The organism is Streptomyces sp. NPDC015032, from assembly GCF_043080425.1.
GTDB lineage: Bacteria > Actinomycetota > Actinomycetes > Streptomycetales > Streptomycetaceae > Streptomyces.
In genome coordinates this window covers 1-228179 of the sequence record NZ_JBIBVN010000011.1, presented here as the reverse complement: position 1 = coordinate 228179, position 228179 = coordinate 1, and the positions used below count along the sequence as shown (strand labels likewise).

Here is a 228179-nt window from a genome sequence, read left to right as displayed (position 1 = left end):
ACTGCACATCCAGATGCCAGTGGCAGGGCGCGGGGATCCGGTGGCGGTCCAGCGTCACCGGTCCGCCCGCGAGCAGGGTCAGACCGCTGATGCCGGACTCCTCGGTGGCCTCACGCAGGGCCGCGGCGGCCAGCGTGCCGTCCTGCGGTTCGCAGTGGCCGCCCATCTGCAGCCACATCCGCAGCTTGCGGTGCAGGGTGAGCAGGACCCGGCCGCGCTCCGGATCGATGACCAGTGCGCTGGCCGTCAGATGTCCGGCCTCGCAGGCCTTCCACATGCCCTCGGAATGCCGGGCCAGATGATCCAGATAGACCTGGCGCAGCTCCTCCTGGGCCGGGTCCACCGGGTTCTCGTACCCCTTCAGTACGAGAACGGCGTCGTCGTACAGGCTCACTGGTCGGTGTCGCCCTTGCCGTCGCTCTTCCGGTCGGTTTCTCCGGTTCCTCCGGAGCCCGCGTCGTCCGCTCCGGCCTCGGGCTTCCGCGGACCCTTCGCGGCCTCGCCGAGCATCTTGTCCAGCTCGGAGAAGTCCAGCTGCTCGTGGTGCACAAAGCCGTCCGGATCGTCCAGGTCCTGGGCGGTCGGCAGCATGTCGGGGTGCTCCCACAGGGCGTCGCGGCCGTCGAGACCGCGGGCGTCCGTGAGCGACGCCCACAGGCGCGAGGCGTCACGCAGCCGCCGGGGACGCAGCTGGAGACCGATGAGCGTGGCGAACGTCTGCTCGGCCGGACCACCGGAGGCACGGCGCCTGCGCATGGTCTCGCGCAGCGCGTCGGCCGAGGTCAGACGGGACTTCGCGGCCTCGTGCACCACCGCGTCCACCCAGCCCTCGACCAGTGCGAGCGCCGTCTCCAGCCGGGCCAGGGCGGCCTTCTGCTCCGGGGTGTCCTCCGGCTGGAACATGCCCTGCTGAAGGGCGTCCTGCAACTGCTCGGGCTGCGACGGGTCGAACTGACCGACCACGTCCTCCAGCTTGCTGGTGTCGACCTTGATGCCGCGCGCATACCCCTCGACGGCACCGAACAGATGCGAGCGCAGCCACGGAACGTGGGCGAAGAGCCGCTGGTGGGCGGCCTCGCGCAGGGCGAGATACAGCCGTACCTCCTCCTGCGGCACGCTGAGGTCCTTGCCGAACCTCTCGACGTTCAGCGGAAGGAGCGCGGCCTTGCCCGCCGGGCCCAGCGGCAGCCCGATGTCGGTCGAGCCGACCACCTCACCGGCCAGCACACCGACGGCCTGCCCGATCTGCTGGCCGAACATCGCGCCGCCCATCGACCGCATCATGCCGATCAGCGGACCCGCCATCGCCTGCATCTCCTCGGGCAGCACATCGCCCATGGCCAGACCGACCCGCTCGGCCACCGGGTCGACCAGCTTCTGCCAGGCGGGCAGGGACGCCTCGACCCACTCCGCACGGCTCCACGCCACGGTCGAGACCGAACCGGAGGGCAGCGAGGTCACGCCGTCCAGCCAGAGGTCGGCCAGCCGCAGCGCCTCGTCGACCGCGGACCGCTCGGACGGGCCGACGCTCGCGTCCTTGGTGCCGTCCGGCGTGCCCTGCGAGACCGTCTGGCGTGCGATCTGCTTGGCCATGTCCCAGTTGACGGGACCGCCCTCATAGCTCAGCATCTGGCCGAGCTGCTGGAAGGCCGCACCCAGGTCGTTGGGGTTCATCGTGCCGAACATCGCCGCGAACGGGTTGTCCCCGCCCGCGCCCGGCCCGAAGCCGAACGGGTTCGCAGGCCCGCCCGAACCCTGCCCACCTCCGGTGGGGTCCTTCTTCTTGCCCTCGTCGCCGTTTTCCGGCTCCTCCGGCGGAAGGCCGAATCCGAATGGGGTGTCACTCACGGGTTTCCTCGGCTCGTAGGGCCGCCGGCTCGAACCGACGGCGACTGCCCGACATCACCATCCAGCGTAGACACCAAAAGCCCGCTCGGGGCCTCAGTGCTCCGCCGGCTCCCGGCCTGCGGCAGGATGGACGCCACCTGGTACGTACGCGTCATTCGGGTACGTACTGAAGACAACCGCTGGAGACGCCCGGTGAGTTCCCCAGATCCTCAGGTTCGCGCAGCGCGAAACCTGTCCGACCCCTCGACCGAGAACAAGTCCGCAAAAAGCCGCTCCAGAAGCCGTGGCCCCGTCGTCGCGATCACCGGAGCCGCGAGGGGCATCGGTGAGCTGCTCACCGCACGCCTCGCCGCATCCGAGGAGATCAAGCAGGTCATCGCCATCGATGAACGCCGGGGAGAGGTCTCCGAGGCGACCTGGCACATCCTCGACGTCCGGGACCCCGCCATCGCGGAGAAGCTGCGCGGCGCGGATGTCGTCGTGCATCTGGCACTCGATCTCGACCTGGAGACCGACCCCGCCGCCCGCACCGCCTACAACGTGCGCGGCACCCAGACCGTGCTGACCGCGGCCGCGGCCGCGGGGGTCCACCGGGTGGTGCTGTGCACCTCGGCGATGGTCTACGGGGCGCTGCCCGACAACGACATCCCGCTCGCCGAGGACGCCGAGCTGCGTGCCACCGCCGAGGCGACCGGCGTCGGCGACCTCCTGGAGATCGAACGGCTCGGCCGTCGCGCGCCCCGCGCCCACCCCGGACTCAATGTGACCGTGGTACGGCCGACCGTCCTGGTCGGCGGCACGGACACCGCGCTGACCCGCTACTTCGAGTCGCCGCGCCTCCTGGTCGTCGCCGGATCCCGCCCCACCTGGCAGTTCTGCCATGTCGACGACCTGGTCACGGCCCTGGAGTACGCGGCGCTGGAGAAGATCGACGGCGAGTTCGCGGTCGGCTGCGACGGCTGGCTGGAGCAGGAGGAGGTCGAGGAGCTCAGCGGCGTCCGCCGGATGGAGCTGCCCTCCGCCGTGGCCCTCGGCGCCGCCGCCCGGCTGCACCGGATCGGCCTCACCCCGTCCCCGGCCGGCGATCTGGCGTACACGATGCACCCCTGGGTGGTCAGCGTGAGCCGGCTGCACGACGTGGGCTGGCGTCCCGGCTGGACGAACGAGGAGGTGCTCGCCGCGCTCCTCGAGGAGGTGGAGGGCCGGCACACCGTCGCCGGACGCCGCCTCGGCCGCAAGGACGCCACCGCGGCAGGTGCCGCCGGTGCGACCGTGGCGCTGCTCGGCACCGCCGCCCTGGTCCGCCGCGCCCGCAAGGCCCGCCGCCGCATCTGAGGGCTGTCCGGTAGTCCCTGGCGGGCGCGCGACGACGGCTGCTTCCCCGAGTTCTCGGTTGCGCCCGAGCAGGGGAGGCCCCAACCTCGCCGCACTGTCGGGAGGTCCCGCGGGACGGCTGCAGAAGGCTCCGAGGCCGGCCGCGGACCGCCGGTGAGAAACGCTATTTCTCGACGTCGGCGCCGTACGGCACCATGGGCCCCATGGCTCCCACTCACAACCACCCCGGCGAGCGGGCGGCGACCGACCCCATCCGGCTGCTGGCGATCCGCGAGACGCCGCTGTCGGTCGACGAGGTCTTCCGGGCCGTCGGAGACGAGGCAGCGGGCGGCACGGCGCTCTTCGTCGGCACTGTGCGCAACCACGACGGCGGTCAGGACGTCGGCGCGCTCGGATACTCGTGCCACCCCTCGGCGCAGGACGAATTGCGCCGGGTGGCCGAGAAGGTCGTCGCGGATTTCCCGGTCCGGGGGCTGGCTGCCGTCCACCGAGTGGGTGACCTCCAAGTGGGCGACCTCGCCGTTGTCGTCGCCGTCTCCTGCCCGCACCGGGCGGAGGCGTTCGAGGCATGCCGCAAGCTGATCGACGACCTCAAGCGCGAGGTTCCGATCTGGAAGCACCAGCGTTTTTCGGACGGCACCGAGGAGTGGGTCGGGGCCTGCTGAGCGCAAGCCGATCGGGTGGTGGTCCGCCCCGATTTGCGTAACTGCACCCCTGCCGTGAGCGTTGGTCCTGCAGATGGTTAATCTGCTGATCGGTCAGTGCGGTCGCTCATGGGGTAGGGAGGTCGTAATGGCAGTACTCGCCTGGTTGTTGATTCCGCTTTTCGCTGCGCTCGGCGCTGCGATATGGGGAAGCTGGGCCACCCGTAATGGCGCGGCCGGTGATGTTTCAGAGCTCGCCGAGTATGCCCGGTTCCGTGAGGCGATGGAGAAGTCGCATTCCGGTTCCGATGTCGCCTGACCTTTCAGCGAACGTACGCAGTCGCCAATCCGCATCGCGACCCCGAAGGCCGACGCCCTCCGGCACAGCGCCGGGCCCGGCCGCCCGCCCCGTACGGCCCGGCCCCGACGGTGCACTCACAGACCCTTCCCGTACTGTCGTTCCATGCCACGCCGCACCGCGACGATGCTCGCCTCCACGCTGATCCTCATCGCGCTGCTCTGCGCAGGCGTGCTGATCAAAGTGCCGTATTCGGAGATGTCTCCCGGGCCGACCGTGAACACTCTCGGCAAGGTCGACGGCGAACCGGTGCTGCAGATTTCCGGGCACAAGACGTACCCGACGTCCGGCAATCTCAATATGACGACGGTCAGGGTGACCGGCGCCGACTACCGGATGAACCTGGCCGAGGCCGTGTACGGCTGGCTGGCCCACGACAGCGTGGTCGTGCCGCACGACACGCTGTACCCCGGCGGCAAGACGGAGCAGCAGTCGACGCAGGAGAACGCCGAGGAGTTCAGTCAGTCCCAGGAGAGCGCCAAGGTCGCCGCCCTGACCGAGCTGGGCATCCCGGTGTCCTCACGCGTCGTGGTCTCCACGGTGATCAAGGACAGCCCCGCCCAGGGCAAGCTGCACGCCGGCGATGTGATCAAGCAGGTCGACAGCAGCCCGGTGAAGCAGCCCGAGGACGTCGCGAAACTCGTCACCCGCCACAAGCCCGGCGAGGACGTCACGTTCACCATCATCCCGGCCAAGACGGCGCAGCTGGCCGAGAAGGCCGGCAAGGAGCCCGAGGGCAGCCGGAAGATCACCATCAAAACCGCGAAGGCCCCCCAGGAGAACCGCGCGATCGTCGGTATCCAGGCCGGGACGGATCACACGTTCCCGTTCCGGATCGACATCAAGCTGGCCGACGTCGGCGGCCCGAGCGCCGGTCTGATGTTCTCCCTGGGCATCATCGACAAGCTGACGCCCGCCGACCTCACCGGCGGGAAGTTCGTCGCCGGCACCGGCACGATCGACGACAAGGGGAAGGTCGGCCCGATCGGCGGCATCAACATGAAGCTGGTCGGCGCGCGCGATGCCGGCGCCCGGTACTTCCTGACACCGGACGACAACTGCAAGGCCGCCGCCTCCGACACCCCGAGCGGACTCACGCTGGTGAAGGTGCGGACGATCGACGACGCGAAGAAGTCGCTGGAGAAGATCAGGGCAGGGGACACGGCCGGCCTGCCGAGCTGCTCGGCGGGCTGACCGCGCCCCCCCCGGCGGGGACGCGGCGGATCAGACCTCGAAGGTCGCGGCCAGCGCGTCGGCCAGTCCGGGCACCAGGCCGGAGCCGGTCCGCACCTCGCTCGGCGAGTCCTTCTCGCGGAGCCGTACGGCCGACTCGCGCGTACCGTCCCTGAGGACGGCCACGGTCATCCGCACCTCCTGGCGCTCCGGGTGCTTGGCGACCCACTTGGTCAGCTGGGCATCGCTGAGTCCCTCCGGTACGGAGGCCTCGGCGGACGGCGGCAGCATCAGCCGTTCCACCGTCATCGCGCATCCGATCACCGCGTCGGGCCAGGCGATCGTGGCCAGGAACTCGTCCAGAGCGGTGCCGGCCGGAAGCTCCTCCTGCTCGATGGGGGTGAGTGAGGTGGTCGGGGAGTCGGAGCTGTCGAGACCGAGCTGGGCGGCGAGGCCGGGCTCCTGGGCCCGCAGCCGGGCGGTGTCGACGAGGGCGAAGAGCCGGGCCGGCTGGTCCCAGCCGAGGCCGGAGATGTACTCGTCGATTTCGAGCACGGCGACGGTGAGGGGGCTTGCGGCCATCGGAGGGCCTGAGGGGGAAACGTTGGGCATGGCCAATATCCTGCCTCCTTCCGCCCCGGGAACGGGAACTAGGTAAAGCCTCAGTAAGTTGCATAGATGGGCCCTACGATCGCTGGGCCCGCTCCACACGACCCGCGAACTTCGAGGTGCGCACGTTGGCTTTCCAGATGCCGGACCGCGGCGGAGGCCCGACCGGGCCACGGATCAGAGTCGGCCGCCCGTCCCGGCGCGCCCGTACCCTGCTCATGACACTTGGCGTCCTGGCGGTTCTCGCCATGGCGTTCGTCATGTTCGCCGGGTTCTGGACGGACTGGCTCTGGTACCGGTCGGTCGCGTATTCGTCCGTCTTCACCACCACCCTGTGGACCAAGATCGGGCTGTTCCTCGTCTTCGGGCTGCTGATGGCGTTCGCCGTCGGCCTGAACATCTGGCTCGCGTACCGGCTCCGGCCGCCGCTGAGCGCGATGTCCCTGGAACAGCAGAGCCTGGACCGCTACCGGATGAGCCTCGCGCCGCACAAGAAGTGGGTGCTGCTCGCGATTACCGCGCTCGTCGGACTGATCGCCGGAGCATCCGCCTCCGGCCAGTGGCGTACCTGGCTGATGTATGTGAACGGCGTGGCGTTCGGGCAGAAGGACCCCCAGTTCCATCTGGACGTCTCCTTCTACTCCTTCGATCTCCCCTGGTACCGCTTCCTGCTGGGCTTCGGCTTCGCGGCCACGGTGCTCTCGCTGATCGCCGCCGCGCTGACCCACTATCTGTACGGCGGGTTCCGCATCACCAGCCCCGGCGCGCGGGCGACCGGCGCGGCCACCGGCCACCTGTCGGTGCTGCTCGGTGTCTTCGTCTCGCTGAAGGCCGTGGCGTACTGGCTCGACCGTTACGGCCTGGCCGTGAAGTCCAGCGACTTCAAGGCCACGGACAACTGGACGGGCCTGCGCTACGTCGATGCCAACGCCTACCTTCCGGCGAAGACCATCCTTTTCTGCATCGCCGCGATCTGCGCCGTGCTCTTCTTCGCGACGCTCTGGCGCCGGACCTGGCAGCTCCCGATGATCGGCTTCGGTCTGATGGTGCTCTCGGCGATCCTGATCGGCGGGCTGTACCCGGCGATCGTGCAGAAGTTCCAGGTCCAGCCGAACGAGCAGGCCAAGGAAGCGCCGTTCATCCGGAAGAACATCGAAGCGACGCGTGACGCGTACGACATCGACAGCGCGCGGGTCGACGACTACTCGGGCAAGAGCACGACGAACGACGACGCCAAGCTGCGCGCGAGCGCGGACGATGCCGCCAGTTACCGGGTGATGGACCCCAACGTCGTCTCACCGGCCTTCCAACAGCTCCAGCAGAAGAGGAACTACTACCAGTTCCCCAAGACGCTGGATGTGGACCGTTACAAGGACGCCGCAGGCAAGGACCAGGACACGGTCATCGGTCTGCGCGAGCTCAACCTCGACGGCATCCCCAAGCGCAACTGGATCAACGACCACTTCACCTACACCCACGGCTACGGCGCCATCGCGGCCCGGGGCACGACGACCGGCAAGAACCCGAAGGGTTCCCCGGACTTCACCGAGTCCGGTCTGCCGACCTCGGGTGAGCTCGGCAAGTACGAGCAGCAGATCTACTACGGCGAGAAGACCGAGCAGTACTCCATCGTCGGCGGGCCCCAGAAGGAGCTCGACTACGAGGAGGACGGCGAGAAGACCACCAGCTACCAGGGCGACAGCGGGGTCAGTCTCTCCAACGCCTTCAACCGCGCCGCGTACGCGGTGGCGTTCAGCGAGCCGCAGATCCTCTACTCGGGGGCCATCGGCGACGGCTCGCGGATTCTCTACAACCGCACGCCCAAGGAGCGCGTCGAGGCGGTCGCCCCGTGGCTGACCATCGACGGCGACGCCTACCCGGCCGTGGTGAACGGCCGTATCCAGTGGGTCGTCGACGCGTACACCACCACCAACGGCTACCCGTACGCCTCGCGTACGACCCTCGGCGACACCACGGCCGACTCGCTGACCACCAACCAGCGCGCGGTCGTCGCCCAGCAGAACCAGGTCAACTACATCCGCAACTCGGTGAAGGCCACCGTCGACGCCTACGACGGCAAGGTCAAGCTCTACGAGTGGGACACCGAGGACGCCGTCCTCAAGACCTGGAGCAAGGCGTTCCCGGGGACCGTGCTGCCCAAGGCGGACATCCCGCAGGAGCTCAGGGACCATCTGCGGTACCCGCAGGACCTGTTCAAGGTGCAGCGGGAACTGCTCACCCGCTACCACGTCACCAACCCCGCCCAGTTCTACAGCGGCAGTGACGCGTGGCAGGTCCCGGACGACCCGACCAACAAGGAGTCCGGTGCCGTCCCGCCGTACTACCTGAGCATAAAGATGCCGGACCAGACGGCTCAGAAGTTCTCGCTGACGACGACCTTCACCCCGAAGGGGCGGCCCGACCTCGGGGCGTTCATGGCGGTGGACGCCGATGCGGCCAGCAAGGACTACGGCACGATACGGCTGCTGAGAGTCACCAGCACGGTGAAGGGCCCCGGCCAGGTACAGAGCGAGCTCAACGGCAACGACGATGTCGCCGAGTTCGTGAGAAACCTGAAGGGAACCGACTCCGACATCGAGTACGGCAACCTGCTGACCGTGCCGCTCGAAGGAGGCTTCCTCTACATCGAGCCGGTGTACACGCGCGGTGGCACGCAGAACTACCCGCTGCTGCGCAAGGTCGCCGCTTCGTACGGGTCGAAGACCGTCTTCGAGAACAGTCTCGGGGAGGCGCTCAACGCGGTCTTCGGGGTGACGGAATCCGGCACCACGCAGCCGCCGGACGAGACCACCCGGCCACCGGGCAACACCACGCAGCCGCCGGCCACCGGTGAAGCGGCGCTGAAGAAGGCGATCGCGGACGCGCAGAAGGCCTACGCGGAAGGCGAGGCGGCCCTGAAGAAGCAGGACTGGAGCGCCTACGGGAAGGCCCAGGCGGATCTGCAGGACGCACTGCAGCGCGCGGCAGCCGCCCAGCCCAAGTCGGGCAGTGCGAACAGTGCCGACGTCGCGAACAGTGCAAATAGTTCTGGCAATTCGGGTCATTCGGACAAAAAGCCTGAATCCAGTAAGGGTGGCTGAGTAACTCGGTAAAGGCTTCACTCCGCGTCGTGGTACGGTTTCCACACAACGGCGCGGGGTGGAGCAGCTCGGTAGCTCGCTGGGCTCATAACCCAGAGGTCGCAGGTTCAAATCCTGTCCCCGCTACTGAAAGACGAAGGCCCGGATCCTTTCCAGGATCCGGGCCTTCGTCGTGTCGTGGCGACATTCGTGTGCGGTGTGTGTGGAGGGCGGTTCCTGGGGCACGAGTTGACCCTGGACGTGTTTGACTTATCTCTCTGTGGGCATGTCGACAAAACGCTGAAGTGACCTCACTGGCCGCGATATACGAGCTGTACGCGGGTTGCGGGTGGTGCGACGATGGTATTTATGGGGGACAGGGCAACTCTGTTGAAGACAGGGCGGTTTGTGCAGCGCCGCGTTCATCGGCCGGATAGCGTGATGAATGCGGCTTTTGGTGGAGCTGCTGCGGAGAGCAACAAGACTGCTGAGAGCGATGAGGCCGCTGGGATCGCCGAGATCGCTGGGATCACTGCAACCTCTGGGGTTACTGCAACCTCTGGGATCATTGGGACGACCAAGACTGCCGAGACTGCGGGGTGTGCCGCGACCGTCGAGAGTGCGGAGAGCGCCGAGGGCGCGGAGAGTGCCGGGGCCACCGGGAGTGCCGAGGCCATTGAGGCTGCGGAGGGCTCCATGGCCCAAGGGGCCCAGGAGACCCAGGAGGCCCGAGAGAGCCCGGAGAGCGCCGAGAGCGAGGAGCGCCACCGCCGCGCCGCCGACGCCGGGGACACCACGTCGATGAGCGTCCTCGGAGCCCTGCTGCTGCGCCGAGGTGATCTGGACGGGGCCGAACCCTACCTGCGTGCGGCCACCGCGGACGGCGACCGGGCCGCGGCCAACAACCTGGGTGTCCTCCTGTATCAGCGCGGATACATCGACGACGCGGCCGGCTGGTGGCGTATCGCGGCCGTCGCGGGTTCCGCCGCCGCCGCGCACGCCCTCGGCCGTCACTACCGGGAGCGCGGCGATGAGCCCGGTGCCGAGTACTGGCTGAGGCAGTCCGCCGAGCAGGGGCACGCGCTGGGGGCGTACGCCCTTGCCGACCTGCTGGAACACCGCAGTGACGTAGGCGCCGAGCGCTGGCTGCGCGCCGCCGCCGAGCAGGGGCACCGGGAGGCCGCGTACCGCCTCGCGCGCATGCTGGACCGCAGCGCCGCCGACGACCCGCACGATGCCTTCGGCCGTCCCGGGCTGGGCCCCGGGCCCGGGCCCGACCCCCGTTCCGGATCCGGGGCGGCCGCCGATCGGGCGGGCGCCACCGGCCGGTTCGCGGGGCGCAGGACCGACGGCCCCGTGGCGGGCCCGACGACCGGGCGCGTGGGCGAGGCCGAGCAGTGGTACCGGCAGGCCGCCGCACGCGGTCACGGGCGTGCCGCCCTGCAACTCGGCGCCATTCTCGAACAGCGCGGCGAGCCCAAGGAGGCCGGCCGCTGGTACCTCATCTCCGCGAAGGCCGGTGAGGCGCGGGCCGCCTGCGCGCTCGGCTTCCTGCTCCGTGACGCAGGCGACGAGGAGAGCGCCGCCGTGTGGTGGCTGCGCGCCGCCCAGGAGGGAGACGGGAACGCGGCCAATGCCCTGGGCGCCCTGCACGCCGCCCGTGGCGAGCAGCAGACCGCCGAGCGCTGGTACCGCGCCGCCATGGACGCGGGCGATGTCAACGGCGCCTACAACCTGGCCCTGCTCTGCACGGCTCAGGACCGCACGCACCAGGCCGAGCAGTGGTACCGCCGTGCCGCGTACGCGGGCCACCGCGAGGCCGCCAACGCGCTGGCCGTGCTCCTGCTCCAGGCGGGCGACCCGACCGGTGCCGAGCCCTGGTTCTCCAAGGCCGCCGAGGCGGGCAGCGTGGACGCGGCCTTCAACCTCGGCATCCTGTACGCCGGACGCGACGAGGACCGTATGGCGCTGGTCTGGTACGAGCGTGCCGCGGCCGCCGGTCACACCGAGGCCGCGCTCCAGGTCGGCATGGCCCTGCTGCATCGCGGTGAGGAGCAGGAGGCCGAGCGTCATCTGCGCTGCGCCGCGGGCGGTGGCAGTGCCGAGGCGGCCTTCCGGCTGGCCGGAGTGCTGGACGCGCGGCAGCCGCCGCCCGGCCCTCCCGCGCTCGGCGAGCCGATGCCGGAGAAGACCGAGTGCGAGGAGTGGTACGAGCGGGCCGCCGAGCAGGGGCACCGCCGCGCCCAGGTGCGGGTCGGCATGCTCGCGGCCGCCCGTGGCGACGTGGACAGTGCTGCCCGCTGGTACCGCGAGGCCGCCGAGGCGGGCAGCTGCAACGGCGCCTTCAACCTCGGGCTGCTGCTCGCCCGTGAGGGCAGCGAGCGGGAGGCCGCGCTGTGGTGGAGCCGTGCGGCCAACGACGGGCACGGGAGGGCGGCCCTGCGCCTGGCCCTGCTGGCCGCCCGCCGCGGCGAGCTCGCCGAGGGGCAGCGCTGGTGTGCGCGGGCGGTCGAGTTGGGACCGGCGGAGGTGGCTGAGCGCGCCGCCCGGTTGCGCGAGGCGCTGCACCAGGAGCTCACCGCGTAGGGCCGCGAGGCCGGGCGGCGAGGCCGCGAGCGGTGCGCGCGAAAGCAGCGGCCCCCCTCCCGTCCCGCCCCGGATCCCGCCCCGGACCCCGTCCCGTCCCGCGCCGGCCCTCGCCCCGTTCCGTCCCGCCTCGCCCCGTCCCGCACCGGAACCGATTTGCGCTGGTCCGGAGCGGTGACGTACGGTGGGGAACACAACGACGCGGGGTGGAGCAGCTCGGTAGCTCGCTGGGCTCATAACCCAGAGGTCGCAGGTTCAAATCCTGTCCCCGCTACTGGAAGTCGAAGGCCCGGATCCTCTCCAGGATCCGGGCCTTCGACGTATATCCGTGCGTGCGCATCAGAGGGCGTGGCCCACCGCCTCCGCGTACAGCGCCCGGTCGACCGCCTTCGCCTCCGGTACCGGGTCGCCCTTCGAGACGTCCGCGTCCGTGTACGCCTTCTGCAGCCGGTCCGTCGTGCCCTTCCGGATCTCCCAGTCCATCCGCAGCGACGGAGTCGACCGCAGTGTGGCCGCGTCGGTCTTCAGCAGCTTCGCCAGTTCGGCGACGAACGCGGGGTCGGACTTGTAGTCGTCGGCGAAATAGGTGTTCACGGTCCGGATGTAGGCCCGGAGGAAGGCGACGCCCGCGTCCGGGTCCTTGTTCAGCAGCGTCGGGCCGAAGAGCAGACCGCCGAGCGGTTCGCCGGTCGGCTGGCCACCCAGGAACGCGTACTTCCTGTCGCCGTCCACCTTCCGCCAGACCGGGTCGAGCAGCCAGGCGGAGTCCACGCCACCGTTCTCCAGTGCGGTCAGCACGTCCGCGGAACCGAGCTGCTGGAAGCCGATCTTGTCGAGGCCGCCGCCGTGTTTCTTCAGGGAGGTGTCCATCGGATACGCGATGACCGAGCCCTTGCCGATCATCGTGCCCATCCTGCGGCCCGCCATATCGACGTGATCGGCGCTCTCGCCGTCCTTGAGGCGCACCCACAGGCCGCTCTTGGAGGTGGGGTCGGGGGAGAAGTTCCCGGCCACCCACTTGATGTCGAAACCGCCGTTGATGCCGTTCATCACGGCCGCCTCGGGGGCCGCCCACTGGGCATCCACATCGCCCTTGGCGAGCAGCGGCAGGGCGTCAGGGGTGGGCAGCACCCTCAGTTCGACGTCCAGCCCCTCCTCGGCGAACTCGCCCTTCGCCACCGCGACCTGGAGCGGAGCGACGTACTCCGCGCTCAGGGTGCCGGTCGCGACGGTGATCTTCCGCTTCTTCGCCAGGGGCCGGGCGGCCGGGGCCTCTTTGTCGCAGCGGGCCGGTTTCCGGTCGGGGGCGAGGTCGGCCGGGTCGGTCCAGCTGCTGGTGCCGCAGCCCGCGACGGGTGTGACGGTGCGCGGTGCGGCGGGACCGCCGGCGCCGGCGGAGTCCTTCCCGGCGCAGCCTGCCGCGCCGAGCAGGGACGCTGCGATGAGTACGACGGTGCAGGTCAAAGGGGTACGTGTACGCACAGTGCCTCCGTTCGAAGAACGTGGGGGAGCCGTTCAGGACTGGCCGCGGCCGCGGTCGCGCGGGGCCCACGGGGTGAGCAGCCGCCCGGCGATCCGCACCACTTCGGAGAAGACGACACCGAGAACCGCCACACACACGATGCCGACGAACATCACGTCGTTCCGGAACAGCGCCCGGGAGTCGAAGATCAGATGGCCGAGTCCGTCGGCGGCCGCGATCTGTTCGGAGGCGACGATGACCAGCACGGCCACCCCCGCTGCGATCCGCGCCCCGACCAGGACCGCGGGCAGTGACGCGGGCAGCAGCACATGCCGGAACATCTGCCGGGGCGAGGCGCCGAAGACCTGCCCGGCGTCACGGTGCCCGACCGGGACGGCGAGCACGGCAGCCATGGTGGAGATCCAGACGAAGAAGAAGACGGTTGCGGCGACCAGGGCGAACTGCGGTCCCTCGCCGAGGCCGAACATGTTGAGGAAGACCGGCAGCAGGGCCAGTTTGGGTACGACGTACAGGGCGTCGAGCAACGGCTCCAGCGCCGCCCGGACGAGCGGGAGCGAGCCCATCAGCAGCCCGAGCGCGTATCCCGCGGCGGTGCCGATCGCATAGCCGCCCAGGACCCGCTTGAGCGTGGCCCACACATCCGGCCACAGCTCACCGGCGCCCGCCCGGTCCCAGCCGTCCGCCAGGATGGTGGAGGGGGCGGGGTAGACCCGCTCGTCGATCCAGGACTGTGCGGCGGCCAGCTGCCAGAGCAGCACCAGCGCCAGCGGTACGGCGACGGCGAGCGCGAGTTCCAGGGCGCGGCGCCTGCGATGGGTCCGTACCGGATGAAGCTCCTGCGGGCCCGGCCTGCGGATCAGCACACCGTCGTCGGGTTTCGTGGCACGCGCGAGGGCGCTCATACCGGGACCGCCTCCCTCCGCACCTCGCCGCGCAGCAGTTCCCACAGCTCGCTCTTCAGCGCGGTGAACTCGGGCGCCGACCGGACCTCGCCGGAGCGTGGGCGGCCGAACGGGGGGCGGCGTTCGGCGATGATCCGCCCCGGTCTGGCGGACATCACCAGCACCCTGTCTCCGAGGACGATCGCCTCTTCGAGGCTGTGGGTGATGAAGACAGTGGTGGTACGGGTGGTCTGGGTGAGGTCGAGCAGCTCGTCCTGGAGGATTGTGCGCAGCTGGGCGTCGAGCGCCGCGAACGGCTCGTCCATCAGCAGCAGTTCGGGCTCGACGGCGAGGGCGCGGGCGATCGCGACCCGCTGCCGCATCCCGCCGGAGAGAGTGGCCGGATACGCCCCCGCGAAGTCCGAGAGCCCCATCCGGGCCAGCCAGTCGCGCGCCCTGGCGTCGGCCTCCTTGCGCGGTACGCGCTGGATGTCGAGGCCGAAGCGGACGTTGGCCAGTACGGTTTTCCAGTCGTAGATCCCGTAGTCCTGGAAGATCATCGCCGCCGGGCGGGACGAGGCCGTACGGATGGACAGCTCGCCGGAGCTGGGGCGGAGCAGCCCGGCGGCGATCCTGAGCAGCGTGGACTTGCCACAGCCGGACGGGCCGACGAGGCAGGTGAACTCGCCCGGCGCGACGGAGAGATCGACGGGGCCGAGGGCGGGCAGGGCCTTGGCTCCGCGTCCGAACGAGCGGGTGAGCGCGTCGGCGCGGAGTTTGGGACTGGTGGCCGGGGTTTCGGGTGGGGTCGGGTGCGGATCTCCCACGAGTCTCTCCTCGCGCGTATCGAGGTGCGGATCCGCCGCGGGGCGGACGTGATCGCCGCCGACGATATGACGACCCGTCAGATTCGGGAAGGGGGTGCGCGCGGCGGGGTCGGGGTGTGCGTCATGTCCCGCGGGTGCTCATGCGGAAGGCCCCGGTGCGAGCGATGCTCGCACCGGGGCCTTCCGTGACAGGAGTCAGGTCGTTGCTGCGCAGTTCGGGCAGGTGCCGCGGTAGGTCACCTCGACGCCCGAGATCGTGAAACCGAACCGCTCGTCGCGCGGCAGATCCGCGAGCGGGTCGCCGGCCGGGTGTACGTCGCGGATGGTGCCGCAGTGCGCGCAGACGAGGTGGTGGTGGGGGCGGTGTGCGTTCGGGTCGTACCGCTTGGCCCGGCGATCCGTGGAGACCTCGATGACCTCGCCGAGCGTCACCATCTCACCCAGGGTGTTGTAGACGGTGGCGCGGGAGATCTCGGGCAGCTTGGCGACGGCCCGGGCATGGACCTCGTCCGCCGTCAGGTGCATGTGGTCCCCGTCGAGGACCTCGGCCACGACGCGCCGCTGGGCCGTCATGCGCCAGCCGCGTCCGCGAAGTCGTTCCAGCAGGTCGCTCATGAGTCAAGCCTAACAGTGGGGGGACCAGGTCCCGAACGGGTGTGACTTTGGATGCTCACTTGACTTGGATTAAGTCCATTGTAGGATCGTGATCGGCATACGCCAAGGGACAAGCTGTGCAGGACATGATGAATGTGCAGGAACGACGCAGGAGGCGCACATGACGCAGGGACCGCTCACCACGGAGGCCGGCGCGCCGGTTGCCGACAACCAGAACAGCCAGACCGCGGGCGTCGGCGGTCCGGTGCTGGTGCAGGACCAGTCGTTGCTGGAGAAGCTCGCGCACTTCAACCGTGAGCGCATTCCGGAGCGCATCGTGCACGCCCGCGGCGCCGGTGCGTACGGCACGTTCACCCTGACCCGCGACGTCTCGCAGTGGACGCGGGCGAAGTTCCTCTCCGGGGTCGGCAAGCAGACCGAGACGTTCCTCCGCTTCTCGACCGTCGCGGGCAACCTCGGCTCCGCCGACGCGGTGCGCGACCCCCGCGGTTTCGCGCTGAAGTTCTACACCGAGGAGGGCAACTACGACCTCGTCGGCAACAACACCCCGGTGTTCTTCATCAAGGACGCCATCAAGTTCCCGGACTTCATCCACACCCAGAAGCGCGACCCGTACACCGGCTCGCAGGAGGCGGACAACGTCTGGGACTTCTGGGGTCTGTCGCCCGAGTCCACCCACCAGGTGACCTGGCTCTTCGGTGACCGCGGGATCCCGGCCACGCTGCGCCACATGAACGGGTACGGCTCGCACACGTACCAGTGGAGCAACGAGGCCGGTGAGGTCTTCTGGGTCAAGTACCACTTCAAGACCGACCAGGGCATCAAGAACCTCACCCAGGCCGAGGCCAACACGCTCGCCGGTGAGGACCCGGACAGCCACCAGCGCGATCTGCGCGAGGCGATCGAGCGCGGCGACTTCCCGTCGTGGACGGTGCAGGTCCAGATCATGCCGGCGGCCGAGGCGGCCACGTACCGCTTCAACCCGTTCGACCTCACCAAGGTGTGGCCGCACGAGGACTACCCGCCGATCGAGATCGGGAAGCTGGAGCTCAACCGCAACCCGGAGAACATCTTCGCCGAGGTCGAGCAGTCGATCTTCAGCCCCGCGCACTTCGTGCCGGGCATCGGTCCGTCCCCCGACAAGATGCTCCAGGGCCGCCTCTTCGCGTACGGCGACGCCCACCGCTACCGCGTCGGCATCAACGCCGACCACCTGCCGGTGAACCGTCCGCACGCCACCGAGGCGCGTACCAACAGCCGCGACGGCTATCTGTACGACGGCCGTCACAAGGGTGCGAAGAACTACGAGCCGAACAGCTTCGGCGGACCGGTCCAGACGGACCGGCCGCTGTGGGAGCCCACCCCGGTCACGGGTGAGATCGGCACGCACGAGGCCCCGAGCCACGCCGAGGACAACGACTTCGTGCAGGCCGGGAACCTCTACCGGCTCTTCTCCGAGGACGAGAAGGCCCGGCTGATCGACAACCTCGCCGGGTTCATCGCCAAGGTGTCGCGCGACGACATCGCCGAGCGCGCGATCAACAACTTCCGCCAGGCGGACGGCGACTTCGGCAAGCGTCTGGAGGCCGCGGTCCAGGCCCTGCGCGGCTGACGGGACGCCTGTCGTCGGCGGTGGGCCGGGCCCCTCTTCGGAGGGGACCGGCCCACCGGTCGTTCAGGGGTTCAGCGGACGAGTTCCGCGCGGTGGCGGCGCCTGGCGGGGGTCCAGCAGCGCAGGATGTCGCGGACCGAGACGATCCCGACGGGTCCGTGGTCGTCCAGCACGATCAGATGGCGGAACCCGCCGTGCGTCATGGCCTCCGCGGCCTCTTCCAGGGTCCAGGTGGGCGCGGCGAAGACCACATCGGTGGTGGTGTGGGCGGAGGCGGTCTCGACATCGGGATTCCGGCCCGAGCCGACCGCGTCGAGGATGTCGCGCTCGGTGAGAATGCCGAGCCCGCTGGTGTCCTGGTCGAGGACGACTGCGGCCCCCACACGCCGGACCGACATCAGCCGGGCGGCGTCGCGGAGCGTATGGGCGGGTCCGATGGTGAGGACCAGTGTGCTCATGGCGTCGCGGACGAGCATGAAGAGAGCCACCTCCTTCGTGAAGCGACCGTATGAGTCGATTCACGAGTTCACAAGCTGGGGGACTCTCAGAGTTGCATCGATGCGGCACCGGGACAAGGGGGGACGGGATCGTCCGAGGGGCGTGCGGTGGTGCGCGCCGCCCCTCGGGGGCGTGATCCGGATCAGTGGCGCCGGTTCGGATCAGTGGCGCCGGTTCAGATAGCCCAGCAGTTCGTGGTGGAGCAGTCCGTTCGAGGCCGCGGCATTGCCGCCGCCGGGGCCGGAGACTCCGTCCAGGCTGGTGAACTTCCCGCCCGCCTCCTGGACGATGATCGCGTTGGCGGCCATGTCCCAGAGCGAGAGCTCCGGCTCCGCGCAGATGTCCACCGATCCCTCGGCGACCATCATGTACGGCCAGAAGTCCCCGTACCCGCGGGTGCGCCAGCAGGCCCTGGTCAGATCCATGAACCCGTCGAGCCGGCCCTGTTCCTCCCAGCCGCTCAGCGACGCGTACGCGAACGAGGCGTCCGCGATCTGCTCCACCTTCGACACCTGCAGCCGGGTCGCGGAGGTCAGACTGCGGCCGGAGAACGCCCCCGCGCCCTCGGCTGCCCACCAGCGCCGGTTGAGCGCCGGCGCCGACACCACGCCGACCACCGGCCGGAAGCCCTCCTCGCCCGCTTCCATCAGCGAGATCAGCGTCGCCCAGACCGGCACACCGCGGACGTAGTTCTTGGTGCCGTCGATCGGGTCGACGACCCAGCGCCGCGGGCCGGTGCCCTCGATTCCGAACTCCTCGCCCAGGATCGCGTCGCGCGGGCGCGCCCGATGGAGGTGACCGCGGATCAGTTCCTCGGCGGCCTTGTCGGCCTCGCTCACCGGAGTCATGTCCGGCTTGGTCTCGACCTTGAGGTCCAGAGCCTTGAACCGGTCCATCGTCGCCGCGTCGGCGGCGTCCGCCAGCACATGGGCGAGGCGCAGATCATCGTGGTAATCGGGCATGCCGTCACAGTATCGACCGCAGGTGAAGAAGAGCCACCGGTACCTCGCGCCGTCCGGACCATTGACAGTCTCCGGGAGCGCGTCAACTCTGGAACGCAGAGCCCTTGGCGCGGGAGGCGACGATGCCCACGGCGCGAGACGCATTGCTGGACGCCGCCCTCGCGGCGCTGGCCACCCTGCCCTGGCCGACGGTGCGCATGGTCGATGTCGCGTCCGCCGCCGGGGTCTCCCGGCAGACCCTCTACAACGAGTTCGGCAGCAAGGACGGCCTGGCCCGCGCCCTCGTCCGGAGAGCGGCCGACGGCTATCTGGCCGGTGTCGAACGGGCGCTGGCATCAGCGGGCGGTACGGGCGACAGGCTGGCCGCCACCGCTGCCTGGACCGTCCGTGCCGTACGTGCGAACGCCCTGGTCAGGGGGTTGCTCACGGGATGCTGGGGGGAGTGGTTACCCCGTCCCGCACACTCCGCCGTGCCGACCGCGTCGCGGGTGCCCGCCCAGCGACGCGCCGACGCGGGGACACCGACGCCCGCCGAACTGCTCGGCCAGGTCAACAGACGCGCGGTGGCCGCCCTCGACGAGGGGCGGCCACCACGCGACCCGGAGATACTGGCCGCGATCTGCGAGATCGCGCTGCGGCTCGCACTGAGCTACGCACTGGTTCCGGCCTCCGGGGAGGCCGGGGCGGGAAGAGAAGGGGAGACCGCGCCGCTGGTGCGCGAGCTGGTGGAACGGCTCCCGGCCGACGGAACGCCGGCCTCCGCCTGAGCAGGCCGGGCCCGTGGCGGCGTGGTGGGCCGGCCGTCCCGGACACCCGTGCACCGGGCGGTCAGTGCGATGAGCCCGAGAGCTGGAGCCCGATCACGCCAACGATCACCAGGGAGATCGAGACCAGCTTGAGGGTGGAGACCACGTCGTCGAGGAAGACCATGCCGTAGATCGCGGTGCCCGCCGCACCGATGCCGGTCCACACCGCGTAGGCGGGTCCCACGTCGAGTTTCTTCAGCGACAGCGTCAGCAGACCGAAGCTGCCGAGGGCGAAGACGCAGAACGCGATGGTCGGCCAGAGCCGGGTGAACCCGTGCGAGAGCTTCAGACAGACGGCGAAGCCGGTCTCCAGGATTCCCGCGACCACGACCAGCAGCCACGCCATCGTCAGTGCCCTCCCACGTAGGTGACCGCGCCTTGCCCCGCTTGATGTGATTATGCACTTACCGGTGTCGGCAGATCGCAAACGTGCCCGGATCAGTCGCCTTCGCGTCGCTCCCGGGTGGAGAGCAGCCGCCGCAGCGAGTCCAGCCGCGCCGGATCGGCGTGGCCGTCCGCCACCCAGGCGTCCAGGGCGCATTCCGGTTCATGGCTGTCGTGGGTGCAGCCGCGCGGGCACTCCTCGGTGCCGGGTTCCAGGTCCAAGAACGCGTGGATCACCCGGGACGGGTCGATGTGGTTCAGCCCGAAGGAGCGGACGCCGGGGGTGTCGATCACCCAGCCGCGGTAGTCGGGCAGGGGGAGCGCCAGCGCCGATGTGGTGGTGTGCCGGCCACGCCCGGTGACCGCGTTGACGACCCCCGTCGTACGCCGTCGGTCCTTCGGCACAAGTGCGTTGACCAGCGTCGTCTTCCCGACACCGGAGTGCCCGACGAAGGCCGTGACCCGGTCGTTCAGCTGCTCGCGGACCCGTTCGGCCGCGTCGCCGTTCTCCAGCTCCTCGCGGCTGGTGACGATGAACGGGACGCCCAGCGGGGTGTACGCCTCCAGCAGTTTGTCCGGGGAGGCCAGGTCGGACTTGGTGAGGACGAGGAGCGGGGAGAGCCCGCCGTCGTACGCGGCGACGAGACAGCGGTCGATCATTCGCGGGCGGGGTTCCGGATCGGCCAGTGCGGTGACGATCGCCAGCTGGTCGGCGTTGGCGACGACCACCCGCTCGAACGGATCGTCGTCGTCCGCGGTCCGGCGCAGCACCGAGCGGCGCTCACCGATGCGGACGATGCGGGCGAGGGTGTCCTTGTCGCCGGAGAGATCGCCGACGAGGGAGACGGTGTCACCCACCACGGCGGCCTTCCGGCCCAGCTCGCGGGCCTTCATCGCCACGACCGTACGGCCGTCGACGAGGCAGGTGAGGCGGCCCCGGTCGACGGTGAGGACCATGCCGTCCTCGGCGTCCTCGTGCTTGGGGCGGGTGTGCGTACGAGGCCGGTTGCCCTTCGGGTTGGGACGGAACCGGATGTCGTCCTCGTCGGGGTTCTTGCCGTAGCGGCGCATCTCTCAGGCCCCGAGCATTCCGGTCCACATCTGCGGGAAGTCCGGCAGGGTCTTGGCGGTCGTCGCCACGTTCTCGATCTCCACTCCGGGGACGGCAAGGCCGATGATCGACCCCGCGGTGGCCATCCGGTGGTCGTCGTACGTATGGAAGGTACCGCCGTGCAGCGGTCGCGGGCGGATGTGGAGCCCGTCGGCGGTCTCGGTGACATCGCCGCCGAGCTCGTTGATCTCCTTGGTGAGTGCGGCGAGCCGGTCCGTCTCGTGCAGCCGCAGATGGGCGACGCCGCTCAGGGTGGACGGGCCGTCGGCGAGGGCGGCGACCGCCGCGATGCCCGGGGTGAGCTCGCCGACCTCGCCGAGGTCGACGTCGATGCCGTGGACCCGGCCCGAACCGGTGAAGGTGAGGCCGCGCTCGGTCAGCTCGCAGCTGCCGCCCATCGCGGTGAAGATCTCCCGCAGGGCGTCGCCCGGCTGGGTGGTGCGCTCGGGCCAGTCGGGAATGGTGACCCGGCCGCCGGTGACCAGTGCGGCCGCGAGGAACGGCTGGGCGTTGGAGAGGTCGGGCTCGATGGTCAGATCGCGGCCGAGCAGGGCGGAGTGGGAGACCCGCCAGACGTTCGGCTCGCCGCCCGTCTCCGGCTCGTCGACCTGCGCGCCGACGGCCCGCAGCATGTCGACGGTCATCCGGATGTGCGGCATCGAGGGGAGCCTGGCGCCGGTGTGGCGCACCTCCACCCCCTGGTTGAAGCGCGGCGCCGACAGCAGCAGCGCCGAGACGAACTGGGAGGACGAGGAGGCGTCGATCGCCACCGTTCCGCCGTCCAGCACGCCGCTGCCGTGCACGGTCATCGGCAGCGAACCGCGTCCGTCGTCGTCGATCCGGGCGCCGAGCACCCGCAGCGCGTCGATCACACCGTTCAGCGGGCGCTCGTACGAACGGGGGTCGCCGTCGAAGTGGACCGGGCCGTCGGCGAGGGTCGCGACCGGCGGCAGGAAGCGCATGACCGTCCCGGCATTGCCGACGTCGATCGTGGTCGGGCCGTGCAGTCCGGCCGGGATGACCCGCCAGGCCTCGCCGGAGCCGTCCGGGCCGACGCCCTCCTCGATGCCGACGCCCATCGCGCGCAGCGCCTCGGCCATCAGCAGGGTGTCGCGGGAGCGCAGCGGGCGGCGCAGCCAGCCGGGCTCGGCGGCGAGAGCGGCGAGGACGAGCGCGCGATTGGTGACCGATTTCGATCCGGGCACGGTGACGGTCGCATCGACGGCTCCGGTCGCATGCGGGGCGGGCCAGAGGGCGGGGTGCACGGGACTTTCGGTCATGGACCTCACTTTAGTGGCTCACCGCAAACCCGAATCTCGATCAAATGGGCCGAAACGGGGCGTAGCGCATGTGTGGTACGCGGAGCCGTACGGACCGGCCCTCGTCGGCCGGAGGGCCGGCCCTCAGCTGCCGAGCAGCCAGCGCCCGCCGCCGATCAGCGAGCAGAGCGACACCGCGTGGAAGAGGAACAGCCAGAGCGCGGCCGGCACGTCCGTCAGCCGCGACAGCTGGTCCGCGTCCGAGTCCGGCGCACCCCCGTGCCGCCGCTTCGACTGGAGCTCGAAGACCGGGCGCACGCCGCCGAGCAGCAGGAACCAGACCACGGTGTAGGCGAACAACGACTGCACGGCGGGCGAGGCCAGCCAGGACACCAGCAGGAAGGCCGATCCGGTGAAGATCACCGCCAGCGCCCCGTACACATTGCGGATCGTCACCAGCATCACCGCGAGCAGCGCGGTGGCCAGCCAGAGGAACAGCGTGATCCGGCCCGCGACCAGCAGCCATGCCCCGCCCAGGCCCAGCAGGGGCGGTGCGGTGTAGCCCGCCGCCGCGGTCAGGATCATCCCGATGCCGGTCGGCCTGCCGCGGCTGACCGTCAGCCCGCTGGTGTCCGAGTGCAGCCGGATGCCGGACAGCTGCCGTCCGGTGCACAGCGCGATCAGCCCGTGGCCGCCCTCGTGCGCGATGGTGATCGCGTTGCGGGCCGGCCGCCATATCGGGTTCGGCACGACGGCGATCAGCGCGAGCGCACCGGTCACCACCACCAGCCACTGCTCGGGGAGGGGCTGGGTGCCGAAGACGCGGTCCCACAGATTGCCCAGATCGGTGCTGTCCATGGTGGGGCGGCTCCTTGCGGTATCGATGTCCTGCCGTCGTGATGGTCGTGGCAGTCTGGCACTCATGTGCGGACGGTATGCAGCGAGCCGGCGGCCCGAGGACCTGACCGGACTCTTCCGGGTCGAGAAGTGGGAACCGGCAAAGACCTTGGCGCCCGATTGGAACGTGGCGCCGACCAAGGAGGTCTACGCCGTACTGGAACGTCCCTTGAAAGACGCAGACGACCGGCGTCCGGTTCGCCAGTTGCGCGCTCTGAAGTGGGGGCTCGTGCCGTCCTGGGCGAAATCCCCCGAGGGAGCCGCGCGCATGATCAACGCCCGTGCGGAGACCGTCCACGAGAAGCCGTCCTTCCGCCGCCCCTTCGTCTCCCGGCGCTGCATCCTGCCCGCCGACGGCTACTACGAGTGGGTCACCGGCGCGGACGAACGGCAGCTGGAGGAGAAGGGGAGGAAGAAGCGGCCGCGCAAGCAGCCGTACTTCGTGACACCCGCCGACGGATCGGTCTTCACGATGGCCGGGCTGTACGAGTTCTGGCGCGACCGGACCCTGCCCGACGACCACCCGGCGGCCTGGTGGGCGACCTGCTCCGTGATCACGACCGAGGCCGAGACCACCCCGCTCGCCGTCGCCCCCGCCGAGGGCCCGGCCGCACTCGCCGACATCCACCCCCGGATGCCGCTGATGCTGACCCCGGACCGCTGGGACGACTGGCTCGACCCGTCGCGCACCGACGTCGGGGAACTGCGGGCACTGCTCGCGCCGCCGCCGGGTGGGCTGATGCGGGCCTACCCGGTCGCCACGGCCGTCAGCAACGTCCGCAACAACGGCCCCGAACTGCTGGAGGAGCTGGCCGCGCCGGAGGCGGGCACGCTCTTCTGATTGCTCACCGGGAAGGATGGGGCGCGTGACCACCATCAAAACAGGCCGTGAACGTGAGACCGAGACGGTCGACACCGAAGCCGGGCCGGCCAGGATCACCTGGTGCCCGGCGACGAACACACAGGGTGCCCGGCTGGTGCTCGCCGTCGGCCACGGCGCGGGCGGCGGCGTGGAGACCCGTGATCTCCGGGCCCTGGCCGCCGCGCTGCCCGCCCACGGGGTGACCGTTGCCCTGGTGGAGCAGCCGTGGCGGGTCGCCGGGAAGAAGGTCGCCCCCGCCCCGAAGACCCTGGACACCGGGTGGCGGGGCCTGTGGCCCGCACTTACCGTCCCCGGGCTGCCCGTCGTCGCGGGAGGGCGCAGCGCCGGGGCGAGGGTGGCCTGCCGGACGGCGACGGAGCTCGGCGCCCACGCCGTCCTCGCGCTCGCCTTCCCGCTGCACCCGCCGGGAAAGCCGGAGAAGTCCCGCGGGGACGAGCTCCTCGGGACCGGCGTACCCACGCTCGTCGTCCAGGGCGGCAACGACCCGTTCGGGCGGCCCGCCGAATTCCCTCCGGGGGAGTACGAGCTCACCGAGGTGCCGTACGCCGACCACGGGTTCGCCGTACCGAAGAAGTCCGGACCGACCGAGGAACGGGCGATGGAGATCCTGACCACCGCCGTGACCGGATGGCTGTCCGCGCTCGTGTGACGTACCCCCGGGAATGTTGAGCCAGGGGCCGCTGTTGTGCGTGTCATCGGTTACATCAACGTCGTACGTGGAGAGGGAGTCCGTCGCATGGGTTCGACCATCTGCCCGCGCCGCTCGAACGCCGCTGACCTGGAGTGGACGGTCCTGCATGCGGCCAAGACCACTCCCGAGCGGGCACTGAGCGGATCGGATCGACAGCCCGCCTCGAAGCAAGGTCGACTATTCTCCGATTCGAGCGGGTCCGGTTTCGGCTCCGCCACAGCGTTGGAGGAGGTGGGTCCGGTCACTGGGACCGACACAGGGACCGACGACGGCCGTGCGCAGGAGACGACCGCCGAGCGCAACGCGCGCTTCGAGCGGGACGCTCTCGGTTTCCTCGACCAGATGTACTCGGCCGCGCTGCGCATGACGCGCAACCCGGCGGACGCCGAGGACCTGGTCCAGGAGACCTATGCCAAGGCGTACGGCTCCTTCCACCAGTTCCGCGAGGGCACGAACCTCAAGGCGTGGATGTACCGCATCCTCACCAACACGTTCATCAACTCGTACCGCAAGAAGCAGCGTGAACCTCAGCGCAGCGCCGCCGAAGAGATCGAGGACTGGCAGCTGGCGCGCGCCGAGTCGCACATGTCGACCGGTCTGCGCTCCGCCGAGTCGCAGGCGCTCGACCACCTGCCGGACTCGGATGTGAAGTCCGCTCTGCAGGCGATCCCCGAAGAGTTCCGCATCGCCGTGTATCTCGCCGATGTTGAGGGCTTTGCCTACAAGGAGATCGCGGACATCATGGGGACTCCCATCGGTACGGTGATGTCCCGACTGCACCGGGGCCGCCGCCAACTGCGCGGCATGCTGGAGGACTACGCCCGTGAGCGCGGGCTCGTCCCGGCCGGTGCCGGAGAGTCGGGCGATCGGAAAGGCTCGGGCTCATGAGCTGCGGAGAGCCGCACGAGACGGACTGCTCAGAGGTCCTCGATCATCTGTATGAGTTTCTCGACCACGAGATGCCCGACAGTGACTGCACCAAGTTCGAGGTGCACTTCGAGGAGTGCTCCCCGTGCCTGGAGAAGTACGGCCTGGAACAGGCCGTGAAGAAGCTGGTGAAACGCTGCTGCGGCCAGGACGACGTGCCGAGCGATCTGCGTTCCAAGGTGATGGGCAGGATCGACCTGATCCGCTCGGGGCAGGCGGTGCCCGAGCAGGATGTGACGGCGTCGGATTCCGGTCAGCCGACCGCCGCCAAGGAATGATGCCCGGCGGGCGCCACGCGTAGGGGCGCCGCCTAAGGGCTGTCCCGTAATCCCTGGCGGGCGCACGACGACAGCTACTTCCCCAAGCTCTCGGCTGCGCTCGAGCAGGGGAGGCCCCATCCTCGCCGCGTTGTCGGAACGTCCGAATACATCCAGTATGCGGACGTCCCTCCGCCTTGCGATGCACCGCATCTGACGCCGCGCGCTGATCCACCAGGGATTACGGGACAGCCCTTAGTAACCCACATTTCCGGTACTTCACCCGAATGTGCTAATCCGGCTCGTTGGCCGTCGGCCGCACACACAACTCGCTAGCGTGACGCCTCCATTGACCACGGTGGAGGGTAGGCGCGGGTTGGGAGCCACACGCGGGGCGGCGCGCGCGTACATCCTGCTGGCCACGGTCGGCGCCGTGCTCTGCGTGCTTCCCGCCCTGCGCACGGGCGCCGGGACGCCGTGGGCCACCGTCGGACTGCTCACCGGGCTCTATCTGGCCTGCGAACTCCCCGAGCGCTGCCCCTGCTTCGGCGGCTCCGTGCCGACCGGTGCCGGATCGTTCTTTCCGCTGCTGCTCGCCGCCTCCTTCCTGCTGCCGCCCGCCGCGGCCGCCCTGGTCGCGATCCCCGGCTCGCTGGCCGGCCGGGTAGAGACACCGCCCGCCGCCGCCCGGCGCGTCTGGCGGGCGGCGCGGCTCGCCGTCACCGTCTGGGCGGCCTCGTCCGTCCACGGCCTGCTCGGCGGCGCCGCCACGCTCGGCGGTACCGGCCCCGGCCGGACCCCCGAATTCCCGTACGCCCTGCTGCCCGCCTGCGCCGCCGCCCTGGTCTTCGGTCTCGTCCTGGCCGTCCTGGACGGCTCCGTCCTGGTCGCGGCTGAACGGCTGCCCCTGCGGTGTGCCTGGGGCGGACTGCTGACCCGCTCACCGGGGCCACATCTGGTGCACGGGCTCGCCGGGCTGATGATGGCCGTCCTGTGGCGCGGCCCGTACGGACCGCTGTCCGCGCTCATCGTCCTGCTGCCGATGTACATCTCCTGCTGGGCCTTCGCCCAGTACCACCGCGAGCACGCCGCGCACCGCGCCACCATCAGGGCCCTGGTGCAGGCCGTCGACATCAAGGACACGTACACCCGCGGCCACAGCGAACGGGTCGGCCGGGCCTGCGTCCTCATGGCCCGCGAACTGGGCATGGACCGGGGCCGCCTGGAAGTCCTCCGGTTCGCCGGCATCCTGCACGACGTCGGCAAGCTCGGCGTCCCCACCCGAGTGCTCCGCAAGGACGGACCGCTCACCCCGGAGGAACGGCGGGTGATCGAACTGCATCCGGAGTACGGGCACGAGATCGTCCGCGGTATCGGCTTCCTCGGCGAGGCGCGGGCCGCGATCCTGCACCACCACGAACGGCTCGACGGCAGCGGCTACCCGTACGGGCTCAGCGGCCGGGCGATCCCCGAGTTCGCCCGGATCGTCGCGGTGGCCGACGCCTTCGACGCGATGACGTCGACCCGGTCGTACCGGCGGGGGAGGCCGGTGCCCGCGGCGCTGGAGGAGCTGAAACGGTGCGCCGGGACCCAGTTCGATCCGCGGATGGTGTGGGCGCTGGTGCGGGCCCTGGACCGGCACGGGTGGTCGGCGACGACGGTGGTCACGGCGGACGAGGCGATTCCGCGGCCGCGGCGGGAGGAGGCGCCCGGCCCTGCGGCCCCCGCTCCCGCGCCGGTCGCCGACGGGTCCGGCCAGATCGCCCCGGGGCCGCAGCCGTCCGCGGAACGTCACCGGTGACCCGGGCCCGCTCCCGGTGGACGGCACCGCCGCGCGCTGTCCTCGCCGTCCGTGGCGGCGCCGCCGTGCTCGCCCTCGCCGGGCTCGGCCACACCCTCTGGGACGGTGTCCACGAACCCGGCCACGCCCTCGCCTTCGGGGTGCTCATCGCCGTCGGCGAAGTGGCCCGCCGGGGCGCGCCGCCCGAAGAACGCGAGCCCGCACCGCTCGGAACGGCCGGCGCACTCGCGTACGCCCTCCTCGGCCGCAGCGGCGGCGCACCCACCACCCACGGCGTCCTCCAGGTGATCGCCGTACTCGTCGCGGCGCAGCTCCTCGCCCGGGTGCCCCAGGTGGCGCGCGGCAGCGACCCCGCGCCCGACCGGGCGGCCCGGCGCATCCTGGCCGTCACATTCGCCGCCGTGTGCTTCCAGCCGCTGTACAACTCCGCCCACGCCGCGGACCAGTTCGGCGCAGGCCCGTACTACGTGCTCTTCATGCTCCTGCTGCTCGTGCTGACCGCTCTGTGCGACGCGGTGCTCGCCGCCCTGCTGCTGCGCTCGCGCACCGTCCCCCATGGCTTCAAGAGCATGGGCGGTACCCCCCTCCCGTACGGGCCGCTGCTCCGTGACGAGCTGCGCGCGCTCGTCGGCATCGGCTCGGCGGTCTGCGCGACCGGGGTCGTGATGGCCCTCGGGGTCGCCGTCGCCGGGCTGTGGGCGCTGCCCGTCCTGTGCGTACCGCTGCTGCTGACCCAGATCTCGTTCCGCCGGGTCGCCGCCGTGCGCACCACCTACCGGCAGACGATCACCTCGCTCGCCCGTGCCACCGAGATCGCCGGGTACACCCCGCACGGGCATGCCCGCAGGGTCGCGACGCTCTGCACGGCCGTCGGCCGTGAACTGGGGCTCTCCGGGCGTGAGCTGACCGTGCTGGAATACGCGGCCCTGATGCACGACATCGGCCAGCTCTCCCTCGTCGACCCCGTCCCGGACGGGGCGACGGCCACCCTGCCCGCCATCGAGCAGCGCCGGATCGCGCTGCTCGGCGGGGCAGTGGTCCGGCAGACCGGGGTGGACACCGAAGTCGCGGTTGTGGTGGAACGGCAGGCCGACCCCTACCGCGAGCAGCCGATTTCCGCCAGGATCGTCAGGGTCGTCAACGCATACGACGACCTCTGCGGGGAAGGTCTGTCCGGGCCGCTGGGCGCACTGGAACGACTCAGGCTCGGGACCGGCCGCGACTACCAGCCCGAGGTCGTGGAATCACTGGCCCGGGTCCTGACCCGGGGCGGTCCGGCCCCCGTCCTGCACGGGTAACCCATGGGTAATGAGCGGGCGTCCGGCCGGGCATGGTTGGATGCGAAGGAGAGCGGAAAACGAGGGTGTCCAGTCGGGACGGGCGGGAATCGTGAGGATCTTCGGGAAGGTACGGCATCGGCCCTCCGCCTCTTGGCGGCAGGCCACCGACCGCGCGTTCACGCTGATCGGCGACGGCCGGTACGAGGACGCGGGCGCACTGCTGACGAGGGCGGCGGACCTGGAACCCTGGCTCTCGGAGTCGTGGTTCAATCTGGCGCTGCTGCACAAATTCCGGCATGACTGGGAACAGGCGAGAGCCGCCGGCCTCAGAGCCGTCGCGCTGCTCGACAAGGAGTCGGGCGCTCCCGACTGGTGGAACGTCGGGATCGCCGCCACGGCGCTGCAGGACTGGCCGCTGGCGCGCCGCGCCTGGCAGGCGTACGGCCTGAAGGTGCCGGGCGCCGGCCAGCACACCTCGGCGGCCAACAGCGAGCCCGTCGGCATGGAGCTGGGCAGCGCCGCGGTACGGCTGTCGCCGGAGGGCGAGGCCGAGGTGGTCTGGGGGCGCAGGCTCGATCCGGCCCGGATGGAGGTGCTCTCCATCCCGCTGCCGTCGTCCGGCCGCCGCTGGGGCGAGGTCGTCCTGCACGACGGGGTGCCGCACGGCGAGCGGGTCACCGCGGCCGGGCCCTCGTACCCCGTCTTCGACGAGATCGAGCTGTGGGCGCCGTCCCCCGTACCCACCTGGGTGGTGCTGCTCGAAGCGGCCACCGAGGCGGACCGGGACGCGCTGGAGCAGCTGGCGTCCGAGGCCGGGTTCGCCGCCGAGGACTGGTCGTCCTCCGTGCGGCTGCTCTGCCGGGCCTGCTCGGAGAGCCGGATGGAGAGCGACGAGGGCGACGGCGAGCACCTCGACCCGCACGACCACAGCGAGCCGGGGCATCCGGGCCCGCTGGGCCACCGCACCGCCGGTGAGCTGTGGGTGCCCGAGCGCGAGTGCGGGATAGCGGCACCGGTCGGACTGGTGCGCGGGCTGCTGGACGGCTGGGTCGCGGACAGCCCGGACAGCCGCGAGTGGCGGGATCTCGAAGAAGTCTGCTGAGCGGTGCCCGTAGGCTGTACGGGCACCGAACGCGGTGCACGGGTGCCCGGCCCCGGACCTTCGGATGCCCGGGTTTCAGGTTTTGAGGAAGGCGTACGGCGGACATGGCGCAGCAGGAGACGGACGAGCAGATCATCGTCGACGACGAGGGCTTCGTCGTGGACACGGAGGACTGCGAGGCGCGCGAGACGGCATATCGCGAGCGTGGCACCTCCCGTCCGATCACGGTCGTGGGCAACCCGGTGCTGCACAAGGAGTGCCGGGACGTCACCGAGTTCGACGACGAGCTGGGCCGGCTGATCGACGACATGTTCGCGAGCCAGCGGACGGCGGAGGGCGTGGGTCTGGCCGCCAACCAGATCGGCGTCGATCTGAAGGTCTTCGTCTACGACTGCCCGGACGACGACGGCGTGCGGCACGTGGGCGCCGTCTGCAATCCGGTGCTGGAGGAGCTGGCGCCCGAGGACCGGGTCCTGGACGACTCCAACGAGGGCTGCCTCTCCGTCCCGACGGCGTACGCCTCGCTGGCCCGCCCGGACTACGCGGTGGTACGCGGACAGGACGCCAAGGGCAACCCGGTCAGGATCCGGGGCAACGGCTACTTCGCCCGCTGCCTCCAGCACGAGACGGACCACCTCTACGGATACCTGTACATCGACCGGCTCTCGAAGCGGGAGCGCAAGGACGCGCTGCGGCAGATGGCGGAGAACACGCCGCGCTACGAGACCGTGCCGAACGACTGAGCGTCCGGCTGTCACGGGCGGGCCCGGATCCCCCGCGGGGGAAACCGGGCCCGCCCGTTTCCGTCTCCCGGATGATCGTCGACCACTGGTCGGCGCCGGACTCCGTGGTCGCCGCGGTCCGCAGCCGCGGGTGGTCCGGGTACGAGGAGCCGATGATGTACGCGTCGGCGCCCATATGCCAGGAGCGGGTTACGGATCAGGCGACTTCGGTCATTGCGCCCGGCCCGCGGAAGGTGCGGCGGTACGCGTTCGGTGTGGTGCCCAACGACCGTACGAACTGATGACGCAGTGCGGCCGCCGTTCCGAAGCCGGTGCGGCCGGCGATCGTATCCACCGTTTCGTCGGATGTCTCCAGCAGATGCTGTGCCAGCAGCACCCGTTGGCGGAGCAGCCAACGGTACGGAGTGGTGCCCGTCTCCTGCTGGAAGCGGCGGGCGAAGGTGCGCGGTGACATGTGTGCGTGGGCGGCCAGTTGTTCGACGGTCATCTCCTGGGCGAGGTGGCGCTCCATCCAGACCAGCGTTTCGCCGACCGTGTCGCACCGGGTGCGGGGGAGCGGCCGCTTGATGTACTGCGCCTGCCCGCCGTCGCGGTGCGGTGGGACCACCATGCGGCGGGCGATCGCGTTGGCGACATCGGGGCCGTAGGCCTGCCGGACCAGATGCAGACAGGCGTCGATCCCGGCCGCCGTGCCCGCCGAGGTGATGACCGGGCCCTCGTCCACGTACAGCACATCGGGTTCGACGACCGCCCGCGGGAAGCGGCGGGCCAGCTCTCCGGCGTGGCGCCAGTGGGTGGTGCAGCGGCGCCCGTCCAGGAGTCCGGCCGCACCGAGTACATAGGCGCCGGAGCAGACGCTCAGCACCCGTGCGCCCCGGCCTACGGCCCGGCGCAGGGCGTCGAGGATCTCCTCGGGGTAGTCCCGCTCGATGAAATGGCTGCCGGCGGGCACGGCGATGAGATCGGCCTCCTCCAGGCGGTCGAGGCCGTGCGGCGTACCGATGGTGAACCCGGCATGGGTCCGCAGCACCGGGCCCTCGGCGGAGACCACGGCGAAATCGTGGGCCGGCAGGCCCTCGTCGCGGCGGTCGAGTCCGAAGACCTCGCACAGCACACCCAGCTCGAAGGGGTGGACCTCGTCGAGCAGCAGGGCGGCGACATTGTTCAGCATGGAGCCAGTGTGGCAGTAATTCGATGCTCCATGACAGTCCTGCCACTGCCGGATTCCGTTCGCGCGGACGAGGGTGGAGCCATGGACGCAGTCAAGAACATCCTGGGCATAGCCGCACTTATCGCTCTCTTTCTGCTGCCCACCCTGCTCGGACTCTTCCGGGAACGCCGTATCGACCGCCAGTTGCGGGAGGCGGAACAGGCGCGGGCGGACGCGCCCCCGGAAGCCGCGGGCGCCGCGCAGCCGGTCACGGCCACGCGGCGCCCCTACCTCAGAAGCTGGGCCAGGATCTGACACCTCGGCCCGTGCCTCGGCGCCACGTCCGGGATCACCGGCCGGAAGGCCGACGGTACGTGGGTCGCCACCGCGGCCGGTTCCTGATGTTCCGTCAGGCGGCGGGTGTCGCTCCTCGATGCGCGACCGCCGCCCGACGAGGCACTCAGAAGTCGTCGTCGAAGGCGACCGAGCCCTCCACCGCCACCTGGTACGCGGACGGCCGGCGCTCGAAGAAGTTCGTCAGCTCCTGCACGCCCTGCAACTCCATGAACGAGAACGGGTTCTGGGAGCCGTAGACCGCCGGGAAGCCCAGCCGGGTGAGCCGCTGGTCGGCCACGCACTCCAGGTACTGCCGCATCGACTCCGTGTTCATGCCCGGCAGGCCGTCGCCGCACAGATCGCGGCCGAACTGCAGCTCCGCCGCCACGGCCTCCTTGAGCATGTCGGTGACCTGCTGCTGGAGCTCGTCGTCGAAGAGGTCCGGCTCCTCCTTGCGGACGGTGTCCACGACCTCGAACGCGAAGTTCATGTGCATCGTCTCGTCACGGAAGACCCAGTTGGTGCCCGTGGCGAGGCCGTGCAGCAGACCCCGCGAGCGGAACCAGTAGACGTACGCGAACGCGCCGTAGAAGAACAGCCCCTCGATGCACGCCGCGAAGCAGATCAGGTTCAGCAGGAAGCGGCGGCGGTCGGCCTTCGTCTCCAGCCGCTCGATCTTCTCAACCGAATCCATCCACTTGAAGCAGAACTGCGCCTTCTCCCGGATGGACGGGATCTCCTCGACCGCGTCGAACGCGGCGGCACGGTCGTCCGGATCGGGCAGATAGGTGTCCAGCAGCGTCAGATAGAACTGGACGTGCACGGCCTCCTCGAAGAGCTGCCGCGACAGATACAGCCGCGCCTCGGGGGAGTTGATGTGCTTGTACAGCGTCAGCACGAGGTTGTTGGAGACGATCGAGTCACCCGTCGCGAAGAACGCGACGAGCCGGCCGATCATGTGCTGCTCGCCGGGGGACAGCTTGGCGAGGTCGGCGACGTCGGAGTGGAGGTCGACCTCCTCCACCGTCCAGGTGTTCTTGATCGCGTCGCGGTAGCGCTCGTAGAAGTCCGGGTAGCGCATGGGGCGCAGGGTCAGCTCGAAGCCGGGGTCGAGCAGGTTCTTCTCGGAGTGGGTGGAGCTCATTACTGACAGGCCTCGCAGGACTCGGGGTTCTCCAGGGAGCAGGCGATCGCGTCGGCGTCGGGCGTTGAAGCCTGCTGTACGGGAATGGGGGTGGCGGCCGCGGCCTGGCCGGAGGCCGCGCGGGCGATCCGGGTCGCCGGGCGCGAGCGCAGGTAGTACGTCGTCTTCAGCCCCTGCTTCCAGGCGTACGCGTACATCGAGGAGAGCTTGCCGATCGTCGGCGTCTCCAGGAACAGGTTCAGCGACTGGCTCTGATCGAGGAACGGCGTACGGGCCGCCGCCATGTCGATCAGTCCGCGCTGCGGGATCTCCCATGCCGTGCGGTAGAGCGCCCGCACGTCCGCCGGGATCCAGGCGAAGCCCTGCACGGAGCCGCTCGCCTCGCGCAGCGCCTCGCGGGTCCGCGCGTCCCACACGCCGAGCTGCTTCAGCTCCTCCACCAGATACGCGTTGACCTGGAGGAACTCGCCGCTGAGCGTCTCGCGCTTGAAGAGGTTGGAGACCTGGGGCTCGGTGCACTCGTACACCCCCGCGATCGAGGCGATCGTCGCCGTCGGCGCGATGGCGAGCAGCAGCGAGTTGCGCATCCCGCTCTTCGCGACGCGGGCGCGCAGCGCGTCCCAGCGCTCCGGCCAGTTCAGCTCGGTGGCGTAGTGGTCGGGGTGCAGCACACCGCGCGCGGCCCGCGTCTCGGACCAGGCCGGCAGCGGGCCCGACCGCTCGGCGAGCTCGCAGGACGCCTCGTACGCCGCGAGCATGATCCGCTCGGAGATCTTCGTGGAGAGCGCGCGGGCCTCGGGGGAGTCGAACGGCAGCCGCAGCTGGAAGAAGACGTCCTGCAGGCCCATGGCCCCGAGGCCGACCGGGCGCCACTTCGCGTTGGAGCGGCCGGCCTGCTCGGTCGGGTAGAAGTTGATGTCGACGACCCGGTCGAGGAAGGTCACGGCGGTACGGACGGTGGCGTCCAGCCGCTCCCAGTCGATGCCACCGTCGGCGACGAACGCGCCCAGATTGACCGAACCCAGGTTGCAGACGGCCGTCTCGCCGTCGTCGGTGACTTCGAGGATCTCGGTGCACAGGTTCGACGAGTGGACGACGCGGCCCGGCTCGGCGGTCTGGTTCGCGGTCCGGTTGGAGGCGTCCTTGAACGTCATCCAGCCCTGGCCGGTCTGCGCGAGGGTACGCATCATCCGGCCGTACAGCTCACGGGCCGGCATCGACTTGCGGGCCAGCCCCCTGGCCTCGGCGGCCCGGTACGCGGCGTCGAACTCGTCGCCCCACAGGTCGACCAGCTCGGGCACGTCGGCGGGCGAGAACAGCGACCAGTCGCCGTCCGCGTCGACCCGGCGCATGAACTCGTCCGGGATCCAGTGCGCCAGGTTGAGGTTGTGCGTACGCCGCTGGTCCTCGCCCGTGTTGTCGCGCAGCTCCAGGAACTCCTCGATGTCCGCGTGCCAGGTCTCCAGGTAGACGGCGGCGGCGCCCTTGCGGCGGCCCCCCTGGTTGACCGCGGCGACGGAGGCGTCGAGCGTCTTCAGGAACGGCACGATGCCGTTGGAGTGCCCGTTGGTGCCGCGGATCAGCGAGCCGCGGGCGCGGATGCGGGAGTACGAGAGACCGATGCCGCCCGCGTGCTTGGAGAGCCGCGCCACCTGGTGGTAGCGGTCGTAGATCGAGTCGAGCTCGTCGAGCGGGGAGTCCAGCAGGTAGCAGGAGGACATCTGCGGGTGGCGGGTGCCGGAGTTGAACAGGGTCGGCGACGACGGCAGGTAGTCGAGCCGGCTCATCAGCCCGTACAGCGCCGCGACTTCGTCCAGGGCGCGTTGCGAATCGTTCTCGGCGAGCCCGGACGCGACGCGCAGCATGAAGTGCTGGGGCGTCTCGATGACCTGGCGGGTGTGCGGGTGGCGCAGCAGATAGCGGCTGTGCAGGGTCCGCAGCCCGAAGTAGTCGAAGCGGTCGTCGGCGCCGTCGGCGAGCGAACGTTCCACCAGCGCGTCGAGGGCGGCCGCGTGCAGCGCGACGAACTCGGCGGTGCGGTCCGCGATCAGTCCCTCGCGATGGCCGACGGCGACCGAGGCGGAGAAGGAGACCGCGCCCTGTCCGGCCGCCTCGTCCGCGATGGTGCGGGTCAGGAGCCGGGCGGCGAGCCGGGAGTAGGCGGGGTCCTCGGAGATCAGTCCCGCGGCGGCCTCGGTGGCCAGCGACCGCAGCTCGGCCTCGTCCGCCCGGGCGCTGCGGCCGCGCAGCGCGGCGGCGGCGACCCGGCCGGGGTCGGTGTCGGGCAGATCGGCGGTGAGGCCGGTCAGGGTCCGCAGCAGCGCGGTCCCCGGTCCGTCGTGTGCGGTCGCCTCGGACTCGACCGCTTCGGACAGGGCGACTGAAGCCGGATCGGCTGGCGCGATGGTCACGTGGTGCTCTCCCTCGCTCGGCTCGGGGCCGGCGGGGAACGGGGCAGCCGGGCAGGGGCGGGCCCGGGGCAGGGCAGCACTCCGCACGGCGTCCACCGGCCCAACCGCGAGGCCCGGACGTCTGGGCATCCGGTTCGGTCGAGCCGGATGCGCTGCCGGCAGGTCCTCGGACTCACTCGTTGGTGCGCAAAAGCACACCGAACACACCGTTGCGGGACAGTTCCGGATTCGCACCGGATTCCCCTGCGGCGACAGCGAGGACGAGCATACATGTGGGGGCTGCCCGATGAGGAAGCCCCCAGATGTTGTGTCGGCCGACTTGAGCAGGCCCCCCAGAATGCGCTGTGCGGGCCTCTCCCGGGCCATCTGGGCCCGATCGCACGGACGGCCCGCCGCGCCCCGCCGCAGGGGCTCGACGGGCCGTCGGCCGGTGCCGGCGCGGTCGTCAGTGGCCGACGCCGGGCGCTTTGGCCGTGGCCGGCGGGCGTTCCACCTGGACGCCCGGGTCGCCGGCGTCGGCCGTGTAGTCGGCCGGAGAGGTCTCGTCGACCCCGGCGGGTGCCTTCACGGCGTTCAGGACCAGGGTGAGAGCCACCGTCACCACCACGTTCAGCACGAACGCCGTCAGGCCGATGTACCCGATCTCACCGATTCCCGGGATCTCCTTGGACGACCCGCCGAAGTGCGCCTGGGTCGGGCTCGCGACCCCGTACGCGGCCACCGTTCCGTACACCATGCCGACCGCCCAGCCCGCGAGCAGCGCCCAGCGGTGGAACCAGCGGGTGAACAGGCCGCCGACCAGGGCCGGCATCGTCTGGAGGATCCAGATCCCGCCGAGCAGCTGGAAGTTGATCGCGACCGTCTTGTCCATGGTGAGGACGAAGGCGAGCGCGCCGACCTTCACCAGCAGCGACACCAGCTTGGAGACCTTGGTCTCCTGCTCGGGGGTCGCGTCCGGTTTCAGGAAGTCCTTGTAGATGTTGCGGGTGAAGAGGTTCGCCGCGGCGATCGACATGATCGCGGCGGGGACCAGCGCGCCGATGCCGATGGCGGCGAACGCGACACCTGCGAACCAGTCCGGGAACATGTCCTCGAACAGCTGCGGGATGGCCAGCTGCCCGTTGTCCACCTTGATCCCGGCGGCGATCGCCATGAAGCCGAGCAGCGCCAGCAGACCCAGCATCAGCGAGTACAGCGGCAGGATCGTGGTGTTGCGCCGGATCACGTCGCGGCTGCGGCTGGAGAGCGTCGCCGTGATCGAGTGCGGATACATGAAGAGCGCCAGCGCCGAGCCCAGTGCCAGGGTGGCGTAACTCCATTGACCCGCCTCACCGGGTGCGAGCGCGCCACGCGGCTGGCCGGTCTTCGGGTTGGGCTGGGAGAACGCCTCGCCCGCCTTGGCGAAGATGTCGTCGAAGCCCCCGAGCTTGACCGGGATGTAGATGATCGCCACCGCGATGACCAGATAGATCAGCCCGTCCTTGACGAACGCGATCAGCGCGGGCGCCCGCAGGCCGGACGAGTAGGTGTACGCGGCGAGCACCGCGAACGCGATCAGCAGCGGCAGGTCCTTGACGAACCAGTGGGTGTTCTCGCCGCCGCCGACGCCCATCACGTCCAGCACCGCCTGGATGCCGACGAGTTGGAGCGCGATGTACGGCATCGTGGCGAGGATGCCCGTGACGGCGACCGCCAGCGACAGCCCCTTCGAGCCGAAGCGCCCGCGGACGAAGTCCGAGGTGGTCACGTACCCGTGCTTGTGCGAGACCGACCAGAGCCGCGGCAGGAAGGTGAAGATCAGCGGATACACGAGGATCGTGTACGGCACGGCGAAGAAGCCGGCCGCGCCCGCCGCGTAGATCGCCGCGGGAACGGCGACGAAGGTGTACGCGGTGTACAGGTCGCCGCCGAGCAGGAACCAGGTGACCCAGGTCCCGAACGACCGTCCGCCCAGGCCCCATTCGTCGAGGCTGGCGTCGTTCTCGGCCTTCCGCCAGCGCGCCGCCAGGAAGCCCATGACCGTGACGGCCAGGAAGAAGAAGATGAAGACGCCGAGCGCGACGCCGTTCACGCCGTCCTTCACGTCGACGCACCCCCCTTGCGGGCACGCTGGTCACGCTGCCACAGCTTGTACGCGAGCATCGTGAGCGCGGTGGAGATCAGTACCCAGAGCATCTGGTACCAGTAGAAGAACGGAATACCGATGAAGGCGGGGTCCACCTTCGCGTACGAACTCACCCAGAGCATCGCCACGAACGGCGCGACGAGACAGAGGGCGATGACCACCCGCACAGGTGTGACGGTGGGTGGATTCTTTTCTGGGTCTGCTGGCATGTGGCGACTCCGTCCCCTCGCTGATCACCTGGTGCAATGCGCAGGGAAATCTAGGGGAGGCTTCCGGTCACCGTCACCCCCCGTCCGCGTTGCGGTCCGGAAACGGTCCTGTGAGTGGTCGTGGATGTTCGAAATGGGTTCAGGTGTACGGTGATTGGTCCGGACCGGGGAATGCGGACGGCCCCCGTGGAGTGGTGGATTCCACGAGGGCCGAGGCGAATGCGCAGAGGGGAACGATGGCCGGAAACGGCCGGCCGCCGCGCCGGGGGTCAGTCCGCCGGCCGCTTCAGGCGCGCCACGAACTTGTACCGGTCGCCGCGGTAGACCGAGCGCACCCACTCCACCGGCTCGCCCCGTCCGTCGAGCGAGTGCCGGGACAGCATCAGCATCGGCAGGCCCACATCGGTGCCGAGCAGTCCGGCCTCGCGCGGGGTGGCCAGCGAGGTCTCGATGGTCTCCTCGGCCTCGGCCAGCCGTACGTCGTACACCTCCGCCAGCGCGGTGTAGAGCGAGGCGTACTTCACCAGTGAACGGCGCAGTGCGGGAAAGCGTTTGGCCGAAAGGTGCGTGGTCTCGATCGCCATCGGCTCCCCGCTGGCCAGCCGCAGCCGCTCGATCCGCAGCACCCGGCCGCCGGTCGTGATGTCGAGCAGCCCGGCGAGTGTGTCGTCGGCCGTGACATAGCCGATGTCCAGCAACTGGGACGTCGGTTCGAGCCCCTGGGCGCGCATGTCCTCGGTGTACGAGGTGAGCTGGAGGGCCTGGGAGACCTTCGGCTTGGCGACGAAGGTGCCCTTGCCCTGGATACGCTCCAGCCGGCCCTCGACGACCAGTTCCTGGAGCGCCTGACGCACGGTCGTGCGCGAGGTGTCGAACTCGGCGGCCAGGGTCCGCTCCGGCGGCACGGGTGTGCCCGGTGGCATGGTGTCCGTCATGTCGAGGAGATGTCGCTTCAGCCGGTAGTACTTCGGGACGCGCGCCGTCCGCGTGGCCGCGCCCGTCTCGTTCTCCGTACTGCCCCCGTCGGCACCCATGGCCTGCCTTCCCGACTGCTGCGTTGCTGCCGTCACCGGCTCCTCCGTCTGTCGCGTCTCACATGGTGGCACGGTCCGGTCACGGCTCGTCGCCCTCCCTCAGGTGTCGGTCCTGTAACGGACGCGAGTGCACTTCTTATACACCCTTGACACCCCAAAAGGTCTAGGCCAAGCTCCCGGTGCTGGTCTAAACCATTAAAGACCAGGTCCCGGCCCCAGCAGTACTCGTCGACGGTCTTCGCGGTGGGAAGGGGTTGCAGCATCCCTGAGGAGGGTGGCGTGAAGCGCAAGCTCATCGCGGCGATCGGCGTCGCAGGCATGTTGGTTTCGATCGCAGCGTGTGGTTCGGACGGCGACAAGTCTTCGTCCAAGGCCCCGAAGGACCGTCAGGAAACGCTCACCGTCTGGCTGATGTCGGATGCGCAGAGCACCTGGCCCGAGCTGGTCAAGGATGTCAACAGCCAGTTCAACGCGAAGTACCCGAACGTCAAGGTCAACGTCCAGTACCAGACATGGGCGGACAAGGCCAAGAAGCTCGACGCCGCTCTGGCCGGTGACAAGTTCCCGGACGTCGTCGAGCTCGGCAACACCGAGACCATGACGTACATCCTCAACGGGGCCCTCGGGGAGATCGACCCGAAGAAGTACGAGAATTCGGACACCTGGATCAAGGGTCTGAAGGACACCTGCGCCTTCGAGGGCAAGCAGTACTGCGTGCCCTACTACGCGGGCGCCCGCGTAGCCATCTACAACAAGGACATGTTCAAGGCCGGCACCGGCAAGGACACCCTCCCCGCCACGCAGGACGAGCTGGCCGCCGCGCTCGACAAGATCGGTGCGGAGTACGGCAAGGACAAGGCGTTCTCGCCGCTGTATCTGCCGGGCCGGTACTGGTACGCCGCGATGTCCTACGTCGCTGCCGAGGGCGGCCGGATCGCCACGTACGACGAGGGCAAGAAGGAGTGGAAGTCCACCCTCTCCACCCCCGAGGCCCAGAAGGGCATCACCGACTTCGTCGAGCTGGTCAAGAAGTACAACCACGGGGACAAGACCAAGGACGAGGCGGACCACGCCAACGTCATGGCCAATGAGAAGACCGCGCTTCTCTACGGCAACGGCTGGGAAGCCGGCAGCGTCGTCGACTCCAAGGCGAACGGCAACCCGAAGCTGGAAGGCAAGATCGCCACCGCCGGTATGCCCGGCCCGAACGGCAAGGCCCTCCCCTCCTTCATCGGCGGCTCCGACCTGGCCACCATTTCCAAGTCCAGGATCCAGGACCTTGGCGAGGAGTGGATCTCGATGTTCACCAGCGAGAAGTCCGAAGAGGTGCTCGCCTCCAAGAACATCCTCCCGAACAACACCAAGCAGCTGGAGCCCCTGAAGGCCAAGCCGGAGACCGCGGCCATCGCCAACGCCGTGCCGGACGCCTGGTTCACGCCGATCGCCCCGGGCTGGACGGCGATCGAGAAGAAGGAAACGCTCGAAGTCATGCTGCTCGACATCATCAAGGGCAAGTCGGTCGCGGACGCCACCGAGGCGGCCGACGCGGAGATCGACTCGATGATCAACAAGGACTCCTGAGTCACAGGCTCTCAGGGAATCCGAGCCGGTGAACTCCTGAACCACCGGCTCCAGTGATCATCCGTGGGGGTGGCACTCCGAAAGGAGCTGCCACCCCCCGCCTCCCGGTACCAGGTCCGAACGGAAGGCCAGCACAGTGAGTGCCGCCGATATGAAAGCAGCCGACCCGCCGGTGTCCGTCCCGCGGGCCCCTGAGGGGACGCATCCTCAGCCTGCGAAGAACGCGAGCCGTCCACCGCGGAAGGCCGGCGCTCTGCTGCCGTACCTCCTGATAGCTCCGGCGTTCATCGCGATCGCCGCTGTGTTCGTCTGGCCCTTCATCAAGACGGTCATCATGTCCTTCCAGGACGTGGGCCGCCGGGAGCTGTGGTCGGGACAGGCCGCTCCCTGGGTGGGCTTCGACCAGTTCACCAACATCCTCGGAGACGGTGAGTTCTGGGACGTCGTCCGGCGGACCATCATCTTCATGGTCGTCTGCGTCGCCGCGACCATGGCCGGCGGCCTGGGCCTCTCCATGCTCATGCAGCGGATGTCCACGTGGGTACGGCTCCTGCTGACCGCCGCGCTGGTCGCCGCCTGGTCCATGCCCCTCCTCGTGGCCACCTCCATCTTCCGGTGGTTCGCGGACTCCGACTACGGCGTCCTGAACATGGTGCTGAGCAAGTACCTCGGGATCGACGCGCAGGGGCACAACTGGTTCCTCGACCCGAAGCAGGGCTTCGTCATCATCGGAGCGGTCGTGGTCTGGGGGGCCATTCCCTTCGTCTCCGTGACCCTGTACGCCGCGCTGACCCAGGTCCCCAGGGAGCTCGAAGAAGCTGCCTCGCTCGACGGCGCCGGCACCTTCGGCGTCTTCCGCTACGTCACCTGGCCCGTCATCAAGCCGGTCTTCCAGATGGTCGCCACCCTGTCCGTGCTCTGGGACTTCAATGTCTTCGGCCAGATCTTCCTGATGCGCGGCAACAAGCCGGAACCCGAGTACTCCGTTCTCGGTATCTACTCGTTCGAGAAGGCATTCGAGTCCAACTCGTTCAGCCAGGGCGCCGCCATCTCACTCATCACGGTCCTGCTGCTGTCCGGCGTCGCCGTGTACTACCTGCGCCAGCTGCTCAAGATCGGAGAGGTCGAGTGAGTACCTCCACGCCTCAGGTCCTCCGCCCGGACCGCAAGAAGAGCCGCATCGGCTACAACATCGCGGGTCTCGTCGCCTTCGTGCTCATGGCGTTCCCGGTCTACTGGCTGGTTGTCAGCTCCCTGCGGCCCAACGCCGAGATCCGCAGCTACGACCAGACACTGTGGCCGACGTCGATCACCTTCGACAACTTCTCCCGGGCCATCAAGCAACCGAACTTCGGCACGGCCATCGAATCCAGCCTCATCGTGTGCGGTGTCGCCGTACTCGGCGGCATGCTGCTCGCCACGATCGCGGCCTTCGCCATCGGCCGGTTCCGGTTCCGCGGGCGCAAGTTCTTCATGATCGTGCTGCTCGTCGTCCAGCTGCTGCCCCCGACGGCCATGCTGATCCCCATCTACATCCAGCTCAACGACCTCGGTGGACTCAACGAGTACTGGGGCGTCATCGTCATCTACCTCGTCTCCACCCTGCCGTTCGCGACGTGGATGATCCGTGGCTTCGTGATCAACATTCCGCAGGAACTCGAAGAGTCGGCCATGGTCGACGGCTGCAGCCGGATGGGAGCGTTCTGGCGCGTCACCTTCCCCCTGCTGGCCCCCGGCCTCGCCGCCGCCTCGATCTTCTCGCTGATCACGGCCTGGAACGAATACCTGCTCGCCTACGTCGTCCTGCAGGACAACGACAAGTACACCCTCAACGTCTGGCTGATGAACTTCACCACCTCGCGAGGCATCGACTACGGCGCGCTGATGGCGGCTTCGACACTGATCGCCATCCCGGTTGTGGCCTTCTTCCTGCTGGTACAGAAGTACATGGCAACGGGCCTCACCTCCGGCGCCGTGAAGGGATAACGCTCCTCCATGACCACCTTGATATCCACCACGGACACCCTCACCCGCGACGCCCTCGCCGTGCTGCAGCCCGGATTCACCGGCACCACCGCCCCGGACTGGGTGCTGCGCCGGGTCGACGAAGGTCTCGCCTCCGTCGCCCTGTTCGGCCGCAACATACGTACGGCCGAGCAGGTCACCGCGCTCACCTCCCAGCTCAGGGCCGAGCGCGAGGACCTTCTCGTGGCGATCGACGAGGAGGGCGGTGACGTCACCCGCCTCGAAGTGCGCACCGGATCCTCCTTCCCCGGCAACCTCGCGCTCGGTCATGTCGACGACGTGGCACTGACCCACGCGGTCGCCCTGGAGCTGGGCCGCCGGCTCGCGGAGTGCGGCGTCAACCTCAACTGGGCACCGTCCGCGGACGTCAACTCCAACCCGGGCAACCCGGTCATCGGCGTACGGTCCTTCGGCGCCGACCCCCAACTCGTGGCCCGGCACACCGCCGCGTACATCGAGGGCCTCCAGGCCGCCGGGGTCGCCGCCTGCACCAAGCACTTCCCGGGGCACGGCGACACCGCGATCGACTCGCACCACGCGATGCCGCGCATCGACGTGGACCTGGAGACGCTGTACGCCCGTGAGCTGGTGCCCTTCCGGGCGGCCATCGCGGCGGGTTCCAAGTGCGTCATGAGCGCGCACATCCTGCTGCCGGCACTCGACCCGGACCACCCCGCGACGGTGAGCCCGCAGATCCTCACCGGGCTGCTGCGCGAAGAGCTGGGCTACGACGGCCTGATCGTCACCGACGCCGTGGAGATGCGGGCCATCGCCGGGACGTACGGCATCGAGCGCGGCTCCGTCCTCGCGATCGCCGCGGGGGCCGACGCCCTGTGCGTCGGCGGCGGTCTTGAGGACGACGGCACGGTGCAGCGGCTGCGCGACGCGCTGGTCACGGCGGTACGCAACGGTGAACTCGCCGAGGAGCGGCTCGCGGACGCGGCCGCACGGGTACGTGCCCTGGCGTCCTGGACGCGAGGGGCGGAGGGGGCCGGTGCGGGGCCGGGCGCGGCAGTGCAGGAGGGGACCGCGTCCGGCGCCGGGACCGGTTCCGGCGTCGGGCTGGTCGCCGCCCGTCGCGCGGTGCGGGTGACGGGTTCCGCCGAGCCGCTGACCGAACCCGCCTACGTCGCCGCGTTCACCTCCGCGTCGAACATCGCGGTCGGGAACGAGACCCCCTGGGGCGTGGCCGCGGAGCTGGGCCGGCTGGTGCCGGGCACCCGGACCGACACCTACAGCAGCGAGACCGAGGAACCCGCGGCCGCCGTGCTGCGGGCCGCGGGGGAGCGGCGCATCGTCGTGGTGGTCCGCGACGTCCACCGCCACGCCTGGATGGCCGCGGCCATCGACGCCCTGGTGGCGGAGCGCCCCGGCACGGTCGTGGTCGAGATGGGCGTTCCGCAGGCGCCCGCCAGGGGCGCCCTGCACATCGCCACCCACGGCGCGGCCCGCGTCTGCGGCCTGGCGGCCGCGGAGATCATCGTCGGCGGGACGGACCGCCCCGGGGCCTGACAGCAGGGCGTGACGCGGCCCGAGGGCCCGCGTCACGCCCTGCCGGGCGCCCGGCCGCGCCCATGCCCGTCCGGTGCGTGAGACATCTGTCCACGCGTCCGCGTCTCCCCGCGGCGCGGGGCCGGACGGTCCCGTCCGGCGGTCGAGGACGAGCACCACCGCGGTACGTGAGAGGGCCGGGGCACCCACCACGGGTGCCCCGGCCCTCTCGCCATGTCCGGGACGACGGCCGGGGACGTCCGTTCGGATCAGGCCGGACCCGCGCCGCGGGGAGACCGGCCTGATCCGGACGAGAGACCTAGAGTCCCTGCCACAGCGGCTTCGACGCGTACGTGGCGCGGAAGTAGTCCGCCAGCGTCAGCTTCGACGCCGCGGCCTCGTCCACCACCACCGTCGCGTGCGGATGCAGCTGCAGCGCGGAGGCGGGCACGATGGAGGCCACCGGCCCCTCCACCGTCCGCGCCACGGCGTCCGCCTTGCCCTCGCCGGTCGCGAGCAGGATCGGGTGGCGGGACTCCAGGATCGTGCCGATGCCCTGGGTGATCACATGGTGCGGCACCTGCGTGATGTCGTCGTCGAAGAAGCGCGCGTTGTCGACCCGGGTCTGCTCGGTGAGCGTCTTGATCCGGGTACGCGAGGCGAGCGAGGAGCACGGCTCGTTGAAGCCGATGTGCCCGTCGGTACCGATGCCGAGGAGCTGCAGGTCCACCCCGCCGGCTTCGGCGAGCGCCCTGTCGTACGCCTGGCAGGCGGCCGGGATGTCCTCGGCGGAGCCGTCGGGACCCATGAAGGACGCCTCGGACAGGCCGAGCGGTTCGATGACCTCGCGCAGCACCACGGAGCGGTAGGACTCGGGGTGGCCCGCCGGCAGTCCGACGTACTCGTCGAGCTGGCAGATGCGGGCGCGCGAGGCGTCCACGGCGCCGGAGCGGACCTTGGCCGCCAGCGCCTGGTAGATGGGCAGCGGAGTAGAGCCCGTGGCAACGCCGAGAAGGGCGTCTGGCTTGCGGCTCAGCAGGGCGCCGATGGCCTCTGCGATGAGTTCGCCGCCTGCCTTGGCGTCCGGGACGATGACAACTTCCACGCGGGGCCTGCCGATCTGAGGAGTCGTATCTCGATATGTGGTATAGACCAATCGTGGTCCAATCTAGCAGAACCGGGTAACGCGGGCACGGCAGGCCGCACCCGTCCCGGCCGCACCCCGGCGGTGGCTGTCCGGATCCCGTGGCCGACTGGGGCGAACGGTGTCCCTGACGCACCGGAACATCCCCGGGAGGTACTCGACAGGGCCGCCGCGTATTCCGCGGGGGAGAGTGAACGGCCGGGTCGGACCATGTCCGGTGAGATGGCCGGACGGCCCGCGGCGCTGCGCCGCATCCTCGGCGCCGAAGCCCGGGCGGAGGCGGCCTCGGCGGGTTACGTGCTGCCGACGGCCGGGGTCGCCGAGGAGGTCCGGCCGATCCTGGAGATCCTGCCGCTGCCGATGCCGGCGTACCGGGTGGTGATCGCCCGCGGTCAGGGCCTGGACACTCCCCGCGCACCGGCCGAGGTCACCGCGACCCGCTGACCGCGCTGATCACGGGGGTGCGCGGCCCTCTGGGAACACCCGCGGGCCGCGGCGCCGGGACGGGACCCTCGGCCCGTCCGGCACCGCAGCCCGGAGTTGCTCGGCCGGCGGTGTGCGGTGCCCCCGGCCGGGGAGAGGCACCTGCGCGGTCAGGGCAGAGAGCGCGGGTACCTCGATCCACTCTCCTGTGCGGGGAGAGTGGAAGCTCTGTCGTACAGTATTGTGGACTAGACCATTCGCCGTGTCCATCCATCGGAGCACGGCAATTTACGGCGCCCTCCCCTTGCACGTACGGCCGGACCGTTCGGTTCGGAACCCCCGCCCGACCGCGGGTACGCTCGCACACGTGCCCTCCATGAACGACCTCGTCCGCCAGCACACAGCCCTCGGTGACACCGACCTGGAGTGGCTGCATCTGCTGGTGTCGGAGTGGCAGCTGCTCTCCGACCTCTCCTTCGCCGACCTCGTGCTGTGGGTCCCCACCCGCGACGGCACCCGCTATGTCTCCGTGGCCCAGATGCGGCCCAACACCGGCCCCACCTCCTACCAGGACGACATGGTCGGACACCTGGTGCCGCGCGGCCGCCGCCCGCTGCTGGACGCGGCGCTGGACGAGGGCCGGATCGTGCGCGAGGGCGACCCGGAGTGGCGCGAGGAGGTTCCGGTCCGGGTCGAGTCCATCCCGGTGCGCCGGGAGGGCCGGGTCCTCGGCGTCATCGCCCGCAATACCAACCTCCTGACCGTACGGACGCCGTCCCGGCTGGAGCTCACCTACCTCCAGTCGGCCTCCGACCTGGCCCAGATGATCGCCGCCGGGACCTTCCCGTTCCCCGGCCAGCAGGTCGAGATGGACGCGTCGCCGCGCGTCGGCGACGGGCTGATCAGGCTCGACGCCGACGGGGTCGTCCAGTACGCCAGCCCCAACGGCCTCTCCGCGTACCACCGCCTCGGCCTCGCCTCCGACCTGGTCGGCCAGCACCTCGGCGGGATCACCGCCGAACTGGCCCCCTCCCGCGGCCCGGTCGACGAGGCCCTCGTCAAACTCGCCAGCGGTTACGCGCCCCGAGAGTTCGAGGTCGAATGCGCGGGCGGGGTGATCCAGCTCCGGGCGATCCCGCTCAAGCCCAAGGGGGTCCGGATCGGCTCCCTGGTCCTCCTCCGGGACGTCACGGAACTGCGCCGCCGCGAGCGGGAGTTGATCACCAAGGACGCCACCATCCGGGAGATCCACCACCGGGTGAAGAACAACCTCCAGACCGTTGCCGCCCTGTTGCGGCTCCAGGCCCGTCGGATGGACTCGGCGCAGGGCCGCGAGGCGCTCAACGAGGCGGTACGGCGCGTCGGTTCGATCGCCATCGTCCATGAGACGCTGTCCCAGAATCTGGACGAGCGGGTGGAGTTCGACGAGATCGCCGACCGGGTCATCGCGATGGTCGCCGAGATCTCCCCGGGCAAGGTCACCTGCCGGCGTACGGGCCGCTTCGGCATACTCGATGCCGAAGTGGCCACACCGCTCGCGATGGTGCTCACCGAAGTTCTGCAGAACGCCCTGGAACACGCCTTCACCCTCGCCGAGTCCGGCACGGTGGAGGTGTCGGCGGTGCGCGGTGGCTCCTCCGTCGAGGCGCGGCTGCTGATCACCGTTCAGGACGACGGCTGCGGCCTGCCCGAGGGTTTCGACCCGCAGCATGCCGGCAATCTGGGGCTCCAGATCGTGAGAACGCTGGTGGAGGGCGAGTTGAGCGGAACCTTCGGAATGGTCCCGGCCACTGGGCGAGGTACCCGGGTCGTCCTCGATATCCCGGTCCGCACCGAGAAGTAGCCCCTCCCGCCAGGTCGTCCGGCCGGAACGAGCACAGCCGTCCGGCCGGAACGAGCGCAGCAGTGAGCCCGGACCGTGATCACGGTCCGGGCTCACTGTTCAAGCGTGCGCTTCGGGGGTACTGCGCGCTGCGACTCGGGGGGCGGGGTTGTGCGTACGCTCTGTACGCGCCGCCTGGCTGAGGCTCGTAGCGGTGGCGTCGGATCAGGCGCTGGCGTTACGCGCCCGGTTGCGAGCCGCACGGCGCTTCATTGCGCGGCGCTCGTCCTCGCTGAGGCCACCCCAGACGCCGGAGTCCTGGCCGGACTCGAGCGCCCACTGCAGGCACTGCTCCATGACGGGGCAGCGGCGGCAGACGGCCTTGGCTTCCTCGATCTGCAGCAGCGCAGGACCGGTGTTGCCGATGGGGAAGAACAGCTCGGGGTCTTCCTCACGACAAACGGCGTTGTGACGCCAGTCCATGGCTGCTACCTCTCCTTGGTATTACACTGTGCTTGTGAATGTGAACGCTTTCACGAATCCCCCCGCAGGTGACGAGCCGACGCCCAGATGAACTGGTTGTGGTCCTGTGCAAGTGAGGAGGGGTTCTGGCTCTCAGTGGAGGCTGTTGTTGCGCCGTCCCGATCGCCATGTAGAGATTCGCAAACCTCAGCGGCGGATACAACCCCTTCTGGAAAGTTTTTTTTGATTCCTCGGTGTCGACTAGGTCACAGCCGTACTTCCATGGGGTGGAGTCCAGCCCAAACGTTCGAGTTGAAGGACTTTGGTCCCTTCCACTCACACAATCACACGCAGTGCACGGCGTACGCCTGTGAACGTCACACTGGTGCGCACTCCCAGGTGGTCACCGTCCATCTGGAAGGGGAGCGGCGCCTTTGAATGCAAGGTGAAGTCCGTGAGGTCGTGAAGTGAAACCGCGTGCTTGCCGCGAGGTCCCTTCTCGGGGCTGGAAGTGAGCAGCTGGGTGCCGTAACGGGCGACCGCCGGAGTGGACAGCCGCTTCAGTCCGAGCACGTCCAGGCCGGTGTCGAAGGTGGCCTTCGGGGATGCGTACATGGGGCGATTCCCCAGGTAGGTCCAGGGGGCCGTGTTGGAAATTATGGACAGCACGAGGTCGGTGACCGGGTCCTGTCCGGGGGTCTCCAGGGTCATCGCGCCATGCCTGCGGTGCGGCTCTTCCAGGAACTGCCGGACCACCTGCCGTACGTACAGGGCATGGGTCGAACGCTTACCGCGTTCGCGCTGTTGTTCGACTCGGCCGACCACGCCCGCGTCAAATCCGAGCCCGGCGCAGAAAGTGAACCAGCGCCCGGGAACCGACTCGTCCTCGGTGCCGGGGGTGCCGGCCGCCAGCCCGAGGCCGACCGTACGTTCGGTGCGGTTGGCCAGTGCGTCCAGGATCGCGCCGGTCGCCTCCACCGCGTCATTGGGCAGGCCCAGGGCGCGCGCGAAGACATTGGTGGAGCCGCCGGGAACCACCGCGAGGCTCGGCAGGTTGTGCAGGTCGGGGCCGTTGTGGAGCAGGCCGTTGACCACCTCGTTGACCGTGCCGTCACCGCCCAGGGCGACCACCAGGTCGATGTCGTCGGCATCCGCGGCCTGCCGCCCCAGGTCCCGGGCATGGCCCCGGTACTCCGTGGTCACGGCCTCCAGCTTCATCTCGCTGGCCAGCGCGTGGATCAGGACGTCACGCGTCCGCGCACTGGTGGTGGTAGCAGCTGGATTGACCACGAGGAGTGCGCGCATGACCGCCAGACTACCTACCGCACGGTATCGCTCTGAAGTCCTGCCCCATAGCCTTCACGCTCGGTGACGGACCGGGCTCGTTCCCACCCCGGCTTCGCTTTCGCGGGGCCGGGATGCCAACCTGCAAGGGTGAGTACTCAGCAGAACACGCCCTCCTCGTCGCCTCTGCCGTCGGCCGGACCGGCGAAGCCGAGCAGGATCACCCTGGTGGCCGGGCTCACCGCCCTGGAGGGGGCGGCGCTCGTCGGCGGCGGGATCTACATGCTGGTCATGGGGCTGTTCGGGCGCCCGGAGAGCTCGCAGCAGGCGGAGATGGGCGGCCTCACGCTGATCGCGCTCGGCCTGATCCCGTTGATCGCCGCGCGTGGCCTGCTGCGGCGGCGCAGCTGGAGCCGCGGCCCCGCGCTCATCACGCAGATCATCGCGCTCCCGGTGGCCTGGACGCTGCTGCGGTCCCACGGTGCGCTGATCCCGGCCGGGATCGTCCTTGCCGCGGTGGTCCTGACGGCGTTCTACCAGCTGGTCAGGCCGACGACGATCGAGGCGCTCGGCATCCGCCGTCCCGGCACGACGACGGGCACCGCACCCGGCACCACGCCGGACGCCTGAGCCGGATGCCCGGGCGCCGGATGAGGCGGTCGCGAACCCGGCCGTTCCGCCTCGTGCGTACGGGCGGGGACGTACGGGCGCAGACGCTCCCGCCGTCCCGCGCGCCCGCACCGGCCCCGCGTCCTACTCCTCGACGAGCAGCCGCTCGCGCAGCTGCGCCAGTGTGCGGGCCAGCAGCCGCGAGACGTGCATCTGCGAGATGCCGACCTCCTGCGCGATCTGCGACTGGGTCATGTTGCCGAAGAAGCGCAGCAGCAGGATCCGCTTCTCGCGCGGCGGCAGGTCCTCCAGCAGCGGCTTGAGCGACTCCCGGTACTCGACGCCCTCCAGCGCCTCGTCCTCGGAGCCCAGTGTGTCCGCGACCGCCGGGGACTCGTCGTCCGTGTCCGGCACGTCCAGCGAGAGCGTGCTGTACGCATTGGCCGACTCCAGGCCCTCCAGGACCTCTTCCTCGGAGATGCCCAGCCGCTCCGCGAGCTCGTGCACCGTCGGCGAGCGGCCGTGCTGCTGGGAGAGTTCGGCGGTGGCCGTGGTGAGCGAGAGGCGCAGCTCCTGGAGCCGGCGCGGCACCCGGACCGCCCAGCCCTTGTCGCGGAAGTGACGCTTGATCTCGCCGACGACCGTCGGGGTCGCGTACGTCGAGAACTCGACGCCGCGGTCCGGGTCGAACCGGTCGACCGATTTGATCAGGCCGATCGTGGCGACCTGGGTCAGATCGTCCAGCGGCTCGCCGCGGTTGCGGAACCGGCGGGCGAGATGCTCCACGAGCGGCAGATGCATCCGCACCAGCTGATTGCGCAGCTCCGCCTTCTCTGCCGACCCGTCGGGAAGGCTGCGCAGTTCGATGAACAGCGCCCGCGCCCCGCTGCGGTCATGTGGATCGTGGTGCCCGTGCTCGCTCATCTGGCCCGCCCGCTCCGCCTGCGACTGCTCCACCGCGACCGTACGGCCCGCAGGCCCGTCCGCCCCGTCCGCCGGATGGGGCAGGGCCTGCTGCTCCGGGATGTCTGCTGCCCGCACCACCCCTGGTCGCATCGTCTCGTCCCGCACAGGACCGTCCCCGTTCCCGTTGCTCACGCCGGCCCGGGTCCCGCGCCGCGCTGTTTGTACAGGCTGATGCTGACCGTACGGTCGTCGGCCACCGTGGAGTCCACCTTCCCGGCCAGTGCGGAGAGCACCGTCCAGGCGAAGGTGTCGCGTTCCGGCGCCCGGCCGTCCGTCGTCGGCGCCGACACCGTCACCTCGAGAGAATCCTCGATGAGCCGGAAGACGCAGCTGAGGACGGAGCCCGGCACGGCCTGCTGAAGCAGGATCGCGCAGGCCTCGTCGACCGCGATACGAAGATCCTCGATCTCGTCGAGGGTGAAGTCCAAGCGCGCTGCGAGGCCGGCCGTGGCCGTACGCAGCACCGACAGGTAGGCACCCGCAGCGGGCAGTCGGACCTCTACGAAGTCCTGATTCCCGGGTTCGCCTGCGATCTGGGACACCCTCACCTCCAAGGTGGCACAAACTCTTTCGAGGATCCGGGAAGGGTGCCCCGGAGCCATGCGGTACGTCTTCGGTTCTGGCCCGGCGACGCTATCGCGATCCATGATGCCGTGTCGCCAGGCCCCAACCCATGACTGTCACTCATGGTAGGCCCATGAGTACACAGGGTGGGTAGGGGTCTGCGGCGGTCAATTACGAACAACCGGCGCCGGTTTGACGTACCCAGACGTCAGACGATCGAACCGTCCTCGAAGCACCAGCGCCAGTTCTCGCCCGGTTCGAAGCTCCGCATCACCGGATGGCCGGTCTCCTTGAAGTGCGCGGTCGCATGCTGCAAGGGGGAGGAATCGCAGCAGCCGACGTGGCCGCAGATCAGACAGAGCCGCAGCTGCACCGGGTGGCTCCCCGCCGCGAGGCAGCCGAGACAGGTCCCGCTGAGCGGGGCCGGTTCGGGGCGCGGCAGTTCTGACACGTGCGGACATTCATTCATGATTGTCAGGTTACGACGGATGCGAGGACCGTGAGATGGATGCATTGCCGCTGGTGGCACTGGTTGCTGCGAGTGCGGCCGTGGCGGGGGCCGCGCGCCGCACCCCCGTACCGGCCCCCCTGCTGCTGGTCGCGGCGGGGCTGGTCGCCTCGTACCTGCCGGGGGTGCCGACGTACACCCTGGACGCGCACATCGTGCTGCCGCTGCTGCTGCCTCCGTTGCTCTACACGGCGGCCGTGGACAGCTCGTACCTCGATCTGCGGGCCAATCTCCGGCCCATCGCGCTGCTCTCCGTCGGCTACGTCCTCTTCGCGACCGTCGCGGTCGGCTGGCTGGCGTACCGCCTCGTGCCCGACCTGCCCCTCACCGCCGCGCTGGTGCTCGGCGCGGTCGTCGCCCCGCCGGACGCGGTCACGGCCGCCGCGATCGCCCGCCGGGTCGGGCTGCCCGGCCGCGTCACGACGATCCTGCAGGGCGAGTCCCTGGTGAACGACGCCACCGCGATCACCGCCTACAAGGTGGCGCTCGCCGCCGCCGTCGGCGAGGGCATGAGCTGGGGCGCCGGGATCGGTGAATTCTTCCTCGCCGCGGTCGGCGGTGTCGCGGTCGGCCTGGCGTTGATGGTGCCGCTGCACTGGCTCCGTACGCACCTCAAGGAGGCCCTGCTCCAGAACACGCTGTCGCTGCTGATCCCCTTCGTGGCGTATGCGGCTGCCGAGCGCGTGCACGCCTCCGGGGTGCTCGCCGTGGTCGTCGTCGCGCTCTATCTGGGGCACCGGTCCTGGCAGGTGGACTTCGCGACCCGGCTCCAGGAGGCGGCCGTGTGGAAGATGGTCGCGTTCATCCTGGAGTCCGCGGTCTTCGCGCTGATCGGGCTCCAGCTGCCCTTCGTACTGAGGGGGCTCGGCACGTACGCGGTGGCGGACGCCCTCTGGTACGCGGTCGCCGTGTTCCTCGCCGTGGTCGTCGTCCGCTTCATCTGGGTCTACCCGGCGACGTATCTGCCCCGGTGGCTGTCGCGGCGGATCAGGGAGCGCGAGCCGGGGACGACCTGGAGGGGGCCGCTGATCGTCGGCTGGGCCGGCATGCGCGGGGTCGTCTCGCTCGCCATCGCCTTCTCCATCCCCTTGGCCACGACCGCCGGGGCGGCCTTCCCGGCCCGCAACCTGGTGCTGTTCCTGACCTTCACCACCGTCATCGGCACCCTCGTCGTCCAGGGGCTCAGCCTGCCGTTGCTGGTGCGCGTCCTGAGGCTTCCCGGGCGCGACGTGACGGCGGAGACACTGGCCGAGGCGCAGGCGCAGAGCGAGGCGTCCGGGGCTGCCGAGGTGCGTCTGGTGGAGCTGCTCGACGACCGGCGCAACGCTCTGCCGGGACCGCTCACCGACCGGCTGCGCGCCGTCCTGGAACGCCGTCGCAATGCGGTGTGGGAGCGGCTGGGCGCGGCCAATCCGGTGACCGGGGAGTCGGCGGACGACACGTACCGGCGCCTGGCCGGGGAGATGATCGACGCCGAGCGCGAGGTCTTCGTGCGGCTGCGGGACGAGCGGCGGATCGACGACGAGATGCTCCGCAAGCTGCTCAGACGGCTCGACCTGGAGGAGGCGGCGGCCTACCGGGAGGAGTCGGGCCCGCCCTGACCGGGCGCGTCGGAAGGAAGGCCGGCGCGTCGGGTGGTGGCCGACGCCGGGGCCGGCCCGCCTGCCGACGCCGGGGGTACGGAGTCCGGCCGGCCCGTGACCACGGCCGCGACCGTGGTGCCCGCCGGGAACGCACCCTCCTCGGCCAGCGCGGTGAGCGCGTACAGCAGCTTGGCGACGTAGAGCCGCTCCACGGGCAGTCCGTGCCGCTGCTCGAAGTCGTCCGCGAAGGCGTGCAGCTGCGGGGTCGTACGGGCGTAGCCGCCGAAGTGGAAGCGTTCGTCCAGGGACCACGACCCGGCAGGCCCGCCGAACGCCTCCCGCTGCAGTTCCCGTACCGCGTCGCCGAGGAAGCCGCCGCGCAGTACCGGGATGCCGAGGGCGCGCTGCCCCGGTGCGAGGCCGGCGGCGAGCCCGGCGAGCGTGCCACCGGTACCGCAGGCCACCGCGACCACATCGGACCGTCCGCGCAGCTCGTGGCCCAGCTCCGTACAGCCCTGTGCGGCCAGGGCGTTGCTGCCGCCCTCCGGAATGACGCAGCACTCCCCGAAGGCGCTCAGCAACCCCGCCAGGACCTCGGGACCGGCCTTCGCGCGGTACGTCGTACGGTCCACGAAGTGCAGGGTCATTCCATCGGCGGCGCACTGCGCGAGCGAGGGGTTGAGCGGGCGGCCGGCCAGTTCGTCACCGCGTACGACCCCGACGGTGGGGAACCCGAGCAGCCGCCCGGCGGCGGCGGTGGCCCGCAGATGGTTGGAGTAGGCGCCGCCGAAGGTCAGCACGGTCCGCCCGGCGGCGGCCCGCAGGTTGGGGGCGAGCTTGCGCCACTTGTTGCCCGGGAGATCGGGGTGGATCAGATCGTCGCGCTTGAGCAGCAGCCGTACGCCGTGGCGCGCGAAGCGGTCGTCCTCGGCCGGTTGCAGGGGTGAGGGGAGCACCGGTCGCAGGCGGGAGAGATCGAGCGCTTCGGAAGGCATGCCGCCATTGTCGTCGTGCTGCAGCGGGCGTTGCCGGGGAGGGGGCGGGTGCGGGTCGCTTCGGTCCTTGCCGTCCCCGGGGTTCTCGCACGCGCAGCCGTAGAGGTGCCGGTTCCCGTCGGTGCCGGTTCCCGACGGTGCCGGCCTCGTTGTCGGACGGGAGGCGCTTCTCGGCGGCGACGGCGCGTGATGCGTCGTCGCCGCCGAGTCCGGCGTGACCGGCCCCGCCGTAGGGACTTTTGTCCGGATCACCCCGTGGCACGGCGGGCCGGTCGGCTCCGGGGGCGGTGGGCCGGTGTCAGTCCTGGGCGAGCCACAGGTCGGGGCCGAACACCTCGTAGTGGATGTCGGCCGCGGGGACGCCCTTGGCCAGCAGCTGGGTACGTACCGCCCGCATGAAGGGCAGCGGGCCGCAGAGGTAGGCGTGGGTGCCGGGGGTGACCACGAGATCGCTCAGGTCGACCCGCCCGGTGCGGTCGGCGGGGTGACCGGGCTCCGGGTCCTCGTACCAGAAGTGCGCGGTGGCGTCGGCGAGTTTGCCGGTGAGCAGGGCGTGGTCGGTGCGCATCGCGTGGGTGGCGGGGGAGCGGTCGGCGTGCACGACGGTGACCGGGGCGCGGTGGCCGGTTGCCGCGAGGTGCTCCAGCATCGAGAGCATCGGGGTGCAGCCGATGCCCGCGGAGGCGAGCAGGAGCGGGGAGTCGGCGGAGTCGAGCACGAGGTCGCCGTACGGGGCGGAGACCCGCAGCCGGTCGCCGGCGCCGACCTCGGCGTGCAGATGACGGGAGACCTCGCCGTCGGGCGAGCCGCCGCCGTGCACCCGCTTGACGGTGATCGAGCGCACCGGCGAGCCGGGGGCGCTGGAGAGGCTGTACTGGCGTATCTGGTGGGCGCCGTCGGGGAGTTCCACCTGTACGGAGACGTAGTGGCCGGGGCGGAAGGCGGGGGCGGGCGCGCCGTCCGCCGGGCGGAGCTGGAAGGTGGCGACATCGGCCGTCTCCTCGATCCGGGCGGTCACCTCCCACTCGCGCCACACGTCGCCCGCGACGACGCCCTGCTGCGCGTACAGCCGCTCCTCGATCGAGATCAGGGCGCCCGCCATCAGCCAGTAGACCTCGTCCCAGGCGGCGGCGACCTCCGGGGTGACCGCGTCGCCGAGCACTTCGGCGATGGCGGCGAACAGATGGGTGTGCACGATGTCGTACTGCGCGGCGGTGACGCCGAGCGAGGCGTGCTTGTGGGCGATCCGGCCGAGCATCACGTCGGGGCGGGTGTCCGGGTGTTCGACCAGCTGGGTCGCGAAGGCGGCGATGGAGCCCGCAAGGGCCTGGCGCTGGGCGCCGGACGCCTGGTTGCCGCGGTTGAACAGGTCGCGCAGCAGCTCGGGGTGGGCGTCGAAGAGCTTGCGGTAGAAGAGATCGGCGATGTCTCCGATGGCCGCTCCCACGGCGGGGAGGGTGGCACGGACAGTGGCGGTCGACGTCTCGGAGAGCATCGGTGACTCCTGATTCTAGAATTGGAATCTTAGATTCGTATTTTTGGGCACAGTGAAACCGGGTGAGGGCACCCGTGGTGCGAGGGGAGTGGGGTGTCGGGAGGGGGTGCGGCTCAGTCGGGCGCCGGGCGGCTGCTGCTGATGCCGATCAGCAGGGGGCCGGTGGGAGAGGCGACGAGTTCGGCGACCGTGATCGGGTCGAGTGTCGCGTAGAAGGACTCCTCCGCCTGGCGCAGGGCGCCGCGCAGTCGGCAGGCCGAGCGGAGGGGGCAGGGGGTGGCGCCCTCGCACTCGACGACGTCGCCGGGCCCCTCCAGCTCCCGCACGAGTCCGCCGATCGAGGCGGAGCGGCCCGCTGCGGTGAGGCTGAGCCCGCCGCCGCGGCCCCGGCGTGCCTCGATGAGGCCGAGGTGCTGGAGCTTGGCGACGACCTTCGCGGTATGGGTGTACGGCACCTGCATGGTCGCCGCCACCTCCCGGGTGGTCGGCGGGTCCTCGCTCTTCACGACGGCGAGGCGCATCAGTACGCGCAGCGCCACGTCGGTGAATCTCGTCAGCCGCATGACGGTCACGCTAGATAAGTTGCATCAGGTATGCAAATTAACGTCGTCCGCGGGCATCGCCGAGCGTTGTGCCCAGCCCAAAGGCCGATTAATCACACTCATTTGTGTAATGGTGTGCCGACTCTCCGTGCTGAAAGGCTTCTTCGCGCAGGCCAACCAGTGATCGAGAGGGCGTCAGATGTCCGTTGGTGAAGAGGTTCAGAACGCACCGGTGCCGCCGCAGCAGAGTCTGGGCACGGCGGCGGCGCGGAACCTCGCGACGACCACCAAGTCCGCTCCGCAGATGCAGGAGATCACCTCGCGGTGGCTGCTGAAGATGCTGCCATGGGTGCAGGTGCAGGGCGGCACGTACCGGGTGAACCGCAGGCTGAGCTACTCGGTGGGGGACGGCCGGGTGACCTTCGTGCAGACCGGCGACCGGGTCTCCGTCATCCCCGCCGAGCTCGGAGAGCTCCCCGCCCTGCGGGAGTTCGGCGACGAGGAGGTGCTCGGTGAGCTGGCCCGGCGGTGTGAGCAGCGCGACATCGCGGCCGGCCAGTCGCTGGCCTCCGCCGGGGACGCGGCGGACCGCGTCTTCCTGCTGGCGCACGGCAAGGTCGAGAAGGTCGGCACCGGCCCGTACGGGGACGAGACGGTCCTCGGGGTCCACGCCGACGGGGCCTACTTCGGCGACCACGCCCTGCTCGACGGCGACGCGGTCTGGGAGTACACGGCCCGCGCCGTCACCGCCTGCACGGTGCTGACGCTGAGCCGGGCCGATGTGCTGAACCTCGCCGAGCGCGCCGATTCGCTCCGCGCCCACCTCACCGGGCTGCTCAGCGTCCCGCAGCAGCGCACCAACAAGTACGGCGAGGCGGCGATCGACCTCTCCGCCGGTCATGTCGGCGAAGCCGTCGTCCCGCACACGTTCGTCGACTACGAGGCGGCGCCGCGCGAGTACGAACTGAGCGTCGCCCAGACCGTGCTGAAGGTCCACAGCCGGGTCGCCGACCTCTACAACCAGCCGATGAACCAGACCGAGCAGCAGTTGCGGCTCACGGTCGAGGCGCTGCGCGAGCGCCAGGAGCACGAGCTGATCAACAACCGGGAGTTCGGTCTGCTCAACAACTGCGACTACGGGCAGCGCCTCCAGCCGCACGACGGGGTGCCCAGCCCCGACGACATGGACGAACTGCTCTCCCGCCGCCGGGGCTCCAAGCTGTTCCTCGCCCACCCGCGGGCCATCGCCGCGTTCGGCCGCGAATGCAACAAGCGCGGTCTGGTGCCGGAGAGCGTGGACGTCGGCGGACACCACGTGCCGGCCTGGCGGGGCGTACCGATCTTCCCGTCCAACAAGATCCCCGTCACCGACGCCCGGACCACATCGATCATCTGCATGAGGACGGGGGAGGACGAGCAGGGCGTCATCGGACTCCAGCAGACCGGCATCCCCGACGAGATCGAGCCCAGTCTGTCAGTGCGCTTCATGGGCATCGACGAGCAGGCGATCATCTCCTACCTGGTGACGGCCTACTACTCCGCGGCCATCCTCGTACCGGACGCCCTCGGCGTACTGGAAAACGTCGAGGTCAGCCGCTGGCGGTAGCCGCTCGGGGGCCCGGACGGCAGAGTCCGGGCCCCCGTCAACCTCCGCCACCGGGCAGCCGTGCCCGGGGCGGCCTCGGGAGGACGCCCCAGTGAAGACCCACCACGCACTCCAACCACCCACACCCCGCGCACCGGGCGACGACGACCCGGCCGCCCTCGCCCCGCGGGCCCAGGAGGCCCCGGCCCTCCTGGAGCAGACCAGGACCCTCGTCGATCCCGAACTGCGCGCCGCCGTCGACTCCTTGCCCGGATCGATCCGCCGCGTCGCGATGTACCACTTCGGCTGGCAGCGGGCCGACGGCACACCGTTGTTTGGAGGGGCGGGCAAAGCGATCAGGCCCGCCCTCGTCCTCGCCGCCGCCCGGGCGCTGGGCGGCGACCCGCAACGGGCGGTACGGGCAGCCGTCGCCGTGGAACTGGTCCACAACTTCACCCTGCTGCACGACGACGTCATCGACGAGGACCGGACCCGTCGGCACCGGCCCACGGCCTGGGCGGTCTTCGGCGTCCCGGACGCGGTCATCGCCGGCGACGCCCTGCTCGCCCTCGCCCAGCGCCTGCTGGCCGAGGACAGCGACCCGGCCTCGGCCCGCGCCTCGGCACGGCTCTCGACCTGTGTCATCGAACTCTGCGCGGGCCAGCAGGCCGACTGCGCCTTCGAGGAGCGTGACCCGGGCGAGGTCTCGCTCGACGAGTGCCTCACCATGGCCGTCGCCAAGACGGGCGCCCTGCTCGGCTGTGCCTGCGCGCTCGGGGCGCTGTACACCGGCGCGGAGGAACGGGCGGTCGGGGCGATGGACGGATTCGGCCGGGAGTCGGGCCTCGCCTTCCAGCTCATCGACGATCTGATCGGCATCTGGGGGGACCCGGCACAGACCGGGAAGCCGGTCGGGGCGGATCTCGTCGCCCACAAGAAGTCCCTGCCCGTGGTCGCCGCACTGACCTCCGGCACCCCGGCAGCATCCGAACTCGCCGCGCTCTACCGGGGACCGATGAACACCCCCGGTGAGGTGAGCCGCGCCACCGATGCCGTCGACCGGGCCGGCGGCCGGGACTGGGCGCAGATCTGCGCCGCGGACCGGATGGCACGCGCCGTCCACCACCTGTCGCGGGCGGTCCCCGACCTGGCCGCGGCGGGCGACCTCCTGACCCTGGCGGAGTTCGTCACCCGCCGGACGCACTGAGCCCGGGGAGGAGACAGAGCGGCACGGGCGGCGGCACCGGAGGGACGCGGAGAGGGGACGGGAGCCGAGTGCGCCGAGAGCGGTAAAGGGGGAGGGAGACGAACGGAGAAAGGGTGCCGGAGCGAGGCGGCGAGAGCGAGGAGAACGGCGCAAGGTGCCGAGGTCACAGGGTCCGTGAGGCGAAAAGGAGGGCGACAGCGCGGCTGTCATGAGCACGGGCTACAGTCCCTGCCCATGACAGATGAGTCATGGGCAGGGTGGTACCGGGACCGACAGGGTTCCGACGCCGTCGTCCTCACCACCGACGGACAGCAACTCCGCCTCCGGATCAGGGGCATCGACTTCGAGGGCGAAAGCTTCGACGGCCTCGCCCCGGTGGCCGGCACACCACCGGCCGACGGCCTGTTCGCCCTGGTGGACGGTGTGTTGGGCGACTGCGTCCTGGAGTGGGACCTGCCGCTCCCGGTCGTCTGGGACGGATCCGTCCATCAGGCCACGCTCAGCTGCCTGTTGTCGCTGCGCCGCCCCGATCCGTATCTCTACCTGGAGCTGCAGTTCGGCGGGGCCGCGTACGGATCCCACCGCGCCGAGACCGACTTCGCGTCCGCGCTCGCCACGATCCAGCGCGTCCTGCCGCCCGACGTGCGTCTCCAGACCTGTATCGCCTGCGCCTTCTCGGACTACTTTCCGGCGCTCCGCCGCGGTCTCTCCGGCGGCCTGGCATGCTTCCGGGGCGCCAAGGACGCCTACCGCGGGGCGGCCGGCGAGGGTGACGTCCTGGACCTGTGGGACCGGCGTACCGGATTCGTCCAGGAGGTCTGGAGCTGCCGCGAGTACGAACCCCGACCGGACCGGGGCGCCGGTACGGGGCATCGGGGCGCGTTCCCGCTGGAACTGGCCTGAACCTCCCCGTACGACCGGTTCGTTGTCGACCAGTCCGTCAGCCCGTCGGCCCGTCCATCGGGCTGTCGGCTGCTCGGCTGGTCGGCCGGGCATGTCGGTCTGCTTCCGGCTCGCTTCCGGCCCGATGCCATTACGTCAGTTGCCGGTGCCGTGCCAGTCGTCGGTCGCGTCGATGTTGGAGACGGCGCTGCGGGCGGCGAGGGCGGCATCTCCGGCACGCAGGGCGTCGAGAAGGTCCTCGTGCCCGCGGCGGTCCGCGCCGTCGAAGCCGTGATCGTCCCAGTGGGTCGCCATGGAACGGCGCAGGGCCGGGCCGAGGGCGGAGTAGAGGTCGCCCAGCAGGCCGTTGCCCGCGGCGTCGGCGACGGCCTGGTGGAAGGCGTGGTCGGCCTGGATCCATGCGTCGCGGTCGCGGTGCTGCCAGGCGGTGGCGCGCCGGGCCAGCAGTTCGCCGAGGTGGGTGACGGCTTCCGGGGAGATGCGGGCGGCGGCCAGGCGAGCGGCCTGGGCGTCCAGGGCCTGGCGCACTTCGAGGACCTCGCCCAGTTCGCTGCCGAGGCGCTGGATGGCACCGGACAGTTCGCTGGTGGCGCGCACGTAGGTGCCGTCGCCCTGCCGTGCCTGGAGCAGGCCAGCGTGGATGAGGGCGCGCGTGGCCTCACGCAGGGTTCCCCGGGCGATGCCGAGTTGCTCGATGAGCGCCGTCTCGGTCGGGATGCGGGCCCCCACCGGCCACCTTCCCGAGGTGATCTCGGTACGCAGGCGCTGGATGACGTCGTCGACCAGCACCGAGCGGCGGACGGAGGGGAGAGTCACGGAGAGTCCATTCTGGTCGGGCGGCCGGTGACCGGGTGGCCCGGCATGGGGTGTGGTCCTGGCGCAATCATACCTCTAAAGGTTGGACGTTAAAGGTCAGACGTTTTATGTTTATGCCATGTTGCTGACCCGTCGTCCCCCGCACACCGGCCCCGTTCCGGATCCCGCTCGCCCGTTCTCCCGCTCCGGCGCGGCGTGGCTGACCGCGATCGGCGTCGTCCTGATCGCCTTCAACCTTCGGCTGAGCATCAGCAGCGCGTCCGCGCTGCTGGAACAGGTGCGGGCCCAGCTGGGGTTCGGTCCCCTTGTCGCCTCCCTGGTCCCGGCGCTGCCGACGCTGTGTTTCGCGGCGGTGGGCGCGACCGGCGCCATGCTGGCTCGGCGGGTGGGCGCCGAGCGCGCCGTCCTGCTGGCGCTGCTGGCGCTGACCGCGGGGCTCGCCGTGCGCGCGGTGCCCCGGACCGGGGCGCTGCTGGCGGGCACGCTCCTGGGCGCGGCCGGGCTGGCCCTGTGCAACGTCCTGCTGCCCGCGGTGGTCAAGGCGCACTTTCCCGGCCGGGTGGCCCTGCTGACCGGGGTGTACACCACTACGATGGCACTCGGCTCGGCCGTGGCCGCGGCCACGGCGGTCCCTGTCGCCGGCCTTGCCGGTACGCCGACGCTGGGTCTGGCGGCCTGGGCCCTGCCCGCCCTGGTCGCGCTCGCGGTGTGGGCGCTGCGGCCGGATTCCTGGAAGGGTGCGGTGTGGCAGGCGGGCGGCGGTGCCGTCTCGGCCTGGAGTGCTGGACGTACTCGGTTCGGGCTGCTGGTGACCGCGTTCTTCGCTCTCCAGTCCCTCAACAGCTACGTGGTCATCGGCTGGCTGCCGACCGTTCTGTCGGACCACGGAATGAGTGCCGACCGGGCCGGAGTCATGCTGGGCCTGGCGCTGATCGTGGGAGTCCCCTCGACCTTCGTCCTGATGCCGCTCACCGGGACGGCGTTTCGGCTGCGGCTGGCGTTCATCGGCGTCGGTGCCGCGCTGATGGCCGGATATCTCGGCCTGCTGTGCGCCCCGCTGGCCCTGCCCGCGCTCTGGGCCGTGCTGACCGGCCTCGGGCTCGGGGCGTTTCCGCTGGTCCTGGCCATCATCGGGGCGAGCGGCCGGAGTGCGCAGGAGACCGCCGCGCTGTCCACCTTCTCCCAGAGCACCGGATACCTCCTTGCGTCGGCCGGCCCCTTCGGCGTCGGGCTGCTGCACTCCGCCACCGAAGGGTGGGCACTGCCCCTCGCCGTACTGCTCGTGCTCGCCGCCCTCCAACTGCTCGTCGGGCTTGCTCTCACCGCGGCGAGGGCAACCCGCGTGTGACCCCGCCGGACGGCCGGGCGGCGACCTGTGGCCCGGGGCGACGTGCGGTCGGGGGGCGCCGTGCGGCCGGGCCCCGGCCTGCCGTCGAAGCCGGGCCAGGGGCGGCAGTGTGCCGACAGGGCTTTACTGCACCTCCATTGTTCTACTAGCATGCGAACAATGGAGGTTTTCATGAAGCGTAAGAACGTGGGCGGGGCCACCCTGGTCGCCCTGCCGTTCCTGCTCGCGCTCGTCCTGGACCTGGCGCTGCTGGCCGCCTTCCGTGACCGGCTTCCGGACCGGCTGGCCGCCCATTTCGGGGCCGATGGCCGGGCGGACGGGTACATGGGCCTGACGGGGTATGCCGTGGCCGACGGCCTGCTGTTCGTTGTGATGGGTGCGCTGTGGACCCTCATGGTGATGCGGGGGAAGTTCTATGGGCGGACCCACCGGCGGCTGGTGGCCGGTGGTTACGCCTTTGCCGGGTTCCTCGGCTGGATCACGGCCGCCGTGCTGCTTGCCAACGTGGACGCCGGTGAGAACGCGCGGGGGGACGCCCAAGGTGCGTCGTTTCCGGTGTGGCAGCTCGCCGTCGCCCTGGGGGTCGCGGTGCTCGCCGGGGGGCTGGGGCTGATGCTGGCCGCGCTCGCCCCCGTACCGGAGGAGCCGGCCGCGATGCCGCGTGCCGGGGGCGGTGCGCGGATCACGCTCGCCGACGGGGAGATCGCCGGATGGGCGCGCAGCGCCGGGAGTTGGTGGCTGCCGCTGATCGCGCTCGCGTGCGTGGCCGGCGGGGTGGTGCTGCTGTTCGTCTCGGGCTGGGTGGCCGCGATTCCGCTACTGCTCCTCGGTGTGCTGCTGGCCGGCTTCGCGCGGCCGTGCGTGGTGGTGGACCGGCGCGGCATCACCATCTCGGGCATGCTGCCCTGGCCGCGCCTCAGGGTGCCGCTCGACCGGATCGAGACGGCGACCAGCCGGCACATCAACCCCCTCACGGAGTACGGCGGGTGGGGCTACCGCATCCGGCCGGGGCGGAGCGGCGTCATGATCCGTTCCGGTGAGGGAATCGTGGCGACGCTGGTCGGCGGCCGGGACTTCGCGGTGACGGTCGACGACTCGGAGACCGGGGCGGCGCTCCTCAACACTCTGATCGACCGGCGACGGGCGGGGCACTGACCATGCTCTTCCGGGTCGATCCCACTTCCACCATGCCGCTCGGTGATCAGATCGCGGCGTCCGTACGCCGTGCCGTCGCCGAAGAAAGGGTGGTGCCGGGCGAGCGGCTGCCCGCCGCCCGGGTGCTCGCCGAGTCCCTGGGCGTCAACGTCCACACGGTGCTGCGCGGTTACCAGCAGCTCCGTGAGGAGGGGCTGATCGAGCTGCGCCGGGGGCGCGGCGCCGCCGTCACCGGGAGTGCGTCCTCGCACCGGGCCCGGCTGCTGGAACGCGTACGTGAAGTGGCGGCGGACGCACGTGAGTTGGGGATGACGGAGGAGGAACTGCTGGCCCTCGTCCGTACCGTGCTGGGCAGCTCGTAGACCGGCCCCGGCCCCGGCGCCGCCGCCCGGTGGCCGGATCCGGCACCCTTCCGGCCCGGCCCGGGCGTACGCGCGCCCACCCGCCGGCGGCCCACCGCTCGGGCGCAAGGGGCCACCCCGTCCTACGGGGTGGCCCCGGTACCGCTGAGCGGCGGGAGAGCGGTCAGGAGGCGCTGCGTGCGAGCGCGGCCGCGAAGCCGTTCTGCCACAGGGAGTTCACCTGGTTGCGCTCGCTCGCGTTGGGGTTCGGGTTGGTGCACGACGGGCCGGGGCCGCCCCCGGACATCAGCTCGCTGCACGGACCGGAGTAGTGGTCCGGAAGGCCGAGCACGTGACCGGTCTCGTGTGCGGTGACACGGGTCGAGTCGTACTGCTGGTTCTGCGCGTAGTCGAGGAAGATGTACCCGTTTCCGTGCCCGTCGGTGCTGGCGTACGACCCGCTCGGGTCGTTGCCCTCGTAGTAGGTGAAGTCGGCGTTCGAGCCCTCCTGCAGCCGGACGTTGGAGACCGAGCTGTTCCAGATCTGCGCGCTGTTGGCTATCTGGGTGCGGAAGCTCGGTGCGTTGGAGGTGCTGTAGACGATGGTGACCGACTGGGCGCCGGGGTTCGCCGCCCGCTTCTCGGCGACGGACTTGACGACCGCCTCGAAGAACGCCTTGTTGGCGGCGGCGCTCTCGTGCGAGCCGGAGTGGGACGTGTAGCCCGCGTGGGAAGCCTCGGGGGCTGCGGCGGGGGCGGGCGAGGAGGCGATGGCGGGTGCGGTGCCCAGCGCGGCCGCGAGTCCGAAGCCGAGGCCGACCACGGCCGACATGACGGTCCTGGGGTGTCTCATGGGGGGTCTCCTACCGATTGCCTGTCCGATGAACCCGTCCGGTCATCGGACTCGGACGGGGTGCGGTACGGAGAGAGTGTCGGGGAGCGGAAGCCGCGGCGGATGATGTCAACCGGTGATAGCACCGCCCTATCGCCAGGACCGGTACGGCGCTCGGTGTGTACGCCAACTCCCGGTGAATTAAAGGATTTTGATGGGATTGGGACGTCTGGTGCGACGGCCTCCCGCCGCCCTACGCTCGACGGCATGGAGCTTGAGGTGAGACACCTCAGGGCGCTGTGCGCCATCGCCGACACGGGCAGCCTGCACCGAGCCGCCCGCAGGCTGGGCGTGAGTCAGCCCTCCCTGACAACCCAGCTGCGGCGGATCGAGAACGCTCTGGGCGCCGAGCTGTTCAGCCGCGAACGGACCGGCTGCCGCCCGACGTTGCTCGGCCGGGCCGTCCTCGGCCGGGCCCGCCCCCTGGTCGACGGCATGGCCGCCCTGGTCAGCGACGCGAAGGCGGAGGCCGAAGCGGTCCGTGCCTCCGGGCCCCGGCTGCGCATCGGTTCCACCGCCAGCCGGGTCATCGGCGGGTGGCTGCGCAGGCTGCGCCTCCGGCTGCCCGACACGGACATCTCGCTGCGCGTCGACGTGTCGGCCCGCACCCTGCTGCGCACGGTCGGGGCGGGCGGGCTCGATGTCGCCTTCGTGCACGAGGTCGAGGGCTGTCCGCTGGCCGTCCCGGAGGGCCTGGAGCAACGCGTACTCCTGGACCGTGAACCGCAGTTCATCTGCATGGCCCGGGACCACCCGGCCGCCGCCCGGCCCGTGGTCGACCTCGGGGACCTGGCCGCCGACCGGTGGATGGTCGACCCCACGGTGGACGGCGAATGGGACGGGCTGCGCCGGGTCTTCGGCGAGGCCGGGCTCGCGCCGACCGTCCTGCACGGCGACTACCTCACCACCGCGTCCCTCGTCGTGCTCGGCGAGGCGGTCGCCCCCTGCCAGCCCACCTCCGGGCCGCGCGACGACATGGCGATCCGGCCGCTGCGCGACGACCCCCTCGCCGTACGGCTGCTGCTGGTGTCCCGGCCGGACGCCGACATGGCGACGGTGTACGGGGAACTGGAGGCCGCCTACCGGGAGGCGGCCCAGCGGGCGGCCGGGTACCACCAGTGGCTGCTGCGCAACCGCAGCCCGCTCGCCCGCACACCGTGAAGGGGCGGTTCCCGATTGCGCCGAGAGCGAGGAGCGGTTCCGGCCCGGCCGTCCGGCGGGCAGAGTCGGTGTCATGAGGCTTCTGATGCTGGGCGGTACGGAATTCGTCGGTCGCGCGGCCACCGAGGCGGCGCTCGCGCGCGGCTGGGAGGTCACCGTGTTCCACCGGGGCCGTCACGCACCCCCTCCGGGCGTGACGGAACTCCTCGGCGACCGCACCACCGGCGACGGCCTCGCCGCACTGGCCGCGGCCGCCGGACGCGGCGCGGGCGCGCGGACCTGGGACCTGGTCGTCGACACCTGGAGCGGCGCCCCCTCGGCCGTACGGGACACGGCCCGTCTGCTGGCCGACCGGGCCGGGCGGTACGCGTACGTCTCCAGCCGGTCCGTCTACGACGACCCGGCCCCGGCCGGTCTGCCCGAGGACGGTCCGCTGGTGGCGGGTGCCTCGCCCGACGCCGGTGGCGACGTTCCGTACCCCCTCGCCAAGCGCGGCGGCGAACTGGCCGCACTCGACGCCTTCGGGGACCGGGCCCTGCTGGCCCGTGCGGGACTGATCCTGGGCCCGTGGGAGAACATCGGCAGGCTGCCCTGGTGGCTGCTCCGGATCGCCCGCGGCGGTCCGGTACTGGCGCCGGGCACACCGGACCTGATGCTCCAGTACATCGACGCGCGCGACCTCGCGAACTGGCTCCTGGACGCGGGCCGCCACGGTCTGCACGGGTCGTACAACCTGGTCAGCCGCCCCGGCCACGCCACGATGGGGCAGCTGCTGGAAGCCTGCGTACGCGCCACCGGCTCCGGTGCTCAGCTGCGCTGGATCCCCGCGGAGACCATTCTCGCGGCGGGGGTGGAGCCCTGGAGCGACCTGCCGGTCTGGCTGCCGCCGGGTGAGCTGTACGACGCCGTGCACCGGGGCGATGTCAGCAAGGCGTACGCGGCCGGTCTGCGCTGCCGGCCGGTCGAGGAGACGGTCGCCGACACCTGGAAATGGCTGGCAGGACTGGGCGGTGCGGCCCCGCAGCGGCCGGACCGGCCCGCGGTCGGCCTGGACCCGCGCGTGGAGGCCGGACTGCTGGCGGGCACGGCCTGACGCGCGCTCGCACGCGGGCCATAGCGCGACACAACCTCAGATGCCGCGTGATCAGGGTAATCAGGTGACCGAGGCCAGCCATTGTTACGCGTACGACGACAACAAGGACCACCGCCGCCCCGCCACGGGAACCGTGCACCGCGTCTGCCGCCGCGCGCTGATCCACCGGGGATGACGGGACAACCCTTAGCTTTGGCCCATGGCTGAACTGCTGCTGCACCTCACCGAAGGCCCCTTGTGGGAGGCGGCCCGCGGGATCGGGACGTACGAGATGTCCACCCGCGGCCGCACCCTGCACGAAGAGGGCTTCATCCACTGTTCGCTGCCGCACCAGCTCGACGGCGTGGCCGAGCGGGTGTACGGCGCCGGGAGCCGGGCCGGGGCAGGTGACCAGGACCTGGTGGTCCTCGTCATCGATCCCGCCCGGCTCCCCGCACCCGTACGGTACGAGTCCGTCGAGACCGGCGGCGAGGAGTTCCCGCACATCTACGGACCCGTCCCGGTGGACGCGGTCGTGGAGGTGCGCCCCTGGCCGCGCGAGGAGGGCGGCACCACATGAATCCCGCACCCCCCACAGACCCCACGGCCCCGATCGTCGCCGTCACCGGCGCGAGCGGTGCGGTCGGCGGCCGGGTCGCTCAGCGGCTCGTGCGCGCCGGAGTGCCGGTGCGACTCCTGGGCCGCGACCCGTCCCGGCTGCCGGAGCTGCCCGGAGCCGTCGCCGCGCCCCCCGCCCCCTACGGCGACGGGGAGGCCATGCGCCGCGCGCTCGCCGGGGCCCACACCCTGTTCCTCGTCTCGGCGCACGAGAGCCCCGACCGGGTGCGCCGGCACACGACGGCCGTGGACGCGGCGGTCGCCGTGGGCGTCGAACGGATCGTGTACGTCTCCTTTCTCGGAGCCGCGCCGGAAGCCACGTTCACCTTCGCCCGGGACCACTGGCACACCGAGGCACACATCCGGGTCGCCGAGGTCCGTCACACCTTCCTGCGGGACAGCCTGTACCTCGCCGGGATCCCGGCGATGACCGGCGCCGACGGGGTGCTGCGCGGTCCCGGCGGCGACGGCCGGGTGGCAGCGGTCGCACACGACGACATCGCGGACGCCGCGACCGCCGTGCTGCTGGCCGACACCGAGCGCGACAGCACGCGCCACGACGGGGTCGCCTACGACCTCACGGGCCCCGAGGCGTTCACCCTCGCCGAAGCGGCCGAGGAGCTCGGCAGGGCCACCGGACGGACCATCACCTACGTACCGGAGACCCGTGAGGAGGCCTACGCCTCACGGGCGCACTACGGTGCGGAGGACTGGGAGGTGGCCGGCTGGGTGACGTCGTACGAGGCCATCGCCACCGGCGAGATGTCCACGGTCTCCGACGCCGTACCGAGCCTCACCGGGCATCCGGCGATGAGCCTCGCCACCTATCTGCGGCAGCATCCGGAGAGCTACCGGCATCTGCTGACGGCGGACTGACCTCACGACGGGCGGTACAGGAAGAACCGGGCGGAGAAGTAGGGTCAGGCGTCCCCGAAGGAGAGTCGGCAGCCGATGCGTACGGAAACCCCCTGGGGCCCCTGGGACCCACCCCCGCTCGAAGAGGCCGCCCGCCTCTTCGCCCCGCTGCGCGCCCCGTGGTGGATCGCGGGCGGATACGCGGTCGAACTCGCCGTGGGCCACACCTTCCGGGAACACGGCGACATCGACGTGCTCCTGCTGCGCCGCGACCAGCTCATCGCCCAGGAGACCCTGGCGGGCTGGGAATGGTGGGCCGCCGATCCGCCCGGCACCCTGCGCCCCTGGCTCCCCGGCGAGGTCCTGCCGCCGCACGTCCACGACATCTGGTGCCGCCCGGGCCCCGCCGAACCCTGGTGCGTCCAGCTCATGCTCGACGACGCGGAGGGCGCCGACTGGCTGTTCCGCCGCGACTTCCGCATCCGCCTCCCGCTCGACCGGCTCGGCCGGGTCTCGAAGGACGGCGTCCCGTATCTCTCCCCCGAGGTGCAGCTCCTGTACAAGGCCAAGTCCCCGCGCCCCAAGGACGAACAGGACTTCGCGGCGGCGCTGCCGGTTCTCACCGCGGACCAGCGCGCCTGGCTGACGGAGACGATCACCCTGGCCCAGGGCCCCGGCCACCCGTGGACGGCACGCCTGAGCGCCCACCCGGCCGGCTGATTGCGCCTCACCTCACATACGGGCCCGTCCGCGTTCGCTCTCCGCCCGGCACCTCCGCCTTGTCAGCCCTCGTCGTGCGCCTTCCGCAGCGCGGCGATGTCCAGCTTCTTCATGGTCATCATCGTCGCGGTGGTCCGCGCGGCCTTCTCCGCGTCCTGGTCGCCGATCAGGTCGATCAGCACCGCGGGGACGACCTGCCAGGAGACGCCGTACCTGTCCTTCAGCCAGCCGCAGGGCCCCTCTTCGCCCCCGTCGGTGAGGCTGCTCCAGTAGTAGTCCACCTCCTCCTGGTCCGAGCAGCGGATCTGGAACGAGATGGATTCGTTGAAGGTGAACTGCGGCCCGCCGTTCAGCCCGACGAACTTCTGACCGTTGATCTCGAACTCGACCGCCATCGCCTGTCCGGCGGGCCCGGGACCCGCTTCTGTGTAGCGGCCGATCCTGCCGAGGCGGGAGTTCTTGAAGACCGAGAGGTAGTACTCCGCCGCCTCCTCGGCCTGCCCGTCGAACCACAGACACGTGGTGAAGCCCTCGGTGGTCATTGCTGTCTCCTTCATGAGCGCATGTCTGCCGTGTGCGCATGTCCACCCATACCGACTGATCCCGACCGGGAAACTCATCGGTCACTTTTTGGGGCATTGGGGGCGCTCGGCCCCCATGGAAATCCGGACCCGCCGAGCACCGGCTGGGTCATGGCGGTGACGGAGATCCCGTCGGACAGTACGGCCTCGTGCCCGGTAAACGGTGGGCCCACGCCGGGTGTTGACTCTACGCGAAGGAAACCGGGCAGTCCCGGCGGCTCCGCGACCGGCCGGGCGGCGTCGCCCCCGGGGCGAGGGGAACGCCGGGTCCGGCTCGGCAGTACTCGGCACCGTCCAATAGGGCGGCGGTTACGTGGGGTTGGCGGTTGCCGCCTCTATTGCCAGCCGTCGAGGGAAACTTCTGGGCCTTCCGCGAGATACCGGTGGAGAGCGCTGGAGGTGGTGTCGACGAAGTTCTCAGGGAGGGCGTCGGTGTCGACCCACCGGACCTGGGCGTGTTTGCGCGGCTCGCGGTTTTCGGGTTCGCCGGTCCAGCCGTGGGCGACGAAGACGACGGTGAGGAAGCCGTTGGGGGCTTCGACGCCCCAAGCACCGTGGATGATGTGGGCGACCTTCAGGGCCTCCGGCTTGACGGTCAGGCCGGTCTCCTCGTACAGCTCGCGTACGGCGGTTTCGGTGATGGGTTCGCCGGGCTCACTCTTACCGACGGGGAGGTCCCACAGGCCCTGGGCGAACTTGGCGTTCTGGCTGCGTTGGAGGAGGACGACGCGGTTGGCGGCCTTGTCGTGGACGATGACGGCGGCTACCAGCAGGGTCATGGATTCCAGGGCTGGCTCAAGCGCTTTGGGCTGGTTGGCGGTCTTCGGCTGAGCCACGATGCGTCCCTTCGTCGGCCGGGTCGGTGGGCATGTCAGGCGAGTGCTTCTCGTGCGCGGCGGGCGAGTTCGTTGGCGCCCGGTACTTTGCGCTGTTGGTACACGGCAAGGGTTGATCTGAGCGACGTGATCGCCTTGCGGGTGCGGACGGAGGTCATGCCTTCCATGAGGGCCAGGGCTTGGGTCCAGGCGGCGACGGCTTCGTCCGCGCGGGCCTGGGCGGCGAGGTCGGTCAGGGTGCGGGCAGTGTGGCTGGCCACCGTGCCGGCGGCGGGGCCGCTTACACGGGAGTAGCTGGGCTGGGGGCCGTCGTCTCGTAGGAGGGCGTCCTCCGTGCTGACCAGGGACGTGCCGGTGCGGGCGCGCAGCATGCGGGTGGTGGCTTCGTGGTCGTATCCGAGCGGCATGGCGACGCCGGCGGTAGTGAAGGCCGCGATGGTGAGGAAGCGGCGGCGCTCGACGTCGGCCCGGCCCAGGTCGGTGACCGCGAGGACGGGGTCGGATTCCGCCGACGCAGCGGCATCACCGGCCTGGAGGCCGATCTCGGTCTGGGTGACCGTGTAGCCGGGCGAACAAGACCGCACCCGGCCCGTCAGGGACGCCGTGCTCGGCGGCCTGCGGACCGGGTGCGGGCAAGTGGGCGATGCGACCCGCGAAAGGGCGGGCCGGGCGGCCTGGCTGGAGATCAGGCCTTCTTGGTCTCCCAGAAGATCTTGTCGATCTGGGCAATGTAGTCCAGCGCCTTCTGGCCCGTCGCGGGGTCCGTGGAGGCCTTCGCGGCCGACAGTGCCTTCAGGGCGTCGTTGACCAGCTGGTGCAGCTCCGGGTACTTCTCGAAGTGCGGGGGCTTGAAGTAGTCGCTCCACAGCACCGAGATGTGGTGCTTGGCGAGCTCGGCACGCTGCTCCTTGATGACCACCGCGCGGGCCCGGAAGTGCGGGTCCTCGTTGGCCTGGTACTTCTCCTGGACGGCCTTGACGGACTCCGCCTCGATGCGGGCCTGGGCCGGGTCGTACACGCCGCAGGGCAGGTCGCAGTGGGCGCTGACCTTCACCTTGGGGGCAAACAGGCGGGAAAGCATTGAGCTGTCCTTCCTCGTGATCGTCTTCTCAGGTGGGACATTACTCCGTGAGTGACGGGTTTCTGTGGCTGCCCCCAGGGGCTTAGGCCAAAAGTCCGGGGTGAGGATGGGTCCAGTGGCCGAATGTACGGAACGCTGTGCGGGACGGTGTACTGGACGGACCGGGGAGGTGCCGGAGAGATGCGGGAGGTGCCGGAGATGCCTGAGCTGACGCGGGAGCAGCGAGGGCGGGGGCTGGCCGGGCGCGTGCCGTTCCGGGTGGTGGAGGTGACCGGGCCGTCGATGGTGCCCACGCTCCATCACGGGGACTGGCTGCTCGTGCAGTACGGGGCGACGGTGCGTCCCGGGGACGTGGTGATTCTGCGCCACCCGTTCCAGCAGGACCTGCTGATCGTCAAGCGGGCCGCCGAGCGCCGTCGGGGTGGCTGGTGGGTGCTGGCCGACAACACCTTCGCCGGCGGGGACAGCACGGACTACGGGACGGTGCCCGAGGAACTCGTGCTGGCCAGGGTCCGGGCGCGCTACCGGCCGCTGAAGAAGGATCAGCGGTCGGTGTGGGGTGTGGTGGCCTGGGCTCTCTCCGCGCTGCGGCCGGTCTCGGCGGCGCGTTCCGTCTCCAGGCGCTTGCGGGCCCGGTAGGCGGCCACGTTGGCACGGGTCGCGCAGCGGTCCGAGCAGTAGCGGCGGGAGCGGTTGGTCGAGGTGTCGAGGTAGGCGTTGCGGCAGGGCGCCGCCTCGCACAGGCCGAGCCGGTCCACACCGTACGAGGTGAGATGGAAGGCGAGGCCCATCGCAGCGATGGCGGCGTACCCGGCCGTCGCGTTCGACGGGTGGTCGGCGAGGTGCATGTGCCAGTCCGGCTTGCCGTCCTCGTCGCGGAAATCGTGCCCGGAGATCTGCGGGCTGACCGGGAACTCCAGCAGCAGTGAGTTGAGCAGGTCGACGGCGAGTGTCTCGTCACCGCCGTCGGCCGCTTCGAAAACCGCGCGCAGCCGTGCCCGTACGGACCGGAAGCGGGTCACATCCGCGTCGGTGGCCCGCCGGGCCGCCTGTTGATTGACTCCGAACAGCTCACGGACCGCTTCGACGGAGGTGAGGGAGTCCTTGTTGCGGATCGGCTCCTCGGTGTTGACCAGACGCACGGCGTAGTCCGAGTAATAGGCCAGTTCCACTTGTAGTCCTTACGGCGTCGGTCTAAAGTGATGCAGCGAGCGATGTAATAGGCTTTTACTGTCTCAGGGTATTACGTGGGAGGTCCTTGTGGCGGAGACGACGGCAGGCACCGACTGGGCGGCCTGGCAGGAGAGCTGGGACCGCCAGCAGGAGTGGTACATGCCCGACCGTGAGGAACGGTTCAGGGTGATGCTGGACATGGTCGAGGCCGTGGTGGGGCCCCGGCCGAGAGTGCTGGATCTCGCATGCGGTACGGGAAGTATTACGGACCGGCTCCTCAAACGGTTCCCCGAGGCCACCAGCACGGGCGTCGATCTCGACCCCGCACTGCTCGCCATCGCCCGCGGCCACTTCGACGGCGACGAGCGCGTCACCTTCGTCACCGCCGACCTCAAGGACCCCGACTGGGCAGGGCAGTTGCCGTACGGCTCGTACGACGCCGTCCTCACCGCCACCGCCCTGCACTGGCTGCACGCCGAACCGCTCGCCGCGCTCTACCGGCGGATCGGCGGGCTCGTCAGGGACGGCGGGGTGTTCATGAACGCCGACCATATGATCGACACCGAGACGCCCCGCATCAACGCGGCCGAGCGTGCCCACCGGCACGCCACCATGGACCGCGCAAAGGCCGCGGGCGCTGTCGACTGGGCGGACTGGTGGATGCTCGCCGCCAAGGACCCGGTTCTCGCCGGGCCGACCGCCGAGCGGTACAAGATCTACGGCGAGCACGCGGACGGCGACATGCCGTCCGTGCGGTGGCACGTCGACACCCTGCGCGAGGCGGGGTTCGGCGAGGCACGCGCCGTCTGGGCGTCTCCGTCGGACAGTCTGGTGCTCGCCGTGAAGTAGCAGCGACGGCAGCACGCGCGGAAAGAGAGGGGAAGGGGCGGTACGGGCCTTGGCCGGTACCGCCCCTTCCCCTCTCTTTCCGTCCTCCGTCGCAACCCGCCGCGCGCGCCACCGCACTTGAAGGGCGGGGCGGTCCGCGCCGCCCTCCCGTGCCTAGAGCACCTTCGACAGGAACGACTTCGTCCGGTCGTGCTGCGGGTTGGTCAGTACGTCGCGGGGGTGGCCCGACTCGACCACCACGCCGTCGTCCATGAAGACCAGCGCATCGCCGACCTCACGGGCGAAGCCCATTTCGTGGGTCACGACGACCATGGTCATGCCGTCCTCCGCGAGACCGCGCATGACGTCCAGGACATCGCCCACCAGCTCCGGGTCGAGCGCCGACGTCGGCTCGTCGAAGAGCATCAGTTTCGGCTCCATGGCCAGGGCGCGGGCGATCGCCACCCGCTGCTGCTGGCCGCCGGAGAGCTGGGAGGGGTAGTTCTTCGCCTTGTCGGCCAGACCCACCCGGTCCAGCAGCCGTTCCGCCCGGGCCCGGGCGACGGCCTTGGCCTCGCCCCTGACCTGGACCGGGGCCTCCATGACGTTCTCGATCGCCGTCATATGAGGGAAGAGGTTGAAGCGCTGGAAGACCATGCCGATGTCCCGGCGCTTCAGGGCGACTTCGCTGTCCTTGAGCTCGTAGAGCTTGTCGCCCTTCTGGCGGTAGCCCACCAGCTCGCCGTCGACGTACAGCCGGCCGGCGTTGATCTGCTCCAGGTGGTTGATGCACCGCAGGAAGGTCGACTTGCCGGAACCGGACGGGCCGATCAGACAGAAGACCTCGCGCGGGGCGACCTCCAGGTCGATGCCCTTGAGGATGTGCGCGGCGCCGAAGGACTTGTGGACGCCCTCGGCCTTCACCATGGCGGTCATGCCATGCCTCCCTTCGGGCGGCCCAGGGACAGGAGGTTGGCCCTGACCTTCTGGAACGGGGTGGGCGGCAGGCTGCGGCTCGAACCCCGCGCGTAGTACCGCTCCAGGTAGAACTGGCCGATGCTCAGCACCGAGGTCATGATCAAGTACCAGGCCGCGGCCAGGAAGTACATCTCGACCGGGGCTCCGGACGACTGCCCGATGTCCTGGGCGTACTTGAACAGCTCGTAGAACTGCACGGCCGCCACCAGCGACGTCGTCTTGAGCATGTTGATCACTTCGTTGCCCGTCGGCGGCACGATCACCCGCATCGCCTGCGGGATCACGACGCGGCGCAGGGTCTTGCCATGGCTCATGCCCAGCGCGTGCGACGCCTCCGTCTGGCCCTCGTCGACCGAGAGCAGACCCGCACGGCAGATCTCGGCCATGTAGGCGGCCTCGTTGAGACCCAGGCCGAGCAGCGCCGTCAGCAGCGGCGTCATGAAGCTCGACCAGTAGTCCTTGTAGATCGGCATGAGGTTGATGTACTCGAAGACCAGGCCCAGGTTGAACCAGACGAACAGCTGGACCAGGACCGGTGTGCCGCGGAAGAACCAGATGTAGAACCAGGCGATCGACGAGGTCACCGGGTTCCTCGACAGCCGCATCACGGCCAGCAGAACGCCGCCGGCGATGCCGATGACCATGGACAGGGCGGTCAGCAGCAGCGTCTGGGTGACGCCCTTGATGATGCGGTCGTCGAAGAAGTAGTCGGGGACCGCACCCCAGTTGATCTTGCCCTGGCTGAACGCATAGACGATCGCCACGAGCGCGGCGATGGCGATGACGGCCGAGACGTACCGGCCGTAGTGCCGGACCGGAATGGCCTTGATCGCCTCCGGCCGGGCCGACGGGGTGGGCGGTATGGTCGGCCGGTCGGCCGGGCCCGTCTTCTCGAAGTCAGTCACAGGAAGAACCTTTCAGCGCCGGAGTCATCTCAGGTTCCGCCGTTCAACCTGGCCTCGGTGACCGCGCCGGCCTCCACACCCCACTTGGTGATGACCTTCCCGTACTCGCCGTTCTTGATGATCGCGTTCAGGGCCGCCTGGACGGCCTTGGCCAGCTGGTCGTTGCCCTTGGCGACGGCGATGCCGTACGGGGCGGCCGCGACCTGCTCGCCGACGAGCTCGAAGTCCTTGCCGCCGCCCGAGGTCTTCACCGCGTACGCGGCCACCGGGAAGTCGGAGGAGCCGGCGTCGGCGCCACCGCTGCGCAGCCGGGTCTGGGCCTCCAGGTCGTTGTCGAAGGTCTCGATCGCGATCTTCTTGCCGCCCGTGCACTTCTTCGACTCGGCCTTGGCGAGGTCGTGCGAGACGGTGCCGCGCTGGACGGCGATCTTCTTGCCGCAGAGGTCGGCCCAGGTCTTGATGCCCTGGTCGTCGCCCTTCCGGGTGTAGATCGAGACGCCGGCGTTGAAGTAGTCGACGAAGTCGACGCCCTCGCCGACCTTCTTCTTCGTCTCGGAGTCGATGCCCTGCTGGCGGTCCTTGGTGTCGGTCATCGACGACATCGCCAGGTCGTAGCGCTTGGAGCGCAGACCGGTGATCAGCGTGTCGAACGTGCCGTTCTCGAACTGGAAGGTCACGCCGAGCTCCTTGCCGAGCGCGGCGCCGATGTCGGGGTCGATGCCGACCGTGTTGCCGGACTTGTCCTTGAACTCGACCGGCGGGTACGCGATGTCCGAGCCGACCTTGATGACGCCCTTGGCCTTGATCTCCCGCGGCAGCAGATCGGCGGCCGCGGAGCCGTTGGTCCTCGTCGAGCTGTTGGATCCGCTCTTGGTCTGGTCGCCGCAGGCGGTCAATAGCATGGTGCCGGCGACCGCGATGGCGCCGGCCGCCGCGATCCGGGACTTCGCGGCCGTACGGCGTGTGGTGCGTGCGGTCATGATCGAGCTCCTCCGCAGGTGAGGGTGGTGGTGCTAGGTGGCTGACATGCACTGTCGGATGTCGCCGCCCCGTGCGATTTACGGCATCTTGCCATTCGGACTTGCCCGAACAAGGGGCCAGTCATGTCAAAATCGGGTAACGGGCGATCCCCGAACCTCAGAGGAACCTCAGGGGCCGGTACAGCAGGCGGCCGGACCATCTGTGGGCTTTCCTTCTTCATGCCGGAGGATCTGCGGCACGTCTCGACCGATGGACGCCATTTCGCCGCTTGGATGACTTGTCCGGATATTCGACTATAAGTCACGTCACCGCGGAGATTTGGACTCGTCCGCGATGCGGTCCGTCGGGTAAGAAAGACCTTTACACCCCTCATCCGGGGCTCAGGGCGCGTGTGCGGCGCGCCCGCGCGTACGAATCTCCCCCTGCCGGGGCGGGCCAACCGCCGGGCGCAGGGGACGTACGCGGTGCCCGCCCACCCCTCCTCAACCAGGAGTGGCCACCCTCAAACGATGAAGACTTAAGGGGTCAACACCATGGCAGCGGAGATCGTGAATCCTCGCAGCGACAGCACCACCGACAGCACCACCGATGAGCCGTTCGATCCGGCCTTCGCGCTCCATCGCGGCGGCAAGATGGCCGTGCAGGCCACCGTCCCCGTCCGTGACAAGGACGACCTGTCCCTCGCGTACACGCCCGGCGTCGCCAAAGTGTGCAGCGCCATCGCCGAGAACCCCGAGCTGGTCCACGACTACACCTGGAAGTCGCAGGTCGTCGCGGTCGTGACGGACGGCACCGCGGTGCTCGGCCTCGGTGACATCGGTCCCGAGGCCTCCCTCCCGGTGATGGAGGGCAAGGCGATCCTGTTCAAGCAGTTCGGCGGCGTCGACGCCGTGCCGATCGCGCTCGCGACCACCGACGCGGACGAGATCGTCGAGACGGTCGTCCGGCTCGCGCCCTCCTTCGGCGGGGTGAATCTGGAGGACATCTCGGCGCCGCGCTGCTTCGAGATCGAGCGCAAGCTCCAGGAGCGGCTCGACATCCCGGTCTTCCACGACGACCAGCACGGCACCGCCGTTGTGACGCTCGCGGCCCTGCGCAACGCCGCGAAGCTCTCCGGCCGCGGCCTCGGCGACCTGCGCGCCGTCATCTCCGGCGCCGGGGCGGCCGGGGTGGCCATCGCCAAGTTCCTGCTGGGGGCGGGGCTCGGCGATGTCGCCGTGGCCGACCGCAAGGGCATCGTCAGCCGGGACCGCGAGGACCTGACGGACGTCAAGCGCGAGCTGGCCGAGCTCACCAACCGGGCCGGGATCTCCGGTCCGCTGGAGAGCGCGCTGGCCGGCGCGGACGTCTTCATCGGAGTCTCCGGCGGCACCGTGCCCGAGGCCGCCGTCGCCTCGATGGCGCCCGGGGCGTTCGTCTTCGCCATGGCCAACCCGAACCCCGAGGTCCACCCCGATGTCGCGCACAAGTACGCGGCCGTCGTGGCGACCGGCCGGTCGGACTACCCGAACCAGATCAACAACGTGCTGGCCTTCCCCGGCATCTTCGCCGGCGCCCTTCAGGTCCGGGCCTCCCGGATCACCGAAGGCATGAAGATCGCCGCGGCGAACGCACTGGCCGATGTCGTGGGCGACGAGCTCGCGGCGGACTACGTGATTCCGTCGCCGTTCGACGAGCGAGTGGCGCCTGCGGTGACGGCCGCGGTGGCCGCGGCGGCACGGGCGGAGGGCGTCGCCCGACGCTGATTTCCGGGGCGGTGCGGGGGGTGCGGGTGCGGGGTGCGCCTGCGGTGGGCCGTCCCCCGCCCGCCCTTTCCCATGGCCGGGGGCTTCCGGTCCTCGGCCGCCGGTCCTCGGCCGCCCGAGGGGCCGGAGAGCCGGCCTCACCGGCGTTCGGGGCGCGGAAACCGGTCCGGAAAGAGGCGGTGCGTGTCACACCGGTGCTTGGTTACGCCGGTCGGCGCCCCGGCCTATCGTCGAGGCCATGTTCGCCGCCTACGCATCCCGCATCGACCGCGACCAGCCCCTCGACGGCCTTGAGCTGGGCGAGCGCCCCGCCCCCGGGGCGCGCCCGGGCTGGACCACCGTCAGCGTCCGGGCCGCCTCCCTCAATCACCACGACCTCTGGTCCCTGCGCGGCGTCGGCCTCGCCGAGGACAAACTGCCGATGATTCTCGGCTGCGACGCCGCCGGGATCGACGAGGACGGCAACGAGGTCGTCCTGCACTCCGTCATCGGCCAGACCGGACACGGCGTCGGGCCGAAGGAACCCCGGTCCATCCTCACGGAGCGTTACCAGGGCACCTTCGCCGAGCAGGTCACCGTTCCCAGCTGGAACGTGCTGCCCAAGCCCAAGGAGCTCACCTTCGAGCAGGCGGCCTGTCTGCCGACCGCCTGGCTCACCGCCTACCGGATGCTCTTCACCAACGCCGGGGTGCGCCCCGGCGACTCGGTCCTCGTCCAGGGCGCCGGCGGCGGCGTCGCCACCGCCGCGATCGTGCTCGGCCGGGCGGCCGGGCTGCGGGTCCACGCCACCAGCCGTGACGAGGCCAAGCGCAAGCGCGCGGTCGAACTCGGCGCGATCGAGGCGTACGAGCCCGGCGCGCGGCTGCCGGAGCGCGTCGACGCGGTCATCGAGACGGTCGGTGCCGCCACCTGGTCCCACTCGGTGAAGTCCCTGCGCCCCGGCGGCACGCTCGTCATCTCCGGCGCGACCAGCGGCGACCGGCCCTCGCACGCCGAGCTGACCCGGATCTTCTTCCTGGAGCTGAAGGTCGTGGGGTCGACGATGGGGTCCAAGGACGAGCTGGAGGACCTGCTGGCGTTCTGCGCGACGACCGGGGTGCGGCCCGTCATCGACGAGGTGCTGCCGCTGGACCGGGCCCGCGAGGGGTTCGAACGGCTTGCCGCGGGCGACCAGTTCGGAAAGATTGTGCTCACCTGCTCTTGAGGTGTGCGGGGTGAGCTGCTCTCATCTGCGCCACGCGAATGCGGATGCGGATCGGCAGCGTACTCACCTCGGTCGTCATCTCGGCGGTGCTCGCGGCGGGGGGCCTCGCCCCCGCCGCCGACGCACGCCCCGCCCCACCGGAGCAGCGGACCGGCATTCCCCGTCTCACCGACGACCAGGGCCGCACGTTCACCCTGCGCGGGTGGAACGTCGAGGACAAGGCGAACCGCGGTGACCAGGCGCTGACCGCCATCACCGAGAAGCACTTCCATGATCTGCGCGCCAAGGGGTTCAACTTCGCCCGGCTGCTCATCTTCTGGGACGATCTGGAGCCGCGCCGGGGCCAGTACAGCGCCGCGTATCTGCGCCGGATCGACCGGATCCTGGGCTGGGCGCGGAAGTACCGCATCCAGGTGCTGCTCGACGCCCACCAGGATGTCTTCGGCCCCGCGTTCAACCACCGCGGCATCCCGGCCTGGGCGACCCGTACCGATGGGCTGCCCTTTGGCGCATCCCGGTCGTCGTCGGCGAATGGGGCCCGCTGAGCAACACGCTCCCGCGGATGGGCCGTTTCTACCGGGACGCGATGGTTTCCCTGAGCCGCTACACCTCGGGCTGGGCGGGCTATGTGTGGTGCTACGGCGGCGGCTACTGCGCACTGGACGAGGACGGAGCCTTCGCGACGAACAAGGAGAGGACCGCCACACCGTATGCGCCCGCCGTCGCCGGAACCGTCCGCTCCGACACGTACGACGATGCCGCCGGCGTCTACCGGCTCTCCTCCACGGCCGCCCGCCGCGGCGTCACGGAGGTCTCCCTGCCGCCGACGACGGGGCGGTGGCGGGTCTCGGCGGACGGTCACGCCGAGACCCGCAGGGACGGGGGAACGGTGCGCGTCCGGGCCCGCGAGGGTGCGCGTGTCACGGTCACGGTGACGTGGGAACCGCGCGCTGTACGGGAACGGAGGTGAAGCCGCCCCGCCCGGCGCCTGAGAGCTGAGAGCTGAGGGTTGAGAGCCGAGAGCCGAGAGCCGAGAGCTGGGCGCCGGGTGTCGGGTGCCGGAGCCGGGAGTCCGGCTCCGGCCCTGGGTCCCGGCTCACTTCTCCCCGCCGTCGTCCTTCCTCAGCAGTGCCTCGATGCGGGCCGCCGCCGTCGACAGCTGGCGGCGGGCTTCCGCCAGCTGCTCCTCCGTGACGCCCCGGTCCCGGGCGGCGTCACGGATGTCGTCGCGGAACCGGTCGAGCAGGCGGTCCAGGTCGCGGGCCGGGTTGCCGGTGGCGGTGTCCTTGCCCCAGTCCGGGTCGGCGTCGGCGGGTTCGGGTGTGGCGTACGGAGGCCGGCCGCCCGTCCTGGCGAAGTTGCCCAGCTGGCCGGTGATCTCGGCCAGCCCCTCCCGTACGCCCGAGGGCCAGTCGCCCCGCGCGAAGTGCTCCTGGACCTGGCGGGCGGCGTTCTGCATCTGCTCGCGCGCCCGGTCCTGGGCCTCCTTGGCCTGCCGGCGGGCCTGCTGGGCGTCCTCGCGGGCACGGCGGGACTCGTCCTTTGCTCGGCGGGCCTGTTCCTTCCACTCCTGCTTGGCCTTGCGCAGCTCCTCCTTCGCGGCGCGCCACACCTCCTTGTCCCCGAAGTCGCCGAGGCCGGCGAAGGCGGACTCCCCGTCGCTCCTGCGGCCGGTGCCGGAGTCGGCGGAGCCGTGCCTGGTCTCGTGCGCCGCGGCCCGCATCTCGCTGCGCAGCTTGCCGGCGGCGCCGCGTACGTCGTCCCGGATCTCGGCGGCGAGTTCGGAGACGGAGTCCCTGATCTCCAGTTCCAGATCGGCCAGTTCGCCCGTGCGGCCGGCCAGTTCGGCGCGGCCCGCTTCGGTGATCGAGTAGACCTTGCGGCCCCCCTCGGTGGCATGGGTGACGAGGCCCTCGGCCTCCAGCTTGGCCAGACGCGGGTAGACCGTGCCCGCCGAGGGCGCGTACAGCCCCTGGAAGCGCTCCTCCAGGAGCCGGATCACCTCGTAGCCGTGGCGAGGGGCCTCGTCGAGCAGTTTCAGCAGATAGAGGCGGAGGCGGCCGTGGGCGAATACGGGGGGCATGTCAGAGCACCTTTCCGGTCGGCTCGGCATCGTACGGATCGTCCTCGGCCGGTGGGCGGCGCAGCAGGGCGATCGATCCCGAGACGGTCGTCGCCCTCAGCTTCCCGGTCCCGGCGCCGAGCGTGCCGGTGATCTTCTTCGCCCCCCACTGGCCGCTGACCCGCAGATCCTCGAAGCCGTTGGAGACGGAACCGCTCGCGGTGTTCGCCTCGACCGTCGCGTCCGCCGGGTGGGGCAGGCGGATGGCGACCTCGCCGGACACCGTGTTCAGCCGGATGTCCGTGGGCTTTCCGGTCGGGTCCAGGTCCAGCACCATGTTGCCGCTGACGGAGTCCGCCCGTACCGAGGCGCCGGCGCCCTCCACGACCGTCAGGTCGCCCGAGACCGTCTGGAAGCGCAGCTCGCCGGTGACCGCCTGGGCCTCCACGCTGCCGGAGACCGTCTCGGCCCGGACCGGACCGGTGAGCCCGACGAGCGTCGAGTCGCCGTTGACGCCCCGTACGTCCGTGCGCCCCCGGATTCCGGACACGACGGCCCCGGCGCCGACCACGCCGACCTTCACCGCCGACCCGGCGGGCACGGCGAGCGAGACGACCGCACTGCGGTGCCAGTCCTTGCGGTCGAACCACTTGAGGAAGTCGTTCCAGGGCAGGCCCTCGTACGCGACCGTGAGGGCGCCGTCCTCCTGGGTCACGATCAGCGGCGGGCCCTCGATCGAGGAGATCTCCAGCCGGGCGGCGGGCTCATCGGTGCCGACGACGTTGACCGTGCCCCCGACGATGCGCACATGGAGCGATGTCACGGGGGCCTCGAAGGTCAGCTTCTGGGGCTCGGTGATGGCCCATGTCGATGCAGGCATGGATCTGACCTCCCGGGAGCGCGGAGTGACGCAACATATCGCGTCTCTTGAAGAACACGATATATCGCGGATCCCGGAAGTCAAGGGACATCGTGGCGGCTCCGGTCGATCGAGTCATGCCAAATAGTGCTAGACATGGGCAAATTGCCCTGGCGTGTGAGGCATGAACGCGATATCCCCCTTCGGGGCGCTGCTGTTGTGCCGGGCCGAACCCGAGGCCGTGCGGCCGGTGGCCCATCTACTGCGCGAGCGGATGCTGCTCGCGCCCGCCGGGGACGGGTCGTCCGTCCTCGTGTCCGGGGGGAGGCCCTGGCGGGACGGCGGTCCCGGGGGCGCGGACGACGAACCGGTCGACCGGACCGGCCGGCGCGAGGCGATGAAGGCCGAACTCGACGCGGTCGGGAACAGCCCTCTCGGTCCCTGGATGCGCGGCCCCGGGGCCCGGCTGCCGGGCGGCGTGCAGGTGGCGGCGGGACTGCCGCTCGCCCTCTGGGGGATCGGGCGCCGCAGCGGTGGCTGGGCCTTCGCGGGGGCGCTGCTGGTGGCGCACGGGGCGCTCGGCCTCGCGTACGACAGATTCAGGGCCGAAGGGCCGGGAGCGCCGGGCCGGGCCGATCAGCCGGACCGACTCCCCACCCTCCTGCTCGTTCCCCTACTTGCCCCTACTTGCCTACTCGTCCTCGTCGTCGTCGAGGCGGGCCAGCCACGTGGCGAGGCGCTCGACGGGCACCTCGAAGTCGGGATTGAGATCGACGAACGTACGCAGCTGCTCGGCGAGCCACTCGAAAGTGACCTCTTCCTCGCCTCGCCGCTTCTCCAGCTCCTCGATACCGCGGTCGGTGAAGTACATGCGGCCAGCCTAATGCCTGGTGACAGCCCCGCGGCGGCCGGGAGCGCGTCGCCGGACGCGGTCGCGACGGCCTCCCGAATCCGCCGGGAACCGGCTCCCGACGTGCCGGTGTCATGGCCCATGTACCTCGCGTCGGCCGCGTACTGCCGTTAACCTGCGGGTAGTTGGGGGAACGGGGGATTTCATGGACGGCAGCGGGGCCCGCATCACGCGCATCGAGATGCCGGACGGCACACCCGTCTGGGCGCGGATCTCCGGGGCGGAGGAGCTGGCGAAGCCCGCCCGGGGTCCGGCGTTCACGGACATCGGGTACGGGGACTTCGCCGATCAGGTGCAGGCCCGGGTCGAGAGCCTGCAGGCCGTCGTGACCAGCGTCGCGCGCTCGCTCGCCGAACCGCTGCGGGCGGTGCGGCCCGACGAGGTCAGCGTCGAATTCGGCATCGAGCTCACCGCGAAGGCCGGCAAGGTCGTCGGACTCCTCGCCGACGGCGAGGCCAAGGGCGGCATCACAGTCACCCTGACGTGGACCGGCGGGGGCCCGCCCGTCGATCCGGCGATCCCGGCGCAGAGCGGTGCGCGCGGGGCGGGACAGCCGTCGCCGCACCCCGCCCCGCCCGTGCCGCCCCCGCCCTCCGCGCCGCCCGCGCACCCGCCCGTGCCGACGACGCCTCCGGGCGGTGCGCCCGCGGCCTCCCCGGACCCGGCCGCGGGCCGTCCGGACGCCACCGCGTCCGCCGGGGAGCCGGACACCGGGGCAACCACCGGCGCACCGGTGCATCCGGACGGGGCCGGGCCCGACGCCGGAAGCGGGTCATGACCCAGCCGCCGGGCCGGGGCGCGGGGGGCGGCTCGGAGAGTACGTACCGTGCGCTGGCGGGCCTCGTGATGGCGGCGACCGTGCGCATCCACCGCCCGGAGCCCGGGTATGCCCCTGACGGATCCGACAGCGGCTTCCTGGGGAGCGGCTTCTTCATCGCCCCGAGCTGGGTCCTCACGTGCGCGCACGTGGCGATGGAGGGGGAGGGGCGTCATGTGAACGTGGTCTTCAAGCCGGACCCCGGCAGCGCCGAGACCGCGGTCGAGGGCACCGTGGTCGCTGCCCTGCCCGAGACCCGGACCGGAGCGGCCGGGCCCGGCGCGCGGGTTCCCGCGCCGTCGGGCGGCTGGCCCGCACCCGACCTCGCGCTCATCCGGCTGCTGCGGCCGGTCGAGCACCCCTGCGTGTACGTCACCGAGCGCCCGGCCGGCATGTTCGGCGGCGGTTCGGTCCTCTACACCGGCTGGACGGACGGCGGATCGGGGCAGCTGACCCGGTTCAGCGGGCGCTGCCAGGTGATGGGCACCTTCGGCGACTGGGCCGAGGACGACGAGCAGATGCGGCTCGACGGCGACCGGATGTACCCGGGCCTGTCCGGCGGACCCGTGGTGGACCTGGCCCGCGGCGAGGTCGTCGGCGTACTCAAGTCGCGCTCCGACGGCACGACCGGCGGGACCTCGATCGGCGTCGAGCGGCTGCGTACGCTGCCCGTGCCGCCCGCGGCGGTCGCCGCCGAGACCGACGACCCCTATCAGGCGGTGTTCCACGCCCACGACCGCTACCACGCCGACCGGCACACCAGCTCCGTCGGCACCGAGCGGACCTGGGCCGATCTCCAGCGCGAACTGGGCGCCGGAGCGGGGCTCGCCCTCAGCCCCCAGCAGCGCGTCGACCTGCTCGGCCGGCTCGCCGAACTCCCGCCCCCGCTCAGCACCCGCAGTCTCCTCGACCTCCTGGACCGGCTGCCGGACACCCACCCGGCCGAGCACCACGCCGCCCCGCGCGGCTGGCGCGACGGACTGGGGACGCTGTACGACGCCCCCGGCGGCGACGGCGCACTGGAGCTGATCCTGCGCTACTGCATGAGCGCCCTGTCCGCCGAACGCCCCTACGTCCTGCCGTCCACCCAGCACGCCGAAGCATCCCTGTGGGACTGGGTGAAGCGGACGGCGGAGGACCGGCTCTCCCGCAAGTTCCGCCATGAGCTCGCCGGGCTCCGGCACTACGGCCGGCACGCCCCCGGCCGCGAGCACCAGCGCACCCCGACGCCGGTACTCGAACCCGCCAGGACCCGCACCGTCCCGTTCGTCCTGCTGCAACTGGAGCCGCGCGGCTGGGAACCGGACCGCTACGACTGGCGGATCGGCGTCGCCCAGCACGCCGGGGACGTCCTGCCCGTCGCCGAGGACAGCCGGGGCACCGCACCGGACGCCCTCCCCGCCCGGCTCGCGGGCCCGCTGGCGGAGGCGTTCCGGCGGTGCGACGAACCCGGCAGCCCCGCCGTGCTCCAGGTTGCCGTGGACCGGACCCTCATGGAACTGGCGGTCGACGAGTGGCAGGTGCTGCCCGACGGGCGGCCGCTCGGGGTGCTGCGCCCCGTGGTCGTCCGCCGCCTGGACCACCCTCCGCTCCCGGCCGACCACGGGATCGACGAGCGCGAGGCGCGCTGGGCCCGGACCATGTCCGCCGCGATGCGGTCCGCGGTCGTCGACTGCGAGGACGGAATACGGGTACCCGTACCCGTGGTGGAGGAGCTGCGCGGACTGGCGTACGAGACCGTCCCGGTGCTCTGCCGTTACGGCGACCGCGCCCATCCCGAGGCCGCGGCCGGCCTCGGACGGGTGCTCGATGCCGGTTTCGGGGTGGCCCTGTGGCGGCGCAGGGCGGCCGAACCGGCCGCGGTCTGCACGGAGTTCCACCGGCGTGCCGCCGATACCGTCGCCGAGGCCCGCACGGCCGATCAACTCCCGAGAAAAATACATGAGTTGAGGCAGGGTGTACGCATGGGCCGCACGGAGACGTTCTGGTCGGACGGTGTCGCCCTGTTGTACGAGGATCCCCATCATCCGCTGCCCGGCTCCGGACAGTTCCTGGAGGCGCCGTGAACGACCGGGCCGGCCGGCCCCTTACGGGGTGTACGGCGGATCGCTACCGTGATGCACGTTCGACTGCTGCCCCTGGCGGACGAGTGACGACGAGGAACACGTTATGAGTGAACCCAGCGAGTGGCTCATCTACCGAGGGGCCGGCGAACCGCACGAAGGAATCGAGCAGTTGCCGCCCCCGCCGCCCTGGCGGGACTTCGGAGGCCGCGGCGCCCCGGACCCCGACGACCCGGGCGGGGACGGTTCCGCCGACCGCCGTCTCGGCGGCTACCGGCACATCGCCGAACTCCACCGGCCGGGTGCCGAAGAGCTCGAAATGATCAACGCCGCGCTCTATCTGCGGCGTCCGCTGCTGGTCACCGGCAGCCCCGGCGCCGGAAAGAGCACCCTGGCCCACTCCGTCGCGCATGAGCTCGGACTCGGCCGGGTCCTGCGCTGGCCCATCGTCAGCCGCTCGGCGCTCCAGGACGGCCTCTACCACTACGACGCCATCGCCCGGCTCCAGGACGTCCAGATCGCCGCGCACGGTGCGGCGGCCGGGGCGACCGGCGCCGATTCCGCGGAGAGCGTCGGCAGCTACATCCGGCTCGGACCGCTCGGCACCGCGCTGCTGCCCTCGGACCGGCCGCGCGTCCTGCTCATCGACGAGCTCGACAAGAGCGACATCGATCTGCCGAACGACCTGCTCAATGTGCTGGAGGAGGGCGAGTTCGGCATTCCCGAGCTGGAGCGGATCGCCGACCGGCTGCCCGACGGCGAGGCGGAGGTCCTCGACGACGACGGCAACAAGGTGAAGGTGCGGGGCGGCCGGGTGCAGTGCCGGGCGTTCCCCTTCGTGGTGCTCACCAGCAACGGCGAGCGGGACTTCCCGGCCCCCCTGATGCGCCGGTGCATCCACCTGGAGCTCGGACGCCCCGACCACCAGCGGCTCGCGACCTTCGTACGCGCCCACCTCGGCGACGAGGCGGCGCGCTCCGGGGACGATCTCATCGCCCACTTCCTGGAGCGTTCCCGCAGTGAACTCCTCGCCACCGACCAGCTGTTGAACGCGATCTATCTCACCGACGCCGCCGCCCCGGCCGGCCGCGACCGCCTCGCCGATCTGCTCATCCAGCGACTCGACCGGCCGAGGTGATGCACTGATGGCCACGGGCATGCCGCGGCACGGACCGGATGAGGAAGGCGGCCCCGGCAGCGGCGCGGACGGGGTCACGGAGCCTCGCGACCACGACCTCCCGGACGAGGCGGGGGAGCGGGGCGACGCAGCGGCGACGGGGACCGCCCCGCCGTACGACGGGGGGCTGCTGCCCGCATTCGTCGCCCGTTTGCGCGAGGCCGGGCTCGACCCCGATGTCGAGCAGCTCTGCGACGCCCTCTGGCTGGCCCGCTGGACCCGCGACCCCGACGCACCGGACGACGGGAGCGCCGGGGACGCACCACCGGCCGCGGACCCGGCCCGAGAGGACCGGCCGGGCGGGCACCCCGCCACGTCGGCAGCCGGGCACGACAAGGCCCCGGACTCCGCGCCGGACGACGACGAGCCTGTGGAGCAGCAGGATCCCGGGGACGCCGACCGGCGGGTCGCCCTCTACCCCGTACCCCGTACCCCGTCACCCGGCGCCCCGCGCCCGGACGGACCGGCCGGGCGCGGGCGGGGTACTGCCCGGGGCGGCCGGACGAGAGCGCTCACCCTGGGCGTCCCCGCCGCCCCTGCCCTCCCCGCGCCGCTCGAACTCCAGCGGGCGCTGCGCCCGTTGCAGCGCTATCGCCCGGCCGTGCCGCCACTGCGCCGCACCCTGGACGAGACGGCGACCGCCGAGCTGAGCGCGCGGGCCGGCGGGATCGTCATGCCGGTGTTCCGGGGCGCGTCCCGGGGCGAGGCGCTGCTCCAGTGCGTCATGGACGCCTCGTCCTCGATGCTGGTGTGGGACCGGATGTTCGGTGAACTCCAGCAGATCTTCAGCCAGTTGGGCGCCTTCCGGGATGTCCAGGTCCGCTATCTGCACCAGGGTCCGGACGGCGCGGCCGCGGTGAGCCGCAGCCTCGATCCGGCCGCGGCGCCGCTGAACTCCGCGGACCGGCTGAGCGATCCGACCGGCCGTCGCGTCACCGTCCTGGTCAGCGACTGCGCCGGTCCGCTTTGGCACAGCGGCCGGGCCCACCGGCTGCTGCACCAGCTGGCCGGGCAGGCCCCGACCGCCGTGCTCCAGCCCCTGCCGCAGCGGATGTGGAACCGGACCAGGCTGCCGGTCACCTACGGTTCGCTGACGCGGGGCGAGGGGCCCGGCGGAGCCGCTGTACTGAAGGTCGCGGAGCACGCCGGAACAGGCCCCGCCGTGCATCCGGGGGCCCTGGCGATTCCCGTACTCCCGCCGGTGAAAGGCGCGTTGGCGGCCTGGGCGAGACTGCTGTCCGGCACCGGCGCGGGACAGATCTCCGGAGCCGTCGGCTGGGTACGGGCCGATCAGCCCGCGGCGGCCGCCCAGCGCCCCGGCGACGGGCTGTCCTCGCTCCAGCTGGTCAGCCGATTCCGTTCCGCGGCCTCCCCGGCCGCCGGACAGCTGGCCGTCTACCTGGCGGCGGCCCCGCTGTACCTCCCGGTGATGCAACTGGTGCAGCGCACGATGCTGCCCGGCTCGGGACCGTCCGAACTCGCCGAGGTGCTGCTGAGCGGACTGCTGTCACGGAGCAAGGGCCAGGGCGGCGGCGAGGAGGGCGGCCAGTGGTACGAGTTCGCCCCCGGGGTCCGGGAGGCGCTCCTCGGTCCGCTGGGCCGGGACGAGGCGCTGCTCGTGCTCAAGCACTGCTCGCAGTACATCGAGCAGCGGTTCGGGAAGGGCGGGCCGAACTTCCCGGCCCTGGCCTTCGCCCAGCTCGGTGAGGGCCGGTTCGGACCGTCGCGGGCCACCCGCACCACGGGCGCCATGCAGAACGGCGTACTCGACGAGGACATGGAAGAAGGTGACGAGAACGGGGAGAACGGCGCGGGCGGCGGGGCGCGCGCGCCCCATCCCTTCGCCGAGGTCGCGGCCCGCGTGCTGGAGCGGTTCATGCCCCTGCCCGAGCAGTTCGTCGTCCCGGCCGACCGGGACGACCGCCAAAGCCTCGTCCCGGCACGGAACGCGGCGGTGGAGAGCGCCCGTGTCCTGACGCGGCACTTCGAATCGGACGGCATGGTGCAGTACCTGATGGACGCCGTGCAGCTGCTGCGGGGCGCCACCGAGCGCGAGGAGCAGCCGGGTTCCGACCCCGAGCTGTGGGCGGAGTACTCGCGCTGCGTCCTGCGGCTCTGGGAGGTCCAGGGCGACGCCGAACTGCTCCGTGAGGCCGAGTACGCCGCCGAACGGGCCGCCGCGCACCCGGGGGCGCTACGCGAACGCGCCGTACTGGCCAAGGTGTTGCACGCCGCGGCCGACGACCGCCGGAGCCGCGGCGACCGGCGCGGTGCGCTGGAACTGCTGCGCCGCGCCGACCGCGAGTACACGGCCGCCTGTTCGGACCCCGGTCTGGAACCGGCCGAGGCCCTCCGGCTCACCCTGGAGCGGGTCCGGGCCCTGGAGGCGCAATGGCGGCTCGACGGCGACACCGCCCTGCTGCAGGCCGCGCGCGGCATGCTGGAGGCGTTCGCCGACGTCTGGCCCGACCAGGAGAACCGCCCGGTCGCCCTGCCGCTGGCGCACGGCCGCACCCTGCTGAAACTGGCCGGGGCCACCGCCGACACCGAACAGTCCCGGGTGTACGCCGGCCAGGCGGCGCGCTCCTTGCGTACGGCCTTCGGGCAGGGTGGCGGCCGCCACACCATGGGCACCGAGTTGCGCATCCTGCTCGACCTGGTGGACGCCCTGCTCGGTTCCGGTGAGGAGCCGGACGAGGCGGGCGTCCTGATCGAGCAGGCCCTGGAGACCGTGCGGGACCAGCGGCTGCTCGCCTCGCTCCGGACCCGGGCCGCCCGGGTCCGGGTCGCCCGCTACGAACACACCGGAGATTCCGACGAACTCGTGGCAGCGGCCGACTGGTTCGCCCGCGCCGCGCGGGGCGTGCCGCGCGACTCGCAGGCGCACGCGGATCTGCTCGCCGAATGGGGCGGCACCCTGCTGCGCCGCGCCCAGCTGCCCGACGGGCGGGCGCACATCGGTGCCGCCGTACGGGTGCTGCGCGACTGCCGTACGGAGACGGCGGCGGGCGCGCGCCAGGCCGAGCGGCTGCTGATGCTGGGCCGGGCGCTGATGCTGCGGCACCGGGCCACCGGGGACCGGGTCGACCTGCGGGAGGCCGAGCATCTCTTCGGGCTCGCGGCCCAGGAGGCGGCCGACCCGCTGACCGAGGCGCGCTGCTGGCTGGAGCTGGGTCTGTCCCACCTCGACGCCTCGCGGGTGCTGCAACGCCCGGCCCGGCTCGACGAGGCGGCGGAGGCGTTCCGGGACGCGGCCGAGGCGGCCGGCACGGCCGAAGCGGAGTCGGACGGTCCGCAACAGGTCCATCAAGCTGTCGAGTTGAGTGCTACAGCCAACCACTGGCGGGGTATGACGTACGAGAGGGCGGGGCGCCCCCGGGCCGCACGCGAGGCGTACCGGGCGGCCCGCCGGGAATGGCACAAACTGCCGGACGACGGCGGCGCGGCGGGCGAGTCGACCGCCGGGCGGCTGGCGGAACTGGAACGCTGAGTCGCTCGACGGAGAGCACCCGGCGGTGCGGTGCGGCCGGTGCGCGGGTGTGCCGCCGCTGTACCACCGGCGCACGACCGGCGCCGGTCGGCATGGTTCACCAGGCGTGGGCCGGGGCGTGCGGGGCATCCGTACAGAGGCGGCCGGTGCGGGCGGAATCCGTGCCGGCGCACAGGTCGGGGACGCGGGCCCGGCGGGGTGCGCTCAAGGGCGAGCAGCCCACCACGAGCACGACGCGGTGATACGGGGAGGCATGATGAGCGAGACGGCACACAAGGCCATACCGTCCGGCGGACCGGAGGCGCTGCCGGACCTGCTGGGGCTCGATCTGGAGGCGCTGCGGACGCTGGACCATCCGGTGCTCGCCGAGGTGGTCGCGGATCTGCGAGGGCGGGCCGAACAGCCGCGGGAGATGCTGTGGGGATTCACCAACGCCTTCTGAGCGCTGTCCCCTCGGCATCGGGCACATCCGTGTCGCGACGGACTCCGGCCACGCCGCCCACGGCGATGCGGGGGGCGGGGCCGCACGATTTCGGTCCGGGGCCCGGACGAACAGGACATCGTGGCGCGGGGCGGGTTTGCCCGCGGGACGGGCCAGGGATACTCGCTTCGGGGCGGCAACGGGGGCCGCTCCGGTGAACGTGTGGCACGGGGGTGCGGGAGTGTCTCGACAGGCGACGCCGCCACCGCCCCCGCGTGCCGACGGCGGCCGGCCCGCCGTCCCCTTCGGGCAGTTCATCGTCAAGGTGCACGGCCGCTGCAATCTCGCCTGCCGTTACTGCTACCTCTACGAGGGCCCCGACCGCACCTGGCGCACCCGCCCGGCCGCCGCCGCACCCGCCGTCCTGGATCGCACCGCGCACCGGATCGCCGAGCACGCGGCGACCCACGGACTGCGTGACGTCGCCCTCGTCCTGCACGGCGGCGAACCCCTCCTCGCGGGCGCCGGCCGGCTGGCCGCCTTCGCCGCCCGGGTCCGCGGCCTGACGCCCGACGGCTGCACCGTCCACACCACCGTCCAGACCAACGCCACCCTCCTCACCGAGACCCGCATCGCCACCCTCGCACGGCACGGCATACGCATCGGCATCAGCCTCGACGGAGGTCTGGCCGCCCACAACACCCAGCGCACCGACCGCGCCGGACGCCCGTCCTGGCCCGCCGCCTCGCGCGGCGCCCGGCTCCTCGCCGACCGGCACCCCGATGTGTACGCGGGCATCCTCACGGTCGTCGACCCGCGGACCGACCCGATCGAGATGTACGAGTCGCTGCTCGCCCTGCGCCCGCCCGTCCTGGACCTGCTGCTGCCGCACGGCAACTGGACGAACCCCCCGCCGGGACTGCCCGGCGCGGGGACAGCCCCCATGGGGCCGGGACCGGGCCGCCCGACCCCGTACGGCGACTGGCTCACCACCGTCTTCGACCGCTGGTGGCCGGCCGCGCGCCGGGAGACCCGGGTCCGGCTCTTCGAGGAGTGCGTCGCCCTGCTGCTGGGCCTGCCCGCCGCGACCGAATCCCTCGGCCTCGACCCGGTCAACGCGATCGTGGTCGAGACCGACGGGACGATCGAGCAGGTGGACTCCCTCAAGTCCGCCTACGACACGGCCGCCGCCACCGGACTCGACATATTCCGCCATACCTTCGACGACGCCCTGCGCCACCCCGGCGTCGCAGCCCGCCAGGCAGGCGCCGACGCGCTCGCCGCCGCGTGCCGCGCCTGCCCGCTGCTGACCGTCTGCGGCGGCGGGCACTACGCACACCGCTACCGCGCAGACAACGGCTTCACCAACCCGTCCGTCTACTGCGCCGATCTCGAACGGCTGGTCCGCCACATCGCGGGCCGGCTGTCCGACGCAACCGCAGGAGCACACCGATGAGCCCCGCACCGATCCCCCCACCGAGCCCCCCGCTCCCGGACCACATGCTGCGCCGACTCGGCCGCACCGAGGGCGACGCCGACACCCTCCACGTCCTCGTACGCGATCAGGACACCCGCCGGCTCCTCCTGCTGCGGGCCCTGCTCGACGCGGCCGAGGCGGCCCCCGCATCCCTCTGCCCGTCCCCGGCGCTCGACCGGCTGCGCCAGGACTGGGCGCTGCTGGAGACGGCCGAGCGCGCCGACCGGAGCGCCGTACGCACCGTCCTGTTCCACCCCCTCACCGGCCCCTGGGCGCAGCGCTGCCTGCGCGGCCTCGTCGGCTCCGCCACCGGGCCCGGACCCGGACCCGAACTCCGCGCCGACCTCGCCCACTTGAGCGCACTGGCCGCCGCGGCCGCGATCCGTGCCGGAATCCCGTTCACCACCCGGCTCGCCGCCCACGACGGGTTGCTGTCGCTGCCCACCCTGGGCGCCCTGCGCACGGCATCCGGGACATCCGCGACCCCCGAAACGGTCGACATCGCCTTCTTTGAAGGAAAACTGACGATGTCGGGGAGTACGGACGGGGCACCCCTCGTCGCACACCCGCAGCCGGACGGAACGACCGGCTCGGCCGACCCGCGCTGGCTGCCGGTGCTCGCCCTGCCCGCCGTACGGCCCGGCCTCGGACCCGTACCCCTGGACGACGTCGACCCGTACCGCACCGACGGCAGCGGGCTCCGACACCACGGGCTGAGCGCCGCCGCCCACATCGACGACCACGAACGCAAGGCGTGGGCCGAGTCCTGGGCCGGAGTGGCGCCCCTGCTCGCCGTCGGCGGCGAACACCGCCTCACCGAAGCGGCGGTCCTGCTGCGCTGCCTGGTCCCGCTCGGCCCGCCACCCGGCTCCGGGCCCACCGGAGAGGGCGCGGCCCATTGCAGTGGCACCAGGCGTGAGGCGTTCGGCGCTGTCCTGAGCAGCAAACCGGCCACCCCCGCCTACTTCGCCTCCACCCTCGTCCACGAACTCCAGCACACCAAGCTGGCCGCGCTCGGCGCCCTCGTACCGCTGCACCACGAGGACCCGGAACCACGGCACTTCGCGCCGTGGCGCTCCGACCCACGCCCCTTCGACGGCCTTCTCCAGGGCGCCTACTCGCACATCGCGCTCGCCGACTACTGGCAACGGTTCGCGCTGGCCGCGCGGCGCGTCACCCACCGGGACCTGGCCTGGGCCGAGCACGCCCGCTGCCGCGAACAGGTGGGAGCCGTCCTGCCCGTGCTGGCCGGCTCGGCGGCACTGACCCGGGAAGGCCGGGTGCTGGTCAACGAGATGATCACGCTCTACCACCGTCTGGACGATTGCCCGCCTCCAACGGGGCACCTCGCGCGCGCGCAGGCGTACGTGGCCACCGCCAAGGTGATATGGCAGCAGAGGAACGGCCCGCGGAGGCCGTGAGAGACCCCGGGATTGTCCGCCGGAACGGCCATGCTCCGGTGTATCTTGACAAGGCTCGAATCGAGGCAGGGAGACGGCTGAATGCCCGGAACGCATAAGCAAGTTGGAGCAACCGGGGCGCACACCGTCACCATCAGTTTCGCCGGTTTCAACCGCGCGTGGTCGGCGTGGATCGGTGACCGTCTGGAGCGGCGCGGGGTGACGGTCGTCCAGCAGCGCTGGGACCCACCGGTGGAGGTGCCGCTGGAGGAGTCGCTGCGGGATCTGACGCTGTCGCGCGGCCAGGTCCTGGTGATCCTCAGCGACTGGTACTTCCAGCTCGGCCCCCGCAGCCACGAGGAGTGGAACCGGGCGCTGCGCGAGGTTGTCGCCCCCGACCCGGACCGCTTCGCCGCCGTCTGCGTCACCACATCGGCGCTGCCCGGCGCCACCTCGGCCTTCGGCGCGGCCGACCTGACCAACGTCGGCGCCGACGAGGCCGAGCGGCGTCTCCTCGTCCGTCTGGGCCTGCCCACCGACCCGCTGCCGGAGTCCGTCGCGGCCCGGCCCGGACCCCGGTATCCGGCCGACACCCCCGAGGTGTGGGGCGGGGTGCCGCGGCGCAACACCCGGTTCACCGGCCGCGAGGAACTGCTCACCAGGGCGTACCAGGCCCTCCAGGACGCCGGCTCCGGTGCCGGGGTCGTGACCCTGCACGGCATGTCCGGCGTCGGCAAGACCCAGCTGGCCGCGGAGTACGTCTACCGCTTCGGCTCCGAGTACGACGTCGTGTGGTGGGTGCCCGCCGACCGTCGCGCCCTCTACCGCCAGAAGCTCGCCGAACTCGCCCCCGAACTGGGCCTGTCGACCGGGGCCGAGTACGGCGAACGGCTGCGCGCGGTACGGGACGCGCTGCGCCGCGGCGAGCCGCACTCCCACTGGCTCCTCGTCCTCGACGGGGCCGACGAACCCGAACACATCTGGGACCTGGTGCCCACCGGCCCCGGGCATGTCCTGATCACCTCCCGCAACCCGGAGTGGAGCGAACACAACAGCAACCTCGTCGAGATCCCGGTCTACGACCGCGACGAATCGGTCGCCTTCATCAGGCGCCGCGCACCGCGCCTGACCCCGGTCGAGGCCGACCAGCTCGCCGACGCGCTCGAAGACCTCCCGCTCCTCCTCGACCAGACCGCCGGCTGGCTCAACGACTCCGACATGTCGGTCGACGAGTACATCGAGCTCCTCGAAGGCGGCATCGACCAGGACGTCGTCAAGATCTCCGCCGACTTCCCGCTCGCCTTCCAGACCGCCTGGTCGATACTGCTGAACAAGCTCAAGGACACCGTTCCCGAGTCCGTCGACCTGCTGCGCCTGTGCAGCTTCTTCGCACCCGGTTCGATCCCCGTGCGGCTGCTGAAGGAGATGCCCTCCGGGGAGCTGCCGGAACAGCTCGCGGGCCTGATGAACGACCCGCTGCTGTGGAACAAGGCGATCGGCCAGCTCCGTCAGTACTCCGTGGTCCGCCTGGAGTCCCACGAATCGGTCGCCGACGAGGCGTCGTCCGGCGAATCGCTCTACATGCACCGCATGGTCCACCAGATCATCGGCAAGGACATGCCGGACCAGGACCGCCAGGAGTTCATCGACGTGGTCCGCCGCGCCCTCGCCGCCGCGGACCCCGGCCGCCCCACCGACACCCGTCTGTGGCCCGCCTACGCCGAGATCACTCCGCACCTGAAGTGGGCCGATGTGCTCAACAGCACCGACCCGGCGGTGCAGACCCTGGTGCTCAACTGCCTGCGCTACATGTACCTCTCCGGTGAGTACCGGGCCGGCATCAAACTGGGCGAACGCGCCATGAAGGCCTGGCGGAGGCTCCTCGGCGAGGACCACCCCCGGGTCTGGGACCTCAGCTACAACTACGCCAACGTGCTGCGGGCCGTCGGCGACTACGCCGGCACGGAAGCCATCGAGCGGGCCGCCGTCGACCATCTGCGCGCCGAACGCGGCCCCCAGGACCTGGAACACCTGCGCGCCGCGGGCGGCCTCGCCGCGGACCTGCGGGGCCTCGGCCGGTACGACGAGGCGCTGGAGATGTCCGGCTGGATCCTCGCGGCCTACCGCGAACTGCTGGGCGAGCAGGACTCGCGCACGCTCAGCGCGCAGAACAACCTGGGTACTTCGATGCGCCTGCTGGGCCGGTACGAGGACTCCCTGGAGCTCAACCGGCGGACCCTGGAGGCCCGGCGGCAACTGCTGCGCCCGCGTCACACCTGGACCCTGTACTCCGAGATCAACTACGCCACCGACCTGCGCCTGCTCGGCCGGTACAGCGACGCCCTGTCGCTCCAGAACCAGAGCGCCCGGGTGCACCGGCTGGTGATGGGCCACGACAACCCGCAGACCCTGCGCGCGGAACACAACCTCGCGTTGTGCCACTACCGGTCGGGGGAACGCCCCAGGGCCGCGGCGCTGTTCACCCGGGTCCTGGAGCGGTGCGAACGCGTGCTCGGCGAGGACGACCCCCTGACCATGATGTTCGCGGCCAGCCAGAGCTGCTTCGCCCGCGAGCACGCCGACATCGACCAGGCCAGGGATATAAGCGAGAAGGTCGTCCGGGGCTATGTGGAGACGCTCGGCGAATCGCACCCCTACGTGGCGGGGACCCGGACCAACCATGCCCTGATCCTCCGGAACGTGGGGGAGCGGGACCAGGCGCACGCGCTCCTGGAGCAGGCGCTCGCCGACATGACGGAGGCCGTGGGCGAGAACCATCCCTGGACCCTCGGCTGCGCGGTCAACGCCTCGGCGTTGCGCAACCTGGTGGGCGACCCGGAATCCGCAGCCGCCCTCACGGACTCGCTGATCAACCGGGCCATCGAGGTACTCGGCCGGACCCACCCGCTGACCCTCTCCGCCCGGATCGCCCACGCCGCGGACCTGCGCGGGATCCGCGACCGGCAGCGGGCGGAGAAGGTCGAGAGCGAGGCGCTGGGGGACCTGGTGGCGACCCTCGGTGCCCAGCACGTCCACACGGTCTCGGCCCGTTCCCGCAACCGTCCGTACTGGGACTTCGAGCCGCAGATGGTCTGACCCGGTTCATGGAAAGCGCACTCCGGATGATGTGACGTCAGTATCCGTGCTGCACAGGTCAGTTGTGAGGCAACGGGGGTACGGACGGCGGTCGTCGTCGGGTCCACGGCGCCGGGGAGGACGCCCCGATACCGGTCGTCGTGGACGCGGAATCCTTCGCGGCCCAGCGCAGGACGAGGACGACCCTGATCATCTGAACGGGCCCGCCCCGTACGCACGCCGAGGGCCCGGCCCCGCGATCGAGTCGCGGAGCCGGGCCCCGGTTCCGTACAGCAGCCGGTCAGGCGTCGAAGACCTCGGCGACCAGCTGTGCCTGCTCGGCCTGGTGGCGCTTGGCCGAGCCGACCGCCGGGGACGAGCTGTGCGGCCGCGAGATGCGGCGCAGGCGCTCACCGTGCGGGACGTCGGCGCCGACGGCCAGGTCCAGGTGGTCGATCAGGTTCAGGGCGATGAACGGCCAGGCGCCCTGGTTGGCCGGCTCCTCCTGGGTCCAGAGGTACTTCTCGGCGTTCGGGTACTTGGCGATCTCGGCCTGCAGCTCGGCACCCGGCAGCGGGTACAGGCGCTCCAGACGGATGATCGCGGTACTGGCAGCCGCAGCGTCCGTGGCGCCGCGCTTCGCACGCTCGGCCTCCAGGTCGTAGTAGACCTTGCCCGCGCAGAAGACGACCTTGCGGACGTCGTTCGGGTTCACCGAGTCGTCGCCGATCACCGGGCGGAAGCCGCCGGTGGTGAACTCCTCCACCTTCGACGCGGCCGCCTTGAGGCGGAGCATCGACTTCGGGGTGAAGACGATCAGCGGCTTGTGGTGCGGGTTGTGCACCTGCCACCGCAGGAGGTGGAAGTAGTTCGACGGCAGGGTCGGCATGGCGACCGTCATGTTGTTCTGCGCGCACAGCGTGAGGAAACGCTCTGGGCGGGCGGACGAGTGGTCCGGGCCCTGGCCCTCGTAGCCGTGCGGCAGCAGCAGCGTGACGCCGGAGGTCTGGCCCCACTTCTGCTCGGCCGAGGAGATGAACTCGTCGACGACGGTCTGCGCGCCGTTGACGAAGTCACCGAACTGGGCCTCCCAGATGACCAGCGACTCCGGACGGGCCAGCGAGTAGCCGTACTCGAAGCCCATCGCCGCGTACTCGCTGAGCAGCGAGTCGTAGACGTTGTAACGGGCCTGGTCGTCGGCGAGGTAGAGCAGCGGGGTGTAGTCCTCGCCGGTCACCTGGTCGACGAGGACCGCGTGCCGCTGGCCGAAGGTGCCGCGACGGGTGTCCTGGCCGGCGAGCCGGACCGGGGTGCCCTCCATCAGCAGCGAACCGATGGCCAGGGTCTCGCCCATGCCCCAGTCGATCGTGCCGTTCTCCACCGAGGCCGCGCGGCGCTGCATCTGCGGCATCAGGCGGGGGTGGACGGTGATCCGGTCGGGGATGTTGACCTGGGACTCCGCGATGACCTTCACGACCTCCTGGGAGACCGCGGTGGTGACGGCGACCGGGAACTCGGGCTGGACCTCGGGGGTGTGCGCCGGAGCCGGCAGCGAGGTGGCCTCGCGGACCTCCGCGAACACCTTCTCCAACTGGCCCTGGAAGTCCTGGAGTGCCTGCTCGGCCTCTTCCAGCGTGATGTCGCCGCGACCGATGAGGGACTCGGTGTAGAGCTTGCGCACCGAGCGCTTCTTGTCGATCAGGGTGTACATCTGCGGGTTGGTGAACTCCGGGTTGTCGCCCTCGTTGTGACCGCGGCGGCGGTAGCAGATGAGGTCGATCACGACGTCCTTGTTGAACGCCTGCCGGAACTCGAAGGCCAGGCGCGCGACCCGGACGACGGCCTCGGGGTCGTCGCCGTTGACGTGGATGATCGGCGCCTCGATCATGCGCGCCACGTCGGTGGCGTACATCGAGGAGCGCGAGGACTCCGGGGCGGCGGTGAAGCCGACCTGGTTGTTGATCACCACGTGCACGGTGCCGCCGGTGCGGTAGCCACGCAGCTGCGACATGTTGAGCGTCTCGGCGACGACACCCTGGCCCGCGAAGGCCGCGTCGCCGTGGAGCGCGACGGGCAGGACCGTGAAGTCCGTGCCGCCCTTGTTGATGATGTCCTGCTTGGCGCGGGCGATGCCCTCCAGGACCGGGTCGACCGCCTCCAGGTGCGAGGGGTTGGCGGCCAGCGAGACCTTGATCTGCTCGCCGTCCAGACCGGTGAAGGTGCCCTCGGCGCCCAGGTGGTACTTCACGTCGCCGGAGCCGTGCATCGACCGGGGGTCGAGGTTGCCCTCGAACTCGCGGAAGATCTGCGCGTACGACTTGCCGACGATGTTCGCCAGCACGTTCAGCCGGCCGCGGTGGGCCATGCCGATGACGACCTCGTCGAGGCGGGCCTCGGCAGCGGAGTCGATGACCGCGTCGAGCAGCGGGATGACGGACTCGCCGCCCTCCAGCGAGAATCGCTTCTGGCCGACGTACTTGGTCTGCAGGAACGTCTCGAACGCCTCGGCGGCGTTGAGCCGGCGCAGGATCCGCAGCTGCTCCTCGCGCTCGGGCTGCTGGGTGCGCGTGCGCTCCACCCGGTCCTGGATCCACTTGCGCTGCTTCGGGTCCTGGATATGCATGAACTCGATGCCGGTGGTGCGGCAGTACGACTCGCGCAGCACACCGAGGATGTCGCGGAGCTTCATCAACGACTTGCCGGCGAAACCGCCGACCGCGAAGTCCCGCTCCAGGTCCCACAGGGTGAGGCCGTGCTCGGTGATGTCCAGGTCGGGGTGCTTGCGCTGGCGGTACTCCAGCGGGTCGGTGTCGGCCATGACATGGCCGCGGACCCGGTAGGAGTGGATCAGCTCGAAGACCCGCGCGGCCTTGGTCACGTCGTTGTCGTGCGAGGCGTCGATGTCCGTGAGCCAGCGGACCGGCTCGTACGGGATGCGCAGCGACTTGAAGATCTCGTCGTAGAACTCGTTCTCGCCGAGCAGAAGCTGGGCGACGATCCGCAGGAACTCGCCGGAGGCGGCACCCTGGATGACCCGGTGGTCGTACGTCGAGGTCAGCGTCATGATCTTGGAGATGCCCAGCTTGTTCAGGGTGTCCTGTGAGGTGCCCTGGAACTCGGCCGGGTAGTCCATCGCACCGACGCCCATGATGAGGCCCTGGCCGGGCATCAGGCGGGGCACCGAGTGCACGGTGCCGATGCCGCCGGGGTTGGTCAGTGAGGCGGTGACCCCGGTGAAGTCGTCCATGCCGAGCTTGCCGTTGCGGGCGCGCCGGACGATGTCCTCGTAGGCCTGCCAGAACTCGAAGAAGTTCAGCGTCTCGGCCTTCTTGATGGCCGCGACGACCAGCTGGCGGTCGCCGTTCGGCTTGACCAGGTCGATGGCCAGACCGAGGTTGACGTGCTCCGGCTTGACCAGGGTCGGCTTGCCGTCCTTCAGCGCGAAGGAGTGGTTCATCGCCGGCATGGCCTTGAGGGCCTGCACCATCGCGTACCCGATGAGGTGCGTGAAGGAGATCTTCCCGCCACGGGCGCGCTTGAGGTGGTTGTTGATGACGATGCGGTTGTCGAAGAGCAGCTTCACCGGAACGGCGCGCACGGACGTGGCCGTCGGCAGCTCCAGCGAGGCGTTCATGTTCTTCGCGACGGCGGCCGACGGGCCGCGCAGCGTCACGTACTCGGGGCCGGCCGGAGCCTCGGTGGCCGGAGCCGCCGCGGGCTTGGCCGGGGCCTCGGCCACCGGCGCGGCCTTCGCCGGGGCTGCCGGGGCAGCGGCGGCGGGAGCGGCCTGGGCGGGTGCCGGAGCTGCGGGCGCGGGGGCCTTCGCGGCCGGAGCAGGGGTCTGCGCCGGAGCGGCCCGGGGCGTGGCGGCCGGTGCGGTGGCGGCCGGGGCCGGGGTCACCGCAGCCCCCGCGGCCGGGGCGCCGGGAACGGGCTTGTCCGCCGTGCCGGACGTACCCGGCTTGTAGTCGGCGAAGAAGTCCCACCAGGCACGATCGACCGAATTGGGATCCTGGAGGTACTGCTGGTAGATCTCGTCGACGAGCCACTCATTGGGGCCGAAAGCCGCAGCCGGGTCGGAACCCGGGCTGGCTTGGTCGGTCGAGATGCTCGAGTTACTGGGGGACTGAGACGACACGGCGGCAACCGCCCTCTTCCGCTTCACAAGGTGATGGACAGCGGAAATCAAGGCTACGCCTCCGCAGCCGTTCCATGCAGGCCGGGCCGGTCTTCGTCGTGCAAGTCACATCGGAAGGCGGGTTTCGGCGCAGGAATTGGCGGGAAACAAGCATGGTTCCGCTTCGCTCCGGGTACGCGGGACCGCAGCTACGGCCCCCTGGACCGTACCCCTTGAAGGGAACACGCAGAACGTTCCCTTCCGGTTCGAACCCTATGTCAACCTCGTGGTTTCGAGGTCCCCGGAAGAGTGACCTGAATGCGGCAGCCGCGAGCGGATTCGGCCACGCCGATCTGTCCGCCGTGCAGATCCACCGCCCAGCGGGCGATCGCCAGGCCCAGGCCCGTACCGCCGTCGCTGCCCGGCCCGTGCGGGGACGGCACCTCGCCCCGGTTGAAACGCTCGAAGACCCGGTGCCGCTCGGACTCCGGAATGCCCGGCCCCTCGTCCAGGACCTCCAGCGCCAGCGATTCCGGTCCGGCGCCGCGCCGCGCCAGGACGGTGACCCGGCCGTGCGGCGGGCTGTGCTTGACAGCGTTATCGATCAGATTGGCCACCACCTGGTGCAGCCGTTCCGCGTCCGCGTGCGCGGTCAGCTCGGGCGGCGACACGTCCAGATGCAGATGTACGTCCTTACGGGTGTGGTTCCCTGAACCGGAGGGCAGCCGGCGGTGCGAGGCGGCGAGGTTCGCCTCCTTCAGCACACCCGACAGATACGGCCACACCTCGAAGCGGCGGGACCTCAGCGTGACCACCCCGCTGTCCAGACGGGACAGGTCCAGCAGCGTCTCCACCAGCCTGCCGAGCCGCTCGGTCTGCTTCAACGCCGTCCGCATGGTCTCGGGATCGGCCGTGGACACCCCGTCCACGACGTTCTCCAGTACGGCTCTGAGCGCAGCGATGGGGGTCCGCAGCTCATGCGACACATTGGCCACCAGCTCCTTGCGATGCCGGTCCACGGCCTCCAGGTCGTCCGCCATGAGGTTGATCGTCTGGGCCAGGTCGCCGAGCTCGTCACGCCGGTCGGCGCCACTCACCCGTCTGGTGTAGTCGCCGTGCGAGATCGACCGGGCCACGGTCGTCATCTCATCCAGCGGCGCCGTCAGACCGTGTGCCACGAACTGGGTGATCAGCAGGGTCGCGATCACCGAGAACACCGTGATGAAGCGCAGTTCCGTCCGGGTGCGCAGGGCCACCATCAGCAGCCCGGTGGTGATGAACACCGAGACCACCACGAGCGTGCCCAGCTTGGCCTTGACCGAAAAAGGACGCAGTCCGGAACCGGGCCGGGTCATGGGGCAGGGGTCTCCAGGGCGTAGCCGACACCGTGCACGGTACGGATCCGCTCCGCACCGATCTTCCGGCGCAGCGCCTTGATGTGGCTGTCGACGGTACGGGTGCCGGAGGCGTCCGCCCAGTCCCAGACCTCGGCCAGCAGCTGCTCCCGGGAGAGCACCGCGCGCGGCGTATTGGCCAGGCAGACCAGGAGGTCGAACTCGGTCGGCGTGAGGTGGACGTCATCGGCGCGCACCCGGACCCGGCGCTGCGCGTGATCGATCTCCAGTTCGCCGAGGCGCAGTATGCCGCTGCGCGGAGTGACCGCGGCCAGCGCCGCACGCTCGACCCGGCGCAGCAGTACGTGCACCCGGGCCGCCAGTTCACGCATCGAGAACGGCTTGGTCATGTAGTCGTCGGCGCCGACCCCGAGACCGACCAGCATGTCGGTCTCGTCGTCCCTGGCGGTCAGCATGAGCACCGGCACCGGCCGCTGGGCCTGCACGCGACGGCAGACCTCCAGGCCGTCGAAGCCGGGAAGCATGATGTCGAGCACCATCAGATCGGGCTGCCACGCCTCGGCCGCGTCCACGGCCGCGGGTCCGTCGAGCGCGGTCTGCACCAGAAAGCCCTCCGCCCGCAGCCGGGCGGAAATGGCTTCGACGATCGTGACGTCGTCCTCGACCACCAGCACCCGGCGCTGAGCGCCCGGGGTGGCCGCGACACCGTTGTGGGTGGTGTGTGTCTGTTCCATCGCCCCGCCCCTGCCCGTTCTCACGGGGGTTCATACCCCCGGACGCACGGTCTTCGCTAGTGGATTTCATGGGTGATCCCGTCACCGGTCAGCAGCGTAAAGGCAGCGGAGTGCTCTCGGCTACGCAGGGTGTAACGGCTTGGGTGCGACAGGTGGCGGAGTGTCGGCCTTGTGGCGCTTGGCCCCGGGCGTCCGAGGCCGTGGATGTCCGGCGGGAGCACTCAGGCTGTCCGAAGTGCGAGATGCACCACGTCGGGAACACCTCGGGCAACACGTACCTCTTCCGTCCTTACCCCGCTGAATCCGGCATTCCGTAGGGCGTGCTCGAAGTCCGCGGATGGCTGTGCGGACCAGACCGCGAGAACGCCGCCCGGCGTCAGCCGCTCACGGCAATCAGCCAGACCGGCGGGGGAGTACAGGTTCGTGTTGTCCTCGGTGACGGTCCAGTCCGGTCCGTTGTCGATGTCCAGGCACAGCGCGTCGTAACGGTCCGTAGTCGTACGCAGGTACCCGACGAGATCCGTCGTCAGGATCTCCGTCCGCGGATCGGCGAGCGCCGCACGGGAGATCCGGGCCAGCGGCCCCGTCCGGTGCCAGTCCACGATCGCCTGCTCCCGCTCGACGACGGCGATCCGCCCCCACCGCGGCTCGGCGGCGGCCCGCACGAGCGAGAACCCGACCCCGAGCCCTCCGATGAGCACCGCCGGCGCCGTCCGGCCGGCGGGCAGCGCGGCCAGCGCCGCGTCGATCAGCAGCCGCTCGGAGCGCCCGTCCGAGGTGTCCATGAGGAAGCATCCGTTGGCGATGATCTCGAAGTCGTCCCCCCGCTCCCGGAGAACGACTTCGCCGTGCGGACCCTCCCGGCGGTCGAGCGTGATGGGGGCGAGGGCGTCGGGGCCGTGGATCTCGGGCATGGTGCGGGTCTCCGGTCGATGGCGGACGTGCGGGACGGACGTGGGTGGCGGACGTCGGTGACCGCCACGGTCCCTGCCATCCTGGCCGGTCCGCGCGTCCGGGGGCCAGCGGATTGCCGGAACCATCCGGGGCGTCCGGGGCGTCCGGGCGAGGGTGTGCCGTCCGGAGGCCGGCAACGGACCCCGGGCCTCTGCCGGGCGACGGACCCGGGCCTCTGCCGGGCGACGGACCCGGGCCTCTGCCGGGCGACGGACCCGGGCCGGTTCCTGCGTGGCTCACGCGGCTCAGGCCGTGGACACTGCGGGGGACGATCGCGGAGTGTGGGACGTTGCTCGGGGAGGTGGTACGGAAGGAGCCTCGCACGGTGCACCGGGGTACGGACGGGGTGGTTTGCGACGACGGGCACGCGGCCCCGCTGCCCGACGCCGTGCCGCGTGGGCGCCGTACGGAAGCGGCCGCCCCTCCGCCCGCCCGGGAACCTCGTGGGGCCAAAAGGGCCCGGTGGGCCCGCCGGTGCCTGCGGCTGCCGCCGACGCCGGCCGGTACCCCGTTCACCTTCGGGTACCTGCTGGTGCTCGTCGCCACGTCCCTCTTCACGCACTACGGCGAACCGGACACCGTCTCCGCCGTGCTGCGCGCATCGAGCACGGACGTCGCGCATCTCGGCGAGGCCCCGCTGCTGGTCCTGATCGCCAGTGCCCTGTGGGTCGTCGGCGGGCTCGGTTCCCCGTACGTCCTCGGCTTCGCTCTTGTACTGACCGCGCTGGAACGCCGCGTCGGGGGATGGCGCACCGCCGGGGTGTTCCTGCTCGGCCACGTCGTGGCGACGCTCGCCACGGAGATCCCGGTCGGGGTGTCCGTGATGGCCGGCCGTCTGCCGGAGTCCTCACTGCACCGGCTCGACTACGGCATCAGCTTCGGGCTGATGGCGAGCGTGGGCGCGCTCGCCGGGCTGCTCACGCCATGGCCGCGGGGGGTGATGCTCGGTGCGGTCGGCGCGATGCTGCTGCATGACCTGCTCGCCCTCGGCGACCCCCTCGCCGACTGGGGCCACCCGCTGGCGCTGCTGCTGGGCGTGGCCTGCCGGCCGCTGCTGCGCCGCGCCGGTGCGGCCGGGGGAGCGGGGGTCAGGGGCGTGGGGCCTTCTCGCCGTGGACCGCGAGCTGTCCAGCTCGGCCTCGATGGTCCGGGCCGCCGCCCGGTCGGCCACGGTGGGCTCGGCGTGCAGGGCGAGCAGCAGGTCCAGGTCGGAGACACCGGGAACAGCCGTGCCGCGCGGAATGCTGCCGTAGATGTACGCACTGTGCAGCTGCGCGTGGCCGAACGACTCGGCGATGCAGGCGCGGGCCGCCTCCACCACGGGGGCGAACGCCGCCGGCACCCGGCTCAGCGAGCCCTCCCGCCGGATCGTTCCGTCCGGTCGTAGCCCTCTGTCGTCGTTCGCAGCCGCACTCGCAGCCGCATGCATACCGGCACTCTGCCCTTTGTTCCGGCCGGTTGCCGATGGATTTCCGCCGGCCGGAGCGGCTCGGACGGTTCGGAATCAAAGGGGGCGTGTGCGGGGTTCTGTCAGCGTGCGGGGTCCGGCGGGGCTGCCCGGCACGCGAATGGCTCAGGCGATCGCTCACGGCGAACATCCCCGGGGAACAATGATCGGCTCACAAGCATTGAGTCTGCATAGCTCAACTTGACTGCCGAAGGGGAGATCATGGCAACCGAGTCCAATGCGGTCACTCCGCTCGCCCTGCCCGTGCTGCCGCTCGACGACGAGGTCGTGCTGCCCGGGATGGTGGTGCCTCTGGACCTGTCCGACACCGACGTACGAGCCGCCGTGGAGGCCGCACAGGCCGCGGCCCGCGAGGGCGGCGGCAAGCCCGAGGTGCTTCTGGTGCCACGGGTCGACGGGACGTACGCCGGCACCGGTGTCATCGGCACCGTCGAGCAGGTCGGACGGCTTTCGGACGGGGATCCGGGCGCGCTCATCCGCGGCCGTGGCCGGGTGCGGATCGGGGCCGGGACCAGCGGGCCCGGCAGGGCGCTCTGGGTGGAGGGGACACGGGTCGACGAGGCCGTCCCCGACCCGCTTCCCGGAGCCGCCGCCGAGCTGGTCAAGGAGTACAAGGCACTCGCCACCAGCTGGCTGAAGAAGCGCGGCGCCTGGCAGGTCGTGGACCGGGTCCAGCAGATCGAGGACATCTCCGCGCTCGCCGACAACTCCGGCTACTCGCCCTTCCTCACCACGGCCCAGAAGGTGCAGCTCCTGGAGACCGCCGACGCGGTCGCCCGGCTGAAGCTCGCCATTCAGTGGCTCGGCGAGCACCTCGCCGAGCAAGACGTCGCCGAGTCCATCGCCAAGGACGTCCAGGAGGGTGTCGACAAGCAGCAGCGCGAATTCCTGCTGCGGCGCCAGCTCGACGCCGTACGCAAGGAACTCTCCGAGCTCAACGGCGGTCCTGGTTCCGGCGCGGACGAGTCCGACGACTACCGGGCGCGCGTCGAGGCCGCCGATCTTCCCGGGCACGTCCGCGAGGCGGCGCTCAAGGAGGTCGACAAGCTGGAGCGTTCCTCCGACCAGAGCCCGGAGGGCTCCTGGATCAGGACCTGGCTCGACACCGTCCTCGAACTGCCGTGGACGGAACGGACCGAGGACGCGTACGACATCCGGGGCGCCCAGGAGATCCTCGACGCCGAGCACTCCGGCCTGCAGGACGTGAAGGAGCGGATCACCGAGTACCTGGCGGTCCGCAAGCGGCGTGCCGACCGCGGTCTCGGCGTCGTCGGCGGACGGCGCGGCGGTGCCGTGCTGGCGCTGGTGGGCCCTCCGGGCGTCGGCAAGACCTCGCTCGGTGAATCCGTCGCGCACGCCATGGGCCGTAAGTTCGTCCGCGTCGCCCTCGGCGGTGTGCGGGACGAGGCGGAGATCCGCGGCCATCGGCGTACGTACGTCGGCGCACTGCCGGGACGCATTGTCCGGGCCATCAAGGAGGCCGGTTCGATGAACCCGGTCGTCCTGCTCGACGAGATCGACAAGGTCGGCTCCGACTTCCGGGGCGACCCGGCGGCCGCCCTGCTCGAAGTCCTCGACCCGGCCCAGAACCACACCTTCCGCGACCACTACCTGGAGGTCGAACTCGACCTCAGCGACGTCGTCTTCCTCGCGACGGCCAACGTCCTCGAAGCCATTCCGGAGGCCCTGCTCGACCGGATGGAGCTGGTCAGGCTCGACGGCTACACCGAGGACGAGAAGGTCGTCATCGCACGTGACCACCTGCTTCCGCGTCAGCTGGAGCGGGCCGGGCTGGAGCAGGACGAGGTGGCGCTCGACGAGTCCGCGCTGCGCAAACTGGCCGGGGAGTACACCCGTGAAGCGGGCGTACGGAACCTGGAACGGGCCGTCGCCCGGCTGCTCCGGAAGGTCGCCGCCCAGCACGAACTGGGCGAGAGGGAGCTTCCGTTCACGGTCACCGAGGCGGACCTGCGCGGTCTGATCGGACGCCCGCACCACGTCCCCGAGTCCGCCCAGGACCCGGCCGAGCGCCGCACCGCGGTGCCGGGCGTGGCCACCGGACTCGCGGTGACCGGCGCCGGGGGCGACGTGCTGTTCGTCGAGGCGTCGCTGGCCGACCCGGAGACCGGGGCGTCCGGACTGACCCTCACCGGTCAGCTCGGCGACGTCATGAAGGAGTCCGCGCAGATCGCGCTGAGCTTCCTGCGGTCGCACGGCGCGGAGCTGGAACTGCCGGTCGCGGATCTGAAGGACCGGGGGGCGCACATCCACTTCCCGGCGGGTGCGGTCCCGAAGGACGGCCCGAGCGCCGGCATCACGATGACGACGGCGCTGGCCTCGCTGCTCTCGGGACGGCTGGTCCGTACGGATGTGGCGATGACCGGTGAGGTCTCGCTGACCGGACGGGTGCTGCCGATCGGCGGCCTGAAGCAGAAGCTGCTGGCCGCGCACCGGGCCGGGATCACCACCGTGGTGATCCCGAAGCGGAACGAGGCGGACCTGGACGATGTCCCGGCCGAGGTCCTGGACACCCTGGAGGTCCACCCGGTGACGGATGTGCGCCAGGTGCTGGAGATCGCCCTCGCGCCGGCCTCCGCGGTCAGGCCCGGGGAGAGGATCCCGGCCGCGGCGTAGGTGCCATGGCGTGACGGGCGTGGCACCGCGTGCGCGACCGGTACGGACGGCCCGCCTTCCCGGCGACGGGTGGGCGGGCCGTTCCGTGGTGGGGCGCGCGGCGCACTCATGTATCCGCTGTCCCCTGCGTGCCGGGCGCATTCGTGTATCCGCTTCCGCTGTCCCCTGCGTGCCGGGCGCATTCGTGTATCCGCTTCCGCTGATTCCTGCGCGCGGGGTGCCCCCGCCTTCCGTCCGCAGGGACCCGGAGTGCGGATCCGGGGCGGCGCGTACGGTGCGGGCCCCGGATCAGGGGCGGTAGATGGTCCCCGGGACCGGCTCGGCGGGAGCCATCAACTGCGGGACGGTGACGAAGGTGTAGCCCTGCTTCTTCAGCGCGTCGATGATGCCGGGTACGGCGGGCACCGTCCCCTTGTAGATGTCGTGCAACAGGATGACGCCGTCCTGGCTCGCCTGGTCCAGGATGCGCTTCTTGATCAGTGCCGAGTCGGTCGTGGAGTAGTCCTTGGCGGTGGCGCTCCACAGGATCTGGGAGAGTCCCAGGTCCTTGCTGATGTCCGAGACGGTGTCGTCGGTGCGGCCCTGCGGCGGGCGCATCAGGCGCGGCTTCTTGCCGGTGATCTCCGCTATCGCGTCCTGCGTCTTCTCCAGCTCGGACCGTATCTCGGCGGGCTTCTTGTCCGTCAGGATCTCGTGGGACCAGGTGTGGTTGGCCACCTCGTGCCCCTCGGCGGCGAGCCTGCGCACGGTGTCGGGGTGCTTCTTGACGTGGTTCTTGCCCAGCAGGAAGAAGGTCGCGTGCACCTTCTTCTCCTTGAGGATGTCCAGCAGGTGCGGGGTGTCCTCGCCCGGTCCCGCGTCGAAGGTCAGCGCTATGCACTTCGCCTTGCGGCAGTCCACCGGGCCGAAGGAGCCCTTGGCGTCGGAGCCCGCGTCACCGCGCGCCGACGCCGGCGCGGTGGTCTGCATGGAGCAGCCGCTCAGCGTCAGGGTGAGTGCCGTCACAAGGGCGGCGGCCAACCCCGTACCGATCGACTTCGTCTTCATGGACAAGGCGGGTCACTCCTCCGTAGCTGAACAGGGCACACGGTGTGTGGCAGAGCAGGACTATACACGTGGGGTATACACCGGATGTATAGAGGTCTCCGGTGTCGGCTCGGCGGGGAAATGCCTGGTCATGGCTGTGCACGGAGAGGAGCCCCGGTGACTGGGTGGGTCACCGGGGCTCGGCTGTGCGATGGGACGGGCCGCGCGGGCGCGGCGGGCCGGCTCAGCCGTTGGCGAGCGCCTGTACGCGGTCGAGCGCGCCGTTGAAGTGGCTGTGGTCGCCGACGTACGGGCCGGACGAGGTGTACTGCCACATCGTGTAGTAGCCCCAGCCGGCCGGGAGTTCACCGACCGTGCTGTTGTAGCGGGCCACCCACAGCGGGTTGGTGGCGCCGAAGCTCGCGTTGTTCCCGGTGCAGGCCTGCCACCAGCTGGTCGCGGTGTAAATGACCGCGTCGCGGCCGGTGCGCGCCTTGTAGGTGTTCACGAAGTCACGGATCCAGGAGACCATGGAGGCCTGGCTCAGGCCGTAGCACTGGTCGCCGTACGGGTTCCACTCGATGTCGAGGGCGCCCGGCAGGGTCTTGCCGTCCTTGGACCAGCCGCCCCCGTGGTCCACGAAGTAGTTGGCCTGGACCGCGCCGCTCGTGGTGTTCGGGGTGGCGAAGTGGTACGAGCCCCGGATCATGCCGACGTTGTACGAGCCGTTGTACTGCTGCGCGAAGTACGGATTCGTGTAGTAGGTGCCCTCGGTGGCTTTGGTGTAGGCCCACTTCACACCACTGTTCCAGAGGGTCGGCCAGTTGACGTTGCCCTGGTAGCTGGCGACGTCCACGCCTTCGGTCTGGGCGGCGCGGGTGTCGCGCGGCAGTCCGCCCTGGCCGTCGTGGGCGGCGACGCCCATGCCCATCGTGGCCGTGCCCCGGGCGGGCTTCTTGGCCGCGGCGGCGGTGTCGGGGGTGTTGTGGGGGTCTGCGGCGCTCGCCGCTCCGGGCAGGGTGAGGAGGAGGGAGAGGGCTGCGAGCAGGGTCCCGGCCGCCGCGAAGCGCGAGCGGCGGGACGTTCCCGATCCGGATCTGAGCACGGGCATGTGAGTGCCTCCGAGGACTTGGTGGGGGGACGTGCTGATCCCAGGGGTGCGGGGCGCACCCCTGCGGACATGCCATGGTGTGAACATGCCATGCATGACGCTACGCACGTAGACCCGTGTCGCGGAAGAGGGTCTGGGCGCTGCCGTTGGTCTACGCCTGCGAAATACTGGCCGAGCTGCGGCGATGACCAGCGGCGGAAGAAACTTTCACTGGCGGGAAAGCTCATGAGGGGTGTTGACGTGCACGGGAGCGAAAGCGGTAGTGAACCCGGCGCGACCGGAGGAAGTGGTGTGGACCACGCATTCCTTGTGCTGGAGCGGGAGTTGGCCGTCTTCCTGCGCCGGGCGCGGGCCAGTTCCGGGGAAATGGCGCGTGAGGTCCACCCCGAACTGGAGCCCGCCGCCTACGGACTTCTCGTACGGCTGGAGTCGGCCGGGCGGCAGCGGGCCACTGATCTCGCGGCCTACTTCGGCGTCGGCAAGGCGACGATGAGCCGTCAACTGCGCGCCCTGGAAGACCTCGGACTGGTGGCACGTGAGCCCGATCCGGCGGACGGCCGGGCCTCTCTGGTCCGTCTCACCGCCGAAGGACTGGCCCGCTACCGCGGCGTCCGCGACGCCCGCCGTGAACGCTATGTGCGCAAGCTCGCCGACTGGGACCGGGCCGAAGTGGCCGAACTGGCCCGACTGCTGCACCACTTGAACGCCCGCGCGGAGGACTGACGCGTCGGGACCCCGGGGCGTCGGATCACTGTCCGGCGGCCCCGGGCCCGACGTCTCCGGGCCCGACGTCTCCGGGCCCGACGTCCCCGGGCCCGGCGTCCCGGCCCCGGTCCGGCAGCCCGGCAGCCCGGCGGTCAGGCGCCCGGCCCCGTTTCCCGTCACAGCACCGCGTAGACCGCCGTCGCGTCGTCATGTGTCTTGCTGCGGCGCAGATGCACGCGCTCCGTGTCCGCGTCCTCCAGTGCCCTGACCCGGTCGATCAGTCCCTGTGCTCCCTCCTTGCGGAGTACGCCGAGGCAGTCCGCCCAGTCGCCCTCGTGGAACATCTCCGTCCAGCGGGCCGCCCCGTCGGTCATCGCGGCCAGCGCCCGCACCCGGCCGAGCGGGGTGCGTCCGGTGACCGCGCGGGCCGCCACGGAGGGGTCGGCGGCGGCGGTGAAGAAGCCGCCCTCCTTGTTCCGGGCCGTGGCGTCGGCGATCGCTTCATCGGCCAGTGAGCCCGGCGGCAGACGGTTCAGCCGGTCGTCGAGGAGGGGGCGCACGGTTCCGTCGGGCGCCTCGAACAGGAGTACGGAATCGGAGAGCACCAAGTGTTCGATCGCCTGTTCGTCCCAACGCGCCATGACGACTGTCGCCTGCGGCGTCCGTACGTGAGAAAGGTCACACTGTGGGCGATGTGCGTCGGCGGTGCGTCGAATGGACTCGGCCAGAATCCCCTGGAGGGTCAGATCCCGTCGCGAATCAGACAGTTCGATCAGTGAGCCGCCGAGACGTGCGGTGAACCAGGGGACCGAGTGCACGCAGCCGTCGTCACCCTGCGGTGGAGTCACTCCGTCGAGCAGGATCAGCGTCCCGCCCTGGCCGGAAGCGGGTAGGGCGGTGGCGGCCCAGTCCTCGTTCGGGCGGTCGGCGCTGCCGGCGACGGTGGCGAGTTCGATGCGCATACGGCCAGTCTGCACGACGTCTTGACGGGCCCTGCGCGGCCCGAGGTTGGCCTGTACCGGCAGGTCAGACGGATGCCTGGAGCGGAAGGAAAGGCTCCGCGCGGCGTGCGGGCGGGCATCCTGCCAAAGCATGGGCGGAAGTTCCAGCCAGCGGTCCAGGTGTGCCGGGCGCGCTCCGAGGGCAGACTTGTTCGTCAACTCCGGAGTGATGTTCACTCGTTCAGGTGGCGGAGTGGTTGATGCGCGCCCCCCTCTCAAAAGCACTGGAATGGTCAGAAGCCGTACCAGCGGTCGGGGCGCTCGTTCACATGTGACCGTGCGTCACCTCTGCTTCAAGGGCGGACGAGTCAAGAATGCGAGCACCGGTGCAGAAGAAGCGGCCTCGGAGCAAGGGCAGCAGGCACAGCGGTTCCGGGGCGACGCCTCCGGCACCCACCGAGAGCGAGGGCACCCGGCGCACCGCGCGCGTGCGCAGTCGGCTGATCGCCGGCGTCGCGGTCGTCGGTGTCACCGTCATCGCTGCGGGCACACCCGCGGCCCTCAGCGCCTCCTCCGACCTGAACGAGTCGCAGCGGCTGGTCACCCTCGCCGAGCTGAACCAGCAGGCCATCGCGCTTGCCCACGCCCTCGCCGACGAACGCGACGAGGTCACCGCCTACATCGCGGCCGGCCGCGACGAGAAGTCCGGCCCCGATGCGGAGGGCAAGGGCGACCCCGGCAGCCGGAGCGCCCGCGTCGACCAGCAGGTGGACGAGATCAGGGGCGCGGCCCCGGCCGCACTGCGCCGCGACCTCTCCGCCATCCCTTCCCTGCGCCGTGACGCGCTCAGCGGCAAGGGCACGGCGCTGGAGGCCCATCAGGCGTACTCCGAGGTCATCGCCAAGCTCCACGACCTCGCCGACGAACTCGCCGAGAAGACCCCGCCGCGCGCCGCCGAGGCCACCCGTGCCCCGCTCGCCCTCGGCCGGGCCACCGAGCATGCCTCCGCCACCCGGGGGCTGCTGCTCGCCGCGCTCTCCGTGCCCGGCAAGGCGGCGACCCCGCAGATCGACCCGGTCACCGGCCTGCCCGTCCAGGAGGAGGGCGGCAGCAAGAACGACCGCACCCGCGACGAGCTGAGCGCCGCCGCTCAGCAGGCCCGGACGGGCGAGCTCTCCTCGCTCGCCGACTTCGACCAGGCCGCGGGCTCCGCCGCCCGCGACAAGCTGTCGTCCACCGTCACCGGGCCCGAGGTCAACAGCGCGGAGAAGTACCTCAACTCCCTCACCGACCGCCCCGAGCTGACCGACTCCGACCAGCGGGTCAACAGCAAGAAGGTCGAGGCGGCCCTCTCCGCCCGGATCGACCGGATGCGGAGCGTCGAGTCGGCCCTCGGCACCGCACAGGTCCAGCGCATGGAGCAGCTGCGCGACGACGACGTCACCGCGCTCGAACTGCGGATCGCGCTGCTCGGCAGCTGTCTGCTGATCGCTGTCGGCGTCTCCACCGCGGTGGCCCGCACCCTCACCCAGCCGCTCGCCGTGCTGCGCATCGGTGCCGCCCGCCTCGTCGCGGAGCCCGACACCGCCGAACCGATCCGCTACACCGGCCGCAACGACGAGTTCGCTCAGGTCGTACGGTCCATCAACGCCCTGCACGGCAAGCTGCACGGACTGCTCCACGAGTTCAACGGCCGCTTCGAGAGCCTGCAGACGGAACGCGCCGAGCTGATCGCCGGACGCGAGGCGCTCACCCTCCAGCGTGCCGAACTCCAGGTCCTGACCTCCGACCTCACCGCTCAGCTGGAGCGGCTGAAGGACACGGTCCACCACACCTTCGTCAACCTCTCGCTGCGCACCCTCGGCCTCGTCGAGCGCCAGCTCGGTGTCATCGAGAGCCTGGAGGAGCGGGAGCACGACCCGGAGCGGCTGGCCACCCTCTTCAAGCTCGACCACATGGCCACGGTCATGCGCCGGCACAGCGAGAACATGCTGGTCCTCGCGGGCGCCGAGCACGGGCACGGGCACGCGGGCCCGATCCCGCTGGTCGACGTGTTGCGCGCGGCCGTCTCCGAGATCGAGCGGTACGAGCGGGTCACCATCCAGTCCCTGCCGCCGCACGCCCAGCTCGCCGGTTTCGCCGCCGACGACCTCAGCCACCTCGTCGCCGAACTCCTGGAGAACGCGACCTCCTTCTCACCGCCGGACTCCCAGGTCCAGCTCTCCGGCTGGCTGCTGGAGAACGGCGAGGTGATGCTCTCCGTCCAGGACGAGGGCATCGGGATGTCGGCCGCACGGGTGAGCGAGCTCAACTCCCGGCTCGGCGACCCGACGTTGTTCGATTCGGGCGAGCAGGACGACAAGGGAGCGTCCGGGGCCGGACTCGGCCTCCAGGTCGCCTCCCTGCTGGCCGCGCGCCACGGTATCCGGGTCCAGCTGCGCGACCACAAGGGCAGCGGGATCACGGCGGTCGTCGTCCTGCCCAGGACGCTGCTGCCGAAGGCGCCACCGGCCACCACACCGCCGCCGGTCAAGGTCCCCGGGGAGGCGCCCGCGCTGAACCTTCCGGGGTCGGTCGCCGAGGCCAACTCCAACGCGCTGCCGACGCGCACGCTCGCGCTGTCGGGCGACCCGCTGATCGCGGCGGCCGAGCAGACGATCCGCGAGTCCGGGGTTGATTCCGAGCCCCTGCCCGATCGTGCCCCGGGCAGTGCCCCCGCACCCGCCCCGGCAGCCGTCGAGGCCGAGGCGGAGATCACGATGCAGGTCCGTCTCCCGGTGGTTCCGGAGTCCGTGGACACCCCGGAGCCCCCGGTGTCCGACCCGTATGCCATCGGCCCCGACCGCCACGAGCGCGCGGTCGCCGAGTCCCCGGAGCCGTACACCGCGCAGGCGCAGACACCGGCGCCCGCCCCGTACGCCGCCCCGGAGCCGTACGCCGCGCAGGCGCCCGCCCCGGAGCCGTACACCGCTCCCGCCCCGGAGCCGTATATCGCTCCCGCCCCGGCCCCCGCGCCCGTCGCCGACGCCCTGCCCGGCCCCCGGCAGCCGGAGCAGCAGTCACCGGAGTTCTCTCCGCAGCAGGAGCGCATCACGGACAAGGGGCTGCCGAAGCGCACCCCCAAGGTCGTCAAGCCCACCACGGCGCCCAGCGCCGAGCGGAAGGGCAGCCTGGACAAGGAGGCGCTGCGCCGTCGGCTCGGCGGCTTCCACCAGGGTGCGAGGGACGGCCGCCGGGACGTCGAGGCGGAGATCGCCGAGATCACGGCGAACCAGCCGTTCCCCGGAGCCGCGGCACACGCCGGACGCCCCGCTCACACCGATCCGGCCGACCGCATCGGCGGCCGAACCGATGAGACGGGGGACACAGTCGAGGAGGCACGCAGTTGACTGCGCCCAGCACATTCGGGCTGAGTACCGAGGCCCGGAACCTTCACTGGTTGCTGAGCAATCTGGTGGAGGAGGTGCCAGGGGTCCATTCGGTCACCGTCGTCTCGTCCGACGGACTGATGCTGCTCTCCTCCGACCCCGGTCACCTCGCCACCCCGGCCACCGGCGGCGGGCAGGACGGCCCCAAGGGCTCCAGCGCCGACCTGGCCACCATCGTCTCCGGCATCGGCAGCCTCACCATCGGCGCCGCCAAGCTGATGGACGGCGGCGGCGTCAAGCAGACCATGGTCGCCATGGACGAGGGCAGCGTCTTCGTCATGTCGATCAGCGACGGCTCGCTGCTCGGTGTGCACGCCACCCCGGACTGCGACATGAGCGTCATCGCCTACCACATGGCGCTCTTCGTCGGCCGAGCCGGACACGTACTCACCCCCGAACTCCGCAGTGAACTGCGCAAATCGATGGAGAGAGCCCAGTGACGCCCGCTGCTGAACCCGCCCACAGGCTGCCCGTCCGCGGGTCCGACCGAAGGCCCGCACGGGTCCGCCCGTACTCCCTCACCGGCGGTCGTACCCGCTTCGGCCACGTCCTGCTCGTCGAGACGTTCGTCGCCGCGCTCGAAGCGCCCGAGGAGCGCCGCGAGCTGACCAACGGCAACCTGGCCACCCGTGTCATGCCGGAGCTCCAGGCAATCGTCGAGATCTGCCGCCGGATGCGTACGGTCGCGGAGATCTCCGCCCTGCTGAAGATGCCCCTCGGCGTGGTCCGGGTGCTGCTCAGCGACTTGGCCGACCAGGGAAAGATCCGCGTGTACGGGAACGGGCACGGCACCGGCCAGCCCGACCGCGCACTGCTCGAAAGGGTGCTCAATGGACTCCGCCGTCTCTGAGTCGCCGCTCTTCGCCCCGCGCCAGCCAGGGGTCAAGGACCAGTCCGAGGAATCGCTGCAGGCCTGGCAGCTGGACCACACCAGGGCCCCCATCTCCACGAAGATCGTGGTCGCGGGCGGATTCGGCGTGGGCAAGACGACCTTCGTGGGGTCCGTCTCCGAGATCACCCCGCTGAAGACCGAAGCGATGATGACCCAGGCCAGCGAGGAGACCGACGATCTCTCCGCGACGCCCGACAAGGTCACCACCACCGTCGCGATGGACTTCGGCCGGCTCACGCTCGACGACGACCTCGTGCTGTACGTGTTCGGCACCCCCGGCCAGCAGCGCTTCTGGTTCATGTGGGACGACCTGGTGCGCGGCGCGATCGGCGCGGTCGTCCTCGCCGACACCCGGCGGCTCGCCGACTGCTTCCCCGCACTCGACTACTTCGAGAGCTGCGGCCTGCCGTACATCGTCGCCGTCAACCACTTCGAGGGAACGCCGGGATTCGAGGCCGAGGACGTCAGGGAGGCCCTGACCGTCCCTCCGCACGTGCCTGTTGTGATCATGGACGCGCGTAACAGGATCACCGTCGTCGAGTCGCTGCTGGCCCTCGTGGGCCACGCCCTCGACGCCACCCCGGCATAACTCGCACGCCATACGTAACGGAGAACCGCGATGCGGAAGATACTCATAGTCGGAGCCGGCCAGTCCGGTCTCCAGCTCGCCCTCGGACTGCAGTCCAGAGGGTACGAAGTCACGCTGATGTCCAACCGCACCGCCGACGAGATCCGGTCCGGCCGGGTCATGTCGACCCAGTGCATGTTCCACACCGCGCTCCAGCACGAGCGCGACTACCAGCTCAACTTCTGGGAGTCCCAGGCCCCGCGCATCGAGGGCCTCGGCGTCTCGGTTGCCGCGCCCGACTCCTCGCGTGCCGTCGACTGGGTCGGCAAGCTGGACGGCTTCGCCCAGTCCGTCGACCAGCGCGTGAAGATGGCCGGCTGGATGGAGACGTTCGCCCAGCGCGGCGGACAGCTCGTCATCCATGGCGCCGCCGTCTCCGACCTGGACTACTTCTCCCGCGCCTACGACCTGGTGATGGTCTCCGCGGGCAAGGGCGAGCTGGTCTCCATGTTCGGCCGGGACGCCTCCCGTTCACCGTTCGACGCCCCGCAGCGCGCCCTGGCCGTCGCGTACGTCCACGGCATGGGCCCGCGCCCCGAGCACCCCGAGTTCGACGCGGTCCGCTGCAACCTGGTCCCCGGTGTCGGCGAGCTCTTCGTGATGCCGACCCTGACCACGTCCGGCCGCGCCGACATCCTGTTCTGGGAGGGCGTCCCGGGCGGCCCCCTCGACGTGTTCCAGGGCATCAAGGACCCCTCCGAGCACCTGGCCAAGACGCTGGAGCTCCTGGAGCGGTTCCTGCCGTGGGAGTACGCCCGTGCCACCAAGGTCGAACTGACCGACGCCAACGGCACCCTGGCGGGCCGCTACGCCCCGACCGTCCGCAAGCCGATCGGCCGGCTGCCCAGCGGCGGCCTGGTGCTCGGTGTGGCCGACGTCGTCGTCGCCAACGACCCGGTCACCGGCCAGGGCTCCAACTCGGCCTCCAAGTGCGCCAACGCGTACCTGGACTCGATCGTCGAGCACGGCGACCGGGAGTTCGACGCGGACTGGATGCAGGCCACGTTCGACCGTTACTGGAACACCGCGCAGCACGTCGTGAAGTGGACCAACGCGATGCTCGGCGCACCGCCGGAGCACGTGCTGAACCTGATCGGCGCCGCGGGCCGGCTCCAGCCGGTCGCCAACCGCTTCGCCAACGGCTTCAACAACCCGGCGGACTTCGAGAACTTCTTCTTCGACCCGGAGAAGGCCAACGCGTACCTCGCCGAGGTGTCCGCCGCGTCGGCCGCCTGACGGCAGCAGCCGGGCCGAGTCCCGTCGGGAATCCGACGGGACCCGGCCCGGCTGTTCTGTACGGACGTCGCCGCCCGGGTGCCTACTCCTCGGGCGCCGACGACGAGCTGTACCCCGAGTCCGAGCCCCCGGTCGCACCCTGCGGGAGCTGCGGCGCCCGGTACGCGGACAGCGGCGCGGCCTGCGGATCCGGTCGTACGGCGCCCAGCAGCGGGTTCGACGCCACGGGGGAGACCTTCACCTGCGAGCCCGGCCGGGGCGCCTGCACCACCTGGCCGTTGCCGATGTACAGCGCCACATGGGTGGCCTTCGGGAAGTAGATCACCAGGTCGCCCGGGCGCAGGGCGTTCAGCGGCACCTTCGGCAGTTGCCGCCACTGCTCCTGCGAGGTCCGCGGAATGATCCGGCCCGCCTTCGCCCAGGCCTGCGACGTGAGTCCCGAACAGTCGAACGAGTCCGGCCCCTCCGCGCCCCACACGTACGGCTTGCCGATCTGGCCCATCGCGTAATTCACCGCCTCGTCGCCCGCCCGGGACGGCGGCCTGGCCGAGGGCAGCGCGCCCGAGGTGACCAGCGCTCTCTGAGCCTTCGCCGTGCCCTGCTGCTCCAGCCGGGACACCTCGGCGAGCTGAGCGGTGGAGAGTGCGGACAGTTTCGTCTCGACGGCCTTGAGCCGCGATCGCACCGTGTCCCGCTGCTTCTTCTGCCGGGCGGCCAGGACCTGCTGCCGGTCCAGCGCCTTGCGCGATTCGGCCGCCAGCTCACCGGCGCGCTTTTCGGCGCCGGTGAGCCGCTTCACGGTCGCCGCCCGCCCGGCTGCCGCATGCCGGAGCACATGTTCCTGGTCCAGGAGGTGCTCGGGATCACGGGCCAGCAGCAACTGCAGGTACGACGAGATGTCCGACCGTCCCTGATACTGCTCCCGGGCCAGTTGCCCCGCCGCGTCCCGGCTGTCGGCCAGCGCGACCCGGGCGGTGGCCGACAAGGCGTTGAGCTTCTTCGCCTGTGCCGTACGTTTCTTCAGCTCCGCCGCGGTCCCGTTGTACGTCTCGGTGGCCTCCTCGGCCCGCTGGTACAGCTTCTTCAACTCGGTCAGCAGCTGGGCGACGCCCTTGCCCGCGGCTGCCGGGCCCAGGGCGGGAGGGGGTGCGGCAGCGACGGGCGGCTTCGCGGCGTCGCTCGCCGCGGGGCCCGGCCCCACGGGTGCGGCGGCCGTCGGCGAGGCCACGGCGATCGTGGCCAGTGCCGTGGCACAGGCCACGCTCAGGACTCCGCCTGACACGACATCACCTCCGGTGACGGGGCGAATCATGGGAATGCCCTAGAAGCGGGCGTAACGCATCAATACGGTCACCCGGTGTCAGGAGATGCAAGAACCCTGGGGTGTGGCGACAGAGGGGTTCGCCCGGAAGGCGGTGGACGGGTGGCGGGTGCGGGTGGCGGGTGGCGGGTGCGGAGGTCCGGGCTTCGGCCACGGTCTGTCCGGCGGCCTGCGATGCGGAGTCGTTCCGGGTGGACGGCCGCGGTCTCCCGTAGCGGGTGGCGAGGCCGCGCCACCGCTTCATCCGACTTCATCCGGGCGGCGCACCGCTCGACGGTGTCGCGTCGGCGTCATCCCCGGTGGGCGTACGACGGCAGCCGCTTCCCCAAGCTCTCGGCCGCGTTCGAGCGGGGAGGCCCCGTCCTCGCCGCGCTGCCGGGGCGTCCGCATACATCCGGTACGCGGACGTCCCTCCGCCTTGCGATGCGCCGCGTCCGACGCCGCGCGCCGATCCGCCAGGGACTGCCGGACAGCCCTCAGGCAACCGGGAACGCGTAGAAGATCCGGTCGCGCTGGACGACGGCGGTTCCGCCGGACGGCAGCACCCGGTACGGAGCGGTGACCGTGGCTCCCTTCGGGTCCTGGGAGCCGATGTCCTGGAACTTCCACAGTCGCCGTCCGTCCTCCGCCGCGAACGCGGTGACCTGGGACGCGTCCGCGGCCAGCAGCGTCCTGCCGGTCGTGCTGAGGGCCACCGCGGGGGCGGTGGCGCCGAGTGCCGCCTCCGTCGAACGTCGCCAGCGCGGCCGGCCCGTCTCCCGCTCGACCGCGCCCACTTCCTGGTTGCGGTTGGTGGTGTGCAGCAGCGTGCCGGTCACCACGGGGGTTCCGTACGGGGTTCCGGTGGTGCCGTTCAGCGTCCACTTCGGCTTGCCCGTGGGGAGTTCGAACGCCTGGAGACCGTTGCCCACCGCCGCGTACAGCAGAGCCCGGTCGTCGCCCGTGGCCGCGGCGTCCGGCGCGACCGTGCCGAACGACCGGCTCCACAGCTGCTTCCCGGTCTTCTGGTCGAAGCTCCGGAAGACGGCCTTCCCCTTGGCGGCCTTCAGGTCGCCGGGCGTGAGCGTGGCCGGGCTCTGGCGCACGACGAAGTCGGTCTGTCCGGTCGCGATCAGCCGGTACACGGGGGCGGCGGGGCCGCGCCCGGCGGGCACGGGGGTCCGCCACAGCTCCTTGCGCCGGAGGACGTCATAGGCGAAGAGGTACGACGTGACGACCTGGGTGTCCTTGCCGCGCTTCTTGCCCTTCTTCGGGGGCGGAGCCTTGACGGTGACCTTGTGGGAGCCCGTGAACCAGACCACCGGACCGAGCGTGCCGACGATCTCCGACACCGTGAGATCCGGCGCCCCGGTGAACTGGTCCGCGTAGCCCGCCCGGTGCACCGTCCTGCCGTCCTTCGACGACAGCCACAGGAACTCGGACGGACCCGCGACGAAACAGAGGTCCTTCCCGGCCGGCAGCGCGGCGCGCCCCTGGGCGGCGTCCGTGCTCTCCCAGACCCGCCGCCCGGTGCGCAGATCGATGCCGGCCGCCCCGCTCTCGCTGGTCAGCACCAGCAGCCGGCCGTTCCAGAGGGCGGCGGTGAGCGGCGGCGGTTCGGTCGCCGGGTGCCGGTACACCCAGCGCGGCCGCGGTGGCAGCCCCGCGACGGCGGGACCGCTCCGGCTCGGCGCGGGCTTGGCGTCGTCCGTGTCCCCGTCGCCGGAGCCCAGTGCGAGCGCCCCGCCGCCACCGACCACCAGCCCCGCGGCCCCGGCGGCGAGCCCGATGAAGAGGCCGCGCCGGTCGAGGGCGGGGGAGGCCGCGGTGGCGGGAGCCGCAGGGGCCGGCAGCGGATGGGGCGGCATCGGCGCCGCGGGCGGGAGCCCGGCCGGTGGCCCGGCGGCGGGCCCGGCAGGCGCGCCGGTGAGCTCGCGCGGGACGGACAACTGGGTCGTCGGCCGGTCGGCCCTCGGTACGTGGCGCCCGATGTCGCCGAGTTGAGCGGTACGGGTGTCCTGGGCGGGGGCGGGTTCCGGCGCGAGTCCGTGGGCCGGTGCGTCGGCCGGCCCGCCGGCCGGGGGCGCGTCCGCGGGGCCATGGGCCGACTCGCCGGCCGGCCCGCTCACCGGCGCGTCCACCGGTTGCCCCGCCTCGGTCAACTCACGTACACGTATGCCCTGTTCCGTCACCGCGGCCGCCAGCGGCTCCGGCAGCCAGCCGTTCTTCGCCGGGTCCGCCGCTTCCTCCGGGGTCAGCTCCGCCGCCACCGCTCCCGCGCTGGGGCGGTCGGCCGGATCCTTCGCCAGACAGCGGGCGATCAGGTCACGCAACTCCTCCGGAACCGCGCCGAGTTCGGGGGCGGTACGGGCGATGCGCTCGGCGCCCTCGGCGGCCGGGCCGTCGGCGAGCGGGGTCGTACCGGTCGCCGCGTAGGCCAGCAGCAGGCCCAGTACGAAGAGATCGGAGGCGGGGCCGGGTTCCTCGCCCTCGACCTGCTCCGGGGTGAGGTAGGCGAGCCGTACGGACAACTGCCCGCCGGGCCGGGCCTCGGCGGCGGCCGCGGCGGCCAGCGGGCCGAACCCGGTGAGCCGCGGTCCGTCCTCGGCCAGCAGCACCGTGCCGGGTGCCAGGCCCTGGAGCACGGCTCTCGTGGTGTGCACATGGGAGAGGGTCCCGGCGATGCCCGCGCCCAGAATCCGCACGGCCCGTTCGGGGAGCGGACCCATGACCTCGATCGCCTCGGCGAGCGTCAGCGCGGGCACATAGGGGCCGGCCGTCCACAACAGGCCGTTGTCCGCGTCGTCGTCCGGGCCATCGGCCGGCGCGCCCGGCTGCGGCGGGACCCGGCCGCCGGTCAGTCGGTCCGCAGTGCGGGCCTCCGCCAGGAAACGGCGCCGGAAGGCGGGCAGCGCGGCGAGTTCGGGGCGGGCGGTGGTGAGCAGCACGGGTCCGCCGGCCGCCGCGTCGTGTGCGAGGTACTGCACGGCGCTCGCGGTCTCGCGGAACCGCGCCAGCACGGTGTACGGACCGATGCGGCGTGGATCGTCCTGACGCAGCGCCTCCATGGCGCACCCCCTTGCTGACCGTGCCCTGGCACCAGAGCGTCGATCTTAGACCGGCCGCCCGGCCGCGCCGGGTCCCGTCTTCTCAGTCCGGCTTCGACCAGGGCCACTTGGGGCTGTGCCGCTCCCGGCCCTCGGGGGCGTACTCGTACACCCAGCCGCGCGGAATTCCCAGCCGTCCGGAGTGACCGGCCGGGACCCGGCGGTACGCGTACACGGTGGCGGGCCCGCCGTCGGCGGCCGGTACCGGGACCTCGTACCACTTGGGCGGATGGCCGGTCGGGCCGACCAGGACCGGCAGTACCCGCCCGTCCAGGGGGCCGCCGGTGAAGGGGGTGTTCTCGCTTCTCACCGCCCCAGTCTGACCGATCAGCTCCCGGGCAGCAGATGAGCCGCTCCGCCGACGACCGGGACCAGCCGCTCCGCCAGCCGTCCGGCCGGGCCCGCGGCGGTCTCCAGCGGCAGCAGTTCCGTCACCGTCGACGCGGTCTCCGGGTCCGAGGCCGCCGTTGCCGCCAGCAGCGCGATCAGCTGGTCGACCAGCCAGTCGCGCAGGTCGGCCGCGGCGGGCCGTTTGCCCTCGTCCAGCCAGATCAGGGACGCCGCCTCGACGGCCGCGATCCAGGTCCGCACCATCATCCGCAGCCTGGGTCCGGGCTCGTCCCCCGCACCCGTGCCGCCCCGGCCCAGGTGCATCAGGATCTGCTCGGCCGCCGCCCGCCGCACCTCGTCGACGATCGCCGTCGTACGGGACGTCTCCACAACACTGCCGCCGCGCAGCAGCGCGCTGAAACCGGTGTCGTGCTCGTCGACGAAGGCGAGATAGCGGTCCAGCACGCGCAGCACCCGCTCGGTGGGCGGTCCCACGGGCGGCTCGGTGAAGCACAGGATCAGCTTCTCGGCGGCGGATCTCAGCGCCGCCTCGTACAACTGCTGCCGCCCGCCCGGGAAGTAGCGGTAGACGAGCGGGCGGGAGACCCCGGCGACCGTCGCCACCTCGTCGAGGGAGACCTCGTCGGGCGCCCGGTGCGCGAACAGGGTGAGGGCCGCACCGAGGAGCTGGGTGCGGCGCTCCTCGACGCTGAGCCTTCGGTACGCACGGGTCGGCCGCGCGGCGGTGGTCATGCCATGAAGCCTAACGACCTCGCCCGCGACGCCGCTGGCCATCGCGGTCGAGGCCGTGGGCGCTGCGGGCGCGTGGACAACGGGGCGTCGCCTCAGACGAGCAGGCCCGAGCTCTTCCACAGCCTGCGTCCCACACCGTTCAGCACCCCGATGTCGTCGAAGAAGTCCGTCAGCCGCTTCGCTCCGCTCTGCATGACCTCCGCCCGGTGACCGCTCGCCCTCACCTGGGCGACGGCCTCGCGGCGGTCCAGGCCGACGCTCTCGTACACCTGCGGGTTGATGAAGCAGACGGAGAAGACGCGGGCCGCCTCGCCGCAGCTCACCCGGGTGAGTTCGCGCTCCCAGCGCGGCGCGGTCACCATCTGGCGGCGCAGCTCCTCGCGGGCGTACCGGACGTGCCGCGCCTCCTCGACGACATGGATGCGGGTCACGCCGCGCACCAGCGTCTGGACGCGGTCGTCCGGGAACGTCAGCCGCTGCATCCAGTCGAGGATCTCCTCGCCGAGCAGGGTCGCGGCGAACGAACCGGGTGTGGTGGAGACGGTCTTCAGTATCCGGGCGAGGTTGTGGTAGACGCGCGGTACGGGGTAGTCGGGCGACCCGCTCCACTTGATCATGCGGCCGAACATCATCGAGTGCCGGCACTCGTCGGCTATCTCGGTGAGCGCGTAGCGGACGTGGTTGCTGGTCGCCGGCTTGTCGTAGATGTGGCGGACCAGCAGCTGCATGAGGATGATCTCGAACCAGATGCCCAGTGAGGCCAGTGACGCGGCCTCGTGCCTGGACAGGGTCATCCGCTGTTCCTCGGACATCCTCCGCCACAGTGGGGTGTCGTAGAGCGAGACGAGCTCGGGCGGCCAGAACCACTTGCCGTCCTCGATCGCCGAGTCCCAGTCGAGGTCCTTGTCCGGATCGAAGGAGTGCTTGGCCGAGGACGCGAGCAGCCGTTCGGCGATCTGCTCGCGGTCCCGGAGCGGGCCGAGTGCATCGCGGAGCAGCTGCACGTCGCGTTCGGTCGCTGTGGTCATGGCTGGGCGCACCTCACCTTGGGTTACCGGCGGTCATTTCTTATAAGACTCCCCGTCAGTAGGGCCGTCAATCCCTTGCGCACGACTTGTTGACCCGGCGTCTACCAACGTGTGAACCTGCCAACTGGCGCAACCGCCACGGAACTTGCCGGAGCACGCAAGGCGAAAAGGAGCCGTCCGTGTCGACACACGACCTCTACACCACCGCCCCGGACACACCGCTCTGGCAGGTGCCCGCCTCCGGCGCGGCCCGCTTCAGCTGGGAGTACGACGACGGCCGCGAACGCCTGCTCGCCCTCTACCGGAAGGGCAAGGACAAGCAGTGGGACGGCAACAAGCGCATCGACTGGTCGTTGGAGGTCGATCCGGCCGACCCGCTCGGCACCCCGGATGACGTCCTCACCCTGTACGGCACCCCGCACTGGGCGAAGATGACCGAGAAGGACCGGGGTGATCTGCGCACGCACTACACCGCCTGGCAGTTCAGCCAGTTCCTCCACGGTGAGCAGGGCGCCATGGTCTGTGCGGCCAGGATCGTGGAGTCCGTCCCCGACCTGGACGCGAAGTACTACTCGGCGACCCAGACCATGGACGAGGCCCGGCACGCGGAGATCTACAGCCGGTTCCTGCACGAGAAGATCGGGATGCTCTACCCGGTCAACGACAACCTCCAGGGGCTGCTCGACGACACGCTGCGGGACTCCCGCTGGGACATGCCGTACCTCGGCATGCAGGTCCTCATCGAGGGCCTCGCCCTGGCCGCGTTCGGCATGATCCGCGACACGACGACCAAACCGTTGCCGAAACAGATCCTCGCGTACGTCATGCAGGACGAGGCCCGGCACGTCGCCTTCGGGCGGATGGCGCTGCGCGACTACTACAAGCAGCTGAGCGACGCCGAACTGCGCGAACGCGAGGAGTTCGTCATCGAGGGCTGCTATCTGATGCGCGACCGGCTCAGGGGCGCCGAGGTGCTGGAGAACTTCGGCATCGGCAAGCGGGAGGCCGGGGAGCTCTCCGAGCAGTCGCCGTTCCTGCGGCTCTTCCGCAAGCTGCTGTTCAGCCGGATAGTTCCGTGCGTCAAGGACATCGGCCTGTGGGGCGAACGGCTTCAGAAGGCCTACCTCGACATGGGTGTCTTCGAGCTGGGCGACTCCAGCCTGGACCTGCTGATGACCCAGGACGAGGAGCTGGCCGAGCAGCTGGACCGGGACCGGTTCGCGGCGGAGGAGCGGGCCAGGGTCGCCGAGGTCGAGGAGGCGGTGGCGCAGGGCGCGTCGAGCGCGTCGAGCCCGTCGGAGGACTGAAGCCGGCCGGGGACCGGGCCGGACCGGACCGGTCGCGGGACCGGGACCGGGCGGGGTGGGGCCGGCCGGCGGGGCCGGGGCCTCAGAGCCGTGAGACGAAGTCCCGCACCAGTTCCGCGACCCGCTCCGGATCCTCCAGCAGCATCGCGTGCGTCGCCCCGATGCCTTCGGCCGTGACGCCCGCCCGCTCCGCCACCAGCACCGCCAGATCCCGGGCCAGGCCGTGCCCGTACGCCTCCATCAGTTCGTCCAGCCACTCCAGGCCGGGCGTCGGAGGCACCCGGTGCAGGGCCCGGACCAGCAGCAACGGGCAGGGGACGCGGCGGAACAGCGGAAAGAGATCGAGGGCGTCCAGCGCATCCAGCATCTCCAGGGCGCACTCCCGCTCCGGCAGCAACTGCCATCCTCCGTCCGGGAGTTCCCGGGCGCTCGCGCGGAACGATGCCTCCGCCCGCGCGTACGGAATGCCCAGCCCCACGCTGTACTGGGCCTGCTGCTCGATGTACTCCGCGGGCATCCGCTGCCCCGCCGACGCACGGGCCATGCTCCCGATGTCGGCCAGCCGCCGCGCCACCTCGTCCGGGTCCAGACCCGGGTACTGTCCGGGCCTGCCCCACCAGAAGCCGTCCAGGTTCACCGCCCCCGGCACCCGGTCCGGCCGCTCGGCGGCGTACAGCGCGGCGACCATCCCGCCCAGCGAGTGCCCGACGGGAACCACGGCGCCGGTGACCCCCAGGGCGGCGAGGGTCTCGTCCAGATCGCCCAGCACCGCGTCGAACGACCAGGAGGAGGCGGCGCTCAGGCCGTGCCCGGGCAGGTCCACGGCGAGCACCCGGTGGCCCGCGGTGAGATGCGGGGCGACGCCGTCCCAGTCGGCGAGGGAACGCGAGGCCGCGTGGAGCAGGAGAAGAGCGGGCCGGCCGTCGTCGGGGCCGCTGTGATCACGCACATGAAGAACCGTCATGGAGCCACGGTAGGACGCGAAACGCGGCCCGGGATCGTTCGACAGCATGACGGAACAGGGCTCTTTCCCGGGCCATAATGGATGTACGCCGTCCGCCCGTCCCGGAAGCATGGCGTACATGACGACCCCGACCCCCCCTCCCTTCCCGCAGCTTCCGCGGCCGCCCGCCGACGCCTTGAAGGACCGGCCCCGGGGGACGCGTTCGGTGAGCGGTGGTTTCCGCCAGGTGTCGCCGAAGGCCGGTACGACGGTGGCGTTGCCGGTCTCGCTCGGCAGTCGCCGGACGAAGCGGGGTGCCCGGTTGGTGACCGCGTTCACCGGGGCGAGGGCGTCGACGAAGTCCTTCAGCCCGGGGGAGTCCTGGGGAATCGGAGACGGGCTGCGTTCACCCGGGCCGGTTCGTGGCCGGCCTGCGGGGTGCCGTGTGTCACGGCCGCACAGGAAGCAGCACCTTTTCCACCGCACCGGCCATGGTGAGCAGGGGGACGTCCGCCCCGCGCGCCGCAACCAGCTGGAGCCCGACCGGACAGCCGTCCGCAGTGAACCCGGCGGGCACACTCGCGGCGGGATGCCCGCTGAGGTTGAAGGCCCACGTCAGCGCGGTCGAGTAGCGCTCGCCCGGACCCTCGTGGCCGTGCGGGCGGTTGGGGGTGGTCGGGGTGAGCAGCAGAGGGGTACGGGCGAACAGGGCATCGAGCCGGAGGTCGTTCTCGCGCCGGATCTCTGCGGCGGCCGGGGACGGCCGACCGTCCCGGACCGCCTGCCACGCCTCTCGCGGGTCGAGCAGCCGGCACGTACGGTCCACGAGCCGCACCACCCCGGCCGCCACGAGGCGTCCCACCGCCTGCCGGACGACCGACCCGACCTCGGGGTCGACCTCCGCGTACCCCAGGTCGGGGCTGAGAACGGCGGGGACCGGGAGGACGGCCGACGCCGGTTCGCAGCCGTCCGGGCCGTTCGCAGCCGTCCGGGCCGTTCGGGCCGTCCGGGCCGTTCGGGCCGTCCGGGCCGTCCGGGCCGTCCGGGCCGTCCAGCACACAGCGCAGATATGTCTGGGCATGAGCCGCCGAACGGGCCAGCACCCCGGCGGACGCGAGACCGGACCGGTCCGGGGAAGGCAGCAGACCGTTCGTCGTCTTGAGGCCGAACACCCCGCACCACGCCGCCGGAATCCGTACTGACCCCGCCCCGTCGCTGCCGGTCGCCAGCTCCACCAGGTCCGCCGCGACCGCCGCCGCCGAGCCGGCCGAGGAGCCGCCGGGCGTGCGGTCGGGGCGCCACGGGTTGACCGTACGGCCGTGGGCCCCCAGCCCCCAGGTCTGCCAGGGCGTGCCGGGCCCGGGCACCGAGGTCGAGCCGACCGGGACGCCGCCGGCCGCGATCAGTCGCCGGGCCGCGTACGAACGGATGCCGGTCCGTCCCTTGACGGCGAACGGCATTCCTCCCAAGGGCAGCTGACGGGCCCGCTCCAGGTCGGCGCGTGCCCTTTCGGGCCACACCTCGATGAACGCGCACAGGCGCGGATCCTGCCGCCCGATCCGCTCCAGCGCCCGGCGCACCGCCCCCGCACCGGCAGCCGCACCACCACACGCACCCGCATCGGCACCCGTCACGCCGTCAGTCTCGCAGGGCCGCCTCCATGACGGAACGGGCGATCGGAGCCGCGCTGCCGCCGCCGCTGATGTCGGCCCGGTTCGCGGCGGCGTCCTCGACGACCACGGCGACCGCGACCGCCGGCCGCCCCGAGTCCGGCGCCTGCGCCCAGGAGATGAACCAGGCGTAGGGCCTGCCCGTGTTGTCGATGCCGTGCTGTGCGGTGCCCGTCTTGCCACCGACCGTCACTCCGTCGATCGCGGCGTTGGACCCGGTGCCCCGCTCCACGACGTCGACCATCATCGTCCGCAGCCGCATGGCCGTCCGCGGGTTCATGGCCTGGTGGTAGGTGCGCGAACCGTTCCGCTGGACGGTCGAGCCGCTTCTCGTGGTCGTACGGTCCACCAGATACGGGTACTTGAGGTCGCCGCCGTTCGCCACGGCCGAGGCCACCATCGCCATCTGGAGCGGTGTCGCCGTCGTGTCGAACTGCCCGATCGACGACAGCGCCAGCTGGTCGTCGCTCATCCTCGTGTCGAAGTTGCTCTTCGCCACCCCCGACGGGATCTTCAGCCCGGTGTCGTTGAAGCCGAACTTCCGCACCGCGTCCACCATGCCCTTCAGCCCGACCCGCACTCCGAGTTCCGCCATCACGGTGTTGCAGGAGACCCGGATCGCCTCGGCGAGCGAGGCGTTCTCGCAGCCCTCCGCCTCATTGGGGAGCGTGGTCGTCGTGCCCGGCAGTACATAGGGGGACGGGGTGTCGGTCCCGGCGTCGGGATCGGTGACCACGTCCGCGTCGAGCGCTGCCGCCGCCGTCACGATCTTGAAGGTGGAGCCCGGCGGGTACGTCTGCCGGATCGCCCGGTTGAGCATCGGCTGGCTCTTTGCCGCGTTCAGCCGCTCCCAGGCGTCGGTGACGGACGAACCGGTTCCGGAGAGCTGCCCGGGATCGTACGAAGGGGTGGAGACCAGCGCCAGGATCCTGCCGGTAGACGGTTCGACGGCGGCGACCGCGCCCCGGCGCCCGCCGAGCCCGTCGAAGGCGGCGCGCTGCATCGAGTCCTTGACGGTCGTGACGACATTGCCGCCGGGCTGCCGGCTGCGGGTGATCTCGTTCCACAGCGGGAACGGGGCGAGCATCGAGTCGGTGCCGGAGAGGATGCCGTCCTCGGCGTGCTCGATCAGGGTCGTGCCGTACGTCTGCGAGGCGTAGCCGGTCACCGGCGCGTACAGCGGACCGTTGCGGTACGTGCGCTCGTACTTGAGCTGCTCGCCGGTGTTCTCGGAGCCGGTCACGGATGCGCCGCCGACCAGGATGTTGCCCCGCGCCTGGTGGTAACGGGCAATCGTGAGACGGCGGTTGGCCGGGTTGTTGTTCAGGCTGTCGGCCTCGAAGACCTGGACACGGGCGGCGTTCACCAGCAGCGCCACGAGCAGCAGGAGGCAGAGCGCGGCGGCCCGGCGGATGTAACGGATCACGGCCTGGCCTCCGGGGCTCGTGACGGGTACGGGAGCGCGGCGGGCGCATACGGGGTCACAGCTCGTCCTTCCTGATCGGCGCGATGACTCCGGTCTCCACCTGGTCGGGGTGGGGCCGGCGGGCCTGGTCGCTGACCCGGATCAGCAGCGCCACGATGATCCAGTTGGTGACGACGGACGATCCGCCCTGGGCGAGGAACGGCATCGCCATGCCCGTCAGTGGGATCAGCCCCATCACTCCGCCCGCGATCACGAACACCTGGAGCGCCAGGATCGAGGCCAGACCGATCGACAACAGCCGCCCGAAGGGGTCGCGCAGCGCGAGCCCGGCCCGGTAGCCGCGGGCGACGAGCAGGGTGTACAGGAGGAAGACCGCGGTCAGCCCGGTCAGGCCGAGCTCCTCGCCCGCGGTCGCCAGGATGAAGTCGGACTTGGCGGCGAAGCCGATGAGGATGGAGTGCCCGAGCCCGAGCCCGGTGCCGAGCATCCCGCCCGCGGCGAACGCGAACAGCGACTGGGCCAGCTGACTGGGACCCCGGCCCGCCTTGATGGTGGCGAACGGGTCGAGCCAGTCCTGGACCCGGCTGTGCACATGCGGCTCCAAGGAGCCGACGACGAACGCGCCGAGGGCGGCGAGCAGCAGGCCCACCGCGATCCAGCCGGTCCGGCCGGTCGCCACGTACAGCATGATCACAAAGAGGCCGAAGAAGAGCAGCGAGGTGCCGAGGTCGCGCTCCAGGACCAGGACACCGACACTGAGCAGCCAGATCGCCACGATCGGGCCGAGCACCCGGCCGGTGGGGAGCTGGAGCCGCCAGATCCGGCGGCCGGTGTAGGCGAGGGCGTGGCGGTTCGCGGCGAGATACGCGGCGAAGAACACGGCGAGCAGGATCTTGGCGAACTCGCCCGGCTGGAAGGAGAATCCGCCGACCCGGATCCAGATCTTGGCGCCGTTCACCGCCGGGAAGAAGATCGGCACGATCATCAGGACCAGGGCAGTGGCGACCGAGAGATAGGCGTACCGCTGGAGCACCCGGTGGTCGCGCAGGAGGACGACCACCGCGATGAAGAGCGCCACGCCGAGCGTGGACCAGATCAGCTGGGTGGGGGCCGCCTGGTTCTTCGGGGTCTCCAGGTCGAGCCGGTAGATCAGCACCAGTCCGAGACCGTTGAGCAGTACGGCGATGGGCAGCAGCAGCGGATCGGCGTACGGGGCACGCAGGCGGACCGCGAGATGGGCGAGGAGGGCGAGCAGCCCCAGGCCGGCGCCGTAACCGGCCACATCGGGCGGGACCGCGTTGTTCCGGGCCAGGCCGACGGCGGCGTAGCCGAAGACGGGGATGAGGACGGCCCCGATGAGGAGCAGCAGCTCGACTCCGCGCCGCTTGGGCAGACGTAGATCGGGCGGGGGAGCGTCCGCCGTCGTTGCGGTCATGCCACGCAACGTAGCAAGAGGTGGGGTCTATTTCCCTTATGTCATAGCGGATATGTCTGCCGACATGTTCGTGCCGGTCTGCCCCACGGCCCACGTCCATGGGGCATGGTGGTGACACATCGTCACTTCGGTGCTGCCGTGGGGGCGTGACGGTGGCGCATCGTCACTTCAGTGCTGCCGCCCGGGTGCCGGACCGTCCGGGCTCTTTGGTGTTTTATTGTTTGGTCGTACGTACTCGGGGAGCGTCAGCCGGGCCACCGCGCCGCCGTCCCCGGCGTTGCGGAGGACGAGTTCGGCACCGATCACCTCCGCCTGCCCGACGGCGATGGTCAGCCCGAGCCCGTGTCCCCGGCCGGCGCCCTCGGTACGGAACCGCTGCGGGCCGCCCTCCAGCAGATAGTCCGGAAACCCCGGCCCGTGATCGCGTACAGTCACCGTCGGCCCGTCGACCGTCAGCACCACCGGAGGGCGGCCGTGCCTGTGCGCATTGGTGATCAGATTGCCCAGCACCCGTTCCAGGCGCCGTCGGTCGGTCTCGACCCGTACGGGTTCCTGCGGGTGCGCCGCGCCGGTCTCCCCGAAACGGATCACGGTCTCCGTCCCGGACGCGCCCACCACGCGTTCGACGAGCGGCGCCAGTTCGTGCACATCGAGATCGACCCGTTCCGTACGGGCGTCGAGCCGGGAGATCTCCAGCAGATCCTCCGTGAGCGCCCGCATCGTGCGGACCCGGTCCCGCACCAGCTCGGCCGGGCGCCCCGGCGGCAGCAGTTCGGCGGCGGCCCACAGTCCGGTCAGCGGGGTGCGGAGCTCGTGCGCCACATCCGCGGTGAACCGCTGCTCGGTCAGCAGCTTGCGCTGGAGCGTGGACGCCATCGTGTCCAGCGCGTCGGCCACGATCGCCACCTCGTCCTGCGGGCGCGAAGGGTTCCTCGTGCGCGGGCCCTCGACGCGGGCGTCGAGGTCGCCCGCACTGATCCGGCCCGCCACCTGGGCCGTGTGGTGCAGCCGCCGGGTGACCCGGGTGACGGCGAACGCTCCGACGAGGAGGGTGGCACCGGTGGCCAGCAGGGAGGAACCGATGATCGCCCCGTCGAGATCGTTGATCGTGCGGGCGCTCTCGCTGTAGTCCACCTGGGTGGCCAGCGCCCGGCCGTCGGCCGGAGCCGCCGCCCACATGGCGGGGCGCCCGTGGTCATAGGCGACGAGCGTGCCGCGTTCGCCGTCCACCGCCAGGGCACGCAGGGAGGCGGGCAGTCCCGGCGGATCGATGCCGGACCCCGGCGGGAGGGCCTCACCCGTCTCGTACGCGGTGGTGACGTCCGCCAGCCGTGACAGCGCCTTCTCGCGGGCCTCGGTGACGGTCTGGCGGGTCACCTCGCCGTGGACCAGCACGCTCAGCAGCGCGGCGAGGGCGCAGCACATCACGGTGATGAAGAGGGCCGACTTCCAGGTGAGCGTCGCGGTCCAGGAAGGCATGCGCGGCACGCGGCGCCCGGTCCCGCGCTGCTCCGTTCCGCGTTGCTCCGTCCCGGGGTGCCCGGCCCCGCGCCACCTCACCGGCGCTCCGCGAAGATGCCGGCGGACGGTGCGGGGGTGGACGGCGCGGCGGTGGGCGGGGTGGCCGTGGGGTGCTGCCGCGGGGGCCGGGGCAGCGGCATCCGCAGGATCTCGTCCCGGGTCGGCAGCATGGCGCGCTGCCGGTCGTCCCAGGTCCAGGCGGTGCGGTACTCGTACCCGGTGATGGCCGACGGCACCCGCATGATCAGGTCCCGCCCCGCCAGTTCGACGCTGATCACGGCGTCCGTGGTGGACAGGATCCGGGTCAGCCCGCCCGCCTCCGGCATGTAGACCCGTACCGAGAGCTGGTGGTCGGCCAGCCGGATGCCGAGCACCAGGTCGTCCTTGCCGTCGCCGGTCAGATCGCGGTAGTAGGGCCGCAGCACCGGACAGGAGGCCGGTTCGCTACGGCACGCGTCGATGCGGCGGACGGTGTCGGCGGGGAGGTCGGCCGTGTCGGTGGACCGGTTGGGCCGGGCCTTCAGGCCGGCCTGCACCACCGCGACCGGGTCCAGGCGGTGCACATCGCCGTGCGGCACCTTGATCCCCGGGATGCGCGCGGTCTCGCCCTCGCCGTAGTCGTACGGTGCGGAGGAGGCGGGCGGCAGGCCGGGCCAGAGCCGGGCGGGCCCGACGGCGTTCGGTGCCGGTCCGGCGCTCCGCAGGCCGCCGCCGACACCGCAGCCGCCCAGCAGCGCGGCGCCGACGACGGCCCCGAGGGCCGCCGCCGCGCGATGTCGTACCCGGCGTTGCGGACGCATCACATCCTCCCTTCCCGCGATCCATGCCCCATAGACCTTATTCGGAAGGAAGTCTTTTATGCCTATTTAATCCGTTCGTGTGATGCGCGATGCCGCTCGGGTGCCGCTCCGGATGCCGCCCGGGGCGCTGTGTCAGCGCTGGTAGGGGTTCTGTCCCTGGCCGCCCGGCGCGTATCCAGGCTGTGCCTGCGCCTGCGCCTGCCCGAACGGGTTGCCGTTCTGCGAGGCGGCATGCTGGGCCAGCAGCTGTTCGGCCTGTTCCTTCGGGATCTGCTGCTCCCCGCCGCAGAACGTGCACTGCGTCGCGAACTTCGTCGAGAACGGGAACAGCGGCACGAAGAACAGCGTGAACTTGGTCACACGCTTGCGCAGCGTGTGCGCGGCCGGATTGCCGCACCAGCCGCAGACCAGCGTCAGGACAGCCAGTTGGTACAGATAGCCCCGTGTGCCGAAAATGATCATATGGTGGGTCCCTTCCCCGTATCACCCAGGAGAGCCTGCCGGCAGAACGCCAGCAGCTTTTCGTCGTCGTACGTGTCGTGGCTGCCGAATCCGCCGTCCATCGCGTTGTGACGGCGTACGGAGGCGAGCTCGGCGCGCAGCACGTGCTCCGCGTCCGACCCTGCACCGGCCACCCCCCTCCGCGCCAGGCATTCCGCCACCCGGACCCGGACACGATGGTGCTGCTCCCAGGCCGCCAGGAGCACCGGCACGGACTCGTCGGCCCGCCCGGTCACATCCCACAGCGCGATCGCCGCGTCCACCCGCAGCAACGGATCCTCGTGCCGGAGCAGCGCGCGCAGCCGGGGCGCGGTCACCGCCGCCCGCGTCCCGAGCCCGCCCAGCGCGTTCACCGCGGAGCGCCGCTCGCGGAAACGTTCCGCCTGCAGGCCGTCGATGAGCACCGGCAGTACCGCGTCGGCCTCCCCGGCCACCGCCCACAGGGCCTCCGCAGCTTCGATCGCCGAGGTGTTCCCGGGGCGGCGCAGCAGCGTACGCAGGTCCGGTACGGCACTGTGCGCGGCGGGCCCGAACGAACCGAGCGCGCGCAGCGCCGCCGTATGCAGCCACTCGCCCCGGTGCTCCGGCGCACCGCGCAGCACCCGCAGCACCTCCGGCATCGCCTCGTCCGCCCGGAGCGCGGCCAGCGCCGTGAGCAGCGGGCCCGCCCGGTCGTACGCCGCCTCGTCGAGACGGACCTCGCCGAGCCTGCGGCGCAGCACCTCGGTCAACGGGGCCGCCGCCGATCCCAGATGGCCGATGGCGGACCCCACATCGTGCGGCACCTCGGGCCGCTCCAGCGCCGCGGCCAGCGCGGGGACGGCACGCGCATCGCCCAGCCGGGCCAGCGCCTTCACCGCGCTGCCGAGCCCGGCGGGGCCGCTCGGCCAGTCCTGCACCCAGGCGTCGGGGTCCGCCGCCACCCGTGCGGCCAGCGCGTCGGCGGCGGGCGCGGCGAGCCCGAAGAGCTCCTCCAGCACATGCGCCGCCACCCCGGCCAGCCGCGGCTCCGGGGTCGCGAGCTGCTCACCGACCAGCCGGACCAGCTCCTCGTACGAGCCGCGCCAGACCCGGATCAGCCCGCTGCTCATCCGCAGCGCGTCGATGCGCTGCCGGTGGTCGGGGCTGCGCAACTGGTCCGCCAGCAGTGCCGTCCGCTCGGCGACCCGGTCGTGGAGACCGACATGCAGCGTCCGCAGCAGATCCGCCGTCCAGGGGGCGCCGGATCCCGGCGCATCCTCGTCGGACAGCGCCCGCAACTGCCCCACCAGGGTCGCCGGCGCGGCCCGCTCCTCCACGGGCGGCTCCCCGGCCCCGGCCGGCTTCTCGTTGTGCGCGTCGGCGGCCGCGGCCGCCTCGGCCCGGCCGGCCCGGGCTTCGCCGGCGGGGGCCGCCCCGGACCGGCGCGGCGGCGCCGACCGCAGCTGCCGAAGCAGCCCCGTCACCACGCGGACGACATCGCCCGGCAGCGCGTCCGGCACGCACCGCGCCAACTGGGCCAGGGCGGCGAGCCGCAGCCCCGGGGGGAACCCCTCACCGGCGAGCCGGGTCAGCCAGTCGGCCGCCTGCCCGGCCAGCGCGCGATGCCGCAGAGCGACCCGCCCGGCGGCCTCGACCAGGGCGAGCCGCACCTCCTCGGACGGCTCCACCGGCAGCCGCTCCCGCAGCAGCGCGAGAACCCGCGCCGGGCGGTTGTGGAGCGTGGCGAGCGCCAGGGGCGTGGCGAGCCGCACCCCCGGGTCCTCGTCGGCCATCAGCTCGCAGAACGCCCCGGCGCCCGCGGCGACGGCAGTCGCCGCCATCGCGTAGTTCGCCGCTCCCTCGATCTCCTCCTCGTCGATCTCGTCCTCGTCGTCCTCGTCCAGATCGATGCCGCCGATGCTGGTGAGCAGCTCGACGATGCTGCCCCGGTCCTGAATCCCGGGATCCACGACCAGTTCGAACAGAAAAGGTATGCAGGCCAGCGTGCAGTCGTACACATCGCCCTGGTGGTGAACGGCCCCGTACATGCCGTCCAGCCCCGCCTCGCGCTCCACCGGATCGCCGGATGCGAGACCCCGCAGCATCGCCGGCACATCATCGGCAGGCCCGTAGGCATGCTCCATCGAGGCCCAGTCGACCTCGTCGATCCCTGCGAACACGCCATCGCCTCCCCACGCAACTCCACGAAGCAGTGTCTGCGAGGAGTGTGCACCACGGCTCGGACGACCGCCTTCCACATGCGGTCTTTTCCTTACGGACATGACAAGATCATCCGTCATACGCTATGCGCTGAAGGGGCGAATTTCGGCCGTCTCCGAGGACCGGACGGGACGGCCTCTTTTCTGGCTTCTCCTCCGGCTCCGCCTACCGCGCGGTCGGCAGCGGCCGGGCCCGGTCCGCGTCGACGAGCGGGCCGAGCAGATCCCCGTACCGCTCCAGCCGCGCGCCCATGTCACCGGCCAGGAAGACCAGCTTCCGCGGCGTCCGGCACTCCTCGATCTCCGCCCAGGTGACGGGCGCCGAGACGGTCGGCTCGGGCCGGGCGCGCAGTGTGTAGGGGGTCGCGGTCGTCTTCGCCGCCGCGTTCTGGCTGAAGTCGACGAACACCTTCCCCGGCCGCAGGGCCCGCTTCATCCGGTGCACGACCAGTGACGGAAGCTCCTGTTCCGCCTCGACGGCCAGCCGTTTCGCGTACGCCGACACCTGATCGGCGGGGGTCGGCTCCAGCGGTACGAGCAGATGCAGCCCCTTCGATCCCGAGGTCTTGCCGTACGCGGACAAGCCGTCCGCCGCCAGCCGCTCGCGCAGCCACACCGCCACCGCGCAGCACTCCACAACGGTCGCGGGCGCGCCGGGGTCCAGGTCGAACACCATCCGGTCGGCGATCCCGGGCGCATCGGCCCGCCACTGCGGAGTGTGGAATTCCACCACCAGGTTGGCCGCCCACGTCAGCGAGGCCAGATCCTCCACGACCACCTGGGTGGCCTGCTCGTCCTCGTGGTGCGGCACAGCGGTGGTCCGTACCCAGGGCGGCGTACCCGGGGGCGGATTCTTCGTGAAGAAGAGCTGCCCGTCCGGCCCGTCCGGATAGCGCAGGAAGGACACCGGCCGGTCGCGCAGATGCGCTAGCAGGGCCTCCGTCGCGGTGATCGCGTAGTAGTGGAGCACTTCGCCCTTGGTGGTTCCGGTGGCCGGATACAGCACCTTGTCGAGGTTGCTGAGCGCCAGCCGCCGCCCCTCCACCTCTGTGATCGGCGTCATACGATAAGAATCACATGTTCAACGGATCTATCGGCAGTTATCGGACACAAGGGGTGAACGGTGAGATCCATTTGGAACGGTGCCATCTCCTTCGGGCTGGTCAGCATCCCGATCAAACTGGTCAACGCCACCGAGAACCACTCGGTCTCCTTCCGTCAGATCCACCTCGCCGACGGTGGCCGGATCCGCTACCGGAAGGTCTGCGAGATCGACGAGGAGGAGGTCGGTGCGGCGGAGATCGGCAAGGCGTACGAGGAAGCCGACGGCTCGTTGATCCCGATCACCGACGAGGACCTCGGTTCGCTCCCGCTCCCCACCGCCAGGACGATCGAAATCGTCGCGTTCGTGCCGGCCGCCTCGATCGACCCGCTCCAGATGGACGCGGCGTACTACCTCTCCGCCAACGGTGTTCCCGCGGCCAAGCCGTACACCCTGCTGCGTGAGGCGCTGAAGCGGAGCGAGAAGGTCGCCCTGGCGAAGTACGCGCTCCGCGGCCGCGAACGGCTCGGCATGCTGCGGGTGGTCGACGACGTGATCGCCATGCACGGCCTGCTCTGGCCGGACGAGATCCGCAGCCCCGAGGGCGTCGCGCCGGAGTCCGAGGTCACGGTCCGCGACGCCGAACTCGACCTGGCCGAGGCGCTGATGGACACGCTCGGCGAGGTCGATCCGGACTCGCTCCACGACGACTACCGCGAGGCGGTCGAGGAGCTCATCGCGGCGAAGGCCGAAGGCCGGAGCGTGGAGCCGGCGGAGGCGGAGGCAGCCGGCGGCGGCAAGGTCATCGACCTGGTCGCGGCGCTGGAGAGCAGCGTCCGGGCGGCGAAGGAGGCCCGGGGCGAGGAACCGGTGGAGGGGTCCGGGGAGGGGCCGGCGAACGCACCCGTGGCCGAGGTCACTTCGCTCACCGGCCGCAAGAAGTCGGGCGGAACCGGGGCGAAGAAGAAGGCTGCGGCGGCCACCGGGAAAACGGCCGCGAAGAAGTCGGCGGCGAGCAGGGCCCCCGCCGGGAAGACCGCCGCGCGGCCGACGGCGAAGTCGTCCGCCAAGACCTCGGCGGGCTCGGCGGGCTCGGCTGGCTCGGCGAAGAAAACCACCGCGAAGTCGGCCTCGAAGACGGGTGCGAAACCGACAGCGAAGAAGGCATCCCCCCGCAAGCGAGCCTCGGCCTGACCGCCGTACAGGCGCCCTGCGGCCGCGCGCGCAGCGCCGGGCAATGCCTTGTGCCCGGCGCCCGCGGCTCCGCGCGCGGCGCCGGGCACGAATGAGGCAGTGCCCCGCGCACGGCACCAGGCACGAACGATGCGGTACTCGTCGTAGCCGAGCGAGCCGTCGGGCAGCGTCTGGGTCTGGCCGACCAGGAAGCCGGTGTTCGGGTCGGCGACGGCCGCGATGTCCGCAGCCGTGCGCATCCGCTTCTTCCCGTTCGTCTGCGCGAGCGAGTCCGGGACGACGCCCCGTTGGTAGAACGGCTGCTTCACGGTCGAGCTGGTGCCGCCGCCCGCGCCGGAGGTGTACGAGCCGGGGAAGCCGGTCCAGCTCCTGCCGTCGCCGGCGAGGTCGGCCTTCAGCGTTCCCCAGCCGGTCCCGTACTGTCGCCGCCGCGCCGCGCCCTGCCGAGCCCTCAGGTGTGCGTGAGCGAGTCCGGCGGCCCGACGCCGAACGAGGGCGAAGTGGACACATACGTGCAGCCGGTGTACCGGTACCCGGGCTGGATCCTCGACTCGTCCGCGTAACTGCTGACAACCGTTGCGGACGAGCCGCCCCGGTGCTTGTACAGGAAGTGGTACTCGCCCGCCGGCAGCCGGAGCGTCACGTGCGGATAGCTCTTTCCCTTGGCCTTGCAGGCCGACAGGGAGGCGGTCAGCCCCGAGCGCGTCCCGCAGCTGCCGCACCCCTTGATGCCGGTCTTTCCGGTGACCGGCCCGGTGTACAGGATCTCGACCCCGTCCGGGGCGTCGTTGCTGATGACCAGTTCCATCCGGGCCCCACCGGGACTGCCCGAGGGCGGCAGGTGCTTGCCGGCCGCCGCCCGGGTTCCGGCGATCTCGGCGGCGATGGCGATGTCCCGGGCCCGCGCCCCGCGCTTGTCCTTCTTGTACGACGCGGCGAACTCCGTCAGCGTCAGCTGTGCCTGGCCGAACCGCTTGGCCTTGAACTGGGCGATTCCACAGGCGTATTCGCCGTTCTGGATGCCGCCGTCGGTCTTCGGGGCCAGCGCCGAGACGGACTTGTCCGGCATCGCGAGGGCGGCCGTACGGAGTCGCTGCAGCGTGTCCCTGGCGGCGCAGGGGTCGCTTCCGCGCACGGCCCGGTTCTGCTCCGAGATCTTCCCGGAGATTGCGGGCCCCACCTTCCCGGCCTCGGTGGAGTCGGGGAACGTGCGCAGCAGCTCGCCCAGTTCGTCGCTGTCCCTGCCGTTGGTCGGCACGGCCCCCAGCTTCGACACCCCGCACGCGTACAGCGAGGCGGCGAGCGGACCGTCGGGATAGCCGGCGAGATCGCCCAGCAGCTTCGGGTCGATCGACCGGGGTACGGTCCGCAGATAGGTCAGCGGCTCGATGGCCTCGCAGAGCTTCTTCTGCCGGTACGGCGCCGAGACCGCCTTGTAGTACACGTGGAGCCGCTTCGGTACGAGCTTCCCGGCCCTCGATCCGGCGTGTTCCTCGCCGAGGTCGCGGTAGACGGCGAGCGCCGCCTGGTAGTCGCCCCGTGCGGCGGCGAAGGGCTTGCCGGACGCGGCTTCGACACTCCGGTCGCCCCGGTCCAGCCGGTCGAGCAGCATCTGCTCGACGGCCTCGTCCCGCGCGGAGCCGTAGAGCACCACACCCCCCGCGGGCACCGCCAGCAGCACCAGGCCCACCCCGGCCGCCACCACCGGCCGCCACGACCCGCCGAGGGCGCGACGCCGGGCGGTTCGTGCCCCGTCCGCGGCCGCCAGGGCCAACACGGCCAGATACGCGACGACGATCCCCCGGGCCACCCCGCCGGGATCGGCCGGCAGCGCGACGAGCAGCAGGACAGCGGTCGCCGCCCAGCACAGCAGGGTCCTGAACCAGCACCGCATCAGCGCGTAGCCGAGCCCGAACCCACTGAGATTGAGCAGTGCCGCGGCAAAGGAGCGGAGCACACTTCCCGGTGGCGGCGGTCCGATGACAGGCGGCCGGCCGGGAGGCGGGGGAAGGGGCGGGGGAGTACCCCCGGAGCGAACCTGGTCGTTCCAACTCACGTCGGCCCCCCAACCGTTGAGCGAGTCGGGCCTCGAACCGCGCCCGGTTCGATTACCTTCTACGACGCCTCGAACGGTGTCAATCCGGACGGCGATCCCGCCCGCTGTCCGGCCGGTCGCGTTCCTCGGTCGGCGCCCGGACCATCGTGGTGATGCCGTGCCGGGGGCGTGCCGCCGGCCGGGCACCGGCGATGCGTACCGCGAGCGGCAGACCCGCACAGAGATCTACCAGGGCGCGCGCCTCCTCGGGCTGCGCCGCCACCCGGCCGTCGGCGAGGGTGGACTTCAGCAGTTCCACCGCCGCCTCCGGTGCGAGCGGCTCCAGATCGATCACATGCCCCCGTCGACACTCAGCCCCGGCAGCCGCCGACGGCTGGTCACCGCGGTCACACACTGCCCTGCGGTCACACACTGCCCCGCGGGCAGAAGCGGCCGGACCTGCGCCGCGGTGGCCGCGTCGTCCAGCATGACCACGAGGCGCCGGTCCGCGGTCAACGACCGGTACAGCGCGACCGGTTCGGCGAGGGCCGAGGGCACCCGCGGTGTCGGTGCGCCCAGGGCCCGCAGGAACCGCCCGACCACTTCGCCCGGGTCCACCGGTCCTCCCGGCGACTGGGCCCCAGATCCGCGTACAGCTGACCTCCAGGAAAGTGCGGACGAAGGGCGTGCAGCCAGGCCAGTGCGCCCGCGGTCTTGCCGACACCTCCCAGCCCGCTCACCGCCGCCAGGGTGGGATGCCCCTCCCGTGTGGCCCGGGCGCGGCGCACCTCCAGCGCACTCACCTCCGCCGTACGGTCGGTGATCCGGATCGAGGGCGGGAGCTGCCAGGGCGGCTTCGGCCCGCGGGTCTCCGACGCGGCCTGCGTGCGGATGTGAATGCCGCCGTACACGGTCCCCGACTGAATCGCCGGGCCAAGCACCGTACCGCTCACGTCGTTGTCACTGCGCTCGTGCCCCCGCACCGGTCCCCCACCGAACGGCCACCCGACAATGTCCTGGAGGACATCCTTTCCGCACGGACGACCGATACCCGGCCCGTGTCAAGAAGCGCTGCCGGCCCGGGCGTCGGCGGGCGTGGCCCTCACTGGGCCGGCGCTCCGGCCGCCGGCTGCAAAGACGGTGACGGCGCCGACCGGTTCCGGGGCCGGAGGATGGCCGAGGACAGGGCGGTGACGGCGATGAACAGCGCCAGGGGCCCGAGCGGCATCACCATGCTCGGCCGGACGCTGAGCTGATCGATGTAGTTTCCGACGGTGACGAACCAGCCGATGCTGCCGACGGCCACGGTCAGATACACGCGACGCTCCCTCAGCAGCCGCATGCCCGCCCACAACGCGGCGGGCATGAACAGCAGGGTGTTGACGATCGCCGCCGAGGACGCGGTATCCCCGGAGCCCCCGAGATCGCCGCCCACGTTCGCCGCGGCCTGCTGCCATTGGGACAGCGACAGGCCGTCGGACAGCAGCAGATGGGACAGGGCGGCGGCGATCACGGTCACGACCAGCGCCTTGCCGAGGCGACGGGCCACAGGTGTCGTTTGCATGGCGTCACGATAGGGCGCGTGCGCATCGGGGCCGGGAAGGGGGCCGGGCGCAAGATTCCCGGACGCGTCCTCCAGTAGGTGTACCCGGTCGCTCCGCCGGGACCGGCCAACTCCCGCCGTTACGGGGCTCATGGGGGGGGCGGGCAGTCCGCCCCGGGCCCGGACCGGGGGCGGCGCGAAGGGCCGGCTGATCACCGTCCGCACCACTCCGCGCCTATGCTCGCTGGATGGAGCAGAGCGAAGTAGTGAAGCGTGTGGTGGGAATCCTCACGGAGGCGGGGGAGATCCGTCGGCTCCTCGAAGAGAACGTCGACCGTGACGACATGGAAACCGATTCGAGCGTGGTGACCGCGCTCCTGAACGAGACGATGCCCCGGATCACGATCCCCGAGGACGCCTCGATCGAAGAGGTCGCGGCCCTCGTCGGCCGGGAGGTCGGCGGCGCGGTGGAGCAACTGGTCGGCGCGTTCACCCTGGCCTTCGCGATGCTGGCCCAGGTGCACGACTCCGGGCAGACGGACGTGTCCTCCTCCGATGTGCTGCAGGATCTGGCGCTGCGAGCGGAACAGATCGGCTCCGGCGGACCGGAGGACACGGACCAGTAGACCGGACCGCCGCTTCGAAGGCCCCAGGCGACCGTCGGCGGCGCGGCAGCCCCCGATCCACCCCGGTCGGACGGGCCGCGGCGCCGCCTGCCCGGATCCGCTGCGCCGCGGCGGTCGCAGCCCGGCCACGGTGACGGACGGCGAGAGCCGCGCGGGCCGCTCCACCGGGGTGCCCCTCGACCGGCATGCGCCCCCGGCCGGGGCAGCTCGTCTTCCGGCGGGCTCGCCCGGCCACCTCCTGACAGGATTGCCCACGCGTGACCCTGTGGGGCGATCACACGACCTCGTACGTCGCTTCGTCCAGGAGGTGGTCCAGCAGAGCCGTCCCCCGGCCGCACACCGACAGTTTCGGCGACGAGTGCGGGGGAGTGGGCCGGCTCGTCGAGGTACTGGCTCCGCGCGGTATGCGTCCGCGCATACGCGAAGACCCCGGCCTCAGCGCTTCCGCTGATGACGGGGTCTTCAGGCACTTCGATCGAAGTGCCCCCGGCAGGATTCGAACCTGCGCACACGGCTCCGGAGGCCGATGCTCTATCCCCTGAGCTACGGGGGCGTATCGCTGTGTTGCTCGGCGACGGGAGAAACACTACCAGCTTCCGCAGGGTGTCCGTGAACAGGTATTTCAGCGCTGCCGGGGTGGCTGCGCGGGTCCCGGAGAAGGGTGAGGACGGAACGTCGTGCGCACATCCGGCCACCTTCCGCACCACTCGTCCGGGGTCGGAAATAGGCAAAACCCGGACGCAGCCCCTACGTCCCGCCTACTCTCGGAGTGTGTCAGGGGCGTGCGGCCGCGTGCTTGTTGTCGACGACAACAAGGTCATCCGGCAGTTGATCAGGGTCAACCTCGAGCTTGAGGGCTTCGAGGTCGTGACCGCGGCCGATGGTGTCGAGTGTCTGGATCTGGTGCATCAGGTCCGCCCCGATGTGATCACGCTCGATGTCGTCATGCCCCGGCTGGACGGCCCGCAGACCGTCATCAGACTGCGCGCCGATCCGCAGACCAGACATGTGCCCGTGGCGATCATCAGTGCCTCCACTCCTCATGAGGTGGACACCGGGGCCGCCGCAGGAGTCGATGCGTTCCTGGCGAAGCCCTTCGAGCCGAGCGAGCTGGTGCGGCTCGTGCGGCAGTTGACGGACCGGGAGGACCCGCCGTCGCTCGACGGCAGACACGGTGCCGGGCGGGCGGAGAGCGCCGCCGGGTGACCGTATGGCGGAAACCGGGTCGCGGAACAGCCCCCGTCCTCCCATACGCTTGTCCTGTGACCCCCGCCGATCTCTCCAGGACCGTGCTGCACGCCGTGCGCCGCGCGGTCGACGAGGACGCCTTGCGCGCGCCCGTGCCCGCGCGCGTGCGGGTGGAGCGGACACGGCCCGGCGGACGCGGGGACTACGCCTGCGCTGTCGCCCTCCAGCTGGCCGGGCCCGCGGCGCTGCCGGCCAGGGAAGTCGCCGAGATCCTCCGGGAGCGGGTGCGTCAGACGCCGGGGATCGGTGGCGTCGAGATCACCGGGCCGGGGTTCCTCAACTTCACCCTCGGTGGCCCGGACCCCGTCGATGCGCTGGTCCGGGCCGTCGGGACGGGCGGTACGGAGTACGGGCACGGGGATGCCCTCGCCGGCGTCACGGCCTTCTTCGTACCCGTCGACGAACTGCGCGCCCGCGTCGTCACCGGGACCGTCGAGCGGCTGCTCCGGTCCCAGGGGGCCGGGGTCGGGGACCGGGCGGCCGGTGGGGAGGCGCTGCACGTGGTGCCCGTGCCCGCCCCGGACCGCGATCTTTTCGAGCGGCTCGGGACCGACGCCGCGCGCTGGGCACTGCTGAGGGCCGCCCCGCACGACCGCGCCCGGTGCACGGGGAGTGACGAGCTTCTCGCGCAGCGGGAGAGCAACCCGCTGTTCCGGGTGCGGTACGCGTACGCCCGGACCCGTGCCCTGAGCCGGAACGCCGAGCAGCTCGGGTTCGGCGCCGCGTACGAGGAGAATGTGGACGCACCCGTACTCGGTGCGCTTCTCGCCGACCATCCCGGCGTGCTCGCCGCCGCCGCCCGCCACCGCGAGCCCGACCGGGTCGCCCGGCAGCTGGAAGCGGTCGCGCAGGCGTTCTTCGACTTCCACGACGGCGCGCCGCCGCTCCCCGTCGGTGACGAGAAACCCTCGGCCGCCCACCGTTCCCGGCTCGCCCTCGCCGAGGCCGCCGGGACGGTGCTGGCAGGCGGCCTGTCCCTGCTCGGCATCAGCGCACCCGAAGTCCTCTGAGACACCCGAGAGAACAGAGCAGCACGATGAGCCGATCCGCACACCCCGCCGGACCCCGCCACGCCGATGTCCTGGCGGAGGGGCACTACACGGCCCCGCCCGCCGACCTCAACGCCCTGGACGAGAAGGTCTGGGCCCGTACCGTCGCCCGGAACGCGGACGGCGAGGTCGCCGTCGGCGGGATCGAAGTGACGCGGCTGGCCGAGGAGTTCGGCACTCCCGCCTATTTCCTCGACGAGACCGACTTCCGGGCCCGCTGCCGGGCCTGGGCCGAGGCCTTCGGGCCGAACGCCGATGTGTTCTACGCCGGCAAGGCGTTCCTGTCGCGAGCCGTCGTGCGCTGGCTCCATGAGGAGGGCCTCAACCTCGATGTCTGCTCGGGGGGCGAGCTGACCTGCGCGCTGGACGCCGGGATGCCCGCCGAGTGCATCGCCTTCCACGGCAACAACAAGACTGCCGCGGAGATCGAGCGGGCGGTCACCGCAGGTGTCGGACGGATCGTGCTCGACTCCTTCCAGGAGATCGCCCGGGTCGCGCACATCGCGCAGCGGCTCGGCAAGCGGCAGCGGGTACAGATCCGGGTGACCGTCGGTGTCGAGGCGCACACCCACGAGTTCATCGCCACCGCGCACGAGGACCAGAAGTTCGGGATCGCACTGGCCGGGGGACAGGCCGCCGAGGCGGTGCGCCGGGCACTCGCCCTCGACGGTCTGGAACTCATCGGCATCCACTCGCACATCGGCTCGCAGATCTTCGACATGGCGGGCTTCGAGGTCTCCGCCCGGCGCGTGGTGCAGCTGCTCGCCGAGGTGCGCGACGAGCACGGCGTCGAGCTGCCCGAGATCGACCTGGGCGGCGGGCTGGGCATCGCCTACACCTCCGAGGACGACCCGCGCGAGCCGCACGAGATCGCCAAGGCGCTCGGCGGCATCGTCACCCGCGAGTGCGAGGCGGCCGGCCTCGCCACCCCCCGGATCTCCGTCGAGCCGGGACGCGCCATCGTCGGCCCCACCGCCTTCACGCTGTACGAGGTCGGCACCATCAAGCCCCTGGAGGGGCTGCGTACGTACATCAGCGTCGACGGCGGCATGTCGGACAACATCCGCACCGCGCTGTACGACGCCGAGTACTCCGTGGCGCTCGTCTCGCGCACCTCGGACGCCGAACCGATGCTCGTCCGCGTCGTCGGCAAGCACTGCGAGAGCGGCGACATCGTGGTCAAGGACGCCTTCCTGCCGTCCGACCTGGCGCCCGGCGACCTGATCGCCGTGCCCGCCACCGGCGCGTACTGCCGCTCGATGGCGAGCAACTACAACCATGCTCTTCGCCCGCCCGTCGTCGCGGTGCGCGACGGGGAGGCTCGGGTGATCGTCCGGCGCGAGACGGAGGAAGATCTCCTGCGTCTGGATGTCGGCTGACGCCGTTTTTCCCGGGGTTTACCCCAGGACCCCCATAGATGTCTCAGGATCCGGACGAGTGGCAGGAACGCCCGTCCGGTGAGTGAGACTGGACCACACATCAGATGTAAAGGAAACGAGGTCGGATGATGCGTACGCGTCCGCTGAAGGTGGCGCTGCTGGGCTGTGGAGTGGTCGGCTCAGAGGTGGCGCGCATCATGATGACGCACGCCGACGACCTCGCCGCGCGCATCGGCGCACCGGTCGAGCTCGCCGGTGTCGCCGTGCGCCGGCCTTCCAGGGTGCGGGAGGGCATTGACCCCGCACTGATCACCACCGATGCGACTGCTCTGGTCAAACGGGGTGACATCGACGTCGCCATCGAGGTCATCGGGGGCATCGAGCCCGCCCGTACCCTCATCACCACCGCCTTCGAGCACGGCGCGAGCGTGGTCTCCGCCAACAAGGCACTGCTGGCCGAGGACGGCGCCGCCCTGCACGCCGCCGCCGAGCAGCACGGCCGGGACCTGTACTACGAGGCCGCCGTGGCCGGCGCCATCCCGCTCGTACGGCCGCTGCGCGAATCCCTCGCGGGCGACAAGGTCAACCGGGTCCTCGGCATCGTGAACGGCACCACCAACTTCATCCTCGACCGGATGGACACCAGCGGAGCCGGATACTCCGAGGCGCTCGACGAGGCCACCGCTCTCGGCTACGCGGAGGCCGACCCGACCGCCGACGTCGAGGGCTTCGACGCCGCCGCCAAGGCCGCGATCCTGGCCGGCATCGCCTTCCATACCCGGGTCAGGATCGGTGACGTGCACCGCGAGGGCATCACCGAGGTCACCGCCGCCGACATCGCCTCCGCCCGCCGCATGGGCTGCACCGTCAAGCTCCTCGCCATCTGCGAGCGCGCCGCCGACGGGCAGTCCGTCACCGCGCGTGTGCACCCGGCGATGATCCCGCTGAGCCACCCGCTGGCCTCCGTCCGCGAGGCGTACAACGCGGTCTTCGTCGAGGCCGAGGCGGCCGGGCAGCTCATGTTCTACGGCCCCGGCGCCGGCGGCTCGCCGACCGCGTCCGCGGTCCTCGGCGACCTGGTCGCGGTCTGCCGCAACAAACTCAACGAGGCCACCGGCCCCGGCGAGTCCGCGTACACCCGCCTGCCGGTCAGTCCCATGGGCGAGGTCGTCACGCGGTACCACATCAGCCTCGACGTGGCCGACAAGCCTGGCGTACTCGCCCAGGTCGCGACGGTCTTCGCCGAACAGGGCGTGTCGATCGACACCGTCCGCCAGCAGGGCAGGAATCCGAGCAGCGGCGACGAAGTCGCCATCGAGCAGGGTGGCGGCGGACGACGGGAGGGCGGCGAGGCCTCTCTCGTCGTGGTCACCCACCGCGCGCCCGACGCCGCCCTCTCGGCGACCGTCGAAGCGCTGCGCAAGCTCGACACCGTGCGCGGTGTCGCCAGCATCATGCGTGTTGAAGGGGAGTAAGGACCCATGACCAGCAAGGGCACCCACCAGTGGCGCGGCATCATCGAGGAGTACCGGGACCGCCTTCCGGTCACGAGCACGACGCAGGTCGTCACGCTCCGTGAGGGTGGTACGCCGCTCGTCCCCGCTCAGGTCCTCTCCGAGCGCACGGGCTGCGAGGTGCACCTCAAGGTCGAGGGCGCCAATCCCACCGGGTCCTTCAAGGACCGCGGCATGACGATGGCCATCACCCGGGCCAAGGAGGAGGGTGCGCGGGCCGTCATCTGCGCCTCCACCGGCAACACCTCCGCCTCCGCCGCCGCGTACGCGGTACGGGCGGGCATGGTCTGCGCCGTCCTCGTGCCGCAGGGCAAGATCGCACTCGGCAAGATGGGCCAGGCGCTCGTGCACGGCGCCAAGATCCTCCAGGTCGACGGCAATTTCGACGACTGCCTGACGCTGGCCCGCTCCTTGTCGGACAACTACCCGGTGGCGTTGGTCAATTCGGTCAACCCGGTCCGTATCGAGGGCCAGAAGACCGCAGCGTTCGAGATCGTCGACGCGCTCGGCGACGCCCCGGACATCCATGTCCTCCCGGTCGGCAACGCGGGCAACATCACCGCGTACTGGAAGGGGTACAAGGAGTACGCGGGGGACGGTATGGCCACCCGCACCCCGCGCATGTGGGGCTTCCAGGCCTCCGGTTCCGCGCCGATCGTCCGCGGTGAGATCGTCAAGGACCCGTCGACCGTCGCCACCGCGATCCGGATCGGCAACCCGGCCTCCTGGCAGTACGCATTGGACGCCCGGGATGAATCGGGCGGCGTCATCGATGAGGTGACGGACCGTCAAATTCTGTCCGCCTACCGGCTGTTGGCCTCGCAGGAGGGCGTCTTCGTGGAGCCCGCTTCGGCTGCGTCCGTCGCCGGTCTGCTGAAGGCCGCCGAAGAGGGCAGGGTCGACCCCGGCCAGAAGATCGTCTGCACGGTCACCGGCAACGGGCTCAAGGACCCCGACTGGGCCGTCGCGGGTGCTCCGCAGCCGGTCACGGTCCCGGTCGACGCGGCCGCCGCCGCCGAGAAGCTGGGTCTCGCGTAACCACCGGGAACCCGACGGTATCCGCGCCGGCCAGTCTTCACCGACGACCCGGACCGGCCCCGGCCCGCCGCCGACAACGGTCGGCGGCGGGCCGGGGCCGGATCGGTCGTCGGCGGTGAACCCCGGCGCACCGCCGACGGGCAGTTCGGTCACCTGTCGGTAGGAACCCAGCTCAACCGTCTCTTTTCGGGGCGGAGAGCGCATAGGAGGCGGGCGACACGCATCGTGCGCCTCTTGTGCGCCCTATGTCGCGACAGAACCTTCCTTCGATAAGCTGTAACCAATCCACCCCACCGCATCCCTCGCGGTGCATGGGTCGTTGTGGCCGTCGGTTTCCCCGGAATTCCACTCCCCGCCGCCACGGCTTCCCGCCGTCATCGAGAAAACGCTTCACCACCCCCGCCGCCTCACAAGGAGAGTCGTCTAAGCGATGGCCGGTCCCGCCTTCCGAGCCGCCGCCGTCCGGGTGCGCGTCCCTGCGACCAGCGCCAACCTGGGCCCGGGTTTCGACGCCTTCGGCCTTTCGTTGGGCCTGTACGACGACGTCGTCGTCCGCGTAGCCGACTCCGGACTGCACATCGACATCGCGGGTGAGGGTGCTGACACGCTGCCCCGCGACGAGAGCCACCTCCTCGTACGCTCCCTGCGCACCGCCTTCGACCTGCTCGGCGGGCAGCCCCGCGGCCTGGAGATCGTGTGCGCCAACCGCATCCCGCACGGGCGCGGCCTCGGCTCGTCCTCCGCCGCCATCTGCGCCGGTATCGTCGCGGCCCGCGCCGTGACGACCGGCGGTGACGCCCGCCTCGACGACGCCGCGCTGCTGGAACTCGCCACCGAGATCGAGGGCCACCCCGACAACGTCGCGGCCTGTCTGCTCGGCGGCTTCACCCTCGCCTGGACGGACGGCGGATCGGCCCGCGCGATCAGGATGGACCCCGCCGACTCCATCGTTCCGGTGGTTTTCGTCCCTGGCAGACCGGTCCTGACCGAGACCGCCCGCGGACTGCTGCCGCGCGCGGTCCCGCATGTCGACGCGGCCTTCAACGCAGGCCGTGCCGCGCTCCTCGTCGAGGCCCTGACCAGGCGTCCCGAGCTGCTGCTCACCGCCACCGAGGACCGGCTGCACCAGGAGTACCGCTCCCCGGCGATGCCGCAGAGCGTGGAACTCGTGAACCGACTGCGCGCCGACGGCGTACCCGCAGTCATCTCCGGTGCCGGGCCGACCGTGCTCGCACTGGCCGAGGACGGTGCGGCCGACAAGGTCGCACGGCTGGCGGGCGAGGGATGGGCGGCCAATCGGCTCGCTCTCGACGCCCCGGGTGCGAGTGTGCTGCCGCTCGCCCCGTAGCCGAGACGTGATTGCCGGTGAGTGAGAGGGGGAATGTTTGTTGGAGCCGGTAGTGTTAACCTCAAGTCTGCAATCGACGTCTATGTGGCGCGTTGCTTCGTGTCCCTTTCCGGGACCACCATTTCTTCCGGGAGTCTCCCCAACTGCCTGAGCAGCCTGCCTGAGCAGTTTCGTGCACGCTCCGGAACCGGCACGACACCCCTCGCTTGTCCAGGAGTGGGCCGAGCAGGGGGATGCTCGCGCCGGACCCATGCACACCTTCATCTTTCCGCCGTACCCGGCGGACCACCGCCCCGGCACGGTCCGCAAGAAAAGACCGCAGTCGGACAGCACAACCGGTCGCCGAGCCAGAAGGCCGACGTCCGCTCCAGGGAAGGACCCTTCGTGAGCGACACCACCGATCTGATGGGCGTGACTGCCGACAAGAGTGTCGACAGCGCTGCGCCCGCCGAAGGTGCTGCCACTGGCACCACCGCACGGCGCCGCCGCTCCGGCACCGGCCTTGACGGCATGGTCCTGGCCGAGCTGCAGCAGGTCGCGTCCGGCCTCGGTATCAAGGGCACCGCGCGGATGCGCAAGGGCCAGCTGATCGAGGTCATCAAGGAGGCGCAGGCCGGTAGCACCGCCGCGCCCAAGGCCGCCGCGCCCGCCGCGGAAGCCGAGACCAAGCCGAAGCGCCGTGCCACCTCCAAGGCGCGCACCGGGGACGCGGCCGCGGCCGCCGCGCCCGCCGAGAAGGCGGCTGCCCAGCAGCAGATCGACATTCCCGGCCAGCCGGCCAGCGACGACCAGCCCACGGGCGAGCGTCGTCGGCGCCGTGCCACCGCGTCGGCGGGCAGCCCGGAGACCAAGGCGGAGAGCAAGCCGTCCGCCGAGGCCAAGGCGGAGGCGCAGGCCGAGCCGAAGAGCGAGGAGCGCGCCGACGCCAAGGCCGAAGCGGCCGCCGACACGGCCGAGGGCCGCCGGGGCGACCGTCAGGACCGCGGCCAGCGCGGTGACCGCCAGGAGCGCGGGGAGCGCGGGGAGCGCCGCGACCGTCAGCGCGACCGCCGTGGCAAGGGCGACGAGCAGGGCGGCGGCCAGGGCCAGCAGGGCGGCCAGCGCCAGCAGCGTCAGGGCCAGCAGGGTGGCGGCCCGCAGGACGACGGTTACGACGACGAGGCGGGCGGCCGGCGCGGTCGCCGCGGTCGATACCGCGACCGCCGTGGACGCCGTGGCCGGGAGGAGTTCGCCAACGAGGTCCCGGTGTCCGACGACGATGTCCTGATCCCCGTCGCGGGCATCCTGGACATCCTCGACAACTACGCGTTCATCCGGACCTCCGGCTACCTGCCGGGCCCGAACGACGTGTACGTCTCGCTCGCCCAGGTCCGCAAGAACGGCCTGCGCAAGGGTGACCACGTCACCGGTGCGGTGCGCCAGCCCAAGGACGGCGAGCGCCGCGAGAAGTTCAACGCACTGGTCCGCCTCGACTCGGTCAACGGCATGGCGCCCGAAACCGGCCGCGGCCGCCCGGAGTTCCAGAAGCTGACCCCGCTCTACCCGCAGGACCGGCTCCGTCTGGAGACCGACTCCAACGTGCTGACGACGCGGATCATCGACCTGGTCGCCCCGATCGGCAAGGGGCAGCGAGGCCTGATCGTGGCCCCGCCGAAGACCGGCAAGACGATGATCCTGCAGGCGATCGCCAACGCGATCACGGTCAACAGCCCCGAGTGCCACCTGATGGTCGTCCTGGTCGACGAGCGTCCGGAAGAGGTCACCGACATGCAGCGGTCGGTGAAGGGCGAGGTCATCTCCTCGACCTTCGACCGCCCCGCCGAGGACCACACCACCGTCGCCGAGCTGGCCATCGAGCGCGCGAAGCGTCTCGTCGAGCTGGGTCACGACGTGGTCGTCCTGCTGGACTCCATCACCCGCCTCGGCCGCGCGTACAACCTCGCGGCCCCCGCCTCCGGCCGCATCCTGTCCGGTGGTGTCGACTCGACCGCGCTGTACCCGCCGAAGCGCTTCTTCGGTGCCGCGCGCAACATCGAGGACGGCGGCTCGCTGACCATCCTGGCCACCGCGCTCGTCGAGACCGGCTCGCGCATGGACGAGGTGATCTTCGAGGAGTTCAAGGGCACCGGCAACATGGAGCTCAAGCTCGACCGGAAGCTCTCGGACAAGCGCATCTTCCCGGCGGTGGACGTCGACGCGTCCAGCACCCGTAAGGAAGAAATCCTGCTCGGCAGCGACGAGTTGGCGATTGTCTGGAAGCTGCGCCGGGTGCTGCACGCGCTCGACCAGCAGCAGGCGATCGAGCTCCTCCTGGACCGGATGAAGAAGACCCAGTCCAACGCGGAGTTCCTGCTCCAGATCCAGAAGACGACGCCCGCTCCGGGCAACGGCAACGACTGACCGCCGTACCGGATCAGCTGATTCCACAGGGCCGCCCCCGTCACTCCGGTGACGGGGGCGGCCCTGTGTCGTCAGGTGTGCGCGGGTGTGACGCAGCCGATCCGGCCCTTTCGGTAGATCCGAGACCTTCGCCACATGACGGGCGCCACGACCGCCGCCGCCCTCAGGGCTGTACCGGGCAAGAAACCGCAGGTGAGCGCAGGGTCACCCGCTGTTCGCCGAGGTCGCGCATCCCTTTTGTCCCCACGCCGTCCTCATCCGGACGTCACAGGTCGCTGTGCAACCCTTCTTCGTGCCGCGGCGTCGTACGAAGTACCGACAAGTCGCCAAAGCCGACGAAAGAGCCGATACACCAGTGCCCGAACGCCGCTGCTGGGGATAGCCGGGAACAGCTGACGACCGAAGGAGACGGATGACCGAGCAGAGCGGGAGCGGCGGCCGAATACGTCCCACCGGCAAACGCCGGAAGAAGCCGTCACGCCGACGCAGGGCGACGGTGATCGCGGCCTGGACGCTGGCCGGTGCCGTGGTCGTCGGCGGCGGAGGGCTCGGATACGCCTATCTGAAGCTCAATGGCAACCTCAAGGCCGTCGACATCAACGCGGCGCTCGGCAAGAACCGCCCCGACAACGTGGACAACGGCTCCGAGGACATCCTGGTGCTCGGCTCCGACTCCCGCTCCGGCGCCAACTCCGCCTACGGCGCAGACGAGGGAACGGCCCGCTCCGACACCGCGATGGTCGTCCACCTCAACAAGGGCCACAAGGCGGCCTCCGTCGTCTCCATCCCGCGCGACACCCTCATCACCCGCCCCGACTGCACCAGCGACACCACGGGCAAGACCGTCGCGGGCGAGCAGCGCGCCATGTTCAACACGGCGTACGAGGTCGGCGGCCCGGCCTGCGCGGTCAAGACCGTCGAGTCCATGTCCGGCATCCGCATGGACCACTACCTCGAAGTCGACTTCACCGGCTTCAAGAAGCTCATCGACGTACTGGGCGGCGTGGAGATCACCACCACCGAGGCGATCCACGACCCCAAGAGCCATCTGGATCTGGAGCCCGGCACCCACACCCTCGACGGCGAGCAGTCGCTGGGCCTTGTCCGCACCCGCAAGAGCGTCGGCGACGGCAGCGACCTCGGGCGCATCCAGCTCCAGCAGGCGTTCATCAAGGCGCTGATGGAACAGGCCAAGAGCGTCGGAGTGTTCTCGAACCCGAAGACGCTCTTCGACCTCGCCGACGCCGCGACCAAGGCCGTCACCGCCGATTCGGACCTGGGTTCGGTCGAGGAGCTCACCCGCTTCGCCAACGGCCTCAAGGGGCTCGCTTCGAAGAACGTCCACATGGTCACCCTGCCCGTGCAGTACGACCCTGCCGACCCGAACCGCGTCGTACCGCTGGAGAAGTCCGCCCAGCAGGTCTGGGCGGCGCTCGAGCAAGACCGGGCGATCCCGGCCTCCGCCACCGAGAAGTCGGCGGGCGACAAGGGCGTCGCGGGCCGCGTCGTACGGTGACGACCTCGCCCACGACTGGCAGTGGACGCCGCTGACAATCGCGGGCGAGGCCGTAAGCGGACGGGCCGGGAATAGGTGCGGCCCGCCCCCGGTTTTGGGAGATGCGGCCGGTCCTGGCAGACTGGTACGTCGGCCCCGGTTCACGGACGCGCAATCCGTGCGTACGACCCGGTGCCCTCCCGAACCTAGGAGAAACCCTTGAAGCGCGACATCCACCCCGAGTACGTCGAGACGCAGGTCAGCTGCACCTGTGGCGCCTCGTTCACGACCCGGAGCACCCTCGACACCGGCAGCATCCGCGCCGACGTCTGCTCCGAGTGCCACCCGTTCTACACGGGCAAGCAGAAGATCCTCGACACCGGTGGCCGCGTGGCCCGCTTCGAGGCCCGCTTCGGCAAGGCTGCCGGCTCCGCCAGCAAGTAGCGAGCCACTGCGCCGGTTCTCGGCGCCCTCTTCCCGGGGGCGCCGAGGCCGGCGTTTTTTTCCGGCCCGGGGCACGGGCCGTCCCCGTACCCTGCCCGGACGGCATCACGTCGTCCAGCAGGCACGTTTGAGTGAAGAAACCAGGAGCCCGAAGATGTTCGAGGCGGTCGAGGAACTGATCGGTGAACAGGCCGATCTCGAGAAGAAGCTCGCGGACCCCGCGGTCCACGCCGACCAGGCCATTGCGCGGGGGCTCAACAAGCGCTACGCCGAGCTGACCCCGATCGTCGCCGTGTACCGCTCCTGGAAGCAGACCGGGGACGACATCGAGACGGCCCGCGAGCTGGCCGCCGACGACCCCGACTTCGCCGCCGAGGTCAAGGACCTGGAGAAGCAGCGCGAAGAGCTCACCGAGAAGCTCCGCCTCCTCCTGGTCCCGCGCGACCCCAGCGACGACAAGGACGTGCTCCTGGAGATCAAGGCGGGCGCGGGCGGCGACGAGTCCGCCCTGTTCGCCGGCGATCTGCTGCGGATGTATCTGCGCTACGCCGAGCGGGTCGGCTGGAAGACCGAGATCATCGACTCCACCGAGTCCGAGCTCGGCGGCTACAAGGACGTCCAGGTCGCCGTGAAGACCAAGGGCGGCAACGGCGCCACCGAGCCCGGTCAGGGCGTCTGGGCCCGGCTGAAGTACGAGGGCGGGGTGCACCGGGTGCAGCGCGTGCCGTCCACCGAGTCCCAGGGCCGCATCCACACCTCCGCCGCCGGCGTGCTCGTCACACCCGAGGCCGAGGAGGTCGACGTCGAGATCCACGCCAACGATCTCCGCATCGACGTCTACCGCTCCTCGGGCCCCGGCGGCCAGTCGGTCAACACCACCGACTCGGCGGTCCGCATCACCCACCTGCCGACCGGTGTCGTCGCCTCCTGCCAGAACGAGAAGAGCCAGCTCCAGAACAAGGAGCAGGCCATGCGTATCCTCCGTTCGCGACTGCTCGCCGCCGCCCAGGAGGCCGCCGAGCAGGAAGCCTCGGACGTACGACGCAGTCAGGTGCGCACGGTCGACCGTTCCGAGAAGATCCGTACGTACAACTTCCCGGAAAACCGGATCTCGGACCACCGTGTCGGCTTCAAGGCGTACAACTTGGACCAGGTGCTCGACGGCGATCTGGATGCCGTGATCCAGGCCTGCGTCGACGCCGACTCGGCAGCCAAGCTCGCCGCCGCGTAAACAAAGCCCGCCCCACCCCGTAACCCCGTACGGAGAACCGCGATGAACCTGCTGCTCGCCGAGGTGGCCCAGGCCACTCAGCGGCTGGCCGACGCCGGTGTGCCCTCGCCGCGATTCGACGCGGAGGAACTCGCCGCGTTCGTGCACGGCGTCAAGCGGGGCGAGCTGCACCATGTGCCGGACGCGGACTTCGACGCCCGGTACTGGGAGGCCGTCGCCCGCCGCGAGGCCCGCGAACCGCTCCAGCACATCACCGGACGCGCCTTCTTCCGCTACCTGGAGCTCCAGGTCGGCCCCGGTGTCTTCGTTCCCCGCCCGGAGACCGAATCGGTCGTCGGCTGGGCGATAGACGCCGTACGCGCGATGGACGTCGTCGAACCGGTCGTCGTCGACCTGTGCAGCGGATCGGGCGCCATCGCCCTGGCCATGGCCCAGGAGGTGCCGCGCTCCCGGGTGCACGCCGTGGAGCTCTCCGACGACGCCCTCAAGTGGACCAGGAAGAACGCCGAGGGGTCCAGGGTCACCGTCCACCGCGGAGACGCGCTCACGGCCCTCCCCGAGCTCGACGGCCAGGTCGACCTGGTCATCTCCAACCCGCCGTACATCCCGCTCACCGAGTGGGAGTACGTGGCACCCGAGGCCCGCGACCACGACCCGGAGATGGCCCTGTTCTCCGGCGAGGACGGTCTCGACACCATCCGCGGCATCGAACGCACCGCACACCGCCTGCTGCGCCCCGGCGGCCTCGTCGTCATCGAGCACGCCGACACCCAGGGCGGCCAGGTGCCGTGGATCTTCACCGAGGAACGCGGCTGGGCCGACGCGGCCGACCACCCCGACCTGAACAACCGGCCGCGGTTCGCCACGGCCCGCAAGGCCATGCCGTGACCGCCGGCCACCACCCGCACGACCCGTACCCGTCATACCCGTACACGCTTGAGGAGGCCGGCTGATGGCACGGCGATACGACTGCAACGACGCGACCGACCGTACGACGGGTCTGCGTGAGGCCGCGTCGGCCGTCCGCCGCGGCGAACTGGTCGTGCTGCCCACCGACACCGTGTACGGGATCGGCGCGGACGCCTTCAGCTCCGAGGGCGTCGCCGACCTGCTGGACGCCAAGGGCCGCGGCCGCAACATGCCGACACCCGTCCTGATCGGCTCCCCGAACACCCTGCACGGACTGGTCACCGACTTCTCCGAGCAGGCCTGGGAGCTCGTCGACGCCTTCTGGCCCGGTGCCCTCACGCTCGTCGCCAAGCACCAGCCGTCGCTCCAGTGGGACCTCGGCGACACCCGCGGCACCGTCGCCATCCGGATGCCGCTGCACCCGGTCGCCATCGAGCTGCTCACCGAGGTCGGCCCGATGGCCGTCTCCAGCGCCAACCTCACCGGCCACCCGGCCCCCGAGGACTGCGACGCCGCCCAGGAGATGCTCGGCGACTCGGTCTCCGTCTACCTCGACGGCGGCCCGACACCCGGCATCGTGCCGTCGTCGATCGTCGACGTGACCAGCAAGGTCCCCGTACTGCTGCGCGCGGGCGCGCTCTCCGTCGAGGAACTCCGCAAGGTGGTACCCGACCTCGAGGTGGCCAATTGACCGCCCCTGAGGGGCGTGGCATAGCGGGGCGGGCCGACACTTTCCGCATCCTCCACGTCAGCACCGGCAACGTCTGCCGCTCACCGATCACCGAGCGGCTGACCCGGCACGCCCTGGTGGACCGCCTCGGCGATCCGTGCCAGGGCGGTCTGATCGTGGAGAGCGCGGGCACCTGGGGCCACGAAGGCGCCCCCATGGAGGCCAACGCCGAGACCGTCCTCGCCGACTTCGGCGCCGACACCACCGGCTTCGTCGGCCGGGAACTGCTCGACGAGCACGTGATCCGCGCCGACCTGGTGCTCACCGCCACGCGCGACCACCGGGCCCAGGTCATCTCGATGGGTCACTCGGCCGGCCTGCGGACCTTCACCCTCAAGGAATTCACCCGGCTGGTCCGGGCCATAGACCCCGCCACGCTGCCCGACGCGCGCGACGAGGGCGTCGTCGAACGCGCCCGCGCCCTGGTCCGCGCCGCGGCCGCGCTGCGCGGCTGGCTGCTGGCCCCCACCGCCGAGGCCGACGAGGTCTACGACCCGTACGGTGCTCCGATCACGTTCTTCCGGTCCATCGGCGACGAGATCAACCAGGCCCTCGACCCGGTCGTCACGGCCCTGACGGGCATCGCGGCCGGTCACTGAGGAGGCGGCGCTGCCGCCCGCCCCGACGGCCGGAGGCCGGCGCAGCGGGCCGAAGCCCGGGAGGCCCCCCCGGGGCCGAGCGGTGCGAGGGGTGCGTCGGGAAGGGTGTTCGACCCGGTCGTCACCGCGCTGACCGGCGTGCCGGCCACGCACTGAAGAACGGGCGCGTCCGTGCCACTCTGACAGCCGTACGAGGGGCCCGGGTACGGGGAGGCCAACGGGTGTACGGCGTCGCCGCACAGCGGGCAGGAGGCCCTTCCCGGGCCTACATTTGGAGTGGACGCCAGCGCACCCCCTCCCCAGGCCCGGAGCCGTCAGATGCCGGTCACCACTCCTGCCGCACCCCCCTCCGACACCGGGACCACCCTGCCGCAGGACTTCGGCGCCCTGCTCCGGGAGGACCCGGAGATCGCCGCCGTACTGCTGGGTGAGCTGCACCGGCAGTCGACCACCCTTCAGCTGATCGCCGCCGAGAACTTCACCTCGCCGGCGGTTCTCGCCGCCCTCGGCTCGCCGCTCGCCAACAAGTACGCCGAGGGCTACCCCGACGCCCGCTACCACGGCGGCTGCGAGCAGGCCGACGCCGCCGAACGCATCGCCTGCCGACGGGCCACCTCACTGTTCGGCGCCGAACACGCCAACGTCCAGGCACACTCCGGCTCCTCCGCCGTCCTCGCCGCGTACGCGGCCCTGCTCCGCCCCGGCGACACCGTCCTGGCGATGGGGCTCCCGTACGGCGGACATCTCACCCACGGCTCGCCCGCCAACTTCTCCGGCCGCTGGTTCGAGTTCATCGGATACGGGGTCGACTCCGAGAGCGGCCTGATCGACTACGAGCAGGTGCGCACCCTGGCCCGGGCGCATCGTCCCAAGGCGATCGTCAGCGGCTCGATCTCGTACCCCCGCCATCCCGACTACGGACTCTTCCGGGACATCGCCGACGAGGTGGGCGCGTACCTCATCGCCGACGCCGCCCACCCGATGGGACTGATCGCCGGGGGAGCGGCACCGAGTCCGGTGCCGTACGCCGATGTGGTCTGCGCGACCACGCACAAGGTGCTGCGCGGACCGCGCGGCGGGATGATCCTGTGCGGTGCGGAGCTGGCCGAACGGATCGACCGGGCGGTCTTCCCCTTCACCCAGGGCGGCGCGCAGATGCACACCGTCGCCGCGAAGGCCGTCGCGTTCGGGGAGGCGGCGACACCGGCGTTCACGGAGTACGCCCACCGGGTGGTGGCCCACGCCCGGGTGCTGGCCGCCGGACTGGAGGCCGAGGGCTTCGAGGTCACCACGGGCGGCACGGACACCCACCTGATCGTCGCGGACCCGGATCCGCTCGGCACCGACGGGCCCACCGCCCGTGCCCGGCTGGCGGCGGCGGGCCTGGTGCTGGACACCTGCGCGCTTCCGTACGGGGACGCCCGGGGCATCCGGCTCGGCACCGCGGCGGTCACCACCCAGGGCATGGACGACGCCGACATGGCGCGGCTGGCGGAGCTCTTCGGGGCGGCGGTGCGCGAGGAGGGCGACATCCGGGCGGAGGTCCGCGAACTGGCCCGGAAATATCCGCCCTATCCGGGGTAGACGTGGTCGGTGCAACCGTCCGCCCGGTCTCCGTGTCCTCAACCATGAGCCCGACGTAGTTAAGGTGTGGGCTGAGATGGCCGGCGAAATCTATGGGGCAGCCCGTGCGTGATTACCTGCTGACGCTCTGTGTCACGGCCGCGGTGACCTATCTGCTGACCGGCCCGGTGCGCAAGTTCGCCATCGCGGTCGGGGCGATGCCCGCGATCCGTGCGCGTGACGTCCACCGAGAACCGACACCGCGGCTCGGTGGCATCGCCATGTTCGGCGGACTGTGCGCGGGACTGATCGTCGCGGCCCATCTGTACAACCTCGACAGCGTCTTCCGGCTCTCCAGCGAGCCGCGGGCGCTGCTCTCCGGGGCCGCATTGATCTGGCTGATCGGTGTTCTGGACGACAAGTTCGAGATCGACGCACTGATCAAGCTCGGCGGTCAGATGATCGCCGCCGCGGTCATGGTCATCCAGGGCCTGACGATCCTGTGGCTGCCGATCCCCGGCGTCGGCACCGTCGCGCTCACCCAGTGGCAGGGCACGCTGCTCACGGTGGCCCTGGTCGTCATCACCATCAACGCGGTCAACTTCGTCGACGGTCTGGACGGTCTCGCGGCGGGCATGGTGTGCATCGCCTCCGCCGCGTTCTTCCTGTACACCTACCGGCTCTGGTACGGGCACATGATCGAGGCGGCGGCCCCCGCGACGCTGTTCACGGCGATCCTGATGGGCATGTGCCTGGGCTTTCTGCCGCACAACATGCACCCGGCCCGGATCTTCATGGGGGACTCGGGATCGATGCTGATCGGCCTCGTGCTGGCGGCCGGCGCGATCTCCGTCACCGGGCAGGTCGACCCGGACACGATGAAGCTCTTCGCGGGCAGCGAGCGCGAGGCCACCCAGGCGATGCTGCCGGTCTTCATCCCGCTACTGCTGCCGCTGACCATCATCGCGATCCCGGCCGCCGACCTGGTGCTGGCGATCGTGCGGCGTACGTGGAACGGCAAGTCGCCGTTCGCGGCAGACCGCGGCCACCTGCACCACCGGCTCCTGGAGATCGGTCATTCGCACAGCAGGTCCGTGCTGATCATGTACTTCTGGTCGGCCCTGATCGCCTTCGGCGCGGTCGGCTACTCGGTGCACTCGGCGTCCCTGTGGATCGTGCTGGTCATCATGGGGCTGAGCGCGCTGGGTCTCGTACTGCTGCTGATGCCCCGGTTCACCCCGCGGGCGCCGTACTGGGCGGAACGGTTCGTACCGCCCCGCTACCGCAGGTACCGCGGCAAGGGCGAGGTGCCCGAAGCGGAACCGTCATCTCCGGACGGGGCCCAACAGCGGTGCACGGAGGCGCAGATGGCGCGGGAGGGGCAGGAGCTCCAGGAGGGGGCCCCGGTCGTGGTGGGGGTTTCCGGCGTCAACGGGGCGACCGCGATCGGCCCACGTTCGCGTTTTTCGGACAGAGATAAGGCCAATTCTTCGCGTTGACGATTCGGTCATCGAGGGGCAATACCAGGCAAGACATTGAGTTGTCTTGCTCACACGGGCAGGTTCACCCTCACGTGTGACAGCAGGCACACTTTCTTGGTAAAGACCTCATCAAATAGTTTGTGATACCGTTCACGAAGCCCGGTGACGGAGTTGAGGGATCTGAGTACCACGGTCCATCGGCCCGAGGCATCGACCCGGACCGGGCCTACGCTCGTCCATGACGACACACTGCCCACCCCCTGCAAGCGGAGCTGCCGCCATGCCGTCCAACGACGTCCGGACTCTCCTCCAAGCCGCCGTACCCACCGCTGTCGCCGGTGCTGTCGCCGCCGCGATCAGTGGCGGCGTGGCCGGCGGCAAGGGAGCCCTGGGCGCGGTCGTTGCGACGATCGTGGTGATTCTCTTCATGGGGATCGGACTCATGGTCCTCCAGCGGACCGCGCGGTCCCTGCCCCACCTGTTCCAGGCGATGGGGCTGATGCTCTACACGGCTCAGCTTCTCCTGCTGTTCATCTTCGTCGCCGTATTCAAGAACACCACCATGTTCAACCCGAGGGCCTTCGCGATCACGCTGGTCGCGGCGACTCTCGTGTGGATCGGCGCACAGACGCGTGCGCACATGAAGGCCAAGATCCTTTACGTCGAACCCGAGTCCGACAAGGCGGAAAAGCCCAAGAACACGGGCTCGAAGTCGTGAAGGGTAGGGGCGGGATAAGTGCAGGTTCAAGACCCTGCTATCGTCCGGTTCCAACTGCGGCACTGCGGGCGCGGGCATGTGAGCTGACGCCTGCTCGATCGCGAGGCTCAATGCCTGACTGCCGCTCACACATCCGTAACACCAGTCCAGTGCCGAACCGCGGCTCCACGCCGCGCCGACACAACGAGGTTGCCGTACCTATGCGCCACGCTGAAGGAGCCCGCGGTGAGTGCTGACCCGACGCAGGTGCTCGCCTTCGAGACCGATTGCCACATCTTCTCCGGTTGTGGTTTCCCGGGTCCTGGCTTGCACTCTTTCCTGTTCGAGCCGATCTTCGGTGACGCGGACAGCAACATCTACTTCAACAAGACGATGCTGCTGGCGCTCCTCGGTACGGTCATCATCGTCGGCTTCTTCTGGGCCGCCTTCCGTAAGCCGAAGATCGTTCCGGGCAAGCTCCAGATGGTCGCCGAGGCCGGATACGACTTCGTGCGCCGCGGAATCGTCTACGAGACACTGGGCAAGCGCGAGGGCGAGAAGTACGTCCCGCTGATGGTCTCGATCTTCTTCTTCGTGTGGATGATGAACCTCTGGTCGATCATCCCGCTCGCCCAGTTCCCGGTGACGTCGATCATCGCGTACCCGGCCGCTCTGGCCCTGACCGTCTACATCCTCTGGATGAGCATCACCTTCAAGAGGCACGGCTTCGTCGGCGGCTTCAAGAACCTGACCGGCTACGACAAGTCGCTCGGCCCGGTCCTGCCGCTGATCATGGTCATCGAGTTCTTCTCGAACGTCCTGGTCCGCCCCTTCACCCACGCGGTCCGACTCTTCGCGAACATGTTCGCGGGTCACACACTGCTGCTGCTCTTCACCATCGCCAGCTGGTACCTGCTGAACGGCATCGGTATCGCCTACGCGGGTGTGTCGTTCGTGATGGTCCTCGTGATGACGGCCTTCGAGCTCTTCATCCAGGCCGTTCAGGCGTACGTCTTCGTGCTCCTGGCGTGCACCTTCATCCAGGGCGCTGTCGCCGAGCACCACTGATCGCGCCTCCTATACCCCCAGTCGTCCGGTGGCCAACCCCCGCCGGTCCGTGAAAGAGAAGGAAGAACTGGCATGTCCCAGACCCTTGCCGCCGTCACCGGTTCCCTCAGCTCCGTCGGTTATGGCCTGTCCGCCATCGGCCCCGGCGTCGGCGTCGGCATCATCTTCGGCAACGGCACGCAGGCTCTCGCCCGTCAGCCCGAGGCTGCCGGCCTGATCCGCGCCAACCAGATCCTCGGCTTCGCCTTCTGTGAGGCGCTCGCCCTGATCGGTCTGGTCATGCCGTTCGTCTACCCGACCTCCTGACTGGTCGGGAACAGACCATTCGACGGAAGGCACTGACGTGAACCCTCTGGTTCAGTTCGCGGCGGAGAAGCCGGAAAACCCGCTCGTCCCGCCGATCCCTGAGCTCGTCATTGGCTTCATCGCCTTTGTCATCGTCTTCGGCTTCCTCGCCAAGAAGCTCCTCCCGAACATCAACAAGGTTCTGGAAGAGCGTCGCGAGGCCATCGAAGGCGGTATCGAAAAGGCCGATGCGGCCCAGACCGAGGCCCAGAGCGTGCTTGAGCAGTACAAGGCTCAGCTCGCCGAGGCCCGCCACGAAGCCGCGCGCCTGCGCCAGGAGGCTCAGGAGCAGGGCGCCGTGATCCTGCAGGAGATGCGGGCGGAAGGCCAGCGGCAGCGCGAGGAAATCATCGCTGCCGGCCACGCCCAGATCGAGGCCGACCGCAAGGCCGCCGCCTCGGCGCTGCGCCAGGACGTGGGCAAGCTCGCCACCGACCTGGCCGGCAAGCTCGTCGGCGAGTCCCTGGAGGACCACGCCCGGCAGAGCGGCACCGTCGACCGTTTCCTCGACGAGCTCGAGGCGAAGGCCGAGGCTGTCCGATGAACGGCGCGAGCCGCGAGGCACTGGCTGCCGCACGTGAGCGTCTCGACGCGCTGACCGACAACACGTCGGTCGACGCGGCGAAGCTCGCCGAGGAGCTGGCCGCCGTCACGGCGCTGCTCCAGCGCGAGGTCTCGCTGCGACGGGTCCTGACCGACCCGTCGCAGGCCGGCGAGGCCAAGGCCGAGCTGGCCGGACGACTGCTGCGCGGTCAGGTGGGCGGCGAAACGGTCGACCTGATCTCCGGCATGGTCCGCTCCCGCTGGTCCCAGTCGCGTGACTTGGTCGACTCGGTCGAGGAACTGGCGAACATCGCGGACCTCACCGCCGCCCAGCGCAGCGGAGACCTCGACGACGTGGAGGACGAGCTCTTCCGGTTCGGCCGGATCGTCGCCTCCGACAAGGAACTGCGCGCCGCGCTCACCGGCAAGTCCGGGTCCCCCGTCGCCAAGGGCGAGCTGCTCCGCAGCCTGCTCGGCGGCAAGGCACGGCCGGCCACCGAGCGCATCGTCGTGCGGCTCGTGACCCAGCCGCGTGGACGTAGCCTTGAAGCGGGACTCGAGTCCCTCTCCAAGCTTGCCGCGGAGCGCCGGGACCGGATGGTCGCCGTGGTCACCTCGGCAGTGCCGTTGAGCGATCGGCAGAAGCAGCGTCTCGGCGCCGCACTGGCGAAGATCTACGGCCGTCCGATGCACCTGAATCTCGATGTGGACCCGACGGTCCTCGGCGGGATCGCGGTGCGGGTCGGCGACGAGGTCATCAACGGCACCGTCGCGGAGCGCCTCGACGAGGCGACCCGTCGCATGGCCGGCTGACGAGCACAGCGCAGCAACAGAACAGAGCAAGACCAGCGGCCCGGTTGGGCCGTGCAGAAATTGCAGAAGATTCCTGGGGGTCGGCCCCCAGACCCCCTTAAGAAACTTCGGGCCCAACAAGGAGAGCAGGGAACCCAGATGGCGGAGCTCACGATCCGGCCGGAGGAGATCCGGGACGCGCTGGAGAACTTTGTCCAGTCGTACAAGCCGGACGCGGCCTCGCGCGAGGAGGTCGGTACGGTCAGCGTTGCCGGCGACGGCATCGCGAAGGTCGAGGGTCTTCCCTCGGCCATGGCGAACGAGCTGCTGAAGTTCGAGGACGGCACCCTCGGTCTCGCCCTCAACCTCGAGGAGCGCGAGATCGGTGCGATCGTCCTTGGCGAGTTCAGCGGCATCGAAGAGGGCCAGCCGGTGCAGCGCACCGGTGAGGTGCTCTCCGTCGGCGTCGGCGAGGGCTACCTCGGCCGCGTCGTCGACCCGCTCGGCAACCCGATCGACGGTCTCGGCGAGATCGCGACCGACAGCCGTCGCGCCCTCGAGCTGCAGGCCCCTGGCGTCATGGTCCGTAAGTCGGTGCACGAGCCGATGCAGACCGGCTACAAGGCCGTCGACGCCATGGTGCCGATCGGCCGCGGCCAGCGTCAGCTGATCATCGGCGACCGTCAGACGGGTAAGACCGCTCTGGCCGTCGACACGATCATCAACCAGCGCGACAACTGGCGCTCGGGCGACGTGAACAAGCAGGTGCGCTGCATCTACGTCGCCATCGGTCAGAAGGGTTCCACCATCGCCTCCGTGCGTGGTGCCCTGGAAGAGGCCGGCGCGCTCGAGTACACGACCATCGTCGCCGCCCCGGCGTCCGACCCGGCCGGCTTCAAGTACCTTGCGCCGTACACCGGTTCGGCCATCGGCCAGCACTGGATGTACCAGGGCAAGCACGTCCTGATCATCTTCGACGACCTCTCGAAGCAGGCCGACGCCTACCGCGCCGTGTCGCTTCTGCTGCGCCGTCCGCCGGGCCGCGAGGCCTACCCGGGCGACGTCTTCTACCTCCACTCGCGTCTGCTGGAGCGCTGCGCCAAGCTCTCCGACGAGATGGGCGCCGGTTCGATGACGGGCCTCCCGATCGTCGAGACCAAGGCGAACGACGTGTCGGCGTTCATCCCGACCAACGTCATCTCCATCACCGACGGCCAGTGCTTCCTGGAGTCCGACCTGTTCAACGCCGGCCAGCGTCCGGCCCTGAACGTCGGTATCTCGGTCTCCCGTGTCGGTGGCTCCGCCCAGCACAGGGCGATGCGCCAGGTCTCCGGCCGACTCCGTGTCGACCTCGCCCAGTACCGCGAGCTGGAGGCGTTCGCCGCCTTCGGTTCCGACCTGGACGCGGCTTCGAAGGCGTCGCTGGAGCGCGGTAAGCGCATGGTCGAGCTGCTGAAGCAGCCGCAGTACCAGCCGTTCCCGGTGGAGGAGCAGGTCGTCTCCATCTGGGCCGGCACCAACGGCAAGATGGACGACGTCCCGGTCGAGGACATCCGTCGCTTCGAGACCGAGCTGCTGGAGTACCTGCGCCGTGAGCGCAAGGACCTCCTGACCAGCATCGCCGAGGGCGCCAAGATGTCCGACGACACGCTGCAGGCGATTGCCGACGCGGTCGCCGCCTTCAAGCAGCAGTTCGAGACCTCGGACGGCAAGCTCCTGGGCGAGGGCTGATCGATGGGCGCTCAGCTTCGCGTTTACAAGCGCCGCATTCGCTCCGTCACCGCCACGAAGAAGATCACCAAGGCGATGGAGATGATCGCCGCTTCGCGCATCGTCAAGGCGCAGCGCCAGGTGGCGGCGTCGACGCCGTACGCGACCGAGCTCACCCGTGCGGTGACCGCGGTGGCGACCGGCTCCACCACCAAGCACCCGCTGACCACCGAGGCCGACACTCCGGCGCGGGCCGCGGTCCTGCTCATCACGAGCGACCGCGGTCTGGCCGGCGGTTACTCCTCCAACGCCATCAAGGCCGCGGAGCGACTGACCGAGCGTCTGCGCGGTGAGGGCAAGGAGGTCGTCACGTATGTGATCGGCCGCAAGGGTGTCGCCTACTACGGATTCCGCGAGCGCAAGATCGAGGATTCGTGGACGGGCTTCACCGACAGCCCGACGTACGCGGATGCGAAGCGGGCCGCGGCCCCGCTGATTGAAGCGGTCACTCAGGAGACCGCCGAGGGCGGCGTGGACGAGCTGCACATCGTCTTCACGGAGTTCGTGTCGATGATGACGCAGAACCCGGTGGACAACCGGATGCTGCCGCTCAGCCTCGACGCTGCGAAGGACGAGGACGGCAAGGGCGAGATCCTGCCGCTCTTCGACTTCGAGCCGTCGGCGGAGGACGTCCTCGACGCCCTGCTTCCGCGGTACGTCGAGAGCCGGATCTACAACGCGCTGCTGCAGGCCGCTGCTTCCGAGCACGCTGCCCGCCGCCGCGCGATGAAGTCGGCCACCGACAACGCCGGTGAGCTCATCAAGAGCCTCTCCCGGCTTGCCAACGCGGCCCGCCAGGCCGAAATCACCCAGGAAATCAGCGAGATCGTCGGTGGTGCCAGTGCGCTGGCCGACGCGACCGCGGGGAGTGACAAGTAATGACGACGACAGTTGAGACGGCCGTTGCCACGGGCCGCGTCGCCCGGGTCATCGGCCCGGTCGTCGACGTGGAGTTCCCCGTCGACGCGATGCCGGACATCTACAACGCGCTGACCGTCCAGGTGGCCGACCCGGCCGAGGACGGCAAGCTCAAGACGCTGACCCTCGAGGTCGCCCAGCACCTCGGCGACGGCGTGATCCGCGCGATCTCGATGCAGCCCACCGACGGTCTGGTCCGCCAGGCCGCGGTGACCGACACGGGTACCGGCATCACGGTCCCCGTCGGTGACATCACCAAGGGCAAGGTGTTCAACACCCTTGGTGAGATCCTGAACAAGCCCGAGGCCGAGGCCGAGGTCACCGAGCGCTGGCCGATCCACCGCAAGGCGCCCAACTTCGACCAGCTCGAGTCCAAGACCGAGATGTTCGAGACCGGCGTCAAGGTCATCGACCTTCTCACCCCGTACGTCAAGGGTGGAAAGATCGGTCTGTTCGGTGGTGCCGGTGTCGGCAAGACCGTTCTGATCCAGGAAATGATCTACCGCGTGGCCAACAACCACGACGGTGTGTCGGTGTTCGCGGGCGTCGGTGAGCGTACTCGTGAGGGCAACGACCTCATCGAGGAAATGGCCGACTCGGGCGTCATCGACAAGACGGCGCTTGTCTTCGGTCAGATGGACGAGCCGCCGGGCACGCGTCTTCGTGTGGCGCTGGCCGGTCTGACCATGGCGGAGTACTTCCGCGATGTGCAGAAGCAGGACGTGCTCTTCTTCATCGACAACATCTTCCGGTACACCCAGGCCGGCTCCGAGGTGTCCACCCTGCTCGGCCGTATGCCGTCCGCGGTGGGTTACCAGCCGAACCTGGCCGACGAGATGGGTCTGCTGCAGGAGCGCATCACGTCGACCCGCGGTCACTCGATCACCTCGATGCAGGCGATCTACGTCCCCGCGGACGACCTGACCGACCCGGCCCCGGCCACCACCTTCGCCCACCTCGACGCGACGACGGTTCTCTCCCGTCCGATCTCCGAGAAGGGCATCTACCCGGCCGTGGACCCGCTGGACTCCACGTCCCGGATCCTGGACCCGCGTTACATCGCGCAGGACCACTACGACACCGCCATGCGGGTCAAGGGAATCCTGCAGAAGTACAAGGACCTCCAGGACATCATCGCCATTCTCGGTATGGACGAGCTCGGCGAGGAGGACAAGCTCACGGTCTTCCGCGCCCGTCGCATCGAGCGCTTCCTGTCCCAGAACACCCACGTCGCCAAGCAGTTCACCGGCGTGGACGGTTCGGACGTTCCGCTCGACGAGTCGATCGCCGCGTTCAACGCGATCGCCGACGGTGAGTACGACCACTTCCCGGAGCAGGCGTTCTTCATGTGCGGTGGCATCGAGGACCTCAAGGCCAACGCCAAGGAGCTCGGCGTCTCCTGAGCCCATGGCTCACCGAGGGGGGCGGGTGTGTCCCGTCCCCCTCACCACGCCCCGTAGAATTGACCCAACACCCGGCTCGAACGGCCGGGTGGTGACCCGAGGAGCCACCCTTGGCTGCTGAGCTGCACGTCGAGCTGGTCGCCGCGGACCGCAGTGTCTGGTCCGGCGAGGCCAACCTGGTCGTCGCGCGCACCACGTCCGGCGACATCGGCGTCATGCCCGGTCACCAGCCGCTTCTGGGTGTGCTGGAATCGGGCCCGGTGACGATCCGTACGAGCGACGGCGGGACCGTGGTCGCCGCGGTGCACGGCGGTTTCATCTCGTTCGCGGACGACAAGCTCTCGCTGCTCGCGGAGATCGCGGAGCTGGCGGACGAGATCGATGTCCAGCGCGCCGAGCGTGCGCTGGAGCGCGCGAAGTCGGACACGGACGCCGCTTCCGAGCGGCGCGCCGAAGTGCGACTGCGTGCGGTGGCGGTGCGCTGACGCATCGCGACGACGTAGCTTTACCCTCAGCCGCGGCCCGAGCTGGAGACCACTCCAGACCGTGCCGCGGCTGAGGCGATGCAGGTGCGGTTGTGATTCTGGCGGTATCCGTTACTCGACGACGCGAGGAGGTCGGTGGAGATGTTCCTCGCGCTGTGGGTGGGCGGGCTGGTCGTCGCACTGGTCGCGGTTGGACTCTTCGTCTTCGGTCTGCGCCGGCGGCTGATTCAGCGCTCCGGCGGGACCTTCGACTGCAGCCTGCGATGGAACGTGCCGGAGGAGCCCGATCTCTCGGGCAAGGGCTGGGTCTACGGGGTCGCCCGGTACAGCGGCGACCGGATCGACTGGTTCCGGGTCTTCTCGTACGCTCTCCGCCCGCGCCGGATTCTGGAGCGTTCCGCGATCGAGGTGGTCGCCCGTCGGCTGCCCGAGGGCGAGGAGGAGCTGGCGCTCCTGTCCGATGCCGTGGTGCTCGGCTGCCTTCATCGTGGGACCCGCCTGGAGCTGGCCATGAGCGAGGACGCGCTGACCGGGTTCCTCGCCTGGCTGGAGGCGGCTCCGCCCGGCCAGCGGGTCAATGTGGCCTGAGCGGGGGCTCGGCGGGCTGGGGCACCTCTCCGGACGGAGCCGCGGAGGGCCGCTGCGGCCCGAGTACCCGTACGGTGACGTACCCGTGCGGTGACGTGCGAAAAACTGGGGAGACAGGGGGCGGACCTGTCTCCCCGGCTGCTTTTCGGGGTGGTGCGCGGTACCGAGCGGGGGGTGTGGACTGCTGTCGGTTTGCTGCGTTGAAGTGAGTTGTGGTGAGCATGAGTGAGTCCTGTCGGTGGGTTTGTGGGGTGGGAACGGGGGTTCTGGGGTCGAATGGGTGACCTTGGGGGCTGGTGCTCGTTGGGCTGGGGGCGGGTGTCCGGTCTTGTGGGTGGGGGTGTTGTGGTGGGTGGTGTGCGGGAGTTGGCGGCGCCGTTCGTGGTTCCCGGGCTTTGCGGGGTGGCGGTCCGGGACCGTCTCAAGCACCTCACGCCCCGGGACGAGGAGGTTCTGCGTGCGGTCGGTGAGCACCAGGGCCGTCTGGCTTCGCGTGATCTGAAGGCCCGTTGTGCGGATGGCCTGGAGCACGGCAAGGAGACCTGGGCGTCGCGTAAGCGGGATCTGACCGGGGTGTCGTCGTCGCGGATCGCGGGTGCGATCACCAAGGCCACCCATGACCAGTGGGCGCTGGCCCGGCGTTGCCAGGCGGCGCACGTCCAGACGCTGGAGGCCGGGATCAGGGCGCTGCGGCGCCGCCTGTCCCTCCCCGTCGGCGCGCCGGGAACGAAGCGGGCCCCGGGTGGTTACCGGTCCAGGGGTGAGTGGTTCCACAAGTCCCGCCGTCTCGCGGCGCTGGAAGCCCGGCATGGTGCTGCGGTCCGTGACCGGCAGGCCGGGCGGGTCCGGGTCGTGCGGGGTGGCAAACGGCTCCTCAACACCCGCCACCACCTCACCGAGGCCCGGCTGACCGAGGAGCAGTGGCGGGAGCGCTGGGAGGCGGAGCGCTGGTTTCTTGCCGCGGACGGTGAGTCCGGGAAGCGGTTCGGGAACGAGACGATCCGCGTCACCCCGGACGGCGAAGTATCGATCAAGCTGCCCGCCCCGCTCTCCCACCTCGCCAACACCAAGCACGGCCGGTACCTCCTCGCCTCGACCGTAAGGTTTGCGCACCGGGGCGTGGAGTGGGCCGACCGCGTCACCGCGAACCGGGCCGTCGCCTACCGCATCCACCTCGACACCGGCCGTGGCCGCTGGTACCTCACCGCGTCCTGGCAACGCCCCGCCGTCCAGATGATCCCGCTGGCCACCGCCCGCGCCCGGGGCATGATCGGCGTCGACACCAACGCCGACCACTTCGCCGCCTACCGCCTCGACCCGCACGGCAACCCCACAGGCGAGCCCCGGCGCTTCTTCTACGACCTGTCCGGCACCACCGCTCACCGCGATGCCCAGATCCGCCATGCGCTGACCCGCCTGATCAACTGGGCCAAGAGTGCCGGTGTTGCCGCGATCGGCATCGAAGATCTCGACTTCACCGCCGAGAAGACCCGGGAGAAGCACGGCCGCAGGAAATGGTTCAGGCAGCTGATCTCCGGCATCCCGACCGGCAAAGTCAGGGCCCGGCTGGTCTCCATGGCCGCGGAGCAGGGCCTGAGCATCGTCGCGGTCGACCCCGCCTACACCAGCGTGTGGGGGGCCCAGCACTGGCAGAAACCACTGGCCACCCCCAAGCGAAAGATGTCCCGTCATGATGCCGCCGGCATCGCGATCGGACGACGCGCCCTCGGACACCCGGTCCGGCGTCGGACGGCACCGCCCCCACACGACCGGAGAGATCGTGCGGGGCATCGGACCGCCCAGGCCGAACCAGGCACCCGAGGACGTGAGGGAACCCGCCCACCCGCCACGGACCACGCCCCTGGAGGCGTGCTGCCGAACGGGACGAGAAAGCGGCAACCCAGCGCATCCAACACCGTTCGGGATGTGCCCAGCACACATGAGTGGGTCCAGGACCCACTCATGCACACTGGCTAGGAACGGTGGTCCGTGGACTGCAAACCCTGCGCCGCGCTGAGCACGCCTTGTCATGGCGTACTCACCGCAGTGTGCTCGGTGAGATTTGGAAGGTCTGGACCAACCATCAAGAGGTCCAGACCAAAGTTCACTGGGGACGTCGGACACCCAACTCCTGTGCCAGGACGGCCGCCTGGACCCGGCTGCGTAGCTCCAGCTTGCCCAGCAACCTGCTGACGTGCGTCTTCACGGTCGCCTCGGCCATGGAGAGCCGGGCCGCGATCTCGGCATTCGACAGCCCCGCGCCGAGACAGCCGAGCACCTCCCGCTCCCGTCGGGTGAGGGCGTCGAGTACCGCCGGGTCCGTTGCTTTCGCCCGTCGGGCGGGGGCGGTTCCGGCGAACTCCGCGATCAGACGGCGCGTCACGGCCGGGGCGATCAGCCCCTCGCCACGCGCCACCGTGCGTACCGCTTCGAGCAGATCGCGTGCATCGGTGTTCTTCAGCAGGAAGCCCGCCGCACCGGCCCGCAACGCCCCGAAGACGTACTCGTCCAGATCGAACGTCGTCAGCACCAGCACATCCGCGAGATTCTCGGCCACCACCAGCGCGGTCGCCGACACCCCGTCGAGCCGCGGCATCGACACGTCCATCAGCACCAGATCCGGCCGCAGCTCGCGGGCCAGCCGCACCGCCTCCTCGCCGTCCCCGGCCTCGCCCACGACCTCGATGTCCGGCGCACTGCGCAGAATGAGCACCAGCCCCGCACGGACGGCCGACTGGTCCTCGGCGACCACCACCCGGATCGTCATGCCCTCACACTCCCTTCGTCCACGGGCAGTTCGGCCCGCACCCGCCAGAACTCCGTTCCGCCCCCGGAGCCCACCGGACCGGCCTCGATCGTTCCGCCCAGCAGTGCCACCCGCTCCCGCATCCCCACCAGACCTGCCCCCGATCCGGGTGCGCGCGGCCCCGGACGGTCCCCGAAGGCGCTGCTGATCTCCACGGTGAGCAGCGGCCCGGCCCGCCCGAGCCGCACCAGGACCGGGCCGGGCGCGGCATGCTTGAGCGCGTTCGTCAGCGACTCCTGGACGATCCGGTACGCGGCCAGCTCGACCGGCGCGGGCAGCGGGTCCCGCTCGTCGCGGGTGTCCTCGAAGGCGCAGGTCAGTCCGGTGGACGCGGCGTTCGTACGGGCCTGCTCGACCAGTGCGTCCAGCGAGGCGAGCGTCGGGGAGGCGCTCGGCTCCTGGTCTGCGCCGCCGGTACGGAGCAGCCCGATCAGCCGCCGCATCTCGGCGAGACCGTCGACGCTGTTCTCCCGGATCACCCCCAGCGCCTCGCGCGAGGTCTCCGGCTTGTCGATGGAGAGCGCGGCGGTGGAGTGGATGGCGATGGCGGAGAGGTGGTTGGCCACCATGTCGTGCAGCTCGCGGGCCATCCGGGCGCGCTCGGCGGCTACCGCCTGGGCCCGGTCCATCTCGGCCAGCAGCGCGGTCTGGTCGGCGCGCAGCCGGGCGGCCTCGGCGGCGTCCCGGTGGTTGCGGACACTGGCCCCGGTGATGGCGGGCCCGAACGAGACGACCCCGGTGAGCACGCCGACGAGCAGCGCCTGCGGATTGCGGAACCACGCCAGGAACCCGATCGTGACCGCGACCGTGATCAGGAACGTGGTCACCGGGATCCGGCGGGCGGCGGACGGCGTCCCGTAGAGCACGGCCGCGTACATCAGGTCGGTGAACAGCATCACCGTCGCCAGATTCCCGACCGTGAACTGATCCGCGACCAGCGCGAGTGTGCCGACGATCAGTGCCGTCTGCGGGGCGGTCCTGCGTGCCAGTGCGAGGCCCGAGACGACGGCGAGCGGCAGCAGGGAGACCCAGGGCGCGACGAAGTCCCGGTTGCCCTGCATCTGCAGTCCGAGCATCCACAGGAACAGACCGCCGGCCAGGCCGGTGGCGGCGATGATCACGTCGTGACGGTGCGGGCGGGCGGAGGGGGGCACCCTCCCATCCAACACGGTGGCCTCACCCCGGTCCTCCCTACCGGGGGTGAGGAGCAGTACATCGAAGGATGCAGTCCCGGTTCGTCATCGGCGACGACGATTCCGGGCGCCCCGGGCGGAAGGCTGGAGGGGAGGAGAAGGAGAAGTGCTGTGATCGTCACGCTGATCGTGCTCTGCGAAGCCGCCTTCTGGGTGCTGCTGGCCGCGGGGCTGCTGCTGCGGTACCCGGCGAAGAAACCGCGCCTGGGCGCGGCCGTGCTGCTGTGCGAGCCACTGCTGGAGGTCGTGCTGCTGGTGGTGACGGCCATCGACCTGAAGAATGGGGCGCAGCCCGACTGGAAGCACGGTCTCGCCGCGGTCTACATCGGCTTCACGGTGGGGCTCGGCCACTCCACGATCCGCTGGGTCGATGCCCGGTTCGCCCACCGTTTCGCGGGCGGACCGCCACCGGTGAGGCCGCCGAAGTACGGGATGGAGCGCGCGGCGCACGAATGGCGGACCGCGGGGCGCTGGATGGTCGCGGCGGTGGTGGCGATGGCGCTGCTGCAGGCGGCTATCTGGTACGTGGGCGGGGACGGGGACGTCACGTCGCTCCAGGCGTGGCAGGGGAAGATGCTGTTCGTGATCGGGCTCAACGTGGTCATCGCGGGGAGCTACACGGTGTTCCCGAAACGGGAACCGACGGGGCGCTGAGAGACCGGGCGGGCTTGATGACCGAGCCCGCCCGGCCCCGGCACGGAACAGCTAGCGCTCGCCGCCCGGTACCCACAGCACGTCGCCGACCTCCTTGTTCGCCGTCCTCGCGAGGATGAACAGCAGGTCGGACAGCCGGTTGAGATACGTCGCCGTCAGCGCGTTCATCACGTCGGCGTGCACCTCCAGCGCCGCCCAGGTGGACCGCTCGGCACGCCGGACCACCGTGCACGCCTGGTGCAGCAGCGCCGCCCCTGGCGTACCGCCCGGCAGAATGAAGCTGCGCAGCTTCTCCAGCTGATCCAGGTAGTGGTCGCAGTCCGCCTCCAGCTTGTCGACGTAGCTCTGCTCGACCCGGAGCGGCGGGTACTTCGGGTTCTCGGTGACCGGTGTCGACAGATCCGCGCCCACGTCGAACAGGTCGTTCTGCACACGGACGAGGACCTTCACGACGTCCTCGGAGAGCTGCCCGAGCGCGATCGCCGTACCGATGACGGCATTGGCCTCATTGGTGTCCGCGTACGCGGAGATCCGCAGATCGGTCTTGGCGGTCCGGCTCATGTCGCCGAGGTTGGTGGTGCCCTGGTCGCCGGTGCGGGTGTAGATACGTGTCAGATTGACCATGCAGCCAGGCTAGTGCCCCTCCCGGCGGAAGACCCGGGCGCCCACCGCCACGGCCCCGACCGCGAAGGCGGCCGCCACCAGCGCCCCGTACAACATGTGCGAGGTGGCGTACGAGCCCACGTACGCGTCCCGTACCGCGTCCACGAGATAGCGAAGGGGGGTGAAGTGCGACGTGACGTCCAGCCACGCCGGCCCCAGTGTGATCGGCAGCATCAGGCCGGAGAGCAGCATCGTCGGCATGGTCACCGCGTTGATGACGGGTCCGAACTCCTGCGGCGTCGCGACCTTCATGGCCAGCGCGTACGACAGCGAGGCCAGGGCGACCGTGAGCAGACCGACGAACGCGAAGCCGATCAGCACCCCGGGCAGGGGCGCTCGCAGGCCCATGACCAGGGCGGCCAGCACCAGCAGCACCGCCTGGAGCATGAAGAGCAGGGCGTCCCGCAGGACCCGGCCCAGCAGCAGTGCCAGTCTGCTCACCGGTGTCACCCGCATCCGCTCCATCACCCCGGTGGACTTCTCGACGATGATCGAGAATCCGGCGAACGAAGCACCGAACAAGGCGAGTTGAAGCAGCAGGCCGGGGATCAGGACCTGCCAGGAGTCCCCGGACGAGCCGAGCGGCAGATCGTCGAGGAGCGGGCCGAAGAAGAGCAGATACAGCAGCGGCATCAGTACGCCGAAGAGCATCTGGAAGCGGGAGCGCAGGGTCTGGCGGGCGTACCGCCCGAAGACGAGCGCGATGTCGTGAAGCAGCATCAGAGCCCCTGTACGGAGAGGGGTGCGGCATCGGCGGGCGCGGCGGCGCGGCCGGTGATCGCGAGGAAGGTGTCCTGGAGGGAGGCGGCGGGGGACCCTGTGTACTCGGCCCGCAGCGCGGTCGGGGTGCCCTCGGCCGCGACCACGCCCCGGTCGATCACGATCAGCCGGTCGGCGAGCGCGTCCGCCTCGTCGAGGTAGTGGGTGGTGAGGACGACCGTCGTGCCGTGGTCGTCGCGCAGCCCGCGCACCAGGTCCCAGAGATCGGTGCGGCTGCCCGGGTCGAGGCCGGTGGTGGGTTCGTCGAGGAAGAGGACGGGCGGCCGGTGGATGATGCCCATCGCGATGTCCAGGCGTCGGCGCTGACCGCCCGAGAGTGTGACCGCCTTCCGGTCGAGCAGATCGCCGAGGCCGAGCCCGTGGGCCAGTTCGGCGGCCCGTGCGGTCGCGTCCGCCTTGTTCAGCCGGTACAGCCGTCCCTGCGTGACCAGTTCCTCCCGCACGGTCAGATGCGGGTCGACACCGCCGGACTGGGCGACGTATCCGCACTTCGCGCGTACTCCGGCCGGATCGTCGGCGAGATCGTGGCCGGCGACGGTGGCGGCGCCGCCGGTGGGGGCGAGCAGTGTGGTCAGCATCCGCAGAGTGGTGGTCTTGCCCGCCCCGTTGGGGCCGAGGAGGCCGACGATCTCGCCCTCGGCGACCGTCAGGTCGACGGATCGCACGGCGTGCACCGGTCCATTTCTGCTGTCGAAGGTCCGGGCGAGCCCGGCCGTACTGATGATTGGCATAGTGACCACAAAAACAGAGCCGCTGAAAAAATGCAATGACTCTATTTTTTCATCGATCCCCGCACGGGCCTACCATGGACGGATGGCCGAGGGACTCAGGGAACGCAAGAAGCGCCAAGCCAGGCAGCACATCTCGGACCTCGCGACCGGGCTGTTCCTGAAGCGCGGCTTCGTCACGGTGACCGTCGCCGAGATCGCCGAGCTGGCGGACGTCTCCGTGAACACCGTCTACAACTACTTCCCGGCCAAGGAGGACCTCTTCCTCGACCGGATGACGGGCGTCACCCGGCGAGTGGCCCGCTTCATCCGCGCCCGCGACAAGGGCGAGTCGGCGGCCGAGGCGGTCCTGCGGGAGCTGCGGGCACTGGCCGTCGCGGTGTCGCCGGAGCTCGGACTGATGGACGGCTTCGCCGACTTCATGCGGGTCATCGAGGAGGCGCCCACGCTCCAGGCCCGTCTCGGCCGCCTCCAGCGGGAGGTCCTGGACGCCGTCGTCACGACCCTCCGCGAGGAGACGGGCGCGCCGGCGGACGATCCGCTGCCGGACCTGGTCGGCGGTCAGCTCGCCTGGATCGAGGGAGCCCTCGTCGGCCACATCAGCCAGGAGATGCTGGCCGGGCGCAAGGCGGTCGAGGTCTCGCGCGACGCGCTCGTCCTGCTCGACGAGATCGAGGGCCTCCTCGGCGAAAAGGTCCTCAACTACGCCCGGCGCGCCGCCGAATGACGGGTGGCGGTGTGATGTCCGTCATGTGAGACGTGACGCGCATCTCTTCGCGGACACAGGGCCCCTCACGGGTACTAATCTCCGCCGGAGAGCATGTGAACAGGTGTGAGGACCGGCCGTGCAGGGACCAGCTGCAGAGGCGAACAGAAAATGAGGGGTGGACACGTGGCCAGGAAGCTCGCCGTCATTGGAGCCGGACTCATGGGATCCGGCATCGCGCAGGTCTCCGCCCAGGCGGGCTGGGACGTCGTGCTGCGCGATGTCACCGACGAGGCCCTGACCCGGGGGCGGGACGGCATCAGTGCCTCGTACGACAAGTTCGTCTCCAAGGGCAAGCTGGAGGCGGCCGACGCCGCTGCCGCGCTCGCCCGCATCACCACCACCACCGACCTCGACGCGGTCGCCGACGCGGATGTCGTCGTCGAGGCCGTCTTCGAGAAGCTGGAGGTCAAGCACGAGATCTTCCGGGCCCTCGACAAGATCGTCCGGGACGACGCCGTCCTCGCCTCCAACACCTCCGCCATCCCGATTACGAAGATCGCGGCCGTGACGGAGCGTCCCGAGCGCGTCGTCGGTGTGCACTTCTTCTCGCCGGTCCCGATGATGCAGCTCTGCGAACTCGTACGCGGCTACAAGACCAGTGACGAAACCCTCGCCACCGCACGGGAGTTCGCCGAGTCCGTCGGCAAGACCTGCATCGTCGTGAACCGTGATGTGGCCGGCTTCGTCACCACCCGGCTCATCTCGGCGCTCGTCGTCGAGGCCGCCAAGCTGTACGAGTCGGGCGTCGCCTCGGCCGAGGACATCGACATCGCCTGCAAGCTGGGCTTCGGCCACGCGATGGGGCCCCTTGCCACCGCGGACCTGACCGGCGTCGACATCCTGCTGCACGCCACGAGCAACATCTACACCGAGTCGCAGGACGAGAAGTTCGCCGCGCCGGAGCTGATGCGCCGGATGGTGGACGCAGGTGACATCGGCCGCAAGAGCGGGCAGGGCTTCTACACGTACTGATCGTTTTCGGTCCTCCGGTTGCCTGATCTGCCGTCGGCCGGGCAACCGGAGGCCCGGGGGGCCTCTCCCGGATTCGTCGGCCCCGCAGGGGGCCCTGCCAGGCCTTGATCACTCCACGGAGTGAATTCGGTATCGGTTCGCTTACAGACGGCAACTTCCCTGTCTCCACCGCAGTCAGTTGTGGGAGAGACAGAACAGACAGACGAACCTTTCTATGGAGAATTCCCGGGGAGCGCATATGCACATCAGGGGCGACCACGCCGAGCTGGTCGTCGGGGGCCGCCTCGACGTCCGAAGCGCGGCGGACGCCCGTACGGTCCTGCACTCGGCCCTCGACGACGGAGCCGGCGACCTGGTGCTCGACCTGACCGAGCTGGATTCCTGGGACGCCACCGGCCTCGGCGTCATCATGGGCGCACACCGCCGGGCCGGACGGGCCGGGCGACGGCTGGTGCTCCGCGGCGTGCCGCCGCAGATGCAGCGCCTGCTGGTGGCGACCCGGCTGCACCGCATCCTGGCCATCGAGGGCGGGATCGCCGCAGACTCCCTGCCGCGCGTGTAGGGTCCGGCCCCGGCCGCGCAAGGTGACCGAGGGTGCACAATCCGCACGAGCGTGTGCGCTTCGGGCGGCGTGGCCCCCCGACTGTGCGGGGCGACCGCGCGACGGTCTAGGGTTCGGCCGTCCGCCGATTGACGGGAGACCCACCGGGCGGACACCGGACCAGAGGCGACAGCAGGGCGTGCGAGGCCGGGAGGGCAATCGTGCGCGACGCGTCTGGGGGCTTTGGCGATGGACCCGACACACCGGGGGCCGGAAGAGTACGGCCGGGACAACGACGGCATCGGCGAGACGGCCGGCCGACGACGGCCGCCACGCGATCCACTGGCTCCGGATTTCGGCCAGCAAACGCCGCAACAGGCACGCGTGGTCCGGCTCATATCGGGCGACTACCTCCTCACCGTCAACCCGGTCGACGGCAGCGAGGTCGAGCTGTGCCCGCCGGGGGAGCAGCCCGCCCCGCCGGCCCGGCGCACCGCCGCCGAGCGCGCCGACCGGGAACGCGCCACCGCACCGCCCGTGCCACCGGGGCCGCCCGCCCCGCAACTGCCCCTCCTGGAGCGCGCGGAAGAACGCGAACGGCTGGTGCGCCTGCTGGCCCGCGGCCGCTCGGTGCGGCTCACCGGGCCGGCCGGATCCGGCCGTACGACGCTGCTGAACGCCGTCGCCGCCGACTGCGCGGACCTCGCACCGGACGGGGTCGTACGGCTCTGCGGCCACAAGCGGACCGCCACCGACCTGCTGCACGGGCTCTTCGAGGCCGTCCGCGACGCGCCGCTGCACCGGCCCGACCACGCCGGACTTCTCGCAGAGGTCCGGGGCATCGGCGCCGTCGTCGTACTCGACGACCTGGAGTTCGGCGGTGCCGCACTGGAGGAGCTGCTCGATGCCACGCCCGAGTGCGCGTTCCTGTTCGCGACGACTCCGGACGTCGCCGCACCCACCGCGGACTCGTACCTCGAAGAGGTCTTCCTCCCGGGCCTCGGCCGCGGCTCCTCGATCGAGCTCCTGGAACAGGTCGTCGAGCGTCCGCTCACCGACGCGGAGGCGAACTGGGCGGGCGACCTCTGGTTCGAGTCCGAGGGGCTGCCGCTGCGATTCGTCCAGGCGGGCGCCCTGCTGCGCCAGCGCGACATGGCGCGCAGCGACCCCGAGGCGTACGGCGGCCCCGACGCCCGGTCCGCGGAGGCACCCTTCGGGCACGACGAGGACACCGACGGCGTCCACATACCGCTGCCCAGCCTCGGCGAGGGCGCGGCGCCCGCCGCGCTGCTCGCCTCGCGGCTGAGCGGGCCCGCCCGCGACACCTTGCGCTTCGCGGTCGCGCTCGGCGGCGAGGTGCCGCACCAGGCGCATCTGCCGGCGCTCGTGGGGGACACCCACGCCGACGCCGCGCTCGGCGAACTGGCCGGCTGCGGACTGCTCTCCCCGGCCGGTCCCCGCTACCGGCTGGCCGCCGGAGTCACCGCCCAGCTGGCGGCCGCCGGATACGACGAGGACAGCACCGACCGGGCCCGGACGGCGGCCCGGCACTACGCCTGGTGGGCCGGGCATCCCTCGGTCACGCCCGCGCGGGTGGCCGCCGAGGCCGACGCCGTCATCGCGGCCATGGCACAGCTCGTCCCCGGCGACGAGGCGGGGCAGACCAGCGCTGCCGTGCTGCTGGCCCGCAGCGCCGCTCCCGCCCTCGCGGCCGGACTGCACTGGGGCGCGTGGGAGAGGGCCCTGCGGCTCGGCCAGGAGGCGGCCAGGATCGCCGGCGAGGTCGCCGAAGAGGCGTACTTCCACCATGAGTTGGGCGTCCTCGCGCTCTGCACCGGCAATCCGGACCGGGCCAGGGCGGAGCTGGAGACATCGATCAGCATGCGCGGGGCGATCGCCGACAAGTCGGGCGCGGTGGCCGGGCGGCGCGCACTCGCCCTGGTCGCGGACCGCTCCGGTGGCCCGCTGCCGGGCGTCCTCACGCCGGTGGCCGACGAGGTGCCGGTCCCGCGGCCCGCAGAGCCGGTGCGGCCGCCCGTCGGGCCGACGCCGCCCGTGGCGCAGACGTTGTCGCGGTCCTACGGCGACGTCGCCGCCACCGACGTCACCGCGGTGATGGCGAAGCAGAGCGGACCGGGGGCCGCCGCAGCTGCGCGGGGAGGCCGGCTCGCGATGCTGGGCAGGGCCCGTCGCAATCTCGTCGCGGCGTGCGCGGGCGTGCTCCTGGCCGGTGTGCTCGGCACGGTGGTGGTGCTGGGACTGACCTCCGGCGACGGCGATGCCCAGGGGAATCCGGGTGTCACGACCGAGGAACCGGCGGACCGGGGCGACAGCGGGGACGAGGCCCCGGCCGACGGGCCGACGGACGGCCCGGCCCCCGCGGACACGGCGTCCGGCGGCGGCGAGGCGACGCCGGGCCCGTCGGGCAGTGAGGCCGCGCCGAGCGGGAGCGGTACGCCTTCCACCGGCCCGACGGAGCCGGGCGGCGCCCCGTCGTCGTCCACGCCGTCCGGCGGCACGCCGTCGTCGACGAGGCCGCCCACGTCGCCCGGGCCGACCGGGTCCGCGACGACGGAGCCGAGCAGCCCGGCCCCGACCCCGACGGACACCGGCTCCCCGACCCCGACGGAGACCGAGCCGTCCTCGCCGGACACTTCCGACTCGGCGAGCGGACCCTCCTTGTCGTCCTCGCCGCCGGCGGCAGCGGACGCGGACAGCGGTCCGGCGGTGGCCTGACCGCCGCCCCGAAGACGCCGGACGCCGGACGTGACGTGCACGTCCGGCGTCCGGCAAGAGTGTGGAGGAGCCGCAGGAGGTCAGAACAGCCGCAGCTTGTCGTCCTCGATGCCGCGCAGCGCGTCGTAGTCGAGGACCACGCAGCCGATCCCGCGGTCCGTCGCCAGTACCCGTGCCTGCGGCTTGATCTCCTGCGCCGCGAAGATTCCCTTCACGGGGGCGAGGTGCGGATCGCGGTTGAGCAGCTCCAGATAGCGGGTCAGCTGCTCCACGCCGTCGATGTCGCCGCGCCGCTTCAGCTCCACGGCCACGGTCTGCCCGTCGGCGTCGCGGCACAGGATGTCGACCGGTCCGATGGCGGTGAAGTACTCGCGGCGGATCAAGGTGTAGCCCTCGCCGAGTGTCTCGATCCGGTCAGCGAGCAGCTCCTGCAGATGTGCTTCGACGCCGTCCTTGATGAGGCCCGGGTCGACGCCCAGCTCGTGGGAGGAGTCGTGGAGGATCTCCTCCATCGTGATGATCAGTTTCTCGCCCGCTTTGTTCACCACCGTCCAGACACCCGCGGTATCGTCGGCGCCCTCCTTGAGGGTGCAGGGCGGTGACATCCAGTTGAGAGGTTTGTACGCCCTGTCGTCGGCGTGGATCGACACGCTCCCGTCCGCCTTCACCAGGATCAGACGGGGAGCGGAGGGCAGGTGGGCCGTGAGCCGGCCGGCGTAGTCCACGGAACAGCGGGCGATGACGAGACGCATGGTCGGCAACGCTACTCGACGACGGGTGCTCCACGCGATTCTCCCCTTCCTCCCGCGATCGCCCGGACCGGGCCTCATCGGGCTTGCCCCTCTTTGCTCCCCTTCTTTGTTGGCCGGTTGTGTTCCCAATCTCCTGGTGCGGCCAGGACTGCGCCCTTACGGTGTAAGCAAGAGGTCGCCGTCCGTGCACGCTGCGTCGCCGTCCTCCTTCCCTGCCCGCAAGGCCCCGGCCCGTTGCCGGGGCCACGAGAGGAGAACCCCATGTCGCTCGACGTCTCACCGGCTCTGTTGGAACAGGCCGAGCGAGGCGAGGTCGACGAAGCCGACTTCGTCGACTGCGTCCGGACCTCCCTGCCCTACGCATGGGAGATGATCAGCTCTCTGGTGGCCCAGCTGAAGGTCGACGGCGGAGAGTTCGCCGACAACCAGACGCCCCCGCCGGACGAGCAGGCGCGCGGTCAGCTGCTGCGCGCGCTTGCGAGTGATGCCATACGTGGTGCTCTGCAGCGGCATTTCGGAGTGCGCCTGGCATTTCAGAACTGCCACCGCGTCGCGGTGTTCCCGATGGACGCCTCGGTCGACGAGCGCCTGGCCCGGTTCACCTCGGTGCGGGGCCAGTTGCTCAACCAGTCGCCCGAACTACGGGACTGCTAAACGCTTCTGCTGCCGCTCCGGGCCGCGGGACTGGCTCCGGGGCGGCAGCCCCCGTACCTCTCACCATGTGTCAGATGACCAGCGGCAGCACTTCGGTGCCCAGCCGCGCCACATTCTCCTCCGTGGCCGCCAGATCTCCCGAACCCTCCGCCAGGAGCGCGAAGCGGGTGATGCCGGTCCGCTCGGCGGTGGCCGCGAGCCGGTCGGCCGCCAGCCGGGGCGGGCCCACCGGATGAAGGCCGCACAGCAGCTCCGTGTAGGCGACCGGGTCGCGCATCACCCGGTGCCGGCCGTCGACCGTCACATGGGCGTCCAGGCCCTGCCGCAGCCAGCCCGGCATGGCCTTCACGAGCGTCTCCACGGCGTCCTCGGTGCGGTCGGCGATCTGGACCACCCCCGCGGACACATGTCCGGCCTCCCGGACGCTCTCGGGCGAACGCCCCGCGGCGAGCGCGGTGGAACGCCACAGGGCGACCATCTCGGCCTTCTCCTCGTCCCCGCAGTGCATCCCGAGGAGCATCGGGAGGCCGTTCTCCGCGGCGAGCCGCACCGTCTTCGGTGAGGTGCACGCGACGATCACCTCGGGGCCGCCGCGGCTCTCGACACCGTCCCGGCCGGGCAGTTCGTCGGCCCGGGGGACCACCGCCACCTCGCGGAAGCCGTACCGCTCGCCCCTCCCCGCGACCCGGGGCTCGGTCAGCCAGTCGAGCAACAGCTCCAAGGATTCCGGGAAGCCCTTCTCGTACGCCTCCAGGCCCCCTCCGAACACCTCCAGATCCACCCAGGGACCGCCCCGGCCGACGCCGAGCGTGAATCTGCCCCCGCTGGTGAGATGGAGCAGCGCCGCCTGTTCGCCGAGCGCGACGGGATGCTGGGCCGGCAGCACGCTCACCGCCGTGCCCACGCGGATTCTCCGGGTGCGGCCGAGCAGCAGCGCGGCCAGGGTGACGGCGGACGGGCAGACCCCGTACGGCACGAAATGGTGTTCCGCCAGCCAGACCGAGTCGAGGCCGGATTCCTCCGCGACCTCGGTGGACCGGATCGCGCGGTGCAGCGCTTCCCCCGGCCCCTGTCCCGGAAACTGGGCGGCCAGTACGAACGTTCCCACACGCATCGCCAATTGCCTCCTTGCGGCTGACGCGGTTCTCCCCTACCCGCACCAACGCCTGACACGTGCCAAAGGCACGGTCGGGTGGCAGGTTGTTGCGATTTTCCGGTAACTCACTCCGCCCGGGGCGCCGTCCCGTGCGGTGCGGGACGCGTGGCTCGGCCGAATGGCCCTACGCTGGACGGAACTGTCCAGCCTGCCCCGTGAGGTGTCACGTGTCCCCGCGCCGCAACCGCCCCCGAGGCGGCGAGAGTCCCCACGACAGCGCAGCCGAGCCGTGGGCCCGGTACGGCGGCGGGGGGCGCACCGAGGCGTGGCGGGGCGAGGAGTGGTCGGTGCGCCCGGTGAGCGGCGCGAGCGCGGCCGGCAAGCGCTACCGCTGCCCCGGTTGCGACCAGGAGATCCCGTCCGGCGTCCCGCACCTGGTGGCCTGGTCCGAGTACGGCGGGATCGACGACCGCAGGCACTGGCACAAGGCCTGCTGGAACGCGAAGGACCGCCGCACCACACAGGTGCAGCGGTCCAGGAACGCGCCTCGCTACTGAGCACGGGGGCGGGCCGGGGCGACGTCGCCCGTCACGGGCATCGCCGGCGCCCGGTCAGACGTCGCGGTTCTCCAGCGTGATGTACGCGCCGAGCATGGTCACGGCCGTCACCCCGAGCATGATCCACAGCGAGTCCCAGCCGGACGGCCCCGACCCGGTGACCGAGGTGTCGTAGAAGGCGCTGAGCTGACTGGGGATCGAGTACTCGAGGAGCGCCCGCTGTAGGCCGGCCAGCGAGTCCGTGAACATGAACATGGCCAGCACCAGCGGCAGCAGCACCACCCCGATCATGATGGTGATCGCGCCCGCGGAATGCCGGATGAGCGCACCGATGGCCAGCGAGAGCAGCCCCAGCGTGGCGATGTAGAGGCCGACGCCGACCGTGGTGCGCAGCCATTCGTCCCCGGTGGGCGCCCTGCCGTCCAGCATCGCCGAGTGCATCGCGGCGACCGCCGAGGTCACCAGGGTCGTGAGCGTGAAGGTGAGCAGGAAGAAGACGATCGCCTTGGCGGCCAGCACCCGGGCACGGCTGGGGCAGGCCGTGAGCGTCGTACGGATCAGGCCGGTGCCGTACTCGGAGGCGATCGTCATCACGCCGAGCGTGATCACACAGATCGCGCCCAGCAGTACGCCGAAGAAGCCGAAGCTCAGCTTCGGGACGCTGTCGGTGTTGGCATCGGTCCCGTTGAGCACGACCGCCGTCAGCACTCCGAAGCCGAGTACCAGCACGATCATGATGCCGAGCGTCCACATCGTGGAGCGCACCGAACGGATCTTGGTCCACTCGGAGGCGAGCGCATCGCCGAGGGTGGCGCGGCGCAGCGGGATCGGTGAGGCGTAGAGCCCGGCCGGTGCGTCCTGCCAGTTCTGCTGCGGGGCCGGGGCCGGGGCCGGCTGGTACGGCGCCTGCGGGGGCGGCGGTGTCGTCATCGGGCGTCCTCGCTGGTCTCGCTCTTGGTCAGGTCTGCGGGGGCCGCGACCGGGGCCGCCGGGGCAACGGGGGCTGCCGGGGCCTGCGTGTACGGGTTCTGTCCGGGCGGCGGCGGGGCGTACCAGTTCTGCTGGGGCATCTCCGGGACCGGCGGCTGCCCGTACCCGGGCGGCTGTCCGTACCCGTCCTGCACCGGCTGCTGGAGCCCGGCCTTCTGGTCCGCCGTCGAGCGGTAGTCCACGGCGCTCTGCGTCATCCGCATGTACGCCTCCTCCAGCGAGGCCTGGTGCGGCGAGAGCTCCCACAGCCGGACGTCCGACCCATGGGCCAGATCGCTGATCCGCGGCAGCTGCAGACCGGTGACCCGCAGGGCCCCGTCCGGCTCCGGCATGACCTGGCCGCCCGCCTCGGTGAGCGAGGCGGTCAGTTTGTCCCGCTGCTCCCGCGCACCGTCCGCGACCCGAACCCGGGCGAAGTCGGCCGAGTTGGCGGAGATGAAGTCCTTGACGCTCATGTCGGCGAGCAGCTGCCCGCGGCCGATCACGATCAGATGGTCGGCGGTCAGCGCCATCTCGCTCATCAGATGGCTGGAAACGAAGACCGTACGGCCCTCCGAGGCCAGCGTCTTCATCAGATTGCGGACCCAGAGGATGCCCTCGGGGTCGAGACCGTTGACGGGCTCGTCGAAGAGCAGTACCTGAGGGTCGCCGAGCATCGCGGCCGCGATACCGAGCCGCTGGCCCATACCGAGCGAGAAGCCCTTGGACCGCTTGCGCGCGACATCGTGCAGACCGACGACACCGAGCACCTCGTCGACCCGGGCGGCCGGGATGCCGGCCAGCTGGGCGAGCGAGAGGAGGTGGTTACGGGCGCTGCGCCCGCCGTGCACCGCCTTCGCGTCCAGCAGCGCACCCACCTGTCGCGGGGCGTTCGGCAGGCTGCGGAACGGGTGGCCGCCGATCGTGACATGACCGGAGGTCGGTCGGTCCAGGCCCAGCATCATGCGCATGGTGGTGGACTTGCCCGACCCGTTGGGACCGAGGAACCCGGTGACGGTGCCCGGCCGCACCTGGAAGGAAAGGTTGTACACGGCCGTCTTCGCACCGTAGCGCTTGGTCAGGCCGACTGCCTCGATCATGCTCCAGCCCCATTGACTTCTGTCTGTCGTCGGGGCACAGGCCGTCCGGCCGCACACCCCCGTAAGAGTTACGAGGATATCCAGGCATTGACGGTTCCGGCCAAGTAGGCACGAGAGCACATCGCCTGTGAGTCGGAGCGGACGGAGCGCTTCCGGGGCTGGATGCGTGTCCCGGAAGCACTCCGGTCACGCGTCGCGCTTCTTCAGGACGAGATAGCCGCCGATCAGCGCGGCCACCACCCAGGCGAGCAGAATGCCGAGCCCGCCCCACGGCCCGTACGGCGTGGGATTGCTGGTCAGGGCGTCCGGGACCACCTGCATGATCTTGGATCCGGCCCGGTCGGGGAAGTACCGGGCGACCTGCTTCGCGCCCGGGACCGCCGACAGGATCTGGGAGACCAGGAAGAAGAACGGCATCAGGATGCCCAGCGACAGCATGGAACTGCGCAGCATCGTCGCCACGCCCATGGAGAAGATCCCGATCAGGCCCATGTAGACGCCGCCGCCGACGACCGCGCGCAGGACATTCTCCGCGCCGATGTCCGTGCCGTGATCGCCGAGGAGTGCCTGCCCCAGGAAGAACGAGACGAAGCTGGTGACGATGCCGACCACCAGGGCCAGCACACCGGCCACCGCGACCTTGCTGAAGAGGAACGAACCGCGCTGCGGAACGGCCGCCAGCGAGGTGCGGATCATGCCCGAGCTGTACTCCGTACCGACCACCAGCACACCGAAGACGACCATGGCCAGCTGACCGAGGGTCATACCGGAGAAACTGATGAGCGTCGGGTCGAAGGTGGCCCGCTGTGCCTCGGGGAGGTCGTCGAACCGGGCGTTCATCAGGGCACTGAGCGCGGCACCCATCGCGACGGTGACGGCGAACGCGGCGATCAGGGTCCAGACGGTCGACGAGACCGTACGGATCTTGGTCCACTCGGAGGTCAGGACCGCGGGTACCGGTGCCATGGTCGTCACACCCCCTGTCCGGTGCCGGAGGGGGTCTGCCGGTCGTACGCCTCGCCCCAGTGCGGACCCGCGGGCGGCGGTGCCTCGGTGAGCTCCGAGTGCGCGTGGTATTCCACGGAATCCGCTGTCATCTGCATGAACGCTTCCTCCAGGGAGGCACGCTGGGAACTCAGCTCGTGCAGCACGATCTGATGCCGGGCGGCGAGCTCGCCCAGCGCCTCGGTGGTCGCTCCGTCGATCTCCAGCGTGCCGCTCCCCGTCTCGACCGCGACCAGCCCCTCCTCGTGCAGCACATCGCGCAGCCGCTCCTGCTGCGGGGAGCGCAGCCGTACGTAGCTGCGGGAGTTCTGATGGATGAAGTCGGCCATCGAGGTGTCGGCGAGCAGTCTGCCCTGACCGATCACGATCAGGTGGTCCGCGGTGAGAGCCATCTCGCTCATCAGGTGCGACGAGACGAAGATCGTCCGGCCCTCCGCGGCGAGCGCCTTCATCAGATTGCGGATCCAGTGGATGCCCTCGGGGTCGAGACCGTTGACGGGCTCGTCGAAGAGCAGCACCTGCGGGTTCCCGAGCAGCGCGGCCGCGATGCCGAGCCGCTGGCCCATGCCGAGCGAGAAACCCTTCGACTTCTTCTTCGCCACCGCGGTCAGGCCGACGGTGTCCAGCACCTCCGCGACCCGGCTCTCCGGGATGCGGTTGCTCTGTGCGAGGCAGAGCAGATTGTTGTACGCGCTGCGCCCGCCGTGCATCGACTTGGCATCCAGCAGCGCCCCGATGTACTTGAGGGGTTCGTCCAGGTCGCGGTAGTGCCTGCCGTCGATGCGCACCGAACCGCTGGTGGGATTGTCGAGATCGAGCATCATCCGCATCGTCGTGGACTTGCCCGCCCCGTTGGGCCCCAGAAAGCCCGTCACCATTCCGGGCCTGACCCGGCACGAGAGCCGGTCGACGGCAAGCTTGTTGCCAAAGCGCTTGGTGAGGCCATCGAGCTCGATCATGCGTTCACGCTAGAACGGCCGCGCGCCCGGCGCCACCACAGGGGTGGAACCGGGCGCGCAAGAGGTACGCGTGGCGTACAGCTGCGGTACTCCGGGGTCAGCGGGTCTGCTGAGCCGGAACGCCGCGGGTGGCCGACTCGTCGTCGGCGGGGGAGCCGGCGGCGGCCACCGCGGCACCGGTCAGCGTCGCCAGCATCTCGCGGACGTTGGTCAGCTGGGCGTTGATCGAGTCGCGGCGGTTGGTGAGCGCCGCCAGCTCGCGCTCCGACTCGCTGCGGATCCGGTCGGCCTTCGCGTTCGCGTCGGCCACGATGTCCTCGGACTGGCGCTGCGCGGTCTCCACCGTCTGACGGGCCCGGCGCTCGGCGTCCGTACGGAGCTTCTCGGCCTCCAGGCGGAGCTGCTCGGCGCGGTGCTCGATCTCGGCGAGGCGCTTCTCGGCCTTGGCCTGACGGGACGCGAGGTCGCGCTCCGACTGGTCGCGGCGCTTGGCCAGGTTGGTCTCGAAGTCCGCGGCGGCCTGGGCGGCCTTGGCGCGGGTCTCCTCGAAGAGGGCGTCCGCCTCCTCGCGCTTCTGCGCGGCGTCCTTCTGGGCGTCCGCACGCAGCGTGCTGGCCTCGCCCTTGGCCTTCTCGACGATGCGAACGCCCTCTTCCTCGGCCTTCGCCTTGCGGTCGGCAGCGAACGACTCGGCGTCGTTGCGTACCTGCTGGGCCGCCGACTCGGCGAGCTCGCGGTGCTGCTCGGCGGCGCGACGGGCCTCCTCGCGCAGGTCCTTCGCCTCCTCCTCGGCCAGGCGGAGAATCTTCTCCACCCGGGCGCCGAGACCGGCGTACGACGGCTCCGCGTCGCTCACCTGGGCCTGGGCGTTCTGCGTCTCGAGGTGGAGTTCCTCGATGCGCTTTTCCAGAGACGTGATGCGGGCGAGAGCATTATCACGATCAGCGACGAGCTTGGTAATGCGGTCATCCACCTGACCGCGGTCGTATCCACGTCGCACGAGCTCGAAGCCGAAGGGGGAGGAAGGGTCGCTCATGGGGTTCCTGTCGAATGAGACCGGTGAGGTGTTAGAGGGAATCCTAGGGGCCGGGACGGCGTGTCATCGAGCGGATGCCCGTTTGATCTGGAGAATGACACCCCTTTTGAGTGGCTGACCCCCCGTAACTCTTGCCACTCGGAGGGTTGAACGTTCTTGACGAAGCACGGGAGATGACGGGCCGACTACCCGTCGGACGACTTACCACCCGATCGAGTGCCCGCCGAGGCTCCGGCCTTGACGCCGCCGGCGGAACCGCCGCCGCCCTTGCCGCCGCCGGCCGGTGTTTCGAACGACTCCAACGCCTCCAGTACGTCCTGGACGCGGGAGATCTCGGTGTTGATGTCCGCGCGCCGGCGCACCAGCAGATCGAGTTCGCGCTTGCCCTCGTCCACCATGCGCTTCGCCTCGGCCTCGGCGTCGGCCCGCAGCTTCTCGGCCTCGCGGACCAGCCTGGCCTTCTTCTGCTCGGCCTCCTTCAGCAGCGACTCGGCCCGCTTCACCGCGGCGATCCGGACCTTGCTCGCCTCCGAATTCGCGTCCGACAGGAGCTCCTTGGCCTTGGCCGCCGCCTCGTCGCGCTGCTCGGTCGCCGCCTTCATCAGGTTGTCGACGCGCTCGCCCGCCGTCTTCATCTGCTCGGAGGTCTCGCGCCGGGCCCGGTCGTGCAGCTCCTCGATCTCGCCCTCGATCCGGGTCCTGAGCTCCTCGGCCCGCTCCCGGCTGGCCGTGGCGTCCCGGCGCGCGCCGACCAGCAGTTCGTCCGCATCCGTACGGGCCTGCTCCACCAGGGAGTTGCCCTCGACCGTCGCCTCCGAGGTGATCCGCACGGCCTCCTTGCGGGCCGCGCCGACCATCGTGTCGGCCTGCTCCTCGGCCTCGGTGGCGGCGCGCAGCGCCTCCTCCTGGGCCTTGTTGACGAGCTGGTCCGCCTGCTCGGCGGCATCGGCACGGCGCTTCGCCGCGGCCTCCCGCGCCTCGTCGAGCAACCGGTCCGCCTCCTCGCGGGCCTGAGTACGCATCAGCTCGGCCGCCGCCTCCGCCTCGGCGCGCACCCGCTCCGCCTCCTCGCGGGTACGGGCCGCGTGTTCCTGCGCCGAGCCGACGGTGGCCGCCGCCTCCGCGCGCAGCCGCTCGGCCTCGTCCGCGGCCTCGTCCGTCGCCCTGGTCGCCTGCTGCTTCGCCTCGTCGACCAGCCCGCTCGCCTGCTGCGTCGCCTCCTCGACGAGCAGGGTGGCCTGCTGCGTCGACTCCGTGCGGATCCGCTCGGCCTCGCTCGTCGCCTCGCCCACCAGCCGGTCGGCCTGGGTCGCGGCATCGGAACGCATCCGGTTGGCGTCCTCGCGGGCCTCGGCCCGGCTCCGCGCCGCGTCCTGCTCGGCGGAGGCCAGCGCGTCGGAGGCCTCGGTGCGCATCCGCTGGCTGTACTCCGCGGTGTCCGCGCGCAGCCGCTCCGACTCGGCGATCGCGTCGGCGACGGTCCGCTCGGCCATCGACTTCGCGGCCTCGGACTCCTCCTGCGCCTCCCGTCGGATCCGGGCCGCGTCCTCGCCCGCCCGCTCCCGCTCGGCGTGCGCGTCGGTGCGGACCCGGTCCGCCTCCTCCTGCGCCTCGGACTTCGTCCGCTCCGCGGCATGCTCGGCGGCGGAACGCAGCCCGGCGATCTCCGCCTCGGCCTGCTCCTGGAGCCCGCTGACCGAATCCCGTACCTGCTGGGCGGTCTGCTCGGCCGCCGAGACCAGCTCGGTCGCCCGGCTGTCCGCCTCCCGGGCCAGGCGCTGGGCCTCGGCCTGTGCCTCCTCGACCCGCTTGCGGGCGGAGGCGAGCAGTTCCTCGCTCTGCTCACGGGCCCGCTCGCGCTCCTGGTTCGCCTCGGCGCGCGCCGCGTCGAGGGTCTCCTCGGCCGCCCGGCGGCGCCGGTTGGCCTCCTCCTGCGCGGCGGTCAGCGCCTCGGCCGCCTCCGTGCCCACCCGCTCCGCGGCGGCAGCGGCCTCCGCGCGCACCCGGTCGGCGCCCTCCTGCGCCTCGGACTTGAGCCGCTCCGCCTCGGCGGTCGCCTCACCGCGCAGCCGTACCGCGGTGGACTCGCCCTCCGCACGCGACCGCGACGCGTCCGCCGCGGCCTCGTCGCGCAGCCGCTCCGCCTCGGTCTCCGCCTGCTCCCGCAGCGCCCGCAGCCGCTCGGCGGCCTCCGTGCGCAGCCGCTCGGACTCCTCGTTCGTCTCGCGCCGGATGCGCTCCGCCTCGGCACGCGCGTCGGTGAGCTCCTGCTCGGCGGTGGTGACCCTGCTCTCGGCCTCGGTGTGCAGCCGGGCCAGCTCCTCGGCCGCCTCCGCCTGCCGGGCCGCGACCGCGCGCTCGGTCTCCTCGCGCAGCTCCGCCGCCACCTGCTCGGCCGCGGTGGTGGTGGACCGGGCCTGCTCCTCGGACTCGGTACGCAGCTCCTCGGCCTCGGCGCGGGCGCGCTCCAGAGCCTCCTCGGCCTGCTTGCGCAGCGCGCCGGCCCGGTCGGCCGCCTCGGTACGGACCCGCTCGCTCTCCGTGCCCGCGGTGGAGCGCAGCTCCTCGGCGTCCGCCTTCGCCTTGGCCAGCAGCTCCTCGGCGGTCTTCGCGCCCTCCTCGATCTGCTGGACGGCCTCGCGGCGGGCCTCGCCGCGGATCCGCTCGCCCTCGGCGACCGCCTCCGAGCGCAGCTGCTCGGCCTCGCCGCGCAGCCTGCGCGCCTCCTCCTGCAGCTCGACCGTCTTGGCCCGGTACTCCTTGGTGTCGTCCTTGGCCGCGCCCTTGAGCTGATCGGCCTGCTCGGCGGCCTCGCCGCGCAGCCGGTCCGCCTCGGCCTCCGCCTCGCGGCGGATCCGGTCGGCCTCCTCGCTCGCCGCCCCGGTGGTGGACTTCGCGTCCTCGGACGCCTTGGTCAGCACCTCCTCGGCGGCCCTGGCAGCCTTGGCGAGCTGGGCCGCGGCGTCCTCGGCGGCCGCCGTGCGGGCCTGCTCGGACACCTCGGACTTCAGCCGGTCCGCCTCGGCACGGGCGTCGGCGAGCGACTGCTCGGCCTCCGCCTTGAGGGTCTCGGCGTCCTTGGTGGCCTCGCCGACCAGCCGGGCGATCTCCGACTTGGCCGTACGGGTGCGCTGCTCGTTCTGCGATTCGGCGGCGGCCAGCCGCTTGACGGCGGCCTCCTTCGCCTCGGCGGTGACCTTCTCGGCCTCCAGCCGGGCCTCGCGCAGCTGGGTCTCGGCCTCCTGCATGCGTTGTTCGGCGGCCCGGTTCAGCTCGGCGGTCCGCTGCCGGGTCTGCTCGGTCTCCGCGGTCGTCGACGTCCGCAGCTGTTCGGCGTGACTGGTGGCCTCCTGCGCCTGGCTGGAGGCGGCACTCAGCAGCCGCTCGGCGTCCTTGCGGGCGCGCAGCAGCAGCGACTCCGCCTCGGCACGGGCCGAATCGGCCTCGGAGCCGAGCCGCTGCCGGGTCTCCTCCGCCAGCCGGCCCGCCTCGGCGCGCGCCGAGCTCAGCGACTGTTCGGCCTCGGTACGGGACTCCTCCAGCAGCCGGCGGGCCTGGGACTCCGTCCTGGCCCGCAGCTGCTCGGCCCACGCGACGTTCTCGTTGACATGGGACTCGACGGTCTGGCGGCGCTCGGCCAGCTCCTGGTCGAGCCGCTGGCGCCGCTGCACGGCCTCGTTGTGCAGCTCGGCCTGGAGGCGCGCCTGATGCTCGGCGTGCTCCTGCAGGATCCGCTGGGTCTGCGCACGGGCGTCACGGAGCTCCCGCTCGGCGTCCGTCCGCAGCTGCTCGGCCTGGATCTGGGCATTACGGAGCATCTGCTCGGCCTGGTAGCCGATGTCCGCGCTGTCGTAGGCGGGACGGTTCGCGAGATTGCGCCGGGCCTCGTGCAGCTTGGCGCGCAAGACCTCGACCTGGTAGCCGAGGTCCTCGGCGTGCTGGACGGCCTTCTCCCGGTCGGTCTTCAGCCGGTCCATCTCGGCTTCGAACCGCGAGAGATGGTCGTCGTCAGCTCGGTGGCTCTCCTGGCGTTCGTAGCCCCGCACTGCGCGGTCCCATCCTTCCCCGAGCTCTCAACTTCTTCCCCGAACTCTCAACTTCGTTCGAGCAGGGGATGCCCCACTGAGCAGGGGAGACCCCAACCCTGGTCGCAACTCTCCAACGAGTACCGTCCGCCGGCGAACGGTCCCCCGGGGAATGGTGACAGATCAACGGCTGAGGACGCGGCGCGGCCCCGACCCGGCCCCGGCCCGGAACAGCCCACTCTACCGGGCCAGGTATCCGGAGGTCAGTGCTCCGCTGCGGACGTGACCAGTTCGGTGAGGACGCCGTGGCAGTCCTTCGGGTGCAGGAAGGTGATCCGGGACCCCATGGACCCAGTCCTGGGCTCCTCGTACAGCACCCTGACCCCCTTCTCCCGGATGTCCGCCGCGTCGGCGTCGACGTCCGCGGTGCCGAAGGCGATGTGGTGGACGCCCTCGCCGTTCTTCGCCAGCCACTTGCCCACGGCCGAGTCCTCCCGGGTCGGCTCCAGGAGCTGGAGGTAGGAAGCGCCGCCGTCGGACGTATCGTTGATCTTGAGCATGGCCTCCCGCACACCCTGCTCCTCGTTGATCTCGGAGTGGAACACCTCGAACCCGTAGGTCGAGCGGTAGAACTCGACGGTCCTGTCCAGGTCGAAACAGGCGATCCCGATGTGGTCGATTCGCGTCAGCATGGAACCAGTGCAGCGCCACCCGGATGGTTACGCAACGTGCGCGCCATCACACCCGCTGCCGGATGACGGGTGAGGTACCGCTCAGTACATTCATGTAAACCCTCGTTCACTCCTCATCCCAAGGGGCTGCGCCACATGTCAGGAACGACCGGTACCACCTCAGTCATCGTCGCGGGCGCGCGTACGCCCATGGGCCGCCTCCTCGGCTCGCTGAAGAGCTTCTCCGGGGCCGACCTCGGCGGTATCGCGATCAAGGCCGCGCTGGACCGGGCCGGCATCGGCGGCGACCAGGTCGAGTACGTGATCATGGGCCAGGTGCTGCAGGCCGGTGCGGGCCAGATGCCGGCGCGCCAGGCCGCGGTCAAGGCGGGCATCCCGATGAACGTCCCCGCGCTCACCGTGAACAAGGTGTGCCTTTCCGGGCTCGACGCGATCGCGCTGGCCGACCAGCTGATCCGCGCCGGCGAGTTCGATGTCGTCGTCGCCGGCGGCCAGGAGTCCATGACGAACGCGCCGCACCTGCTCCCGAAGTCCCGCGAGGGCTACAAGTACGGCGCGATCGAGATGCTCGACTCCATGGCGTACGACGGTCTGACCGACGCCTACGAGAACATCCCGATGGGCGAGTCCACCGAGAAGCACAACACCCGTCTCGGGCTGAACCGCGCCGACCAGGACGAGATCGGCGCCCTCTCGCACCAGCGCGCCGCCGCGGCCCAGAAGAACGGCATCTTCGAGGCCGAGATCACCCCGGTCGAGATCCCGCAGCGCAAGGGCGACCCGGTCCTCTTCTCCAAGGACGAGGGCATCCGCCCGGAGACGACCGCGCAGGCCCTCGGAAAGCTGCGCCCGGCCTTCACCAAGGACGGCACGATCACCGCGGGCACCTCCTCGCAGATCTCCGACGGCGCCGCCGCGGTCGTCGTCATGAGCAGGGCCAAGGCCGAGGAGCTGGGCCTGGACTGGATCGCCGAGATCGGTGCCCACGGCAATGTGGCGGGCCCGGACAACTCGCTCCAGTCGCAGCCGTCCAACGCCATCAGGCACGCCCTGAAGAAGGACGGCCTGGAGGTCGCGGACCTCGACCTCATCGAGATCAACGAGGCGTTCGCGGCGGTCGCGGTCCAGTCGATGAAGGACCTCGGCGTCACCCCGGACAAGGTGAACGTCAATGGCGGCGCCATCGCGCTGGGGCACCCGATCGGCATGTCCGGCGCCCGTGTGGTGCTGCACCTGGCGCTGGAGCTGAAGCGGCGCGGCGGCGGCACCGGGGCGGCCGCGCTGTGCGGCGGCGGCGGCCAGGGCGATGCGCTGATCATCCGCGTCCCCAAGTAGGACCCCGGCGGGGCCCGGGCCGGAACGGCTCGGGCGAGCCGTACGTAACGTAGTACGCGGTACACGGAGAGCACGCAGCGAGCGAACGGAGCGGTGATGGTGGACGTCCCCACCCTGGTGGAGCAGGCCCGCGCGGGCCGGCCGAGGGCCGTGGCCCGGCTCATCTCCCTGGTGGAGGGAGCGTCGCCGCAGCTGCGCGAGGTGATGGCGGCCCTGGCGCCGCTGACCGGCAACGCGTACGTCGTCGGCCTGACCGGTTCGCCCGGTGTCGGCAAGTCGACCTCCACGTCGGCGCTGGTCTCGGCGTACCGGCGGGCGGGCAAGCGGGTCGGCGTCCTGGCCGTCGACCCGTCCTCGCCGTTCTCCGGCGGCGCGCTCCTCGGCGACCGGGTCCGGATGTCGGAGCACGCCTCCGACCCGGGCGTCTACATCCGCTCCATGGCCACCCGCGGGCATCTGGGCGGCCTCGCCTGGTCGGCACCCCAGGCGATCCGGGTGCTGGACGCGGCGGGCTGCGAAGTGATCCTGGTGGAGACGGTCGGCGTCGGCCAGTCGGAGGTGGAGATCGCCTCCCAGGCCGACACCTCCGTCGTCCTGATGGCGCCCGGCATGGGCGACGGCATCCAGGCCGCGAAGGCCGGAATCCTGGAGATCGGCGATGTGTACGTCGTCAACAAGGCCGACCGGGACGGCGCGGACGCCACCGCGCGCGAGCTCAATCACATGCTGGGCCTCGGCGAGGCCCGGGGGCCCGGCGACTGGCGGCCGCCGATCGTGAAGACGGTCGCCGCCCGGGGCGAGGGCATCGACGAGGTCGTCGAGGCGCTGGAGAAGCACCGGGCGTGGATGGAGGAGCACGGCGTGCTCGCCGAGCGGCGCACCGCCCGAGCGGCCCGGGAGGTCGAGACGATCGCCGTCACGCGGCTGCGCGAGCGCATCGGCGATCTGCACGGCGACCGCCACATCGGCGCGCTCGCCGAACGCATCGTGGCGGGCAGCCTCGATCCGTATGCGGCGGCGGACGAGCTGGTGGCAGGTCTCACCGGCGAGGTGTGAAGCGTCCGGGCGGGCCCGGGGGCGGCGTGCGGGCCGCCCCCGGGCCCGCCCGTTCACGTGTGCGGGGCTCCCGGAGCCGCCGGGGACCGTCAGGCTCCCCGGAGCCGCCCGGAACTGCCGTGGCAGCTGGGCTCTCCGGAACTGCCCGGTTCCCCGTAACCGTCCGGGACTGCCGTGGCTGCCGGGCTCTCACCGGCTGCCGGGGCTGTCCGACTCGTCGTCGTCGCCGTCGTCCGACCGGTCCACCGTCACCTTGCCCGTGCTCGCGTCGACCCGCAGCTCGTGCCGTGCGCCGTCCTTGCCCCGGACATCGACCTCCCAGTGCGGCGCCCCGCCGTTCCGGCCGTCGTGGTCGTCGTCCAGGCCGACCGAGGTCACCGTCCCGGGCGTCGCCCGGAGCGCGGCGTCGACCGCCGCGTCCAGCGACACGGGGGTTGGTCGAGGGGTGTCGTGGCCATCGCGGCCGTCGTGGTCGCCGTCGGAGGCGTGCTCGCCGAGCACCTTGCCGTTGCCCGCGTCCACCGTCACGTCGTGCCGGACCTGGTCGGAACCGTACACATCGAGCTCCCAGACCAGCCCGCCGTCCTCGTCGTCCAGCTCGGCCTCGGTGACGGTCCCAGGGACGGCCCCGACGGCGGCCGCGACCGCGTCGCCGACGGTGACGCGGGCGGTGCTGCCGCTCGCCGCGCTGCTCCTGGTGCCGTGATCGCGGCTGTCGTCGTCCGCGAGCGCGACGGCCGTGGCGGCTCCGCCGCCGGCCAGCACGGCCGCGGTGACGGCAGCGATGACGATCTTGCGCTTCATGAGGGTTCCTCCCCGATCGGGTGGCCGGTCTCGACGGGGACCACCTTGCCGGGGGGATGCTGAACGCAGCCTGAAGCCGCCTGAAGCCGTCTTCAGGTCCGGTTTGCGACCCTTGGGCTTATGCGCCTGTTGATCGTGGAGGACGAGAAGCGGCTGGCGATGTCCCTGGCCGGGGGACTCACCGCCGAGGGCTTCGCCGTGGACGTCGTGCACGACGGTCCGGAAGGGCTGCACCGGGCCGCCGAGGGGGCGTACGACCTCGTCGTCCTCGACATCATGCTGCCCGGGATGAACGGCTACCGGGTCTGCGCCGCCCTGCGCGCCGCCGGCCATGAGGTGCCGATCCTGATGCTGACGGCCAAGGACGGGGAGTACGACGAGGCGGAGGGCCTGGACATCGGGGCCGACGACTACCTGACCAAGCCCTTCTCGTACGTCGTGCTGGTGGCCAGGATCCGGGCGCTGCTGCGGCGCCGGGGCGGCGGTTCCGCCTCGCCGGTGGTCACCGTCGGCGCTCTGCGCATGGACACCGCCGCCCGCCGGGTGCACCTCGGTCCGGCCGAAATCGCCCTCACCGCCAAGGAGTTCGCGGTGCTGGAACAGCTGGCGCTGCGGGCCGGGCAGGTGGTGAGCAAGGCGGACGTCCTGGAACACGTCTGGGACTTTGCCTACGACGGCGACCCGAACATCGTCGAGGTGTATGTGAGCGCGCTGCGGCGCAAACTCGGCCCCGCGGCCATTCGTACGGTGCGCGGCGCCGGATACCGGCTGGAGGCGCTGTGAGGTCGGTACGGTCCAGGGCCGCGCTCGGAGCCACGGTGGTGGTGGCCGTGGCACTGATCGGCGCCGGGCTGGCCGTGCTCCTCGTCCTGCGCGCCAACCTCACCGACCAGGCCGGGCTGCAGGCCGAGGTGGTGGCCCGCGAGGTGGCCGGGCAACTGGCCCTCGACGTGCCGTACGACCGGCTGGAGATGCACGACGAGGAGGAGCATCCGGTCCAGGTGACCGACGAGGACGGGCGCGTGGTGGCCGTCTCCGAGGACCTGGAGGCAGTCTCCGGCACCGGCACGGACCGGGGCGCGCCGGTCCCGTCCCCGGCCGCGGGAGGATCCACCGGTTCCGGCGACGACGACCGCCACGACGATGACGACCGCGCCCCGGGCCGCGGCGAAGTCGGCTCCGGCGACCCGGACTTCGGCAACGGCACCGCCACCGTCGACGGCGACACGGCCGACTACCGGTTCGCGTCCGTGCGGGCGACCACCTCCGCCGGGGTGACCCTGACCGTCCACGCGGGCGCCCCGCTGGCCGCCGAACAGGAGGCGGTGGGCAGTGTGCGCGGTGCGATGCTGACCGGGCTTCCGGTGCTGCTGCTCGTCGTCGCCGGGGCGACCTGGCTGGTGACCCGTCGGGCGCTGCGCCCGGTCGAGGGCATCCGGCGCGAGATGGCCGCGATCACCGCGTCGGAGGACCTGAGCCGACGGGTGCCCGAGCCCGGTTCGCGCGACGAGATCGCCCGGCTGGCCCGGACCACCAACGAGACCCTGACGGCCCTGGAGGCATCGGTGGACCGGCAGCGGCGCTTCGTCGCCGATGCCTCGCACGAACTGCGCAGCCCGATCGCCTCGTTGCGCACCCAGCTGGAGGTGGGCGCCGCGCATCCGGAGCTGCTGGACGTGCCGGGCGCGGTCGCCGACACCGTACGGCTGCAGGCGCTGGCGGCCGATCTGCTGCTGCTGGCCCGGCTGGACGCGGGGGAGCGGCCGGGGCGCAGGACACTGGATCCGGGCGCGCTGGTCCGCGAGGAGGTCTCGCAGCGCACCGGCGACCGGATTCCGGTGGCGGTGTCGGTGCCGGACTCCGGTGTGTCCGAAGTGGTCGGTTCCCGTGGGCAGTTGGCGCGGGTGATCGGCAATCTGCTGGACAACGCCGAGCGCCATGCGCACAGCGCGGTGACGGTCTCGGTGCGTGGCGGGCGGGGCGGCGTGGTCATCGCGGTCACCGACGACGGGGCGGGGGTGCCGCCCCAGGAGCGCGAGCGGATCTTCGAACGCTTCGTACGTCTCGACGACGCTCGTTCGCGGGACGAGGGCGGCGCCGGTCTCGGTCTCGCCATCGCCCGTGACGTCGCAGTCCGGCACGGCGGCCGGCTGACGGTGAGCGGTGTGCGGGAGGGCGGCGCACGGTTCGAGTTGTGGCTGCCGACCGCCGGCTGAACCCCGCCCCTCCGGTCATCCGTCGGGCCGTCCGGGGCCGCCGTCCCGCCGCGGGTCACGTGCCGGGCCGTCCGGGGCCGCCGTCCCGCCGCGGGTCACATCTTGCCGCGTCGTCCCCGCAGATGATCGGCGACCGGGGCCAGTGCCGTCTGCAGGTTCGCCAGCGCCTCCGGCGTCAACAGGTCCATGAAGTGCTTGCGTACCGACGCCACGTGGTGCGGAGCCACTTTCCGCATCATCTCCGCGCCGTCCTCGGTGAGGACCGCGTACAGACCGCGCCGGTCGGACTCGCAGTTCTCCCTGCGGACCAGGCCCGCGTTCTCCATGCGGGTGATCTGGTGGGAGAGCCTGCTCTTGGACTGCAGCGTGGCGGCGGCGAGATCGCTCATCCGCATCCGCTGGTCCTCCGACTCCGAGAGGTTGACCAGGATCTCGTAGTCGTTGTTGGTCAGGCCGAACGGCTGGAGGTCCTTCTCCAGTTGGTGCATCAGCAGCCTGCTGACGTCCAGGTGGGTGCGCCAGGCGCACTGCTCCGCGTCGCTCAGCCAGCGGGTGGCCGTCTCGGTCTCCATATATGGATTCTACCTAAGAAGTTGAAAGCCGGACGAAGTGGGACTGTGACGCCCGGAACCCGCTCGGAGCCGGACCCGAAGTCGGACTCGGGGGCGGGGTGCAGACGTTCGACGTCACACTCCGCAGACTACCGTTCACAAACCGAAGCGACGCTGGAGGTCCCCGAGCTGACCGGGCGGACGGGGTGAGGCGTCAGGTTGACCCGCGCCGCCGGGCACCCCGGCCTGTGCCGGTGCCGCCCCCGTCGGCTGTTCGGGCATCAGCATCTCGGTCGACTGGAGCAGCACCGTCCCCGCACCGACGAACTCGAACTGGTGCTCCTCACCGGAGGTTCCGCCGATCCCGGTCAGCGACCGCAGCCCGCCCAGTACGCCCGTCAGGTAGCCGTGGTCGTAGTGGTGGCACGGCGAGGGGCAGTCCGCCCAGCCCACCAGGGCCTGCGGATCGACCCGCAGCGGCGGCTCCATGAAGACGACCGGACCGTTGGACGCGGCCACGAACTTCCCCGTGCCGATCAGCGTGAGGAAGCCCGGCACGATGGACTGCTTGAGTGCCAGCGTCGGCTGGTACGCGAGGAGGTTGCCGGACCGGATCGTCAGATTGCCGTCGTCCAGGTCGTAGGAGTTGACGTCGAAGGCCCGGTCCGCGAGCAGCATCTTGCCGCTGCCCTCGGCCACCACCCAGTCGCTCGCGTGCAGCGGCGAGTGGAAGCTCGTACGGATGAGCCGTTCGAAGCGGCCGTGGCCGATGCCGTCGAACTCGATGTGCCCGTAATAGGCGATCATCTTGCCCTTCTGCAGGAACCACTGGCTCCCCTTGAGCTCCACGCAGAAGGTGTAGGAGTTGACGTTGTCGTCCGACGGCAGCGTCATCGGGTCGAAGACCACGGGCGTGCTCACAGCTTCTCCTCCGAGGCCTGGACATACACCGCGCCGCTGCCGCTCAGCTCCAGCTGGAACGCCTCGCCGGAGCCGCGCCCCACCATGTCGCGCCAGCCGAGCGCGGTGGAGAGCTTGTTGCGTACGTCGCCGTGGTGCGCGACGTACGCCTGCGGGTCCACATGCACCTCACGGCCCGGAGTGATCGGCAGCTCGATCACCCCGCCGTGCGCCATCACGGCGACCGCGCCATGCCCCTTGAGGGTGGTGGTGAACAGCCCCTGTCCGGTCACCTGGCCGCGCACCATGCCCATCACCCCGCCCTGCGAACCCATGAACATCGTGCCCTGCTGGAGCGTCCCGTCGAAGGCGAGCAGCCGGTCGGCCTCCACATACAGGGTGTCGCCGGCCAGGTTGATCACCTGGATGTGGTGGCCGCCGTGGCCGAACATCACCGTGCCGTTGCCCTCCACCGTCATCAGCGGGGTCGCCTCATTGGCCACCCGGCGGCCGATCATCGACATCACACCGCCCTGGCCGCCCTGGATGTTCGGCGTGAACGACACCTCGCCCCGGTACGCGAGCATCGCGCCGCGCTGGCTGTACATCCGCTGGCCGGGCAGCACCGTCGCCTCGACCATCTTCGGGTTGATCTCACGGAACGGCATCAGACATCGCCCCCGATGGTGTTCCGCTCGCTCGGCTGGACATAGACGAGTCCCTCGCCCTCGAACCGGATCTGGAAGGACTCGCCCGAGCCCTCGCCCATGAATGTCCGGAAGTTCACCCCGGACTGGAAGTGCTGCTGGAGGCTTCCCTGGTGGGCGATGTAGGCACCGGGATCGACGAACAGCGGGTACTGGGCCGAGACCCGCAGCGCCACCGCCGCACCGTCCGACATGATCGCCGCCTGCCCGGTTCCCTCGACGGTGGTGGTGAACAGGCCGTTGCCCGTCGCGCCGCCGCGCAGGCCGGTGAAGGTGGTGCCGGTGCGCAGCCCGGCGTCGGTGCAGAGCAGATTGCTCGCCTCGACGTAGAGCTTGTCCCCGTGCAGCGAGACGAGGCTGATCTCGCTCGCGCGGTCGGCGAAGTAGCAGGTGCCCTGCCCCTTCACCTCCATCACGGACATCTTCTCGCCGGTCAGCCGGCGGGTCACCATGCCGCGCAGACCATCACCGCCGCCGGTCATCTTCTTGAACGTGATCCGGCCGTCGTACGCGACCATCGAACCGTTCTTCGCCTTGACGGCGTCACCGGCCAGGTCGACGGCGAGCGTTCGGCTGCCTTGGAGTCGGAACATTGCCACGGAGTGACGGTATCGGCAGGATCCCGGCGGGGACAGGGCCTCGGGCGGGAACCGGCCCCCGGACCGCTCCTGATACGCATCCGGTACGGGACCCGTACGCAACCGGGACGTACTCCGTACGGGTGCAGGGCTCGTGGTGGCGGCACGTGACCGGCGGCACACGGCCCCCGGCGCCGGACAACGCCCGTACCGATGCCACAATGGGACGCGCTTGTGCCTGTATTCACAAGCCGTGACGACCCTCCCACCGAAGGTGCCTTCGTGGACATCAAGACCGCTACCGCCCTGCACCGGCTGCGCCTCATCTCGATCCCCGAGGCGCTCTCGTTCCCGGCACTCATCATCTTTGGCTCGATCCTCAGCCGGGTCTCCGACATCGACTTCCTGATGATGCCGCTCGGCATCCTGCACGGTGTGCTCTTCGTGATCTATGCCGTCCTGCTGCTCGACGTCTGGTCCAAGACCAAGTGGCCGCTGAAGCGGGTCGCGCTCTTCTTCCTGCTCGCACTGCTGCCGTTCGGCGGGCTGTACGGCGACAAGCTGCTCAAGCGCTACGAGGCCGACGGCGCCATCGCCGCCCGCGCCCGCCGGGAAGGCGTGGTCAGCGCATGATCGTCGCGTTCTCGGTCAGCCCGCTGGGTGTCGGCGAGGATGTCGGGGAGTACGTCGCCGACGCCGTCCGGGTCGTCCGCGAGTCCGGGCTGCCCAATCGCACGGACGCCATGTTCACCTCCGTCGAGGGCGAGTGGGACCATGTCATGGACGTCGTCAAGCGGGCCGTTGCCGCCGTCGAGGCCCGCGCCGGACGCGTCTCCCTCGTGCTCAAGGCCGACATCCGCCCCGGTGTCACCGATGGACTGACGTCCAAGGTCGAGACGGTCGAGCGGTACCTCGCCGGGACGGACTGACACCCCGTCCGTTTCGCGAACCGACGAGCCCCCGGCCCCTTCGGCCGGGGGTTCGTCCCGTTCCGGTCCCGTCCCGTCAGTCCCGCGCCCGGTGTTCCGGCACGGCCAGGGCGATCCCGAGCGGCGTCCGCTCGTACAGCACCTGATGCCCGTACCGGCGCGAGGTGAGCAGCCCCGCCGCGCGCAGCACCGACAGATGCTCCGAAACGGAGGAGACCGCGAGGCCCAGCCGGTGCGCCAGGGTGCTCGTCCCGGCCGGTTCGTCGAGCGCGCACAGGACGTCGGCCCGCCCCCGGCCGAGCAGTCGCGCGAGCACCTGCGGGGTGCGGTCGGCGGGATCCGTCCACAGTCCGCCGATCCCGCGCGCCGGATAGACGATGGCCGGCTGCCACGGAGGTTCGAAGCCGCTGACCGCGTCCGGCCAGCAGAAGACGCTGGGGATCAGGACGAGGCCCTGCCCGCCGAGCACCCGGCTGTGCCGGCCGCGCGTCCCGACGATGGTGAGCGTCGACTCCGACCAGCTCAGCTGAGGGCTCAGCTCACCCAGCAGCCGCTCGAAGCCGACCGCGGCGAGCCGCCGCGAGTGGTAGGCGATGTCCGCCTCCAGCAGGGCGCGCAGCCGCGGCCAGTGCGGTTCGATCAGCACCCGCCAGGCCCGCTCCAGCAGATCGGCCAGTTCCCCGACGGTCCGGGCGGGATCGGCGAGCATCTCCTGCCCGGCGGGGGAGTGCAGCACCTCCGGCCGGCCCGCCAGCGCCAGGGCGAGGTCCTGAAGGGCGAGACCGGGATCGATCGACCGCACCGCCGCGATCTCCTCCTCGAAGGTGGTGACCGGTCCGGGCGGCGGCGGGCTGAAGAAGTCGGGGTTGTGGCCGCGCGGAGCCATCAGCAGCCACAGCGGCCGGAGATCGAGACCGGCGGCCGCGTCCCGGATCAGCCGGAGCCACGGCAGGTGGTACCCGTGCTGCTCGGGCCGGTCCAGCACCCGCACGGCGGCCTGGGTCTCGCCGAGCGGTGACAGCGCGAACCGGCAGCGGAGCAGATCGCTCTCGTCGAGGTGCAACTGGAAGGACATGGATGGCAGGGCCTCGGGCGAAGTTTCGGTCAGGGCCGAAAGTCTACGGACGGCCGCCGCGGTCCAGCAGGCTGCGGCCATGCCTGCCGACACCGAGAACTCCGCCGACCTCCCCCGCCACGCGACGGACGCGACGGCCCCGCCCGCCCCCGCCCCCCGCGGCTACCGCGCCGTCTTCGCCGTACGGGAGTTCCGGGCGGTCTTCGCCGCGCACCTGCTCTCCCTCCTCGGCGTCGTCGTCAGCGAACTCGCCCTCACCGTCCTTGTCTACGGCCTCACCGGCTCGCCCCTGCTCAGCGCCCTCGCCTTCGCACTCGGGTTCCTCCCGTACCTCGTCGGCGGCACGCTCTTCGCCGGGATCGCCGACCGGTACCCCGCCCGCCGGGTCCTCGTCACCTGCGACCTGATCTGCGCCGGATGCGTCACCGTGATGGTGCTGCCGGGCACCCCGGTCGGCGGACTGCTCGCCCTGCGCTGTCTGATCGCCGCGGTCTCGCCCATTTTCACCGGGACCCGGATGGCCGCGCTCACCGAGATCCTCGGTGAGGGCGAACGCTTCGTCCTCGGCCGCTCGTTGCTGCGGATCGTGTCGCAGAGCGCGCTGCTCGCCGGCTTCGGTGTGGGCGGCGTGCTGCTCGCCGCGCTCTCCCCGCGCGGCGCGATCACGATCACCGCCGTGACATTCCTCTGCTCGGCGGCCCTGCTCCGCTTCGGCACCCGGGCCCGGCCGGCCCGGTCCGGCCGGGACGGCGGTGGTGCCCTGCTCGGGGAGTCGCTCGCCGGAGCCCGCAGCCTCCTCCAAAACCGCAGGATCCGTGCGCTGATGCTGCTCTTCTGGACGCCCCCGCTGTTCGTCGTCGCGCCGGAGGCGCTCGCCGCTCCGTACGCGGACGAGATCGGGGTCGGACCGGCCGCGCTCGGGCTCCTGATGTGCGCGATGCCGGTCGGCCAGATCGCCGCCGAGCTGTACGTGGGCACCGCGCTCACCCCCCGGCTCCGCTCCCTGATCGTGCTGCCGGCCGCCGCCACGGGGCTGCTGCCCCTGATGGTGTACGGGGTGCGCCCCGGCATGGTCCCGACGGTGCTGGCGCTGGTGGTGGCCGGGACGGCCGGGGCGTACGTCATCGGTCTCGACCAGTGGTTCGTCGAAGCCGTCCCGGCGTCGCTGCGCGGTCGGGCCATGACCCTGCTCACCGCCGGACTGATGACGCTCCAGGGCGTCGGCATGGCCCTCGCCGGACTGGCCGCGGAGTTCTTCCCCGTACATCAGGTGATCGCCGGAGCCGGTGCGGCCGGCTCCCTGTGCGTGCTGCTCCTCGTCCTGGAGGTCAGGAGAACCGCGCCGTGATGTGGCGGAACCGCCCCCACCGCTTGTGCGGACCGCCCCCGCCGCCCGCGCGGGCCGCACCCGCCTTCCGTATGCGGACCGAAGTTCGAGACGGGGCTGACCAGCATATGACCAGTGGGTAAGGTCGTTGCCGTGCCGAAGCCGCTCAGTCTCCCCTTCGATCCCATCGCCCGCGCCGACGAACTCTGGCGGCAGCGCTGGGGTCCGGTGCCCTCGATGGGGGCGATCACCTCGATCATGCGCGCGCAGCAGATCCTGCTCGCGGAGGTCGACGCGGTCGTCAAACCGTACGGACTGACCTTCGCCCGTTACGAGGCACTGGTGCTGCTCGCCTTCTCCAAGGCCGGTGAACTGCCGATGTCCAAGATCGGTGAGCGGCTCATGGTCCATCCCACCTCCGTCACCAACACCGTGGACCGGTTGGTGCGCTCCGGCCTGGTGGCCAAGCGCCCCAACCCCAACGACGGCCGCGGAACCCTCGCCTCCATCACCGGCAAGGGGCGCGAGGTCGTCGAGGCGGCGACCAAGGACCTGGTCGACATGGAGTTCGGGCTCGGGGTGTACGACGCCGAGGAGTGCGCGGAGATCTTCGCCATGCTGCGGCCGCTGCGGGTCGCAGCCCACGATTTCGAGGAGTCGTAGGACACGAATTCGAGGCCCGGCCCGCTGCAAGATCGCTCCGGACGTCCGGTTACGCTCGATGCCATGAAACGCAGTGTGCTGACCCGGTACCGGGTGATGGCCTACGTCACCGCAGTCATGTTGCTGGTGCTCTGCACCTGCATGGTCTTCAAGTACGGCTTCGACATGGGCAAGGATCTGACGCTCGTCGTCTCCCAGATCCACGGTGTGCTCTACATCATCTACCTGGTCTTCGCCTTCGACCTGGGCTCCAAGGCGAAGTGGCCGGTGGGCAAGCTGCTCTGGGTACTGATCTCCGGCACCATCCCGACGGCCGCGTTCTTCGTCGAGCGCAAGGTCGTCCGGGAGGTCGAGCCGCTGGTCGCCGACGGCTCTCCCGTGACCGTCAAGGCCTGAACCGCCCGGCCGGGGGCCCGGCCGCACCGCACCACCCGAACCGCCCCGTGCGAAGCGCCGGGCGGTTTGCCATCGACATTTACTAGGACGTCCTAGTAAATTCGATGGTATGGACGCTGACGCGATCGAGGAAGGCCGCCACCGCTGGCAGGCCCGTTACGACAAGGCCCGCAAGCGTGACGCGGACTTCACCACACTCTCCGGCGACCCCGTGGAGCCCGTGTACGGCCCCCGCCCGGGGGACACGTACGAGGGATTCGAGCGGATCGGCTGGCCCGGCGAGTACCCCTTCACCCGGGGGCTCCACCCGACCGGCTACCGCGGCCGGACCTGGACCATCCGCCAGTTCGCCGGCTTCGGCAACGCCGAGCAGACCAATGAGCGCTACAAGATGATCCTCGCCGCGGGCGGCGGCGGGCTCAGCGTCGCCTTCGACATGCCGACGCTGATGGGCAGGGACTCCGACGACCCGCGCTCGCTCGGCGAGGTCGGGCACTGCGGCGTGGCCATCGACTCCGCGGCCGACATGGAGGTCCTCTTCAAGGACATCCCGCTCGGTGATGTCACGACGTCCATGACCATCAGCGGCCCCGCCGTCCCGGTCTTCTGCATGTATCTGGTCGCGGCCGAGCGCCAGGGCGTCGACCCGGGCGTGCTCAACGGCACGCTCCAGACCGACATCTTCAAGGAGTACATCGCGCAGAAGGAGTGGCTCTTCCAGCCCGAGCCCCATCTGCGCCTGATCGGCGACCTGATGGAGCACTGCGCCCGCGACATCCCCGCCTACAAGCCGCTCTCCGTCTCCGGCTACCACATCCGCGAGGCCGGGGCGACGGCCGCGCAGGAGCTCGCGTACACCCTCGCCGACGGCTTCGGCTACGTGGAGCTCGGCCTCTCCCGCGGGCTGGACGTCGACACCTTCGCGCCCGGCCTCTCCTTCTTCTTCGACGCGCACCTCGACTTCTTCGAGGAGATCGCCAAGTTCCGCGCGGCCCGCCGGATCTGGGCCCGCTGGATGAAGGAGACGTACGGCGCGAAGACGGACAAGGCGCAGTGGCTCCGCTTCCACACCCAGACCGCCGGCGTCTCGCTCACCGCCCAGCAGCCCTACAACAACGTCGTACGCACCGCGGTCGAGGCGCTCTCCGCGGTCCTCGGCGGCACCAACTCGCTGCACACCAACGCCCTCGACGAGACCCTCGCGCTCCCCTCCGAGCAGGCCGCCGAGATCGCGCTGCGCACCCAGCAGGTGCTGATGGAGGAGACCGGCGTCGCCAATGTGGCCGACCCGCTGGGCGGTTCCTGGTACGTCGAGCAGCTCACCGACCGGATCGAGGCCGACGCCGAGAAGATCTTCGACCAGATCAAGGAGCGCGGCACCCGGGCCCATCCGGACGGGCAGCACCCCGTCGGGCCCATCACCTCCGGCATCCTGCGCGGCATCGAGGACGGCTGGTTCACCGGCGAGATCGCCGAATCCGCCTTCCGGTACCAGCAGTCGCTGGAGAAGGGGGACAAGCGCGTCGTCGGCGTCAACGTCCACCACGGCTCGGTCACCGGCGACCTGGAGATCCTGCGGGTCAGCCACGAGGTCGAGCGCGAGCAGGTCCGGGTGCTCGGCGGCCGCAAGGACGCCCGCGACGACGCCGGGGTGAAGTCGGCCCTGGACGCGATGCTCGCCGCCGCCCGCGACGGCTCCAACATGATCGGCCCGATGCTCGACGCGGTACGGGCCGAGGCGACGCTCGGTGAGATCTGCGGGGTCCTGCGCGACGAGTGGGGCACCTACACGGAGCCGCCCGGCTTCTGACGGGGGGTCGGCGGCGGTGGCCGGTCCCCTCGCGGAAGGCCGCCACGGGGCCGCTACGCGGAGGCCGCCGCCCCCAGCCCCGCCAGCAGCAGCACGGTGAAGCGCCGGGCCCAGTCCGCGTCGACGCGCTCGGCGCTCACCAGGGTCCGGTGCACGACGGCGCCGGCGATCACGTCGAAGATCAGATCGGCGGTCGTCGCCGCCATCGCCGCGTCCTGTTCCACGGGCAGCTCCCCGCGCTCCTGGGCCCGTCGGCGCCCCTGGAGCACCAGCCGCTTCTGCCGGTCCACGATCGAGTCGCGGATCCGGGTCCGCAGCGCCTCGTCGCGCGTCGACTCCGCGACCACCGCCATCAGTGCCGTCCGGGTCTCCGGCCGTTCCAGCAGCGCGGCGAACTGCAGCACCACCGCCTGCACATCGGCCGACAGACTGCCCAGATCGGGCAGTTCCAGCTCGTCGAAGAGGACCGCGACGGCATCCACGACCAGCTCGTTCTTGCCCGCCCAGCGCCGGTACAGGGTCGTCTTGGCGACCCCCGCCCGGCTCGCCACATCACCCATCGTCAGCTTCGACCAGCCGAGGTCGACCAGGGAGGCCCTGGTCGCCTCCAGGATCGCCTCGTCGGCCGCGACACTGCGTGGACGTCCCGTTCTAGGGGGTTCGGGGCGGCTGTGGCTCGGCATGCCGTGACCATACCGGTCAGTAAGTAGGGCCGACCGGTCCCGTTCGCCGTGAGACAGATCACCGACCGCACGTGTGCGCGAAGGGTGCCGGACAGTTACGCTACGGGTCGTAGCGTAACGACGACGATTCTGCCGTCGTGACGCCACGACCGAACGACAGCCACAGGCACCGGGTGGGGACCCGGCGCCGAAACGGGCCATTCAGGGGCCCTCGGGCCGCGTCCGTCCGTGCACCCCGCATGCCGGCGGGGGCTGCGGACGGGTGCGGTTCCCGTATCGCTTTCCGTATCGGTGCGCGGAGGGGGGAGGATGTACGCATGCAGCCTAGGAACATGTCCATGAGCGGCGTCGTCGACCTCGCCGCGGTGAAGGCGGCCGGCGAGGCCAAGGTGAAGGCGGAGCAGGCCCGTGCCGAGGCCGCCCGGCAGGGAGGCGGCGGTGCCGTGCCGCCGTCCGCCCTGGTGATCGATGTCGATGAGGCGGGCTTCGAGAGCGATGTCCTGCAGCGCTCCACCGAGGTCCCGGTCGTCATCGACTTCTGGGCCGAGTGGTGCGAGCCGTGCAAGCAGCTGGGACCGCTGCTGGAGCGCCTGGCCCACGAGTACAACGGCCGCTTCGTGCTGGCCAAGGTCGATGTCGACGCCAACCAGATGCTGATGCAGCAGTTCGGTATCCAGGGCATCCCGGCGGTTTTCGCCGTCGTCGCCGGGCAGGCCCTCCCGCTCTTCCAGGGCGCGGCCCCCGAGGCCCAGATCCGGCAGACGCTGGATCAGCTGATCCAGGTCGGTGAGGAGCGGTTCGGTCTCACCGGGATCGCGGTCGACCAGGACGCCGCCGCCGAGGGAGCCGACCAGGCGCCGGCCGAGGTGCCCGCCGGGCCGTACGACGCCCTGCTCGAAGCGGCCGTGCAGGCGCTGGACGCCAATGACTTCCCCGCCGCCGTCCAGGCGTACAAGAACGTCCTCGCCGACGACCCGGCCAACACCGAGGCCAAGCTCGGTCTCGCCCAGGCCGAACTGCTCGGCCGGGTCAAGGAGTTGAACCCGCAGCACGTGCGCAACGAGGCCGCGGAGAAGCCGGCCGACGTCACGGCGCAGCTCGCGGCCGCCGATCTGGATCTCGTCGGCGGTCATGTCGAGGACGCCTTCGGACGGCTCGTCGAGACGGTGCGCCGGACCTTCGGTGACGACCGGGACGCGGCGCGGGTGCGACTGCTGGAGCTGTTCGAGGTGATCGGCCCCGACGATCCGCGGGTCGTCGCCGCGCGTACGGCGCTGGCGCGAGTCTTGTTCTGATGTGACAACGCGGCCGTGGCACCCCTGGGATGCCACGGCCGTTTTCGCGATCAGGGCGATAAGAGACGGCTTCGCTTTACCAAATCTTGATAAAAGAACGGCCTGTTACTCGCAGTAAATCACCCCTCGGGATCTGTCCCTATAAGGGCATCGATTCCCCCTTTCGTCCTTCCGGTCGGCGCCACCCTGTGTGGCCGGGTGGTATCACCCGGTCGCGTGTTGGTTATCGGGCCGTTACTAGCGAGTAACGAACCCCCTTGTGCCGCAGGCGGGAATGCACCACGATCGGCCACGCTCGGTCCAATAACGCCAGCCCGGCTGCCAGTCGGTGCGGCGGCCCTGTTGGGTCCCCACCGAGTGGGTCGGCGGTAGTGGCGCCGATTCCGGACAGGGGGGTTCCTGCCGTCCGGCAGGGCCTGTCCGAACAGGTTGCGCGCATGCGTGGCCAGTGGTTGTCGCTCGGGGGTGATCGCCGGTGATTCGGACGCGGTTCCTGCCTCCGTGCGCGGGCGCTCTCCTTTCCGAGGACGTAGCACTTCTCCCATCCCAGGACGGGCCCAGGCCCGGACCGGAGATGTACGTCCGAGAAGGAGGAAAAAGATTATGAGTTCCCAGGTTCGTGGTGGCACCAGATGGAAGCGTTTCGCTCTCGTCATGGTGCCGAGCGTGGTGGCGACCGCAGCGGTGGGCGTCGGCCTGGCGCAGGGTGCGCTCGCGGCTTCGTTCAGCGTGTCCGGTCAGAGCTTCAAGGTCAGTGCGGACAGTCTCGTCGGCCACAACTTCGTGCAGTACGGCAGTGTGGCCACCGGCACCGACCCCGAGGGCAAGAACGGGGCGCACGCCGTGGCCGTGTCCGGCTTCAGCGACGCCAAGATCACCAACATGTGCCAGTCGGTGGTCACTCCGAACCTTCCGTTCGGTCTCGGCACCGTCACGCTGGTACTGAAGGCGGGTACGGACTCGGACAGGCCGGTCAGGGCGACCAACCTGTACCTGGACGTCGCCGAGCTCGACGCGGACGCCTCGTTCAAGAACATCGACATCGGTGTTGCCGCGGGTTCCCTCAAGGACCCGAACAACCCCAAGTCGATAGGCATCCAGCCGCACACCCAGGCGAACCCGAACGGCTTCGCCCAGCGCTCCGAGGAAGCCAAGCTGACCAACGTGCGTCAGACGGCGTGGGCGACCACCGCCGGCACCTTCAAGCTCAGCAACCTGAGCTTGCGGCTGAAGTCCGGCGACAAGTCCTGCTACTAGGGCACTCGCCCAGGGTGGCCGGGGTGCCCGCCACGGACCTCCGGCCGCCCGCCCCTTCTCTTCTCACAGCAGTACCGGTTCCAGGGAGCTGTTTTCCATGAGCCCCGAGTCCACAGGGCAGAACGAGCACCACCTCCGCGCCTTCCGGCGGGGATTCCGCACCTGGCGGGGTGACCGGCCGTTCTGGGCGGGCCTGTTCACCATGGTGGGTGGTCTACCCATCGCGTACTTCCCGTACGCCAACATGCACCTCGGCAACATCACGCTGGCGATGTCCACGACCGCCGGTGCCGGATCGCTGATCATCGGGGTCCTGCTGATCACGCTGGGCCTCACGATGTGGTTCCACCACATCGTGAGAGTGTTCGCCGGAGTTGCCGCGATCCTGCTGGCACTGATCTCCATACCGGTCGCCAACATCGGCGGCTTCCTGATCGGCTTCCTGTTCGCCCTGCTCGGTGGAGCGCTCTCCATCTCCTGGGCCCCGGGCGAGCCGAAGCCCGACACCGGGGGCGCCGGTGCGGAAGGCCGGACGTCCGAGGACGCCGGTTTCGGGACGCGGGAGCCCGGACCCGAGTTCCACAGCGCGGCGACGGTGCCCCAGCAGCAGCCGGAGGAGCACGACACGACAGTTGAGGTCGACGGCGGGAGGCATCGTGCGGGGTGACGAGACGCAGCTGAACTCGGCCGGGGAGGACCTCCGGACGAGAAGCGGACCGCGCCACGCGGCCCCCAGGAAGTCGTTTCTGACGAAGCTGCACATACCCGCGGGCAAGGCCTTCGCGCTCGCCGCGATGCCGACGGCCGTCTTCGTGGGCATGGGGCTCACCCCCAAGCTCGCGCTGGCCGACGACAGCACGGACATCCCCTTCGCGCCCGGCCCCTGCGTGACCCGCTCCGACGAGCCGGGCGAATCCCCGTCCCCGTCCGCGTCGGAGACGAAGTCGCCGTCCCCGTCCGCGCCCCCGTCGTCCTCCGCCACCGATGCCGGTGACAAGGGCGACGCGGCGACCCCGAAGCCCTCGGCGACCCCGTCCGCGAGCGATGCCGCGAAGCCGGAGGCGAAGGCCGCCGACGCGCCCGCCGCCTCGCCGAGCACCTCGCCCACTCCCACGGAGTCGAGGAACCCGCTCGACCCGCTGGGCCTCGGCGACGCGCTCAAGGACCTCTTCGACGGACCGGACAAGGAGACGGCGAGCCCGTCCCCGAGCGCCACCACCGTGTCTCCGGAGCCGTCGGAGAGCGATGCCGGCAAGCCCGCGCGGAAGCCGGTGGAGAAGGCCCCGGACGCCGCGAAGGAGACGGCCGACGAGACCGCCGCCGCCATCCGCGACGCCGCGGACAAGACCGGCCGGCCGGTCAAGGAGCTCGACGACAGCGCCAAGGGGCTCGACGCCAAGAAGGACGAGGACATCCCGGACGGTGCCAAGGAGCGCTTCCCGTGTCCGACCGCCGACCCCGAGGCGCTCGCCGCGGCCGACCTGGAAACGGGCGTGCCGCTGCTCCCGACGGACCCGTGGATCCTGGACAGCTCGCTGCTCACCCTCAACGGGCTCGACTACAAAGGCATCGTCGAGGTGAAGACGTACGACGGCACCGTCAAGAAGGTGCTGAAGTTCACCGCGAGCTCCATCGACATCAAGGACCTCCACCAGCTGACCGTCGGCCCGAACGGCACCACGGCCCACGTCCAGGCGCGCAAGGGCTCCACGTCCACCATCCGCAACGGCACGGTGACGATGTACACGGAGGAGCTGAAGGGCAATCTCTTCGGCCTCATCCCGGTCACCTTCAGCCCGAAGACCCCGCCGCCGCTGAATGTCCCCTTCGCCTTCTTCACCAAGGTCAAGGTGACCCAGGCCGGCCAGTTCGGCGGCACGCTCACGGTTCCCGGTCTGCACAACTACTTCACCGGCGACAACAGTTAGGGTCGGCCTCCCGTCCGGGAGCCGCGCAAAGGCCGTGGGCCGCACTCCTTCCGGAGTGCGGCCCACGGCCTTATGGGCGCCGGACGCGTCAGTCGCGCGCCCCGCCTCCCACGTGGTGCACCCGCACCATGTTCGTCGTGCCGGGGATGCCGGGGGGCGAGCCGGCCGTGATGACCATGGTGTCGCCCTCGTTGTAGCGGTCCAGCTTCAGAAGCTCCGCGTCGACCAGGTCGACCATCGCGTCCGTGTTGTCCACGTGCGGTACGACATGGGCCTCGACGCCCCAGCTCAGGGCGAGTTGGTTGCGCGTCGACTCGTCCGTGGTGAAGGCCAGGATGGGCTGCGCCGCGCGGTAGCGGGAGAGGCGGCGGGCCGTGTCGCCGGACTTGGTGAAGGCAACCAGCGCCTTGCCGTTCAGGAAGTCCGCGATCTCGCAGGCGGCGCGGGCCACCGAACCGCCCTGGGTGCGGGGCTTCTTGCCCGGGACCAGCGGCTGGAGGCCCTTGGAGAGCAGCTCCTGCTCGGCCGCGACGACGATCTTCGACATCGTCTTGACCGTCTCGATCGGGTACGCGCCCACGCTGGACTCGGCGGACAGCATGACCGCGTCCGCGCCGTCCAGGATCGCGTTGGCGACATCGGACGCCTCGGCGCGGGTCGGCCGCGAGTTGGTGATCATCGACTCCATCATCTGGGTCGCCACGATCACCGGCTTGGCGTTCCGGCGGCAGAGCTCCACCAGGCGCTTCTGCACCATCGGGACCTTCTCCAGGGGGTACTCGACGGCGAGGTCGCCACGGGCGACCATCACACCGTCGAACGCCATGACGACGCCCTCCATATGCTCGACGGCCTGCGGCTTCTCGACCTTGGCGATGACGGGGACCCGGCGGCCCTCCTCGTCCATCACCTTGTGGACGTCCTTGATGTCGTTGGCGTCCCGCACGAAGGAGAGCGCCACCAGGTCGCAGCCCATCCGCAGGGCGAACCGCAGGTCCTCGACATCCTTCTCGGACAGCGCCGGGACGTTGACCGCCGCGCCGGGCAGGTTGATGCCCTTGTGGTCGGAGATGACGCCGCCCTCGATGACGATGGTCCTCACCCGGGGGCCCTCGACCGCGACGACCTTCAGCTCGACGTTGCCGTCGTTGATCAGGATCGGGTCGCCCTTGACGACGTCGCCGGGCAGACCCTTGTAGGTCGTGCCGCAGATCGACCGGTCGCCGGGAACGTCCTCCGAGGTGATGGTGAACTCGTCCCCGCGGACCAGCTCGACGGGGCCCTCGGCGAACTTCGCCAGGCGGATCTTCGGGCCCTGGAGGTCGGCGAGCACGCCGACCGCACGACCGGTCTCGGCAGCGGCCTTGCGGACCCGGTCGTAACGACCCTGGTGCTCCTCGTGGCTGCCGTGACTGAAGTTGAAGCGGGCCACGCTCATGCCGGCCTCGATCAGAGCGACGAGCTGCTCATGGGAGTCGACGGCGGGACCGAGGGTGCAGACGATTTTGGAACGGCGCATGAGGCGGATCCTATCGGTTTGTTTCGCTACGGAATATTCCGTCTGGTGGAAGGTACAAAGGGGCGCGGGGGTGCTCAGTTGTGGGCCTGTCCGATGAGTGCGAAGGTCTGGACGGCGATCTCCAGCTCCTCGTCCGTCGGCACCACGGCGACCGCGACCCGTGCGTGGTCCGGCGAGATCAGCCGCGGCGCGTCGGACCGTACGGCGTTCAGATCCGCGTCCACCGTCAGGCCGAGCCCTTCGAGCCCGGCGATCGCAGCCTCCCGTACCGGCGCCGAGTTCTCCCCGACCCCCGCCGTGAAGACCACGGCATCCACCCGCCCGAGGACCGCCGAATAGGCGCCGATGTACTTCTTCAGCCGGTGCACATAGATGTCGAACGCCAGCGCCGCCTGTTCGTCGCCCTCGTCGACCCGGCGCCGGATCTCCCGCATGTCGTTGTCGCCGCAGAGCCCGACCAGACCGCTCTTCTTGTTGAGCAGCTCGTCGATCTCGTCCGTCGACATCCCGGCGACCCGCTCCAGGTGGAAGGTGACGGCCGGATCGATGTCTCCGGAGCGCGTACCCATCACCAGCCCCTCCAGCGGGGTCAGCCCCATCGAGGTCTCCACGCACCGGCCGGCGGCCACCGCCGACGCCGAGGCGCCGTTGCCCAGGTGCAGCACGATGACATTGACCTCCTCGGGGGTGCGCCCCAGCAGCTCGGCGGCCTTGCGGGAGACGTACGCGTGCGAGGTGCCGTGGAATCCGTAGCGCCGGATGCGGTGCGCGTCGGCCGTCTCCACATCGATCGCGTACCGCGCCGCGTACTCCGGCATCGTCGTGTGGAACGCCGTGTCGAAGACCGCCACCTGCGGGAGGTCCGGACGGAGCGCCCGCGCCGTGCGGATGCCGGTGAGGTTCGCCGGGTTGTGCAGCGGGGCCACCGGAACCAGGCGCTCGATCTCCTCCAGCACCTCGTCGGTGATCACGGTCGGTTCGGTGAACCGCAGTCCGCCGTGCACCACCCGGTGGCCGATCGCCGCCAGCGCGGGGGAGTCCAGGCCCAGTCCGTCGGCCGCCAGCTCCTCCGCCGCCGCCTTCAGCGCGGCCGCGTGGTCGGCGATCGGGCCGGTGCGCTCGCGACGCCCGTCGCCTTTGCCGACCAGCGGGGTGTGCACCAGGCGGGAGGTCTCCTCGCCGATCCGCTCGACCAGGCCGACCGCGAGCCGGGAGCGGTCGCTCATGTCCAGCAGCTGGTACTTCACCGAGGAGGAGCCGGAGTTGAGGACCAGCACGCGGTTCGCACCCGTCGTGGAAGGGCCCTGTGCGGTCGGGGTGGTCATCCGTTCACTCCTCGCTCTGTGCCTGGATCGCCGTAATGGCCACGGTATTGACGATGTCCTGGACGAGTGCGCCCCGGGACAGATCATTGACGGGCTTCCGCAGCCCCTGGAGCACCGGTCCGACGGCCACCGCGCCCGCCGAGCGCTGCACGGCCTTGTAGGTGTTGTTGCCGGTGTTCAGGTCCGGGAAGATCAGCACCGTCGCCTGTCCCGCCACCTCGGAGCCGGGCAGCTTCGTCGCGGCGACACTCGGCTCCACCGCGGCGTCGTACTGGATGGGTCCCTCGATCCTGAGGTCCGGCCTGCTCGCGCGGACCCGGTCCGTCGCCTCGCGCACCTTGTCGACGTCGGCGCCCGATCCGGAGGTGCCCGTCGAGTACGACAGCATCGCGATCCGCGGCTCCACACCGAAGCGGGCGGCGGTGGCGGCCGACTGCACCGCGATGTCCGCGAGCTGCGCCGCGTCCGGGTCCGGATTGACGGCGCAGTCGCCGTACACCAGGACCTTGTCGGCGAGGCACATGAAGAAGACGGAGGAGACGATCGAGGCGTCCGGCTCGGTCCTCCCCCCGCCCGCCGCCATCCCGTCCGACGAGCTGCGCCCGGCCTTTTTCGTCTTTATGATCTCGAACGCCGGACGGATCGTCGCGGCGGTGGAGTGCACCGCCCCGGAGACCATGCCGTCCGCGAGCCCCTCCTGGACCATCATCGTGCCGAAGTAGTTGACGTCCGCGATCACGTCGTACGCCAGCTCCACCGTGACCCCGCGGTGCGCGCGCAGCTGCGCGTACCGCTCGGCGAAGCCCTGGCGCAGCTCGGAGGTCTGCGGGTCGATGAGCTGTGTACCGGCGAGATCGATGCCCAGGTCCGCGGCCTTCTTGCGGATGACATCGGCGTCGCCGAGAAGGGTCAGCTCGCAGACGTCGCGGCGCAGCAGCACGTCGGCGGCGCGCAGCACCCGTTCCTCGGCGCCCTCGGGCAGGACGACGCGGCGCCGGTCGGCGCGGGCCTGCTCCAGCAGCTCGTGCTCGAACATCATCGGGGTGACGCGGCTGCTGCGGGCCACCGAGACCCGGTCCAGCAGCGCGGCGGTGTCCACATGGCGCTCGAAGAGGCCCAGTGCGGTCTCCGCCTTGCGGGGCGTCGCCGCGTTCAACTTGCCTTCCAGCGCGAAGAGCTGACCCGCGGTGGGAAACGAGCCGCCGGCCACCGAGACGACCGGGGTCCCCGGTGCGAGCCGCGCGGCCAGCCTGAGTATCTCCTCGCCGGGACGCTCGTCCAGGGTCAGCAGCACACCGGCGATGGGCGGAGTCCCGGCGCTGTGCGCGGCGAGCGAACCGACCACCAGATCCGCCCGGTCCCCGGGTGTGACCACCAGACAGCCCGGCGTCAGCGCCTTCAGCATGGTCGGCAGCATCGCGCCGCCGAAGACGAAGTCCAGCGCGTCCCTGGCCAGCCCGGAGTCGTCGCCGAGCAGCACCGTGCCGCCGAGCGCCGCGGTGATCTGGGCGACGGTCGGCGCGGAGAGCGCCGCGTCGTCCGGCAGCACCGAGCAGAGGACGGGCAGCTGGGCCGTCAGCCGCTCCGCGATGGCATCGCGGTCCTCGGCCGCCACCCGGTTGACGATCATCGCGAGGACATCGCAGCCCAGACCGGTGTACGCCCGGTAGGCATTGCGGGTCTCGGCCCGCACGGACTCCGCGGTCTGGCCCTTCCCGCCGACCACCGCGATCACCGAGGCGCCGAATTCATTGGCGAGGCGGGCGTTGAGCGCCAGCTCGTCGGGGAGCTGGGTGGCGGCGAAGTCGGTGCCGAGCACCAGCACGACCTCGTAGTCCTGGGCCACCTGATGGAAGCTGTCCACGAGCCGGGAGACCAGTTCGTCGGTGCCCTGCTCCGCCTGGAGCGCGGACGCCTCGTGGTAGTCCAGGCCGTAGGCCGACGCGGGGTCCTGGGGGAGGCGGTAGCGCGCCCGCAGGAGCTCGAAGAGCCGGTCGGGTCCGTCGTGGACGAGCGGCCGGAACACCCCGACCCGGTCCACCTGACGCGTCAGGAGCTCCATGACTCCCAGATCGACGACCTGACGGCCGTCTCCCCGGTCGATTCCGGTCACGTACACGCTGCGCGTCACGCGTGCTCTCCCGTCCAGTTCTGCGGTTTGGGATGGTATTGCCATGTTGACGATACTCGCGGGGTCCTGGACGCCGCCCGCCGGGCGTGAGCCCCCGCGCCGGGGCCCGTACGGCCCGTCCCGGGCCTCGCCGGACGCCGTGCCGCGTCCGGCGGAAGACCCGGGCGGGCATCCCCGGAGCGGCGGGGGAGCGCGAGGTCCAGACCAGACGTGGGACAATCGACGTGGCTCACAGTACGGGGGACTCGTACGGGGGATTCCGTAGCCACCCCCGAAATGCACGGCACCAGCGAGCAGGAGATACAGCACGATGCGCATCGGAGTTCTCACCGCAGGCGGCGACTGTCCGGGCCTGAACGCAGTGATCCGGTCGGTCGTGCACCGGGCCGTGGTGGGTCACGGCGACGAAGTCATCGGCTTCGAGGACGGTTTCAAGGGACTCCTCGACGGCCACTTCCGGCCCCTCGACCTCAACGCGGTCAGCGGCATCCTCGCCCGCGGCGGCACCATCCTCGGTTCGGCCCGGCTGGAGCGCGACCGGCTGCGCGAGGCCGCCGAGAACTGTGCCGAGCTCAGCCGCCGCTACGGCATGGACGCCCTCATCCCGATCGGCGGCGAAGGCACCCTCACCGCCGCGCGGATGCTGTCGGACGCCGGAATGCCCGTCGTCGGCGTACCCAAGACGATCGACAACGACATCTCCGCCACCGACCGCACCTTCGGCTTCGACACCGCGGTGGGCGTCGCCACCGACGCCATAGACCGTCTCAAGACCACCGCCGAATCGCACCAGCGGGTCATGGTCGTCGAGGTGATGGGACGCCACGCGGGCTGGATCGCGCTGGAGTCCGGAATGGCGGGCGGCGCGCACGGCATCTGCCTCCCCGAGCGCCGTTTCCAGGTCGAGGACCTGGTCAAGATGGTCGAGGAGCGCTTCGCACGCGGCAAGAAGTTCGCGGTCATCTGCGTCGCCGAGGGCGCGCACCCGGCCGAGGGGTCCATGCCGTACGCCAAGGGCGAGATCGACCAGTACGGTCACGAGCGCTTCCAGGGCATCGGCAACCGGCTGGCCATCGAGCTGGAGACCCGGCTCGGCAAGGAGGCCCGGCCGGTCATTCTCGGCCACGTGCAGCGCGGCGGCACACCGACCGCGTACGACCGGGTGCTCGCCACCCGCTTCGGCTGGCACGCGGTGGAGGCCGCACACCGGGGCGACTTCGGCCGGATGACGGCTCTGCGCGGCAACGACATCAAGATGGTGCCGCTCGCCGACGCCATCACCCAGCTCAAGACGGTCCCGGCCGACCGGATGGACGAGGCCGAGTCGGTCTTCTGAACCCGGACACGCGCCGCGGCGTCACGGAAACCTCACGGGACACGGCCTGCGGCCCCGACCGTCCCCCCGTGGACGGTCGGGGCCGCAGGCCGTTCCTCCCGGCTCCCAGGGCCTTTCCGGAGGCCGGGCCGGACCGGCCGGGTGCCGGATTCCACCCTTGAGCCGGCGGCGCGGATCAACAGGGCTCGCCCCTGTCCGGGACATGTCCCCACTCTGTCCGGGCGCTCGATTCAGGGGAGGGCGCAGGGGGAGCCTCTTCTTCTTCGACCCGGTGGCACAGACGCGCGGCCACCGGAAGCCGGACGGCTCAGACGCTGGTCCCCCGCACCCCCGCCGTCTGCCAGAACCGCTCCACGATCTCCGCCAGGAACGCCCGCCCCGCGTCAGCCGTCGACCCGGCCCGTTCCGCACCCGTGCTGCTCCAGCTCGGCGTCGACACCATCAGCGCCTGGTAGTCGGCGTGCAACTGTTCCAGTACGTCCTGCAGAAATCCCCGCTCCAGCGGTACCAGCCTGGCCACCGGCCGGACGTGGGCCTGCCGGCGCGTCGTCACCGCACCGCGCAACAGCTCCGCCAGCTCCTCCTCCCGCCCGGACACCGCCACGAACCCGGCGGCGGTCAGTCCCAGCACCTCGCTGAGCACCGCGGACTGACGCTCGTTGCCGCGCCAGCGCCCCGCCTCCTCCATCCGCCGATACGCCGAGGCGGTCAACCCCAGCAGCCGTGCCAGCTCCTCCACGGCCAGCTCCCGGGCCACCCGGTGCTCGCGCAGGGTGCGCGCGGCGGTGAGCAGCTCACCCGGCGAGCACCACAACACTCCGGCCAGCGCGGTGAGTTCGTACTCGGTCGGGACGGCGAGCCCGCGCTCCCAGGCGACCACCGTCTCGGTGCCGATACGGAGTCCGTACTGCGCCGCGAGACCGTACGCAACATGGCCGGGAAGCATCCCCAGGGCCTCACGGAGACGGCGCGCTGCGGGGGCGTTGAACGGCGGGGAGGGGTGCACGGCCCCACCGTAGAAGTCAACACGCGGTGTTACTACGGTGTGTTCGACCGATATCACGGCTCGTAGGAACGTCCTAGGGCCTTTCGTTTGGATCAGGCCGGATCAGGGAGCGGGGTCTGGTGCGTGCGATCGCAAGGCGGAGGAGGGAGTCAGGGCGGAGCCCTGGCGAGTGACGACAACGCGGCGAGCGTGCGTGCCAGGCCCCGCGAGCCCGGCGTGATCCAAACGAGAGGCCCTCGTGCGGTGGTTCCGGCGCCGTACGTCCCGGTGTTGTGTGTCCCGGTGCGGCGGCTCCCGGTGCCGTACGGGTCAGTGCACCTGGGGCACCCAACGGTAGCGCAGCTCCGGACGCCCGATCTGGCCGTACTGCGGACTGCGCACCGCGCGTCCCACCGTCACCAGATGTTCCAGGTAGCGGCGCGCGGTGATCCGCGAGATGCCCAGCTCCGACCCGGTCCCGCCTGCCGTGATCCCGTCCGGGGCGGCCCGCAGCGCGCGGGTGACGGCCTCCAGCGTGGGACCGCTCAGCCCCTTCGGCAGCCGGGTCGGCTGCGGTGCGCGCAGTGCGCCGAGCGCCCGGTCCACCTCGTCCTGACCGCTCGCCTCACCGGCCGCCGCGCGGAACTCGGCGTAACGAACGAGCCGTTCGCGCAGGGTGGCGAAGGTGAACGGCTTCAGCACGTACTGGACGACACCGAGCGACACCCCCTCCCGGACCACCGCCAGGTCGCGCGCCGATGTCACCGCGATGACGTCCGCCGAGTGACCGGCCGCGCGCAGCGAGCGCAGCAGCTGCAGGCCGTGCCCGTCCGGCAGATACAGATCCAGGAGCAGCAGATCGACCGGTGCACGGTCGAGCGCCCGCACCGCCTCCGCGCGCGAGTGCGCGACCGCCGCCACCGTGAATCCGGGGACCCGGCCCACGTACAGCCGATGGGCGTCCGCGGCTACGGGGTCGTCCTCGACGACCAGTACCTGGATCACGCGGTGCTCTCCTTCGTGGTGCGCGTCGTGCTGCGGCCGGTGGTCAGCGGCAGCCGCACCGTGAACTCCGCACCGCCGTCCGGGCCGCGGTCCAGTGTCACCGTCCCGCCGTTGCGGTGCACCGCCTGCTGTACGAGGGCCAGTCCGATTCCCCGGCCCGCGCCGTGCGTCGACCAGCCGCGGCCGAACACCTCGGCGGCGTCGTCCGGATCGATCCCGGCGCCGGAGTCGGCGACCCGCAGCAGCAGCTCGTCCTCCCCGGCGAGCGCGGTGACGGTGACCCGGGCGCGGGCGGCCCGGCCCGGCTCCGCTGCCCGCTGGGCGGGCACGGCCGCGGGACCGGACGGGCCGGCCGCACCGGTCGCCGGATCCGGCCCCCCGGTCGCCGCCTCCGACGCCGCGTCCACCGCGTTGTCGATCAGGTTGCCGAGGATCGTCACCAGCTCCCGGTGCGGCAGCGTCGTGGGCAGGGCACCGTCGTCGATCAGACTGTCGTCCGCGAGCATCAGCTCCACCCCGCGCTCGTTCGCCTGCGCCGCCTTGCCCAACAGCAGTGCCGCCAGCACCGGTTCGGCGACGGCGTCCACCACCCGGTCGGTGAGGGCCTGGGCCAGCTCCAGTTCGGCGGTGGCGAAACCGACCGCCTCCTCGGCCCGGCCCAGTTCGATCAGCGAAACGACGGTGTGCAGCCGGTTCGCCGCCTCGTGCGCCTGCGAGCGCAAGGCCTGGGTGAATCCCCGCTCGGAGTCCAACTCACCGGAAAGCGCCTGGAGTTCGGTGTGATCCCGCAGCGTCACGACCGTACCGCGCTGCTCCCCGCCCACCACCGGGCGGGTGTTGACCACGATCACCCGGTCGGCCGTCAGGTGCAGCTCGTCGACCCGTTCCTCGGAGGCGAGCAGCGCACCGGTCAGCGGCGCCGGCAGATCGAGGTCGGCGACCCTGCGCCCGACCGCTTTCGGACCGAGACCGAGCAGCTCCCGGCCCGCGTCGTTGATCAGCGCGATCCTGCGCCGCCCGTCGAGCATCAGCAACCCCTCGCGCACCGCGTACAGCGTGGCCTGGTGGTAGTCGTGCATCCGGCTCAGCTCGGCGGCGTTCATGCCGTGCGTGTGCCGCCGGAGCCGGGCGTTGATCACATACGTACCGATCCCGCCGAGCGCCAGCGCCCCGCCCGCCGCCAGCCCCAGCGCCCCCAACTGCTCCCGCACCTGCGAGGAGACCCGCTCGACCGTGATGCCCGCGCTGACCAGACCGGTGATCCTGCCGCCGTCCCGGACCGGGGTGACGACCCGGATCGAGGGTCCGAGGGTGCCGGTGTACGTCTCCGAGAACGTCTCGCCGCGCAGCGCCTGCGCGGTGTGCCCGAGGAACTTCTCCCCGATCCGGCCGGAGTCCGGATGTGTCCAGCGGACCCGGTCCGGGGACATGATCGTGACGAAGGTGATCCCGGTGTCCTTGCGGACCTTCTCCGCGTAGGGCTGGAGCACCGCGGACGGATCCGGGGTGCGGATCGCCTCCCGTACGGACGGCGAGCCGGCGATCGCCAGCGCCGCCGCGGTGACCTGCCGGGCCGCGGTCTCCTTCGCCTGCTCGCGGCCGGAGGCGTAGGCGAAGAAGGCGCACCCCGCCACCACGGCCGCGACCAGCACCACCTGCATGGCGAAGAGCTGGCCGGCCAGGCTGCGCGGGCGGGTACGGGGACGGGGCAGACGCATGGCAACAGTCTGCCTGGCCGAAAACATATGAACGAAATGCACGTAACCGTGACCGGCATCACAAGGGGGCGGGATAGTCGCCAAGCCCCCCAGGGACGGGGGAGCGACCCGGACGACCGAGGAGAACCCCCGTGGGAGTGGCAGCCGCCAAGCGGGACCGTACGCACTATCTGTATCTCGCCGTGATCGCGGCCGTGGGCCTCGGCATCCTCGTGGGCTTCGCGGCCCCGGACGTCGCCGTCGAACTCAAGCCGATCGGCACCGGCTTCGTGAACCTCATCAAGATGATGATCTCGCCCATCATCTTCTGCACGATCGTGCTGGGCGTCGGATCGGTGCGCAAGGCAGCCAAGGTCGGCGCGGTCGGCGGCCTCGCCCTCGGCTACTTCCTGGTGATGTCGACCGTCGCGCTCGCCATCGGTCTGCTCGTCGGCAACTTCCTGGAGCCCGGCCAGGGCCTCCACATCACCGAAGCGGCGCGCGCCGCGGGGGAGAAGCAGGCGGCGGGTGCCAGTGAGTCCACCGTGGACTTCCTGCTCGGCATCATCCCGACGACGATGGTCTCCGCCTTCACCGAGGGCGAGGTGCTGCAGACGCTGCTCATCGCCCTGCTCGCGGGCTTCGCGCTCCAGGCCATGGGCTCGGCCGGCGAACCGGTCCTGCGCGGCATCGGGCACATTCAGCGCCTCGTCTTCCGGATCCTCGCCATGATCATGTGGGCCGCGCCGGTCGGCGCGTTCGGCGCGATGGCGGCGGTGGTCGGCGAGACCGGAATCGATGCCCTGAAGTCCCTCGCGATCATCATGATCGGCTTCTATCTCACCTGCGCGATCTTCGTCTTCGTCGTGCTCGGCACGATCCTGCGGCTGGTCGCCGGAGTGAGTCTGGTGTCCCTGCTGAAGTACCTGGGCCGCGAATTCCTGCTGATCCTCTCCACCTCGTCCTCGGAGTCCGCGCTGCCCCGGCTCATCGCCAAGATGGAGCACCTCGGGGTCAGCAGGCCCGTCGTCGGCATCACCGTGCCGACCGGCTACTCCTTCAACCTCGACGGCACCGCGATCTACCTCACGATGTCCTCGCTCTTCATCGCCAACGCGATGGGCGACCCGCTGAGCGCCAGCGAGCAGATCTCGCTCCTGCTCTTCATGATCGTCGCCTCGAAGGGTGCGGCCGGAGTCACCGGTGCGGGCCTCGCCACCCTCGCGGGCGGCCTCCAGTCGCACCGCCCCGGCCTGGTCGACGGCGTCGGACTCATCGTCGGCATCGACCGCTTCATGAGCGAGGCCCGCGCCATGACGAACTTCGCGGGCAACGCGGTGGCCACGGTCCTGGTCGGGACCTGGACCAAGGAGATCGACAAGGAGCGGGTGGACAAGGTCCTCTCCGGCGCACTTCCGTGGAACGACGGGATGCTCAGCCAGGACGCCGACCACGGCGCCGGCACGGACAGCGTTCCGGAGCCGCGGGACGGCGACCAGGAGCCCGCGGTGGCCAAGGCCTAGGCGCCGAACGCCCAGCACAGCGGAAGGGCCGTCGCGGGAGTTCCCGCGACGGCCTTCGTGCTTGCCGTGACGTCCGCGTCAACCTTTACCGTCGAAGGCATGCGAATCGGGGAGCTGGCCGAGCGGGCCGGGACGACCACGCGGACTCTGCGGTACTACGAGTCACGCGGGCTGCTGCCCGCGCGGCGGGCCGGAAACGGCTACCGCGCGTACGACGAGGACGATCTGCGTCTGATCCAGCAGATCAGGACCCTCCAGGACTTCGGGTTCGAACTGGAGGAGACCCGGCCGTTCGTCGAGTGCCTGCGCGCCGGCCACCCGGCCGGCGACGCCTGCCCCGCCTCGCTCGCCGTCTACCGGCGCAAGCTCGGCGAGCTCGACTCGCTCATCGAGCAGCTCCGGGCCGTACGCGCCCAGGTGGGCGCGCAGCTCGCCAGAGCCGAGCTGGAGGCCGCGGCAGAACTTCCGGGCGGCCCGGAACCACGTTGTGAACTGGGAGGATGACAGATGATTCATGCGGCAGAGGGCGTGGCCGAGGTCACCGACACCACTTTCGACAGGGAGGTGCTCGGGGCCGGCCTCCCCGTCCTGGTCCAGTTCACCGCCGACTGGTGCGGCCCGTGCCGCCGGCTCGCCCCGGTGCTCAGCGCCGTCGCCGCGGAGGAGGCCGGGCGCATCAAGGTCGTCCAGATCGACGTCGACACCAGCCCCGGGACCGCGAGCAGGTACGCGGTGCTGGCGACGCCGACCCTGATCGTGTTCCACTCCGGCGAACCGGTGAAGTCGATGGTGGGCGCCCGGCCCAAGCGCAAGCTGCTCCAGGAGCTGGAAGACGTGTTCGCGACGGTGTGAGGCGGGACGGGCGCGTACGTCCGGACAGGGAGGTGCAGCGCGCAACCGTAACTCCACGGCGATCGCGTCGAAGAACTGCACGTCCATGTCCCGGCGTTCGGGGCAGCCGATCAAGCCCGGCCCCTGGCCTAGGACATGACGTCGAGCGGCCGGAGGAAGCGGCGCTCGTACCGCTTGATGCAGCGGGTGTTACGAGCCAGTTCGAAGGCATCCTGGCACTCCGGGTCGGACATGCTGTCCGTGCGGTACTGCTCGTACGCGGCGAGACTGGGAAAGGAGAAGAGGGCGTAGGCGATGTCGCTGTCGCCCTCGCTCGGCAGGAAGTAGCCGTGATGCGTCCCGCCGAAGCGATTGACGAGCCCGACCCAGCGGCGGCCGTATTCCTCGAAGTCCTCGAGCTTGTCGGCGTCAATCTCGTATTTCAGATGAATAGTGATCACGCCCACATAATGCTGCATCCCGGTCCGAGCCGAAGGCGGCCTGTGCGCCCCGGGTCCCGAGTACGGCAGCGTGGCGGGGCTGGTCCACGCCTTCGCCGTGGCGGCGGCGGAGAACATCCCCCCGCCGCCGTCGCCCCGTACCTGCGGACGATCGTGGACATCCTGCCGCCCATCGTGGCCGGGACAGCGGCCTACATCGGTAAGAAGGACTACAACGGCGCGGGCGCCAACCTCGCCATGATGACCGCCGGCGTCGACCACGTGCTGCACGCGTCCCGCAACAGGGGGCTGGACACATCCCAGCTGGAGGCGATCAAGGCCGTCTCCGACCGTGCGAACGCCAAGGGGCACGCCGCCGATTCATGGGCGAGCGCGGTCGAGGCGCTCGGCGGCCGAGCGGGCCTGGTGCGGGGCCTCCGGCGCCCGCCGAGCGGTCCGGGTGAGGACCCGGGCCTGGAGGGCTGCGAGGGTAGCCGGTGGGGTCGTCGCTGTCCTTTGACAGCGAAGTCAGTCGCTCTGTTCGCGTTGGCCTGCGGCGACTGGATTGATTGGCAAACGACCAGGCGCGGCGGGTTGGCTTCGTCATGACGAGGACGCCCCTCCGCCTTGCGACCTAGTTCCGCCGCCGGATGTGACCGAGTACCTTACGCCATCCCTGGTCTTGCGTGGGTATCCCCGGCTTCGGCCGGGGAGGGAAACGCATCTTGAGGCCGCCTTGACCTGCGCGTCAGAGTGGACGTTTTTGCTGCTCGATGTACTGACGGATCACCGTGAGCGGTGCACCGCCGCACGAGCCCGCGAAGTAGGAGCGGGACCAGAAGACCGAGCCCATGCCGATGCGGTTGATGCGGCCTGTGTATTCGGCCCGCAG

General features: G+C 70.8%; 200 protein-coding genes, 3 tRNA genes, 9 pseudogenes and 1 riboswitch (1 of these 213 running past the window's edge). Of the genes and pseudogenes, 115 read left to right on the top strand and 97 right to left on the bottom strand.

Going from position 1 to position 228179, the window contains the following annotated elements:
* Positions 1-394 carry the 5' portion of an NUDIX hydrolase gene (locus tag ACF08M_RS18690; RefSeq protein WP_392186322.1) on the bottom strand. The gene continues 155 nt to the left of window position 1, outside the view, so only the first 394 of its 549 coding nucleotides appear in the window; the start codon lies at positions 392-394; the stop codon falls past the left edge of the window.
* Entirely contained in the window at positions 391-1848 is a 1458-nt protein-coding gene (locus tag ACF08M_RS18685) for a zinc-dependent metalloprotease (protein WP_392186321.1), read from the bottom strand. Before ACF08M_RS18685 ends, ACF08M_RS18690 begins: the two co-directional genes overlap by 4 nt.
* Positions 1849-2040: 192 nt before the next feature.
* Between ACF08M_RS18685 and ACF08M_RS18680 the strand changes: the two genes are divergently transcribed.
* From ACF08M_RS18680 to ACF08M_RS18665, 4 genes are all read left to right on the top strand, one after another.
* Complete coding sequence (locus ACF08M_RS18680; RefSeq protein ID WP_392186320.1) at positions 2041-3183, top strand: SDR family oxidoreductase; 1143 nt, start codon at positions 2041-2043, stop codon at positions 3181-3183.
* Positions 3184-3386: 203 nt separating this feature from the next.
* Positions 3387-3848, top strand: a complete 462-nt coding sequence (locus ACF08M_RS18675; protein WP_392186319.1) for a molybdenum cofactor biosynthesis protein MoaE — start codon at positions 3387-3389, stop codon at positions 3846-3848.
* 127 nt (positions 3849-3975) lie between these two features.
* A complete protein-coding gene (locus ACF08M_RS18670) occupies positions 3976-4146 on the top strand; it encodes a hypothetical protein (protein WP_392186318.1) in 171 nt (56 codons plus the stop codon).
* A gap of 144 nt (positions 4147-4290) precedes the next feature.
* Complete coding sequence (locus ACF08M_RS18665; RefSeq protein ID WP_392186317.1) at positions 4291-5379, top strand: PDZ domain-containing protein; 1089 nt, start codon at positions 4291-4293, stop codon at positions 5377-5379.
* A 30-nt stretch (positions 5380-5409) separates the two neighbouring features.
* Here ACF08M_RS18665 and ACF08M_RS18660 read toward each other — a convergent pair whose 3' ends face one another.
* Positions 5410-5970: a PPA1309 family protein gene (locus tag ACF08M_RS18660; RefSeq protein WP_392186316.1), complete on the bottom strand. Its 561-nt coding sequence runs from the start codon at positions 5968-5970 to the stop codon at positions 5410-5412.
* Positions 5971-6107: 137 nt separating this feature from the next.
* Between ACF08M_RS18660 and ACF08M_RS18655 the strand changes: the two genes are divergently transcribed.
* From ACF08M_RS18655 to ACF08M_RS18640, 4 genes are all read left to right on the top strand, one after another.
* A complete protein-coding gene (locus ACF08M_RS18655; RefSeq protein WP_392186352.1) occupies positions 6108-9068 on the top strand; it encodes a UPF0182 family protein in 2961 nt (986 codons plus the stop codon).
* 52 nt (positions 9069-9120) lie between these two features.
* Positions 9121-9194, top strand: a tRNA-Met gene (locus tag ACF08M_RS18650).
* 213 nt (positions 9195-9407) lie between these two features.
* Positions 9408-11633, top strand: coding sequence for a tetratricopeptide repeat protein (locus ACF08M_RS18645; protein ID WP_392186315.1), 2226 nt, complete (start codon positions 9408-9410; stop codon positions 11631-11633).
* A gap of 200 nt (positions 11634-11833) precedes the next feature.
* Positions 11834-11907 (top strand) — tRNA-Met (locus tag ACF08M_RS18640).
* A 65-nt stretch (positions 11908-11972) separates the two neighbouring features.
* Here the strand turns inward: ACF08M_RS18640 and ACF08M_RS18635 are convergent.
* The 4 genes from ACF08M_RS18635 to ACF08M_RS18620 all read right to left on the bottom strand — a co-directional run bounded on the left by ACF08M_RS18635 (position 11973) and on the right by ACF08M_RS18620 (position 15439).
* Complete coding sequence (locus ACF08M_RS18635) at positions 11973-13115, bottom strand: ABC transporter substrate-binding protein (protein WP_392186314.1); 1143 nt, start codon at positions 13113-13115, stop codon at positions 11973-11975.
* A gap of 33 nt (positions 13116-13148) precedes the next feature.
* The gene (locus ACF08M_RS18630) at positions 13149-14018 is read right to left on the bottom strand and encodes an ABC transporter permease (protein ID WP_392186313.1); all 870 of its coding nucleotides are present in this window, start codon (positions 14016-14018) and stop codon (positions 13149-13151) included.
* Positions 14015-14824, bottom strand: a complete 810-nt coding sequence (locus tag ACF08M_RS18625; RefSeq protein ID WP_392186312.1) for an ABC transporter ATP-binding protein — start codon at positions 14822-14824, stop codon at positions 14015-14017. Before ACF08M_RS18625 ends, ACF08M_RS18630 begins: the two co-directional genes overlap by 4 nt.
* A gap of 195 nt (positions 14825-15019) precedes the next feature.
* On the bottom strand, positions 15020-15439 hold the full coding sequence (locus ACF08M_RS18620; protein ID WP_392186311.1) for a Fur family transcriptional regulator: 420 nt from the start codon (positions 15437-15439) through the stop codon (positions 15020-15022).
* Between the two features lie 160 nt (positions 15440-15599).
* Between ACF08M_RS18620 and ACF08M_RS18615 the strand changes: the two genes are divergently transcribed.
* Complete coding sequence (locus ACF08M_RS18615; protein WP_392186310.1) at positions 15600-17051, top strand: catalase; 1452 nt, start codon at positions 15600-15602, stop codon at positions 17049-17051.
* Between the two features lie 71 nt (positions 17052-17122).
* On the opposite strand, the gene ACF08M_RS18610 is transcribed toward ACF08M_RS18615, so the two are convergent.
* Together ACF08M_RS18610 and hisN are read right to left on the bottom strand one after the other, a co-directional pair.
* Entirely contained in the window at positions 17123-17527 is a 405-nt protein-coding gene (locus tag ACF08M_RS18610) for a cyclic nucleotide-binding/CBS domain-containing protein (protein ID WP_392186351.1), read from the bottom strand.
* A 183-nt stretch (positions 17528-17710) separates the two neighbouring features.
* The gene (gene hisN, locus ACF08M_RS18605) at positions 17711-18511 is read right to left on the bottom strand and encodes a histidinol-phosphatase (protein WP_392186309.1); all 801 of its coding nucleotides are present in this window, start codon (positions 18509-18511) and stop codon (positions 17711-17713) included.
* Between the two features lie 122 nt (positions 18512-18633).
* Here hisN and ACF08M_RS18600 point away from each other — a divergent pair, with 122 nt between their 5' ends.
* Positions 18634-19278 carry a TetR/AcrR family transcriptional regulator gene (locus ACF08M_RS18600; RefSeq protein ID WP_392186308.1) on the top strand — a complete coding sequence of 215 codons (645 nt, stop codon included), beginning with the start codon at positions 18634-18636 and terminating at the stop codon, positions 19276-19278.
* Between the two features lie 61 nt (positions 19279-19339).
* Here ACF08M_RS18600 and ACF08M_RS18595 read toward each other — a convergent pair whose 3' ends face one another.
* The 4 genes from ACF08M_RS18595 to ACF08M_RS18580 form a co-directional block, all read right to left on the bottom strand.
* On the bottom strand, positions 19340-19663 hold the full coding sequence (locus ACF08M_RS18595; protein ID WP_362200667.1) for a multidrug efflux SMR transporter: 324 nt from the start codon (positions 19661-19663) through the stop codon (positions 19340-19342).
* A gap of 92 nt (positions 19664-19755) precedes the next feature.
* Entirely contained in the window at positions 19756-20772 is a 1017-nt protein-coding gene (gene rsgA, locus ACF08M_RS18590; protein WP_392186307.1) for a ribosome small subunit-dependent GTPase A, read from the bottom strand.
* Between the two features lie 3 nt (positions 20773-20775).
* A complete protein-coding gene (gene aroA / locus ACF08M_RS18585) occupies positions 20776-22092 on the bottom strand; it encodes a 3-phosphoshikimate 1-carboxyvinyltransferase (RefSeq protein ID WP_392186306.1) in 1317 nt (438 codons plus the stop codon).
* A gap of 123 nt (positions 22093-22215) precedes the next feature.
* Positions 22216-22929 (bottom strand): M50 family metallopeptidase, encoded by a 714-nt coding sequence (locus ACF08M_RS18580; protein ID WP_392186305.1) that lies wholly within the window; start codon positions 22927-22929, stop codon positions 22216-22218.
* Positions 22930-22993: 64 nt separating this feature from the next.
* Here ACF08M_RS18580 and ACF08M_RS18575 point away from each other — a divergent pair, with 64 nt between their 5' ends.
* From ACF08M_RS18575 to def, 8 genes are all read left to right on the top strand, one after another.
* On the top strand, positions 22994-23809 hold the full coding sequence (locus ACF08M_RS18575; RefSeq protein ID WP_392186304.1) for an SOS response-associated peptidase: 816 nt from the start codon (positions 22994-22996) through the stop codon (positions 23807-23809).
* Between the two features lie 34 nt (positions 23810-23843).
* Complete coding sequence (locus ACF08M_RS18570) at positions 23844-24500, top strand: alpha/beta family hydrolase (RefSeq protein WP_392186350.1); 657 nt, start codon at positions 23844-23846, stop codon at positions 24498-24500.
* A gap of 273 nt (positions 24501-24773) precedes the next feature.
* Positions 24774-25430, top strand: a complete 657-nt coding sequence (locus ACF08M_RS18565) for a sigma-70 family RNA polymerase sigma factor (protein WP_392186349.1) — start codon at positions 24774-24776, stop codon at positions 25428-25430.
* Positions 25427-25747 carry a mycothiol system anti-sigma-R factor gene (gene rsrA, locus ACF08M_RS18560; protein ID WP_392186303.1) on the top strand — a complete coding sequence of 107 codons (321 nt, stop codon included), beginning with the start codon at positions 25427-25429 and terminating at the stop codon, positions 25745-25747. Before ACF08M_RS18565 ends, rsrA begins: the two co-directional genes overlap by 4 nt.
* 355 nt (positions 25748-26102) lie before the next feature.
* Positions 26103-27527: an HD-GYP domain-containing protein gene (locus tag ACF08M_RS18555; RefSeq protein ID WP_392186302.1), complete on the top strand. Its 1425-nt coding sequence runs from the start codon at positions 26103-26105 to the stop codon at positions 27525-27527.
* Positions 27524-28825, top strand: coding sequence for an HD-GYP domain-containing protein (locus tag ACF08M_RS18550; RefSeq protein WP_392186301.1), 1302 nt, complete (start codon positions 27524-27526; stop codon positions 28823-28825). Before ACF08M_RS18555 ends, ACF08M_RS18550 begins: the two co-directional genes overlap by 4 nt.
* Before the next feature lie 91 nt (positions 28826-28916).
* The gene (locus ACF08M_RS18545; RefSeq protein WP_392186300.1) at positions 28917-29909 is read left to right on the top strand and encodes a tetratricopeptide repeat protein; all 993 of its coding nucleotides are present in this window, start codon (positions 28917-28919) and stop codon (positions 29907-29909) included.
* 104 nt (positions 29910-30013) lie between these two features.
* Positions 30014-30652 carry a peptide deformylase gene (gene def, locus ACF08M_RS18540; RefSeq protein ID WP_392186299.1) on the top strand — a complete coding sequence of 213 codons (639 nt, stop codon included), beginning with the start codon at positions 30014-30016 and terminating at the stop codon, positions 30650-30652.
* Between the two features lie 196 nt (positions 30653-30848).
* Here the strand turns inward: def and ACF08M_RS18535 are convergent, their stop codons facing one another.
* Complete coding sequence (locus ACF08M_RS18535) at positions 30849-31823, bottom strand: GlxA family transcriptional regulator (RefSeq protein ID WP_392186298.1); 975 nt, start codon at positions 31821-31823, stop codon at positions 30849-30851.
* A gap of 81 nt (positions 31824-31904) precedes the next feature.
* On the opposite strand from ACF08M_RS18535, the gene ACF08M_RS18530 reads away from it, so the two are divergent.
* Positions 31905-32117 (top strand): hypothetical protein, encoded by a 213-nt coding sequence (locus ACF08M_RS18530; protein WP_392186297.1) that lies wholly within the window; start codon positions 31905-31907, stop codon positions 32115-32117.
* 145 nt (positions 32118-32262) lie between these two features.
* Here ACF08M_RS18530 and ACF08M_RS18525 read toward each other — a convergent pair whose 3' ends face one another.
* The 5 genes from ACF08M_RS18525 to ACF08M_RS18505 all read right to left on the bottom strand — a co-directional run bounded on the left by ACF08M_RS18525 (position 32263) and on the right by ACF08M_RS18505 (position 39061).
* Positions 32263-33282, bottom strand: coding sequence for a ribonucleotide-diphosphate reductase subunit beta (locus ACF08M_RS18525; protein ID WP_392186296.1), 1020 nt, complete (start codon positions 33280-33282; stop codon positions 32263-32265).
* Positions 33282-35693 carry a ribonucleoside-diphosphate reductase subunit alpha gene (locus ACF08M_RS18520; RefSeq protein WP_392186295.1) on the bottom strand — a complete coding sequence of 804 codons (2412 nt, stop codon included), beginning with the start codon at positions 35691-35693 and terminating at the stop codon, positions 33282-33284. The genes ACF08M_RS18525 and ACF08M_RS18520 overlap by 1 nt, the downstream gene beginning before the upstream one ends.
* A gap of 139 nt (positions 35694-35832) precedes the next feature.
* A riboswitch (cobalamin riboswitch) is annotated at positions 35833-35974 on the bottom strand.
* A 164-nt stretch (positions 35975-36138) separates the two neighbouring features.
* The gene (gene mctP / locus ACF08M_RS18515; protein WP_392186294.1) at positions 36139-37776 is read right to left on the bottom strand and encodes a monocarboxylate uptake permease MctP; all 1638 of its coding nucleotides are present in this window, start codon (positions 37774-37776) and stop codon (positions 36139-36141) included.
* Entirely contained in the window at positions 37773-38027 is a 255-nt protein-coding gene (locus ACF08M_RS18510; RefSeq protein WP_392186293.1) for a DUF3311 domain-containing protein, read from the bottom strand. Before ACF08M_RS18510 ends, mctP begins: the two co-directional genes overlap by 4 nt.
* Positions 38028-38296: 269 nt before the next feature.
* Complete coding sequence (locus ACF08M_RS18505; RefSeq protein ID WP_392186348.1) at positions 38297-39061, bottom strand: GntR family transcriptional regulator; 765 nt, start codon at positions 39059-39061, stop codon at positions 38297-38299.
* Between the two features lie 279 nt (positions 39062-39340).
* On the opposite strand from ACF08M_RS18505, the gene ACF08M_RS18500 reads away from it, so the two are divergent.
* The 4 genes from ACF08M_RS18500 (at position 39341) to ACF08M_RS18485 (ending at position 44179) form a co-directional block, all read left to right on the top strand.
* Complete coding sequence (locus ACF08M_RS18500; protein WP_392186292.1) at positions 39341-40642, top strand: extracellular solute-binding protein; 1302 nt, start codon at positions 39341-39343, stop codon at positions 40640-40642.
* 136 nt (positions 40643-40778) lie between these two features.
* Complete coding sequence (locus tag ACF08M_RS18495; protein WP_392186291.1) at positions 40779-41774, top strand: carbohydrate ABC transporter permease; 996 nt, start codon at positions 40779-40781, stop codon at positions 41772-41774.
* Positions 41771-42628 (top strand): carbohydrate ABC transporter permease, encoded by an 858-nt coding sequence (locus ACF08M_RS18490; protein ID WP_351200973.1) that lies wholly within the window; start codon positions 41771-41773, stop codon positions 42626-42628. The genes ACF08M_RS18495 and ACF08M_RS18490 overlap by 4 nt, the downstream gene beginning before the upstream one ends.
* Before the next feature lie 9 nt (positions 42629-42637).
* Positions 42638-44179: a glycoside hydrolase family 3 protein gene (locus ACF08M_RS18485; RefSeq protein WP_392186290.1), complete on the top strand. Its 1542-nt coding sequence runs from the start codon at positions 42638-42640 to the stop codon at positions 44177-44179.
* Between the two features lie 298 nt (positions 44180-44477).
* On the opposite strand, the gene nagB is transcribed toward ACF08M_RS18485, so the two are convergent.
* Positions 44478-45263 (bottom strand): glucosamine-6-phosphate deaminase, encoded by a 786-nt coding sequence (gene nagB / locus ACF08M_RS18480; RefSeq protein WP_392186289.1) that lies wholly within the window; start codon positions 45261-45263, stop codon positions 44478-44480.
* 315 nt (positions 45264-45578) lie between these two features.
* Between nagB and ACF08M_RS18475 the strand changes: the two are divergent.
* Positions 45579-45746 (top strand): annotated as a pseudogene (locus ACF08M_RS18475) (glucosamine-6-phosphate deaminase); the annotation flags it as partial.
* 355 nt (positions 45747-46101) lie between these two features.
* Positions 46102-47568, top strand: coding sequence for a histidine kinase N-terminal domain-containing protein (locus ACF08M_RS18470; protein ID WP_392186347.1), 1467 nt, complete (start codon positions 46102-46104; stop codon positions 47566-47568).
* Between the two features lie 204 nt (positions 47569-47772).
* Here ACF08M_RS18470 and ACF08M_RS18465 read toward each other — a convergent pair whose 3' ends face one another.
* The gene (locus ACF08M_RS18465; protein WP_003953983.1) at positions 47773-48030 is read right to left on the bottom strand and encodes a WhiB family transcriptional regulator; all 258 of its coding nucleotides are present in this window, start codon (positions 48028-48030) and stop codon (positions 47773-47775) included.
* Positions 48031-48345: 315 nt separating this feature from the next.
* A complete protein-coding gene (locus ACF08M_RS18460) occupies positions 48346-49314 on the bottom strand; it encodes a diacylglycerol/lipid kinase family protein (protein ID WP_392186288.1) in 969 nt (322 codons plus the stop codon).
* Positions 49315-49521: 207 nt separating this feature from the next.
* On the opposite strand from ACF08M_RS18460, the gene ACF08M_RS18455 reads away from it, so the two are divergent.
* A complete protein-coding gene (locus ACF08M_RS18455) occupies positions 49522-49923 on the top strand; it encodes a hypothetical protein (protein WP_392186346.1) in 402 nt (133 codons plus the stop codon).
* 123 nt (positions 49924-50046) lie between these two features.
* On the opposite strand, the gene ACF08M_RS18450 is transcribed toward ACF08M_RS18455, so the two are convergent.
* From ACF08M_RS18450 to ACF08M_RS18440, 3 genes are all read right to left on the bottom strand, one after another.
* On the bottom strand, positions 50047-51108 hold the full coding sequence (locus ACF08M_RS18450) for an RNA polymerase sigma factor SigF (RefSeq protein WP_392186345.1): 1062 nt from the start codon (positions 51106-51108) through the stop codon (positions 50047-50049).
* A complete protein-coding gene (locus tag ACF08M_RS18445; protein ID WP_392186344.1) occupies positions 50997-51410 on the bottom strand; it encodes an anti-sigma regulatory factor in 414 nt (137 codons plus the stop codon). The genes ACF08M_RS18450 and ACF08M_RS18445 overlap by 112 nt, the downstream gene beginning before the upstream one ends.
* Positions 51411-51640: 230 nt before the next feature.
* Positions 51641-51901: a UBP-type zinc finger domain-containing protein gene (locus tag ACF08M_RS18440; RefSeq protein ID WP_392186287.1), complete on the bottom strand. Its 261-nt coding sequence runs from the start codon at positions 51899-51901 to the stop codon at positions 51641-51643.
* Between the two features lie 35 nt (positions 51902-51936).
* Between ACF08M_RS18440 and ACF08M_RS18435 the strand changes: the two genes are divergently transcribed.
* A complete protein-coding gene (locus ACF08M_RS18435; RefSeq protein WP_392186286.1) occupies positions 51937-53541 on the top strand; it encodes a Na+/H+ antiporter in 1605 nt (534 codons plus the stop codon).
* Here the strand turns inward: ACF08M_RS18435 and ACF08M_RS18430 are convergent.
* The 3 genes from ACF08M_RS18430 to ACF08M_RS18420 all read right to left on the bottom strand — a co-directional run bounded on the left by ACF08M_RS18430 (position 53514) and on the right by ACF08M_RS18420 (position 56576).
* On the bottom strand, positions 53514-54518 hold the full coding sequence (locus ACF08M_RS18430; protein WP_392186285.1) for a 1-aminocyclopropane-1-carboxylate deaminase/D-cysteine desulfhydrase: 1005 nt from the start codon (positions 54516-54518) through the stop codon (positions 53514-53516). The genes ACF08M_RS18435 and ACF08M_RS18430 overlap by 28 nt on opposite strands.
* A gap of 298 nt (positions 54519-54816) precedes the next feature.
* On the bottom strand, positions 54817-56013 hold the full coding sequence (locus tag ACF08M_RS18425) for a globin domain-containing protein (RefSeq protein ID WP_392186284.1): 1197 nt from the start codon (positions 56011-56013) through the stop codon (positions 54817-54819).
* Positions 56014-56126: 113 nt separating this feature from the next.
* Positions 56127-56576 carry an RrF2 family transcriptional regulator gene (locus tag ACF08M_RS18420; RefSeq protein ID WP_392186283.1) on the bottom strand — a complete coding sequence of 150 codons (450 nt, stop codon included), beginning with the start codon at positions 56574-56576 and terminating at the stop codon, positions 56127-56129.
* 178 nt (positions 56577-56754) lie between these two features.
* Here ACF08M_RS18420 and ACF08M_RS18415 point away from each other — a divergent pair, with 178 nt between their 5' ends.
* From ACF08M_RS18415 to ACF08M_RS18405, 3 genes are all read left to right on the top strand, one after another.
* Positions 56755-58161: a family 2B encapsulin nanocompartment shell protein gene (locus ACF08M_RS18415; RefSeq protein ID WP_392186282.1), complete on the top strand. Its 1407-nt coding sequence runs from the start codon at positions 56755-56757 to the stop codon at positions 58159-58161.
* Positions 58162-58351: 190 nt separating this feature from the next.
* The gene (locus ACF08M_RS18410; RefSeq protein ID WP_392186343.1) at positions 58352-59347 is read left to right on the top strand and encodes a family 2 encapsulin nanocompartment cargo protein polyprenyl transferase; all 996 of its coding nucleotides are present in this window, start codon (positions 58352-58354) and stop codon (positions 59345-59347) included.
* A gap of 234 nt (positions 59348-59581) precedes the next feature.
* Positions 59582-60250 carry a DUF6304 family protein gene (locus ACF08M_RS18405; RefSeq protein WP_392186281.1) on the top strand — a complete coding sequence of 223 codons (669 nt, stop codon included), beginning with the start codon at positions 59582-59584 and terminating at the stop codon, positions 60248-60250.
* A gap of 135 nt (positions 60251-60385) precedes the next feature.
* On the opposite strand, the gene ACF08M_RS18400 is transcribed toward ACF08M_RS18405, so the two are convergent.
* Positions 60386-61066 (bottom strand): FadR/GntR family transcriptional regulator, encoded by a 681-nt coding sequence (locus tag ACF08M_RS18400; RefSeq protein WP_392186280.1) that lies wholly within the window; start codon positions 61064-61066, stop codon positions 60386-60388.
* Between the two features lie 118 nt (positions 61067-61184).
* On the opposite strand from ACF08M_RS18400, the gene ACF08M_RS18395 reads away from it, so the two are divergent.
* The 3 genes from ACF08M_RS18395 to ACF08M_RS18385 all read left to right on the top strand — a co-directional run bounded on the left by ACF08M_RS18395 (position 61185) and on the right by ACF08M_RS18385 (position 63931).
* Entirely contained in the window at positions 61185-62414 is a 1230-nt protein-coding gene (locus ACF08M_RS18395; protein WP_392186279.1) for an MFS transporter, read from the top strand.
* A 171-nt stretch (positions 62415-62585) separates the two neighbouring features.
* Positions 62586-63569, top strand: a complete 984-nt coding sequence (locus tag ACF08M_RS18390; protein WP_392186278.1) for a DUF1648 domain-containing protein — start codon at positions 62586-62588, stop codon at positions 63567-63569.
* 2 nt (positions 63570-63571) lie between these two features.
* The gene (locus ACF08M_RS18385) at positions 63572-63931 is read left to right on the top strand and encodes a GntR family transcriptional regulator (protein WP_392186277.1); all 360 of its coding nucleotides are present in this window, start codon (positions 63572-63574) and stop codon (positions 63929-63931) included.
* A gap of 163 nt (positions 63932-64094) precedes the next feature.
* Here the strand turns inward: ACF08M_RS18385 and snpA are convergent, their stop codons facing one another.
* A complete protein-coding gene (snpA, locus tag ACF08M_RS18380; RefSeq protein ID WP_392186276.1) occupies positions 64095-64763 on the bottom strand; it encodes a snapalysin in 669 nt (222 codons plus the stop codon).
* Between the two features lie 246 nt (positions 64764-65009).
* Between snpA and ACF08M_RS18375 the strand changes: the two genes are divergently transcribed.
* The 5 genes from ACF08M_RS18375 to ACF08M_RS18355 all read left to right on the top strand — a co-directional run bounded on the left by ACF08M_RS18375 (position 65010) and on the right by ACF08M_RS18355 (position 69228).
* Positions 65010-65963 (top strand): LysR family transcriptional regulator, encoded by a 954-nt coding sequence (locus tag ACF08M_RS18375; protein WP_392186275.1) that lies wholly within the window; start codon positions 65010-65012, stop codon positions 65961-65963.
* Between the two features lie 85 nt (positions 65964-66048).
* Positions 66049-67056, top strand: a complete 1008-nt coding sequence (locus ACF08M_RS18370; RefSeq protein ID WP_392186342.1) for an NAD-dependent epimerase/dehydratase family protein — start codon at positions 66049-66051, stop codon at positions 67054-67056.
* Positions 67057-67255: 199 nt separating this feature from the next.
* Positions 67256-67615: a DUF952 domain-containing protein gene (locus ACF08M_RS18365; protein ID WP_392186274.1), complete on the top strand. Its 360-nt coding sequence runs from the start codon at positions 67256-67258 to the stop codon at positions 67613-67615.
* Complete coding sequence (locus tag ACF08M_RS18360) at positions 67612-68529, top strand: NAD(P)H-binding protein (protein WP_392186273.1); 918 nt, start codon at positions 67612-67614, stop codon at positions 68527-68529. Before ACF08M_RS18365 ends, ACF08M_RS18360 begins: the two co-directional genes overlap by 4 nt.
* A gap of 75 nt (positions 68530-68604) precedes the next feature.
* Positions 68605-69228: a nucleotidyltransferase domain-containing protein gene (locus tag ACF08M_RS18355; RefSeq protein ID WP_392186272.1), complete on the top strand. Its 624-nt coding sequence runs from the start codon at positions 68605-68607 to the stop codon at positions 69226-69228.
* A 62-nt stretch (positions 69229-69290) separates the two neighbouring features.
* Here the strand turns inward: ACF08M_RS18355 and ACF08M_RS18350 are convergent, their stop codons facing one another.
* The 4 genes and pseudogenes from ACF08M_RS18350 to sodN all read right to left on the bottom strand — a co-directional run bounded on the left by ACF08M_RS18350 (position 69291) and on the right by sodN (position 71726).
* On the bottom strand, positions 69291-69770 hold the full coding sequence (locus tag ACF08M_RS18350) for a VOC family protein (RefSeq protein WP_392186271.1): 480 nt from the start codon (positions 69768-69770) through the stop codon (positions 69291-69293).
* A 374-nt stretch (positions 69771-70144) separates the two neighbouring features.
* The gene (locus tag ACF08M_RS18345; protein ID WP_392186270.1) at positions 70145-70645 is read right to left on the bottom strand and encodes an NUDIX domain-containing protein; all 501 of its coding nucleotides are present in this window, start codon (positions 70643-70645) and stop codon (positions 70145-70147) included.
* Positions 70646-70680: 35 nt separating this feature from the next.
* A pseudogene (locus tag ACF08M_RS18340) lies at positions 70681-71211 on the bottom strand (hypothetical protein); the annotation flags it as partial.
* Positions 71212-71330: 119 nt separating this feature from the next.
* Entirely contained in the window at positions 71331-71726 is a 396-nt protein-coding gene (gene sodN / locus ACF08M_RS18335; RefSeq protein ID WP_072483792.1) for a superoxide dismutase, Ni, read from the bottom strand.
* Between the two features lie 123 nt (positions 71727-71849).
* On the opposite strand from sodN, the gene sodX reads away from it, so the two are divergent.
* The gene (gene sodX, locus ACF08M_RS18330) at positions 71850-72365 is read left to right on the top strand and encodes a nickel-type superoxide dismutase maturation protease (protein WP_392186269.1); all 516 of its coding nucleotides are present in this window, start codon (positions 71850-71852) and stop codon (positions 72363-72365) included.
* Here the strand turns inward: sodX and ACF08M_RS18325 are convergent.
* A complete protein-coding gene (locus ACF08M_RS18325; protein ID WP_392186268.1) occupies positions 72269-72898 on the bottom strand; it encodes a CGNR zinc finger domain-containing protein in 630 nt (209 codons plus the stop codon). The two genes, sodX and ACF08M_RS18325, sit on opposite strands and share 97 nt — an antisense overlap.
* A gap of 160 nt (positions 72899-73058) precedes the next feature.
* On the opposite strand from ACF08M_RS18325, the gene ACF08M_RS18320 reads away from it, so the two are divergent.
* Positions 73059-73748, top strand: a complete 690-nt coding sequence (locus ACF08M_RS18320; protein ID WP_392186341.1) for a class I SAM-dependent methyltransferase — start codon at positions 73059-73061, stop codon at positions 73746-73748.
* 153 nt (positions 73749-73901) lie between these two features.
* Here ACF08M_RS18320 and ACF08M_RS18315 read toward each other — a convergent pair whose 3' ends face one another.
* Genes ACF08M_RS18315 through ACF08M_RS18305 form a run of 3 tightly spaced genes read right to left on the bottom strand, consistent with a single transcriptional unit; the run spans position 73902 to position 76590 of the window.
* Positions 73902-74663 carry an amino acid ABC transporter ATP-binding protein gene (locus ACF08M_RS18315; protein ID WP_392186267.1) on the bottom strand — a complete coding sequence of 254 codons (762 nt, stop codon included), beginning with the start codon at positions 74661-74663 and terminating at the stop codon, positions 73902-73904.
* Entirely contained in the window at positions 74660-75610 is a 951-nt protein-coding gene (locus ACF08M_RS18310) for an amino acid ABC transporter permease (protein WP_392186266.1), read from the bottom strand. The genes ACF08M_RS18315 and ACF08M_RS18310 overlap by 4 nt, the downstream gene beginning before the upstream one ends.
* Before the next feature lie 29 nt (positions 75611-75639).
* A complete protein-coding gene (locus ACF08M_RS18305) occupies positions 75640-76590 on the bottom strand; it encodes an ABC transporter substrate-binding protein (RefSeq protein ID WP_392186265.1) in 951 nt (316 codons plus the stop codon).
* A 534-nt stretch (positions 76591-77124) separates the two neighbouring features.
* On the opposite strand from ACF08M_RS18305, the gene ACF08M_RS18300 reads away from it, so the two are divergent.
* The 3 genes and pseudogenes from ACF08M_RS18300 to ACF08M_RS18290 all read left to right on the top strand — a co-directional run bounded on the left by ACF08M_RS18300 (position 77125) and on the right by ACF08M_RS18290 (position 80510).
* Positions 77125-78336 (top strand): NADP-dependent malic enzyme, encoded by a 1212-nt coding sequence (locus ACF08M_RS18300; protein WP_392186264.1) that lies wholly within the window; start codon positions 77125-77127, stop codon positions 78334-78336.
* A gap of 238 nt (positions 78337-78574) precedes the next feature.
* The gene (locus ACF08M_RS18295; protein ID WP_392186263.1) at positions 78575-79540 is read left to right on the top strand and encodes a zinc-binding dehydrogenase; all 966 of its coding nucleotides are present in this window, start codon (positions 78575-78577) and stop codon (positions 79538-79540) included.
* 44 nt (positions 79541-79584) lie between these two features.
* Positions 79585-80510, top strand: a pseudogene (locus tag ACF08M_RS18290) (cellulase family glycosylhydrolase).
* A gap of 126 nt (positions 80511-80636) precedes the next feature.
* Here ACF08M_RS18290 and ACF08M_RS18285 read toward each other — a convergent pair.
* A complete protein-coding gene (locus ACF08M_RS18285) occupies positions 80637-81623 on the bottom strand; it encodes a helix-turn-helix transcriptional regulator (protein ID WP_392186262.1) in 987 nt (328 codons plus the stop codon).
* 1 nt (position 81624) lies between these two features.
* The gene (locus ACF08M_RS18280; protein ID WP_392186261.1) at positions 81625-82482 is read right to left on the bottom strand and encodes a DUF4097 domain-containing protein; all 858 of its coding nucleotides are present in this window, start codon (positions 82480-82482) and stop codon (positions 81625-81627) included.
* A 163-nt stretch (positions 82483-82645) separates the two neighbouring features.
* Between ACF08M_RS18280 and ACF08M_RS18275 the strand changes: the two are divergent.
* Positions 82646-83068: pseudogene (locus ACF08M_RS18275) on the top strand (hypothetical protein); the annotation flags it as partial.
* Between the two features lie 84 nt (positions 83069-83152).
* Here ACF08M_RS18275 and ACF08M_RS18270 read toward each other — a convergent pair.
* On the bottom strand, positions 83153-83332 hold the full coding sequence (locus tag ACF08M_RS18270) for a DUF6104 family protein (RefSeq protein ID WP_014048295.1): 180 nt from the start codon (positions 83330-83332) through the stop codon (positions 83153-83155).
* Positions 83333-83516: 184 nt separating this feature from the next.
* Between ACF08M_RS18270 and ACF08M_RS18265 the strand changes: the two genes are divergently transcribed.
* The 8 genes from ACF08M_RS18265 to fxsT all read left to right on the top strand — a co-directional run bounded on the left by ACF08M_RS18265 (position 83517) and on the right by fxsT (position 97312).
* Positions 83517-84149, top strand: a complete 633-nt coding sequence (locus tag ACF08M_RS18265; RefSeq protein ID WP_392186260.1) for a CU044_2847 family protein — start codon at positions 83517-83519, stop codon at positions 84147-84149.
* On the top strand, positions 84146-86254 hold the full coding sequence (locus ACF08M_RS18260) for a trypsin-like peptidase domain-containing protein (protein WP_392186259.1): 2109 nt from the start codon (positions 84146-84148) through the stop codon (positions 86252-86254). The genes ACF08M_RS18265 and ACF08M_RS18260 overlap by 4 nt, the downstream gene beginning before the upstream one ends.
* A gap of 103 nt (positions 86255-86357) precedes the next feature.
* Positions 86358-87389, top strand: coding sequence for an AAA family ATPase (locus tag ACF08M_RS18255; protein WP_392186258.1), 1032 nt, complete (start codon positions 86358-86360; stop codon positions 87387-87389).
* A gap of 7 nt (positions 87390-87396) precedes the next feature.
* A complete protein-coding gene (locus tag ACF08M_RS18250; RefSeq protein ID WP_392186257.1) occupies positions 87397-90918 on the top strand; it encodes an SAV_2336 N-terminal domain-related protein in 3522 nt (1173 codons plus the stop codon).
* Between the two features lie 256 nt (positions 90919-91174).
* A complete protein-coding gene (fxsA, locus tag ACF08M_RS18245) occupies positions 91175-91360 on the top strand; it encodes an FxSxx-COOH cyclophane-containing RiPP peptide (RefSeq protein WP_392186256.1) in 186 nt (61 codons plus the stop codon).
* Between the two features lie 220 nt (positions 91361-91580).
* On the top strand, positions 91581-92795 hold the full coding sequence (locus ACF08M_RS18240; protein WP_392186255.1) for an FxsB family cyclophane-forming radical SAM/SPASM peptide maturase: 1215 nt from the start codon (positions 91581-91583) through the stop codon (positions 92793-92795).
* Entirely contained in the window at positions 92792-94237 is a 1446-nt protein-coding gene (locus ACF08M_RS18235) for an aKG-HExxH-type peptide beta-hydroxylase (protein ID WP_392186254.1), read from the top strand. Before ACF08M_RS18240 ends, ACF08M_RS18235 begins: the two co-directional genes overlap by 4 nt.
* 81 nt (positions 94238-94318) lie before the next feature.
* Positions 94319-97312 (top strand): FxSxx-COOH system tetratricopeptide repeat protein, encoded by a 2994-nt coding sequence (gene fxsT / locus ACF08M_RS18230; protein WP_392186253.1) that lies wholly within the window; start codon positions 94319-94321, stop codon positions 97310-97312.
* A 280-nt stretch (positions 97313-97592) separates the two neighbouring features.
* Here fxsT and ACF08M_RS18225 read toward each other — a convergent pair whose 3' ends face one another.
* The 4 genes from ACF08M_RS18225 to ACF08M_RS18210 form a co-directional block, all read right to left on the bottom strand.
* Positions 97593-101429: a multifunctional oxoglutarate decarboxylase/oxoglutarate dehydrogenase thiamine pyrophosphate-binding subunit/dihydrolipoyllysine-residue succinyltransferase subunit gene (locus tag ACF08M_RS18225; RefSeq protein ID WP_392186252.1), complete on the bottom strand. Its 3837-nt coding sequence runs from the start codon at positions 101427-101429 to the stop codon at positions 97593-97595.
* Between the two features lie 257 nt (positions 101430-101686).
* Positions 101687-102763 (bottom strand): ATP-binding protein, encoded by a 1077-nt coding sequence (locus ACF08M_RS18220; protein WP_392186251.1) that lies wholly within the window; start codon positions 102761-102763, stop codon positions 101687-101689.
* A complete protein-coding gene (locus tag ACF08M_RS18215; protein ID WP_392186250.1) occupies positions 102760-103497 on the bottom strand; it encodes a response regulator transcription factor in 738 nt (245 codons plus the stop codon). The genes ACF08M_RS18220 and ACF08M_RS18215 overlap by 4 nt, the downstream gene beginning before the upstream one ends.
* A 221-nt stretch (positions 103498-103718) precedes the next feature.
* Positions 103719-104411, bottom strand: a complete 693-nt coding sequence (locus ACF08M_RS18210; protein ID WP_392186249.1) for a spermidine synthase — start codon at positions 104409-104411, stop codon at positions 103719-103721.
* 44 nt (positions 104412-104455) lie between these two features.
* On the opposite strand from ACF08M_RS18210, the pseudogene ACF08M_RS18205 reads away from it, so the two are divergent.
* Positions 104456-105457: pseudogene (locus tag ACF08M_RS18205) on the top strand (rhomboid-like protein); the annotation flags it as partial.
* Positions 105458-105577: 120 nt separating this feature from the next.
* Here the strand turns inward: ACF08M_RS18205 and ACF08M_RS18200 are convergent.
* Positions 105578-105880 (bottom strand): annotated as a pseudogene (locus ACF08M_RS18200) (nucleotidyltransferase); the annotation flags it as partial.
* A gap of 240 nt (positions 105881-106120) precedes the next feature.
* On the opposite strand from ACF08M_RS18200, the gene lon reads away from it, so the two are divergent.
* The gene (gene lon, locus ACF08M_RS18195) at positions 106121-108553 is read left to right on the top strand and encodes an endopeptidase La (protein ID WP_392186248.1); all 2433 of its coding nucleotides are present in this window, start codon (positions 106121-106123) and stop codon (positions 108551-108553) included.
* A 288-nt stretch (positions 108554-108841) separates the two neighbouring features.
* Here the strand turns inward: lon and ACF08M_RS18190 are convergent, their stop codons facing one another.
* Complete coding sequence (locus ACF08M_RS18190) at positions 108842-109600, bottom strand: polysaccharide deacetylase family protein (protein ID WP_392186340.1); 759 nt, start codon at positions 109598-109600, stop codon at positions 108842-108844.
* 223 nt (positions 109601-109823) lie between these two features.
* Positions 109824-110690 carry a lysozyme gene (locus tag ACF08M_RS18185; RefSeq protein WP_392186247.1) on the bottom strand — a complete coding sequence of 289 codons (867 nt, stop codon included), beginning with the start codon at positions 110688-110690 and terminating at the stop codon, positions 109824-109826.
* 225 nt (positions 110691-110915) lie between these two features.
* Here ACF08M_RS18185 and ACF08M_RS18180 point away from each other — a divergent pair, with 225 nt between their 5' ends.
* Positions 110916-111413 carry a MarR family winged helix-turn-helix transcriptional regulator gene (locus ACF08M_RS18180; protein ID WP_392186246.1) on the top strand — a complete coding sequence of 166 codons (498 nt, stop codon included), beginning with the start codon at positions 110916-110918 and terminating at the stop codon, positions 111411-111413.
* 158 nt (positions 111414-111571) lie between these two features.
* On the opposite strand, the gene ACF08M_RS18175 is transcribed toward ACF08M_RS18180, so the two are convergent.
* On the bottom strand, positions 111572-112357 hold the full coding sequence (locus ACF08M_RS18175; protein WP_392186245.1) for a hypothetical protein: 786 nt from the start codon (positions 112355-112357) through the stop codon (positions 111572-111574).
* Positions 112358-112722: 365 nt separating this feature from the next.
* Here ACF08M_RS18175 and ACF08M_RS18170 point away from each other — a divergent pair, with 365 nt between their 5' ends.
* Genes ACF08M_RS18170 through ACF08M_RS18150 form a run of 5 tightly spaced genes read left to right on the top strand, consistent with a single transcriptional unit; the run spans position 112723 to position 118520 of the window.
* Positions 112723-115725, top strand: a complete 3003-nt coding sequence (locus ACF08M_RS18170; protein WP_392186339.1) for a nitrate- and nitrite sensing domain-containing protein — start codon at positions 112723-112725, stop codon at positions 115723-115725.
* Positions 115722-116204 (top strand): roadblock/LC7 domain-containing protein, encoded by a 483-nt coding sequence (locus tag ACF08M_RS18165; protein ID WP_392186244.1) that lies wholly within the window; start codon positions 115722-115724, stop codon positions 116202-116204. Before ACF08M_RS18170 ends, ACF08M_RS18165 begins: the two co-directional genes overlap by 4 nt.
* The gene (locus ACF08M_RS18160) at positions 116201-116614 is read left to right on the top strand and encodes a DUF742 domain-containing protein (RefSeq protein ID WP_392186243.1); all 414 of its coding nucleotides are present in this window, start codon (positions 116201-116203) and stop codon (positions 116612-116614) included. Before ACF08M_RS18165 ends, ACF08M_RS18160 begins: the two co-directional genes overlap by 4 nt.
* On the top strand, positions 116595-117245 hold the full coding sequence (locus ACF08M_RS18155) for an ATP/GTP-binding protein (protein ID WP_392186242.1): 651 nt from the start codon (positions 116595-116597) through the stop codon (positions 117243-117245). The genes ACF08M_RS18160 and ACF08M_RS18155 overlap by 20 nt, the downstream gene beginning before the upstream one ends.
* 30 nt (positions 117246-117275) lie before the next feature.
* A complete protein-coding gene (locus tag ACF08M_RS18150) occupies positions 117276-118520 on the top strand; it encodes a styrene monooxygenase/indole monooxygenase family protein (RefSeq protein ID WP_392186241.1) in 1245 nt (414 codons plus the stop codon).
* Positions 118521-118602: 82 nt separating this feature from the next.
* On the opposite strand, the gene ACF08M_RS18145 is transcribed toward ACF08M_RS18150, so the two are convergent.
* The 5 genes from ACF08M_RS18145 to ACF08M_RS18125 form a co-directional block, all read right to left on the bottom strand.
* Entirely contained in the window at positions 118603-119802 is a 1200-nt protein-coding gene (locus ACF08M_RS18145) for an NlpC/P60 family protein (protein ID WP_392186240.1), read from the bottom strand.
* Positions 119803-120317: 515 nt separating this feature from the next.
* Positions 120318-122888, bottom strand: a complete 2571-nt coding sequence (locus tag ACF08M_RS18140) for a PQQ-binding-like beta-propeller repeat protein (protein WP_392186239.1) — start codon at positions 122886-122888, stop codon at positions 120318-120320.
* A gap of 82 nt (positions 122889-122970) precedes the next feature.
* Positions 122971-123237 (bottom strand): hypothetical protein, encoded by a 267-nt coding sequence (locus tag ACF08M_RS18135; protein WP_392186238.1) that lies wholly within the window; start codon positions 123235-123237, stop codon positions 122971-122973.
* A 17-nt stretch (positions 123238-123254) separates the two neighbouring features.
* The gene (locus tag ACF08M_RS18130) at positions 123255-124010 is read right to left on the bottom strand and encodes a TetR/AcrR family transcriptional regulator (protein WP_392186237.1); all 756 of its coding nucleotides are present in this window, start codon (positions 124008-124010) and stop codon (positions 123255-123257) included.
* A 92-nt stretch (positions 124011-124102) separates the two neighbouring features.
* On the bottom strand, positions 124103-125038 hold the full coding sequence (locus ACF08M_RS18125) for a diiron oxygenase (protein WP_392186236.1): 936 nt from the start codon (positions 125036-125038) through the stop codon (positions 124103-124105).
* A 179-nt stretch (positions 125039-125217) separates the two neighbouring features.
* On the opposite strand from ACF08M_RS18125, the gene ACF08M_RS18120 reads away from it, so the two are divergent.
* Positions 125218-126345 (top strand): ferritin-like domain-containing protein, encoded by a 1128-nt coding sequence (locus ACF08M_RS18120; RefSeq protein WP_392186235.1) that lies wholly within the window; start codon positions 125218-125220, stop codon positions 126343-126345.
* Positions 126346-126427: 82 nt separating this feature from the next.
* On the opposite strand, the gene ACF08M_RS18115 is transcribed toward ACF08M_RS18120, so the two are convergent.
* The 9 genes and pseudogenes from ACF08M_RS18115 to ligD all read right to left on the bottom strand — a co-directional run bounded on the left by ACF08M_RS18115 (position 126428) and on the right by ligD (position 137884).
* Entirely contained in the window at positions 126428-127309 is an 882-nt protein-coding gene (locus ACF08M_RS18115; RefSeq protein WP_392186338.1) for an alpha/beta fold hydrolase, read from the bottom strand.
* A 427-nt stretch (positions 127310-127736) separates the two neighbouring features.
* Positions 127737-128868, bottom strand: a pseudogene (locus tag ACF08M_RS18110) (amidase family protein).
* Between the two features lie 58 nt (positions 128869-128926).
* Positions 128927-130384 carry a penicillin-binding transpeptidase domain-containing protein gene (locus tag ACF08M_RS18105; protein ID WP_392186234.1) on the bottom strand — a complete coding sequence of 486 codons (1458 nt, stop codon included), beginning with the start codon at positions 130382-130384 and terminating at the stop codon, positions 128927-128929.
* A 55-nt stretch (positions 130385-130439) separates the two neighbouring features.
* A complete protein-coding gene (locus ACF08M_RS18100) occupies positions 130440-131819 on the bottom strand; it encodes an FtsW/RodA/SpoVE family cell cycle protein (protein ID WP_392186233.1) in 1380 nt (459 codons plus the stop codon).
* 168 nt (positions 131820-131987) lie between these two features.
* Positions 131988-133298: an ATP-binding protein gene (locus ACF08M_RS18095; protein WP_392186232.1), complete on the bottom strand. Its 1311-nt coding sequence runs from the start codon at positions 133296-133298 to the stop codon at positions 131988-131990.
* A 77-nt stretch (positions 133299-133375) separates the two neighbouring features.
* Positions 133376-134140 (bottom strand): hypothetical protein, encoded by a 765-nt coding sequence (locus ACF08M_RS18090; protein ID WP_392186231.1) that lies wholly within the window; start codon positions 134138-134140, stop codon positions 133376-133378.
* A gap of 132 nt (positions 134141-134272) precedes the next feature.
* On the bottom strand, positions 134273-134602 hold the full coding sequence (locus ACF08M_RS18085; protein WP_392186230.1) for a zinc-ribbon domain-containing protein: 330 nt from the start codon (positions 134600-134602) through the stop codon (positions 134273-134275).
* Positions 134599-136782, bottom strand: coding sequence for a HEAT repeat domain-containing protein (locus ACF08M_RS18080; RefSeq protein WP_392186229.1), 2184 nt, complete (start codon positions 136780-136782; stop codon positions 134599-134601). The genes ACF08M_RS18085 and ACF08M_RS18080 overlap by 4 nt, the downstream gene beginning before the upstream one ends.
* A gap of 205 nt (positions 136783-136987) precedes the next feature.
* Positions 136988-137884, bottom strand: coding sequence for a non-homologous end-joining DNA ligase (gene ligD, locus ACF08M_RS18075; RefSeq protein WP_392186228.1), 897 nt, complete (start codon positions 137882-137884; stop codon positions 136988-136990).
* A 60-nt stretch (positions 137885-137944) separates the two neighbouring features.
* On the opposite strand from ligD, the gene ACF08M_RS18070 reads away from it, so the two are divergent.
* A complete protein-coding gene (locus ACF08M_RS18070) occupies positions 137945-139057 on the top strand; it encodes a Ku protein (protein WP_392186227.1) in 1113 nt (370 codons plus the stop codon).
* A gap of 128 nt (positions 139058-139185) precedes the next feature.
* On the opposite strand, the pseudogene ACF08M_RS18065 reads toward ACF08M_RS18070, so the two are convergent.
* From ACF08M_RS18065 to ACF08M_RS18050, 4 genes and pseudogenes are all read right to left on the bottom strand, one after another.
* A pseudogene (locus ACF08M_RS18065) lies at positions 139186-139479 on the bottom strand (serine protease); the annotation flags it as partial.
* Positions 139480-139508: 29 nt separating this feature from the next.
* Positions 139509-141014: a hypothetical protein gene (locus ACF08M_RS18060; RefSeq protein ID WP_392186226.1), complete on the bottom strand. Its 1506-nt coding sequence runs from the start codon at positions 141012-141014 to the stop codon at positions 139509-139511.
* Positions 141015-141225: 211 nt separating this feature from the next.
* A pseudogene (locus tag ACF08M_RS18055) lies at positions 141226-142075 on the bottom strand (NB-ARC domain-containing protein); the annotation flags it as partial.
* A 119-nt stretch (positions 142076-142194) separates the two neighbouring features.
* The gene (locus tag ACF08M_RS18050; protein WP_392186225.1) at positions 142195-142656 is read right to left on the bottom strand and encodes a hypothetical protein; all 462 of its coding nucleotides are present in this window, start codon (positions 142654-142656) and stop codon (positions 142195-142197) included.
* A gap of 227 nt (positions 142657-142883) precedes the next feature.
* Between ACF08M_RS18050 and ACF08M_RS18045 the strand changes: the two genes are divergently transcribed.
* Positions 142884-143261, top strand: coding sequence for a hypothetical protein (locus ACF08M_RS18045; RefSeq protein ID WP_392186224.1), 378 nt, complete (start codon positions 142884-142886; stop codon positions 143259-143261).
* Between the two features lie 481 nt (positions 143262-143742).
* Here the strand turns inward: ACF08M_RS18045 and ACF08M_RS18040 are convergent.
* A tRNA-Arg gene (locus ACF08M_RS18040) sits at positions 143743-143814 on the bottom strand.
* Positions 143815-143984: 170 nt separating this feature from the next.
* Between ACF08M_RS18040 and ACF08M_RS18035 the strand changes: the two genes are divergently transcribed.
* The 26 genes from ACF08M_RS18035 to ACF08M_RS17910 all read left to right on the top strand — a co-directional run bounded on the left by ACF08M_RS18035 (position 143985) and on the right by ACF08M_RS17910 (position 172275).
* Complete coding sequence (locus ACF08M_RS18035; RefSeq protein ID WP_392186337.1) at positions 143985-144467, top strand: response regulator; 483 nt, start codon at positions 143985-143987, stop codon at positions 144465-144467.
* A 56-nt stretch (positions 144468-144523) separates the two neighbouring features.
* Positions 144524-145519: an ArgS-related anticodon-binding protein NrtL gene (nrtL, locus tag ACF08M_RS18030; protein WP_392186223.1), complete on the top strand. Its 996-nt coding sequence runs from the start codon at positions 144524-144526 to the stop codon at positions 145517-145519.
* A 26-nt stretch (positions 145520-145545) separates the two neighbouring features.
* Positions 145546-146937, top strand: a complete 1392-nt coding sequence (gene lysA, locus ACF08M_RS18025; RefSeq protein ID WP_392186222.1) for a diaminopimelate decarboxylase — start codon at positions 145546-145548, stop codon at positions 146935-146937.
* 125 nt (positions 146938-147062) lie between these two features.
* Positions 147063-148412 carry a homoserine dehydrogenase gene (locus ACF08M_RS18020; protein ID WP_392186221.1) on the top strand — a complete coding sequence of 450 codons (1350 nt, stop codon included), beginning with the start codon at positions 147063-147065 and terminating at the stop codon, positions 148410-148412.
* Between the two features lie 6 nt (positions 148413-148418).
* Entirely contained in the window at positions 148419-149489 is a 1071-nt protein-coding gene (thrC, locus tag ACF08M_RS18015; protein WP_392186220.1) for a threonine synthase, read from the top strand.
* 430 nt (positions 149490-149919) lie between these two features.
* Positions 149920-150837, top strand: a complete 918-nt coding sequence (gene thrB / locus ACF08M_RS18010) for a homoserine kinase (RefSeq protein WP_392186219.1) — start codon at positions 149920-149922, stop codon at positions 150835-150837.
* 384 nt (positions 150838-151221) lie between these two features.
* A complete protein-coding gene (rho, locus tag ACF08M_RS18005) occupies positions 151222-153237 on the top strand; it encodes a transcription termination factor Rho (RefSeq protein ID WP_392186218.1) in 2016 nt (671 codons plus the stop codon).
* Between the two features lie 412 nt (positions 153238-153649).
* Complete coding sequence (locus ACF08M_RS18000; protein ID WP_392186217.1) at positions 153650-154753, top strand: LCP family protein; 1104 nt, start codon at positions 153650-153652, stop codon at positions 154751-154753.
* A 198-nt stretch (positions 154754-154951) separates the two neighbouring features.
* Positions 154952-155176, top strand: a complete 225-nt coding sequence (gene rpmE / locus ACF08M_RS17995; RefSeq protein ID WP_392186216.1) for a 50S ribosomal protein L31 — start codon at positions 154952-154954, stop codon at positions 155174-155176.
* A gap of 154 nt (positions 155177-155330) precedes the next feature.
* Entirely contained in the window at positions 155331-156407 is a 1077-nt protein-coding gene (gene prfA, locus ACF08M_RS17990) for a peptide chain release factor 1 (protein WP_392186215.1), read from the top strand.
* 42 nt (positions 156408-156449) lie between these two features.
* On the top strand, positions 156450-157295 hold the full coding sequence (gene prmC / locus ACF08M_RS17985) for a peptide chain release factor N(5)-glutamine methyltransferase (RefSeq protein WP_392186214.1): 846 nt from the start codon (positions 156450-156452) through the stop codon (positions 157293-157295).
* Positions 157296-157359: 64 nt separating this feature from the next.
* The gene (locus tag ACF08M_RS17980) at positions 157360-158007 is read left to right on the top strand and encodes an L-threonylcarbamoyladenylate synthase (RefSeq protein ID WP_392186213.1); all 648 of its coding nucleotides are present in this window, start codon (positions 157360-157362) and stop codon (positions 158005-158007) included.
* Positions 158004-158645 (top strand): protein-tyrosine-phosphatase, encoded by a 642-nt coding sequence (locus tag ACF08M_RS17975; RefSeq protein ID WP_392186212.1) that lies wholly within the window; start codon positions 158004-158006, stop codon positions 158643-158645. The genes ACF08M_RS17980 and ACF08M_RS17975 overlap by 4 nt, the downstream gene beginning before the upstream one ends.
* 318 nt (positions 158646-158963) lie before the next feature.
* A complete protein-coding gene (glyA, locus tag ACF08M_RS17970) occupies positions 158964-160229 on the top strand; it encodes a serine hydroxymethyltransferase (RefSeq protein WP_392186211.1) in 1266 nt (421 codons plus the stop codon).
* A gap of 92 nt (positions 160230-160321) precedes the next feature.
* On the top strand, positions 160322-161707 hold the full coding sequence (locus ACF08M_RS17965; protein WP_392186210.1) for an MraY family glycosyltransferase: 1386 nt from the start codon (positions 160322-160324) through the stop codon (positions 161705-161707).
* Between the two features lie 262 nt (positions 161708-161969).
* On the top strand, positions 161970-162407 hold the full coding sequence (locus ACF08M_RS17960) for a hypothetical protein (RefSeq protein WP_392186209.1): 438 nt from the start codon (positions 161970-161972) through the stop codon (positions 162405-162407).
* 210 nt (positions 162408-162617) lie between these two features.
* Entirely contained in the window at positions 162618-163454 is an 837-nt protein-coding gene (gene atpB, locus ACF08M_RS17955; RefSeq protein WP_392186336.1) for a F0F1 ATP synthase subunit A, read from the top strand.
* A 72-nt stretch (positions 163455-163526) separates the two neighbouring features.
* The gene (locus ACF08M_RS17950; RefSeq protein WP_072483720.1) at positions 163527-163760 is read left to right on the top strand and encodes a F0F1 ATP synthase subunit C; all 234 of its coding nucleotides are present in this window, start codon (positions 163527-163529) and stop codon (positions 163758-163760) included.
* A 37-nt stretch (positions 163761-163797) separates the two neighbouring features.
* Positions 163798-164343: a F0F1 ATP synthase subunit B gene (locus ACF08M_RS17945; RefSeq protein WP_392186208.1), complete on the top strand. Its 546-nt coding sequence runs from the start codon at positions 163798-163800 to the stop codon at positions 164341-164343.
* Positions 164340-165155, top strand: coding sequence for a F0F1 ATP synthase subunit delta (locus tag ACF08M_RS17940; protein WP_392186207.1), 816 nt, complete (start codon positions 164340-164342; stop codon positions 165153-165155). Before ACF08M_RS17945 ends, ACF08M_RS17940 begins: the two co-directional genes overlap by 4 nt.
* 138 nt (positions 165156-165293) lie before the next feature.
* On the top strand, positions 165294-166865 hold the full coding sequence (gene atpA / locus ACF08M_RS17935) for a F0F1 ATP synthase subunit alpha (RefSeq protein ID WP_392186206.1): 1572 nt from the start codon (positions 165294-165296) through the stop codon (positions 166863-166865).
* A 3-nt stretch (positions 166866-166868) separates the two neighbouring features.
* The gene (locus tag ACF08M_RS17930) at positions 166869-167783 is read left to right on the top strand and encodes a F0F1 ATP synthase subunit gamma (RefSeq protein ID WP_392186205.1); all 915 of its coding nucleotides are present in this window, start codon (positions 166869-166871) and stop codon (positions 167781-167783) included.
* Positions 167783-169225, top strand: a complete 1443-nt coding sequence (gene atpD / locus ACF08M_RS17925; protein ID WP_392186204.1) for a F0F1 ATP synthase subunit beta — start codon at positions 167783-167785, stop codon at positions 169223-169225. The genes ACF08M_RS17930 and atpD overlap by 1 nt, the downstream gene beginning before the upstream one ends.
* A 110-nt stretch (positions 169226-169335) precedes the next feature.
* Positions 169336-169710 (top strand): F0F1 ATP synthase subunit epsilon, encoded by a 375-nt coding sequence (locus tag ACF08M_RS17920; RefSeq protein WP_114246680.1) that lies wholly within the window; start codon positions 169336-169338, stop codon positions 169708-169710.
* 141 nt (positions 169711-169851) lie between these two features.
* Positions 169852-170298, top strand: a complete 447-nt coding sequence (locus ACF08M_RS17915; protein ID WP_362205003.1) for a DUF2550 domain-containing protein — start codon at positions 169852-169854, stop codon at positions 170296-170298.
* Between the two features lie 348 nt (positions 170299-170646).
* Positions 170647-172275: an IS200/IS605 family accessory protein TnpB-related protein gene (locus ACF08M_RS17910; RefSeq protein ID WP_392186335.1), complete on the top strand. Its 1629-nt coding sequence runs from the start codon at positions 170647-170649 to the stop codon at positions 172273-172275.
* Positions 172276-172402: 127 nt separating this feature from the next.
* Here the strand turns inward: ACF08M_RS17910 and ACF08M_RS17905 are convergent, their stop codons facing one another.
* A complete protein-coding gene (locus ACF08M_RS17905; RefSeq protein ID WP_392186203.1) occupies positions 172403-173065 on the bottom strand; it encodes a response regulator in 663 nt (220 codons plus the stop codon).
* Positions 173062-174225 (bottom strand): sensor histidine kinase, encoded by a 1164-nt coding sequence (locus ACF08M_RS17900; RefSeq protein ID WP_392186202.1) that lies wholly within the window; start codon positions 174223-174225, stop codon positions 173062-173064. The genes ACF08M_RS17905 and ACF08M_RS17900 overlap by 4 nt, the downstream gene beginning before the upstream one ends.
* Positions 174226-174408: 183 nt before the next feature.
* Between ACF08M_RS17900 and ACF08M_RS17895 the strand changes: the two genes are divergently transcribed.
* Positions 174409-174951, top strand: coding sequence for a hypothetical protein (locus ACF08M_RS17895; protein WP_392186201.1), 543 nt, complete (start codon positions 174409-174411; stop codon positions 174949-174951).
* Between the two features lie 51 nt (positions 174952-175002).
* On the opposite strand, the gene ACF08M_RS17890 is transcribed toward ACF08M_RS17895, so the two are convergent.
* Genes ACF08M_RS17890 through ACF08M_RS17880 form a run of 3 tightly spaced genes read right to left on the bottom strand, consistent with a single transcriptional unit; the run spans position 175003 to position 177125 of the window.
* Positions 175003-175575 carry a cob(I)yrinic acid a,c-diamide adenosyltransferase gene (locus ACF08M_RS17890; RefSeq protein ID WP_392186200.1) on the bottom strand — a complete coding sequence of 191 codons (573 nt, stop codon included), beginning with the start codon at positions 175573-175575 and terminating at the stop codon, positions 175003-175005.
* A gap of 9 nt (positions 175576-175584) precedes the next feature.
* The gene (locus ACF08M_RS17885; protein WP_392186199.1) at positions 175585-176334 is read right to left on the bottom strand and encodes an ABC transporter permease; all 750 of its coding nucleotides are present in this window, start codon (positions 176332-176334) and stop codon (positions 175585-175587) included.
* Complete coding sequence (locus ACF08M_RS17880; protein ID WP_392186198.1) at positions 176334-177125, bottom strand: ABC transporter ATP-binding protein; 792 nt, start codon at positions 177123-177125, stop codon at positions 176334-176336. Before ACF08M_RS17880 ends, ACF08M_RS17885 begins: the two co-directional genes overlap by 1 nt.
* A gap of 82 nt (positions 177126-177207) precedes the next feature.
* On the opposite strand from ACF08M_RS17880, the gene ACF08M_RS17875 reads away from it, so the two are divergent.
* The 4 genes from ACF08M_RS17875 to ACF08M_RS17860 all read left to right on the top strand — a co-directional run bounded on the left by ACF08M_RS17875 (position 177208) and on the right by ACF08M_RS17860 (position 182140).
* Positions 177208-177849, top strand: a complete 642-nt coding sequence (locus tag ACF08M_RS17875; protein WP_392186197.1) for a TetR/AcrR family transcriptional regulator — start codon at positions 177208-177210, stop codon at positions 177847-177849.
* Between the two features lie 165 nt (positions 177850-178014).
* Positions 178015-178863 carry a 3-hydroxyacyl-CoA dehydrogenase family protein gene (locus ACF08M_RS17870; protein WP_392186196.1) on the top strand — a complete coding sequence of 283 codons (849 nt, stop codon included), beginning with the start codon at positions 178015-178017 and terminating at the stop codon, positions 178861-178863.
* Positions 178864-179101: 238 nt separating this feature from the next.
* Complete coding sequence (locus ACF08M_RS17865) at positions 179102-179425, top strand: STAS domain-containing protein (protein ID WP_392186195.1); 324 nt, start codon at positions 179102-179104, stop codon at positions 179423-179425.
* 228 nt (positions 179426-179653) lie between these two features.
* The gene (locus ACF08M_RS17860; RefSeq protein ID WP_392186194.1) at positions 179654-182140 is read left to right on the top strand and encodes an ATP-binding protein; all 2487 of its coding nucleotides are present in this window, start codon (positions 179654-179656) and stop codon (positions 182138-182140) included.
* An 80-nt stretch (positions 182141-182220) separates the two neighbouring features.
* Here ACF08M_RS17860 and nucS read toward each other — a convergent pair whose 3' ends face one another.
* Positions 182221-182892 (bottom strand): endonuclease NucS, encoded by a 672-nt coding sequence (nucS, locus tag ACF08M_RS17855; protein ID WP_093898543.1) that lies wholly within the window; start codon positions 182890-182892, stop codon positions 182221-182223.
* Positions 182893-183153: 261 nt separating this feature from the next.
* On the opposite strand from nucS, the gene ACF08M_RS17850 reads away from it, so the two are divergent.
* Entirely contained in the window at positions 183154-183546 is a 393-nt protein-coding gene (locus ACF08M_RS17850) for an SCO5389 family protein (protein ID WP_392186193.1), read from the top strand.
* 70 nt (positions 183547-183616) lie between these two features.
* Here ACF08M_RS17850 and ACF08M_RS17845 read toward each other — a convergent pair whose 3' ends face one another.
* Positions 183617-184660 carry an LLM class flavin-dependent oxidoreductase gene (locus tag ACF08M_RS17845; protein WP_392186192.1) on the bottom strand — a complete coding sequence of 348 codons (1044 nt, stop codon included), beginning with the start codon at positions 184658-184660 and terminating at the stop codon, positions 183617-183619.
* A gap of 209 nt (positions 184661-184869) precedes the next feature.
* Between ACF08M_RS17845 and ACF08M_RS17840 the strand changes: the two genes are divergently transcribed.
* Positions 184870-185199 carry an ATP/GTP-binding protein gene (locus ACF08M_RS17840; RefSeq protein WP_392186191.1) on the top strand — a complete coding sequence of 110 codons (330 nt, stop codon included), beginning with the start codon at positions 184870-184872 and terminating at the stop codon, positions 185197-185199.
* A gap of 54 nt (positions 185200-185253) precedes the next feature.
* On the opposite strand, the gene ACF08M_RS17835 is transcribed toward ACF08M_RS17840, so the two are convergent.
* The 7 genes from ACF08M_RS17835 to mce form a co-directional block, all read right to left on the bottom strand.
* Positions 185254-186129, bottom strand: a complete 876-nt coding sequence (locus ACF08M_RS17835) for an ABC transporter permease (protein WP_392186190.1) — start codon at positions 186127-186129, stop codon at positions 185254-185256.
* Complete coding sequence (locus tag ACF08M_RS17830) at positions 186126-187268, bottom strand: ATP-binding cassette domain-containing protein (RefSeq protein ID WP_392186189.1); 1143 nt, start codon at positions 187266-187268, stop codon at positions 186126-186128. The genes ACF08M_RS17835 and ACF08M_RS17830 overlap by 4 nt, the downstream gene beginning before the upstream one ends.
* A gap of 186 nt (positions 187269-187454) precedes the next feature.
* On the bottom strand, positions 187455-188234 hold the full coding sequence (locus ACF08M_RS17825; RefSeq protein ID WP_392186188.1) for an ABC transporter permease subunit: 780 nt from the start codon (positions 188232-188234) through the stop codon (positions 187455-187457).
* A 5-nt stretch (positions 188235-188239) separates the two neighbouring features.
* Positions 188240-189232: an ATP-binding cassette domain-containing protein gene (locus ACF08M_RS17820; protein WP_392186187.1), complete on the bottom strand. Its 993-nt coding sequence runs from the start codon at positions 189230-189232 to the stop codon at positions 188240-188242.
* Between the two features lie 97 nt (positions 189233-189329).
* Positions 189330-190268: a cellulose-binding protein gene (locus ACF08M_RS17815; RefSeq protein WP_392186186.1), complete on the bottom strand. Its 939-nt coding sequence runs from the start codon at positions 190266-190268 to the stop codon at positions 189330-189332.
* A 185-nt stretch (positions 190269-190453) separates the two neighbouring features.
* Positions 190454-194314, bottom strand: a complete 3861-nt coding sequence (gene scy / locus ACF08M_RS17810; protein ID WP_392186185.1) for a polarized growth protein Scy — start codon at positions 194312-194314, stop codon at positions 190454-190456.
* A 242-nt stretch (positions 194315-194556) separates the two neighbouring features.
* On the bottom strand, positions 194557-194985 hold the full coding sequence (gene mce, locus ACF08M_RS17805; RefSeq protein ID WP_266748626.1) for a methylmalonyl-CoA epimerase: 429 nt from the start codon (positions 194983-194985) through the stop codon (positions 194557-194559).
* Between the two features lie 135 nt (positions 194986-195120).
* On the opposite strand from mce, the gene ACF08M_RS17800 reads away from it, so the two are divergent.
* Positions 195121-196320, top strand: a complete 1200-nt coding sequence (locus ACF08M_RS17800; protein WP_392186184.1) for an acetyl-CoA C-acetyltransferase — start codon at positions 195121-195123, stop codon at positions 196318-196320.
* 96 nt (positions 196321-196416) lie between these two features.
* Positions 196417-197376 carry a methylmalonyl Co-A mutase-associated GTPase MeaB gene (gene meaB / locus ACF08M_RS17795; RefSeq protein WP_392186183.1) on the top strand — a complete coding sequence of 320 codons (960 nt, stop codon included), beginning with the start codon at positions 196417-196419 and terminating at the stop codon, positions 197374-197376.
* Positions 197377-197565: 189 nt separating this feature from the next.
* Here the strand turns inward: meaB and ACF08M_RS17790 are convergent, their stop codons facing one another.
* Positions 197566-198180 (bottom strand): PepSY domain-containing protein, encoded by a 615-nt coding sequence (locus tag ACF08M_RS17790; protein WP_392186182.1) that lies wholly within the window; start codon positions 198178-198180, stop codon positions 197566-197568.
* Positions 198181-198300: 120 nt separating this feature from the next.
* Here ACF08M_RS17790 and ACF08M_RS17785 point away from each other — a divergent pair, with 120 nt between their 5' ends.
* Both ACF08M_RS17785 and ACF08M_RS17780 read left to right on the top strand, forming a co-directional pair.
* Complete coding sequence (locus ACF08M_RS17785) at positions 198301-198963, top strand: response regulator transcription factor (RefSeq protein ID WP_392186181.1); 663 nt, start codon at positions 198301-198303, stop codon at positions 198961-198963.
* Positions 198960-200396 (top strand): ATP-binding protein, encoded by a 1437-nt coding sequence (locus tag ACF08M_RS17780; protein WP_392186180.1) that lies wholly within the window; start codon positions 198960-198962, stop codon positions 200394-200396. Before ACF08M_RS17785 ends, ACF08M_RS17780 begins: the two co-directional genes overlap by 4 nt.
* A gap of 95 nt (positions 200397-200491) precedes the next feature.
* Here ACF08M_RS17780 and ACF08M_RS17775 read toward each other — a convergent pair whose 3' ends face one another.
* The 4 genes from ACF08M_RS17775 to ACF08M_RS17760 all read right to left on the bottom strand — a co-directional run bounded on the left by ACF08M_RS17775 (position 200492) and on the right by ACF08M_RS17760 (position 203147).
* The gene (locus ACF08M_RS17775) at positions 200492-200968 is read right to left on the bottom strand and encodes a MarR family winged helix-turn-helix transcriptional regulator (protein ID WP_392186179.1); all 477 of its coding nucleotides are present in this window, start codon (positions 200966-200968) and stop codon (positions 200492-200494) included.
* A 135-nt stretch (positions 200969-201103) separates the two neighbouring features.
* A complete protein-coding gene (locus ACF08M_RS17770; RefSeq protein ID WP_392186178.1) occupies positions 201104-201868 on the bottom strand; it encodes an AIM24 family protein in 765 nt (254 codons plus the stop codon).
* Positions 201865-202515 carry an AIM24 family protein gene (locus ACF08M_RS17765; protein WP_392186177.1) on the bottom strand — a complete coding sequence of 217 codons (651 nt, stop codon included), beginning with the start codon at positions 202513-202515 and terminating at the stop codon, positions 201865-201867. The genes ACF08M_RS17770 and ACF08M_RS17765 overlap by 4 nt, the downstream gene beginning before the upstream one ends.
* Complete coding sequence (locus tag ACF08M_RS17760) at positions 202515-203147, bottom strand: AIM24 family protein (protein ID WP_392186334.1); 633 nt, start codon at positions 203145-203147, stop codon at positions 202515-202517. The genes ACF08M_RS17765 and ACF08M_RS17760 overlap by 1 nt, the downstream gene beginning before the upstream one ends.
* Positions 203148-203414: 267 nt before the next feature.
* Between ACF08M_RS17760 and ACF08M_RS17755 the strand changes: the two genes are divergently transcribed.
* Positions 203415-203765 (top strand): DUF3817 domain-containing protein, encoded by a 351-nt coding sequence (locus tag ACF08M_RS17755; RefSeq protein WP_392186176.1) that lies wholly within the window; start codon positions 203415-203417, stop codon positions 203763-203765.
* Complete coding sequence (locus ACF08M_RS17750) at positions 203762-204061, top strand: MTH1187 family thiamine-binding protein (protein WP_392186175.1); 300 nt, start codon at positions 203762-203764, stop codon at positions 204059-204061. Before ACF08M_RS17755 ends, ACF08M_RS17750 begins: the two co-directional genes overlap by 4 nt.
* 76 nt (positions 204062-204137) lie before the next feature.
* Here ACF08M_RS17750 and ACF08M_RS17745 read toward each other — a convergent pair whose 3' ends face one another.
* Positions 204138-205136, bottom strand: coding sequence for a DUF5937 family protein (locus ACF08M_RS17745; RefSeq protein ID WP_392186174.1), 999 nt, complete (start codon positions 205134-205136; stop codon positions 204138-204140).
* A gap of 79 nt (positions 205137-205215) precedes the next feature.
* On the opposite strand from ACF08M_RS17745, the gene ACF08M_RS17740 reads away from it, so the two are divergent.
* The 4 genes from ACF08M_RS17740 (at position 205216) to ACF08M_RS17725 (ending at position 209332) form a co-directional block, all read left to right on the top strand.
* The gene (locus ACF08M_RS17740; RefSeq protein WP_392186173.1) at positions 205216-206484 is read left to right on the top strand and encodes an MFS transporter; all 1269 of its coding nucleotides are present in this window, start codon (positions 205216-205218) and stop codon (positions 206482-206484) included.
* A gap of 132 nt (positions 206485-206616) precedes the next feature.
* On the top strand, positions 206617-207126 hold the full coding sequence (locus ACF08M_RS17735; RefSeq protein ID WP_389794526.1) for a MarR family winged helix-turn-helix transcriptional regulator: 510 nt from the start codon (positions 206617-206619) through the stop codon (positions 207124-207126).
* A 63-nt stretch (positions 207127-207189) separates the two neighbouring features.
* A complete protein-coding gene (locus tag ACF08M_RS17730; protein ID WP_392186172.1) occupies positions 207190-207522 on the top strand; it encodes a DUF3817 domain-containing protein in 333 nt (110 codons plus the stop codon).
* 109 nt (positions 207523-207631) lie between these two features.
* Positions 207632-209332: a methylmalonyl-CoA mutase gene (locus ACF08M_RS17725; protein WP_392186171.1), complete on the top strand. Its 1701-nt coding sequence runs from the start codon at positions 207632-207634 to the stop codon at positions 209330-209332.
* 53 nt (positions 209333-209385) lie between these two features.
* On the opposite strand, the gene ACF08M_RS17720 is transcribed toward ACF08M_RS17725, so the two are convergent.
* Positions 209386-210015, bottom strand: coding sequence for a TetR/AcrR family transcriptional regulator (locus ACF08M_RS17720; protein WP_392186170.1), 630 nt, complete (start codon positions 210013-210015; stop codon positions 209386-209388).
* A gap of 317 nt (positions 210016-210332) precedes the next feature.
* On the opposite strand from ACF08M_RS17720, the gene ACF08M_RS17715 reads away from it, so the two are divergent.
* The 4 genes from ACF08M_RS17715 to ACF08M_RS17700 all read left to right on the top strand — a co-directional run bounded on the left by ACF08M_RS17715 (position 210333) and on the right by ACF08M_RS17700 (position 214495).
* Positions 210333-211310, top strand: a complete 978-nt coding sequence (locus tag ACF08M_RS17715) for a tetratricopeptide repeat protein (RefSeq protein WP_392186169.1) — start codon at positions 210333-210335, stop codon at positions 211308-211310.
* 603 nt (positions 211311-211913) lie between these two features.
* On the top strand, positions 211914-212567 hold the full coding sequence (locus tag ACF08M_RS17710) for a DUF6230 family protein (RefSeq protein WP_392186168.1): 654 nt from the start codon (positions 211914-211916) through the stop codon (positions 212565-212567).
* 97 nt (positions 212568-212664) lie between these two features.
* Positions 212665-213234 carry a DUF6114 domain-containing protein gene (locus tag ACF08M_RS17705; protein ID WP_392186167.1) on the top strand — a complete coding sequence of 190 codons (570 nt, stop codon included), beginning with the start codon at positions 212665-212667 and terminating at the stop codon, positions 213232-213234.
* Positions 213224-214495, top strand: coding sequence for a hypothetical protein (locus ACF08M_RS17700; protein WP_392186166.1), 1272 nt, complete (start codon positions 213224-213226; stop codon positions 214493-214495). The genes ACF08M_RS17705 and ACF08M_RS17700 overlap by 11 nt, the downstream gene beginning before the upstream one ends.
* Positions 214496-214583: 88 nt before the next feature.
* On the opposite strand, the gene pyk is transcribed toward ACF08M_RS17700, so the two are convergent.
* The 3 genes from pyk to pta form a co-directional block, all read right to left on the bottom strand.
* Positions 214584-216014 carry a pyruvate kinase gene (gene pyk, locus ACF08M_RS17695; RefSeq protein WP_392186165.1) on the bottom strand — a complete coding sequence of 477 codons (1431 nt, stop codon included), beginning with the start codon at positions 216012-216014 and terminating at the stop codon, positions 214584-214586.
* Positions 216015-216088: 74 nt separating this feature from the next.
* Complete coding sequence (locus ACF08M_RS17690) at positions 216089-217339, bottom strand: acetate kinase (protein WP_392186164.1); 1251 nt, start codon at positions 217337-217339, stop codon at positions 216089-216091.
* 4 nt (positions 217340-217343) lie between these two features.
* Positions 217344-219470 (bottom strand): phosphate acetyltransferase, encoded by a 2127-nt coding sequence (pta, locus tag ACF08M_RS17685; RefSeq protein ID WP_392186163.1) that lies wholly within the window; start codon positions 219468-219470, stop codon positions 217344-217346.
* Positions 219471-219780: 310 nt separating this feature from the next.
* Between pta and ACF08M_RS17680 the strand changes: the two genes are divergently transcribed.
* On the top strand, positions 219781-220806 hold the full coding sequence (locus ACF08M_RS17680; RefSeq protein WP_392186162.1) for an ATP-dependent 6-phosphofructokinase: 1026 nt from the start codon (positions 219781-219783) through the stop codon (positions 220804-220806).
* A 307-nt stretch (positions 220807-221113) separates the two neighbouring features.
* Here ACF08M_RS17680 and ACF08M_RS17675 read toward each other — a convergent pair whose 3' ends face one another.
* From ACF08M_RS17675 to ACF08M_RS17665, 3 genes are all read right to left on the bottom strand, one after another.
* Positions 221114-221752 (bottom strand): helix-turn-helix domain-containing protein, encoded by a 639-nt coding sequence (locus tag ACF08M_RS17675; RefSeq protein WP_392186333.1) that lies wholly within the window; start codon positions 221750-221752, stop codon positions 221114-221116.
* 369 nt (positions 221753-222121) lie between these two features.
* Positions 222122-222796, bottom strand: a complete 675-nt coding sequence (locus ACF08M_RS17670; RefSeq protein WP_392186161.1) for a response regulator — start codon at positions 222794-222796, stop codon at positions 222122-222124.
* Positions 222793-224514 carry an ATP-binding protein gene (locus ACF08M_RS17665; protein WP_392186160.1) on the bottom strand — a complete coding sequence of 574 codons (1722 nt, stop codon included), beginning with the start codon at positions 224512-224514 and terminating at the stop codon, positions 222793-222795. Before ACF08M_RS17665 ends, ACF08M_RS17670 begins: the two co-directional genes overlap by 4 nt.
* 131 nt (positions 224515-224645) lie before the next feature.
* Here ACF08M_RS17665 and ACF08M_RS17660 point away from each other — a divergent pair, with 131 nt between their 5' ends.
* From ACF08M_RS17660 to ACF08M_RS17650, 3 genes are all read left to right on the top strand, one after another.
* Positions 224646-226016, top strand: coding sequence for a cation:dicarboxylate symporter family transporter (locus tag ACF08M_RS17660; RefSeq protein WP_392186159.1), 1371 nt, complete (start codon positions 224646-224648; stop codon positions 226014-226016).
* 99 nt (positions 226017-226115) lie between these two features.
* Positions 226116-226520 carry a MerR family transcriptional regulator gene (locus tag ACF08M_RS17655; RefSeq protein ID WP_392186158.1) on the top strand — a complete coding sequence of 135 codons (405 nt, stop codon included), beginning with the start codon at positions 226116-226118 and terminating at the stop codon, positions 226518-226520.
* A gap of 3 nt (positions 226521-226523) precedes the next feature.
* A complete protein-coding gene (locus ACF08M_RS17650; protein ID WP_392186157.1) occupies positions 226524-226868 on the top strand; it encodes a thioredoxin family protein in 345 nt (114 codons plus the stop codon).
* A gap of 128 nt (positions 226869-226996) precedes the next feature.
* Here the strand turns inward: ACF08M_RS17650 and ACF08M_RS17645 are convergent, their stop codons facing one another.
* A complete protein-coding gene (locus tag ACF08M_RS17645; RefSeq protein ID WP_351074698.1) occupies positions 226997-227308 on the bottom strand; it encodes an NIPSNAP family protein in 312 nt (103 codons plus the stop codon).
* Between the two features lie 153 nt (positions 227309-227461).
* Here ACF08M_RS17645 and ACF08M_RS17640 point away from each other — a divergent pair, with 153 nt between their 5' ends.
* The gene (locus tag ACF08M_RS17640) at positions 227462-227896 is read left to right on the top strand and encodes a hypothetical protein (RefSeq protein WP_392186156.1); all 435 of its coding nucleotides are present in this window, start codon (positions 227462-227464) and stop codon (positions 227894-227896) included.
* Positions 227897-228035: 139 nt separating this feature from the next.
* Here the strand turns inward: ACF08M_RS17640 and ACF08M_RS17635 are convergent.
* Positions 228036-228179 (bottom strand): transposase (locus tag ACF08M_RS17635; protein ID WP_392186332.1); only part of this gene is annotated, 144 nt, incomplete at its 5' end.

Coding starts and splice junctions, on each gene's coding strand:
- ACF08M_RS18675 (WP_392186319.1), top strand. CDS start 3,387: ATGGCTCCCACTCACAACCACCCCGGCGAGCGGGCGGCGACCGACCCC.
- ACF08M_RS18670 (WP_392186318.1), top strand. CDS start 3,976: ATGGCAGTACTCGCCTGGTTGTTGATTCCGCTTTTCGCTGCGCTCGGC.
- ACF08M_RS18665 (WP_392186317.1), top strand. CDS start 4,291: ATGCCACGCCGCACCGCGACGATGCTCGCCTCCACGCTGATCCTCATC.
- ACF08M_RS18660 (WP_392186316.1), bottom strand. CDS start 5,970: ATGCCCAACGTTTCCCCCTCAGGCCCTCCGATGGCCGCAAGCCCCCTC.
- ACF08M_RS18655 (WP_392186352.1), top strand. CDS start 6,108: ATGCCGGACCGCGGCGGAGGCCCGACCGGGCCACGGATCAGAGTCGGC.
- ACF08M_RS18645 (WP_392186315.1), top strand. CDS start 9,408: ATGGTATTTATGGGGGACAGGGCAACTCTGTTGAAGACAGGGCGGTTT.
- ACF08M_RS18630 (WP_392186313.1), bottom strand. CDS start 14,018: ATGAGCGCCCTCGCGCGTGCCACGAAACCCGACGACGGTGTGCTGATC.
- ACF08M_RS18620 (WP_392186311.1), bottom strand. CDS start 15,439: ATGAGCGACCTGCTGGAACGACTTCGCGGACGCGGCTGGCGCATGACG.
- ACF08M_RS18615 (WP_392186310.1), top strand. CDS start 15,600: ATGACGCAGGGACCGCTCACCACGGAGGCCGGCGCGCCGGTTGCCGAC.
- ACF08M_RS18610 (WP_392186351.1), bottom strand. CDS start 17,527: ATGCTCGTCCGCGACGCCATGAGCACACTGGTCCTCACCATCGGACCC.
- hisN (WP_392186309.1), bottom strand. CDS start 18,511: ATGCCCGATTACCACGATGATCTGCGCCTCGCCCATGTGCTGGCGGAC.
- ACF08M_RS18600 (WP_392186308.1), top strand. CDS start 18,634: ATGCCCACGGCGCGAGACGCATTGCTGGACGCCGCCCTCGCGGCGCTG.
- ACF08M_RS18595 (WP_362200667.1), bottom strand. CDS start 19,663: ATGGCGTGGCTGCTGGTCGTGGTCGCGGGAATCCTGGAGACCGGCTTC.
- rsgA (WP_392186307.1), bottom strand. CDS start 20,772: ATGCGCCGCTACGGCAAGAACCCCGACGAGGACGACATCCGGTTCCGT.
- aroA (WP_392186306.1), bottom strand. CDS start 22,092: ATGACCGAAAGTCCCGTGCACCCCGCCCTCTGGCCCGCCCCGCATGCG.
- ACF08M_RS18580 (WP_392186305.1), bottom strand. CDS start 22,929: ATGGACAGCACCGATCTGGGCAATCTGTGGGACCGCGTCTTCGGCACC.
- ACF08M_RS18575 (WP_392186304.1), top strand. CDS start 22,994: ATGTGCGGACGGTATGCAGCGAGCCGGCGGCCCGAGGACCTGACCGGA.
- rsrA (WP_392186303.1), top strand. CDS start 25,427: ATGAGCTGCGGAGAGCCGCACGAGACGGACTGCTCAGAGGTCCTCGAT.
- def (WP_392186299.1), top strand. CDS start 30,014: ATGGCGCAGCAGGAGACGGACGAGCAGATCATCGTCGACGACGAGGGC.
- ACF08M_RS18535 (WP_392186298.1), bottom strand. CDS start 31,823: ATGCTGAACAATGTCGCCGCCCTGCTGCTCGACGAGGTCCACCCCTTC.
- ACF08M_RS18530 (WP_392186297.1), top strand. CDS start 31,905: ATGGACGCAGTCAAGAACATCCTGGGCATAGCCGCACTTATCGCTCTC.
- ACF08M_RS18525 (WP_392186296.1), bottom strand. CDS start 33,282: ATGAGCTCCACCCACTCCGAGAAGAACCTGCTCGACCCCGGCTTCGAG.
- ACF08M_RS18510 (WP_392186293.1), bottom strand. CDS start 38,027: ATGCCAGCAGACCCAGAAAAGAATCCACCCACCGTCACACCTGTGCGG.
- ACF08M_RS18505 (WP_392186348.1), bottom strand. CDS start 39,061: ATGGGTGCCGACGGGGGCAGTACGGAGAACGAGACGGGCGCGGCCACG.
- ACF08M_RS18485 (WP_392186290.1), top strand. CDS start 42,638: ATGACCACCTTGATATCCACCACGGACACCCTCACCCGCGACGCCCTC.
- ACF08M_RS18470 (WP_392186347.1), top strand. CDS start 46,102: ATGAACGACCTCGTCCGCCAGCACACAGCCCTCGGTGACACCGACCTG.
- ACF08M_RS18465 (WP_003953983.1), bottom strand. CDS start 48,030: ATGGACTGGCGTCACAACGCCGTTTGTCGTGAGGAAGACCCCGAGCTG.
- ACF08M_RS18460 (WP_392186288.1), bottom strand. CDS start 49,314: ATGCGCGCACTCCTCGTGGTCAATCCAGCTGCTACCACCACCAGTGCG.
- ACF08M_RS18440 (WP_392186287.1), bottom strand. CDS start 51,901: ATGAATGAATGTCCGCACGTGTCAGAACTGCCGCGCCCCGAACCGGCC.
- ACF08M_RS18435 (WP_392186286.1), top strand. CDS start 51,937: ATGGATGCATTGCCGCTGGTGGCACTGGTTGCTGCGAGTGCGGCCGTG.
- ACF08M_RS18430 (WP_392186285.1), bottom strand. CDS start 54,518: ATGCCTTCCGAAGCGCTCGATCTCTCCCGCCTGCGACCGGTGCTCCCC.
- ACF08M_RS18425 (WP_392186284.1), bottom strand. CDS start 56,013: ATGCTCTCCGAGACGTCGACCGCCACTGTCCGTGCCACCCTCCCCGCC.
- ACF08M_RS18420 (WP_392186283.1), bottom strand. CDS start 56,576: ATGCGGCTGACGAGATTCACCGACGTGGCGCTGCGCGTACTGATGCGC.
- ACF08M_RS18415 (WP_392186282.1), top strand. CDS start 56,755: ATGTCCGTTGGTGAAGAGGTTCAGAACGCACCGGTGCCGCCGCAGCAG.
- ACF08M_RS18405 (WP_392186281.1), top strand. CDS start 59,582: ATGACAGATGAGTCATGGGCAGGGTGGTACCGGGACCGACAGGGTTCC.
- ACF08M_RS18395 (WP_392186279.1), top strand. CDS start 61,185: ATGTTGCTGACCCGTCGTCCCCCGCACACCGGCCCCGTTCCGGATCCC.
- ACF08M_RS18390 (WP_392186278.1), top strand. CDS start 62,586: ATGAAGCGTAAGAACGTGGGCGGGGCCACCCTGGTCGCCCTGCCGTTC.
- ACF08M_RS18385 (WP_392186277.1), top strand. CDS start 63,572: ATGCTCTTCCGGGTCGATCCCACTTCCACCATGCCGCTCGGTGATCAG.
- snpA (WP_392186276.1), bottom strand. CDS start 64,763: ATGAGACACCCCAGGACCGTCATGTCGGCCGTGGTCGGCCTCGGCTTC.
- ACF08M_RS18375 (WP_392186275.1), top strand. CDS start 65,010: ATGGAGCTTGAGGTGAGACACCTCAGGGCGCTGTGCGCCATCGCCGAC.
- ACF08M_RS18370 (WP_392186342.1), top strand. CDS start 66,049: ATGCTGGGCGGTACGGAATTCGTCGGTCGCGCGGCCACCGAGGCGGCG.
- ACF08M_RS18365 (WP_392186274.1), top strand. CDS start 67,256: ATGGCTGAACTGCTGCTGCACCTCACCGAAGGCCCCTTGTGGGAGGCG.
- ACF08M_RS18360 (WP_392186273.1), top strand. CDS start 67,612: ATGAATCCCGCACCCCCCACAGACCCCACGGCCCCGATCGTCGCCGTC.
- ACF08M_RS18355 (WP_392186272.1), top strand. CDS start 68,605: ATGCGTACGGAAACCCCCTGGGGCCCCTGGGACCCACCCCCGCTCGAA.
- ACF08M_RS18350 (WP_392186271.1), bottom strand. CDS start 69,770: ATGACCACCGAGGGCTTCACCACGTGTCTGTGGTTCGACGGGCAGGCC.
- sodN (WP_072483792.1), bottom strand. CDS start 71,726: ATGCTTTCCCGCCTGTTTGCCCCCAAGGTGAAGGTCAGCGCCCACTGC.
- sodX (WP_392186269.1), top strand. CDS start 71,850: ATGTACGGAACGCTGTGCGGGACGGTGTACTGGACGGACCGGGGAGGT.
- ACF08M_RS18320 (WP_392186341.1), top strand. CDS start 73,059: ATGCCCGACCGTGAGGAACGGTTCAGGGTGATGCTGGACATGGTCGAG.
- ACF08M_RS18315 (WP_392186267.1), bottom strand. CDS start 74,663: ATGACCGCCATGGTGAAGGCCGAGGGCGTCCACAAGTCCTTCGGCGCC.
- ACF08M_RS18305 (WP_392186265.1), bottom strand. CDS start 76,590: ATGACCGCACGCACCACACGCCGTACGGCCGCGAAGTCCCGGATCGCG.
- ACF08M_RS18300 (WP_392186264.1), top strand. CDS start 77,125: ATGGCAGCGGAGATCGTGAATCCTCGCAGCGACAGCACCACCGACAGC.
- ACF08M_RS18295 (WP_392186263.1), top strand. CDS start 78,575: ATGTTCGCCGCCTACGCATCCCGCATCGACCGCGACCAGCCCCTCGAC.
- ACF08M_RS18285 (WP_392186262.1), bottom strand. CDS start 81,623: ATGCCCCCCGTATTCGCCCACGGCCGCCTCCGCCTCTATCTGCTGAAA.
- ACF08M_RS18280 (WP_392186261.1), bottom strand. CDS start 82,482: ATGCCTGCATCGACATGGGCCATCACCGAGCCCCAGAAGCTGACCTTC.
- ACF08M_RS18270 (WP_014048295.1), bottom strand. CDS start 83,332: ATGTACTTCACCGACCGCGGTATCGAGGAGCTGGAGAAGCGGCGAGGC.
- ACF08M_RS18265 (WP_392186260.1), top strand. CDS start 83,517: ATGGACGGCAGCGGGGCCCGCATCACGCGCATCGAGATGCCGGACGGC.
- ACF08M_RS18260 (WP_392186259.1), top strand. CDS start 84,146: ATGACCCAGCCGCCGGGCCGGGGCGCGGGGGGCGGCTCGGAGAGTACG.
- ACF08M_RS18255 (WP_392186258.1), top strand. CDS start 86,358: ATGAGTGAACCCAGCGAGTGGCTCATCTACCGAGGGGCCGGCGAACCG.
- ACF08M_RS18250 (WP_392186257.1), top strand. CDS start 87,397: ATGGCCACGGGCATGCCGCGGCACGGACCGGATGAGGAAGGCGGCCCC.
- fxsA (WP_392186256.1), top strand. CDS start 91,175: ATGAGCGAGACGGCACACAAGGCCATACCGTCCGGCGGACCGGAGGCG.
- ACF08M_RS18235 (WP_392186254.1), top strand. CDS start 92,792: ATGAGCCCCGCACCGATCCCCCCACCGAGCCCCCCGCTCCCGGACCAC.
- fxsT (WP_392186253.1), top strand. CDS start 94,319: ATGCCCGGAACGCATAAGCAAGTTGGAGCAACCGGGGCGCACACCGTC.
- ACF08M_RS18220 (WP_392186251.1), bottom strand. CDS start 102,763: ATGACCCGGCCCGGTTCCGGACTGCGTCCTTTTTCGGTCAAGGCCAAG.
- ACF08M_RS18215 (WP_392186250.1), bottom strand. CDS start 103,497: ATGGAACAGACACACACCACCCACAACGGTGTCGCGGCCACCCCGGGC.
- ACF08M_RS18210 (WP_392186249.1), bottom strand. CDS start 104,411: ATGCCCGAGATCCACGGCCCCGACGCCCTCGCCCCCATCACGCTCGAC.
- lon (WP_392186248.1), top strand. CDS start 106,121: ATGGCAACCGAGTCCAATGCGGTCACTCCGCTCGCCCTGCCCGTGCTG.
- ACF08M_RS18190 (WP_392186340.1), bottom strand. CDS start 109,600: ATGAAGACGAAGTCGATCGGTACGGGGTTGGCCGCCGCCCTTGTGACG.
- ACF08M_RS18185 (WP_392186247.1), bottom strand. CDS start 110,690: ATGCCCGTGCTCAGATCCGGATCGGGAACGTCCCGCCGCTCGCGCTTC.
- ACF08M_RS18180 (WP_392186246.1), top strand. CDS start 110,916: ATGAGGGGTGTTGACGTGCACGGGAGCGAAAGCGGTAGTGAACCCGGC.
- ACF08M_RS18175 (WP_392186245.1), bottom strand. CDS start 112,357: ATGCGCATCGAACTCGCCACCGTCGCCGGCAGCGCCGACCGCCCGAAC.
- ACF08M_RS18155 (WP_392186242.1), top strand. CDS start 116,595: ATGGACTCCGCCGTCTCTGAGTCGCCGCTCTTCGCCCCGCGCCAGCCA.
- ACF08M_RS18150 (WP_392186241.1), top strand. CDS start 117,276: ATGCGGAAGATACTCATAGTCGGAGCCGGCCAGTCCGGTCTCCAGCTC.
- ACF08M_RS18140 (WP_392186239.1), bottom strand. CDS start 122,888: ATGGAGGCGCTGCGTCAGGACGATCCACGCCGCATCGGTCCGTACACC.
- ACF08M_RS18130 (WP_392186237.1), bottom strand. CDS start 124,010: ATGACCACCGCCGCGCGGCCGACCCGTGCGTACCGAAGGCTCAGCGTC.
- ACF08M_RS18125 (WP_392186236.1), bottom strand. CDS start 125,038: ATGACCACAGCGACCGAACGCGACGTGCAGCTGCTCCGCGATGCACTC.
- ACF08M_RS18115 (WP_392186338.1), bottom strand. CDS start 127,309: ATGACGGTTCTTCATGTGCGTGATCACAGCGGCCCCGACGACGGCCGG.
- ACF08M_RS18100 (WP_392186233.1), bottom strand. CDS start 131,819: ATGACCGCAACGACGGCGGACGCTCCCCCGCCCGATCTACGTCTGCCC.
- ACF08M_RS18095 (WP_392186232.1), bottom strand. CDS start 133,298: ATGCCTTCCTGGACCGCGACGCTCACCTGGAAGTCGGCCCTCTTCATC.
- ACF08M_RS18090 (WP_392186231.1), bottom strand. CDS start 134,140: ATGCGTCCGCAACGCCGGGTACGACATCGCGCGGCGGCGGCCCTCGGG.
- ACF08M_RS18085 (WP_392186230.1), bottom strand. CDS start 134,602: ATGATCATTTTCGGCACACGGGGCTATCTGTACCAACTGGCTGTCCTG.
- ligD (WP_392186228.1), bottom strand. CDS start 137,884: ATGACGCCGATCACAGAGGTGGAGGGGCGGCGGCTGGCGCTCAGCAAC.
- ACF08M_RS18050 (WP_392186225.1), bottom strand. CDS start 142,656: ATGCAAACGACACCTGTGGCCCGTCGCCTCGGCAAGGCGCTGGTCGTG.
- ACF08M_RS18045 (WP_392186224.1), top strand. CDS start 142,884: ATGGAGCAGAGCGAAGTAGTGAAGCGTGTGGTGGGAATCCTCACGGAG.
- lysA (WP_392186222.1), top strand. CDS start 145,546: ATGAGCCGATCCGCACACCCCGCCGGACCCCGCCACGCCGATGTCCTG.
- ACF08M_RS18020 (WP_392186221.1), top strand. CDS start 147,063: ATGATGCGTACGCGTCCGCTGAAGGTGGCGCTGCTGGGCTGTGGAGTG.
- thrC (WP_392186220.1), top strand. CDS start 148,419: ATGACCAGCAAGGGCACCCACCAGTGGCGCGGCATCATCGAGGAGTAC.
- thrB (WP_392186219.1), top strand. CDS start 149,920: ATGGCCGGTCCCGCCTTCCGAGCCGCCGCCGTCCGGGTGCGCGTCCCT.
- ACF08M_RS18000 (WP_392186217.1), top strand. CDS start 153,650: ATGACCGAGCAGAGCGGGAGCGGCGGCCGAATACGTCCCACCGGCAAA.
- prfA (WP_392186215.1), top strand. CDS start 155,331: ATGTTCGAGGCGGTCGAGGAACTGATCGGTGAACAGGCCGATCTCGAG.
- prmC (WP_392186214.1), top strand. CDS start 156,450: ATGAACCTGCTGCTCGCCGAGGTGGCCCAGGCCACTCAGCGGCTGGCC.
- ACF08M_RS17980 (WP_392186213.1), top strand. CDS start 157,360: ATGGCACGGCGATACGACTGCAACGACGCGACCGACCGTACGACGGGT.
- glyA (WP_392186211.1), top strand. CDS start 158,964: ATGCCGGTCACCACTCCTGCCGCACCCCCCTCCGACACCGGGACCACC.
- ACF08M_RS17965 (WP_392186210.1), top strand. CDS start 160,322: ATGGGGCAGCCCGTGCGTGATTACCTGCTGACGCTCTGTGTCACGGCC.
- ACF08M_RS17960 (WP_392186209.1), top strand. CDS start 161,970: ATGCCGTCCAACGACGTCCGGACTCTCCTCCAAGCCGCCGTACCCACC.
- ACF08M_RS17950 (WP_072483720.1), top strand. CDS start 163,527: ATGTCCCAGACCCTTGCCGCCGTCACCGGTTCCCTCAGCTCCGTCGGT.
- ACF08M_RS17940 (WP_392186207.1), top strand. CDS start 164,340: ATGAACGGCGCGAGCCGCGAGGCACTGGCTGCCGCACGTGAGCGTCTC.
- atpA (WP_392186206.1), top strand. CDS start 165,294: ATGGCGGAGCTCACGATCCGGCCGGAGGAGATCCGGGACGCGCTGGAG.
- ACF08M_RS17930 (WP_392186205.1), top strand. CDS start 166,869: ATGGGCGCTCAGCTTCGCGTTTACAAGCGCCGCATTCGCTCCGTCACC.
- atpD (WP_392186204.1), top strand. CDS start 167,783: ATGACGACGACAGTTGAGACGGCCGTTGCCACGGGCCGCGTCGCCCGG.
- ACF08M_RS17915 (WP_362205003.1), top strand. CDS start 169,852: ATGTTCCTCGCGCTGTGGGTGGGCGGGCTGGTCGTCGCACTGGTCGCG.
- ACF08M_RS17905 (WP_392186203.1), bottom strand. CDS start 173,065: ATGACGATCCGGGTGGTGGTCGCCGAGGACCAGTCGGCCGTCCGTGCG.
- ACF08M_RS17890 (WP_392186200.1), bottom strand. CDS start 175,575: ATGGTCAATCTGACACGTATCTACACCCGCACCGGCGACCAGGGCACC.
- ACF08M_RS17885 (WP_392186199.1), bottom strand. CDS start 176,334: ATGCTGCTTCACGACATCGCGCTCGTCTTCGGGCGGTACGCCCGCCAG.
- ACF08M_RS17880 (WP_392186198.1), bottom strand. CDS start 177,125: ATGCCAATCATCAGTACGGCCGGGCTCGCCCGGACCTTCGACAGCAGA.
- ACF08M_RS17875 (WP_392186197.1), top strand. CDS start 177,208: ATGGCCGAGGGACTCAGGGAACGCAAGAAGCGCCAAGCCAGGCAGCAC.
- ACF08M_RS17865 (WP_392186195.1), top strand. CDS start 179,102: ATGCACATCAGGGGCGACCACGCCGAGCTGGTCGTCGGGGGCCGCCTC.
- ACF08M_RS17860 (WP_392186194.1), top strand. CDS start 179,654: ATGGACCCGACACACCGGGGGCCGGAAGAGTACGGCCGGGACAACGAC.
- nucS (WP_093898543.1), bottom strand. CDS start 182,892: ATGCGTCTCGTCATCGCCCGCTGTTCCGTGGACTACGCCGGCCGGCTC.
- ACF08M_RS17850 (WP_392186193.1), top strand. CDS start 183,154: ATGTCGCTCGACGTCTCACCGGCTCTGTTGGAACAGGCCGAGCGAGGC.
- ACF08M_RS17845 (WP_392186192.1), bottom strand. CDS start 184,660: ATGCGTGTGGGAACGTTCGTACTGGCCGCCCAGTTTCCGGGACAGGGG.
- ACF08M_RS17835 (WP_392186190.1), bottom strand. CDS start 186,129: ATGACGACACCGCCGCCCCCGCAGGCGCCGTACCAGCCGGCCCCGGCC.
- ACF08M_RS17830 (WP_392186189.1), bottom strand. CDS start 187,268: ATGATCGAGGCAGTCGGCCTGACCAAGCGCTACGGTGCGAAGACGGCC.
- ACF08M_RS17825 (WP_392186188.1), bottom strand. CDS start 188,234: ATGGCACCGGTACCCGCGGTCCTGACCTCCGAGTGGACCAAGATCCGT.
- ACF08M_RS17820 (WP_392186187.1), bottom strand. CDS start 189,232: ATGATCGAGCTCGATGGCCTCACCAAGCGCTTTGGCAACAAGCTTGCC.
- ACF08M_RS17815 (WP_392186186.1), bottom strand. CDS start 190,268: ATGAGCGACCCTTCCTCCCCCTTCGGCTTCGAGCTCGTGCGACGTGGA.
- mce (WP_266748626.1), bottom strand. CDS start 194,985: ATGCTGACGCGAATCGACCACATCGGGATCGCCTGTTTCGACCTGGAC.
- ACF08M_RS17800 (WP_392186184.1), top strand. CDS start 195,121: ATGTCAGGAACGACCGGTACCACCTCAGTCATCGTCGCGGGCGCGCGT.
- meaB (WP_392186183.1), top strand. CDS start 196,417: ATGGTGGACGTCCCCACCCTGGTGGAGCAGGCCCGCGCGGGCCGGCCG.
- ACF08M_RS17790 (WP_392186182.1), bottom strand. CDS start 198,180: ATGAAGCGCAAGATCGTCATCGCTGCCGTCACCGCGGCCGTGCTGGCC.
- ACF08M_RS17785 (WP_392186181.1), top strand. CDS start 198,301: ATGCGCCTGTTGATCGTGGAGGACGAGAAGCGGCTGGCGATGTCCCTG.
- ACF08M_RS17775 (WP_392186179.1), bottom strand. CDS start 200,968: ATGGAGACCGAGACGGCCACCCGCTGGCTGAGCGACGCGGAGCAGTGC.
- ACF08M_RS17765 (WP_392186177.1), bottom strand. CDS start 202,515: ATGCCGTTCCGTGAGATCAACCCGAAGATGGTCGAGGCGACGGTGCTG.
- ACF08M_RS17760 (WP_392186334.1), bottom strand. CDS start 203,147: ATGTTCCGACTCCAAGGCAGCCGAACGCTCGCCGTCGACCTGGCCGGT.
- ACF08M_RS17750 (WP_392186175.1), top strand. CDS start 203,762: ATGATCGTCGCGTTCTCGGTCAGCCCGCTGGGTGTCGGCGAGGATGTC.
- ACF08M_RS17745 (WP_392186174.1), bottom strand. CDS start 205,136: ATGTCCTTCCAGTTGCACCTCGACGAGAGCGATCTGCTCCGCTGCCGG.
- ACF08M_RS17740 (WP_392186173.1), top strand. CDS start 205,216: ATGCCTGCCGACACCGAGAACTCCGCCGACCTCCCCCGCCACGCGACG.
- ACF08M_RS17730 (WP_392186172.1), top strand. CDS start 207,190: ATGAAACGCAGTGTGCTGACCCGGTACCGGGTGATGGCCTACGTCACC.
- ACF08M_RS17725 (WP_392186171.1), top strand. CDS start 207,632: ATGGACGCTGACGCGATCGAGGAAGGCCGCCACCGCTGGCAGGCCCGT.
- ACF08M_RS17720 (WP_392186170.1), bottom strand. CDS start 210,015: ATGCCGAGCCACAGCCGCCCCGAACCCCCTAGAACGGGACGTCCACGC.
- ACF08M_RS17715 (WP_392186169.1), top strand. CDS start 210,333: ATGCAGCCTAGGAACATGTCCATGAGCGGCGTCGTCGACCTCGCCGCG.
- ACF08M_RS17710 (WP_392186168.1), top strand. CDS start 211,914: ATGAGTTCCCAGGTTCGTGGTGGCACCAGATGGAAGCGTTTCGCTCTC.
- ACF08M_RS17705 (WP_392186167.1), top strand. CDS start 212,665: ATGAGCCCCGAGTCCACAGGGCAGAACGAGCACCACCTCCGCGCCTTC.
- pyk (WP_392186165.1), bottom strand. CDS start 216,014: ATGCGCCGTTCCAAAATCGTCTGCACCCTCGGTCCCGCCGTCGACTCC.
- ACF08M_RS17690 (WP_392186164.1), bottom strand. CDS start 217,339: ATGACCACCCCGACCGCACAGGGCCCTTCCACGACGGGTGCGAACCGC.
- ACF08M_RS17680 (WP_392186162.1), top strand. CDS start 219,781: ATGCGCATCGGAGTTCTCACCGCAGGCGGCGACTGTCCGGGCCTGAAC.
- ACF08M_RS17675 (WP_392186333.1), bottom strand. CDS start 221,752: ATGCTTCCCGGCCATGTTGCGTACGGTCTCGCGGCGCAGTACGGACTC.
- ACF08M_RS17665 (WP_392186160.1), bottom strand. CDS start 224,514: ATGCGTCTGCCCCGTCCCCGTACCCGCCCGCGCAGCCTGGCCGGCCAG.
- ACF08M_RS17655 (WP_392186158.1), top strand. CDS start 226,116: ATGCGAATCGGGGAGCTGGCCGAGCGGGCCGGGACGACCACGCGGACT.
- ACF08M_RS17650 (WP_392186157.1), top strand. CDS start 226,524: ATGATTCATGCGGCAGAGGGCGTGGCCGAGGTCACCGACACCACTTTC.